196 protein-coding genes, 2 tRNA genes and 2 pseudogenes (1 of these 200 only partly in view) are annotated in these 220734 nt (G+C 65.2%); 96 read left to right on the forward strand and 104 right to left on the reverse strand.

The features are described from left to right. Nucleotides 1–952 carry the 5' portion of an AI-2E family transporter gene (locus tag AACH40_RS17865; RefSeq protein ID WP_338643532.1) on the reverse strand. Its footprint begins 110 nt before the window's first position, so only the first 952 of its 1062 coding nucleotides appear in the window; the start codon lies at nucleotides 950–952; its stop codon lies off the left edge, out of view. A gap of 192 nt (nucleotides 953–1144) precedes the next feature. On the opposite strand from AACH40_RS17865, the gene AACH40_RS17870 reads away from it, so the two are divergent. Both AACH40_RS17870 and AACH40_RS17875 read left to right on the forward strand, forming a co-directional pair. Continuing rightward, complete coding sequence (locus AACH40_RS17870) at nucleotides 1145–2314, forward strand: acyl-CoA dehydrogenase family protein (RefSeq protein ID WP_338643533.1); 1170 nt, start codon at nucleotides 1145–1147, stop codon at nucleotides 2312–2314. A gap of 24 nt (nucleotides 2315–2338) precedes the next feature. Next, nucleotides 2339–3517 carry a saccharopine dehydrogenase family protein gene (locus AACH40_RS17875; protein WP_338643534.1) on the forward strand — a complete coding sequence of 393 codons (1179 nt, stop codon included), beginning with the start codon at nucleotides 2339–2341 and terminating at the stop codon, nucleotides 3515–3517. A 9-nt stretch (nucleotides 3518–3526) separates the two neighbouring features. Here AACH40_RS17875 and AACH40_RS17880 read toward each other — a convergent pair whose 3' ends face one another. The 6 genes from AACH40_RS17880 to AACH40_RS17905 all read right to left on the reverse strand — a co-directional run bounded on the left by AACH40_RS17880 (nucleotide 3527) and on the right by AACH40_RS17905 (nucleotide 9137). Further along, nucleotides 3527–3898: a (2Fe-2S) ferredoxin domain-containing protein gene (locus AACH40_RS17880; protein ID WP_338643535.1), complete on the reverse strand. Its 372-nt coding sequence runs from the start codon at nucleotides 3896–3898 to the stop codon at nucleotides 3527–3529. Then, nucleotides 3895–4320 (reverse strand): acyl-CoA thioesterase, encoded by a 426-nt coding sequence (locus AACH40_RS17885; protein ID WP_338643536.1) that lies wholly within the window; start codon nucleotides 4318–4320, stop codon nucleotides 3895–3897. The genes AACH40_RS17880 and AACH40_RS17885 overlap by 4 nt, the downstream gene beginning before the upstream one ends. A 26-nt stretch (nucleotides 4321–4346) precedes the next feature. Beyond that, on the reverse strand, nucleotides 4347–6488 hold the full coding sequence (locus tag AACH40_RS17890) for a S9 family peptidase (protein WP_338643537.1): 2142 nt from the start codon (nucleotides 6486–6488) through the stop codon (nucleotides 4347–4349). A gap of 63 nt (nucleotides 6489–6551) precedes the next feature. Beyond that, entirely contained in the window at nucleotides 6552–7013 is a 462-nt protein-coding gene (locus AACH40_RS17895; RefSeq protein ID WP_169493848.1) for a DUF2497 domain-containing protein, read from the reverse strand. Nucleotides 7014–7059: 46 nt separating this feature from the next. Beyond that, on the reverse strand, nucleotides 7060–8532 hold the full coding sequence (locus AACH40_RS17900) for a TolC family outer membrane protein (RefSeq protein ID WP_338643538.1): 1473 nt from the start codon (nucleotides 8530–8532) through the stop codon (nucleotides 7060–7062). Between the two features lie 5 nt (nucleotides 8533–8537). Then, nucleotides 8538–9137: a protein-L-isoaspartate O-methyltransferase gene (locus AACH40_RS17905; protein WP_338643539.1), complete on the reverse strand. Its 600-nt coding sequence runs from the start codon at nucleotides 9135–9137 to the stop codon at nucleotides 8538–8540. 179 nt (nucleotides 9138–9316) lie between these two features. On the opposite strand from AACH40_RS17905, the gene AACH40_RS17910 reads away from it, so the two are divergent. The 4 genes and pseudogenes from AACH40_RS17910 (at nucleotide 9317) to AACH40_RS17925 (ending at nucleotide 14461) form a co-directional block, all read left to right on the forward strand. Continuing rightward, nucleotides 9317–10840 carry a fumarate hydratase gene (locus AACH40_RS17910; RefSeq protein ID WP_338643540.1) on the forward strand — a complete coding sequence of 508 codons (1524 nt, stop codon included), beginning with the start codon at nucleotides 9317–9319 and terminating at the stop codon, nucleotides 10838–10840. A gap of 1216 nt (nucleotides 10841–12056) precedes the next feature. After that, nucleotides 12057–12872, forward strand: a pseudogene (locus AACH40_RS17915) (sensor histidine kinase); the annotation flags it as partial. Nucleotides 12873–12940: 68 nt separating this feature from the next. Then, nucleotides 12941–13630, forward strand: coding sequence for a LytTR family DNA-binding domain-containing protein (locus AACH40_RS17920; RefSeq protein WP_338646170.1), 690 nt, complete (start codon nucleotides 12941–12943; stop codon nucleotides 13628–13630). A 150-nt stretch (nucleotides 13631–13780) separates the two neighbouring features. Then, nucleotides 13781–14461 (forward strand): PilZ domain-containing protein, encoded by a 681-nt coding sequence (locus tag AACH40_RS17925; protein ID WP_338643541.1) that lies wholly within the window; start codon nucleotides 13781–13783, stop codon nucleotides 14459–14461. Nucleotides 14462–14472: 11 nt separating this feature from the next. On the opposite strand, the gene AACH40_RS17930 is transcribed toward AACH40_RS17925, so the two are convergent. The 3 genes from AACH40_RS17930 to AACH40_RS17940 form a co-directional block, all read right to left on the reverse strand. Next, nucleotides 14473–16329, reverse strand: a complete 1857-nt coding sequence (locus AACH40_RS17930; protein ID WP_338643542.1) for a tetratricopeptide repeat-containing sulfotransferase family protein — start codon at nucleotides 16327–16329, stop codon at nucleotides 14473–14475. Between the two features lie 5 nt (nucleotides 16330–16334). Next, nucleotides 16335–17873, reverse strand: a complete 1539-nt coding sequence (locus AACH40_RS17935) for a putative 2OG-Fe(II) oxygenase (RefSeq protein WP_338643543.1) — start codon at nucleotides 17871–17873, stop codon at nucleotides 16335–16337. 117 nt (nucleotides 17874–17990) lie between these two features. Continuing rightward, nucleotides 17991–21005, reverse strand: coding sequence for a TonB-dependent receptor domain-containing protein (locus AACH40_RS17940; RefSeq protein ID WP_338643544.1), 3015 nt, complete (start codon nucleotides 21003–21005; stop codon nucleotides 17991–17993). A 160-nt stretch (nucleotides 21006–21165) separates the two neighbouring features. Between AACH40_RS17940 and AACH40_RS17945 the strand changes: the two genes are divergently transcribed. Beyond that, nucleotides 21166–21828, forward strand: a complete 663-nt coding sequence (locus AACH40_RS17945; protein WP_338643545.1) for a hypothetical protein — start codon at nucleotides 21166–21168, stop codon at nucleotides 21826–21828. Between the two features lie 24 nt (nucleotides 21829–21852). On the opposite strand, the gene AACH40_RS17950 is transcribed toward AACH40_RS17945, so the two are convergent. After that, on the reverse strand, nucleotides 21853–23070 hold the full coding sequence (locus AACH40_RS17950) for an aspartyl/asparaginyl beta-hydroxylase domain-containing protein (RefSeq protein WP_338643546.1): 1218 nt from the start codon (nucleotides 23068–23070) through the stop codon (nucleotides 21853–21855). A gap of 102 nt (nucleotides 23071–23172) precedes the next feature. Here AACH40_RS17950 and AACH40_RS17955 point away from each other — a divergent pair, with 102 nt between their 5' ends. Then, the gene (locus AACH40_RS17955) at nucleotides 23173–23463 is read left to right on the forward strand and encodes a hypothetical protein (RefSeq protein WP_338643547.1); all 291 of its coding nucleotides are present in this window, start codon (nucleotides 23173–23175) and stop codon (nucleotides 23461–23463) included. A gap of 251 nt (nucleotides 23464–23714) precedes the next feature. After that, nucleotides 23715–24864 (forward strand): annotated as a pseudogene (locus AACH40_RS17960) (IS3 family transposase). Between the two features lie 212 nt (nucleotides 24865–25076). Here the strand turns inward: AACH40_RS17960 and AACH40_RS17965 are convergent. Both AACH40_RS17965 and xseA read right to left on the reverse strand, forming a co-directional pair. After that, nucleotides 25077–25277, reverse strand: a complete 201-nt coding sequence (locus tag AACH40_RS17965; protein WP_338643548.1) for a DUF2093 domain-containing protein — start codon at nucleotides 25275–25277, stop codon at nucleotides 25077–25079. Between the two features lie 26 nt (nucleotides 25278–25303). Continuing rightward, on the reverse strand, nucleotides 25304–26764 hold the full coding sequence (xseA, locus tag AACH40_RS17970; RefSeq protein ID WP_338646172.1) for an exodeoxyribonuclease VII large subunit: 1461 nt from the start codon (nucleotides 26762–26764) through the stop codon (nucleotides 25304–25306). On the opposite strand from xseA, the gene purD reads away from it, so the two are divergent. Further along, nucleotides 26763–28040 (forward strand): phosphoribosylamine--glycine ligase, encoded by a 1278-nt coding sequence (purD, locus tag AACH40_RS17975; RefSeq protein WP_338643549.1) that lies wholly within the window; start codon nucleotides 26763–26765, stop codon nucleotides 28038–28040. The two genes, xseA and purD, sit on opposite strands and share 2 nt — an antisense overlap. Nucleotides 28041–28061: 21 nt before the next feature. Here purD and AACH40_RS17980 read toward each other — a convergent pair whose 3' ends face one another. Next, a complete protein-coding gene (locus tag AACH40_RS17980) occupies nucleotides 28062–28268 on the reverse strand; it encodes a hypothetical protein (RefSeq protein ID WP_169493835.1) in 207 nt (68 codons plus the stop codon). Nucleotides 28269–28357: 89 nt separating this feature from the next. Continuing rightward, nucleotides 28358–29353, reverse strand: a complete 996-nt coding sequence (locus AACH40_RS17985) for an adenosine kinase (RefSeq protein WP_338643552.1) — start codon at nucleotides 29351–29353, stop codon at nucleotides 28358–28360. Nucleotides 29354–29475: 122 nt separating this feature from the next. On the opposite strand from AACH40_RS17985, the gene AACH40_RS17990 reads away from it, so the two are divergent. Next, nucleotides 29476–29904, forward strand: coding sequence for a hypothetical protein (locus AACH40_RS17990; protein WP_338643553.1), 429 nt, complete (start codon nucleotides 29476–29478; stop codon nucleotides 29902–29904). A 2-nt stretch (nucleotides 29905–29906) separates the two neighbouring features. On the opposite strand, the gene AACH40_RS17995 is transcribed toward AACH40_RS17990, so the two are convergent. Beyond that, nucleotides 29907–30524, reverse strand: coding sequence for a DoxX family protein (locus AACH40_RS17995; protein WP_240959746.1), 618 nt, complete (start codon nucleotides 30522–30524; stop codon nucleotides 29907–29909). A 17-nt stretch (nucleotides 30525–30541) separates the two neighbouring features. Further along, nucleotides 30542–30997 (reverse strand): Rrf2 family transcriptional regulator, encoded by a 456-nt coding sequence (locus AACH40_RS18000; RefSeq protein WP_338643554.1) that lies wholly within the window; start codon nucleotides 30995–30997, stop codon nucleotides 30542–30544. Nucleotides 30998–31021: 24 nt separating this feature from the next. Here AACH40_RS18000 and AACH40_RS18005 point away from each other — a divergent pair, with 24 nt between their 5' ends. Then, nucleotides 31022–31492, forward strand: a complete 471-nt coding sequence (locus tag AACH40_RS18005) for a globin domain-containing protein (protein ID WP_338643555.1) — start codon at nucleotides 31022–31024, stop codon at nucleotides 31490–31492. On the opposite strand, the gene AACH40_RS18010 is transcribed toward AACH40_RS18005, so the two are convergent. After that, nucleotides 31489–31812 (reverse strand): hypothetical protein, encoded by a 324-nt coding sequence (locus AACH40_RS18010; RefSeq protein ID WP_338643556.1) that lies wholly within the window; start codon nucleotides 31810–31812, stop codon nucleotides 31489–31491. The two genes, AACH40_RS18005 and AACH40_RS18010, sit on opposite strands and share 4 nt — an antisense overlap. A 125-nt stretch (nucleotides 31813–31937) precedes the next feature. On the opposite strand from AACH40_RS18010, the gene AACH40_RS18015 reads away from it, so the two are divergent. The 6 genes from AACH40_RS18015 to AACH40_RS18040 all read left to right on the forward strand — a co-directional run bounded on the left by AACH40_RS18015 (nucleotide 31938) and on the right by AACH40_RS18040 (nucleotide 34979). Then, a complete protein-coding gene (locus AACH40_RS18015) occupies nucleotides 31938–32369 on the forward strand; it encodes a CBS domain-containing protein (RefSeq protein WP_169493831.1) in 432 nt (143 codons plus the stop codon). Nucleotides 32370–32432: 63 nt separating this feature from the next. Next, a complete protein-coding gene (locus AACH40_RS18020) occupies nucleotides 32433–32765 on the forward strand; it encodes a HesB/IscA family protein (protein ID WP_169493830.1) in 333 nt (110 codons plus the stop codon). 2 nt (nucleotides 32766–32767) lie between these two features. After that, the gene (gene xth / locus AACH40_RS18025; RefSeq protein ID WP_338646174.1) at nucleotides 32768–33541 is read left to right on the forward strand and encodes an exodeoxyribonuclease III; all 774 of its coding nucleotides are present in this window, start codon (nucleotides 32768–32770) and stop codon (nucleotides 33539–33541) included. Between the two features lie 117 nt (nucleotides 33542–33658). Then, nucleotides 33659–33799: a hypothetical protein gene (locus AACH40_RS18030; RefSeq protein WP_206069586.1), complete on the forward strand. Its 141-nt coding sequence runs from the start codon at nucleotides 33659–33661 to the stop codon at nucleotides 33797–33799. After that, on the forward strand, nucleotides 33796–34476 hold the full coding sequence (gene msrA, locus AACH40_RS18035; protein WP_338643557.1) for a peptide-methionine (S)-S-oxide reductase MsrA: 681 nt from the start codon (nucleotides 33796–33798) through the stop codon (nucleotides 34474–34476). Before AACH40_RS18030 ends, msrA begins: the two co-directional genes overlap by 4 nt. Before the next feature lie 44 nt (nucleotides 34477–34520). After that, nucleotides 34521–34979 (forward strand): Fur family transcriptional regulator, encoded by a 459-nt coding sequence (locus AACH40_RS18040; RefSeq protein WP_169493992.1) that lies wholly within the window; start codon nucleotides 34521–34523, stop codon nucleotides 34977–34979. A 25-nt stretch (nucleotides 34980–35004) separates the two neighbouring features. Here AACH40_RS18040 and AACH40_RS18045 read toward each other — a convergent pair whose 3' ends face one another. Further along, nucleotides 35005–35538, reverse strand: a complete 534-nt coding sequence (locus AACH40_RS18045) for a GNAT family N-acetyltransferase (protein ID WP_338643558.1) — start codon at nucleotides 35536–35538, stop codon at nucleotides 35005–35007. An 87-nt stretch (nucleotides 35539–35625) separates the two neighbouring features. Between AACH40_RS18045 and dxs the strand changes: the two genes are divergently transcribed. After that, the gene (gene dxs / locus AACH40_RS18050; protein ID WP_338643559.1) at nucleotides 35626–37548 is read left to right on the forward strand and encodes a 1-deoxy-D-xylulose-5-phosphate synthase; all 1923 of its coding nucleotides are present in this window, start codon (nucleotides 35626–35628) and stop codon (nucleotides 37546–37548) included. A 27-nt stretch (nucleotides 37549–37575) separates the two neighbouring features. Here dxs and AACH40_RS18055 read toward each other — a convergent pair whose 3' ends face one another. Genes AACH40_RS18055 through AACH40_RS18070 form a run of 4 tightly spaced genes read right to left on the reverse strand, consistent with a single transcriptional unit; the run spans nucleotide 37576 to nucleotide 42903 of the window. Further along, a complete protein-coding gene (locus AACH40_RS18055; protein ID WP_338643560.1) occupies nucleotides 37576–38256 on the reverse strand; it encodes an NnrU family protein in 681 nt (226 codons plus the stop codon). A 57-nt stretch (nucleotides 38257–38313) separates the two neighbouring features. Further along, nucleotides 38314–39651, reverse strand: coding sequence for an amidohydrolase family protein (locus AACH40_RS18060; RefSeq protein ID WP_338646177.1), 1338 nt, complete (start codon nucleotides 39649–39651; stop codon nucleotides 38314–38316). Between the two features lie 53 nt (nucleotides 39652–39704). After that, nucleotides 39705–41102: an amidohydrolase gene (locus AACH40_RS18065; protein ID WP_338643561.1), complete on the reverse strand. Its 1398-nt coding sequence runs from the start codon at nucleotides 41100–41102 to the stop codon at nucleotides 39705–39707. A gap of 13 nt (nucleotides 41103–41115) precedes the next feature. Continuing rightward, a complete protein-coding gene (locus AACH40_RS18070) occupies nucleotides 41116–42903 on the reverse strand; it encodes a peptide MFS transporter (protein WP_338643562.1) in 1788 nt (595 codons plus the stop codon). Between the two features lie 245 nt (nucleotides 42904–43148). Here AACH40_RS18070 and AACH40_RS18075 point away from each other — a divergent pair, with 245 nt between their 5' ends. The 3 genes from AACH40_RS18075 to AACH40_RS18085 all read left to right on the forward strand — a co-directional run bounded on the left by AACH40_RS18075 (nucleotide 43149) and on the right by AACH40_RS18085 (nucleotide 44163). Further along, complete coding sequence (locus AACH40_RS18075) at nucleotides 43149–43499, forward strand: GntR family transcriptional regulator (RefSeq protein WP_420874060.1); 351 nt, start codon at nucleotides 43149–43151, stop codon at nucleotides 43497–43499. 183 nt (nucleotides 43500–43682) lie between these two features. Next, entirely contained in the window at nucleotides 43683–43964 is a 282-nt protein-coding gene (locus AACH40_RS18080; RefSeq protein WP_169493821.1) for an integration host factor subunit beta, read from the forward strand. A 114-nt stretch (nucleotides 43965–44078) separates the two neighbouring features. Next, a tRNA-Leu gene (locus tag AACH40_RS18085) sits at nucleotides 44079–44163 on the forward strand. Nucleotides 44164–44190: 27 nt separating this feature from the next. Here AACH40_RS18085 and AACH40_RS18090 read toward each other — a convergent pair. Then, a complete protein-coding gene (locus tag AACH40_RS18090) occupies nucleotides 44191–45699 on the reverse strand; it encodes a YifB family Mg chelatase-like AAA ATPase (protein WP_338643563.1) in 1509 nt (502 codons plus the stop codon). Nucleotides 45700–46229: 530 nt separating this feature from the next. On the opposite strand from AACH40_RS18090, the gene AACH40_RS18095 reads away from it, so the two are divergent. Then, complete coding sequence (locus AACH40_RS18095) at nucleotides 46230–46706, forward strand: hypothetical protein (RefSeq protein ID WP_338643564.1); 477 nt, start codon at nucleotides 46230–46232, stop codon at nucleotides 46704–46706. A gap of 7 nt (nucleotides 46707–46713) precedes the next feature. Here AACH40_RS18095 and polA read toward each other — a convergent pair whose 3' ends face one another. After that, the gene (polA, locus tag AACH40_RS18100) at nucleotides 46714–49608 is read right to left on the reverse strand and encodes a DNA polymerase I (protein WP_338643565.1); all 2895 of its coding nucleotides are present in this window, start codon (nucleotides 49606–49608) and stop codon (nucleotides 46714–46716) included. A 326-nt stretch (nucleotides 49609–49934) separates the two neighbouring features. Here polA and AACH40_RS18105 point away from each other — a divergent pair, with 326 nt between their 5' ends. Beyond that, on the forward strand, nucleotides 49935–50141 hold the full coding sequence (locus tag AACH40_RS18105; RefSeq protein ID WP_169493816.1) for a hypothetical protein: 207 nt from the start codon (nucleotides 49935–49937) through the stop codon (nucleotides 50139–50141). 164 nt (nucleotides 50142–50305) lie between these two features. Here the strand turns inward: AACH40_RS18105 and AACH40_RS18110 are convergent, their stop codons facing one another. After that, the gene (locus AACH40_RS18110) at nucleotides 50306–51277 is read right to left on the reverse strand and encodes a serine hydrolase (RefSeq protein WP_338643566.1); all 972 of its coding nucleotides are present in this window, start codon (nucleotides 51275–51277) and stop codon (nucleotides 50306–50308) included. 287 nt (nucleotides 51278–51564) lie between these two features. On the opposite strand from AACH40_RS18110, the gene AACH40_RS18115 reads away from it, so the two are divergent. Beyond that, nucleotides 51565–52854, forward strand: coding sequence for a phosphotransferase (locus AACH40_RS18115; protein ID WP_338643567.1), 1290 nt, complete (start codon nucleotides 51565–51567; stop codon nucleotides 52852–52854). 5 nt (nucleotides 52855–52859) lie between these two features. Further along, nucleotides 52860–54149, forward strand: a complete 1290-nt coding sequence (locus AACH40_RS18120) for an acyl-CoA dehydrogenase family protein (protein WP_338643568.1) — start codon at nucleotides 52860–52862, stop codon at nucleotides 54147–54149. A gap of 79 nt (nucleotides 54150–54228) precedes the next feature. Here AACH40_RS18120 and metK read toward each other — a convergent pair whose 3' ends face one another. From metK to hisS, 6 genes are all read right to left on the reverse strand, one after another. After that, entirely contained in the window at nucleotides 54229–55455 is a 1227-nt protein-coding gene (gene metK, locus AACH40_RS18125; RefSeq protein ID WP_338643569.1) for a methionine adenosyltransferase, read from the reverse strand. 38 nt (nucleotides 55456–55493) lie between these two features. After that, on the reverse strand, nucleotides 55494–57050 hold the full coding sequence (gene lnt / locus AACH40_RS18130) for an apolipoprotein N-acyltransferase (RefSeq protein WP_338646182.1): 1557 nt from the start codon (nucleotides 57048–57050) through the stop codon (nucleotides 55494–55496). A gap of 154 nt (nucleotides 57051–57204) precedes the next feature. Then, entirely contained in the window at nucleotides 57205–58119 is a 915-nt protein-coding gene (locus AACH40_RS18135; protein ID WP_338643570.1) for a DUF4167 domain-containing protein, read from the reverse strand. A gap of 202 nt (nucleotides 58120–58321) precedes the next feature. Beyond that, complete coding sequence (gene prmC / locus AACH40_RS18140; RefSeq protein ID WP_338643571.1) at nucleotides 58322–59194, reverse strand: peptide chain release factor N(5)-glutamine methyltransferase; 873 nt, start codon at nucleotides 59192–59194, stop codon at nucleotides 58322–58324. Beyond that, a complete protein-coding gene (prfA, locus tag AACH40_RS18145; protein WP_338643572.1) occupies nucleotides 59191–60255 on the reverse strand; it encodes a peptide chain release factor 1 in 1065 nt (354 codons plus the stop codon). The genes prmC and prfA overlap by 4 nt, the downstream gene beginning before the upstream one ends. Beyond that, nucleotides 60255–61508 carry a histidine--tRNA ligase gene (gene hisS, locus AACH40_RS18150; RefSeq protein WP_338643573.1) on the reverse strand — a complete coding sequence of 418 codons (1254 nt, stop codon included), beginning with the start codon at nucleotides 61506–61508 and terminating at the stop codon, nucleotides 60255–60257. The genes prfA and hisS overlap by 1 nt, the downstream gene beginning before the upstream one ends. 170 nt (nucleotides 61509–61678) lie before the next feature. Here hisS and AACH40_RS18155 point away from each other — a divergent pair, with 170 nt between their 5' ends. The 4 genes from AACH40_RS18155 (at nucleotide 61679) to AACH40_RS18170 (ending at nucleotide 65549) form a co-directional block, all read left to right on the forward strand. Beyond that, nucleotides 61679–62884, forward strand: coding sequence for an aromatic ring-hydroxylating dioxygenase subunit alpha (locus tag AACH40_RS18155; protein WP_338643574.1), 1206 nt, complete (start codon nucleotides 61679–61681; stop codon nucleotides 62882–62884). A 23-nt stretch (nucleotides 62885–62907) separates the two neighbouring features. Then, nucleotides 62908–64185 carry an aromatic ring-hydroxylating dioxygenase subunit alpha gene (locus AACH40_RS18160; RefSeq protein ID WP_338643575.1) on the forward strand — a complete coding sequence of 426 codons (1278 nt, stop codon included), beginning with the start codon at nucleotides 62908–62910 and terminating at the stop codon, nucleotides 64183–64185. A 30-nt stretch (nucleotides 64186–64215) separates the two neighbouring features. After that, nucleotides 64216–65229, forward strand: coding sequence for an NADP-dependent oxidoreductase (locus tag AACH40_RS18165; protein WP_338643576.1), 1014 nt, complete (start codon nucleotides 64216–64218; stop codon nucleotides 65227–65229). A gap of 167 nt (nucleotides 65230–65396) precedes the next feature. After that, nucleotides 65397–65549, forward strand: coding sequence for a hypothetical protein (locus AACH40_RS18170; RefSeq protein ID WP_338643577.1), 153 nt, complete (start codon nucleotides 65397–65399; stop codon nucleotides 65547–65549). A gap of 3 nt (nucleotides 65550–65552) precedes the next feature. Here the strand turns inward: AACH40_RS18170 and AACH40_RS18175 are convergent, their stop codons facing one another. Continuing rightward, entirely contained in the window at nucleotides 65553–66299 is a 747-nt protein-coding gene (locus tag AACH40_RS18175) for a TetR/AcrR family transcriptional regulator (protein ID WP_338643578.1), read from the reverse strand. 166 nt (nucleotides 66300–66465) lie between these two features. On the opposite strand from AACH40_RS18175, the gene AACH40_RS18180 reads away from it, so the two are divergent. Further along, the gene (locus tag AACH40_RS18180) at nucleotides 66466–67401 is read left to right on the forward strand and encodes an SDR family oxidoreductase (protein ID WP_338643580.1); all 936 of its coding nucleotides are present in this window, start codon (nucleotides 66466–66468) and stop codon (nucleotides 67399–67401) included. A 10-nt stretch (nucleotides 67402–67411) separates the two neighbouring features. Here AACH40_RS18180 and AACH40_RS18185 read toward each other — a convergent pair whose 3' ends face one another. Beyond that, on the reverse strand, nucleotides 67412–68191 hold the full coding sequence (locus AACH40_RS18185) for a TetR/AcrR family transcriptional regulator (protein WP_338643581.1): 780 nt from the start codon (nucleotides 68189–68191) through the stop codon (nucleotides 67412–67414). Nucleotides 68192–68352: 161 nt separating this feature from the next. Here AACH40_RS18185 and AACH40_RS18190 point away from each other — a divergent pair, with 161 nt between their 5' ends. The 12 genes from AACH40_RS18190 to ppa all read left to right on the forward strand — a co-directional run bounded on the left by AACH40_RS18190 (nucleotide 68353) and on the right by ppa (nucleotide 80734). Continuing rightward, nucleotides 68353–70863, forward strand: coding sequence for a TonB-dependent receptor (locus tag AACH40_RS18190; RefSeq protein ID WP_338643582.1), 2511 nt, complete (start codon nucleotides 68353–68355; stop codon nucleotides 70861–70863). Between the two features lie 49 nt (nucleotides 70864–70912). Further along, nucleotides 70913–72292, forward strand: coding sequence for an aromatic ring-hydroxylating dioxygenase subunit alpha (locus AACH40_RS18195; protein ID WP_338643583.1), 1380 nt, complete (start codon nucleotides 70913–70915; stop codon nucleotides 72290–72292). Between the two features lie 4 nt (nucleotides 72293–72296). Further along, nucleotides 72297–72815 carry a nuclear transport factor 2 family protein gene (locus tag AACH40_RS18200; RefSeq protein WP_338643584.1) on the forward strand — a complete coding sequence of 173 codons (519 nt, stop codon included), beginning with the start codon at nucleotides 72297–72299 and terminating at the stop codon, nucleotides 72813–72815. After that, entirely contained in the window at nucleotides 72812–73321 is a 510-nt protein-coding gene (locus AACH40_RS18205) for a nuclear transport factor 2 family protein (RefSeq protein WP_338643585.1), read from the forward strand. Before AACH40_RS18200 ends, AACH40_RS18205 begins: the two co-directional genes overlap by 4 nt. Before the next feature lie 4 nt (nucleotides 73322–73325). Continuing rightward, nucleotides 73326–73865 (forward strand): nuclear transport factor 2 family protein, encoded by a 540-nt coding sequence (locus AACH40_RS18210; RefSeq protein WP_338643586.1) that lies wholly within the window; start codon nucleotides 73326–73328, stop codon nucleotides 73863–73865. Between the two features lie 23 nt (nucleotides 73866–73888). Then, complete coding sequence (locus tag AACH40_RS18215; protein WP_338643587.1) at nucleotides 73889–75232, forward strand: aromatic ring-hydroxylating dioxygenase subunit alpha; 1344 nt, start codon at nucleotides 73889–73891, stop codon at nucleotides 75230–75232. Then, the gene (locus AACH40_RS18220; RefSeq protein WP_338643588.1) at nucleotides 75217–76611 is read left to right on the forward strand and encodes an MFS transporter; all 1395 of its coding nucleotides are present in this window, start codon (nucleotides 75217–75219) and stop codon (nucleotides 76609–76611) included. Before AACH40_RS18215 ends, AACH40_RS18220 begins: the two co-directional genes overlap by 16 nt. 22 nt (nucleotides 76612–76633) lie before the next feature. Next, nucleotides 76634–76984 (forward strand): putative quinol monooxygenase, encoded by a 351-nt coding sequence (locus AACH40_RS18225; RefSeq protein ID WP_338643589.1) that lies wholly within the window; start codon nucleotides 76634–76636, stop codon nucleotides 76982–76984. Further along, on the forward strand, nucleotides 76981–77391 hold the full coding sequence (locus AACH40_RS18230) for a nuclear transport factor 2 family protein (RefSeq protein WP_338643590.1): 411 nt from the start codon (nucleotides 76981–76983) through the stop codon (nucleotides 77389–77391). The genes AACH40_RS18225 and AACH40_RS18230 overlap by 4 nt, the downstream gene beginning before the upstream one ends. A 68-nt stretch (nucleotides 77392–77459) precedes the next feature. Next, nucleotides 77460–79421 (forward strand): M61 family metallopeptidase, encoded by a 1962-nt coding sequence (locus AACH40_RS18235; protein WP_169493792.1) that lies wholly within the window; start codon nucleotides 77460–77462, stop codon nucleotides 79419–79421. Next, nucleotides 79418–80080, forward strand: coding sequence for a DUF1345 domain-containing protein (locus tag AACH40_RS18240; RefSeq protein ID WP_169493791.1), 663 nt, complete (start codon nucleotides 79418–79420; stop codon nucleotides 80078–80080). The genes AACH40_RS18235 and AACH40_RS18240 overlap by 4 nt, the downstream gene beginning before the upstream one ends. A gap of 114 nt (nucleotides 80081–80194) precedes the next feature. Beyond that, nucleotides 80195–80734 (forward strand): inorganic diphosphatase, encoded by a 540-nt coding sequence (ppa, locus tag AACH40_RS18245; RefSeq protein ID WP_169493790.1) that lies wholly within the window; start codon nucleotides 80195–80197, stop codon nucleotides 80732–80734. A gap of 38 nt (nucleotides 80735–80772) precedes the next feature. On the opposite strand, the gene AACH40_RS18250 is transcribed toward ppa, so the two are convergent. The 3 genes from AACH40_RS18250 to AACH40_RS18260 all read right to left on the reverse strand — a co-directional run bounded on the left by AACH40_RS18250 (nucleotide 80773) and on the right by AACH40_RS18260 (nucleotide 83908). Further along, nucleotides 80773–82125, reverse strand: coding sequence for a mechanosensitive ion channel domain-containing protein (locus AACH40_RS18250; protein ID WP_338643591.1), 1353 nt, complete (start codon nucleotides 82123–82125; stop codon nucleotides 80773–80775). Between the two features lie 48 nt (nucleotides 82126–82173). Further along, on the reverse strand, nucleotides 82174–83520 hold the full coding sequence (locus AACH40_RS18255; RefSeq protein ID WP_338643592.1) for a TldD/PmbA family protein: 1347 nt from the start codon (nucleotides 83518–83520) through the stop codon (nucleotides 82174–82176). 79 nt (nucleotides 83521–83599) lie between these two features. Further along, the gene (locus AACH40_RS18260; protein ID WP_240959744.1) at nucleotides 83600–83908 is read right to left on the reverse strand and encodes a hypothetical protein; all 309 of its coding nucleotides are present in this window, start codon (nucleotides 83906–83908) and stop codon (nucleotides 83600–83602) included. A 273-nt stretch (nucleotides 83909–84181) separates the two neighbouring features. On the opposite strand from AACH40_RS18260, the gene lptB reads away from it, so the two are divergent. Continuing rightward, complete coding sequence (lptB, locus tag AACH40_RS18265; RefSeq protein WP_338643594.1) at nucleotides 84182–84967, forward strand: LPS export ABC transporter ATP-binding protein; 786 nt, start codon at nucleotides 84182–84184, stop codon at nucleotides 84965–84967. Between the two features lie 26 nt (nucleotides 84968–84993). Continuing rightward, a complete protein-coding gene (rpoN, locus tag AACH40_RS18270) occupies nucleotides 84994–86493 on the forward strand; it encodes an RNA polymerase factor sigma-54 (RefSeq protein ID WP_338643595.1) in 1500 nt (499 codons plus the stop codon). Nucleotides 86494–86496: 3 nt separating this feature from the next. On the opposite strand, the gene AACH40_RS18275 is transcribed toward rpoN, so the two are convergent. The 4 genes from AACH40_RS18275 to AACH40_RS18290 are packed head-to-tail and all read right to left on the reverse strand — an operon-like array spanning nucleotide 86497 to nucleotide 92712. Continuing rightward, entirely contained in the window at nucleotides 86497–87360 is an 864-nt protein-coding gene (locus tag AACH40_RS18275; protein ID WP_338643596.1) for a phosphodiesterase, read from the reverse strand. Between the two features lie 10 nt (nucleotides 87361–87370). Continuing rightward, a complete protein-coding gene (locus AACH40_RS18280) occupies nucleotides 87371–89272 on the reverse strand; it encodes a cytochrome c3 family protein (protein WP_338643597.1) in 1902 nt (633 codons plus the stop codon). A gap of 10 nt (nucleotides 89273–89282) precedes the next feature. After that, nucleotides 89283–90179, reverse strand: a complete 897-nt coding sequence (locus AACH40_RS18285) for a hypothetical protein (RefSeq protein WP_338643598.1) — start codon at nucleotides 90177–90179, stop codon at nucleotides 89283–89285. A gap of 4 nt (nucleotides 90180–90183) precedes the next feature. Continuing rightward, nucleotides 90184–92712 carry a cyclic nucleotide-binding domain-containing protein gene (locus AACH40_RS18290; RefSeq protein WP_338646184.1) on the reverse strand — a complete coding sequence of 843 codons (2529 nt, stop codon included), beginning with the start codon at nucleotides 92710–92712 and terminating at the stop codon, nucleotides 90184–90186. A 320-nt stretch (nucleotides 92713–93032) separates the two neighbouring features. On the opposite strand from AACH40_RS18290, the gene AACH40_RS18295 reads away from it, so the two are divergent. Next, nucleotides 93033–94043: a tetratricopeptide repeat protein gene (locus AACH40_RS18295; RefSeq protein WP_338643599.1), complete on the forward strand. Its 1011-nt coding sequence runs from the start codon at nucleotides 93033–93035 to the stop codon at nucleotides 94041–94043. A 231-nt stretch (nucleotides 94044–94274) separates the two neighbouring features. Then, on the forward strand, nucleotides 94275–94976 hold the full coding sequence (gene ctrA, locus AACH40_RS18300) for a response regulator transcription factor CtrA (protein ID WP_169493779.1): 702 nt from the start codon (nucleotides 94275–94277) through the stop codon (nucleotides 94974–94976). Between the two features lie 94 nt (nucleotides 94977–95070). Here ctrA and AACH40_RS18305 read toward each other — a convergent pair whose 3' ends face one another. Next, nucleotides 95071–95916, reverse strand: a complete 846-nt coding sequence (locus AACH40_RS18305) for a helix-turn-helix transcriptional regulator (RefSeq protein ID WP_338646186.1) — start codon at nucleotides 95914–95916, stop codon at nucleotides 95071–95073. Between the two features lie 132 nt (nucleotides 95917–96048). Between AACH40_RS18305 and trmB the strand changes: the two genes are divergently transcribed. After that, nucleotides 96049–96765 carry a tRNA (guanine(46)-N(7))-methyltransferase TrmB gene (gene trmB, locus AACH40_RS18310; RefSeq protein ID WP_169493778.1) on the forward strand — a complete coding sequence of 239 codons (717 nt, stop codon included), beginning with the start codon at nucleotides 96049–96051 and terminating at the stop codon, nucleotides 96763–96765. A gap of 4 nt (nucleotides 96766–96769) precedes the next feature. Here the strand turns inward: trmB and AACH40_RS18315 are convergent, their stop codons facing one another. The 4 genes from AACH40_RS18315 to AACH40_RS18330 form a co-directional block, all read right to left on the reverse strand. Continuing rightward, nucleotides 96770–97540, reverse strand: coding sequence for a DeoR/GlpR family DNA-binding transcription regulator (locus tag AACH40_RS18315; protein ID WP_338643600.1), 771 nt, complete (start codon nucleotides 97538–97540; stop codon nucleotides 96770–96772). 83 nt (nucleotides 97541–97623) lie between these two features. Beyond that, on the reverse strand, nucleotides 97624–98706 hold the full coding sequence (rhaT, locus tag AACH40_RS18320; protein ID WP_338643601.1) for an L-rhamnose/proton symporter RhaT: 1083 nt from the start codon (nucleotides 98704–98706) through the stop codon (nucleotides 97624–97626). 24 nt (nucleotides 98707–98730) lie between these two features. Next, the gene (gene lldD / locus AACH40_RS18325; RefSeq protein ID WP_338643602.1) at nucleotides 98731–99876 is read right to left on the reverse strand and encodes an FMN-dependent L-lactate dehydrogenase LldD; all 1146 of its coding nucleotides are present in this window, start codon (nucleotides 99874–99876) and stop codon (nucleotides 98731–98733) included. Then, nucleotides 99873–101300, reverse strand: coding sequence for an FGGY-family carbohydrate kinase (locus AACH40_RS18330; protein ID WP_338643603.1), 1428 nt, complete (start codon nucleotides 101298–101300; stop codon nucleotides 99873–99875). The genes lldD and AACH40_RS18330 overlap by 4 nt, the downstream gene beginning before the upstream one ends. Before the next feature lie 119 nt (nucleotides 101301–101419). On the opposite strand from AACH40_RS18330, the gene AACH40_RS18335 reads away from it, so the two are divergent. The 13 genes from AACH40_RS18335 (at nucleotide 101420) to AACH40_RS18395 (ending at nucleotide 119872) form a co-directional block, all read left to right on the forward strand. Beyond that, nucleotides 101420–103531: a bifunctional rhamnulose-1-phosphate aldolase/short-chain dehydrogenase gene (locus AACH40_RS18335; RefSeq protein ID WP_338643604.1), complete on the forward strand. Its 2112-nt coding sequence runs from the start codon at nucleotides 101420–101422 to the stop codon at nucleotides 103529–103531. Nucleotides 103532–103554: 23 nt separating this feature from the next. Continuing rightward, nucleotides 103555–104493 (forward strand): alpha/beta hydrolase, encoded by a 939-nt coding sequence (locus AACH40_RS18340; RefSeq protein ID WP_338643605.1) that lies wholly within the window; start codon nucleotides 103555–103557, stop codon nucleotides 104491–104493. After that, on the forward strand, nucleotides 104490–105794 hold the full coding sequence (rhaI, locus tag AACH40_RS18345; RefSeq protein ID WP_338643606.1) for an L-rhamnose catabolism isomerase: 1305 nt from the start codon (nucleotides 104490–104492) through the stop codon (nucleotides 105792–105794). The genes AACH40_RS18340 and rhaI overlap by 4 nt, the downstream gene beginning before the upstream one ends. Nucleotides 105795–105833: 39 nt before the next feature. After that, entirely contained in the window at nucleotides 105834–109250 is a 3417-nt protein-coding gene (locus tag AACH40_RS18350; protein ID WP_338643607.1) for a glycosyl hydrolase, read from the forward strand. Next, nucleotides 109247–110137 carry a LysR family transcriptional regulator gene (locus tag AACH40_RS18355; RefSeq protein ID WP_169493769.1) on the forward strand — a complete coding sequence of 297 codons (891 nt, stop codon included), beginning with the start codon at nucleotides 109247–109249 and terminating at the stop codon, nucleotides 110135–110137. The genes AACH40_RS18350 and AACH40_RS18355 overlap by 4 nt, the downstream gene beginning before the upstream one ends. Before the next feature lie 110 nt (nucleotides 110138–110247). Then, nucleotides 110248–111468 carry an amidohydrolase family protein gene (locus AACH40_RS18360; RefSeq protein ID WP_338643608.1) on the forward strand — a complete coding sequence of 407 codons (1221 nt, stop codon included), beginning with the start codon at nucleotides 110248–110250 and terminating at the stop codon, nucleotides 111466–111468. A gap of 11 nt (nucleotides 111469–111479) precedes the next feature. Beyond that, entirely contained in the window at nucleotides 111480–112949 is a 1470-nt protein-coding gene (locus AACH40_RS18365) for a bifunctional 3-(3-hydroxy-phenyl)propionate/3-hydroxycinnamic acid hydroxylase (RefSeq protein WP_338646189.1), read from the forward strand. After that, on the forward strand, nucleotides 112946–113374 hold the full coding sequence (locus AACH40_RS18370) for a heme-binding protein (protein WP_338643609.1): 429 nt from the start codon (nucleotides 112946–112948) through the stop codon (nucleotides 113372–113374). The genes AACH40_RS18365 and AACH40_RS18370 overlap by 4 nt, the downstream gene beginning before the upstream one ends. Beyond that, nucleotides 113371–114282 carry a VOC family protein gene (locus tag AACH40_RS18375; protein WP_338643610.1) on the forward strand — a complete coding sequence of 304 codons (912 nt, stop codon included), beginning with the start codon at nucleotides 113371–113373 and terminating at the stop codon, nucleotides 114280–114282. Before AACH40_RS18370 ends, AACH40_RS18375 begins: the two co-directional genes overlap by 4 nt. Before the next feature lie 88 nt (nucleotides 114283–114370). Further along, nucleotides 114371–115204, forward strand: a complete 834-nt coding sequence (locus AACH40_RS18380; protein WP_338643611.1) for a fumarylacetoacetate hydrolase family protein — start codon at nucleotides 114371–114373, stop codon at nucleotides 115202–115204. 70 nt (nucleotides 115205–115274) lie between these two features. Next, complete coding sequence (locus tag AACH40_RS18385; RefSeq protein ID WP_338643612.1) at nucleotides 115275–117626, forward strand: TonB-dependent receptor; 2352 nt, start codon at nucleotides 115275–115277, stop codon at nucleotides 117624–117626. A 72-nt stretch (nucleotides 117627–117698) separates the two neighbouring features. Then, complete coding sequence (locus AACH40_RS18390) at nucleotides 117699–118535, forward strand: alpha/beta hydrolase (RefSeq protein ID WP_338643613.1); 837 nt, start codon at nucleotides 117699–117701, stop codon at nucleotides 118533–118535. A 20-nt stretch (nucleotides 118536–118555) separates the two neighbouring features. After that, entirely contained in the window at nucleotides 118556–119872 is a 1317-nt protein-coding gene (locus tag AACH40_RS18395) for a family 1 glycosylhydrolase (RefSeq protein WP_338643614.1), read from the forward strand. 62 nt (nucleotides 119873–119934) lie between these two features. Here the strand turns inward: AACH40_RS18395 and AACH40_RS18400 are convergent, their stop codons facing one another. Then, nucleotides 119935–120459, reverse strand: a complete 525-nt coding sequence (locus AACH40_RS18400) for a DUF1993 domain-containing protein (protein ID WP_338643615.1) — start codon at nucleotides 120457–120459, stop codon at nucleotides 119935–119937. Nucleotides 120460–120585: 126 nt separating this feature from the next. Beyond that, on the reverse strand, nucleotides 120586–120999 hold the full coding sequence (locus AACH40_RS18405; RefSeq protein WP_338643616.1) for a hypothetical protein: 414 nt from the start codon (nucleotides 120997–120999) through the stop codon (nucleotides 120586–120588). Between the two features lie 207 nt (nucleotides 121000–121206). On the opposite strand from AACH40_RS18405, the gene AACH40_RS18410 reads away from it, so the two are divergent. From AACH40_RS18410 to AACH40_RS18420, 3 genes are all read left to right on the forward strand, one after another. Continuing rightward, nucleotides 121207–121983, forward strand: a complete 777-nt coding sequence (locus AACH40_RS18410) for an SDR family NAD(P)-dependent oxidoreductase (RefSeq protein ID WP_338643617.1) — start codon at nucleotides 121207–121209, stop codon at nucleotides 121981–121983. A gap of 196 nt (nucleotides 121984–122179) precedes the next feature. Beyond that, nucleotides 122180–122716, forward strand: a complete 537-nt coding sequence (locus AACH40_RS18415; protein ID WP_338643618.1) for a hypothetical protein — start codon at nucleotides 122180–122182, stop codon at nucleotides 122714–122716. A gap of 71 nt (nucleotides 122717–122787) precedes the next feature. Continuing rightward, nucleotides 122788–123171, forward strand: coding sequence for an EthD domain-containing protein (locus tag AACH40_RS18420; RefSeq protein WP_338643619.1), 384 nt, complete (start codon nucleotides 122788–122790; stop codon nucleotides 123169–123171). Between the two features lie 24 nt (nucleotides 123172–123195). Here the strand turns inward: AACH40_RS18420 and AACH40_RS18425 are convergent, their stop codons facing one another. The 3 genes from AACH40_RS18425 to AACH40_RS18435 all read right to left on the reverse strand — a co-directional run bounded on the left by AACH40_RS18425 (nucleotide 123196) and on the right by AACH40_RS18435 (nucleotide 126594). After that, a complete protein-coding gene (locus tag AACH40_RS18425; protein ID WP_338646191.1) occupies nucleotides 123196–124956 on the reverse strand; it encodes an AMP-dependent synthetase/ligase in 1761 nt (586 codons plus the stop codon). 112 nt (nucleotides 124957–125068) lie between these two features. Next, entirely contained in the window at nucleotides 125069–125257 is a 189-nt protein-coding gene (locus AACH40_RS18430; protein WP_338643620.1) for a DUF1289 domain-containing protein, read from the reverse strand. Then, nucleotides 125254–126594, reverse strand: a complete 1341-nt coding sequence (locus tag AACH40_RS18435) for a M20/M25/M40 family metallo-hydrolase (RefSeq protein ID WP_338643621.1) — start codon at nucleotides 126592–126594, stop codon at nucleotides 125254–125256. The genes AACH40_RS18430 and AACH40_RS18435 overlap by 4 nt, the downstream gene beginning before the upstream one ends. A 291-nt stretch (nucleotides 126595–126885) precedes the next feature. On the opposite strand from AACH40_RS18435, the gene AACH40_RS18440 reads away from it, so the two are divergent. After that, nucleotides 126886–128355, forward strand: a complete 1470-nt coding sequence (locus AACH40_RS18440; protein WP_338643622.1) for a DEAD/DEAH box helicase — start codon at nucleotides 126886–126888, stop codon at nucleotides 128353–128355. Nucleotides 128356–129508: 1153 nt separating this feature from the next. On the opposite strand, the gene AACH40_RS18445 is transcribed toward AACH40_RS18440, so the two are convergent. The 7 genes from AACH40_RS18445 to AACH40_RS18475 all read right to left on the reverse strand — a co-directional run bounded on the left by AACH40_RS18445 (nucleotide 129509) and on the right by AACH40_RS18475 (nucleotide 138852). Then, nucleotides 129509–130441, reverse strand: coding sequence for an electron transfer flavoprotein subunit alpha/FixB family protein (locus AACH40_RS18445; RefSeq protein ID WP_338643623.1), 933 nt, complete (start codon nucleotides 130439–130441; stop codon nucleotides 129509–129511). Next, entirely contained in the window at nucleotides 130441–131187 is a 747-nt protein-coding gene (locus tag AACH40_RS18450; protein WP_338643624.1) for an electron transfer flavoprotein subunit beta/FixA family protein, read from the reverse strand. The genes AACH40_RS18445 and AACH40_RS18450 overlap by 1 nt, the downstream gene beginning before the upstream one ends. 136 nt (nucleotides 131188–131323) lie before the next feature. Next, on the reverse strand, nucleotides 131324–133345 hold the full coding sequence (locus AACH40_RS18455) for an acetyl/propionyl/methylcrotonyl-CoA carboxylase subunit alpha (RefSeq protein ID WP_338643625.1): 2022 nt from the start codon (nucleotides 133343–133345) through the stop codon (nucleotides 131324–131326). Nucleotides 133346–133350: 5 nt separating this feature from the next. Further along, a complete protein-coding gene (gene scpA / locus AACH40_RS18460; RefSeq protein ID WP_338643626.1) occupies nucleotides 133351–135495 on the reverse strand; it encodes a methylmalonyl-CoA mutase in 2145 nt (714 codons plus the stop codon). A 40-nt stretch (nucleotides 135496–135535) separates the two neighbouring features. Next, a complete protein-coding gene (gene mce, locus AACH40_RS18465) occupies nucleotides 135536–135976 on the reverse strand; it encodes a methylmalonyl-CoA epimerase (RefSeq protein ID WP_169493984.1) in 441 nt (146 codons plus the stop codon). An 82-nt stretch (nucleotides 135977–136058) separates the two neighbouring features. After that, nucleotides 136059–137237 (reverse strand): acetyl-CoA C-acyltransferase family protein, encoded by a 1179-nt coding sequence (locus AACH40_RS18470; protein ID WP_338643627.1) that lies wholly within the window; start codon nucleotides 137235–137237, stop codon nucleotides 136059–136061. 88 nt (nucleotides 137238–137325) lie between these two features. Further along, nucleotides 137326–138852 (reverse strand): acyl-CoA carboxylase subunit beta, encoded by a 1527-nt coding sequence (locus tag AACH40_RS18475; RefSeq protein WP_169493749.1) that lies wholly within the window; start codon nucleotides 138850–138852, stop codon nucleotides 137326–137328. A 116-nt stretch (nucleotides 138853–138968) separates the two neighbouring features. Here AACH40_RS18475 and AACH40_RS18480 point away from each other — a divergent pair, with 116 nt between their 5' ends. Beyond that, complete coding sequence (locus tag AACH40_RS18480) at nucleotides 138969–140378, forward strand: helix-turn-helix domain-containing protein (RefSeq protein WP_338643628.1); 1410 nt, start codon at nucleotides 138969–138971, stop codon at nucleotides 140376–140378. Between the two features lie 131 nt (nucleotides 140379–140509). Here AACH40_RS18480 and sucD read toward each other — a convergent pair whose 3' ends face one another. Continuing rightward, on the reverse strand, nucleotides 140510–141394 hold the full coding sequence (sucD, locus tag AACH40_RS18485; RefSeq protein WP_169493746.1) for a succinate--CoA ligase subunit alpha: 885 nt from the start codon (nucleotides 141392–141394) through the stop codon (nucleotides 140510–140512). Nucleotides 141395–141397: 3 nt separating this feature from the next. Next, on the reverse strand, nucleotides 141398–142597 hold the full coding sequence (sucC, locus tag AACH40_RS18490) for an ADP-forming succinate--CoA ligase subunit beta (protein WP_338643629.1): 1200 nt from the start codon (nucleotides 142595–142597) through the stop codon (nucleotides 141398–141400). 261 nt (nucleotides 142598–142858) lie between these two features. Between sucC and AACH40_RS18495 the strand changes: the two genes are divergently transcribed. Further along, the gene (locus tag AACH40_RS18495) at nucleotides 142859–143641 is read left to right on the forward strand and encodes a 3'(2'),5'-bisphosphate nucleotidase CysQ (protein ID WP_338646194.1); all 783 of its coding nucleotides are present in this window, start codon (nucleotides 142859–142861) and stop codon (nucleotides 143639–143641) included. A 3-nt stretch (nucleotides 143642–143644) separates the two neighbouring features. Here the strand turns inward: AACH40_RS18495 and AACH40_RS18500 are convergent, their stop codons facing one another. Both AACH40_RS18500 and AACH40_RS18505 read right to left on the reverse strand, forming a co-directional pair. After that, nucleotides 143645–144640 (reverse strand): aldo/keto reductase, encoded by a 996-nt coding sequence (locus tag AACH40_RS18500; RefSeq protein ID WP_338643630.1) that lies wholly within the window; start codon nucleotides 144638–144640, stop codon nucleotides 143645–143647. A gap of 91 nt (nucleotides 144641–144731) precedes the next feature. Beyond that, nucleotides 144732–145424, reverse strand: coding sequence for an OmpA family protein (locus AACH40_RS18505; protein WP_338643631.1), 693 nt, complete (start codon nucleotides 145422–145424; stop codon nucleotides 144732–144734). Nucleotides 145425–145603: 179 nt separating this feature from the next. Here AACH40_RS18505 and AACH40_RS18510 point away from each other — a divergent pair, with 179 nt between their 5' ends. Beyond that, nucleotides 145604–146923: a hemolysin family protein gene (locus AACH40_RS18510; RefSeq protein ID WP_338643632.1), complete on the forward strand. Its 1320-nt coding sequence runs from the start codon at nucleotides 145604–145606 to the stop codon at nucleotides 146921–146923. Nucleotides 146924–147099: 176 nt separating this feature from the next. On the opposite strand, the gene AACH40_RS18515 is transcribed toward AACH40_RS18510, so the two are convergent. The 9 genes from AACH40_RS18515 to gpmA all read right to left on the reverse strand — a co-directional run bounded on the left by AACH40_RS18515 (nucleotide 147100) and on the right by gpmA (nucleotide 155846). Continuing rightward, nucleotides 147100–147519 (reverse strand): DUF3035 domain-containing protein, encoded by a 420-nt coding sequence (locus AACH40_RS18515; RefSeq protein WP_338643633.1) that lies wholly within the window; start codon nucleotides 147517–147519, stop codon nucleotides 147100–147102. Continuing rightward, complete coding sequence (gene lspA / locus AACH40_RS18520) at nucleotides 147519–148037, reverse strand: signal peptidase II (protein WP_338643634.1); 519 nt, start codon at nucleotides 148035–148037, stop codon at nucleotides 147519–147521. The genes AACH40_RS18515 and lspA overlap by 1 nt, the downstream gene beginning before the upstream one ends. After that, nucleotides 148034–150883: an isoleucine--tRNA ligase gene (gene ileS, locus AACH40_RS18525; RefSeq protein WP_338643635.1), complete on the reverse strand. Its 2850-nt coding sequence runs from the start codon at nucleotides 150881–150883 to the stop codon at nucleotides 148034–148036. The genes lspA and ileS overlap by 4 nt, the downstream gene beginning before the upstream one ends. Before the next feature lie 103 nt (nucleotides 150884–150986). Then, nucleotides 150987–151907, reverse strand: coding sequence for a bifunctional riboflavin kinase/FAD synthetase (locus tag AACH40_RS18530; RefSeq protein ID WP_338643637.1), 921 nt, complete (start codon nucleotides 151905–151907; stop codon nucleotides 150987–150989). Then, on the reverse strand, nucleotides 151904–153094 hold the full coding sequence (locus tag AACH40_RS18535; RefSeq protein WP_338643638.1) for a dipeptidase: 1191 nt from the start codon (nucleotides 153092–153094) through the stop codon (nucleotides 151904–151906). Before AACH40_RS18535 ends, AACH40_RS18530 begins: the two co-directional genes overlap by 4 nt. Nucleotides 153095–153100: 6 nt before the next feature. Next, nucleotides 153101–153589, reverse strand: coding sequence for a dihydrofolate reductase (locus tag AACH40_RS18540; RefSeq protein WP_338643639.1), 489 nt, complete (start codon nucleotides 153587–153589; stop codon nucleotides 153101–153103). Beyond that, the gene (locus AACH40_RS18545) at nucleotides 153586–154644 is read right to left on the reverse strand and encodes a 5-(carboxyamino)imidazole ribonucleotide synthase (RefSeq protein ID WP_338643640.1); all 1059 of its coding nucleotides are present in this window, start codon (nucleotides 154642–154644) and stop codon (nucleotides 153586–153588) included. Before AACH40_RS18545 ends, AACH40_RS18540 begins: the two co-directional genes overlap by 4 nt. Continuing rightward, nucleotides 154644–155129 carry a 5-(carboxyamino)imidazole ribonucleotide mutase gene (purE, locus tag AACH40_RS18550; protein ID WP_169493735.1) on the reverse strand — a complete coding sequence of 162 codons (486 nt, stop codon included), beginning with the start codon at nucleotides 155127–155129 and terminating at the stop codon, nucleotides 154644–154646. Before purE ends, AACH40_RS18545 begins: the two co-directional genes overlap by 1 nt. Before the next feature lie 30 nt (nucleotides 155130–155159). Then, on the reverse strand, nucleotides 155160–155846 hold the full coding sequence (gene gpmA, locus AACH40_RS18555) for a 2,3-diphosphoglycerate-dependent phosphoglycerate mutase (protein ID WP_338643641.1): 687 nt from the start codon (nucleotides 155844–155846) through the stop codon (nucleotides 155160–155162). 349 nt (nucleotides 155847–156195) lie between these two features. Here gpmA and AACH40_RS18560 point away from each other — a divergent pair. Then, nucleotides 156196–156270: transfer RNA gene (locus tag AACH40_RS18560), tRNA-Thr, on the forward strand. 123 nt (nucleotides 156271–156393) lie between these two features. After that, entirely contained in the window at nucleotides 156394–157353 is a 960-nt protein-coding gene (locus AACH40_RS18565) for a PAS domain-containing protein (protein WP_169493732.1), read from the forward strand. 9 nt (nucleotides 157354–157362) lie between these two features. Here AACH40_RS18565 and AACH40_RS18570 read toward each other — a convergent pair whose 3' ends face one another. Further along, nucleotides 157363–157653, reverse strand: coding sequence for a GNAT family N-acetyltransferase (locus tag AACH40_RS18570; protein ID WP_338643642.1), 291 nt, complete (start codon nucleotides 157651–157653; stop codon nucleotides 157363–157365). Nucleotides 157654–157742: 89 nt separating this feature from the next. Here AACH40_RS18570 and AACH40_RS18575 point away from each other — a divergent pair, with 89 nt between their 5' ends. Together AACH40_RS18575 and AACH40_RS18580 are read left to right on the forward strand one after the other, a co-directional pair. Beyond that, on the forward strand, nucleotides 157743–158759 hold the full coding sequence (locus tag AACH40_RS18575) for a threonine aldolase family protein (protein ID WP_338643643.1): 1017 nt from the start codon (nucleotides 157743–157745) through the stop codon (nucleotides 158757–158759). 10 nt (nucleotides 158760–158769) lie between these two features. Continuing rightward, nucleotides 158770–159681 carry a DMT family transporter gene (locus tag AACH40_RS18580; RefSeq protein WP_338643644.1) on the forward strand — a complete coding sequence of 304 codons (912 nt, stop codon included), beginning with the start codon at nucleotides 158770–158772 and terminating at the stop codon, nucleotides 159679–159681. Here AACH40_RS18580 and AACH40_RS18585 read toward each other — a convergent pair. Beyond that, nucleotides 159591–160439: an SDR family NAD(P)-dependent oxidoreductase gene (locus tag AACH40_RS18585; protein ID WP_338643645.1), complete on the reverse strand. Its 849-nt coding sequence runs from the start codon at nucleotides 160437–160439 to the stop codon at nucleotides 159591–159593. The two genes, AACH40_RS18580 and AACH40_RS18585, sit on opposite strands and share 91 nt — an antisense overlap. A 56-nt stretch (nucleotides 160440–160495) precedes the next feature. On the opposite strand from AACH40_RS18585, the gene pepN reads away from it, so the two are divergent. Together pepN and pgeF are read left to right on the forward strand one after the other, a co-directional pair. Next, nucleotides 160496–163117, forward strand: a complete 2622-nt coding sequence (pepN, locus tag AACH40_RS18590; RefSeq protein ID WP_338643646.1) for an aminopeptidase N — start codon at nucleotides 160496–160498, stop codon at nucleotides 163115–163117. Next, entirely contained in the window at nucleotides 163114–163878 is a 765-nt protein-coding gene (pgeF, locus tag AACH40_RS18595) for a peptidoglycan editing factor PgeF (RefSeq protein ID WP_338643647.1), read from the forward strand. Before pepN ends, pgeF begins: the two co-directional genes overlap by 4 nt. Here the strand turns inward: pgeF and AACH40_RS18600 are convergent. The 3 genes from AACH40_RS18600 to galE form a co-directional block, all read right to left on the reverse strand. Further along, the gene (locus AACH40_RS18600; RefSeq protein WP_338643648.1) at nucleotides 163875–164489 is read right to left on the reverse strand and encodes an HAD-IA family hydrolase; all 615 of its coding nucleotides are present in this window, start codon (nucleotides 164487–164489) and stop codon (nucleotides 163875–163877) included. The two genes, pgeF and AACH40_RS18600, sit on opposite strands and share 4 nt — an antisense overlap. A 121-nt stretch (nucleotides 164490–164610) precedes the next feature. After that, nucleotides 164611–164736, reverse strand: coding sequence for a type B 50S ribosomal protein L36 (gene ykgO, locus AACH40_RS18605; protein ID WP_054122357.1), 126 nt, complete (start codon nucleotides 164734–164736; stop codon nucleotides 164611–164613). Between the two features lie 94 nt (nucleotides 164737–164830). Next, nucleotides 164831–165832 carry a UDP-glucose 4-epimerase GalE gene (galE, locus tag AACH40_RS18610; RefSeq protein WP_338643649.1) on the reverse strand — a complete coding sequence of 334 codons (1002 nt, stop codon included), beginning with the start codon at nucleotides 165830–165832 and terminating at the stop codon, nucleotides 164831–164833. 165 nt (nucleotides 165833–165997) lie between these two features. On the opposite strand from galE, the gene AACH40_RS18615 reads away from it, so the two are divergent. The 6 genes from AACH40_RS18615 (at nucleotide 165998) to AACH40_RS18640 (ending at nucleotide 172746) form a co-directional block, all read left to right on the forward strand. Further along, nucleotides 165998–166726: a DUF4136 domain-containing protein gene (locus AACH40_RS18615; protein ID WP_338643650.1), complete on the forward strand. Its 729-nt coding sequence runs from the start codon at nucleotides 165998–166000 to the stop codon at nucleotides 166724–166726. 60 nt (nucleotides 166727–166786) lie between these two features. After that, the gene (locus AACH40_RS18620) at nucleotides 166787–167383 is read left to right on the forward strand and encodes a DUF4136 domain-containing protein (protein ID WP_338643651.1); all 597 of its coding nucleotides are present in this window, start codon (nucleotides 166787–166789) and stop codon (nucleotides 167381–167383) included. After that, a complete protein-coding gene (locus AACH40_RS18625; protein ID WP_338643652.1) occupies nucleotides 167380–168510 on the forward strand; it encodes a M14 family metallopeptidase in 1131 nt (376 codons plus the stop codon). Before AACH40_RS18620 ends, AACH40_RS18625 begins: the two co-directional genes overlap by 4 nt. 42 nt (nucleotides 168511–168552) lie before the next feature. Next, nucleotides 168553–168675: a hypothetical protein gene (locus AACH40_RS18630; protein WP_338643653.1), complete on the forward strand. Its 123-nt coding sequence runs from the start codon at nucleotides 168553–168555 to the stop codon at nucleotides 168673–168675. A 130-nt stretch (nucleotides 168676–168805) separates the two neighbouring features. Continuing rightward, a complete protein-coding gene (locus AACH40_RS18635) occupies nucleotides 168806–170566 on the forward strand; it encodes a hypothetical protein (RefSeq protein ID WP_338643654.1) in 1761 nt (586 codons plus the stop codon). 116 nt (nucleotides 170567–170682) lie between these two features. Further along, a complete protein-coding gene (locus tag AACH40_RS18640) occupies nucleotides 170683–172746 on the forward strand; it encodes a TonB-dependent siderophore receptor (RefSeq protein ID WP_338643655.1) in 2064 nt (687 codons plus the stop codon). A 4-nt stretch (nucleotides 172747–172750) separates the two neighbouring features. Here AACH40_RS18640 and AACH40_RS18645 read toward each other — a convergent pair whose 3' ends face one another. Further along, nucleotides 172751–173260: a (2Fe-2S)-binding protein gene (locus tag AACH40_RS18645; RefSeq protein ID WP_338643657.1), complete on the reverse strand. Its 510-nt coding sequence runs from the start codon at nucleotides 173258–173260 to the stop codon at nucleotides 172751–172753. 47 nt (nucleotides 173261–173307) lie between these two features. Continuing rightward, a complete protein-coding gene (locus tag AACH40_RS18650) occupies nucleotides 173308–174075 on the reverse strand; it encodes a class II aldolase/adducin family protein (protein WP_338643658.1) in 768 nt (255 codons plus the stop codon). A gap of 39 nt (nucleotides 174076–174114) precedes the next feature. Between AACH40_RS18650 and AACH40_RS18655 the strand changes: the two genes are divergently transcribed. Next, complete coding sequence (locus AACH40_RS18655; RefSeq protein ID WP_338643659.1) at nucleotides 174115–174735, forward strand: SOS response-associated peptidase; 621 nt, start codon at nucleotides 174115–174117, stop codon at nucleotides 174733–174735. A gap of 112 nt (nucleotides 174736–174847) precedes the next feature. Then, nucleotides 174848–175465: a TonB family protein gene (locus AACH40_RS18660; protein WP_338643660.1), complete on the forward strand. Its 618-nt coding sequence runs from the start codon at nucleotides 174848–174850 to the stop codon at nucleotides 175463–175465. Nucleotides 175466–175472: 7 nt separating this feature from the next. On the opposite strand, the gene panC is transcribed toward AACH40_RS18660, so the two are convergent. Next, a complete protein-coding gene (panC, locus tag AACH40_RS18665; protein WP_338643661.1) occupies nucleotides 175473–176327 on the reverse strand; it encodes a pantoate--beta-alanine ligase in 855 nt (284 codons plus the stop codon). Nucleotides 176328–176456: 129 nt separating this feature from the next. Here panC and AACH40_RS18670 point away from each other — a divergent pair, with 129 nt between their 5' ends. The 3 genes from AACH40_RS18670 (at nucleotide 176457) to pgmG (ending at nucleotide 179053) form a co-directional block, all read left to right on the forward strand. Next, on the forward strand, nucleotides 176457–177281 hold the full coding sequence (locus AACH40_RS18670) for a division plane positioning ATPase MipZ (RefSeq protein WP_206069578.1): 825 nt from the start codon (nucleotides 176457–176459) through the stop codon (nucleotides 177279–177281). Continuing rightward, nucleotides 177278–177568: a molecular chaperone DnaJ gene (locus tag AACH40_RS18675; RefSeq protein WP_338643662.1), complete on the forward strand. Its 291-nt coding sequence runs from the start codon at nucleotides 177278–177280 to the stop codon at nucleotides 177566–177568. Before AACH40_RS18670 ends, AACH40_RS18675 begins: the two co-directional genes overlap by 4 nt. Nucleotides 177569–177649: 81 nt before the next feature. Next, nucleotides 177650–179053 (forward strand): phosphoglucomutase/phosphomannomutase PgmG, encoded by a 1404-nt coding sequence (gene pgmG, locus AACH40_RS18680; protein WP_338643663.1) that lies wholly within the window; start codon nucleotides 177650–177652, stop codon nucleotides 179051–179053. Nucleotides 179054–179145: 92 nt separating this feature from the next. Here pgmG and AACH40_RS18685 read toward each other — a convergent pair whose 3' ends face one another. From AACH40_RS18685 to gyrB, 12 genes are all read right to left on the reverse strand, one after another. Further along, the gene (locus tag AACH40_RS18685) at nucleotides 179146–180348 is read right to left on the reverse strand and encodes a hypothetical protein (protein WP_338643664.1); all 1203 of its coding nucleotides are present in this window, start codon (nucleotides 180346–180348) and stop codon (nucleotides 179146–179148) included. Then, nucleotides 180348–182564, reverse strand: coding sequence for a polysaccharide biosynthesis tyrosine autokinase (locus AACH40_RS18690; RefSeq protein WP_338643665.1), 2217 nt, complete (start codon nucleotides 182562–182564; stop codon nucleotides 180348–180350). Before AACH40_RS18690 ends, AACH40_RS18685 begins: the two co-directional genes overlap by 1 nt. A 17-nt stretch (nucleotides 182565–182581) precedes the next feature. Then, nucleotides 182582–183307 carry a polysaccharide biosynthesis/export family protein gene (locus tag AACH40_RS18695; protein ID WP_338643667.1) on the reverse strand — a complete coding sequence of 242 codons (726 nt, stop codon included), beginning with the start codon at nucleotides 183305–183307 and terminating at the stop codon, nucleotides 182582–182584. A gap of 8 nt (nucleotides 183308–183315) precedes the next feature. Continuing rightward, nucleotides 183316–184638 (reverse strand): O-antigen ligase family protein, encoded by a 1323-nt coding sequence (locus AACH40_RS18700; protein WP_338643668.1) that lies wholly within the window; start codon nucleotides 184636–184638, stop codon nucleotides 183316–183318. A 130-nt stretch (nucleotides 184639–184768) separates the two neighbouring features. Next, nucleotides 184769–185029, reverse strand: coding sequence for a hypothetical protein (locus AACH40_RS18705; protein WP_338643669.1), 261 nt, complete (start codon nucleotides 185027–185029; stop codon nucleotides 184769–184771). 193 nt (nucleotides 185030–185222) lie between these two features. Next, on the reverse strand, nucleotides 185223–186644 hold the full coding sequence (locus tag AACH40_RS18710; protein ID WP_338643670.1) for a sugar transferase: 1422 nt from the start codon (nucleotides 186642–186644) through the stop codon (nucleotides 185223–185225). 166 nt (nucleotides 186645–186810) lie between these two features. After that, nucleotides 186811–187833 (reverse strand): DNA polymerase III subunit delta, encoded by a 1023-nt coding sequence (gene holA, locus AACH40_RS18715; RefSeq protein WP_338643671.1) that lies wholly within the window; start codon nucleotides 187831–187833, stop codon nucleotides 186811–186813. After that, nucleotides 187830–188327, reverse strand: coding sequence for an LPS assembly lipoprotein LptE (gene lptE, locus AACH40_RS18720; RefSeq protein ID WP_338643672.1), 498 nt, complete (start codon nucleotides 188325–188327; stop codon nucleotides 187830–187832). Before lptE ends, holA begins: the two co-directional genes overlap by 4 nt. Further along, complete coding sequence (gene leuS / locus AACH40_RS18725; protein ID WP_338643673.1) at nucleotides 188314–190836, reverse strand: leucine--tRNA ligase; 2523 nt, start codon at nucleotides 190834–190836, stop codon at nucleotides 188314–188316. The genes lptE and leuS overlap by 14 nt, the downstream gene beginning before the upstream one ends. 75 nt (nucleotides 190837–190911) lie before the next feature. Beyond that, complete coding sequence (locus AACH40_RS18730) at nucleotides 190912–191346, reverse strand: DUF3576 domain-containing protein (RefSeq protein ID WP_420874064.1); 435 nt, start codon at nucleotides 191344–191346, stop codon at nucleotides 190912–190914. A gap of 181 nt (nucleotides 191347–191527) precedes the next feature. Next, a complete protein-coding gene (locus AACH40_RS18735; protein WP_169493704.1) occupies nucleotides 191528–191776 on the reverse strand; it encodes a hypothetical protein in 249 nt (82 codons plus the stop codon). Further along, nucleotides 191776–194298 (reverse strand): DNA topoisomerase (ATP-hydrolyzing) subunit B, encoded by a 2523-nt coding sequence (gyrB, locus tag AACH40_RS18740; protein WP_338643674.1) that lies wholly within the window; start codon nucleotides 194296–194298, stop codon nucleotides 191776–191778. Before gyrB ends, AACH40_RS18735 begins: the two co-directional genes overlap by 1 nt. Before the next feature lie 186 nt (nucleotides 194299–194484). On the opposite strand from gyrB, the gene AACH40_RS18745 reads away from it, so the two are divergent. Together AACH40_RS18745 and AACH40_RS18750 are read left to right on the forward strand one after the other, a co-directional pair. Continuing rightward, complete coding sequence (locus AACH40_RS18745) at nucleotides 194485–195924, forward strand: M20/M25/M40 family metallo-hydrolase (RefSeq protein ID WP_422394914.1); 1440 nt, start codon at nucleotides 194485–194487, stop codon at nucleotides 195922–195924. Nucleotides 195925–196101: 177 nt separating this feature from the next. After that, on the forward strand, nucleotides 196102–196737 hold the full coding sequence (locus tag AACH40_RS18750; protein ID WP_169493701.1) for an HNH endonuclease: 636 nt from the start codon (nucleotides 196102–196104) through the stop codon (nucleotides 196735–196737). Here the strand turns inward: AACH40_RS18750 and AACH40_RS18755 are convergent. The 3 genes from AACH40_RS18755 to AACH40_RS18765 all read right to left on the reverse strand — a co-directional run bounded on the left by AACH40_RS18755 (nucleotide 196710) and on the right by AACH40_RS18765 (nucleotide 200601). Beyond that, nucleotides 196710–197951 (reverse strand): TCR/Tet family MFS transporter, encoded by a 1242-nt coding sequence (locus AACH40_RS18755; protein WP_338643676.1) that lies wholly within the window; start codon nucleotides 197949–197951, stop codon nucleotides 196710–196712. The two genes, AACH40_RS18750 and AACH40_RS18755, sit on opposite strands and share 28 nt — an antisense overlap. A 303-nt stretch (nucleotides 197952–198254) precedes the next feature. Then, nucleotides 198255–199265 carry a nitronate monooxygenase gene (locus AACH40_RS18760; protein ID WP_338643677.1) on the reverse strand — a complete coding sequence of 337 codons (1011 nt, stop codon included), beginning with the start codon at nucleotides 199263–199265 and terminating at the stop codon, nucleotides 198255–198257. A gap of 79 nt (nucleotides 199266–199344) precedes the next feature. Then, nucleotides 199345–200601 (reverse strand): aspartate kinase, encoded by a 1257-nt coding sequence (locus AACH40_RS18765; protein ID WP_422394868.1) that lies wholly within the window; start codon nucleotides 200599–200601, stop codon nucleotides 199345–199347. A gap of 81 nt (nucleotides 200602–200682) precedes the next feature. On the opposite strand from AACH40_RS18765, the gene ubiG reads away from it, so the two are divergent. Together ubiG and AACH40_RS18775 are read left to right on the forward strand one after the other, a co-directional pair. After that, nucleotides 200683–201408, forward strand: a complete 726-nt coding sequence (gene ubiG / locus AACH40_RS18770) for a bifunctional 2-polyprenyl-6-hydroxyphenol methylase/3-demethylubiquinol 3-O-methyltransferase UbiG (RefSeq protein ID WP_338643678.1) — start codon at nucleotides 200683–200685, stop codon at nucleotides 201406–201408. Between the two features lie 4 nt (nucleotides 201409–201412). Continuing rightward, the gene (locus AACH40_RS18775) at nucleotides 201413–201592 is read left to right on the forward strand and encodes a hypothetical protein (protein ID WP_169493696.1); all 180 of its coding nucleotides are present in this window, start codon (nucleotides 201413–201415) and stop codon (nucleotides 201590–201592) included. 16 nt (nucleotides 201593–201608) lie between these two features. On the opposite strand, the gene AACH40_RS18780 is transcribed toward AACH40_RS18775, so the two are convergent. From AACH40_RS18780 to AACH40_RS18805, 6 genes are read right to left on the reverse strand one after another with little or no spacing between them, the layout of a single operon-like run. Beyond that, entirely contained in the window at nucleotides 201609–202013 is a 405-nt protein-coding gene (locus AACH40_RS18780) for a thioesterase family protein (RefSeq protein ID WP_338643679.1), read from the reverse strand. Nucleotides 202014–202069: 56 nt separating this feature from the next. Further along, nucleotides 202070–203998: a GtrA family protein gene (locus tag AACH40_RS18785; RefSeq protein WP_338643680.1), complete on the reverse strand. Its 1929-nt coding sequence runs from the start codon at nucleotides 203996–203998 to the stop codon at nucleotides 202070–202072. Next, nucleotides 203995–204699, reverse strand: a complete 705-nt coding sequence (locus AACH40_RS18790; RefSeq protein ID WP_338643681.1) for a class I SAM-dependent methyltransferase — start codon at nucleotides 204697–204699, stop codon at nucleotides 203995–203997. Before AACH40_RS18790 ends, AACH40_RS18785 begins: the two co-directional genes overlap by 4 nt. Further along, nucleotides 204696–205694 (reverse strand): glycosyltransferase family 2 protein, encoded by a 999-nt coding sequence (locus AACH40_RS18795; RefSeq protein ID WP_338643682.1) that lies wholly within the window; start codon nucleotides 205692–205694, stop codon nucleotides 204696–204698. Before AACH40_RS18795 ends, AACH40_RS18790 begins: the two co-directional genes overlap by 4 nt. 56 nt (nucleotides 205695–205750) lie before the next feature. Continuing rightward, the gene (locus AACH40_RS18800) at nucleotides 205751–206098 is read right to left on the reverse strand and encodes an arsenate reductase (RefSeq protein ID WP_338643683.1); all 348 of its coding nucleotides are present in this window, start codon (nucleotides 206096–206098) and stop codon (nucleotides 205751–205753) included. After that, nucleotides 206095–206406, reverse strand: a complete 312-nt coding sequence (locus AACH40_RS18805) for an antibiotic biosynthesis monooxygenase family protein (protein WP_338643684.1) — start codon at nucleotides 206404–206406, stop codon at nucleotides 206095–206097. Before AACH40_RS18805 ends, AACH40_RS18800 begins: the two co-directional genes overlap by 4 nt. 338 nt (nucleotides 206407–206744) lie before the next feature. Between AACH40_RS18805 and aroC the strand changes: the two genes are divergently transcribed. Beyond that, complete coding sequence (gene aroC / locus AACH40_RS18810; RefSeq protein WP_338643685.1) at nucleotides 206745–207830, forward strand: chorismate synthase; 1086 nt, start codon at nucleotides 206745–206747, stop codon at nucleotides 207828–207830. Between the two features lie 26 nt (nucleotides 207831–207856). Here aroC and AACH40_RS18815 read toward each other — a convergent pair whose 3' ends face one another. Beyond that, nucleotides 207857–208630 (reverse strand): enoyl-CoA hydratase-related protein, encoded by a 774-nt coding sequence (locus AACH40_RS18815; protein WP_338643686.1) that lies wholly within the window; start codon nucleotides 208628–208630, stop codon nucleotides 207857–207859. Between the two features lie 81 nt (nucleotides 208631–208711). On the opposite strand from AACH40_RS18815, the gene AACH40_RS18820 reads away from it, so the two are divergent. Beyond that, nucleotides 208712–210022, forward strand: a complete 1311-nt coding sequence (locus AACH40_RS18820) for a dicarboxylate/amino acid:cation symporter (protein ID WP_338643687.1) — start codon at nucleotides 208712–208714, stop codon at nucleotides 210020–210022. Between the two features lie 75 nt (nucleotides 210023–210097). On the opposite strand, the gene AACH40_RS18825 is transcribed toward AACH40_RS18820, so the two are convergent. The 3 genes from AACH40_RS18825 to AACH40_RS18835 form a co-directional block, all read right to left on the reverse strand. After that, nucleotides 210098–211648 (reverse strand): Do family serine endopeptidase, encoded by a 1551-nt coding sequence (locus tag AACH40_RS18825; RefSeq protein WP_338114891.1) that lies wholly within the window; start codon nucleotides 211646–211648, stop codon nucleotides 210098–210100. Between the two features lie 122 nt (nucleotides 211649–211770). Further along, entirely contained in the window at nucleotides 211771–212622 is an 852-nt protein-coding gene (gene hflC / locus AACH40_RS18830; protein ID WP_169493686.1) for a protease modulator HflC, read from the reverse strand. Nucleotide 212623: 1 nt separating this feature from the next. After that, a complete protein-coding gene (locus tag AACH40_RS18835; protein ID WP_338643688.1) occupies nucleotides 212624–213751 on the reverse strand; it encodes a protease modulator HflK in 1128 nt (375 codons plus the stop codon). A 184-nt stretch (nucleotides 213752–213935) separates the two neighbouring features. Between AACH40_RS18835 and AACH40_RS18840 the strand changes: the two genes are divergently transcribed. The 5 genes from AACH40_RS18840 (at nucleotide 213936) to rpsT (ending at nucleotide 220135) form a co-directional block, all read left to right on the forward strand. Further along, on the forward strand, nucleotides 213936–214904 hold the full coding sequence (locus tag AACH40_RS18840) for an Mrp/NBP35 family ATP-binding protein (protein ID WP_420874058.1): 969 nt from the start codon (nucleotides 213936–213938) through the stop codon (nucleotides 214902–214904). 4 nt (nucleotides 214905–214908) lie between these two features. Beyond that, complete coding sequence (locus tag AACH40_RS18845; RefSeq protein WP_338643689.1) at nucleotides 214909–217206, forward strand: molybdopterin cofactor-binding domain-containing protein; 2298 nt, start codon at nucleotides 214909–214911, stop codon at nucleotides 217204–217206. Then, nucleotides 217206–218228 (forward strand): ferrochelatase, encoded by a 1023-nt coding sequence (gene hemH, locus AACH40_RS18850; protein WP_338643690.1) that lies wholly within the window; start codon nucleotides 217206–217208, stop codon nucleotides 218226–218228. Before AACH40_RS18845 ends, hemH begins: the two co-directional genes overlap by 1 nt. Before the next feature lie 76 nt (nucleotides 218229–218304). After that, nucleotides 218305–219729, forward strand: a complete 1425-nt coding sequence (locus AACH40_RS18855) for a cytochrome P450 (protein ID WP_338643691.1) — start codon at nucleotides 218305–218307, stop codon at nucleotides 219727–219729. A gap of 145 nt (nucleotides 219730–219874) precedes the next feature. Further along, nucleotides 219875–220135, forward strand: a complete 261-nt coding sequence (rpsT, locus tag AACH40_RS18860) for a 30S ribosomal protein S20 (protein WP_169493681.1) — start codon at nucleotides 219875–219877, stop codon at nucleotides 220133–220135. Nucleotides 220136–220734 lie beyond the last annotated feature (599 nt).

The following is a 220734-nucleotide window of genomic DNA, read 5'->3' on the forward strand; positions in this document are numbered from 1 at the left end:
CGCCCAGGGTGGAGAGCAGCACAAGCCAATCGGGAATGCCGGTATCGCGGCCTACCAACAGCGGGCGCAGCAGGTTGTCTATCATTCCGACGACGGCAACGCCGGAAAAGATCACCACCATCGCCTGCCAGATCTGGCCCGTGGCGAGCTGGTAGACCGCGACCGGGATCCATACGATTGCGGGCCCAATCGCGGGCAGAAGCGCGGCGAAGGCCATGATCAGGCCCCACAGCATCGCCGCGGGCACGCCAACAAGCGCGAAGGTTGCCGCGCCCAGCGCTCCCTGCGCCATGGCGACGAGCACCGAGCCCTTAACCGTGGCGCGGGTGACGGTGACGAAGCGATCGCCGAGGCGCTGGGCGACGTCACGCTCGAACGGAGCGGCGCGGACGATCGCGCTGCCGATCTCTGCCCCATCGCGCAGGAGGAAGTAGGTCACGTACAGACCGACGCCGAAGACCAGCAGGAACTGCGCTGCATTGCGGCCCAGCGAAAGCGCCTGGTTGGCAAGCACGCTGACACTTCCGCCTAGAGCCGCAGAAACCTGACGGCGCATGCGCTCGAAGCTGCCCAGTCCCTGCCGATCGGCGAGCTCCTGAAGGCGCAGTGGCAGGGCATCGTGAATGCGATCGAAGTAGCGTGCGAAGTCGATCTGGCCATCGCGCACCGCAGCATATACGCCAGCGGCCTGATCCAGGATCATGCTGCCAATCAGCAGCAGCGGGATGATGACCGCGATGGTGATGACCAGGAGCGTGATCGCAGCTCCAATGCTGCGGCGCCCGCCAAGGTTCGCCGTGATCCGGCGGAACAGCGGCTGGAACATGATACCCGCAACGCCCGCCCAGAACAGGGCACCGAGAAAATCCCACACCACGGCGATAAACGCCACCGATGCGAGCGCAACGAAACCGATCAGGCCCCCTGCTTCAAATCTCTTGCGATCGATCATGCGCGAGCGTCCCCCTCTTCGGCGCGAATGCCTCTTATAGCCGCGGCGCTCAACCAGCGAGGGGCGATTTTGCTCCCGGGTACCGCGACCAGAAGGCCAGATCCCTTTTAATCGCTTGATTGACTAAAACTCTTCGCATCGCGATACCTTCCCGAACGGACGGGGCAGAACCCGCCAGATCGAGGATTGCCGATGGCCCATCTGTTCGACGAGTGGCGCACCCGCTCGCCGCATTACGACGAGACGCACGAAGCAGTCTGCGACAGCGTTCGCGCTTTCGTCTCGCGCGAAGTCAGCCCCCACGTCGACGAATGGGAGCGCGCTGGCCAGCTGCCACGTGAACTTCATGTCAAGGCGGCCCGGGCTGGCATTCTGGGCTTCGGCTACCCAGAGGAATACGGCGGCACGTCGGATGGCTACACCATCTTCCATTCGTTCGTGCAGAGTGAGGAACTTTGCCGCCCGGGCGCTGGTGGTATCGTTGCCTCGCTGATGACCCATGGCATCGGCCTGCCTCCCATCCTTGCCGCAGGCAGCGAGGCGATGAAGAAGAAGATCGCGCCTGCGGTGCTGGCAGGCGAGAAGATCATTTCGCTTGGCATCACCGAGCCTTCAGGCGGCTCCGACGTCGCGAACCTGCGCACGAAGGCGGAGCGAAAGGGCGCGAGCTACATCGTCAACGGGCAGAAGACATTCATCACCTCGGCCATGCGCGCCGACTACATCACGCTGGCGGTGCGCACTGGCGGGCCAGGAATCGGCGGCGTTTCGCTGCTGCTGGTCGACATGGACAGCCCCGGCGTTTCGCGCACGCCGCTGGAGAAGATGGGCTGGCACGCCTCGGACACGGCGACGATCCACTTTGACGACGTCGAGGTGCCTGCCGAGAACCTGATCGGACCGGAAAACGCCGGGTTCGGCGCGATCATGCGTAACTTCAACGGCGAGCGCATCGGCATGGCACAGCAGGCAGCGGCCAACGCGCGGCTGTGCTTCGAGGATGCTCTGGAATGGGCGCGCGAGCGGCAGACGTTCGGGAAGCCGCTCGTTGCCAACCAGGTGATCCGCCACAAGCTTGCCGATATGCTCCGTCGGATCCAGGCCACGCAGGCGTGGATCGATCACTGCGCGTGGACGCTGGTGAACGGCAAGGCCGCACCAGGCGAGTTCGCGCTGCTCAAGGTGCAGGCCACGCAGACAATGGAATTCTGCGCGCGCGAGGCGTGCCAGATCCTCGGCGGCGCCAGCTTCATCCGGGGTAGCCGGGTCGAGCGGATCTACCGCGAGGTCCGGGTGATGGCGATCGGTGGCGGGTCCGAGGAGATCATGTTCGACCTCGCCAGCCGCCAGTACGGTTTCTGATCCTTCGGGAAGGGAGTGACTTCCATGCCAACCGACCGGGCCTCGCGCCCTTATGACATCGTGATCTACGGGGCGACGGGCTATACGGGCCGCCTGGTCGCCGAATATCTCAACAATCATTACGGCCGCAACGGCCCGAAATGGGCGATGGCGGGCCGCAGTGCCGCCAAGCTGGCCGAAATCCGCGACCTGATCGGAGCGCCGGCGGATACGCCGCTGATCGTTGCCGACATTGCCGATCCGGCGAGCGTCAAGGCAATGGCAGAATCGACACGTTCGATCGTCACGACCGTCGGTCCCTACCAGCTTTATGGCGAGCCTGTGGTTGCCGCCTGTGTTGAAGCTGGCACCGACTATGCCGATCTGTGCGGCGAGCCGGTGTGGATGCGCCAGATGATCGAAAAGTACGATGTCGCCGCGAAGGTGAGCGGAGCGCGCATCTGCTTTTCCTGCGGTTTCGATTCGATTCCGTTCGATCTCGGCGTGTTGATGCTGCAAAAGGAAGCGGTCGCCCGCTTCGGCAAGGCTGCGCCGCGCGTGAAGGGCCGCGTTCGCGATACCAAGGGCGGCGTTTCCGGCGGCACTGCGGCGAGCCTGAAGGCAACGCTGGCCGCGATCGCCAAGGAGCCGGCGCTCGGCGCGATCATGGCCAGCCCGTTCGGACTGACGCCGGGGTTCGAAGGCCCGCCCCAGCCGCCCGCTGACAAGCCGCTCTATGATGAAGCGCTTGGATCGTGGGGCGCGCCCTTCATCATGGCGGTCATCAACGTAAAGAACGTCCACCGCACCAACCAGCTACTGGGCTTCCCGTTCGGCAAGGACTTCGTCTACGACGAGATGATCCTGACCGGACCTGGCGAGCAGGGCGAGGCCGTGGCGAATTACGTCGCATCGACTCCGATGATCGGCACGCCCAACGATCCGCTGCCGGGCGAAGGGCCCACCAGGGAGGTGCGGGAAAACGGCAGCTACGACCTTCTCTTCGTTGGCGAGCTGCCGGATGGCCAAGCTATCCAGTACGCCGTGAAGGGCCGGTATGATCCGGGCTATGGCTCGACCAGCCGCATGTTGACCGAGACGGGCCTTGGGCTGGTGGAATCGGATGTGGCCGGCGGTGTCGGCACGCCGGGGGCGTTCCTCGGCGAGGCGCTGGTCAAGCGGCTGCGCGAGCATGCCGAAATCAACTTCGAAGCCGAAAACTGATCGCAGCGTTCAGGCGGCGGGCGGGTGGAGGCGAAATTCCTCCACCGGCACGCCGCCGATGATGTGCTCCTGAAGGATGCGTTCAAGCACTTCCGGTGTGCAGGAATGGTACCAGACCTCGTCCGGATAGACGACGGCAACAGGGCCGGCGAGGCAGACGCGCAGACAGCCAACCTTGTTGCGCATGATGCCCTGCGCTCCACCGAGCTTCAGCTCGCCCAGGCGCTTCTTGAGGTATTTCCAGCTTTCTTCACCCTTCTTGCGGGGCGCGCACTTGTCCTTTTCAGGGTCCGCGCAAAGCAGGATGTGCCGCTTCACGGCGAATCCGCCAAGCTTGGCGAGTGCCTCTTCGGCGGCAGCGATCTCCTTGCTCGAGCTCATTTGAGCAACCACGGTTGAAGAAGACTGCGAAACTCACCGGGGATGGGCATGGCGCTTTCTCCGTTGGTGCAGACCACCACCGTCCGGCAGGTCGCCACTGCGCGGCCATCCTGCATGAGCAACTGTTGCATCTGCCAACTCGACCGACCGATTTCGCAAGCAGCGACATGGCAGGTCATGCTCTGCGGAAAGTGCGCCTGTGCGAGATATTCGATCCCGACGCTGGCGACCATCGGGCGAAATGTCTCGGTACGCTTCAGGCCGACCTGCACATTGAAGCGGACGCGCCCATCCTCAAGCACCGCCGCCATCGCAACGTTGTTGATATGGTCGTTCGGATCGAGGTCAGCGAAACGCGTCGTGACCTCGTGTGCAAAAGTGTAGCGCGCCGGATCGAGCAGCGCGGGGTCGGGCTTGGCCATGGTTACTCCCTGTGTTGACGCAGGGGTTAGCCTTCCTTGCCGTCCTTCCTCAACCACCGATCGAGCCAGTGGAATACCGTCTGGTGCCACTGCAGCGAATTCCTTGCCTTGAGGACCCAGTGATTTTCGTCGGGGAAGACAAGCAGCTCGCTCGGCACCTTCATCGTCTGCAGCGCGGTGAACGCGGCGAGGCCCTGTGTGTAGGGGATGCGGAAGTCCTTCTCGCTCGTGATCACGAGCATCGGCGTCTTCCATTGGCCGACGTGGTTGACCGGGTTCCATTTTTCGAAGGCGGCAGGGTCTTGCACGTAATTCTTCTGGCCGTGTTCCCATTCGTCGAACCACAGCTCATCGGTCTCGTAGGCCATTGCGCGTGCGTCGAACACGCCGTCGTGCTGCACGATGCACCGGAACTTGTCGGCCCAGTTCCCCTCGATCCAGTTCATCATGTATCCGCCATAGGAGGCACCCATGGCGCAGGCGTTGGCGTCATCGACTTGCGGATCGAGCGCGGCGGCGGCCGCAAAACCCTTCTGCAGGTCTTCGAGCGGCTTCCCACCCCAGTCGTTGTTGATCGCATCGGTGAAAGCTTGCCCGTATCCGGTCGACCCGTGGAAATCGATCGAAACAACAGCATAACCCTGGCTTGCCACGACGCGCGGGTTCCACCTGCTTGACCAGGAATCGTTGAACGATCCCTGCGGTCCACCGTGCACGTAGAGGATGCCGGGAAGCTTGTCGGTCGAATTGGCCGGCTTGGTGATCTGGCCCCACACTGTGTCACCGTTCGCACCCTTGAAGCTAAAGCGGCGCGTGGTGACCGGCGCGCGCGACGCCAACGCCGATGTCGCAAGGTCGGTCAGCGCCGACGCCTTGCCGCCCGGCTTGCCGATGTAGATCTCGGCCGGAGCTTCGATCGAATCGCGGGTGAAGACAAAGCGCCCGTCCTTGAGCGCGGTAAGGTTGCCGATGTGGCCTTCGCGGCCCTTCACTGGCGATAGCGCAAGACGGGTGACCCTCCCGGTCGCGACGTCGATGCGGAAAGCCGGGGTATCGAGTACGTCTTCGGCAGATGCGAGCAATGCCTTGCCATCGGCGGTCCACTGCAGCGATCCGGCCGAACGATCCCAGCCTTCGGTCAAGGCCCGCGACTGGCCAGACTGCAGGTCAAGCAGTTGGACGACGAGACGGTCGGCTTCATAAGTCGGACGGGCCATGGCGACATAAGCCAGCCAGCGACCGTCGGGTGACACGGCGGGCCCAGCGTCGGTAGCCTTGTTGGCGGCGGTTAGGTTCCTGGGGGTTGAACCATCGATGGGTGCCCACCACAGGTCGAGGTTGGTGGAGCGTGGTTCGTCGCGGTCGGCCTGGCGCGCGGCATAGATCACGGCCTTGCTGTCAGCGCTCCAGGCCACGTCGCCTCCATCGCCAAAGGGCTTGTTCGGTGCATCGCCCACCAGCCCGCCATTGACGGCGTCACCATCGAGAGCGTGGCCCGTATCCGTGTTGACCCGTCCGTCTGCACCCAGCGCATAGGCGAAGATGCGGCTGTAGTTTCCGGGCGTCTCCCATGCGTCCCAATGACGTACGAAGCCGGTTCCATCCTTGTAGAGGCGACCCGTGCCTGGGCCGGGCAGGCTGGCGTTTCCGTCAGATTCGCAGCCGCCGAAGGTTGGGCAGGTTCGGGCGATGTCGCCCCAGACGGCGATGTGAGTGCCATCGGGAGAAAGCTTGAAACCATTGACGTCGCTTTTGAAAGACGTGACCGCGACAGCGGAAGCCGGCGCGGTTGCTGGCTGACTGATCTTCCACACCTGCGTTCCGGCATCCTTGCCGTTCTGCTTGCTGTCGGAAAGGAAGAACAGGCTGCCATCCGGTCCGAACGCCGGATCGCTTACCGAGCCTTCAACCGGCACCTGACGTGCCGGCGCCTTGGCTCCGAGCGGGCGTAGCCACAACTGCGTGCTACGCTTGTAGGTTGCGGCGTCCGTTACGGTGACAGTGTAGGCGACCAGCGTGCCGTCCGGGGAGGCAGCCACGCCGCCAAGTCGGTTCAACGAGACGAGGTCGTGCGCCGAGAACGGTGTCCGGGACGGAGCAGCCGCTGCGGGAAGGGGAGCAGCCACGGCGACGGCGAGCGCAATGTGCGAAAGCAAACTGGTTTTCATCGCAACCGGATAGGCTCTTCCGATCGCGATATCCAGCCCACCATCGCGGCTGGAGCCAAACGATCAGGACTTCTTGCCGACGATCCGTGCGATTTCACCTGCAACCATTTTCTCCACCATGGGAGGCAGGTTTCGATCGAGCCAATCAGCCAGCATGGGCCGCAGCATTTCGCGCACCAACCCTTCGAGCGAGGTTTCGCCAGAGCGGACGATCTGCGGCGCGGCGCCTGGTTCGGACAGCATCGCGAGTGCTGCAAGCGAATCGCGCATCGAGGCTGTGGTCGTTTCCGGGAGCAGCGGCGAATCCCCTTGTGCATCGGCCACGGCGGCGTCCTGGTCTTCGGACAGGATCTGCGAGGCGATCTCGGTCAGATCGAGCACCTCGTGAACCCGGGGCGGCGGCGCTTCGGCGGGGGAGGTCCTGAGAGTGCGCGACTGCGCAGCCTCGACGCGATTGTCGCGCGCGATCACCTTCTTGATCGATTCAAGGATTTCCTCGACCGAGGGTTCTCCAGCTTGGCGCATCACTCTGTTTCCGTGCCCAATGTGCAGCGCCTGCCCGAATCCCCCCTCAGGGAGCAGGTTGCGCCGGAATTGTCGCATCCTGTGCCGGAGAGTCAACGGTGCGGGTTGACTGCGGCTTGGGCGCGGGATCTCTGGCCCAGTCCCAGATCTTGCCCTTGACCCGATCGTAATTGACCTGCGGGTCGTAGAGCGCAGCACTTTCCGGGCCGGCGTCGAGCGAGAGATCCTTGGCCTGCGCCTTGCCCATCGCGGCGAGCAGATTGAAACCCGCGACATAGGCGTTGCGGCGTGCAGCCACGAGTTGCACCTGCGCGCGTAAGAGTTCCTGCTCGGCATCAAGAATGTTCAGGATCGTACGGTTGCCGACGGTATTTTCGGCGCGGACGCCCTCAAGGCTGAGGGCCGCAGCATCCACCGCGGTCTGGTTCATGGCGATGATGTCGAGCGACGCCTTCCATGAGGTATAGGCCGAACGCACGGTCGCGATCACCTGCCGTTCGATCGCAATCTCCCGTTCGAGCGTGGCGCCTTCCGAAGCCTGTGCCTGGCGTTCGCGCGCGGCCGGCAGGCCACCCTGGAACAGCGGGATCGTCGCCTGAACGCCGGCCTGGCTGCTGCCGAAATGCGTGCCGACCGTGCCAGGCACCGTATTGTTGATCGGAACCGAGTTGAGATAGTCGTTGTAGCTGGTTCCTGTGAACACCGAAATGCGCGGAAGGCGTGCGGAGCCGGCGACTTTCACATCATATGCAGCAGCCTTGCTGTCGAGCCGCGCTGCCGCAAGATCGGGGTTGTTCGCCAGCGCGGTTTCGACTGCATCTTCTGGCGTATCGGGCAAGCCCGCGAGCGGGGGAGGCGGGGCAAGGTCCTTGGGGGCCTGGCCAACCACCTGGACATACCGCTCACGGCTGCCAACGAGATTGGCTTCCGCTGTGCGAAGGTCTCCGCGCGCGAGCGCCAGGCGCGAATTGGACTGCGCCACGTCAGTACGGGTGACGTCACCAATCTCGTACCGATCGCTGGTCGCCTTGAGGTTGACCTCCAGCACCTGCACGTTGCTGCGGTTCAGGCCAACGATTGCCTGGTCGCGGATAACGTCCATGTAGGCCGAGACGACTTGCGAGAAGACGCCGCTTTCGACACCGCGAAGATCCGCTTGGCCGGCTTCGACCCTTGTCTTCGCCGCGCGGATCGAATTCTTGATCGAACCGCCTGCGTAGATCGGAAGGCTCAGATTCGCTCCTGCAGAGACCGTTCGATTCGGCTGGAACTGTGGCGTCGTGCTCTTCTCCAGATTCTCGGTATAGCTGGCGCTTCCCGAAAGGCTGGGTAGGGCCGAGGCGCGGGCAATCGGTACGCCCTCGTCCGTCGCGCGCTGGCTTGCCCTTGCCGCCTGCAGATCGGGATTGGTCTGGTAAGCAGCGACCAGGGCACCGCGCAGATCGTCGGCGCGTGCCGGGGCCGTGCAGGCCGCAATCGCGCCGACCAGCAGGCTCGCGCGCAGCGTCAAAATTCTCATGCCGCTCAGAAGCTCCACTTCGCCGGCGCTGCGTATTCGGGAAGTGCAACGAAGTCAGCTTCGGCAAGGCTCGTAAAGACCAGTTCGCCCGCGACTTTCCGCCCCAGGGCAAGGCGCGTAACCCCCCGCTCCAGCAAACCTGTAACGATTCGGCCATCCTGGCTCAGCACATCCACCAGCGCGGGCGGGACCACTTCGGCTGCACCGTCGATCAGGATCAGCGAGAATGTTCCCTTCGCCGACAGATCTTCGGAAGGGGCCGCTGTCGACACCGAAGCCGCCAGCTTTGCCGCGAGCGCCGCGAGATACGCGTCGTGCTTACCAATGACGAGCACCGAATCGGAAGGAACGATCGCGGCGGCCGTCAACATCTGGCCGTGCGTCAGCGCCGGGGCGAGAACCGCCCCATCGCCGAGCGGAACCGCGCGGTCGACATAGGCGACCGCAGCACGTGCCTGAGGCACGAAGTCTTCGCGAGGGACGGTATCGAAGGCGGCGAGGATCGCCGGATCGTTGACGCCGCTTACGCGAAGCTGGCTGTCGATCATCGCGCGGCGGGCCTGTGCCATCGCGCCCGAAGCGGTGCGTTCATCCACCAAGGTCATGAGCTTTTCCCTCATTGCGCCAGCTGCCTGCAGGCTCGAAGGGGGGCCATGCTCTGCAACCGGTTCAATCCGTATTGCAAAGGCCTCTAGAATAACACGCATCGCGCGCCAAGCGCTTTGCATGTTGCTGGTCGGAGCGTAAGGGGCCTCCATCGACGGACAACGAGGGATACTTCGCGATGGGCGAGATGGTGACGATCCGGGAAGCCGACCTGATCGAGAGCGTGGCTGATGCGCTGCAATATATCAGCTACTTCCACCCGATGGATTACATCCGCGCGCTGGGCGAGGCCTACAAGGCCGAGCAAGGCCCCGCCGCCAAGGATGCCATCGCGCAGATCCTCACCAACAGCCGGATGTGCGCCGAAGGGCATCGCCCGATCTGCCAGGATACCGGCATCGTCAACGTGTTCATCGAATGGGGCCAGGACTGCCGCCTTGAATCCGATTTGAGCTTGCAGGACGTGGTCGACGAGGGCGTGCGCAGGGCTTACAATAATCCCGACAACAAGCTGCGCGCCTCCGTGCTGGCCGATCCCGCCTTCACCCGCCGCAACACGCGCGACAACACGCCCTGCGTGCTCCACGTCGAGATGGTCAAGGGCAACAAGGTGACCGTCGACGTCGCGGCCAAGGGTGGCGGCTCGGAAAACAAGTCCAAGTTCAAGATGATGAACCCGAGCGAGAATATCGTCGACTGGGTGATCGAGATGCTGCCGCAGATGGGCGCGGGCTGGTGCCCGCCGGGGATGCTCGGCATCGGCATCGGCGGCACGGCGGAACATTGCGTGCTGCTCGCCAAGAAGGCGCTGATGGAGCCGATCGACATGGCCCAGCTCAAGGAGCGCGGGCCGCAGACCGACATCGAGCGGATGCGGATCGAGATCTTCGACAAGGTCAACGCGCTCGGCATCGGCGCGCAGGGCCTCGGCGGCCTGTCGACCATCCTCGACGTCAAGATCATGGATGCGCCCTGCCATGCGGCTGGCAAGCCGGTGGCGATGATCCCGAACTGCGCCGCCACTCGCCATGCGCATTTCACACTCGATGGTTCGGGCCCGAGCTACCTTGAGCGGCCGAAGCTCGATGAATGGCCCGAAGTTCACTGGGCACCGGATTCGGCAGCCAAGCGCGTCGATCTCGATACGCTGACGCAGGAGGAGGTGCAGGGCTGGAAGGCAGGCGACCGTCTGCTGCTCAATGGCAAGATGCTCACTGGCCGCGATGCCGCGCACAAGCGGATCAAGGACATGCTGGCCAAGGGCGAGGAGCTGCCGGTCGATTTCAAGGGCCGGGTCATCTATTATGTCGGCCCCGTGGATCCGGTGCGTGACGAAGTGGTCGGGCCCGCCGGCCCCACCACCGCCACGCGCATGGACAGCTTCTCCGACCAGATGCTCGACCTCGGCCTGCTCGCGAGCGTCGGCAAGGCCGAGCGCGGCCCTGCTGCAACACAGTCGATCGCCAACCACAAGTCGGCCTACCTGATGGCGGTGGGCGGCGCGGCCTACCTCGTCGCGCGCGCGATCAAGGAGGCGAAGGTCGTCGGCTTCGAGGACCTCGGCATGGAGGCGATCTACGAATTCACCGTGGCTGACATGCCGGTAACCGTCGCTGTCGACAGCGATGGCCAGAATGTCCACCAGCTCGCCCCGCTGGTGTGGAAAAAGAAGATCGCCGACGAGCATCTGCTCGACGCCTGACGACGGGGACCCGGTGGCATCGCTCGATGCGCCGGGTCCTACCAACGACCGACGGCCATCGACCAGCTGCGCTGGTGCAGCACCATCGATGCAGTGTACACAAGGTTGGATGGCATCCGTCCCACTGCAAGATTTCGATGATAACGATCCCGTAAGCGCGCGCCCGCACGTGCCGGCGCGCCAGGTGGTGATGTCCGCCATTGCGCTGTGGCTCTGCTACTTCCTGCTGATCACGGTTCGTGGACTGGTCGTGGAGCTCGGCGAGTTCACCGAACTCCTCTGGCGTCGCGGCCTGGTCACGCTAGCCGGCATTGGCGTGACTCTTCTTGTCTGGCCGCTTTTGCGCCGGTTCGATGGCCGCAGCATCGGTTTGCGCGTTGCCGCGTCACTGGTGCTCATGCTGCCCGCGGCGCTCGCTCTGGCGATCGTGAACCAGCAGGCCTTCGCACCGGTGGAGCAGCGCATCACCGAGCGCATGGCCGCGCAGCAGGGCCCTGGCGCGCCTGATGCGGCCACTTCTCAAGCGCCCGATGCCTCCGAGGCGGCCCCATCGGCGCCAGACCCGGCACCTGAACCCCAGGCGAGCGCCGGCTTGCGGATCAGGCACGATCTGTCGGGCAACGTCCTGATAGATGTTCCCGACCCGGTCCCCGTTTCTCCGCGCGTGGCGCCACCTGCTCCGCCCGAGCCGCCCGCCCCCCCGGCACCGCCCGCCAACGTGCAGAATTTCCCGCTGACCGTCCGCGATCGGTCCGACGGGAGCTCGGAGATGATTGCGCCAGGCGGTGTGATCATCCGCCATAACGCAGATGGCACTGCGGTCGTGCGCGCGGGTGGCATGGTTGTTCAGGTCGATGGCGAGGACGCTGCGGAAATCGCACGCGAAATCGAAGAGGCCCGCAAGGAGGCAGCCGAGGCGCAGCGCGCTGCGAGCAATGATGCGCGGCGCGAAGCAATCGAAGCTCAACGTCAGGCGCTGGAGGGAGCGCGGCGCAACCTGGCCGAAGCGGGCATTGCCTTGGCACCGCTCGAGCCACCTCGTGCGGCTTCTTCCTCGTCTGCGCCTAGCGCGTCCGAAGCGAAGAAGGCGAAGGCAGTGCGGCCTGCTGCCGGCCGCAAATCGGTGACGCCGGCAAAGTCGGCAAAAGCCGATCGTTCGGATGCCAGTTCAAAGGATCGACGGACATCGGGCTCCCACGCAGCATTGCCCGCGAATGCAACTCCATCCAGCCCCGCGACCGCTGGGCCAAATCCTTCTGCGCATGTCCAGATCATTCGCAAGGCAGTCGAGGACGAGGGGCTTTGGCGTCAGTTGACCGATGTCGCGCTCGGTCGGTATTTCCTGCTGATTGCCTGGGCGGCTCTCTACCTTGCGCTTGGCAACGGAGAAATGGCCCGCGCGGCGGAGCGCCGGGAAGGCGAATATCGCCGCGCGGCAAAGGCTGCCGAACTCCGCTCGCTGCGTTACCAGGTCAATCCGCACTTCTTGTTCAACACGCTGAATTCTCTGTCGGCGCTCGTCATGGTCGGTCGGACCGAGCAGGCCGAAAAAATGATCCAGACGATTTCGAGCTTCTATCGCCACAGCTTGGCAAGCGACCCCACGTCGGACGTTCCGCTGTCGGATGAGATCGCACTGCAGCGCCACTATCTCGAAATCGAGGCCGTTCGTTTCCCGGATCGCCTGCGGACCGAATTCGATGTTCCTGATGCGCTCCTGAATGCCTGCGTGCCGGGGATGATCTTGCAGCCACTGGTCGAAAATTCGATCAAGTATGCTGTCTCGGCCAGCACGAGGCCGGTCACGGTGCGCATCGCCGCGCGCGAAGCCGAAGGGCTTCTCGTCCTTACCGTGGCCGATGATGGACCGGGCAAGGTGTCCAAGTCAGGCAGCACCGGCATCGGCCTCGATAATGTGTGCCAGCGGTTAGCCGCACGGTTCGGCAGGCGCGCGTCGGTCGAAAGCGGCGCACTTCCAGCCGGGGGCTACGCTACGGTATTGACGCTGCCGGTAATACGGGCTGATTGCTGAAGTTTGCATGGGGGAACAGGGGTTTGCGCACGCTTATCGTCGATGATGAACCGCTTGCGGTAGAGCGAATGCAGATACTCGCGTCTCGCATCCCGACACTTCAGGTCGTCGGCACTGCAAGCGACGGCGCGCAGGCCTTGCGGCTGATCGACGCGCTCTCGCCCGATCTGGTTCTGCTCGACATGACGATGCCAGAAGTCGACGGACTATCGGTCGCCCGCGCCCTGGTTGATCGCGCGCGCAGGCCTGCGGTGGTCTTCGTGACTGCCCACGATCACTTCGCCGTAGAGGCATTCGATCTCGATGCAGTCGACTACGTGCTCAAGCCGGTTGCCCAGGACCGCCTCGAGCGTGCCGTCGAACGGGTGCAACAACGCATCGACAAACGTGGTGATGTCGAACCGCGAGCCGCTGAGGCCGCGAGCAAGTGGATCGAGGAATTCTGGGTTCCGCACCGAAGCGAGCTGGTTCGCGTGGCTGCCGTTGATCTCGACAGGATCGACGCCGAACGCGACTATGTACGCCTGCACGTGGGCGATCGATCATACCTGCTTCTGCATACGATTCAGGGCTTGGAGGATCGGCTGGATCCTGACCGCTTCATTCGTCTGCACCGATCGACCATCGTTCGCCGCGATCGGATTGTTGGCCTGCGTCATGATGGTCTGGGGGTCTGGTCTGCCGAACTGGCCGATGGCACGATGCTGCGGATCGGTCGTACTTATCTTGCTCGCGCCAAGGCAATGGCCGGCCGTTGAGCCGTAGAATTACGTAGCGATGATACACTTTCGAATAACATATCCGAACCGGAGGTAACGGCTCGGCAAGATTCCCTGTTCTACAAGGACTTCGGTCGGGCGTTGCGCGAATCCGGCTCAGGGGCTGTCGCGCCAAGGATCGGTTTGAGCATGAGCGAGAACGAGCCGCCACGGTTTGGCACCGATGCGCAGCACGGTGTCGGGGAGGGCCAAGGCCCGCTCGACCAGCGCCGCGCGCCTCGCTTCACCTTGTTGATCCGTGCGGCCAAGCTCATTGTCGAGGGAAGCGAATTCCTTTGCATCCTGCGCGACGTGTCCGCGACGGGAGCCAAGGTTCGCCTGTTTACACCCCTTCCGTCATGCTCGGACCTTGCCATGGAACTGGCGAACGGCGAACGGTTCGATGCCCAACTCGTGTGGCAGTCCGACGACTACGCTGGCCTGCAGTTTCGTTCGGAAGTCGATGTCGAGCGCTTGCTCGATGAACGGCACGGCGGTTTGCCGCGCCGTCAGGTACGGTTGCGCATTGCGCTTGACGCCGTTCTTCATTCCGGTGGCGAAGCCGTTGCGGTGAACTTCATCGACATTTCGCAGCAGGGCGCTGGCATCGAATGCGGCAAATGGTTGTTGATGAACGAACTTGTCCGGCTCGATACTGGTGTCATTCCGCCCATCTACGCCAAAGTCCGCTGGCGGAGCCATCCCCGTTACGGTCTGGTGTTCGAGCAGACATTCAAGCTGGATGAGCTGGCCCGGATCTCGGCGCCCTTGCAACTCAAGGAAGCGCTGATAAAGCAGCACAAAATGGGAAGTATAGAACGGAACGCGTAACAGAAGGATCCCTAGTATTTGTAACCCATGACGTCGCACCATGGTTTTAGGATATGCTTGAATGCGATAAGATGGTGTTTGTACCGTTCCCATCTTCTTACGGCATGGCTGTAGAGGGGTTGTCCGATCTGAGCATAACTAGCAGTTCGTGCTACCCCACGACGCTGCGCCGCAGTTTGGTTGTCAAGCATTTCCTTGCGAAGCGGTAAGTTCAGAAATGCCAAAAGGTCCCACATTTCGTCAGCAAGATTCTCGACCATCCGTTCGTATCGCACAGCGTGGACGTTAAGCGGCAAGTGAACCGTAGACATCGTCCATGTTTCAAAGGCTGCGTCATACGTCAGCGCTGCTTCTTCTAGCGAAGTGAAGGCTGCCATTGCGGGGTTTAGAACAAAGTTTGCCATAAAGCAGCTCAGGATGCAGTCGCAAGGATGGCGTTCGACGAAGACAAACTGCGCATCAGGGAATAGTCGATGAATTGAGGCTGTGCGAACCATGTTTAGCGGAAGCTTATCCACTAGCCGTCGACCGGGTAAGATCAACCGCTCCCTATTCACCTCTGCAAAATACGCAGCTCGGGCTGCGTTAACTGTGTCAGCATCAGTTTCGATGGGAAGGGTGGGAAAAGAGTTCAACACCTTGGCTAGAAACGGGCGCTCCTCTCGGACGTCAAGCTCGTCCGCTGCAGTTAGTAGCGTCTCCAAGAGTGTCGTACCTGAACGAGGAAATCCAACTATAAAAATTGGGGCAGGATGGAGGGTCGGCGGGTATGCTACTGGCGAGAGCGCTGATGCCGTCGTTATTTGAGCGCGAATTTCGGTGAGGCTGTGTCGAAAAGCGCTAGGATCCATACCAGGATGAGACGCTAGCGCCGAGCGGTTCATAAGGGAATATTGGGCAAAGGCGGTATCTACATCGCCCGATCGCTCGGCTATTCCACCTCGCAAATGCCCTGCTCTGCTGGCTTCAATCGTCGGGGGCAAAAGGGACGCTTCGGCTTTCGCGGATGCAATGTTGCCTCGCCTCAGGTGCAGGTAAGAGCGTAGCAAATGAGCCTCTGGTGCCGCAGTAACACCCAAGGCGTCCGCTCGCTCGACAAGAGTGGCCAGCTCCTCAATACGATTAAGCCCTTCGAGGACGATGCCCAACTCTATGCATGCGGGCCCGATTCCAATTTCTAATTCCGCAGCATGTTTAAGAAGCGCAAGCCCGCTACCCACCCGTTCTAGACCGATTTCCGCTTTTGCTCGGGCGATCATCAGGTCGATATTGGCGGGGTGGCGGGCTAAACCTTCTGTAGCTGCTGATAGACGCTGTTCTCGGAATGCTGGTCCGGGAATGGCGCGATACAGATTGAGGAACACTTCTGGTTTGTCACAGCCTCGGTTGATTGCTTCCTCGAAGGCCGTGATTGCATCGAGAGGATGGCCAGCTTGCCCCAGCACATTGCCTAAATTGTTCCACGTCTCTGCATCATCAGGCATCGCGGCGAGTGTGGTTCGATAAGCTGCAATTGCCAGATCGTGTTGGCCGGCTTGATGTAGAAGGAACCCCGCCATTCGTGCGAGGGTTGGCTCGGTTTCCCACGGCGTACAGATCACCAAGGCATCGTCGCTTCTGCCCTGTGCAACCAGTAGGCGTGCAAGATTACCTCTTGCGGCTCGGTCGCTCGGGTCGAAAGATAGGTGAGCGCGCAGGTATCTTTCCGCTTTCAAATGTTGGTTTGTCTGGGTGGCAGCAAAGGCTGCAAGTGAGAGAAGGGGCAGGGAGCTCGGTTCCGTCCTCAAGCCGCGCTCAGCGAGTTCGAGGGCACCGGCAAAATTCCCGCTACGAGCGCGGACGACTACAGCTCGGATTGTTTCTTCCACGATCGTCACTTCATTCTGCTCCTGCGCCCGATATCGAACGCAATGGTCATTCTTTCTCCAGCTGCGAATTGCCGAGTACCGTGCCAAGTGGTTGAAGGGAAGAGCACAAGTTTGCCCACCTCTGGTCTAACCCTATGAAATGGCTGGATCTCGGGAAGCAATCGGCGGCATTCTCCGAAAGTTAGCCAACCTGCTAATTTGCCATCTTCATTGACGTCGATTACCCCATCCTGCTCCGGAAGGGCCACGTAACATACTGCGCTGAGCCATCCATGCTGGTGAACATGATCGATGTGGAATCCCTTTGCGGTGAGTCGGACGGACCAGCTACCTGCAAACTGCCATTGGTCCCGCTCCCCGGCCAAAGTGGGATGGCGCTTATCCATAGGCGGTAACTGCGAGATGTATTGCCGAGTGCATTCAATGAGGGCGGCTCGGAGCGTGCGAATTTGCGGGTCAGTTCGTACAAGTAGATTGCCGTCCGTTTGAGAACCGCCACGAACGGATTGATCAAGCGGAGAACCCACCCCGACATGGAGTAGGCGCAGATTGTCCGCGAGCGCAGGCATCGAAATCTCGGAGGAGATGTCCCAGGTGCGAATGAGGCGAGGATCTCCCTCGAGCCACTCCCACTTTGGATCGCCTAGCAATCGCCAAAGCAGAGCGCGATATGGCCAGAGCTCTGTATGAGCTTTGACAGAGGGGGTGGAAGCGAGTTGCAATGCTTCGTCAAAGCGATGCAATCGAATGAGATTGCGTACGGCCGCCACAACAGAGGATGCAGTCTTTGTCGAAGGAAGGCGATCGAAAATCGTCTGGGCTCTGACAGCATCGCCAATTTCCGATCGACACGTAGCCTCCAATCTGTCGAGTTCAGGATGGCTGCCGAGAGCCTGCCGCGCGTGGCCAACCAATTCGAGACCAGTTTCGTGGTCATCGGCCTGAAGGGCAATTCGAATAGCTAGCCCCCATAAAGATGTGAGACCAGGATTGCGGGCAAGTGTAGCCCGTAACAAGGCCAGGCGCTCTCCCTCCAAGCCCATGGTGCTTGCAAGTCTAGCCCAAGCTTGGTGTCCGTCCGCCCATGTCGGGTTTGCGGCGACGGCGCGGCCCAGAATGTGTAGCGCCTCATTTCCTCGACCTTCGGCAAGGAGGGCTGCAGATTGACCAAGCAATACTTCGTGATTTGAAGGCGAATGCAATAATGCTTGCGTATACAACCCGCTGGACTGGAATCCAGCTTCCAAAGCCGTTCTGGCACGGCTATGTGCCAACAAACCATCGCTTGGCGCGAGGCGGTAGGCGCGTGTGAACGCCTCGTGCGCCGCGCCTGTATCCTGTAAATGTCTGAAGGCAAGCCCAGCAACTTGCCAAAGACGCGGATCTTCTGCGCCTTGTCCTTTCAGCAGCGGGGCGACCGCAGCGAGAACTTGCTCTGCGAGATCGTGCTCAAGAGCTCTCAATGCAGTTTTGAACAGACTGTCTATACTTTGGTGGGCTGCTTCTGAGAGTTGGCGCTCGACAAGCCGACGGTCGCTCTTCATCTCATTCTCCAATCACGAAGGGTCAGCATCCCGCGGAAACAAAAAATGTCAGTCAAAAAGAAAGAGGGGCGGGTCCCGGAAGGAACCCGCCCCTTTTGTTGCCAAACTGACGCCGAGTTAGAAGTCGAGCGTGACACCGGCGTAGATGTAGCGCCCGAGACCATCATACACCTGCGGGAAGGTGTTGCCGTTGCAGACTACAGGCGCGCAAGCCTGCGAAGCCACAATAGGAGGCGCTTTGTCAAACAGGTTGTTGGCGCCAATGCGGAACGTATAGCTGTCTCCCACGCGAGCGGTCATGGCTAGGTCGAAATAGCTGACCGGCTTGATCGGGTTCAGCATAGCCGGGCGAGTGGTATCGCTGTCGAGCTTCGTCCCGCCAATGTAGCGCCAACGAACAGAGAGCCCCATGCCGCTCTTGCCATCATAGGCTACACGCAACTGGTGTCGCCACTTCGGAGAAGGCGTACCGCAGATCGTACCGTATTTGCCTGCACAGTCCACCGGTTTGCCGCTAACCCCGTCATCGGTCGACAGCTCGTCGAGATACGTGCCAACAAAGCTGAGGCTGACGCGACCGAACCCATCAATCTGGCGAGTATAACCGCCAGTAATGTCGAGACCACGAGTCTTGGATCCACCGATGTTCTGCAGGGTGTCAACGACGTAGCCTGACGGAGTGCGCCAAAGCGATCCCGAGCCATCACGCTTGATCAGGTTGCAGAAGAACGGATCGACCGTGTCGTTGCAAAGCTGCAAGATGCGATCGGCGCCGATCCCCTGGATTGCGCCCTTGATCTTGATGTTGAAGTAATCGACTGACAGATTGAACCCAGGGATAAACCGCGGCGTCAGGACGACACCAACGGTGTAGGTGTCCGCTATTTCTGGCTTCAGGCCAGTGTTACCGCCCTGTAGGCCGTTGTACTGCGATGCCGGATTAGACGCGACGAAATCGCCAATGTTCAGGCCCTGGGCGAGACAGCCCTTGTCTGCCGCCGTGATAGTCTTGTCCGAGCAAGGATCGGTAGACCCATCGAGCGCAACGCTTTGCGGCGAAAACAGGTTCTGAAGAGTGGGTGCACGGACGGCCCGGTTGTACCCACCGCGGAACTTGACGTCCTCGATCGGTGCAAGCGTTCCTTCGACCTTGTACGTATCTGTGCTGAAGCTCGACGCTCCACGAACGCTGTACTTTGAATAACGATAGCCGCCGTTAATCGAGAGTTCCTTGATGAAGCCATCCTGTACGATCGGAATTTGGACTTCGCTGAAGAACTCCTTGACGTCGAACGCACCTGAAACTGGATTGGTTGCACCGCCTTGGCCGGCGAGGTCGCCAGTCGAGAAGGCGCTGTCAACGTTGAATTCGAGCGTTTCCTTGCGGTATTCAGCGCCGAGGACGATGCCGACGCCGTCTTGAGCCCAAGGCGACTTCACGCCGTATTCCCCAAGCTTGCCGGTGAAGGCAACGTTGGCCACTTGCTCAGTATTGATGCCGCGCTGAAAACCGGGCGTCTGGAGATAACCAAGAGCTGCGGAGTCCACCCCGCCGCCGAAGATGTTCCAGGGAACGCAGCTCGAATCGGATGTATCGACCGGAGACAGCTTCACACGGCAAACGGGATTGCCGGTGGTGGGATCAGTCACGACATCCAGCGCCTTACCAATACGGCTCACCGAGAAGTCGTTGTAATACGTCTCCGCAAAGATCGTGCGGCCATACTGGTAGAATGTATCATACGACCATGCCTTGCCAACGTCGCCTTTCAAGCCGATCACACCACGATAGCTCGTGTGCTGAAGATCATCACGGCGTGGACCGCCTTCCACGTTGCGACGGAGAATTTGGAGCAAGCCCTTGTTGTAAGTCGCGCCAGTCGTCGGATCGATGAAATTGAATGGCGTTGCACCTACGCCCGAATTTCCAACGGTGTCAAATGCGCGAGCGGGATCGGAACTGACGAGCAGATTATTGGTCGCGCAAACAATCGACTTCTGCTGTGCGCTGAGAAGTGGATTATCGCAGTTTATCGATGTGGTGTTGCCGAAATTACCCGAAGGAGCAATCTGGGCGACCGTCCGGTCATCCATGAACATGAATTCCATGTATGGATGCAACGCTTCCGACACTTCGTAGTCTGCGAAGAAGCCTGCGGTGTAACGCTCATCCGGACGCTGGAAGTAGTTCAGCGGACCGAAGTTATAAGGCGTGGAGCCAGGGACAAGCGAAGTGCCTTCGACCTGATATGTGTTGTCATAGGTGAAGAACGTTCCGTTCGCGGAAGTAGCCGAGCCCCCACATTGGTAGAGGTTGCCGTTCGCAGCAACCTGCGCGGCGGTACGAGCTTGGAACTGGCAAGCAGAGTAATCGCGCGAAGACTGCAGGACGGGGTTGGCCTTGCGATAGCCGGCATAAGCGGTGATGTGGCCGTGACCATCATCAAAGCCTGCGCCAAATACGGCATTGACGTCGACCGTGCCGCCGTTGGTGCTCGTACCACCGGGGTAGCCGAAATTGCGGCGGTCAAGAGCGCCCGTGAAGTCCGAGCCAACCTTGTTGTTGTGATTGTAGAGCGAGTATTGGCTGTCGATCCGGAAACCTTCGAAGTTGGTATCCATTACGAAGTTAACAACGCCCGCAACGGCGTCCGCACCGTAAACCGACGAAGCGCCGCCCGTCAAAACGTCGATCCGCTTGACCATTGCACCCGGGATGACGTTGATATCTGCGGCTGAGGAGCTGGGATCGCCAGGTGTCAGACGCCGTCCGTTTACGAGGACCAGAGTGCGCGTCGGTCCAAGCCCACGAAGATCAAGGGTGGCCGTACCGGTCGAACCGTTCGAAATGTTGGAGCCCTGTCCGGCGAACACTTGGGGCAGTGCGTTGACAATGTCCTCAACGCGCGTGGTGCCCGTACCTTTGATATCCTGAGCGGATACCACGGTAACCGGGCTCGGCGAAGTGAGGTTCGGGGACGCGATGCGCGAACCCGTGACGATGATTTCGCCAGATGGCGCCGCTTCGCTAGAGGCTTGGGCGGCCTCCTGTGCGAAGGCTGGCATGGCGACCATCGCCAAGCCGAGCGCTGCCGGCGCAACAGTCGCCTTCAGCATCGTGATATTCTTCATGAGTTCCAGCCCCTATTAGGTCGGCGGCCCAGTTCCGCCGTATCAGGCCAGCCGCTGATGGAATCCGCCCAAAGCAAGGCACGCCCATCCAGCGCCCGGATTTCAGTCGACTGCATCAAGCGCCGCCAGGCTGTAAAGCCGACACCAAGTTGCAGCGGCAATGTTTGTTCCGTATGTAACCAATTTGCCACACCACCGCGCATGCCTTGCAACTCGAGCCGAGGTGCGCCAAGCTATTTATCGCCTTGCTGAAGGGGTTGATGCGGCGATGGATATCCAAACTTGCAAGGGCCGTGCGAGCAGGCTTGTCTTGTCGGTTATCGTGCTGGGCCTCGTGCCAAACAGTGTGATTGCCAAGAGCGAGGGAAGTTTTGCTGCAGCACCTGAGGTCGTTCGCCAAATCGTTAACTGCCAGACTCTGTCGGATTCTGTGCAACGTCTTGAGTGTTACGATAAAACCGTTGCGGCACTGCAGATTGCGACTGACAGACGAGAAATTGTTATTGCTGATAAGGCTGATGTCAAGGAGGCTAGGCGCGGATTGTTCGGTTTTAAACTGCCATCGCTTAAAATTTTTGGCGGTCCGAAAGACGATGACGAAATTCGCGAGATTACATCTACGATAAAGGGGGTTCGAACAACCGGAAGCGGGCAATGGCGTATTATATTGCAAGATGGGGCTATCTGGGAGCAAATAAGTACCGATGTGCTGGCTTTCGACCCGAAGCCGGGAAATCCGATTAAAATTAGACAGGCCGCCGTTGGAAGTTTCAAAGCAACTGTTGATGGTCAGCCTGCTGTACGTGTGCGCCGTGTTGAGTAGTGAATATATGGCCACACTGTAGTCTTAGAGGCTGCCGGCAATTTCAGGGCTTTGGCTAACCAGGGCAGCGATCATTTTTTGTTCGTTTGGAGTCAGATCGGGATGCCAGATGTCAAAAATAAGCACAACACGTAACTCGTCACTTTCATTAGCAGCTTCGTGTTGAATGGTATCATCAAATACGAACGCTTCATTGGGTATCCAAGTACGACTGGTTGCCCCAACGCGGAACCAACAATCGCTGGGAATTACGAGAGGCAGATGGCAGACTAAACGGAAATTTGCGACGCCCACATGGGGTGGAATGTGGGTGTGCGGTGCGAGAAGAGAGAACATGGCATTAGCGCCGCAACCGGCAATTGCGGGCTGGGGTATGTGAGAAAGAGCCGTCATGGTGTGAGGACAATGTCGGGCGTTACGCTCAATTTGGCGCCCTCTTTCCAAGAGGTGAATTGCGGTCCAATCCCGATTCTGGTTAAGCCTCTGCCACTGCGCAAGCGGTTGATCCTTTGGGTAATTTAAGTACGGGACCAAGCAGGCAGACTCAGCCTTCAGAACAGTCTCGAACTCAGCTTTGATTGTTTCGGTGAGCGCCTCAAGGGCGGGTAGCCATGGAAAGCGATCTCGGGGATGGAATTCTTCTTCACATAGGGCAGGATAATGGAAATGGGTCGGCTCGCTATGCCAATGCCTTGTAATACGAGCGATATTACTCGCAAATCGTGAAATGCGCTGTTTTTCGGCCGCGCTAGATCCAAATAAGTTTGCTGAACTTTGCAGATTTGACTGCACATTTCCTTGATGAATCCTGTAGAATTTTTCTGCTTGATCTACTGCTTTTTGGAGATGTGGAGGAAAATCCCCTTTGGGACGTTGGGTCAGGGCTCGCCCATATGCCTCGCCGGCGCTCGCGTGACCCGCCTGTTCGAGGATCGAAGCGCGGGCGAGTAGGGAGAAGAAGTCGAGCGGATGGAGGCTCAGCGCCTCGCTCAAGGCGTCTAAGGCGCCCTTCAAATCACCTTCGGCTCTGCGCATTGCCGCTAATCGGCGCCACGCATCAATCGAGGGATTCTGTTTTGAGACGATGCTTTCGAGAAGCATTCGAGCCTTGGCGATGTCCCGATTTGCGAGCGCAATATCGACTTCGTCCAGCGGCGATGTCCCCATAAGTTCCCCCAGTTTTGATGTCACGACACGACCAAAAGCCTCGCGACGTCGACGACGCATCATCTGCGACTTCATGGCTTTAAGCAACGAGTCCCAAACCTTGACTTGGCCTTCCTAACAGATCAGGTTAACACCCTGTCTTAGTGACAAAATCTCTGGGCTCCCCGAGGTGCTATCGTGAAACACACCTGTTCGATTCTAATTTTTGCCGTGATTTTCGCGTTCCAGCCGCTTTTCGCGAAGGCTGCCGGGGCCCGAGCGAAGCAGCAAGAGGCGGTAAACGCCCAACATGCTGAAAAGGAAGATGTTGGTACCTCAGATCGAGTGATTTGCAGGAGCATCGAACAAATTGGTACTCGGCTTGGTAACAAACGTGTTTGTGCGACTGCTGCGCAGTGGGCGGCCATGAGAGCGGAGGAACGTGCCGGTCTTGAGCGGATCCAAACCCAGAATTACAAAAACAACTGATCCTAAGCGCTGAAGCGGTTTCCGCGCAAATGGTCTCGACGTGGTTCCCATTTGCAGACTGATGTTCTTCACGCTTGCTGTTTGTGGCAGGCGGCTGGCATGGATCGCATGAACGCTCTTACAGGATCTTTGGCTTAGGGTTGTTGCAGCGATTGACGGCGGCTTGAGCTGTCATGCAGCGACGGCTCGGTGGCCTGCTGCCGGTTTGGTGGACACCGAGATAGGATGTTTCCACCTATCGGAGGTCTGCAATGCAACGCAGGAAGTTCAGCCGCGAGTTAAAGCTTGAGGCGGTAAGGTTGGTGCGCGAGTGCGGTGTGGCGGTTGCGCAGGCTGCTCGCGATTTGGACGTGCACGAGAACGTGCTGCGCAAAGGGGTGAAGGAGTTTGCTGCCGATCCAGGGCACGCATTTCCCGGGCATGGACAGATGAGACCGGAGCAGTTGAGATCGATCGTCTCCGTCGCGAAGTGGCTAAGCTCAAGCCGGAGCGCGACATACTAAAAAAAAAAGCCGCCGCCTACTTCGCGAAGGACTCGATATGAGGTTCGCCTTCATCGCGAAGCACCGAGGGATCTGGCCGGTGGCATGGATGTGCGGGGCGCTCGGTGTCTTGCGAACCGGGTTCCATGCCTGGCTCACCAGAGCGCCATCGCAACGTGCCCGGGACGATGAAGTGATCGGTGCCAGGGTCAGGGCCAGCCATGTTGGCAGCTACCGCACCTACGGTGCCCGCCGTGTCTGGCACGACCTGCTCGCCGAAGGCATCTCCTGCGGCCTGCATCGGGTCGAACGGCTCATGCAGGCACAGGGGCTGCGGGCACGGCCCCGTCGTCGCGGGCTGCCCAAGGATCAGGGCGAACGTTCGGTCATCGCCGGCAACGTGCTGGATCGCCAGTTCGCAGCCGACAGGCCCAATCAGAAGTGGGTGGCTGACTTCACCTACATCTGGACGGCCGAAGGATGGCTCTACGTGGCCGCCGTGATCGACCTGTTCTCCCGTAGGATGGTTGGCTGGTCAATGAGCGACACCATGACTGCCCAGCTCGTCACCGATGCGCTGATCATGGCGATCTGGCGGCGGGGCAGGCCAGATGCCCTGCTGCATCATTCGGACCAGGGCAGTCAGTATACCAGTGAGCAGTTCCAGCGGCTGATGGCCGACAATGGCGTCACCTGCTCGATGAGCCGGTCCGGCAATGTCTGGGATAATGCCGCCATGGAAAGCTTCTTCTCCTCGCTCAAAACCGAGCGGATCGGCAAGAAGATCTACCGCACGAGGGCACAGGCGAAGGCAGACGTGTTCGACTACATCGAATGCTTCTACAACCCCACCCGGCCTCACACGACCCTGGGTTATCTCAGTCCTATCGACTTCGAACGAGAAGCTGGGGTAGCCTGAATGAGCTTATCTCGGTGTCCGCCAAACCGGCAGCAGGCCAGTCCAGCCGGGCATCTCAGAAAGACATACAGCGACAAGGTCGACCTTGGATTCGATGCAAGCCTCAACGCTCGTGAGGAATCAAAGGTTGCGCCAATGCCTCCTCCGCCACAGCCGATGAGCGCTTTGAATAGGCATCTATGGCAATCGAGATCCCGCCGCGCACAGGTCTTCTAATGTCCCAAGATGCACGTGGTTGCGATCGCTGCTGTGGCGTAGGCTTCCTGTCGTTCGGCGCTCCAGTAGCGCAGCATGTCGAGCGGGATCTGTGCCCCGCTGATTGCGCACAGGACGTGGTCGCCGGCGGAAAGCTGGCGAAACGTTCCGGGCAGATAGTAGAGACGTGCAAGACGTCCGGCAGGTGGCATCAACATTAGTGATCCTTAGGGCGGTAGCGACGTTAAAGCAATTTGGGTTGCACGTCGGCCGGCTTGGGTTTTGCTTTGAGCGGGCGGGATGCGCCTGGTCCACCGACCGCAACGTCGACCGATCCGTCGGCGAATCTGAGCGTCAATGTCGTGCGCTCGGCCGCCGTCGCTCGATCCTTGACGACCGCGCCATTGCTGTCCGTGACCAGGACGTAGCCCCTCTGGAGCGGCGCTTCGGGGTCGAGCGAGCGACGCAGCCGATCAAGCGCATCCACGCGCGTGCGCGCATTCCCGATACGCTGCAGGATGGCCTCTGGCCGCAGGCGGAGGGCCGAAAGCCGGTCACCCCCCCGTGCGATGCGGGAGGAGAGCAGGGCAGGTCGCAGCGCGCCTGCGGTGCGGCCCAGCGTCCCTCGTGCAATCTCGGTACGATGAAGAAGCCCACGGCGCAGCCGCTCGGCAAGGTCGTCGAGGCGCTGTGCCTGGCCGTCGAGCAAGGCAAGCGGATGCGGAAGTCGCTCGCTTCGCACGGCAAGCCGCTCGCGGGCGAGGTTGAGAAGGCGGATCGTGCCGCGCTGCTTGCGTGAATGAAGGTCGCTCAGCGTAGCCGACAGTTCGACCAGCACGGGTACCGCGATTTCCGCCGCGGCAGTCGGGGTCGGGGCCCGCAGGTCTGCTGCAAAATCGGCAAGAGTGGTATCGGTCTCGTGCCCGACGGCACTTATCAGAGGAATCGTGCAGTCGGCGATCGCGCGCACCACTTCCTCCTCGTTGAAGCCCCAGAGGTCTTCGATCGAACCACCACCGCGTGCCACGATGACCAGATCGGGCCTAGGCACGGGCCCGCCCGGCTGAGCAGCCGAGAAGCCCCGGATTGCGGCTGCTACCTGCTGGGCCGATCCCTGGCCTTGCACTAACACTGGCCATACGACCACGTGGCTGGGGAACCGGTCCCGCAATCGGTGCAGAATGTCGCGGATCACGGCGCCGGTGGGCGAAGTCACAACGCCGATCGTGCGAGGCAGGAAGGGAAGGGCGCGCTTGCGCTCGGGCGCAAAGAGGCCCTCTGCTTCAAGGCGGGCCTTTGTCTTGGCCAGAAGTGCAAGGAGCGCACCTTCTCCGGCGATCTCCATCCGATCGATGACGATCTGGTAGTTCGATCTTCCGGGATACGTCGTGAGCTTGCCCGTTGCCACGACTTCCACGCCATCTTCTGCGCGAAACGAGAGGCGCTGTGCGCTGCCACGCCACATCACGCCGTCGAGCCGTGCGTTTTCATCCTTGAGGCAAAGATAGAGGTGTCCAGAAGCTGCACGTTTCACGCCGGACAGTTCGCCTCGTACGCGCACGAAGCCGAAGCGATCCTCTACCGTCCGCTTCAGCAGGGCTGAAATCTCGGAGATGGAGAGGGCAGGGGCGTTGTCCCTGTCGCGTTCGGTCGCTAGGAGCCCGCCATCCGGAAGGTCGTCGTCGGGCGAAGAAGGGAATACCATGAATATCCTGCTGATCGGGTCTGGCGGTCGCGAACATGCCCTTGCATGGAAATTGGCCCAATCGCCAATGCTCGACAAGCTTTATGCGGCTCCCGGCAACCCCGGCGTTGCCGAGCACGCTGAAATCGTCGCGCTCGACCTTACCGATCACGCCGCCGTGTCCACCTTCTGCGAGACACATCGCATCGGATTGGTGGTCATCGGGCCCGAGGCGCCATTGGTCGATGGCCTGTCGGATTCACTGCGGGCAGCCGGATTCTCGGTCTTCGGCCCCAGTCGTCTCGCGGCGCAGCTTGAAGGATCCAAGGGCTTCACCAAGGACCTTTGCACGCGAGCGAACATTCCCACCGCCGGCTATGTCCGCGCGAGCTCTGCCGAAGAGGCCCACGCCGCAGTGTCGCGCTTTGGTGCCCCGGTCGTCGTCAAGGCCGATGGCCTCGCCGCCGGGAAGGGCGTGGTCGTTGCGATGACCCTCGAGGAGGCTCAGGCCGCGGTCGATGACATGTTCGACGGAGCATTCGGCAATGCCGGCGCGGAAGTGGTCGTGGAAGAATTCCTGACTGGCGAGGAGGCCAGTTTCTTCGCGCTCACCGATGGTGCCACGATTGTCCCGCTCGCGTCGGCGCAGGATCACAAGCGGGTCGGTGATGGGGACGTCGGCCCGAATACCGGAGGGATGGGCGCATACAGTCCGGCGCGGGTCCTGACCCCTGAACTGGAGGCGCAGACAATTGCCCGGATCGTCGGCCCCACGGTCAAGGCAATGGCCGACGAAGGCATGCCTTACTCGGGCGTGCTATATGCCGGCCTGATGCTGACCGAGGATGGGCCGAAGCTGATCGAGTACAACGCGCGCTTCGGCGATCCCGAGTGCCAGGTCCTGATGATGCGCCTCGAAAGCGATCTTGTCGAACTGCTGCTGGCCTGCGCTGACAGCAAACTTTCGTCGATCGAGTCACCGCGCTTCTCGGCAGACCCGGCGCTTACGGTGGTGATGGCGGCGCAGGGATATCCCGGCGTTCCCAAGAAGGGCGGGCGAATCGATGGCATTCGCGCAGCGGAAACAAGTGGGGCAAAGGTGTTCCACGCCGGAACCGAGCTCGGTATCGACGGGGTGCTGGCGGCAAGCGGCGGGCGTGTCCTGAATGTCACGGCCCGCGGGACCACCGTTCGTGCAGCACGCGACGCAGCCTATCGGGCCGTCGATGCGATCGACTTCCCCGAAGGCTTCTGCCGGCGCGACATCGGCTGGCGCGAGGTCGAGCGAGAGGGCTGAGAGCGTCTCGCCGACGCTCGGTCAGACCATGATGTTGACGTTGCCCGATGTGATGTCCGTCGGCTGGCGCGGGACGGTGACGCTCGGGTCGTAGCGGCTCGGCGGATCCTGCGTCGTGATGCAGGTCGCCTTCTGCACGGGAGGGGACACCGGTGTCGAATCGTAGCTCGTCCGGCTCGCGGGGGTGCCGGAAAGGACCGGCGAAATCGGGGAAACACCTGCGCTCATGGTCTGTCTCTTCAACGCGCGCACCTATTGCGCGCGAACGAGAGGACGGCCGCGCCGGACGCAGATTAAGCCCGGCGCGGAAAAAATGATCAGCCGATGATTTCGGCAGTCAGCTTCGCGAGATCGGCCTCTGGGCGCGCGCCATAGTGCGAGATGACTTCGGCTGCACATACCGCGCCGAGGCGGAGGCAGTCCGCCAGCGGAAGTTCGCGAACGTGGCCGAACAGGAAGCCCGCAGCGAATTGGTCGCCGGCACCCGTCGTATCCACGACGGTGTCGACATGCTCTGCGGGAACGTGCGCATGGACGCCCCCGGAGATGGCGTGTGCTCCCTTTTCGCTGCGCGTCACGACGAGGGTCGGAACATTTTGGGCAACGGCGGCCATGGCGTCATCGAACGATTCGATACCGGTCAGCGACGCGAGCTCATGCTCGTTGGCAAAAAGTATGTCGATTTGGCCGGCTGCGATCAGGGCGCGGAAATCATCGCCATGGCGTGAAATCACAAAGGAATCGGAGAGCGTGAAGGCCACCTTGCGGCCCGCCGAACGCGCAGCGGCAATCGCCTTGCGCATTGCGCGGCGGGGCTCTTCCGGGTCCCACAGATATCCTTCGAGATAGAGTATGCTGGCAGAAGCAATCGCGCTTTCGTCCAGCGCTTCTGCGGGCAAAAACTGCGATGCGCCGAGGAAGGTGTTCATGGTGCGCTGGCCATCGGGCGTTACGAAGATCAGACACTGTGCGGTCGGCGGTTCGGCTTCGCGCGTTGGCGTATTGAACGCAATGCCGCCGGCCCGAATGTCATGGGCGAACACGCGTCCGAACTGATCGTCCGCAACTTGGCCAACGAATGCGCATCGTGCCCCCAGGGCAGCGAGACCGGCAAGCGTATTTGCCGCCGATCCTCCGGAGATTTCGCGGGCAGGTCCCATCGCATCGTACAGTTCGCGGGCTCTTGCGTCGTCGACGAGCGTCATCCCGCCCTTGGCAAGACCAAGGCGTGCGATCTCGGAGTCTTCAGCGGGGGCCATGACGTCGACGATGGCATTGCCGATAGCGATGACGTCAAGGGTGGCAGCGGTCATGAATACTCCGTTTCAAGGTCTTGTCGCGCTCCGGTAGACGCCGCGCGGTCGCGTCGCAAGGCGGAGCCACTCCAGCCCACACCGAGTTGACAGTGACCGTGCGGGCACTTCATGCCTCCAGCATGTCCAATCGAACGATCAGCATCGCCGTCGCCGTTTTTGCGCTTTCGGCCTGTGGAGGAGCGACCGGGTCATCCACCAGCGGCACGGGCAAGTCTGCCACGATCCGCAGCGCGGGTTTTTCCCCCACGCGGCCTGTGTTGAAGACTCCGCCCCGACCGTCTGCCACGGTGCTTGCGTTGCCCGGTCTTGAAGGGGTCATCGGTGCAGACGCGGAGCAGTTGACTAGGGACTTCGGCCCGCCCCGGCTGGATGTCCGGGAAGAGGATGCTCGCAAACTGCAATGGTCAGGCAGTGCCTGCATTCTGGACGCCTACCTTTACCCTGCCGTGCCTGGCGGCCGGGCGACCGCGACGTACGTGGATGCGCGGCGAGGCGATGGCCGCGATGTCGACCGGGCGGCCTGCATCGCGGCGCTGCGGAAACGCTGAGGTTAGCCGACCGACCACCATTTGCGGCGCGGCCGGTCGACAACACCATCACCATCGATGTCGGTTGCGGTGACATAAGTGGTGTCGGTGACCGGCACCGTCTGGCCGTTGGCGAGAGCTGACGCATGGCCTTCCGCACGGGCCGCGCGCAATTCCGCTTCCCGAGTGCGCTGCTCCGCCTCACGGGTGGCGATCTCGCCCTTTCGTGCCAGCCGCATCGAATCGTAGCTCCAGCGCATCTGGCTGTGTGCGAACAGGCAGAGGAAGCCGCCGGCGATCGACAGGTTCTTCAGCGCCATCGTCGCCTGCATCGTGTCCGCCAGATTGCGGTGGAAGAGCAGCGTCGCCAGCAAGCAGAAACCTGCGAAGAGAATCGCGAACAGCCGGGTCATGAAACCCAATGCTATGGCGAGGCCGCCGAGCAGTTCGAACAAGGCGACAGGCAACGCAAGGCCCGAAGGAAGGCCGGCGGCGGTGATCATGGCGTTGGTGCCGGACAGGTCGAAAAGCTTACCGACCCCGGATACGATAAACAGGATGGCCAGCAGGACGCGGCCGGCAAGTGCTGCAACTGTGTTCATGGCGGTCTTCTCCCGCAGGCCTGACGCGGGATCGCGCAAGGCGCTCTGTTGCGGGGTCAATCGCCCGGCGCGGCGCAAGTTCCTTGCAGGTATCCAGCTGGCTGGGTCCATGGCGCAAAAGCGGGCATCCCGAACTCGGCAGAGTCTGCGAGCGTGTACCGGTCCAGCACGGTCAGAAAAGCTTCGAGGGCCTCTGCCAGAATGCCCGACAGCCGGCAATCATTACGCAACGCACAGCGTGCGCAATCCGCTAGCCTAAGCCCGCGCTCGAGCGTTCTGACCACGGCCCCGATCCTGATCGCGGCCGGGTCCGCCGCCAGAGCGATACCGCCGTTTCGCCCACGCTGACTTGTGACGATGCCTTCGCGCACCAGCGTCTGCGCCACCTTGGCCACGTGATTGTACGACAGACCCTGGGTGTCGGCGAAGCGAGGCAGGGACAGCGATCCGCCCTCCCGTGCGAGCAGGATGAGCATGCGGAGTCCGAAGTCGGTGTGCTGGGTTAGCTGCATCTGTCCTTCCAGCGGAATGCCTGCATGGGTACTGAAAATGAGGCAAGCCTGCGCACCGCAAGTCCAGAAGCCATAGCAACGGTCAAGGCCACCGCCCCTGCGGTAGAGAAGCATGGCCTGGCGATCACAACCGCCATGTACAAGCGTCTGTTCCAGGACGAGGAAGTTGCCGCGATGTGCGATCGCGCTGCGCAGGAGAGCGGCGAGCAGCCAAAGCGGCTGGCCGCGGCCATCCTCGCCTATGCAAAGAATATCGACAAGCTTGGCAATCTTGGCACTGCCGAGCAGCGCATGGTGGCTCGCCATGTCGAAACAGGGGGGAAGGCAAGCCACTATCCCTTGGTCGCCAACGCATTGCTCCCTGCAATTCGGGATGTTCTCGGTAGCGAGGTCGCAACCAACGAAGTGCTGGCATCTTGGGGAGAGGCTTACTGGATGCTGGCCGACATCCTCATCGCGGCCGAAAAAGAGGCGTACGCGGACATTGCCGCCTAACGATCAGGTCCACCCCATTCGATCTCGTCGTCGAGCGGATCGTCGATGGATTCGTCGTGCCCCGTTCCGCTTGACAGGAAAACGAGACCCATGAGCGCGGCCATCAGCATCATTGTCAGGCCGATGCCGAGGAACGTCGCTATATAAAGGTGGATCGAAACCAGTCCGAACTGCGACCACAAGTAGGCCCAGACCAGAAATATCGTGACCAGCGTCGCGGCGCCCATGCCCCACATCAGCATGCGATAGCGTCGCCATGCATGCGACGCGTTGTGCGGATTGTCGAGCGGCGAGGGGCGCGGCGCGGGCGGTCTGGGCATGGCGTGCGATATGGTTCTTTGCAGATGGCGGGGCAATGCTTTGACACCGGCTGCAAACTTGGCATCATCGCGAATGGCCGGAGACGGGCAAACCGTCCCGACCAAGATAAGATAAGGAGGATGCCATGACGATTGCCAGGCTCATAGCCGGCCGTTCGGGCGAAGTGTGGCGTGCCAACGCCGAAGACAGTGTCGCCGATGCCATTGCCCTGCTCGCCGAAAAGCGTATCGGCGCGGTCCCCGTCGAAGACCAAGGCACGCCCGTTGCCGGGATCTTTTCGGAACGCGACGTTCTCTACTGCCTCAGGGCACACGGGCCGACCGCGCTGCAGATGAAGGTGCGGGATGTGATGACCGCGCCCGTCATCAGTGTCGCGCCGAATGACAGCGTCCTCCATGCTCTGGGCTTGATGACACGTCGGCGGATCAGGCATCTGCCTGTCATCGATGGCGATCGAATGGTTGCGTTCATTTCGATCGGCGACCTGGTGAAGCATCGACTAGATTCCATCGAGGCGGAAGCGCACGCGATGCGCAGCTACATCCAGTCGGCCTGAACTGCAGGAAATTTGGGCCGCAGGGCGCTTGAGCAAGCGCGTTTGCGCTCCTATCTCGCTGGCATGAGCGAACCAGCCGTGATCCTCGCACCGAGCGCCGCCGCGCGCGTCGCCGCCATTGCCGCAAAGCAGGCTAAGCCTGCGATTCTGCGCCTGTCGGTCGAAGGGGGCGGGTGTTCGGGCTTCCAATACAAGTTCGGCCTTGCCGATGCCCCAGAGGCTGATGACACTATCGCCGAGACAGATGGCGTCAGGCTTCTGGTGGACGCCGTCAGCCTAGACCTCGTCAGCGGCGCCACGGTCGAGTATGTCGAATCGCTCGGCGGTGCGGCCTTCCGGGTGACCAATCCCCAGGCAGCGTCCGGCTGCGGTTGCGGCGCGAGTTTCAGCGTGTGACAATCAAGGTCGCAAGCTTCAACATCAACGGGATCAGGGCGCGCCTGCCGCGCTTGCTCGAATGGCTGGAGGAAACGCGCCCGGCAGTGGCCTGCCTGCAGGAAATCAAGACCCAGGACGAAGGGTTTCCTGCCGCAGAGTTCGAGAAGATCGGTTACCATGCGATCTGGCATGGCCAGAAGGGGTTCAATGGCGTTGCGATCCTTGCCGATGGGGTCCAGCCGATCGAAGCCCACCGCGGTTTGCCGGGTGACCCCGAGGATGAGCACGCGCGCTATCTCGAGGCCGATGTCATGGGTCTTCGCGTGGTGTGCATCTACCTGCCGAACGGGAATCCGCAGCCCGGACCCAAGTTCGATTACAAACTGCGCTGGATGGAGCGTTTGCGCGAACGCATGCGTGAACTGCTAGCTGAGGAACGTCCTGCGCTCGTCATTGGCGATTACAACGTCATTCCCGAAGACAAGGATACCTTTTCGGTCCGTGCCATGGCGACCGACGCGCTGATGCAGCCCGAATCGCGCGACGCCTATCGCCGTCTCCTCAATGATGGCTGGACCGACGCGATCGATCTCCACAATCCGCAGGGTGGGGTCTGGACCTTCTGGGACTATCAGGCCGGAGCCTGGCAGCGCGATCACGGCTTCCGGATCGACCACGCGCTGCTGTCGCCAGCCCTTGCAGATCGACTGCAGGCTGCCGGTGTCGACAAGACCTATCGTGGTCGGGAAAAAGCGAGTGACCACGCGCCGATCTGGGTTGCCCTTCGCGACTGACATTTCAGACAGTCTGGCGAATACGAATATTCGCACCACCTGTGCGTCCGTTCACAGCGGCGTCAGCTTTTCGGCGGCAAAGCGCCTGCCAACAGATTTACACCATGGATCTTGATCATGCGTCTCTTTGCCAAGGACTTCTATCGCTCGCTTCTGCTGGGCTTTGCCATCGGTTCGATCGGCATGGGAGCGACGATCGCCGTCAAGGTCCACGCCAGCGAAGCAGCGGCCCCATCCGCCATGGGTCAGGGGCAGTGAAGAGCGCGCGTTCACGCCTTGGCGTGGCCGTGCTGGCTCTTGTGATCAGCGCATGCCAGCAACCCGCCATGGCGGAGCAGGTGTATCGAGCGCCGGAAGCTGCGGTTCGTGCGAACGAGACGCCCGGGCGCCATACCGCGATTTTCGCCGGCGGCTGCTTCTGGGGCATGGAGGCCGTCTTCAGCCACCTGAAGGGCGTTTCCAGTGTCGTATCCGGATACACCGGCGGCAATCGCGTGCAGGCTGATTACGAGACGGTCAGCAGCGGGACAACGGGACATGCCGAATCGGTCAGGGTTACCTACGATTCCTCGGTCATCCGCTATGACCAGTTGCTGCAGGTCTTCTTCGGTGTTGCGAGCGATCCGACCCAGCTGAACAGGCAGGAGCCGGACGTGGGCACCCAGTATCGCAACGCGTTGTTTCCGGCCAACAAGGAGCAGGCGCGCGTGGCTGCTGGCTACATTGCGCAGCTGCGTCGGCTCGATCCCTGGAAGCGGCCGATCGTGACGCGCATCGAAGCGTTCAAGGGCTTCTACCCCGCCGAGGACTATCATCAGGATTTCGCGCACAAGAATCCGGATCACGGCTACATCCGGCGCTGGGATGCGCCCAAGGTAGCAGCTCTGCAGCGGACCTTCCCGCAGTTCTGGAAGAGTACGTTCACGCCTCGTTGATCACGCAAATTGCGAACCGTCTCGGGTCGTCCTATCTAAGCGAGATGGGCGGCCACCATCATCATCACTTTGCGGGCGAGACTCTGGTTGGCGCGGCGCGCGACGTACTTGTTGCGGCTGGCGAACAGTGGACCGAAATGCGCGCCGATGTCTTCGAAGCGCTCGCAGTGCATGAAAAGCCGGCGTCGGCCTATGACATCGCCGAGAGCGTCGGAGGGCGGCGGGGCAAGCGCGTTGCAGCCAACAGCGTCTACCGCATCCTGGACTTGTTCGTGCGTACCAACCTCGCCCGTCGGGTGGAGAGCGCCAACGCCTATGTTGCGAACACGCACCCCGGATGCCGCCACGACTGCATTTTCCTGATTTGCGACGCGTGTGGTCAGGTGACGCATCTTGACGACGATCGTCTAACCGGTGCCCTTCGGGAGGCTGCGCAAGGGGCAGGGTTTGCAGATGTCCGCCCTGTGGTCGAACTTCGTGGTGTTTGCCGACACTGCGCCTGACGGCGGATCACCGCTCTGGCTGCGGTCAGAGTCGCTTGGACATCCGCTTCAGGGGAACCGGTGCGCCGCCGCGCGAATCTTCGATTTCCTCGATCACGACGTAGCCCGACACCGTATATAGCGGCACGCCGGACATCGTCCCCATCAGTTCGCAGGTTGAGAAACCCTCCGCTTTCGCTGCGGCTTCGCAGTGTGCAAGAAGCGCGCGGCCCACACCCCTGCGGGCGTACGCAGGTACCGTGTACATGGCCCTTATGCGCGCTGCTTCCGTCGCGGGATCGAGCAAGCGGGGCTCCCGCAAGCCTGTGCTATGGTCGCCGCCGTAAAGGGTTGCCCTGCGGCTCCAGCCGCCACACCCTGCGATTTCTCCGTCGAACTCCGCCACGAAATAGGTACCGTCATCGACCAGCTGCCGGTCCAGACCCATTACCGCCCGGCTTGACTCCACCTGCTCCGGCGTCAGGAATCCGGCCTGCAATTCGCCGATCGCGGCATCCATCACGCTTCGCAAGGCTTCGAGATCGGCTGGGACGGCTTTGCGGATCGAGATCGCAGACATGGCTGCGACGCTTGCCCTGCTGCCGCCCGGATGTGCAAACGCTTTGTTGTGGTTGGACGCGGCGTAACAAGGGTGTAAGGCGTCTCGATGTCCGCTACTCCGGCCACGCCTCTTCTCGATACCGTCGACACGCCCGATGACCTGCGCAAGCTTCAGCCCTCGCAGCTCCGGCAACTGGCAGACGAACTCCGCCATGAAATGATCAGCGCCGTCGGGCAGACGGGTGGCCACTTGGGCTCCGGCCTGGGCGTTGTGGAACTGACTGTCGCCATTCACTACGTCTTCAACACACCCGACGATCGGCTTGTCTGGGATGTCGGACACCAGGCCTATCCCCACAAGATCCTGACCGGGCGTCGCAGCCGAATTCGCACGCTGCGCCAGGGGGGCGGGCTCTCAGGCTTCACCAAGCGTAGCGAGAGCGAGTACGATCCCTTCGGGACCGCGCATTCGTCCACGTCGATTTCGGCTGCGCTGGGCTTTGCCGTTGCCAACAAGCTGGCGGGCAAGCCGGGGAAAGGCATCGCGGTAATCGGCGATGGCGCGATGAGCGCCGGCATGGCCTATGAGGCGATGAACAACGCCGAGGCCGCGGGCAACCGTCTCATAGTTATCCTCAATGATAACGACATGTCGATCGCACCGCCCGTCGGTGGGCTTTCGGCGTATCTCGCCCGGCTGGTTTCGTCTGGCCCCTTCCTGGGATTGCGGGACACACTGCGCAAGATTTCGCGCCGCCTTCCCGAACCACTGCACAAGGCGGCAAAGAAGACAGACGAGTTTGCCCGTGGCCTTGCCATGGGGGGCACGCTGTTCGAGGAACTCGGCTTCTACTACGTTGGCCCGATCGACGGCCACAACCTGGACCAGCTGATTCCGATCCTTGAGAACGTGCGCGATGCCGCGGAAGGCCCCTGCCTGATCCACGTGGTCACGCAGAAGGGGAAAGGCTACGCCCCAGCAGAAGCCGCCGCGGACAAGTACCACGGGGTTCAGAAGTTCGACGTTATCACGGGCGAACAGGTGAAGAGCGCGGGCGGTCCGCCCAGCTACACCAACGTGTTCGCTCAGGCGCTGGTGGCCGAAGCGGCCCGCGACGACAAGATCTGTGCAATCACTGCGGCCATGCCTTCGGGCACCGGTCTCGACAAGTTTGCCGCGACCTATCCGGAACGCAGCTTCGACGTCGGCATTGCCGAACAGCACGCAGTGACTTTTGCAGCAGGCCTTGCCGCACAAGGGATGCGGCCTTTTTGCGCGATCTATTCGACTTTCCTGCAGCGTGCCTACGACCAGGTGGTCCACGACGTTGCAATCCAAAATCTTCCGGTGCGCTTCGCGATCGATCGCGCGGGGCTCGTGGGGGCCGATGGCGCAACGCACGCCGGTTCGTTCGATGTCACCTATTTGGCAACTCTTCCGAACATGGTGGTCATGGCCGCCGCGGATGAAGCCGAACTGGTGCACATGACCCACACCGCCGCACTTCACGATTCAGGCCCGATCGCTTTTCGCTATCCGCGTGGCAACGGCGTGGGCGTGCCACTGCCGGAAGTTCCGCAGCGGCTTGAAATCGGCAAGGGCCGTTTGGTTCGTGAAGGCACCAAGGTTGCCCTGCTCTCGCTCGGGACGCGACTTGCCGAAGCACTCAAGGCGGCCGACCAGCTCGACGCCAAGGGCTTGTCGACGACCGTTGCCGATCTCCGCTTTGCCAAGCCGCTCGATAGCGAACTGATCCGGCGTCTGATGGCCACGCACGAAGTCATCGTGACGATGGAGGAAGGCGCAATCGGAGGACTGGGCGCCCACGTCCTGACGCTGGCAAGCGATGAGGGATTGACCGACGCCGGCTTGAAAATCCGGACGATGCGGCTTCCTGATGTCTTCCAGGACCAGGACAGCCCCGAAAAGCAATACGATGACGCTGGATTGAACGCCGCCCAGATCGTCGAGACCGTGTTGAAGGCGCTGCGCCATAACAGCGCTGGCGTGAACGAGGCTCGCGCCTGATCGAATTCAGGCGCGGGCTTGCGGCTTCTAGAACACGTGTTCCGGCAGAAGGCGCCATATTCCGGCCGGGATGGCGGCAAGCGGGATGTGTACCCAGGTGACCGCGATCCACGGTAGGATGGCGGCTGCCAGCCACGCGCCGAGTTCACGCGCATGGGCAAGGTTCGGCCAGAACGACGTCCGTTTCACCCACGACCGCCATTCGCTGCCGTAAAGCGCCTTCTTCTTCCCGTCCTGAAGGTGCGACCCGCCCAGTGCGAGGAGGATCACTCCCCCCATCAGCACGAATACGCGGGGCGAAGGCGAGATGATGATGTGCGACACGGCCCACAGCGCGAAGCCCATCATCATGGGGTGGCGGGTGATCTTGAACACCCCGCGTGGAAGCTGAGCGGAGAGGCCGTGTACCTTTGCGCCCGGCAATGCCGGATTACCTGCGAGCGATGCCATGAAGAGCGCAAGCGCTATGAGTGTCAGCACACTGGCGATGGTCCACGGAACGACGGCGTAACCGTCCCACAACACCGGCGCGCGCGGGGCACCGCCGAACGCCAGGATAGCCCATCCTAAGGTAACCAATGCCACCAAGGAATAGAACGCGGGGAAGCCGTTCTTGCCCAGCATCTTGACGAGCGGTGAGCGAAGGGGGTGGGACAGCAGGTAATGGCTGCCCAGAAATGCCGCCATTGCAGCGATCAACCACCCCATCTGGCCAACTCCCCCATTCATCCTCGAACCGCCGGAATGACCGGCGGCTTCAGTACTTTATTGATAGGCCTTGGGCAGCGATCCTTCTTGTGGATTGCGATACCGGTCCCGCAGCCTGGTCTGGTGGTTTACCATGCTCTGTTTGACGCCGTCGATGTAGATATCCACCGGTCCTGATGACAGCTCCAGCGGATCGCCGTCCCAGATGACGACGTCACCGGCAAGGCCCGGCTTGAGGCTGCCGAAGCGCGAGCCCTCTCCGATGATGTCGGCAGGCACGGAGGTGATGGCTGCCAAGGCCTGACCCCACGTCAGCCCACTTGCCCCGGGTAGACGGCCTACCGCGACGAGGTTGCCCGCATACTGAGGGGCATATCGCGGTTGGTCGTTGTCATAGAAGCCTCCCAAGCCGACCTTGACGCCTGCCGCCTGCATGCGGCCCACATTCGACTGAGTGGCGGCCAGCGTTTCGAAGCGTCCAGGAAGATCGGTGATGGCGCTTGCAAGAACAGGAACACCGGCGGCTGCGATGTCGCGCGCGACGCGCCAACCTTCTGCTGCACCGACGATGACCAGCTTGATTGCCGGAAATTCCGACTTGAGACGCAGGACCTGGCGGATGTCGGCTGCCCGTTCCACGTGAACGTAAAGCGGTTGGCGGCCGGAAACCACGGGCACCAGCGCTGCAGCGTCGAACCGAGTCAGCAGCCCGTCGTCGGCGCGTCCCTGCACCGTTTGCGCCATGCGCGGGTCGAGCGGTATGTCATCTCCGGTGCTGGTCGGCGATGCCTTGGCACCACCGATCTTCGATATTCCGGCTCGACGATCGAAATCCGCAGCTTCGCGCAGGGCGTTGCGCAGAACCGTCTGCGCGGCGACTCGGCTGCCACCGGCAAGGTCGGCGCCGCGTTCGCCCAGTTCCACGAACTGGAACGCGCGTGGGCGGTTCACCGGATTGGCATCCGCACCAAGATCTATGATCGCGCCTTGCCCTGCAAATATGGCGTTCGCGGCAACAGGGGCGACGGCCGCGCGAGTGACACCGCCGGCCCGGCTGATCCCGATGGGCGTAGCGTCGGGGTCGATCGCGGCGGATACATCGAGTGCTGCGTTGAAACCCGCCTTGGGTGCATACTCGTCGTTGCTTTCATCGACAGCGCCCACATCGACCAGACCCAGGTCGGTGACTGCGCTGACGAGTCCGGGGGTCACCCATTTGCCGGTACCATCGATCACCTGGATCCCTGCAGGAACGGCCACTCCGGCGCCCGCGGCAACGATCTTGCCGCCCCGCACCACGACTGTGCCGCCCTGGATCGGAGCGCTTCCATCGCCGATCGCGACTGTTGCATTGGTGATTGCGAAATCCTGCGCCTGCTGCGCCAGCACCGGGATCGAGGCGGAAGCGGCGAGCAGGGCAGCCAAGCTGCTGATGAGGGTGCGCGGCTTCACTTCACATCTCCTTCGCCGGGCTGGCCAAGCTCGAAATCGCTGACAGGACGACGCGTGCGGTCCATCGCGTCGAAGAGCATGGCTCCATCGACCCAGACCTTTTCCGGTCGCGAATAGACCGACAGCGGATTGCCGTTCCAGAGAACGACGTCGCCCGCCTTGCCCGGGGCAAGGCTGCCAGTCTTTCCATCAATTCCGAGTGCCTTGGCGGGGTTCAGGGTGAACCACGAGATCACCTGGGCGTCGGGAATGTTGATCCCGATGCGCTTTCCATCGCCCTGGGCCTTGGCCGCTTCCTGGTTTAGGCGCTGGATACCGTATTCGTCGTCCGAGTGGATGATGACGCAGGCCCCGTGATCCGCAAGCAGGGCGGCGTTTTCGGGAATGCCGTCATAGGCTTCCATCTTGAAGCCCCACCAGTCCGCCCAGATTGCCGAGCAGATGCCGTTTTCCTTCAGAAGATCGGCAATCTTGTACGCCTCGACCGCGTGGTGGAACGCCGAGACCTTGTAGCCGAACTCCTTCGACATATCGATGACCTGCGCCATCTCGTCGGCCCTGTAGCAATGGTTCTGGACAAGGATCTTGCCGGCAAGAACATCAGCGAGCGTTTCCATCGCCAGATCGCGCGAATCGAGCTTTCCGGCGTCGCGCTTCTTCTTGTACTCGGATGCCTTGATCCAGGTCTGCCGATCGACCGCGAAGTTGCCCATGCGGGTAGAGGGCATCTGGCCCTTTTCGCCATATACGCGCTTGGGATTTTCGCCGCAGGCCATCTTCAGGCCATAGGGCGCATCCGGGAACTTCATGCCCTGCACTGTGCGGCTGGGAACGTTCTTGAGCACGACCGATCGACCACCCATCAGGTTGGCCGAGCCTGGCAGGATCTGAAGCGAAGTGACGCCGCCGTTGGCAAGCGCGCGGGTGAAGCCCGGATCCTGGGGCCAAACCGAATGTTCCGCCCACACTTCCGGAGTTGTCGGGCTGGTCGCTTCGTTGCCGTCGGAATGCGCCTGCACACCGGGACTCGGATACACGCCCAGATGGCTGTGAATATCGATCACCCCGGGCGTGACGAACTTGCCGGTGCCGTCGATGCGGCGATGGTCCTGCGGTATGGCCAGGTCGGGTCCGCCGATGGCTTCGACCTTGCTGCCCGAAAGAAGCACCGTCCCATTGTCGATGCGGCCGCCGGCACCATCGTAGACGGTGGCTCCGACAATCGCGACAGCTTCGCCGGGATATGGCTTGTAGGTCGACGGATAGGGATTGTCCTTGAGCTGGAAGCCGGGATCGTCCTGCTTGGGTTTGGCTACGCCGGCGCTGGCCGAAAGGGCGAGGGCAAGCCCCGCCAGTGCATGGCTGGCAAACCTGCCGAAATTTCGTGCTTTCACGTCTGCAACCCCCTTACTTGACGCCGTGCATCAGCTTGCGCAGCGGCGCAGCGAGCAACAGCAGAACGCCGCCGATGGCGACGGCCGCCCAGCCGATCGTGGTGAACACCGCAGTGTAGGTGTCGAGGCTGACCTTGAGATTGGTCACCTGTCCACCGACGGTCTCGACGCTCGCGACCTGTGCGACAATGCCGGCAACATACTGCGCGACGGAAATCGAGAGGAACCACACCCCCATCATCATCCCCACGATGCGAGCAAGGCTGAGCTTGGTGATCATCGAAAGGCCGACCGGCGATATGCACAGCTCGGCAACGGAATGGATCAGGTAAAGCCCGGCAAGCCACCAGATCGAAACCTTGAAGTCAGGTCCGGCAAACTTCGCGCCCCACACCAGGAATAGGAAGCCAGCGCCGACGCCCGCCAAGGCAACGCCGAACTTCACCGGGATGGTCGGTTCGATTCCCCGCCTTCCCATCGTGGCCCACAGGATCGACATGAGCGGGGCGAGAATCACTATGAAGATCGCGTTGAAGAACTGGGTCTGCCCGGCAGAGATCGAGAACAGGCCGAAGATTGACAGGTCGGTGTTGCGGTCGGCGAACAAGGTTAGGGAGGAACCCGCCTGCTCGAAGAGCGTCCAGAACACCGTGTTGAAGACGATGAGCACCATCGCGGCGACCATCATCTGGAACTCGACCTTGTTGCCCTCTTTCCAGGCGTAAAACAGGATTGCCGGCACGCCGATGATGAACGTGCCAAACAGCAGTTTGCCCATCAGCGGAAGCGCCATGATGTACCCTGCAAAACCGGCGCCTTCTGCCGCGGGCGAGGCATTCATCAGGTTCTGGAACAGGAACAGCACGACCGGAACCGCAATCGCCGCGCCGAAGTAGATGAACAGGCTGCGATCCTTGGTCTGACCGGCGGGAGGTTCGCCATAACCGGCAAGGCGGCCGCCATCGAACTGGATCAGGCTCCAGGAAAACACCATGCCGATCGCAGCAAGTCCGAACCCGGCCCACCAGCCGACAGCGTCGGCGAGCAGCGGGCAGAGCAGCTGCGAGAACAGCGAGCCGAGATTGATGCCCATGTAGAAGATGGTGAAACCAGCGTCCTTGCGCGTATCACCCTTGGGATAAAGCTCGCCGACCATCGTCGAGATGTTGGGCTTGAAGAAGCCGTTGCCGACGGTGATCATCGACAGTCCGACAAGAAGGAGCAAGGTGAAGGCGGCCGAGCGCGTCCCTGCGGACTCGAACCCGCCCTTGGCCACCGATCGCGCAACGCTGCCATCGGGTGCGAGAAGCGAGACGGTGCCATCCTCGTTGCCCTTGATCAGCAGCTTTTGTGCTCCATCGACGACGAAGCGCTTTTCCTGGCCCGTCGCCGTCGGACGATCGATCGTGTTTTCTTCGACGACTTCGTAGCGCTGGCCCTCGATCACCGCGTGCGGCTTTGCCGTTTCGCCGCCGAAGCAGAGGATGAAATATCCGGCCGCCATCATCAGCGCGCCGAATTTCACCGATTTCTTGGAGCCGAGGTAGCGATCCGCGAGCAGACCGCCCACGAGTGGCGTCAGGTAGACCAATGCGGTAAACCCGCCATAGAGCCCCGTGGTCGTACTGTCGCTGAACAGGAAGTGTTTGGTCAGGTAGAGCGTCAGCAGCGCGCGCATGCCGTAGTAGCCGAACCGCTCCCACATTTCGGTGGTGAACAGGCGCGCCAACTGTCGGGGATGGCCGAACCAGCCGCTTTCGGCCGCCGATCCCGCCATCGGCTGCTCGCTAGGTGAATTCATGTTCGGAAACGCTCCCCGTCTTTGTTCCGGCAGCACCGCTTCGGTGTGCATGCCAGCCAATCATGCTCGCAAGACTAGCGCGATCGCAGGCTTTGGGAAGAAACTAATTGCAGGTGCAACGGGTTGTTGCCGATCGTATCCGCCAAGGCGTGTGATTGCGCAATCAATCTTCGGCAGCGATGAAGCCTGGGCAACAAAATTACGGCGCCTTGCTCTGGAAACTGTATTGTCCTTATAAGGCACCTGTGAACAACATCGACTTGCCTGTGCACATCCGGTTGCGTGAGATGATCGCCGAAGGAATTGTCGATGGAACCTATCCGGAAGGCGCTCTCCTCCCGTCGGTTAGAAGCCTGGCGGTGCGTGAACAGGCCAATCCGCTGACAGTCGCAAAAGCATATCAGCATTTCCAGGATGAAGGACTGGTCGTGGTGCAGCGAGGGGTCGGGATGTTTGTCGTCGCCGGCGCCGCCCAGCGATTGCGCAATGCGATGCGCGAGCGCTTCCTCGTCGATGAATGGCCCCAAATTCGCAGGCGGCTGGCATTGATGGGCCTCAGCATCGCCGATCTTGCTGTCGTGAATCCTGCAAACTGATACCGACCGTTGTCTTTTGGTGCCAATCCGTGCCGATTTGGCCTGTATCTATGTCCTAAGTTAAGTTGTGCGCGCTCGTGCGATCTGGCAAACTTTTGCCTTGCGTGGCCAGACGGGGGTCGGGGCTCGCAAATGTCTTGGGATCGTGGTGCCGTTTCGGCGCCGGCGGAGGGAATCTTACGGATGATCAGATCCGAACTGCTGCAGGCACTTGCCAAAGATAGTCCTGGCATGCGTGCCGAGGAAATCGAGCGCGTGGTCGATGTGTTCTTCGACGAGATCGGAAAGCGCCTCGCCGAAGGTGGCCGCGTAGAATTGAGGGGCTTCGGCGCATTTTCCACGCGTGAACGCGACGCGCGCAAGGGCCGCAATCCTCGCACCGGTGAAACGGTCGAAGTGCCGGGCAAGCGGGTGCCTTACTTCAAGCCCGGCAAGGAAATGCGCCAGCGGCTCAACGCCGAGTGACCGCGTTCCTTTCCTGACCGACTCGGCCATTCGCGCCGCGTCGGTTCGACCAGCTTCTTGCCTGCCTAGAAAGGTTGTGCAATCGCCACGGCTGCACGGGGGGCGCCCAACTGTGCGGACGTGGCGGAATGGTAGACGCCGGGGACTTAAAATCCCTTGAGCTTTGCTCGTGCGGGTTCGAGTCCCGCCGTCCGCACCAGCAGTTTTGCGATTCGGCGTCATCGCATCATGCGCGCGGTGCAACCCGGCGATAGCTCAGCGCTTCGGCAATGTGCGCGCGGCCGATGGTTTGCGCACCCGCCATGTCGGCGATCGTTCGCGAAACACGCAGGATGCGGGTATAGCCTCTTGCGGAAAGGCGCATCACCTCGGCCGCCTGGATCAGCAGCTTGCGCCCCGCTTCGTCGGGCGTTGCAAATCGCTCAAGCAGTTCGCCATCCAGCTCGGCGTTGTTCCGGCGGCCGGTCCCTTCCAGCCGCTGCGTCTGTACCTGCCTAACAGCGGCAACCCGAGCCGCCACCTCGGCAGACCCTTCCACAGGTGGTGGCAGCGCAAGGTCCGCCGCCGAGACAGGATCGACTTCGACATGCAGGTCTATTCGGTCGAGCAGCGGCCCTGACACCTTCGATTGATAGTCAGCGGCACAGCGCGGTGCGCGGCTGCAGCCCAGGGCTGGATCGCCCAGATGGCTGCAACGGCATGGGTTCATGGCCGCGACCAGTTGCACACGCGCAGGAAACGTGACGTGCGCATTGGCGCGCGCCACCGTTACCTCGCCCGTTTCGAGCGGCTGACGCAAGGAATCGAGCACCGTGCGCTGGAACTCGGGCAATTCGTCGAGAAACAGCACGCCGAGGTGGGCGAGGCTGACTTCACCGGGCCTGACCCGCAACCCCCCTCCCGTGAGGGCCGCCATCGATGCAGAGTGGTGCGGACTGCGAAATGGCCGTGCCCGGCTGATGCGGCCTTCCTCGAGCAGGCCAGCAACCGAGCTTACCATCGATGTTTCCAGGGCCTCGGCTGGCGTGAGCTCGGGTAGGATGCCCGGCAGGCATGACGCCAGAAGCGATTTGCCGGCCCCCGGCGGACCAACCATCAAAAGATTGTGACCCCCGGCAGCCGCGATCTCGAGCGCCCGCCGTGCAACCTCCTGACCTTTGACCTGGCGCAGGTCGGCACGCCGCAGCGGAGGTTCTGCTTCACCCGGAACGGGTTTGGCGAGTCGCTGGAAGCCTTTGAGGTGATTCAGCAAACTCAGCATCGTCGGCGCTGCGACAACGTCGATCCCACTGGCCCAGCTCGCATCCGATCCCTGCTCTGCCGGGCAGATCAGCCCCTTGTTGTTGCTGCTTGCATGAAGTGCTGCGAGAAGGACGCCCGGGCTCGAGATGATGCGGCCATCGAGCGCAAGTTCGCCAACGACGACGTACTCGCTCAAGGTCTCCCTATCGACCGCGCCCATGGCCGCCAATAGTGCCAAGGCGATTGGCAGGTCGTAGTGAGAGCCCTCCTTCGGCAGATCGGCAGGCGACAGGTTGACCGTAATCCGCTTCGGAGGAAGCGATAGGCCCAAGGCAGCCAGTGCGGAATGCACGCGCTCGCGGCTTTCGCCCACCGCCTTGTCAGGCAGTCCGACAAGGCGGAAAGCCGCGAGTCCGGGAGCGATCTGGCATTGGACTTCAACCGGTCGGGCATCGAGGCCCAGATAGGCGACGGTCGAGACCAGCGAGACCATGCGGCATCCTTCGCAATGTCGTGCCCGTAGGCTTAGCAAAATTCCCTAGTGTTCTTACGAGGCCAACCCTGTCTGTGAAGTCGATGCCGCCAAAACGGTGGCGTTCTGCAAGGTTAACGTCCTGAGCACGCTAAACCCTAAGTCGAAATAAACGTTGTTCTTTGGTGGTTTGAACATGGCCTGGGGCGACCTTCCCGGACATGTTCCCTCTCGTTCGCCTCACCGCATTGGTCCTATCCATCCATGCCGGATTTTCATCCGCGTTGGCCCATGAGATTTCGACCCGCAGCTGGATCGATGCGAGCGGGGTACGTTGGACGGAGACGGTCGAAACCTGGACCGACGACCCGGGCTTGGGCGAGGCGATCGATCCCGATGCTGGCGACCCGTCAGATGCCGCATCAAGCCCATCGAAGACCGAAAGTGGCGATCGGCTTGTCGATCTTGGAACCTCTGCGTGGTCCACCGCGCCAGCGCCTGCGCCAGCCGCCCGCTTTGGCCCGTTTGTTGTGCTTGATGCAGGACACGCCATGCTGGTGCGCGAAACAGACACGAGCGCACCGCGCCAATTTGCTCGAATGCTGGCAGCCTATCCCGGCATTCGCGTGCTGGAATTCCGTGATTGTCCCGGCACGCTGGATGACAATGCCAACCTCGTCCTCGGCCGCATGATCCATCAACGGGGCATCGAAACCGTGGTGCCGGCCGGTGGGTCGGTGCGCTCGGGGGCCGTCGACCTGTTCCTTGCAGGCGTGCGCCGGATTGCTGCGGCAGACGCCGAATTCGCTGTCCATGCGTGGCTCGACGAGGATGGCCTGCGGCCCACCAGCTTCGCGCCGACAGCTCCGATAAACCGCAGGTACGTGGTGTTCTATCACGAAGCGGGGGGCATGCCCCTGCCCACGGCAAAGGCATTCTACGATCTTACCAATTCCGTTCCCAACGAACGCGCGCTCTGGCTGACGCCGCGCGACATTGCCCGGTACGCGGCGATCGAGATCTATTGACCGCCAGTCAGTGCGCTGCCCCCCAGGATGGCCCGGTGCCGATCTCGACGCCAAGGGGAACGGTTAGCGCGATCGCTGGCTCCGCTGCGCGGGCCATCACGTCTTCGATCACCGGTCGTGCCCGCTCGATGTCACCCTCCGGAAGCTCGAAAACGAGCTCGTCGTGCACCTGCAGTAGCATGCGCACGTGACCAAGGCCCGCCGTCTGGAGCGCTGGCATCATCCGCACCATGGCCCGTTTGATGATATCGGCACAGGTTCCCTGGATGGGGGCGTTGATCGCAGCGCGCTCGCTGCCCTGCCGTTCCGCCTGATTCTTTGAATTGATGCGGGGAAACCACGTCTTGCGGCCGAACAGGGTCTCGGAATAGCCGCGCTCGCGCACCTGCTCCAGCGTGTCGTGGATGTAGCGCTGGATCCCGGGGAAGCGCTCGAAGTAGCGGTCGATCATCGCCTGCGCTTCATCCGCGCTGGTGCCCAGCCGCCCGGCAAGGCCCCAGCGGCTGATACCATACAGGATGGCGAAGTTGATCGTCTTGGCGCGGCCGCGCGTGTCACGGTCGACGGCGCCGAACATCTCCATCGCAGTGCGCGCGTGAATGTCCTCGCCGGCTGCAAACGCGTCCTTCAGCGCGGGCACGTCCGCCATGTGCGCAGCCAGGCGTAGCTCGATCTGGCTGTAGTCCGCGGCCAGCAGGACATTGCCCGGCTCTGCAACAAAGGCATCGCGAATCTGCCGGCCGATCTCGGTGCGGATCGGGATGTTCTGCAGGTTGGGCTCGTTCGACGACAGGCGGCCCGTCTGCGCGCCGACGAGGCTGTAGCTGGTATGGACCCGACCCGTAGCAGGGTTGATCGCCGCCTGCAGGGCATCGGTATAGGTAGACTTCAGCTTGGACAGCTGGCGCCATTCCAGCACGAGCGTGGCGACCTCGGCCCCTTGGCCCGCCAGAGTTTCAAGCACCGACTGGTCGGTAGAGTACTGACCGCTCTTGCCCTTCTTGCCGCCCTTGTAGCCAAGCTTGTCGAACAGGACCTCGCCAAGTTGCTTGGGGCTTCCGATCGTGAATGCGCCGCCGCACTTGTCGTAGATCACCGCTTCGAGTTCACCGATCTTTCCGGCGAATTCGGATGACAGGGCGGCCAGTCGATCGCGATCGACGCGGATGCCGTGCCGCTCCATCTGGGCAACCACGGGTACGAGCGGCCGATCGACGGTCTGGTAGATTCGCGTCCCTCCTTCGTCGGAGAGGCGGGGGCCAAACAGCCGGTGCAGACGCCAGGTCACGTCGGCGTCCTCGGCGGCATAGCGAGTAGCGTCGGCCAAGGGTACTTCGGCGAACGTGATGGCCTTCTTGCCGGTGCCGCACAAATCCTTGAACTTCATGGTGCCGTGGCCGAGGTGCCTTTCGGCCAGTTCGTCCATGCCGTGCCCTGCAAGCCCGGTTTCGCTGCGGCCTGCATCGAGGCAGAAGCTCATCACCATCGTATCGTCGACGGGCGCGACGGCCAGCCCGCCAACCGCTTCGCCCGCGCGCGCCAGGATGGTGATGTCGTATTTCACGTTCTGCCCGACCTTGAGCACTGCGTCGCTTTCGAGAAGCGGCTTGAGTGCACGCAATGCTGCAAGCCGGTCGATCTGCTCCGGCCTTTCGGAAAACATGTCGCTGCCACCGTGGCCGAGCGGAATGTAGCAGGCATCATTGGGGCCGAGCGCAAGGCTCACCCCGACCAGTTCTGCCCGCATCGAATCAAGTGCGCTCGTTTCCGTGTCGATGGCGACGATCCGGGCGTCGAAGGCACGGCCGATCCATCGTTCGAGTTCGTCCATCGACTGGACGCAGGCATAGCTGCCAAGGTCGATTTCGGGCCATGCGGGCAGGGACTGGCGGCTGGCACCTTCGGTCGCACTTGAGGCAGGGCTGGCGTGGGAAGCCGTAGACGTGTCAGCAGGCGCTGGTGCTGGTGCTGGCGCTGCGGTCCCGAGCTTGCGCAGCAGGCTGGTGAACCCGTGCTCGCTGAGGAACGCCGCGAGCGGATCGGGCGGAATTGCCTTCAGTTCGAAGTCTTCGATCGGGATGGGAAGGTCGCAATCTTCCTTGAGCGCGACAAGCACGCGCGAAAGGCGGGCCATGTCTGCCTGCTCGATCAGGCTGTCGCGCAGCTTGCTCGGCTTCATCGCCGGGGCAGCGGCCAGTGCCGCCTCAAGGTCGCCATGCTCCTGGATGAGCTTGGTTGCCGTTTTCGGGCCGATGCCGCGGATGCCGGGCACATTGTCGACCGCATCGCCCATCAGCGCGAGGACGTCGCCTACCTTTTCGGGGGGCACGCCGAACTTCTCGATCACTTCGGGGATGTCGATTCGCTGGTTCTTCATCGTATCGAGCATGTCGACACAGCCACCGCCCGTTGCGCACTTGCCGACGAGCTGCATCAGATCCTTGTCGGACGAGACGATCGTCACGTCCCAGCCGCGTGCTGTCGCCGCTCGCGCGTAGGATGCGATTAGATCGTCGGCTTCCAGGTCATCCTCTTCGATGCACGCAAGGCTGAACGCACGCGTGGCATCACGGATCAGCGGGAACTGCGGAACCAGGTCCTCGGGCGGCGGCGGCCGGTTGGCCTTGTACTGGTCGTACAGTGCGTTTCGGAAAGTGGTGGAACCCTTGTCGAGGATGACGGCAAGGTGGGTCGGGCCATCGGCCTTGTGCAGATCCTCCGCCAGCTTCCAGAGCATTGTCGTATAACCGTAGACGGCGCCGACCGGCACTCCCTTGGGGTTCGTCAGCGGGGGCAGGCGGTGGTAGGCGCGGAAAATGTACGCGGACCCGTCGACCAGGTACAAGTGTCGGTGCTGGGCATTGGTTGCGGCTTTGGGCGTAAGATCGACGGCTGTGTCCATACGCTGCGATGTAGCCCTTCGCATCGTCCGGTAAAAGCATTTCGGGCTGCCTTCGTCGCCGTATCATTCATGTGTCAGAATGGCGGCTCCTGCTCACGGTCAAGCGCACCTGGAGAGCGTTTCGTCGCAAGCGACAGAGCCGAAAAGGAGGGGCAAAAAAGCGTTCCCCTTCCGGAAGATGGATTTCCAGCGATGAAGTGCATACGTTGAACGCTTGCAAGCCGATGAATTGCCGATTAATTGGGGCGGGAAGTCTACCGCCAGAGTAGGCTTTGCGGCGGGCTGCTTGCCCGGCGCGGTTCACTTCAATCCAGGGATTGTAACGCATGCGCAAGCTCATCCTCGCCGCTGTCGCCGGCACCGCCTTCGCCCTCGCCGGCTGCTCGGAAAAGGCTCCGGAAGCCACCGAAGCTGCCACTGAAGCTGCTGCTGACGCTTCGGAAGCCGCTGCTGACGCCTCGGGCGCCGCTGCTGACGCCAGCGCCTCGGCTTCGGAAGCCGCTGCTGACGCGAGCGAAGCCGCGAAGATGTAATCCCCGCCCGCAAGGGCAGGTTACGGATAGAGGGGCACGGATGCGCGCGCATCCGTGCCCTTTTCCGTTGGCGCGTGGGATAAGTAATGTTGAACACGAAAAAAAGGCGCCCGGATCAGGCGCCTTTCTCACAAGCTCGGAAATTTTTTCCGGCTTGAAATCGCTCAGCGACGGCGGACGATTTCCTGGGTGCCGCTCGTGGACGGCATGCTGTACCCGTCATAGATCGTTCTGGCGATCTGCGAGATCAGCCCGGCATGCGCCGTGTGGCCCTCCGGGCCCGTAACAAAGATGACCAGCGCGAGATGGCGGCCATCGGGCAGGCGAACGATGCCCACGTCATCGGTAACGCCCGAAAGAGTCCCCGTCTTATGGGCGAACAAGGTGCCTTCCGGCAGTCCAGCGCGGATGCGGTTGCGACCGGTGCTGGTCCGGGTCATCGTGTCGAGCAGGACCGCCCGGCTTTGAGGGCTCAGCGCATTGCCCCTGTCGATCGCTGCCAGCAGCGCAAGCATCGCCCGGGGCGTGCTGCTCGTCCTGGTCGTGATCGTGGTGGCCGGGTTTACGCGGCCATCGTCACGCACGAGGGTCGCCATCGTATGGTCAAGCCGCTGACCGGCAATGCCCTTGCTCGTCAGCCAGGCATTGACCGCCTGAATCCCGCCAACAGCCGTGATCAGGCCGTCTGTCGCTTCGTTATTGCTCCGCGTAATCGACAATTCCATCAGGCCTTGCGCGGTCAGCATCTGGCCCGCGCGAAGGGGCGCCTCGAAGCTGCGAGCCGATGCCGGCTGCGGAACGGCTACCATCATTGGAAGCGGCTGGTCCAACCGCATCAGCCCCTGTTCGACCTTGTCGAGCATCGTGCACGCCACTGCGATCTTAGCGGTGCTTGCCATCGGAAACGGCATGTCGCCGTTGACGAGGATCTGGCCGCCACCGTCAAGATCCATTGCCGCCACGCCGATCCGGCCACGACCTTGCGCGACCAGCGCGGCGACACGGTTCTGGATTTCAAGGTCGCGCGCGTCCTGCATCGCCACCGGCGGGCGACTCTGTACGGCCTGCGGCGTCGCGGCGAGAGCCGGAACGGCGAAAAGCGCTGCTGCGATCAGCTTCTGAAAACGACGTGCCATGTTGGCTGTCTCTAACCCCGACCCGAATTACCCGTCATTCTCATTTGTAACTCACGACGAATCTTGAGGAAAGTGGCAGAATTCTCGCCCGGTCGCCGCTTCGGAGCGGATTATCCCGATTGCGGGAACCACAAGCTGCCTTTCCAAATCAACGCTGGACTTTAATTGACTGGTTAAGTTAACCCGCCCCAAAGGCCCGGAGGTTCCTCCGAGGCGGGTGAGGATGACCGGAGGCTGCATTGGCGCTCGATAACCAAGTCGATTTTGTTGCTGGTCTGAACGCCGTGATGACCAGGGCAGGTGTTGCCGCCCCCGTGACGAATCCGCGCCGCCTTTCCGGGGGTGCCAACCTCGAATCCTGGCTTTTCGACTGTGGCGACGAAGCGTTCGTCCTGCGACGCGCTCCATCCGAGGAATGGCTTGCGAGCCGGCCGATCGACATGTCTGAAGAAGCCGCGATCGTGCGCCATGCTCACGCAGGTGGCGTCCCAGCGCCTGAGGTCGTTGCCGAGCTGCGCCCTGACGACGGAATCGGGCGCGGATTCGTGATGCGCTGCCTGCCGGGGACGGCGGACCCTGAGGTTACCCTATCAAGCCCGCCCTCGCTGGGCGAGGAACTGGCGGTGGCCATGGCGCGAATTCACGCGCTGGATCCGGCAGCTCTCCCGTTTCTCAGGGTTCTCAAGCCTGCAGATGGGGTCGAAGCGCTGCATCAGCAGTTTCTCGATGCGGGTGGCGACCGGCCGATCATCGCGCTTGGCTTGGCTTGGCTGCGGGCCAATCTTCCGCCGGAGGCCCAGCCGAAAGTGGTGCACGGCGATCTGCGCATCGGCAACGTGATGAGCCACGAAGGCCGTCTCTCCGGCGTGCTGGACTGGGAGCTCACCCACCTTGGCGATGGACACGAAGATCTGGCCTACGGTTGCATGACCGTCTGGCGCTTCGGCAGGCTCGACAAGCTGGGCTTCGGCCTGACCGACATCGATACGCTGGCACGCGCTTATGAAGGGGCTGGCGGCGAGCCGTTCGATTCAGTGCGCTTCCGTTTCTGGCTGATCTACCGCACGGTGTGGTGGGCGCTCGGTACGCTCGGCATGGGCAAGACCTGGCGCAGCGGCGTGGACCGCCAGATCGAACGTGTCGTGGTTGGCCGCCGCACCTCGGAACAGGAGCTGGACCTCCTGCGCCTGCTCGAAGGTGATGCCCCTGAAGCGGAACGGGCTCGCCCGCTGGCGCCTGCGCCGGTCGCGCCAGAGCCGGGTGATGGCGAACCGACCGCTATCGAAATGCTGACCGCCGTGTCCGAGTGGCTGGCCTCGACCGTCAAGGAGCAGCTTTCGGGCCGCGAGCGCTGGGAGCTTGCAGTGACGCAGAACGCTCTCGGCATCGTGCGGCGCCAGCTCGCCGGGCGCCCTGCCACGTCGGACATGGCGCTCACGCAGGATATCCTGGCCGGGCGGGTCACGCTCGCCACACCGGGCCTGCTTGCCGACTTGAGACGCCGGGCACTGGATACGCTTTCCGCCGACATGCCGAAATATCCCGCGCTCGCCCAAGCGCGCGGCCTTTGGGAGTGAGTGAAATGGATTTCGACCTGCCGCAGGATCTGCTGGACTATATCGACGAGCTCGACCGCTTCATCGAAGCGGAGATCAAGCCGCTCGAGGAGCAGGACGACAATATCCGCTTCTTCGATCACCGCCGCGAATGGGCCCGCACAGATTTCGAGAACGGCGGCCTGCCACGCCACGAATGGGAAGCACTGCTGGTGGAGGCGACAAAGCGCGCCGACAAGGCAGGTCACTGGCGCTTTTCCGCTCCGAAAAAGTATGGCGGCAAGGATGGAACGAACCTGTGGATGGCCGTGATCCGCGACAAGTTCGCGGCGAAGGGGCTTGGCCTGCACAACGACCTGCAGAATGAACATTCGATCGTGGGCAACTTCCCCTTTGTCGCGATGTTCGAACACTTCGGCACCGAAGAGCAGCAAAAGGAATTCATCTTCGGCGGCTTCGAACGCACCCGCCGCACCGCCTTCGGCCTGACTGAGCCGGAACACGGCTCGGACGCCACGCACATGGAAACGCGCGCCGTGCGCCAGCAGCGTGACGGCGTCGATGGCTGGCTAATCAACGGCGAAAAGATGTGGACGACCGGCATGCATGTCGCCACCCACGTCGCCACGTTCTGCCGCACTTCGGGCGAGGATGGCGCGGCGCGCGGCATTACCTGCCTGCTCGTCCCCGCCGATGCGCCGGGGCTGAAGGTCGAGGAATACCTCTGGACCTTCAACATGCCGACCGACCACCCGCGTGTGTCGTTCACCGATGTCTGGGTGCCAGAAAGTGCGGCGCTTGGCCCGGTCGACGGCGGCTTGGCCATCGCGCAGTCGTTCGTCCACCAGAACCGCATCCGGCAGGCCGCCTCATCGCTCGGCGCAGCGACCTACTGCGTCGAACAGTCGGTCGATTATGCCCGCGCCCGCAAGCCGTTCGGCGAAGATCTTGCACGAAACCAGGCGATCCAGTTCCCGCTGGTCGAGCTTGCCACCCAGTGCGAAATGCTGCGTGCGCTGATCTACAAGACGGCGTGGCAGATGGACAAGATGGAGCACAAGCAGATCGAGCGCGATCTGTCGGACAAGATCTCGATGTGCAATTACTACGCCAACCGCCTGTGTTGCGAGGCGGCGGATCGCGCGATCCAGGTGCACGGCGGCATTGGCTATTCCCGCCACAAGCCGTTCGAGCACATCTATCGCCACCACCGCCGTTATCGCATCACCGAGGGCGCCGAAGAGATCCAGATGCGCAAGGTCGCCGGCTATCTGTTCGGCTACATGGGCCCGAAAAAGGCCAAGTACGCGAAATAGCTCGCTATAGTGGCGTCTCAAGAGAAAGGGGCGGCGGCCAAATGGCCCCGCCCCTTGTTCATTTCAGCGCTGGCGAGGATCAGGCGGCGACGGCAGCCTTGAGTTCGTCAACCAGGTCGGTCCGCTCCCACGGGAACAGATCGCCCTGGGGCTTGCGGCCGAAGTGGCCATAGGCGGCCGTCTTGGCGTAGATCGGCTTGTTGAGGCCAAGGTGCGTGCGGATGCTGCGCGGCGTGAGCCCACCGAGGCGGGCAATGCCGAGAATGGCCTTCTCGATCTTGTCGTCGGCCACGGTGCCCGTGTCGTGCGTATCGACATACAGCGAGAGCGGTTCGGACACGCCGATCGCATAGGCGATCTGGATCGTGCAGCGCGTGGCAAGGCCCGCCGCGACGACGTTCTTGGCAAGATAGCGAGTGATGTAGGCCGCCGAACGGTCGACCTTGGTCGGGTCCTTGCCCGAGAATGCGCCACCGCCATGCGGAGCCGCCCCGCCATAGGTGTCGACGATGATCTTGCGTCCGGTCAGGCCGGCATCGCCGTCCGGGCCGCCGATCTCGAACGCGCCGGTCGGGTTGATGTAGTACTTCGTGCCCCGCAGCAGCACCGGCGGGATCACTTCGGCAACGACCTTCTTCACGTAGGTTTCGAGTTCGGCGTACTTGGCCGCGTCGGCATTGTCGCCGGTCAGGCAGTAGCCGGGCTTGTGCTGGGTGGAAACGACCACCGCCGTCGCCGCGACGGGCAGCGAACCTTCATAGCGTAGCGTCACCTGGCTCTTCGCGTCCGGCTCAAGAAATGGCGCCGCGCCGGAATGGCGATCGGCCGCCATCCGCTCAAGGATCTTGTGGCTGTAGTACAGCGTTGCCGGCATCAGGTCGGGCGTCTCGTCGGTGGCATAGCCGAACATGATGCCCTGGTCGCCCGCGCCCTCGTCCTTGTTGTCGCCAGCATCCACGCCTTGCGCGATATGCGCGGACTGGCCGTGCAGGTTGTTTTCGAAGCGGAAGGTTTCCCAGTGGAAGCCGTCCTGCTCATAGCCGATCCGCTTGACCGTTTCGCGCACGGTCGCCTCGATTTCGTCCTGCGCGCCCGGAGCCCATGCGCCGTCTTCGTAGACACCCTTGCAGCGGATTTCGCCTGCCAGCACGACCAGCTGCGTCGTGGTCAGCGTTTCGCAGGCGATGCGCGCCTCGGGATCCTTCGAAAGAAACAGGTCGACGATCGCGTCGCTGATCTGGTCGGCGACTTTGTCCGGGTGCCCTTCGGAAACGCTTTCGGAGGTGAACAGGTAATCGGTGCGCATTGGCCGGGTCCATATAAAGAAAGCTTTATGTGCTTGCTCTAGCCCACGGTCCTGCGCCTTGCAACCATCGCGATGACCAGAAGCAGGCCAGCCCAGGCAAGCGGAAGGGCGTTGCCGGTCCGGGCAAACAAAGTCGATGCGTGCGCCGGGGGCACCATGCCGTCCAGCCGGCCCGCCACGCCCCGGCCCAGATGCTCGCGCACCACGCCGTCCGCATCGATCACGGCGCTGATGCCGGTCGTGGTCGCGCGCAACACCGGCAAGCCTTCCTCGATCGCGCGCAGTCGCGCCTGCGCCAGATGCTGCGGCGGTCCCCAACTGCCGAACCAGCCATCGTTGGACGGATTGAACAGGTAGTCGGGGCGGTGGGCCCGATCCACCACTTCGCCCGAAAAGATGATCTCGTAGCAGATCTGGAATCCCGCCTTGCCGAACGGGCCGAAGTCAACGGTGCGCGGACCGGGGCCCGCAAAAAAGTCGAGCTGTCCTGCGACCAGGCGAGAAAGACCCAGCGGGGTGAGAAGCTCGCGCATCGGCAGGTACTCGCCATAGGGGACGAGATGCGCCTTGGCGTAGGACCCTTTCATCGTGCCGGTGGGATCGAGCGCGGTCACCACGTTCCACGCGCCGTTGATCGCGCCCTTGCGATCCTGCGACAAGTCCACCGCTCCCGTCAGCAGCAAGCTGCCGGGACCGATCACCCTCCCGATGCGCTCGCGCGCCATGACCGGGTCGCCGGCATAGGTTGTCTCGGCATACCAAAACGGTGCGTAGCCGGTGCGCAGGTAGTCGGGCACTGCACTCTCTGGCCAAAGCACCAGGCGGAGGTGCCCCGGGTTCCTCGCCAGTGAAAGCGCGGCAATCTTCTGGAACTGGCTTTCGAACAGCTTGGGATCGTTGATCTCGTCCTGGCGCAGGTTCGGCTGGACAAGCGTGAAGGGAAGGGTGCCGGCATCGTTGTGGCCGTGCATCGGCAGCAGGAACAGCACGACCGGCACGAGCGCATGGCTCACGGCCGCCTTCCGGTTGCCCTTGGCGAATGCCCGTTTTGCAAACAACCATTGGCCTGCGAGCAGGACGACGAGGCCCGACAGCGCATATGTGCCGAGCCACGGTGCCACTGCGGCAAGGCCCGGCCTGCCAAAGCCTCCCAGCGCGACCGCACCGACCGGATTCCAGGCAAAACCCGTAAACACCCAGGCTCGCATCCATTCGGTAACGATCCAGAAAGCCGCGAACGCCGGAAGGATGGCGGCGCGCGCCTTTCGCGTCACCAACCATGTGGCGAGGGTGGCAAGGGCAGGGAACACCGCCAGATAGAGCGCCAGCAGCACCACGGCGATCCAGCCGAGCCAGGCAGGCATCTGCGCCTGATAGGTGAAGGCCGTCGCGATCCAGCCGTTGCCCACGGTGAACAGGCCAACGCCGAACAACCAGCCGATCAGCAACGCCCGCCCCGGACCGCGGGCCCGTTCGACCAGTGTGATCGCCACGGCAAACGACACCAACGTAATCGGCCACATTGCCAGCGGCTGAAATCCGGTGGCGGCAAAGGTACCGGCAATCAGCGCAAAGATCGGGCGTGCGGTTGCCATCACCTTGGCATGGGAAGACTTGGCCGTGGGGGCAGACGCGTCAGGCAGGCGGGTCATGAATCCTCGGGCTCGTGGGTGCGCAGGCTATGAACGGCAAGGGGGCCGATCGCAAGCGATCGACCCCCTATAATGGTTCCGTGACAGGACTGGCCCGTCAGCCTTCTGCTGCAGCAGTTTCGGCCGGAGGAGTCTTGCGAGGACGGCCACGGCGCTTGGGTGCCGGTGCCTCTTCAGCCGCGGCTGCGACGGGAGCTTCCTCGACGGTTTCCTTGCGCGCGCCGAATGCGGGCGGCAGGCTGGACGGATCCAGCGCCGGTGCCGGTTCGGCACTGCCGTCGTCGTCAGCCGCCTTGCGACGGCGATCGGTGCGAGGCTTCAGGCCACGCGATGGGCGGGCATCACGCACGAACGGGTTGTCACCGGCATCGCCGATGGGCTCGCCCTCGGCCGCACGAACGCCTTCTCCCGGAAGAGGCTCTTCGGCAACCGCTGCGACAGGTTCCGCCGCGTCATCGCGAGCGCGCTCGGGACGACGACCGCGTTCGCGGCGCTCATCGTCGCGGCGGTTGTCCTCACGGCGGCCCTCTTCGCGACGATTCTCGTCACGACGCCCGTCATCGCGGCGGCCATCTTCCCTGCGACTGTCATCGCGACGAGGCTCTTCCCGGCGTTGCTCTTCACGACGCGATTGGGGGCGATCGAACGCGGGGAAATCGTTCTCCATCGAGAACTCGCCCGCATCGTCCTCGCCTTCGGCATCCTGCCAGCGGTCACCCGAGACGCCACCGTTCTGCCGCGCACGCTGCTCTTCCTGGCGGAGGCGGGTATCGGCCATCACGCGGAAGTAGTGGTCGGCGAACTGGAGATAGTATTCCGCCTGCACGCGGTCGCCGTTGAGGTGCGCGTCCTGCGCCAGCTTGCGATACTTCTCGAGCAGCTGCGGCGCATTGCCCCGCGCACGGCTGTCGATCCGGTTCAGCTGCTGTCCGCCGCCGCCACCGCCGCCGTTTTGCGGACGGTTGTTGCCGCGGCTGCGCCGGCGGTTGTTGTTGCCACGATTGTTGTTCAACTCAGGCACTTCCTTGTCTGGGGCGGCCAGTCCGGTTTCAATGCACCCTGCTGCCGCGCAACCCTCCGCCACGGCGCCACACCTGCAGCCCGTGCTATCCAGCACCTGCCTGCCTCCGGTCCGTCTTGACCGGCGATCGTGAGCAAATGGTGGAGTTGGCCGGGACGGGAAGCCTTCATCCGTCGCCCTGCCTGATGTCTAATTAGGCAAGGCGCGCGCCGTTGCCAAGAGCTATTTGGCCATTCTGGCGCATTTCCACTGCCCTTTCGCGTCCACCAAGGTCATGATGCAAACGCGTTGAAAGTCCGGCCCCTTCGGCAAGCGCCATCACATCGCGTCCCTGGGTCCATCCGATCTCGAAAAAGGCGATTCCCCCGGGAGCTAGCAAGGCAGGTATCTGCGGGATGAGCAGGCGGTAATCGTCGAGGCCGTCTTCGCCGGCAAAGAGCGCGCTCGCCGGCTCGAAATCGCGCACCGAAGGACTGAGCGGTTCTGCTGCCTCGATGTAGGGCGGGTTGGCTAGGATCAGGTCAAAAGTCCCGAGTGCCCCTGTCCAGTCGGCCGCGGTCCAATCTCCCGCGCGGATTTTTGCGCGATGGGCGAGGCCCAGTGCCTCCGCGTTCCGACGCGCCGTGGCTTGGGCCCCGGGCGAGCGTTCTACGCCGATGCCTTGGGCATCGGGCCATAGCGACAAGGCCGCCAGCAAAAGCGCCCCAGACCCCGTGCCCAGATCGAGCACCCGGGCAGGAGGCGGTTGCCCTTCGAAGGCGGTTCGGGCCGCATCGATCAGCGTTTCGCTGTCGGCGCGCGGGATCAGGACGTCCGGCCCCACCGCGAAGTCGAGCCCATAGAATTCCTGCCGCCCCACGATGTATGCCACCGGCTCAGCCTTCAGGCGCCGCTCGATCAGCGTTGCAAACGAAGATGGTGGCTCTGCGCGCATGTGGCGCAGCAGGACGTCGCTGCGCGAACAACCCAGCGCGTGCGCCATCAGAACTTCGGCATCAAGACGCGCCGTATCGCTTGTCGCTGCCAGTCGGTCGGTTGCCGCGCGCAGCGCCTCGCCGACCGTCATGCGTCCATCGCGGCAAGGCGCTTGGCCTGATCCTCGGCAATCAGCGCGTCGACCAGCTCGCCAAGTCCCGGGCCTTCCAGCACTTCCGGCAACCGGTGCAGTGTCAGGTTGATGCGGTGGTCGGTTACGCGGCCTTGCGGGAAGTTGTAGGTGCGGATGCGTTCGGACCGGTCGCCGCTCCCGACCATCGCCCGGCGTGCCTCGGCTTCGGTGCCCTGCGCTTCATCGCGCATCTTCTCGTAAAGCCGCGTGCGCAGAACCTGCATCGCCTTGGCCTTGTTCTTGTGCTGGCTGCGCTCATCCTGGCAGATGACCACGAGACCGCTGGGCAGGTGGGTAATGCGCACCGCGGAATCGGTGGTATTGACATGCTGCCCGCCCGCCCCGCTTGCGCGGTAGATGTCGATCTTCAGATCCTTGTCCTCGATCTGCACGTCGACTTCGTCGGGTTCGGGGAGCACCGCCACGGTTGCGGCGCTGGTGTGGATGCGCCCACCGCTTTCGGTGACCGGTACGCGCTGAACGCGATGCACGCCGCTTTCGAACTTCAACCGCGCAAACACACCTTGGCCCGCCACATTTGCGACCACTTCCTTGAAGCCCCCCAGCTCGTTGGCGTTGGCGCTGATGACTTCGACGCGCCAGCCTTGCTCGGCCGCGAAGCGTTCGTACATGCGGAAAAGGTCCGCCGCGAACAGGGCGGCTTCGTCGCCACCGGTACCGGCCCTGATCTCTAGCATCGCCGGGCGGACATCCGCGGTGTCGCGCGGCAACATGGCGATCGACAGGCGATGTTCGGCATCGGGCAGCTCGGCCTTCAGCCGGGCCATTTCCTCTTCGGCCAAGTCGCGCATTTCCGGGTCATCGAGCGCGGCGAGGCTTTCCAGCTCGACGCGCATGGACCGCACTTGCTCGGCCACGCGCGCCACCGGCTCAAGCTCGGCATAGTCACGGCTCGCGGCGATGAAGTCGCTCCCTTCGAGCGTGCCCGAAGCAAGGCGCGCTTCCAGTTCGGCAAAGCGCGCGATGATCTGGGACAGGCGCTGGTCGGAAACGCTCATCAGGCCGAAATGTGCGCCGGGATCGCGTGAAGCGGCAGGCGCGCCTGATCGCCGGTGCCCAGGTTCTTGACTGTCGCCTCGCCGGCGGCCAGCTCGTCGTCACCGACAATCAGCGCAAAACGCGCCCCGCTCTCGTTGGCGCGGGTCATCCGCTTCTTCATGTTGCCGCGAAAGCCCATTTCAACCGCAAGGCCACTGCGGCGCAATGTGGCTGCAAGGCCGATGCACGCTGCCTCTGCGGCCGCGCCCATCGGCACGATGGCGACATCGGCCGCCGGCTCTTTCACCTCACGCGCGTCGGCCACCAGCATCGCCAGTCGCTCGATCCCCGCCGCCCAGCCCACGGCCGGCGTCGCTGCGCCACCGAGTGCTTCAATCAGCCCGTCGTAGCGCCCGCCGCCCAGCACGGTACCTTGCGCGCCAAGGCGATCGGTCACGAATTCGAACGCGGTGTGGCGATAATAATCGAGCCCGCGCACGAGCGCCGGCGCACGTGTCCAGGCGACGCCCGCGGCATCGAGCCCGCCAGTAACCTTCGCGAAGAAGTCCTGCGCCTCGATGGAGAGAAACTGGTCGATCTTCGGCGCATCCGCCGTAAACGGCTTGTCGCGCGGATCCTTGGAATCGAGGATGCGCAGCGGGTTGCGTTCGAGGCGGTCCTGCGAATCTTCGCTAAGTTCATGCTTGTGAGCAATGAAATATTCGATCAGCGCGGCGCGCCAGGCTTCGCGGCTGGCGGCATCGCCCAAGGTGTTGAGCTGGAGCGTCACGCCGTCGGCGATGCCCAGTTCCTTCAGCAACTGGTCGGCCATTACCAACAGCTCGACATCGGCCTGCGGTTCGCCTGCGCCAATCACTTCGGCGTCGATCTGGTGGAACTGGCGATAGCGCCCCTTCTGCGGCCGTTCGTAGCGGAACAGCGCTCCATGCGTCGCAATCTTGAGCGGGGCGTGCTGCTGCCAGCCGTTGGTGAGGAAGGCGCGCGCAAGGCCCGCCGTAAACTCCGGCCGCAGCGTCAGCGATTCGCCGCCGCGGTCCTCGAACGAATACATTTCCTTGGACACGACGTCGGTCGTCTCGCCAAGCGAGCGGGAGAACACGGACGTCTTTTCGAACACCGGCATCTCGACGCGGCGGAAGCGATAGAGCTTGCGCACGCGTTCGAAGGTTTCGACGACGAAACCGAAGGCTTCGGCATCGGGGCCGAAAATGTCCTGCGTGCCGCGGATGGCCTGTGGTGTTTCCTTGCTCATTGCGCGCGCCGATAGCGCCAAAGCCGCGATCTTGAAAGAGGCGCGGCGCGACGGAGCGCCTGCGCCAAACCGGCCGGACGGATGGTAAGCGACCGTGCGTGCGTCAAAGCGCATTGACGCGCCCTTGATCCAGAAGGTATCACGCAGACTACATTTCACCGGAGGTTCCGATGACGGCGATGGAAAACCCCGATATCGCGCGTGTCATGCGCCACAGCGTCCAGCATGCGCGCGACAACACCTATGAACTCGTCGACGATATCCTGAAGGTTCCCGCGACCAACTACACCGATCCCGGGCGCTTCAAGCTTGAGGTCGATCGGATCTTCCGCCGTCTGCCGCTGATGCTGGCCCCTTCGTGCGAGATTCCCAATCCCGGCGACTTCAAGACGATGGAAGTGGCAGGCGTTCCGGTTCTGCTCACGCGCGGGTCCGACGGAAAGGTCCGATCGTTCATCAACAGCTGCACCCATCGGGGCACCAATGTCGCCACCGCGCCGACCGGCAATGCCAAGCGTTTCACCTGCCCCTATCACGGCTGGACGTTCGGGCAGGACGGCAGCCTTCTGGCCGTCGCGGCCTCCGCCGACTTCGGCGAGGTCGACAAGTCGTGCCTCAGCCTTAAGGCGCTGCCGGTGGCCGAACGCGCCGGGCTGATCTTCGGCAGCGTCGATCCGAACCTGAAGCTCGACATCGATGCCTTCCTGTGCGGCTACGATGCCTTGCTCGAAGCCTTCAATTTCAAGGACTGGCACTTCTTTTCCAGCCGCGTCCTGCGCGGGCCGAACTGGAAGATCGCCTATGACGGCTATCTCGACTTCTACCACCTGCCGGTGCTGCACAAGGACACCCTCAATGCCACCGGCATGCTCGGAAATCGCGCGCACTATCACGCGTGGGGGCCGCACCAGCGCCTGGTCGCGCCCGATCGCGCGGCGCGCGAACTGGGCGACAAGCCCGAGAGCGAATGGACCGACGATCTTGTCCTCAACGGCGTCTGGACGATCTTCCCCTGCATTTCGATCGCCAGTTTCAACGGCGGCGGCCGCGGCGTGATGATCTCGCAGTTGCTGCCCGGCGACAAGGTCGGGGAATCCTGGACCCGGCAAATGTACCTGATGGAAAAGGCGCCGAGCGCCGATCAGGAAGCCGCAGCGCACGAACAGTTCGCGTTTCTTGAGGTGGTGGTCCGCGACGAGGACTATGACACCGGCCTTCGCCAGCAGCGCGCGCTTGATCACGGTACGCTCGATCACGTCCTGTTCGGCCGCAACGAAGGGGGAGCGCAGGCTTTCCACAAGTGGACCGACCGGATCATCGCCGCGTCCGACGAAGAGCTTCCGGCGCTGTTCGCCGGGGCCGACATCGTCGCCTGACAGATACCGGGAAAGGACGCACGATGGACCAGTCCGAAATTGCGAAGATCCACGCGCTGATGGAATACGAAGCGGCGCGCACTGCGCCGCCGCGCGCCTTTCCAAACCTGCCCGACCTGCCGGGAGGGCGATATACGGACCCCCGCTTCGCCGAGCTGGAGCGGGACCATCTCTGGCGCAAGTCCTGGCTGCTTGCTGCGCACATGGACGAGATCCCGCGCGCGGGTTGCTTTAAACTGTGGGAAATCGCCGGGCAGCCGATCGTGCTGGTCCATGCCCGATCGGGAGAGGTCAACGCGTTCTACAACACCTGCAGCCACCGCGGGGCGCCGGTGGTGACCAAGGAGAGCGGCCGCAGCGCCAGGCTGACCTGCAAATACCACGGCTGGGTCTATGACGATGAAGGCAAGCTCTGTTCGATCCGCGACCCCGAAGACTTCGCCGATCTCGACTTTTCCTGCCGTTCGCTGCGCAAGGTCGCCTGCGAGCGGTATGGCCAGCTTGTGTTCGTCCGCTTTTCGCAGGACGGCCCCAGCCTGTCGGAATGGCTAGGATCGCTGAAGGAGGAGTGGGCGGAGTTCCGCTTCGACGCGATCCGGCTGGTCGATCACCAAGTGTGGGACCTAGAGTGCAACTGGAAGATCGCGATGGAAGCGAACATGGAAGTCTACCATGTTCCGAACATACACCCGACGACGGTCGCGGTTGGTCTTGATCATCGGCGCAACGTCAATTCGTTCTATCCCCACGGCCATGGCCGCATGATTGCGCCGGGTTGGGACCGGTCGGAAGGATCGAGTTACCGCGCGGCCAAGGTCGAGGGGATTGAGCGACTGCAATTCGACACCGTTGGCGAGATCGGGCGGACCTGCACACAATCCTACAACCTCTTCCCCAACTGGGTTTCGCCACTGTCGCCCCACGGCTATTTCGTGCTCAACTTCTGGCCCAACGGCTTGAATCGCTCGAAAATGGAAGTCTGGTGGTTCGGGCCGGACTGGGGCGAGGGACCCCGACCGGCGTATTGGGATACCACCATCACCTATCTCGACAGCGTGCTTCGCGAAGATACCGAGTTCGGCGTGTGGATACAGAAAAGCCAGGAATCCTACGGCTTTGCGGGCGTTCCGCTCAGCTACCAGGAGGCGCGGATCTATCATTGGCATCAATCGGCCGACGCGCTGATCGGGCCGGAGAACATCCCCGCCGAACTGCGGGCGGCGCCGGTCATCGGGCAGGAATGGATCGTGCCCGGCGATCCCCGGCTCGAGGAAATGGCGCTGCAGCAGGCGGCCGAATAGCAGTTCCCTCTTTTGACAGGATCTTTGCGGATGCAGCTTCGCAACCGACAATGGAAGATTGCCGGCCGCCCGGCCGGCCGCGACGTGACCGAAGCCGATTTCGCGCGGGATGAGGTTCCGGCCCGCGCGCCCGAAGAAGGCGAGGTGCTGGTTCGCGTAGACCTGCTTGCGTTCGAACCGGCCATGAAGGGCTGGATGGAGAACATCGGCGGGTACGTTGCCCGAACCGAGATCGGCGACGTGATGCGGGGCAGCGGTGTCGGGACAGTCGTCGAAAGCCGCGCCCCCGGCTTTGTACCGGGCATGCAAGTGACCGGCCCGATGGGCTCGCAGGACTATGCAACCGTTGCGGCGGGCGAGCTTCGGCCGGTGAGCAATCCCGAAAGGCCTTCCGACGATCTGGGCATGCTGGGGATCGTCGGCCTGACCGCCTATTGCGGATTCAAGGCGATTGGCCAGCCCTTTCCCGGCGATACGGCGATGATTACCGGCGCGGCGGGCGCTGTCGGTTCGATTGTCGGACAGATCGCGCGGATCGGCGGCTGCCGCGTCATCGGCGTGGCCGGAGGACCGGACAAATGCCGCATGCTGGTAGACGACTACGGCCTGGACGCCGCCATCGATTACCGGGCGGACGACTTCGCCGCGCAAGTAGCGGCGCAGGCGCCCAACGGGATCGACGTCGTCTGGGACAACGTCGGCGGCACGATCCTCAACACACTGCTCGGCAACTTGGCCATGAACGCGCGGGTGGTGATCTGCGGCGGGATATCGCGCTCCAAGACTGGCGGCATGCCGGTCGGCCCGGAAAACTATTTCAACCTGGTGTTTAAGCGCGCGACCATGCGCGGTTTCATCCTGAACGACCACGAGGCGATGTTCGACGAAGCGCGCCGTCGCATGGGCCAATGGCTCGCTGACGGGCGGCTGGTCGCCCGCGAGGACATCCAGCACGGCTTCGACAACGCGCCACGGACGCTGATGCGGCTGTTTTCTGGCGCAAACACCGGCAAGCAGCTGCTGCGCTTCGAGGAGGATCGCTGATGACCGTCTACATGCAATCGACGCTCGAACTGCGCGCGGGTGACATGACGCAGTTCGAAGCGGTGATGAAGGAGCTGGTCGCGCTGGTGGAGGCGTAGGGGTGGCGGCTGATCACGGCGATCTCGCAGATCAGCGGACGGCTGCACACCGCGATCGACATCTGGTCGATGCCGGACCTTGGCGCCTACGAGCGCGGATTGACGGCGCTGCGCACCAGCTCGCAGTTTCCGGACATGGCCAAGGCGCTCGCAGCGGCGATCGAGCGCGAAACGGTGGTGTTCGGCGTCCGCGCCGGCTGGGTGCCCGAGGGGCGCGAATAGCCGTCAGGCGCTGGGCTTGCGCGGAGTGACGCGCGGCACCGACATGTCCGCAATCGATGCGATCGTACCGGTGGTTTCCAGTTCTGCCAGCAGTTCTGCAGCTTCTTCGGCGAGTGAGCCCTGGACCGCGCCGACCAGCATCATCAACATGTTTTCGACAAGCGAGGGAAGGTATCGTTCGTCGGGCGTGCGGCCCAGGCACCAGTCATTGATCGTTGCATACTGCACGTCGGCCAGCGAACGGGCGAAGTGCGGCAGGTCGATCCAGTCACCGATGTCGCCCCGGCGCTGCTCCAGCCACATCAGGTTGCCGCGCAGCGACATGTCGAGCAGCGTCTCGAATACGTCGCGCGCGGTGCCCGGCGCGAAATAGAGCGCACAGACGGCAGTGGTGTAGTTGCGCACGTGGAAGTTGCGCCGATTGATCGAGACGGTGCGCGAAAGCCAGCCCTTGACCGACACGGTGTCGCTGCTCTGGCGCACGAAAGCGCTGTATTCGTCGAACGCTTCGCGGATGGCGAGCGCGATGAGGCGGTCCTTGTTGTGGAACGCGTTGTAGAGCGTGCGCTGCGCGACTTCGGCACGCTGGCACAGCTTGCGGATGCTGAAACCGTCGATCCCATCTTCCGCCAGCATGCGCCGGGCTTCCTTCAGCAGCCTTCGCCTGCGCGCAAGGATCTGCGGGCTCGAATAGAGCAGCGGCCGTTCGGGATGCGGGGCAAGGGAACTGGAGGTGTCGTCGGTCTTCATGAGCGTCCGGTGCAGCGCGGAGTGGTTGCGGCCCCCGCGTACAGGACAAAGCTGTTCGCCAATTCCCTGATCATTGCAAGGGGCGAAGGGCTTGCGCCATAAAACTAACGCGTGCACTATCTTTTGGTCGACGCAGACAGGCGCGATTCTTCGGGAGAGACAGGCAATGCGGACAGTCGCGGTTATCGGTGCCAGTGGGCGCCAGGGCGGAGCGCAGGTGCGGCAGTTGGTGAAGGCGGGATTCGCGGTGAAGGCGATCTCGCGCTCGCCCGATCCCTTCTATGGCGAACAGCAGCCCGACACGGTGACGGTGGTGCCCGCCGACCTCTATGACGAAGCATCGCTGATCGCGGCGTTCGATGGTGCCGACGCCGTGTTCCACACCCACCCGTTGCGTGCCCGCGCCGACCGGGCGACGATCGCCGGCAGCGTCGGCCGCGCGGCCAAGGCCGCCGGGGTCGATCGCGTGGTGTGGAACACGTCGAGCTGGATTCCCGATCGTCCGGGCGATGCCCATACCTATGTCGGCAATACCGCGGGCCTCAACGCCTTGTTCCGTAGCGGGGTGGGGGCAACGGTGTTCGGCTCGGTGCTGTTCATGGACAACCTGCTCACCAACTGGGCGCGGCCGTTCATCGTCAACGAGGGCCGCTTCGTTTACGCGCACACGCCCGAGACCGAGGCCAACTGGATCAGCCTCGACGACGTGGCGCGGATCATGATCCACTCGCTCGATCGGCCCGACATGGAAGGCGCGTGGATGAACATCGGCGGGCCCGAACGGCTCCGTCCTCCGCAGCTGGCGCAATCGCTGTCGGACGCGCTGGGGCGGGAGATCCGCTACGATGCTTGCAGTCCGGCCGAATTCGGGCGGCTTCTCGCCAACGCCTATGGCGATGCCATGAGCAAGGAAGAGCAGGACGCAACGGCCGCGCAGATCGGCAGGTTCTACGAATACAACGTGACGGCGCCGACAAGGCCGTTCGAGGTCGATGTCGCGGAAATGCAGCGGCGCATTCCGCTCGAGCTGGAGACGTTCGGCGATTGGGCCAAGCGGCAGGACTGGCGCAACAGCAATGCGCCGCGCCCGCCGGCGGGCTGAACCACCAAAGTCAGGACGCCGCCGTTCCCTCCGGCGGTGTCCAGGTCGGCAGCGGGTAGGTGGGGATCTGGCCGGTACGCTTGATCTCGATCAGATGGGTGCGGGCCTCCTCCCGCACCTGACCGCGCACCGCCCCGATCAGCAGGAGCAGCATCCGTTCGATCAGGTGGGGCAGGTATTCCTCATCGGATAGGCGGCCGAGCGTCCAGTTGTTGATCGTCGCGTACTGCAGATTGGCCATGGTCGTGGCGAAGTGTTCGGCGCTGACCCAAGGCTGCAGGTCGCCGCGTGCCTTCAGTGCTTCGACCCAGCCGGTCACCCAGCCGACCGACATGTCGCGCAGCGTTTCCCAGACATCGCGCGGGGTGCCGGGCGCAAAATAGATGGCAACGACAGCGCGGGTGTAATTGCGCACGCGGAAGTTGCGGCGGTTGATCGCGATCGTGCGGTCGAGCATCCCGTCAAGCGTGTGCGGTTCGGTGCGATAACGCACGTGGTCGTTATAGGCGTCGTACGCTTCGCGGATGGCCAGCGCGATCACGCGATCCTTGGTGTGGAAGGCATTATAGAGCGTACGCTGCGCAACTTCCGCGCGGCGGCACAGCTCGCGGACGCTGAAATTCTCGATGCCGCCATCGGCAATCATTTGCCGGGCTTCGCGCAGCAGCCGCCGCCGCCGCTCGAGGATGAGCGGGCTGACGTAAAGCAGCGGCTTGTCCGGATGCGCATCGAGCAGATCGCGCGGCGCGACATCGGGAGCCGGTGCAAGGGGGCGTGCGGCCTTCGGCATGGGCTTCCCGTTTCGACGATCCTGCTGCGGATGTCCAGTTCCTATCAAAATGCGTACGCGTTGCATAAATGGATTGTGCCGACTCCAAAAATTGATACGCTGCATCACGTTGGCGGACTCGGGCTGAACCGGGCTGCGTGAAACGAAGGAGGGGAGGCCCCATGCGGCACTCGGATCTTGCGCGACTCACATTCCTGACGACAACCGCGCGCAGCGCCACAATTGCCGCGCTCGGCCTGGGGGCATTCGCGATCTCAGCACCGGCGCTCGCCGCCGATGATCAGGCCGCTTCCCAGACCGCGCCCCAGTCCGGTGCGGAGGCTTCCGCCAGCGCACCAGTCGGCGTGCAGGACATCATCGTGACGGCACGCCGCCGCAGCGAGAGCGTTCAGACCATTCCGGTCGCGGTGCAGGCCATCAGCGCGGAAACGGTGCAGGCACGCGACCTGACCAGCCTTGAAAAGATCGCCGCGGCCACGCCGCAATTCACCGTCGCGCGTGCCTCGAACGGTGCGGGCGCGCAGCTGACCATGCGCGGCATCGGCTCGTCCGCGACCTCGATCGGCATCGAGCAGTCAGTCGCGATCGTGGTCGACAGCGTCTATTACGGCCAGGGCCGGGTCATCAACGAAGGCTTCTTCGACCTTGCCCGCGTGGAAATCCTGAAAGGCCCGCAGGCACTGTTCTATGGCAAGAACGCCACTGCCGGCGTGATCAGCCTGACCACCGCCGATCCGGGCAAGGACCGCGAGATTCTGGCCCGCGTCGGCTACGAACTCAACGCCCGGCAGCTTTACGGCGAGGCGATCTATTCGACCCCGCTGAACGATTCGCTCGGCCTTCGCCTGGCCGTGCGCGGCTCGAAGATGTTCGGCGGGTTCTATCGCAATGCCGCGAACGTGCAGTCTTACCCGACCTTCGACGTCGCCACCGGCACGACCAACGCCCATACCGCCCAGCCTGCGGCCAAGGACCAGCCGCAGGAGCGTGAGCTGATCGGCCGCGCCACGCTGAAGTACGATCCCGGCGACGGTCTGACGATGACGCTGAAGGCGTCGGGCTCGTATAACGAGACCGAGGGCAACGGCTGGAACTATTCGGCCGTGCGCTGCCCCACCGGGGCGACCGCGCTTAACCCGGCCTATCCCTGCGACGGCGGCTTCCGCCTCTACCAGAACAACATGCCGGCCGACATTGCGCAGGCAACGCCGTACGGGCGCAGCAATGGCGAGCTCTACAACCTGTACAAGTCGTGGGCGGTCACCGGTACGATCAACTACGACCTCGAGAACGTGACGCTGAACTCGGTCACCAACTACAACTGGAACAACAACAAGTTCGCCTGCGACTGCGACTTCCTGGGCGGCGGGGTCTGGGCGACCGAAAACGCGACGTACCATGCTTTCAGCCAGGAACTGCGCGCGCTGACCAAATTCGATTCCCCGGTGAACGTCATGGTCGGCGGACTTTACCAGAAGACCAAGCGCGAGTTCTTCCAGGCGGTCCTGTTCGCCAACATCGAGAATTCGGCGGCGCCCGATGGCATGCGATATGTCGCCTATGCCAAGGATTCGCAGACTGACGGTGAAACGCTGTCCGCTTATGGCCAGGCGATCTGGAAGATCCTGCCGACCGTGGAGGCAACCGCCGGCGTGCGCTACACGCATGAAACCAAGAAGAGCTACTTTACCCAGCCTTACGTCAACCCGGCGCTGACCGGCATTTTCCGCCCGCAGAGCGCGGCCGCCAATGGCACGCTCTATGGCAATCAGACATTCGACGACTGGTCCCCCGACGTGACGCTGAGCTGGAAGCCGACGAGCGACATCATGCTCTATGGCGCGTACAAGACGGCCTACAAGTCGGGCGGCTTCTCGAACAGCGCGATCAACTCGTCGCTGGTGACCAACAATCCTTCGGGCGACCTTGCGTTCAATCCAGAGCGCGGACGCGGCTTCGAAGCGGGTATCAAGACCACCCTGTTCGACCGGCAACTGCGGGCGAACCTGACACTCTACAACTTCAAGTATACCGATCTGCAGATCGACTACTTCAACGCGCAGGTCTTCTCCTACGTCACCTACAACGCGGGCGCTGCGCGGTCGAAGGGCGTCGAGCTGGAGCTGGAGTACGCGCCCCGCCAGGTGCCGGGCCTCTCGCTCCACGGCACGCTCAACTACAACCGCGCGCGGTACGAGAACTTCATCGCACCGTGCTGGTCGGGGCAGAGCATTGCCGCGGGCTGTTCGCTGCGGACGGCCGATGGCCAGCCGCGCCAGGACCTGTCCGGAGCCCCCACCGCTGCGGCGCCCGAATGGACCGCGACGGCGGGCGTTTCGTACGAGACCGAAGTCGGCAACGGGCTGAAGGTCGGCGGCAATATCGACACCCGCACGACCAGTTCGTACCTGGGTTCGAGTTTCGGCGATCCCTACACCCGGCAGAAGGCCTACGCCGTGCTTGATGCCGGCTTCCACATCGGATCGGCCGATGACCGCTGGCAGTTCGCTGTGCTGGGCAAGAACCTGACCAACAAGTTCTACTTCATCGGCGGCGGCACCGCACCGCTGACGGGGGCGGGCACCGGCACCAACAACGCGACGCTGGGCGACATCATCGGGTACGGGTCGATGCCGCGCACCGTCCGGCTGCAGGCGACCTTCCGATACTGACGATCCACCGGGGGAGGGGCAGACACGAGCGACAAGGACCAACTTGGCGATGAATCTCGAAACCAGCCTGCCGCTCCTGCCGGAACCGGGCGCAGCCCGGTGCCCCGGGCCCAGCACGCGCGATATCATCCTGTCCGACGGGCAGGACGTTCCGCCCGCGCTGGTCGCCGAAGCCTATGCCTTCGCCGGCGACGCCGACATCGAATACGACCGGTACCTTTCGCCCGAGTTCATGGCGCGGGAATTCACTCAGATGTGGGCGCGCACTTGGCAGTGGGCCGCGCGCGAGGAACACGTGCCCGATGCCGGCGACTACATCACCTACGACATCGGGCCGTGGTCGATCCTGATCGTGCGCGGCGATGATGGCGCCATCCGCGCCTATCGCAACGCCTGCCTCCATCGCGGCACGCAGCTCAAGCGATCCGATACCAGTGGCCATTCCGCCGAGCTGCGTTGCCCGTTCCACGGCTGGAGCTGGACGCTCGACGGCAAGCTCTCGAACATCCCATGCCGCTGGGATTTCCCGCACGTGACCGACGACGAATTCGGCCTGCCGCAAGTCCGCGTCGAAACCTGGGGCGGGTTCATCTTCGTCAACCTCGATTCGCAGGCGCGCCCGCTTGCAGAACAGCTCGGCCCCTTGGCCGATCACTTCACAGGGCGGTGGGACCTGGCCGACCGGCGCGTCGCGCTGCATTTGCAGAAGGAGCTGCCGACCAACTGGAAGGCAGCGCAGGAGGCCTTTCTCGAAGCCTACCACGTCTACGAAACGCATACGCAAGGGCTGGCCACGGCGGGCGATGCCAATGCGCAGTACGACCTGTTCAGCGACCATGTGACGCGCTTTGTCCACACCATCGGCGTGCCCAGCCCGCATTATCGCGAGCCGCAGTCGCAGCAGGACATCTACGACAAGATGCGCGTCGAGCCGGGCGCGGTGCCAGAAGGCCGCAGCGCGCGCTCGTTTGCGGCAGAGAAGTTGCGCGAAAGGATCTCGGCCGAAACCGGCGTGTCGCTCGATGCCTATTCCGACAGCGAGATGCTCGATTCGATCGAGTATCACCTCTTCCCGAACATGTGCCTGTTCCCGGGCGTATCGCTGCCGATGATCTATCGCTTCCGGCCGATCGGCAACGACCCGTCGCGCACGCTGTTCGACCTCGTGTTCCTCAAGCTGGTGCCGCCGGGCACGCCGCTCGACCATCCGCCCGAACCCGTGCGGGTGGGCGTCGACCAGTCCTATGCCGAGGCGCCGGGCATGAATCCGGGCCTTGGCGCGGTCTACGATCAGGACACCGACAATCTCGCCATGCAGTATCGCGGATTCGAGGGTTCGGAAAAGCGGGGCCAGACGCTGGGCCACTATCAGGAAGCGCGCATCCGCCAGTTCCATCAGACGCTCGATGCCTACCTTGCAGGAGCGTGACGGAATGGATCCGCTCGACCGCCTCGTTTCGTGGCAGGCCATCTATGACCTGAGCTGCGACTACATGCGCGCGCAGGACCGGCTCGATCCGGTGTTGCACCGCTCGGTGTTCCATGACGATGCCACCACCGACTACGGCGCCGGCTGGCAAGGGGATGCCAAAGGCTTTGTCGCCTTCGCCCAGGGTGTGTTGGCCCCGCACAAGGCCAACCATCACATGATCGGCCAGATGCGGATCGATTTCGAGAGCGAGACCCTCGCCTTCGGCGAAGTGTATTACCAGGCGCATCACCGCATCGTGGGCGAGGACGGCGCGGAATATGACCTGTTCGTCGCTGGCCGATACGTCGACCGGTACGAACGGCGCCAGGGTGTCTGGAAGATCGCCCATCGCACCGAACTTGCCGACTGGATCCGCAACGAACCCGCCGCCGATCTGGAAGGCGGAGCCATGATGCTGCCGTGGGGCGCCCGCAGCCCGCACGACCTGAGCTGCCGCCGCGAAGAGATGCGCGTCCGATGAGCAAGGTTCATCCTGAACAGGTCGCCGACCGTCTTGCGATCATGGATCTACTCAACCGCTATGCCCGCGGCATCGATCGCTGCGATCTCGACGTGTTGCGCTCGGTATGGTGGCCGGGGGCGAAGGCCGATTACGGGCAGGGCGAGATCGACGCGCTGGAATGGTCCGACGGCGTGATCCCCGCGCTTCTGGGCATGCGCCGCACGCAGCATTTTCTCGGCAACATGCTGATCGAGATGGGGAACGGCGTGGCCACCGCCGAAACCTATTGCCGCGCGTGGCACGAAGTGGATTCGCCAGATGGCCCGCAGGAGATGGAAGTCGGCGGGCGCTATCTCGACCGGCTGCAGCGCCGTGGCGACGAATGGCGGTTGCTGCACCGCCGCTACGTGCTCGACTGGAGCCGCAACGGACCTTCCACCGCACGCTGGGACGGCCCGCTCTACGAAGGGCTGACCCGACGCGGCAAGCGTGCCCCCCACGATCCCAGCCATACCGGAGAATGACGCGATGAGCGCCGACACCCTTGCTCTCGATTCCCGCCTCGCGCGCCTGCTGGACAAGCAGGACTGCGTCGAGCTGGTGCACAAGCTGGCCCGCGCGATAGATCGCTGCGACGCCGACCTGGTCCGCAGCGTGTTCCACCCGGACGCCACCGACGATCATGGCATGTTCAAGGGGACCGCCGCCGACTTCGTGCCGTGGGTGATGGAGGTGCTCGCCGGAATGCGGCGCAGCCAGCACGTGATCGGCAACGTCCTCGTCGAAGTCGACGGCGACAACGCCCGGGGCGAGGCCTACTTCATCGCGCATCACTGCCTGCCGGGCGCCGATGGCGCGGGCGATACCTTCATGGTCGCGGCCGGGCGCTATCTCGACCGGTTCGAAAAGCGCGACGGGGAGTGGCGAATCGCTCATCGCGGCGCGGTCTACGATTGGAGCACGACCGCGCCATCTACCGACATGTGGGACCGCGCAGCGATGCCCACCCATGCCTTCGGCGAGCGGGGGCACGCCGATCCATCCTACCGCCATTTCGAGGGGGCTTGAGACAAGCTTCGAGGAGACAAGCCATGACCGCTTCCACCGATCTACCCCGCGCCCGTGCCAAGTCCCTGGCCGACATCTCGAAACTGGCCGACCCGCCGCTCGGCAACGCGCCAATCACCCCGGACCGCTATTTCTCCAAGGAATGGGCGGATCGCGAATGGGACAAGGTGTGGACCCGCACCTGGCAGATCGCGGGGACTCAGGCGCAGATCCCCAACACCGGCGACTGGCTTACGGCGGACTTCGGACCCGAAACGATCGTCTGCGTGCGGGGCGACGATGGCCAGGTGCGCGCTTTCTACAACGTGTGCCAGCATCGCGGGATGCCGGTCGTCTCGGGAGCGCAGGGCAATGCCAAGCGGCTGGTCTGTCCCTATCACGGCTGGGCTTATGATCTTGCGGGCAAGCTGAAGGTCGTGCCCGACGAGGCGGACTTCGTGCAGGGCTCGCCCTGCGGCAAGCTCAACATGGTCGAGATCAAGTGCGAGCTGTGGGCGGGGTTCGTGTGGATCAACATGGACAATGACGCGGCGCCCTTGCGCCAGTTCATGGGGCCGATTGCCGACCAGATTGATACCTATCCGATGGATCGCATGGTGCGCACCCACTGGGTGACGATCGAAGGCAACTTCAACTGGAAGCTGGTGCAGGACAACTTCAACGAAAGCTACCACGTCCCCTTCGTCCATCCGCAGACCAAGTTCGTGATGGAATACGCGCACAGCTATTGCCAGTTCGACCTCTACCCCGAAGGCCACGCGCGCATGTTCATGCCGGGGGCAGGGCCGACCAAGCAGCTGCGCGGCGGCGAGAACGAAACGCTGGAGATGCTGCGCAACGAGCTGGAATTCTGGGGGCTCGACCCTGACCAGTTCCGCGGCGGCAAGACCGGCGAAATCCGCAAGGCGCTGCAGAAGGCCAAGCGCGAGAAGGGCGAGGAGAAGGGCTTCGACTTTTCCACCTACCACGACGACCAGCTGACCGATCACTGGCACTACACGATCTTCCCAAACCTTTCCTTCAGCCTGAAGCCCGATGGCAACATCTGGCTGCGCGCCCGGCCGCACGAGAGTGACCCGGAAAAGTGCTACTTCGACATGTGGTACATGACGCTCTTCCCAGCCGGGACCGAGCGCTACTATTCGCAGTCGATGTCCGAATGGGTCGATGTTTCGGTGCCGGGCCCGCACATCCAGGGCAAGGTTCACGAGGTATCGGCGGGACCGGGCATCGACCAGGACGTCTCAGTCTGGGAGCATCAGCAGCGCGGTCTTCATTCGCGCGGCTACAAGCGCGATTACCTCGCGTTCCAGGAACGGCGCGTGCGCTACTTCCACCAGAACCTGGAAAAGTGGATGGCCGACTGACCATGGTCGAAACCACCCGCGCCGGGCAGCGGCGGATCGTGGCGCTGATGGCGCTGGTCAAGCTGGTGACGACCGCCGATTTTGCGCTCGTCAGCATCGCGATCCCGTCGATCGGCCGCAGCCTTGGCGCGGGGCCGGCGATGCTTTCGTGGATCGTCACCGCGAACACGCTGGTGCTGGCGGGAACGCTGATCCTGGGCGGCAAGCTGGTGGACCGCATCGGCCAGCGCCGCGCGCTTGCCTGGGGGATCGCGCTGTTCGGCGCAGGTTCCATCGCTGCGGGCGCCGCGCCCTCGCTTGCCTTCGTACTTGCAGCGCGGGTGGTCCAGGCCTTTGCCGTCGCACTGCTTTCGCCGGCGGCCTTCTCGCTGATCACCGTCCTGCTGCCCGAAGGCGAACCGCGCCACCGGGCGATGGGAGTGTTCGGCGTGACGCAGGGTTTTTCGCTGATCGTCGGCTTGCTGGCGGGCGGCGCGCTCGTGACCGCATTCGGCTGGCGCGCGGCCTTCTTCGTGAACCTCCCGCTGCTCGTCATCGCCTTGGCCATGGCGCTGCGCTGGATTCCGCGCGGTGCCGCGCGCGCCGCGCCCGAACGGCTGGACCAGATGGGCGCCGCGCTGCTGACCACGGCGCTGGTGCTGTTCGTGGGCGCGGTGGTCCTGTTCGGCAAGGGCGTGGCGGCGGAACTTACGCTGGCCATGATCGCGGGTGCGGTCGCTGCGGCCATCGCCTTCGCCATCGTCGAACGCCGCGTCCCCGCACCGTTGGTGCCGCCCGTCCTGTTCGCCAACCCGCTCTATGCGCTCTCGGTCTGGCTGCTGCTGCTGGTCCTGGCCGGCGTTGGCGGGCTGTTGCTGCTGACGCAGCTCTATCTCCAGCGCGTGGCGGGCTATTCGGCGGCGCAGGCAGGGCTCGGAGCCATGCCCTATGCCTTCGCGGTGATCGCGGCCGGGCAGGTCGCACCGCGCCTGCTGGCGCGCTTCCGGCCGCTCGTCCTTGCGCGCGGTGCGGCAGTGCTCAACCTTGCGGGCCTTGGCTGGCTCGCGTTGGCCATCGGCCTGCCATACGGGTTGGGTGTCGCACCGGGCATGGCCGTGGCCGCGCTCGGCAGCGTCACCTGCTTCATCGCGCTGATGCACGGGGCCCTGGCGACGCTGCCGTCCGAACGCCAGGGACTTGGCAGCGCGGTCCTGTTCACCGCCCAGCAGGTCGGCACCGGCCTTGGCGCGACCATGACCATGATACTGCTCGACGGCACGGGTACTGCCCCCGATGCGGCGGCTTTCCGCGCGCCGTTCCTGCTGCTTGCCGCAGGGGTCGCGCTTGCCCTTGTCACCCTGCTCGCCGTCGCGCGGTTGCCGCGCCTTTCGCCTGCCTGATCACGCCACAAGGACCCGTCCCATGCCCATCCTCATTGCCGGCACCATCGATTTCGACCCCGCCCGCGCCGAAGCCGCGATCCGCGACGGCGAGCCGTACATCGAGGCTTCGCGCCGCGAAAAGGGCTGCATAGCCTACAATTGGGCACTCGATCCGCTGGTCCCGGGCCGCGTCCATGTCTACGAAGAGTGGGAGGACGAACCCGCGCTTGCCGGACATTTCCGCGACCAGAGCTATGTCTCGATGCGCGATCACCTCGGCCAGTACGGACTGATCGGATCGAGCGTGCGCAAGTATCGCTGCGACGCAGTGGCGAGCGTCTATGACAGCAAGGGCGTTCCCCGGCCCGACTTCCAGGCGGAGGGCGAATGATGCGCGGCTTTTCGGGGGATCTGGCCGACCGCATCGCCATCCGCGAACGGATCGAGGCCTACAACGACGCCGTCTTTCGCAAGGACGCCGAAGACTGGGCCGAATGCTGGGCGCAGGATGCGCAATGGCAGGTTGGTGATCACGCCGCGTCCGGTCGCGAAGCGATCCGCGACCTGTGGGTCCGCCTCATGGCCGGGTTCGACGCCGCCGCGATGTACGTCAACCACGGCGCGCTGGCCATCGAGGGCGACCATGCCGACAGCCGGTGCTACATGCTCGAGATGTTGAAGGGGGGCGACGGCAGCGAACGCCTGGTCTCTGGCCAGTACGACGATACGCTGCGGCGGGACACGGACGGGATCTGGCGCTTCACCGCGCGCCGCTACACCGTCCTGCAGGTGCGCTGACGGCCGTTCCGATGCGCGCCAGGCCCCGCGCGCTTGCGCGGCCGCCTGCTTCGCGCCAAGTTGCGGTGATGAAAAAATCGTTCGGGTTCGCGATCTTCCCGCTGCTTGCCGCCTCCATGCCCGTTCTGGCGCAAGTCCAGCCGGCCACCAATTCTCGCCCGGCCACCGCGCCGCTGCCGCCCCCGCTGCCAGAACCGCAGGACGTGCCTTATGCCGGCACCATCGCGCTAGATGTCGATGCGAGCGATGTCGTCACGGGGGCCATGCGCGTGATCGAAACCATCCCGGTCGCGCAAGGGACACAGCGCCTCACCCTCCTTTCGCCGCGCTGGCTTCCCGGCAAGCATGGTCCGCGCGGACCGCTCGCCGAACTGACCGGACTTACCTTCACTGCCGCTGACGGCACCGCCTTGCGCTGGCGGCGCGATCCGGTGGCGGTGGAGGCGTTCCACGTCGATCTTCCCGCTGGCACGCGCGAGATCGTCGCGAAGTTCATCTACACCTCACCCCTGCGCGATGCCGAAGGCCGCGTTGCCGTCACGCGCGAGATAAGCAATCTTCAGTGGGAGACGGTCAGTCTCTATCCCGCCGGGCACTACGTTCGCCAGATCCGCGTGCGCCCAACCGTGCGCTTCCCCGCCAACTGGAGCGTGTTCACCGCGCTCGAAGGGCAGAAGGCCAGCGCCGGCCGCACCGCCTTTGCCGAGACCGACTACGAAACGCTGATCGATTCGCCGATTTTCGCCGGCGCTTATGCCCAGCGCTTCGACCTGGGACGCAACGTCGCGCTTGATGTGGTTGCCGACAAGCCCGGGCTGCTGGCGATTCGCCCTGAAAACCTCAGGACTTATCGCAACCTCGTCGAAGAAGCGCAGGTGCTGTTTAGTGCACAGCATTTCGACCATTACGATTTCCTGCTGGCGCTGACCGACCGGATGGGCGGGATCGGGCTCGAACACCACCGTTCGAGCGAAAGCCAGATGGAACCGCGCACCTGGGTCGACTGGGCGGCGAATGACTGGGACCGTAACGTCGTCCCGCACGAATTCGTACATTCGTGGAACGGCAAGTTCCGCCGTCCCGCCCGGCTGTGGACGCCGGACTATTCGCGGCCGATGCAGGGTGATCTGCTTTGGATCTACGAAGGCCAGACGCAGTTCTGGGGCAATGTGCTGGCCGCGCGATCCGGCGTCCAGACCAAGGACACCGTGCTGGGCATGATCGCCACCACGGCGGGGCTTTACACACAGTACCCCGGACGGGCGTGGCGTTCGGTAGAGGATACCACGTTCGATCCCGTCTTTGCGGCGCGCAAGCCCAAGCCGTTTTCCTCGCTCGCCCGCAACGAAGAGTATTACGGCGAAGGTATGCTGGTGTGGCTTGAAGCCGACCAGATCATCCGCGCAGGCACCGGGGGAGCCAAGGGCCTCGACGATTTCGCGCGCGCGTTTTTCGGCGTGCGGCCCGGCGATTGGGGCGTCATGCCCTATGAACTGGACGATGTCGTCGCCGCGCTTCAGGCGATCTACCCCTACGACTGGGCCGGATTCCTGGCGACCCGGATTCAGAGCCCCGGCCAGCCCGCCCCGCTGGCCGGCATCGAGCAAGGCGGCTACAAGCTGGTCTGGCGGGACACGCCCAACGCTTACGACAAGGCGAGGATGGACGAGACGAAAACGCTCAACCTCAACCATTCTATCGGCCTCACGCTCGACAAGGCCGGTGCGGTCAGCGCCAGCCGCTGGGACGGACCGGCGATGCGCGCCGGCATCGTCACCGGCATGCAGATCGTATCGGTCAACGGCGTCACCTACGACGGCGAAGGGTTGAAGGCCGCGATAACCGCCGCCAAGGGTACGGCGGCCCCGATCGCGCTGGTGGTGAAGCGCGACGACCAGGTCTACCCTCTGACCATCGATTATCACGACGGGCTGCGCTGGCCGTGGCTCGAACGGGCGGGCGATGTGGCGACCGGCGGCCTCGACCGCCTGTTTGCGCCACGGGCCACCGCACGGAGCAAGGGCGCATGAGCATCGGCCTGCGCCTGGGCAAGCGGATCGCGCCCCCTCGGTTCATCCTGTTCCTCGTCCTGCTCGTGAGCGTTTCGCTCGGCTGGCACGGTTTGATGCATTCCAGCGGCTGGGCGGATTCTCTTGCCATGGGCTTCGATTTCGCGGCCATAGCCTTCCTCGTTTCGCTATGGCCGCTCTTGGGTAAATGCGACACCGACACGATGCGGCGCCATTCGGCGGAAAACGATGCGAACCGGATCCTTGTGCTGGGGATCACGACCGTGCTGACTGCCGTGGTCATGGCGGCCATCGCCGGCGAACTGCCCGAAGCGAGCAAGGGCAGCCACCTTGCCATGCTGCGGCTGATCGGCACGCTGGCGCTGACCTGGGCCTTTGCCAACACCGTCTACGCGATGCATTACGCCCATCTCTACTACTCGGCGGATGGCGAGCAGGGGAAGGATACTGGCGGGCTAGACATCCCGGGCACGAAGACGCCCGATTATCTCGATTTCGCCTACTTCTCCTTCACCCTCGGCATGACCTTCCAGACATCGGATGTAGAGATCACCTCGCGTGAGGTGCGGCGCATAGCGACCCTGCATTCGCTGGCGGCCTTCGTGTTCAACATCGGGGTGATCGCCTTCACCATCAATGCCCTTGGCGGAAGCTCGTAAACGCCAGCGCACTCTAATCCATAAGTCTTGTTGCAGCGCACAAGGGGCTTCGCTAGAGCCCGGCCCAACTTGGGCAAAACCGGCCGCTCCACGGCCCAGCAGCGAAGGCAGACCATGCGCATCGACATGATTCCGACGGGCGACAATCCCCCCGAATGCCTCAATGTGATCATCGAGGTTCCGGTTGGTGGTGAACCGGTCAAGTACGAATTCGACAAGGCTTCGGGTGCACTGTTCGTCGATCGCATCCTGCACACGCCGATGCGCTATCCTGCCAACTACGGCTTCGTGCCGCACACGCTCTCGCCCGACGGCGACCCGCTCGATGCGCTGGTCATTGCCCGCTCGCCCTTCGTGCCCGGCTCGGTGGTGCGCGCGCGTCCGATCGCGGTGCTGAACCTCGAAGACGAGCATGGCGGCGATGAAAAGCTGGTCTGCGTCCCCGACGACAAGACCTTCCCCTATTACCGCGATGTCGCCGAGAAGGGCGACCTTCCCGAGATCGTGCTGCAGCAGATCGAACACTTCTTCACCCACTACAAGGATCTGGAGAAGGAAAAGTGGGTCCGCGTCGGCACTTGGGGCGGCGCCGAGGATGCCAAGCGCATCACGCTCGAGGCGATCGAGCGCTACAACGCCGACAAGGCTGACTGATCAAGCCGGAATGATGCGCGGCATCCTTGCGCGGCGCGTCATTCCACGGGGCGGCTGGTATCGAGCAGATCCTGTCCGTCCTTCTTGCCGGCGCGTTCGCGCTCCGCCATCTGCGTGATGTGGCTTTCGGGCGCGACGTCGGCACTGGCTGACACCGGCGCAGCGCCCGGCGCCGGGGCGGCGGGCGAGAGCGCATCCTCGTCCTTGCGTTCCAGCCGGACGCGGGATCCCGGCAAGGCGGCGGGGAAGCCGCCTTCGCGAAGGGCATGGCGCACCGCCTCCATCGCATTCGTGCGCGCCTTGCCGAAATCGCTGTGTCGCTGATCGACCCAGGCGCCGAAGCGCAACACCTGCGTCGCCCCGGCAATATCGACCAGCTCGGCCCCGGGCTCTGGCTTGGCCAGCACGAAATCAAGCTTGCGCAGCACGTCGAGCCCCACACCCCGTGCGTGGCAAGGGTCGGCATCCTGCGCCAGCGGATAGTCGAACGTGAACTTGCGCTGCGGGTTGGCGGTGAAGTTCAGGATCACCGCCTTGAACACGGTGCTGTTGGGGATGCGCAAGTGGTTGCCATCGCCCGTGATCAGGATCGTCGCCCGGCTGGTGAGGCGCACGACGGTCCCTTCGTGATTGTCGATCCGCACCGAATCGTTGGCGCGGAACGGCTGGCGCACCGACAGCATCAGCGACGAGACGTAGTTGTCGATCGAATCCCTGACGGCAAACCCCAGCGCGATGCCGATCACGCCAGCGCCACCCAGCACGGCGCCGAGCAGGGCGGTCGCGCCCAGGATTTCCAGCGCCAGAACAATCCCGCCCACGACGAAGACGAAACGGATCGCCGTCTCGATCAGTTCGGCCAGGAATGGATTGGGTGCCACGCGGGCCCACAGTCGCTTGCGCCCGGCAAGCGCGTAACCGGCAAAGCCGACCAGTACCGCGACAAGCAGTGCAACGCCGATCAGCGGCAGCGCCCGCCATAGCCCGACGATCCTGTCGGTGACGCCCGACACCGCAGGGCTGAGATTGCGTTCGACCTGAAGATTGCGTTCAAGCCGGTTCTGGACCGTCACCACGCCCGAAAGCCGCCCGGCGATGCTGGCGGCCTGGTCGATCGCGGCCTGGTCCGCAACCGTGCCGGTCAGCGTCACCACGCCCGCCGAAACCCGTACCGTCACCGGCTGCAACGCGGGGATTTCGGCAAAGATCGTGCGGATGCGTTGCGCCACCTTGGCATCGTCGTTGACGGCCTCGTCCGTCGCGATTTCCCCGCTCGGCTGTGCTGGGGGCGCGCTGGCGGACGGCAGCACCGAGGGGCTGGACTGCGCCAGCAACGGCGGCGCCACGCTGACGAGCAGGAGAGCGAGCAGGGGGCGAATGACGGGGCGCATGCGAAGGCAAGCGCCCCGCACCGCAACCTGTTCCCGAAAAGGGCGGGCTCAGTCGCCCGCCACGCTCATCCCGTCGATCCGGATGGTCGGCACGTCGATTCCGCGCTCGATCACCAGATCGTTGGCGACACGCATGCCTGCGAACATATCGACAAGGTTGCCCGCCACGGTAAATTCGGCGATCGGCCCGGCAATCTCGCCGTTCACGATGCGCAGGCCAGAAGCGCCCCGGCTGTAATCGCCGGTCACGCCGTTGACGCCCTGTCCGATCAGTTCGGTCACATAGACCCCGTCGGCAATGTCGGCGATCAGCGCGGCGGGGGTCAGTTCGCCGGGCTGCAGCACCAGGTTGCTGGGCGTGACGTGCGGCGCACCCGATCCACCGCGACCGGCGTGGCCGGTGGGATCGCCACCCAACTGGCGCGCAGCGGCGCTGTCCATCATCCAGCCGGTCATGCGGCCATTGTCGATCAGCTTGCGCGCCGCCGTGGGCAGCCCTTCGCCGTCGAACGGGCGCGAGCGCAGGCCGCGCAGCCGGTGCGGTTCATCAAGCAGGGTGATCGAGGAATCGAACAGCTGTTCGCCATCCTTGCCCAGCAGGAAGCTGGCGCGGCGGGCGATCGATGCGCCCGACATCGCGCCCAGCAGGTGGCCGATCAGCGAACCGCCGACGCGCGGATCAAACACCACGGTGGCGGGGCCGCTGCGCACGCGGGCGGGGGCAAGGCGGCGCACGGTGCGCTCTGCGGCAAGCTGGCCGATCTCGGCAGGCGCGGGAAGGTCAGCGAAGAACCGGGCGCTGCGCCACGCGCTGTCGCGCTGCATGCCGCTGCCTTCGCCACCGAGCACGCTGGCCGAGATGCTGAAGCTGGTGGCACCGTACGAGCCGGAGAACCCGTGACTGGTGACAAGCGCGAAGATCCCCGCCCCGGCGCTGGCGCTGGCGCCTTCGCTGTTGGTGATGCCCTGCACCGCGCGGGCGGCGTCCTCGGCTTCCTCTGCCAGCGCGCGCAACTGTGCGGGCTCGACGGCGGTGCGATCCTCCAGATCGAGCCGGGGTGCTTCCCCCTGAAGCAGCAGTTCGGCAGGCGCGAGGCCGGCGAAGCGGTCCACCGGCGCCAGTCGTGCCATCGCCACCGCGCGTTCGGCCAGTTCGTCGAGCGCGGCGTCGCCAAGGTCGCTCGATCCGATCGAGGCGGAAGCCCCATCAACGAACACGCGCAGCGAGATCTGCTCGCTTTCCGAACGCTCCACGTCCTCGAGCTTGCCCAGCCGGACCTGCACCGATTCCGCGGAGCTGCCATGATAGCTCGCATCCCCGGCATGCGCACCCATGCGGCGGGCACGTTCGATCAGCGCATTGCAACGCTCCTCGGCCTGGTCGGGCGACAGCATGTGAAAAGCACCTCCTGCGGGATGGAAGACGCGCGCCTTAGCGCGTGGGGCGTCCTACCACAATCGCGCGGGAAGCGGCTCAGAACAGCGTGGACACAGCCTTGAACAGCGCGGTCAGCAGAAAGGGAAGGCCGATCGAGCATGCCCACACGATCAGCTGGTCGCGCCGGCAGGCAGAACGCAGCGCGGGATCGTGCGCGGCTGCATCGTCCAGATGCTCCCAGCGCCGCTCGAACCGGCGGAACAGCGGAATGACCGCAGCGACCAGCACCACGAGCGCCAGCATCGGCAGCATGGAGGCGGAATGCCCCACTTCAATCGCCTGCATCGTCACGAAAATCTGCAAGCCGGTATAGACCAGCAGCCCGTAGGCGACGGTGTCGCTCATCCGCTTGCGCCAGTCGACGGCTCGCCTCGAAAAGGCCGACGTCCTTTCCATCTGCCACCCCGCTTGTTTTCACTCTCCCGCAAACGAGTAGAACATCTGTCGCTGCGGGTTTCAAGCAAGTCTTGGTCCCTCTGTGGAACGGGGGGCGCGCACTCGTCGTTCCATGCACAAATCCTGCCAGATCGGCTCGCACGGGCTTTGCCGCGCCCGCGTTGACCGCTATGGCTGCAACCGACACTTTCGATTCAACAGCCTAACGGTCACCAAGATCCGATGAATGCCGAGACTGCCGCCAGCGCGGCCACCGTATCGCCGCCGTCAGCCGTCGGCACCATTCCGGGCGGCCTGGAGGTCGTCTCGATCGCCAAGAGCTATGACAAGCGGGCGGTGCTGACCGACATTTCGCTGTCGGTCGGCAAGGGCGAAGTGCTTGGCCTGCTTGGCCCCAATGGCGCGGGCAAGACCACCTGCTTCTATTCGATTATGGGGCTGGTGCGGCCGGATTCGGGCCGGATCCTGCTAGATGGCGTCGATATCACCAAGCTGCCGATGTACCGCCGCGCGATCCTCGGGCTTGGCTACCTGCCGCAGGAAACCTCGATCTTCCGCGGCATGACGGTCGAACAGAACATCGCCACGGTGCTCGAACTGATCGAACCCGACAAGGACGTGCGCGCCGCAGAGCTCGATCGCCTGCTCGATGAATTCGGCCTTACCCGGCTGCGCACCAGCCCGGCGATGGCGCTGTCGGGCGGCGAACGCCGTCGCTGCGAAATTGCCCGCGCGCTTGCCGCCAAGCCGTCGATCATCCTGCTCGACGAACCCTTCGCCGGCATCGATCCGCTGTCGATCAGCGACATTCGCCACCTGGTGAAGGACCTTAAGCGTCGCGGCATCGGGGTGCTGATCACCGATCACAACGTGCGCGAAACGCTCGATATCGTCGATCGCGCCTGCATCATCTACGGCGGGCAGGTGCTGTTCGCGGGCAGCCCCGAAGCGCTCGTCGCCGATCCCAACGTGCGCCGGCTTTACCTCGGCGAAGGCTTCACGCTCTAAAGCGGGCAGCCGGGGGGAGGGACAAGATGGCGCTAGGACCACGGCTGGATCTCCGCCAGAGCCAGTCGCTCGTCATGACGCCGCAGCTGCAGCAGGCGATCAAGCTGCTGGCGCTGTCCAACCTCGAGATCGAGACCTTCATCGGCGAGGCGCTCGATTCCAATCCGCTGCTCGAACTGGGCGAAGCCGGACCGGCCGATGCGCCGGAGGCTCCGGAGGAGCTGCGTCGTACACACTTTGAAAGCTCCCCCGTCGACCAGCTTGTCGGCGAAGGGCGCGCCGACGAGGATCGCCCGCTCGATATCGACCCGACCGCGCTCGACCGCGATCGCGATACCGGGGATGGGCGCGGGGGCGACGGCGGCACAGCTTTCGATGGCGAACAACGTATTTCGGGCGGCGGCGAAGGCCTTGAAATCGACGAGCGCGGCAGTGTCGAGGCGACGCTGGCCGAACATCTCCACGCCCAGGTCGGCGCGGCGGCGCGCGATGACCAACAGCTGTTCGTTGCGCGCTGGCTGATCGACCAGCTGGACGAGGCGGGCTACCTTTCGCTGCCGCTGTCGGAAGCGGCCCAGGCGCTCGGCCTCCCGCTGGCGACGATCGAGGCGGCGCTCGAACTGGTCCAGTCGCTCGATCCCACCGGCGTCGGCGCGCGCAGCCTCTCAGAATGCCTCGCGCTCCAGGCCCGCGAGGCCGATCGCTACGATCCGTGCATGGCGCGCCTGATCGACAACCTCGATCTCGTTGCGCGGGGCGAACTCGCCCGCATCAAGCGCATGTGCGGCGTGGATGATGAGGACTTCGCTGACATGCTGGCCGAACTGCGCGGCTACGATCCCAAGCCCGGGTTGCGGTTCGGTGGCGGCGTGGCCGAAGCGGTGGTGCCCGACATTCTGGTGCGCGCCAGCGGCGGCGGCTGGGACATCGCGCTCAACCAGGCGACGCTCCCGCGCCTCGTCGTCAATCGCCGCTATTATGTCGAAATGCGCGGTGCCTGCGTCGCAAAGGAGGCCAAGGCCTGGCTCGGCGAAAAGCTGGCCGATGCGAACTGGCTGCTGAAGGCGCTCGACCAGCGGCAAAAGACGATCCTGAAGGTCGCGGCCGAGATCGTGAAGCAGCAGGACGGCTTCTTCCGCCACGGCGTCGCGGATTTGCGGCCGTTGACGCTGCGCACCGTCGCCGAAGCGATCGAGATGCACGAATCGACCGTCAGCCGCGTCACGTCGAACAAGTACCTGCATTGCGAGCGCGGCACGTTCGAACTGAAGTACTTCTTCACGTCGGGCGTTGCCTCCACCGATGGCGAAGGCGCGGTTTCGGCCGAAGCGGTCAAGGCCGCGATCCGGCAGCTGATCGATGCCGAAGATCCCAAGGCGATCCTTTCGGACGATGCGCTGGTCGACCTGCTGAAGGGACGCGGGTTCGATCTCGCACGCCGCACGGTCGCCAAGTACCGCGAGGCGATCGGGCTCGGCAGTTCGGTACAGCGGCGCCGGCAGAAGGCGCTCGCCGGGGTGCGCTGACCGCTATTCCGCTGCGGCGCGGCCGGGCCGCTCGGCCATCATGTGCTGGACCATCCCCTGCAGCCGCGCATCGAACCGGGCGAGCACGTCCTTCTCGCCCGCGCTGTCCCAGTGGGTGATCAGCTCGCGACCGTTCCACCAGTGCAGGGCATAGCCTGGCGCATCGGCAATGATCAGCGCCCGCTCGTCGGGCTGGTCGGGATCGAGCGGGCGCAGGTCGAGCCCTACCTGCGGCGCGGTCGAAGGGCAGGTGGCGACGATGTGGCCTTCCCACCGCGCGGTAATCGCGCGGTGGATATGCCCGCAGATCAGGCCGACGACATTGGCGCGGCCCCCCAGTACCCCAGCGAGGCGCGCGACCCAAGGTTCGGCGGGGTCGGTGTTCATCCACGCGATGCCCACTTCCATCGGCGGGTGGTGCAGCACGATCAACGTGCGCTGGTGGGGCGCTTCATCCAGGCGATCGGTCAGCCAGCGCGCGCGTTCGTCACAGAACGCGCCGCCGTGGCGGCCTTCTTCCAGCGTATCGAGTACCAGCAGCCGCAGCGTCGGGTCCTCGATCGCGTACTGCAGGAAACCGCCGGCGAACGGCGCCTGGGGGAACACCGACCGGAACGTCGCGCGCTCGTCGTGGTTGCCCAGCGCGAAGTGCACGGGGAAGGGCAGGCCATCGAGCGCCTCTCGCAGCCGTTCGTAGCTTGCGACGTCGCCGCGATCGACCAGGTCGCCTGTCAGCAGCAGCAGATCGGGACGGGGCGACAGGCCCGAAAGCTCCGCGAGCACGCGGTCGAGCCGCTGGCGGTTGAACTCGTCGGGCGTGTCCGGCTCGAATCCGAGATGGATGTCGGTGATCTGGGCAATCAGCATGAAATGCGGCCTAGCGTGCCAGTGCCACGCGGCGCGGCCGATCCGCATCCGCCGTGGTGACAATCGCGCGCTTCTTGCGCTGGTCGGCTGGCTTCCACGGCTGTCCTCCCGTCGGATCGTTGGCGTCCATATGGAACGCATGGCACATCGCACAGCCCGACTTGACCGGATCGGTCACGTGTGCGCCTGCCAGCTTCGTGCCGGTCTCGCCCACGTGGCACGAACGGCAGCCGCCCGGGCCATCGAGGCCCGGCACCAGCAGGTCTCGTGCATCATTCGAGCTCTTGGCGCCGGTGTGGCAGGTGGCGCAGTCGGTCTTGCGGTGATCCGAATGGTCGAACCAACCGACGTGGTAGTAGCGCGTGTTCTGCGCCACCGGCTGGACGGTGAAGCCGTCGGTCGCGGCGCTTCCGCCACGGGTGATGACGTGGCAATCGGCGCACATGCCGCCTTGGCCGAACACCTGGGCCACCGCCTGATCACCACGCACGGGATAGAAATGCACCGCCCGGGCATAATCGGCCGCGCTCGCCGCGCGCGCTGCGTCCCCGGGAATGCGGCGGCCAAGGCCCGAAAGCGTTGCCGGCCGGGCCGGCGCGCCGCCGCGATAGAAAGAGCGCAGGTCGGCCACGACCTGTTCGGGTTCGCCATGGCGCAGCGTGCGGAACGTGCCCCCCACCTGGTCGAAGGTCAGCGAATGGCAGCTTTCGCACGCCTCTTCCATCACCACCGGCTTGAACCGCGCGCCGCCAGCCTCGGTCTTGTGGCAATCCTGACAGCCGAGTGCGTCATTCGCCGCAAAGCGCCCCGGACGGCGGCGGACCATCTGCGCCACGCCGTTGCTGTGCGACAGGTGCTGCGCGTGGGTGAACTTAAGGCCGTTCGCCTCCTTCAGCCCCGGCGCCCAGCTTACTTGCGCGAACACCGGCTTGCCTCCCGGCGCCACCGCCGCGATCAGCGTCGGGCGGAACTGCGGGTGGGCCGTGCCGAAATCGGCGGCATTGTCGAGTTTGCTGTCGGGCAAGCGCGTCCTCAATCCGTCGTGGCAATCGGTGCAGAATTGCTGCCGGGTGGCCGGCATAGCACCTGCCCCCTCATGCTCGGTGTGACATGCGACACACCTGCCTTGCGGACGGTTGAACGCGGTGGCCACCGCCTGGGTCAGCCGCGCCATGCCCTGCGGTTCGCCGCGCGCGCGCAGCAGCCGTGCGCCATCGGGAATGTGGTTGTGCGCGTCTTCCTTGTGGCACGACAGGCAGGCGTTGTCGGTCACCGCGACGAAGGCCTTCGTGTGGCAGGCCTGGCAGTCGTTTTCCAGGTTGTGGTGGGCAAGGCTGAGGTGCCCGGACGACCAGGCGGTATCGCCATGGATTCCGGCAGGCCGCCGCGCATCCTTGTGCATCGCCAGCGGCTGGTAGGTCGCATAGGACCAGATCGGCACGGCCAGGAACGCCACCAGCATCAGCGCAGCAAAGGCCCAGGCCGACACGCGCTTGCCCGGCAGCAGGCCCTTCAGCGTGAAGGCGGTGCCAAGGTCGATGTCCTCGGCGCTTTCCGAAACGACCTCCACCCGCCGCACGGTCAGCACCGCCGCGCCGCTTTCGCCATCGCGCGAAACCGTGATGCGATGGCCGCCAAAGCCCAGTTCCGCACCCACGCCCAGATCGATGCGCGTACGGGTGGTGCTGCGCCCGTCGGCTTCGAACGGCTGGTCGCCCACCGATTCGACCAGCAGCGTGCCATCGCCCTCGATTACCGCGTGGGCATGGCGCGGATCGACCGCAAGGTCGGGCAGGTGGACGGCACAGGCCGAATCGCGGCCGATCAGCAGCTCGGCGCCTTCCACCGTGGTGGGGCGGACGATCTCCTCGCCGTTGGACTTGAGCGCGATCTGGCGGACCAGGAACGTCATCGTGCCGCCCTTACCAGTAGAAGAACACGGCGATCACGTGCGCGGACAGCGCGGCGATCAGGGCGAAGGTCACCGGCACGTGGACATAGAGCCACGCCTGCAACCAGGTCTTGAGCTTCAGGTGCCGCCGCATGCGCGACAGCATGGCCTCCTTGCGCGTGAGCAGCGCGTCCACCTTGTCGAGCGGATCGTCGGCGCGGCGCGGCAGGAAGGCGCGCCGCTGGCGCAGTTCGGCTGCCGCGCCGCGCGTGGCATCGCGCGGGTAGCGGCCGGTCAGGCGGTTCCAGAACGTTCCCGCGAAGGGATCTTCTTCCAGGCTGCGGTTCACCAGCGTCGCGCTTTCGGCGTCGAGCGGCTGCGCGGCATCGTGGATCTGCCGGTCGAGCGAGCGGATCGCCTCGACCATCTGCTTTTCGGTAATCGCGCCTTCGGCGTCGTAGCGGTTTTCCGACAGCGCGCGCGGCAGCGTGGCATAGACCCAGATGCCGAACATGCCCGACACGATCACCAGCATCATCAGCGCCCAGGCCAGCGTGTGCACGTTCCAGCCGAACGCGAAGCCCGAATGCAGCGTGCCGACCACGATCAGCAGCATCCCCAGATAGACATGGGCGCTGGTCCACGCCTTCAGGCTCCAGCGCCCCGGCGTGATCGCCCGCTTGCGCACGCCGAGCATGGTCAGCCACAGGATCAGCAGCGCGCCGATGGTGCCCAGCGTATAACCGAGCCAGCTCGATCCGAAATGCGTCCCCGGCAGCGGCACGAACAGGTAGAGCGCGATCAGCAGCGCCGCGAGCGCTGCGGAGATCTTCAGCCAGCGGAAGTCGCGGTGGGCCAGGAAGCCCTCGTGCGTGCTCGTGCGTTCGCGGCTGGCGCCGGTGCGGCGGCGCGGTGCGATGCTCGCCATCCCGTCAGGCCCCCTCGTTCTCGAGCCGCGCGACGGTCAGGAACTCGTCGGGCGAGACGCGGATGGCAGCGCCCGTGGGGCAGGCGCGCACGCAGCTGGGACCGCCTTCGATTCCCGCGCACATGTCACACTTGATCGCCTTCTTGCGGTCGAGCGCTTCATCCACGGCGGGATCGCCGGTGTACTTGGTGTTCTTCTTCGACCACTTGTAGGATGGTTCGCCCGGCCCCGGCCCCTTGCCGAAGAACAGCCAGCTCAGCAGGCCGGGCTTCTTCGGTGGCACCTTGTCCATGCGGATCACGCCATAGGGGCAGTTGCGCTGGCAGTTGCCGCAGCCGATGCAGGTGTCGTTGATCCGCACTTCGCCGTCGGGTCCGCGCTGGATCGCGTTGGGCGGGCAATCGGCCATGCAGTGCGGGTGTTCGCAGTGGCGGCAGCTGGTCGGCACGTGCAGGTGGGCAAAGCTCTTGCCCGCCTCGCGGTCGAGGCGCGACAGGCCGTCGTGGCTGTCGGCGCAGGCCTTCTCGCAGTTGTCGCATCCTACGCACAGCCGCTCGTCGATCAGCAGAACGTCGGTCGCTTCGCCAAGGCCCTGGCTGACAAGGAACTTGGCCTGCTCGGAATAGAGGTCGACGACGCCCGAAAAGCTGTCCTTCTTCGATTCGACGAAGGCGTTGGTGCGCCGGCGCACCTCCATGTCCTTGCGCGCGCGCTCCAGCAGGGCGGGCTTCGCCGCCAGCACGCGGCCGAAGGCTTCGCCATCGACCTTGATCACCTCGCTCTTGATCGCCGCGCGCACCGTGGCGGTGCGCTGCCCGCCATCGATCAGCGCCATCTCGCCGACATAGGAACCGGCGGGAAGGTAGGACAGGAAAACCGGCTTTCCACCAACTTCCTTTTCCACGATCATCGAGCCGACGCGGATGACGTAGATGTCCTTGTCGTCGTCGCCTTCCTTGATGATCGCATCGCCCGCGCGGACCGACATGATCTTGGCGGTTTGCACCACCTCGGCCACATCTTCCTTGGTCAGCCCCGATCCGAACATCTGCAGCAGCTGGCGCTCGATCGAGATGCGTTCGATCGCGCGCTTGGCGGTCGGCACCTGGCTCTGCAGCTTCAATGCGGCGTTGCGGCTGATCTCTACGCAGATGCAGTCTTCGGCGGCCACGATCGTTGCGCCGCGCCGGCGGCCCGAAATGAGGCCGACTTCGCCGAAGATAGACCCTTGCGGGATCGGCACCACCTTGCTGGCATCGTTGGGGTCTAGCCGCACGTTGACCGATCCGTCGGCAATGGCGAACAACGACGATCCGGGATCGTTCTTCTCGAACACCGTCGCGCCGGCCGAATAGAAGTGCGCATCGGAATCGAGCATGAACTCGCGCAGCTGCAGCGTGGTCATGCCTTCGAGGATGCTCACGCGCGTGCGCAGGAACTCCAGCCATTCGTTGACGCTGCGCTTGCCGGGCAGCCCTGCGAACTTGGCTTCGAGCAGCGGTTCGTCGGCGGGCTTCAAATCGCGGTTGCCGGCGATGAACTCGACCACGTCGTAGCCCTGGTTCATGCAGTGCTTGATCAGCGGATAGCCGGCCAGCGCACCGATCACGAAGATGCCGGGCGCGCTCGATTCGAACTGCGGCGACAGCGTCGGGAAAGCCAGCCGGTCGTTGCTGGCGAATTCGATGCCGCAGCCTTCGACAAAGGCGCGCGGCGGGGCCGAACCGATGCGCGCGATGATCCGGTCGCAGCGAATGCGTTCCTCGCCATCGCGGGTGCTGAGCGTGATCCAGCCCGGCTCGATCGCCTTCGTTTCGGATTCGTAGCGGATGGTCAGTTTGCCGGCGGCGTCGTCCTCCACCAGGGCCTTGGCGTTGGGTTCCTTGGCGGTGGCGAAGCTTTCCCGCACGTTGGTGGATTTGGGGCTGCGGTTGAGCACCGTCACCACATTGCCCTGCGCCGGGTCCTCGACCAGGCCGCGCGCGTTCTCGATTCCCGCATCTCCCGTGCCCACGACCACGATATGTTGATCGAGCACGGCGTAGGGGTCGTCGAGCTGATAGGTCACGTGCGGCAGATCGGCGCCGGGGCAGCGCATCAGGTTGGGGTTGCCCTGCGTGCCGATGGCCAGGACCACCGTCTCGGCCATGACCGTTTCGCCGTTCGTCAGCTCGATCGCATAGGGCGGGGCGTGGCGCTGGATCTGCGTGGTCGTGGTCGATCCGTCGCGCGCGCGGGTGACGATCGTCTGGACCGAGCCTTCGATCGCGGGTCCGGTGCCGCGGATCTCCTTCACGTCGGCATTGTACTTCACGTTGACGCCCAGCGCGGCGGTGCGCGCGTTCCAGCGCTCGAGGATATCCTCGCGCTTGCCGGCGTCGAACTCCTGGTCCGATCGCAGGATCAGCTGCGATGGCGTCGCCATCACGTGCTTGCCCTTCTGGTACTTGAAGATGGTGTCCGACAGGTGGTCGGTCTTTTCCAGCAGGACGTGATCCAGCCCCAGCTGCGCGGCGCGGCTGGCCGCGCTCATCCCGGCCGGGCCCGACCCGACGATTGCCACCTTGTAGAGCACGCTCACAGGTCCAGTGTCCCCCGCCCACAGAGAGACCGGCGCTGGTGCGCGCGCGTTTGCCCCCCTGTCGTCTTTTCCGTTTGGCGCGAACCCGTTTGGAGCCTGACCTTAGCGCAAGACGGCCCGTTTGCCAGCAGCAATTTGCCCCGCGAAGGCGACCGTCCAAGGCGGGCGGCCGCCACAAGTGCGGCGTTCTCTTGCGCTCGGCGGCGCGTGCGCGATATGCGGCGCGTCGATAAGACGTTGCGCGCATGGGCGGCGCAGGGCAGGAGCAAGCGATGACCGAGGCTGACTCCCGATCGACCGGCACGGCGCCCGCACCAGCGGGTGCGGCATCCGGTCGTGCGGGCAAGGTCGTGCTGGGCCTTGCCGCCGCCGTGGCCCTGGCCGCGGGCGGCGTGGCCGCCTTCCGCAAGCCGCACGAAGATGTCGCGCTGGTCCAGCCGCAGCCGCCCGCGCCGACCGAAAGCCAGACGCCCTCGGTCGACGATGTCATCGCCAAGCTTGAAAAGCGGCTCGCCGAAAATCCCGAGGACGCCGAAGGCTGGCGCATGCTCGGCTGGTCCTACTTCCAGACCGAACGCTACGCCGAAGCGGCCACCGCGCTCAGGAAGGCGACCAAGCTCGATCCCGAGCATGCCGAAACCTTCTCGTTCCTGGGCGAGGCGCTGGTGCTCGCCAGCAACAAGGAAGGCCGGATCCCGCCCGATGCGCGCGCGGCCTTCGACAAGGCGCTCAAGCTCGATCCCAAGGACGCGCGCGCCCGCTACTTCAAGGCGGTGGCGATGGACCTTGCCGGCAACCACCGCCGCGCGATTAACGCGTGGTTCGCGCTGCTTGCCGATACCCCGGCCGATGCGCCCTATGCCGAAGACATCCGCAAGGTGATTCGCGACGTTGCCGACAAGTACAAGATCGACGTCGAGAAGCGCCTGGCCGAAGCGCAGTTCGCAGCGCCGGCGGGCGGCATGGCCACAGATGGCGCAAAACTGGCTGCAGGGGCCATTCCCGGGCCGACCAGCACCGAGATGCGCGCCGCCGCCGGGCTACCCAAGGGGCAGCAGGAAGCGATGATCAACGGCATGGTCGATGGTCTTGAAGCCAAGCTCAAGGCGCGGCCCGAGAACCCCGAAGGCTGGATCATGCTGATGCGCAGCCGCATGCAGCTAGGCCAGCCGGCGCGTGCGGCGCAGGCGCTGCAGGATGGCCTTGCCGCGCTGCGCAACGATCAGGAAAATGCCCGCCGCCTGCGCGAAGCCGCGTCCAGCCTCGGAGTCGCCGGCGCCTGAGGGTGGCTTTGCGCGGTTCAATTTAAGCGCTTGTGTTGCGTCGCACATCCATTCCCGCCCGCAAGATCACGTATATTCAGGGAAAATGCCGTAAACGATCATCTTCACTTTGGAGCGGTTACGATAAATTAACCTTTAACGTTCATTCCTCCTATGGTTAATAGAGCGCAGGATCACAAACGACTGGCCATGTCGGATCCGCGCCGGGGAATGGCATTAGGGGGCACTTACATGCGTGTGCTGCTGATCGAGGACGAGCCGACCACCGCCAAGGCGATCGAGCTCATGTTGAGCGCCGAGGGTTTCAACGTCTACTCCACCGACCTCGGTGAAGAAGGCCTCGATCTGGGCAAGCTCTACGATTACGATATCATCCTGCTCGACCTGAACCTGCCCGACATGCACGGGTACGACGTGCTCAAGAAGCTGCGCGTCGCCAAGGTGCAGACCCCGGTGCTGATCCTCTCGGGCATCTCGGAAATGGACAGCAAGGTCCGCTCGTTCGGCTTCGGCGCCGACGACTACGTGACCAAGCCCTTCCACCGCGAGGAACTGATCGCCCGCATCCACGCCGTGGTGCGCCGCTCGAAGGGTCATTCGCAGTCGGTCATCCGCACCGGCAAGCTTTCGGTCAACCTCGACGCCAAGACGGTCGAGGTCGACAGCGCCCGCGTCCACCTCACGGGCAAGGAGTACGCCATGCTGGAGCTGCTTTCGCTCCGCAAGGGCACCACGCTGACCAAGGAGATGTTCCTCAATCATCTCTATGGCGGCATGGACGAACCCGAACTCAAGATCATCGACGTGTTCATCTGCAAGCTGCGCAAGAAGCTCGCGCATGCTTGCGGCGGCGAAAACTACATCGAAACCGTCTGGGGCCGTGGCTACGTGCTGCGCGATCCGGACGACATGAGTGCAATCGAAGCGGCCTGAACCGCTCGACCCCCCTTCACACCTCTGCAACGGCTCGCGCCCACCAGCGCGAGCCGTTTCCTTTTGCGTGCCGGCGGCGTCCGTCGATGCTCCTTCATTCGATGCGGCGGAACACCGTGGTCTCCAGCTTGGGCAGGTCCTTGCCCGCCCACACGATCGTCTCGGTCATCGTGCGCCGGTCCTTGGCTACCGCATAGACCCGGGTCGAGATCGGCTGGCCCCCCTTGCCCAGCGTCATCACCAGCGTGTTCGGCGCGGGCTGGCGCAGCGAGGCGGTATCGATGGCGGCGAAGTTGCCGCTCACCGGCACCGCCACGCCATCGGTTGCAGCGGTCGAATGCGCCTTCATCACCGAACCGTCGGGCGCGGTGATCTCGACATCGGTGGTCCATTTGCGGTCCCCCCCGGTCGCAAAGGCGATCGTCACGCCCCTGGGCCGCTCCTCGGCCGGAATGCGTGCTACGTCGAGCGCCCACCGGCCGACCAGCGGCGATGGGGCCGCCGCCGCCGTCGTGGTGCGGTCAGGCGCAGCGGCGCGCCAGGGCGAATCGGTCATCGACAGCAAGCCGCCGAGGGCGATGGCGGGTAGAAGGATCAGCATGGCAATGGCTCCTCTCGAAAGGCGCCACCCCGATCGGGGCGGCATGGACCCCTGATCGGCTCCACCATCAGCCGTGTGTAGGTCGATTTTCTCGTCCCGATTTTTCTGTCCCGCCGCCCAGGCATCGTGCAGCCGGGCCAGTTCGCGGCTACTGCCGATCCCGGTCTTGCGGCGCGCATCGCGCAGGCGTTCGTTGATCGATGCTTCGGAGCGGCCCAGAAGCCCCGCAATCGACTTCACTGTGTGCCCGGCGGTCAGCAAGCCCAGGATCTCGCGCTCGCGGTCGCTCAGCGCTCCCAGCGACGCATCTAGATCGGGGCCGGTCAGTTCCGCTACCATCAAGGTCGATTGATCATCACACGGCCCCGCGGGCGTCCATCCCAATTTTTTCGTGGAGCCACCGGCTCGGCGCGCGCCGGTTGCCAAACCGCGCCATGCCTGCCATCGGCCCCGCAATTTCCGAGAGAGCCCATGACCGCCCACAAGCCCGGTGACCCGACCACGATCAATCGCCTCTATGGCCGCGCCAAGGGCAAGCCCCTGCGCGCCGGGCAACAGGCGCTGGTCGACAACCTGCTGCCGCAGATCGCGGTGCCCGCCGATGGTCCGGTCACGGCCCTCGCGCTGTTCGGGCAGGATTGCCCGCTTCATTTCGAGATCGGATTCGGCGGCGGCGAACACATGGCCGCCCGTGCCGACATGCTGCCCGATCACGGCTTCATCGGCGCCGAACCGTTCCTCAACGGCGTGGCCCAGGCGCTGACCCACGTCGATGGCGATGGCGGCGCGCATCCGCCGATCCGCAACGTGCGGATACACCATGGCGATGCGCTCGAAGTGCTTCGCCGCATTCCCGATGGCGCGCTCTCGTTCCTCTACCTGCTCCACCCCGATCCCTGGCCCAAGGCGCGCCACGCCAAGCGCCGGATGATGAACGATGGGCCGGTAGATCTGTTCGCCGCCAAGCTCAGGCCGGGCGGCGAATTCCGCTTCGGCACCGACCATGCGGTCTACCTGCGCCACGCACTTGGCGTGATGCAGCGCCACACCGACCAGTTTGAGTGGCTGGCGAAGGAAGCGCGGGACTTTCAGGTGCGCCCCGGCGGCTGGCCCGAAACCCGCTACGAACACAAAGCCCGCACCGTCTACGGGCACGAGGTGTGGTACTTCCGCTACCGCCGCAGATAGGGGCTCAGCAGCGAATCAGCTCTATTCCTGCGTCCTCGATGATCGCCGCGGTGTGATCGGAGATGTTGCCGTCGGTGATCAGGGTGTCGATTTCGGACAGACCGCACACGATCGTGCCTGATTCCGTGCGGAACTTGCTGCTATCGACCAGCAGGATGACCTTTTCGGCACGGTCGATCAGCCTCCGCTCTGCAGCGACGAGTACGGGGTCGGCCTGCATGACGCCCTGCGGACCGACAGCGGCGGCCCCCATGAACAGCCGCGGGGCGTGGAAGCGAGGCATGGATTCCTCGCCCGCAGGGGCCAGGATGATGTTCTGTTCCCTGAAAACCGCCCCTGACGGGACGAGGATGCGCGTGCTGGCCTGACCCAGCAGGGCGTTCACGATGTGCAGCGAATTTGTCAGCACCTGCAGGCCAAGGCCGTCAAGGTGCGGGCACATCTGCAAGGTAGTGGTGCCGCCATCGATCATCACGCCTTCACCGGGGCGGCACAGCGCTGCAGCCGCCCTGCCGATGGCCTGCTTCCAGGACAGGTTCTGCGTGATGTTCAGATCGAACGGCGTGCCAAGAAGGTTGCGGGTGTCTGCCTCTTCTTCGCGCTGTTTCGCCCCGCCGTGGACGCGAACGAGTTTGCCGTCCTCTTCCAGACGCGTCAGGTCGCGCCTGATCGTCGCGGGGGAAGCATCCAGCAGCGCCTCCAGATCGCGATAGCTGATGAACCCGGTCGGGCGCAGCGCCTCGATGATCATTCTTTCGCGTTCGGCCGCGTGCATGGTCGTGTTTGGCCCCTGAAACCTGCTGTGACGCCTATGCAGCAAGAATTGAGCGAATTCCATCGTTCCTGACGATGTCGCGCTCAGCCTGCGGTCACGGTCGAAGCGTCGATCATGTTGCCGATGCCGATGACGACAGTCGCACCGACAAGTAGGCCGATGCCAGTCCAGACGAGCGTTCGGGTGCGGGGGCTCGCGCCCTTCCATTCCTTGAGAGCGAAACCCCACAGCGTAGAAAACAGGATGATCGATGCCATGTGCAGCGTCCAGGACGAGAAGCCGAAGCGGCCCATCTGGCTTTCGCCCATCGTGTAGAAGAAGAACTGGCCGTACCACAGCGTTCCGCCCAGCGCGGCAAGCAGCCAGTTGGTCAGCAGCGGCGCCCGCCCGCCATTCTCGGGATCGGAGACGGCGCCGAAGAACTGGCCGAAGCTGCGGTTCTTGCCGATGAGATAGGCGCACCACAGAAGATTGGTGGTCAGGCCGCCAGCAAGGACGACGCAGAGCACCGGCAGGCCCTGGCTCAGCGGATCGGTGCCGGCGGCAAGGGTCAGGTCGCGGATTGCCTGGCCGGCGTCGAGCCCCCAGGCAAAGCAGCCCGACATGCAGCCTGAGAAGACCGCGATCAGCAGGCCCTTGCGCAAGTCGAATTCGGCCACGCCTTCCGAGGCCTGGCCGCCGAGATCCTGTTCCTTGGCGCTGCCCGCACGTGCGACCACGACGATGCCGACGAGGGTGATGAGAATGCCCAGCAGGGTGAGTTGCCCGCTGGACTTTGCCGCGATTTCGCCAATGGTGCCGTGGAAGATCGGCGGCCCCATCGTGCCGATGACAGTGGTCAGCCCTAGCGCCACCGCCATGCCGAGCGAGAGGCCGAGATACCGCATCGTCAGGCCGAAGGTGAGACCGCCAAAGCCCCACATCGCGCCCCAGAACCAGCACCAGGCGAGCGTTTCGCGTGGAGCCGACGAGAGCACACCGAGCAGGTCTTCGGTGCGCAAGGCAGCGAAGACCCAAGGGGCGATCGCCCATGAAAACAGGCCGCCAGCAAGCCAGAACACTTCCCACGACCAGCGCTGGATGCGCTTGTAAGGCACGTAGAAGCTGGCCGAGGAAAACCCTCCGATCCAGTGGAAAAGCACGCCCAGCAAAGGGTTCCCGCCCATCGATCCAATCCCTTCCTTGTCGTTTTATCGTTGTGCGAGGATCGACCGGTCGATCTCGGCAATGGAGGCGACGCCGGTGAGCGTCATCGCGACGCGCATCTCGGCGTCGATCAGGCGGAGCATGTGCTCGACCCCGGCCTGCCCGCGCGCGGCAAGGGCAAAGGCCCAGGCCCGGCCAAGCAAGACGCCTTTCGCCCCGAGCGCCAGCATGCGCAGAACGTCCAGGCCCGAACGCACACCCCCGTCGGCAAGCACGGTGAGCTGGTCGCCCACGGCCTCGGCAATGGGAGGCAGCGCCTGTGCGGTGGACAGCACGCCATCGAGCTGCCGGCCGCCGTGGTTCGAAACGACGATACCATCGGCGCCGATCGCGGCGGCTTCGCGCGCGTCCTCGGGATCGAGCAGCCCCTTGATCACCAACGGACCGTTCCATTCCGAGCGGATGAAATCGAGATCCTTCCAAGAGATCGAGTTGTCGAAGTTCTCGCGCATCCAGGCAAAGAAGTCCTCGATTCCGGTCTTGCCCTGCAGCTTGCGGGCGACGTTGCCGAGCGCGTGGGGCCGGCCCATGACGCCCACGTCCCAAGCCCAGTCTGGCTTCATTGCACCTTGCAGGGCGCGCCGCACCGCCCCCTGCAGGCCCGGCGCGCCGGCAAGGCCCGAGTGGTAATCGCGATAGCGGCTTCCCGGCACCGGCATGTCAACGGTGAAGACCAGCGTCGAGCACTTGAGCTCGACCGCTTCCTGCAACAGCTCGCGGATGAAGCCGCGGTCGCGGATCATGTAGAGCTGGAACCAGAACGGCCGGCTGGCGGCGCGGGCGACTTCGGCCATCGAGCAGGCAGAGACGGTCGAAAGGGTAAAGGGGATGCCCGCCGTTTCGGCTGCGCGCACGGCTTGGCATTCGCCGCGCCTTGCGTTCATCCCGGCGAGGCCAATCGGCGCAAGGGCGACAGGCAAGGCCTGTCTGTGGCCGAACAGCTCGGTCGAAAGGTCGAGTTGCGACATGTCGCGCAGCACCCGCTGGCGCAGCGCTATGTTTTCGAGGTCGGCGATGTTCCGGCGCAGCGTCACTTCCGCATACGAGCCGCCGTCGATGTATTCGAACAGGAACCGGGGCAGCCGCTTGCGGGCGAGTTCGCGGTAGTCGGGGATCGAGGCGGCGATCATGCGGCGTTGCTCACGTTTGCGGCTTCCACTTCTGCCAGCCAGCGACTGCGATAGGTATCGAGATCGGCATCGAGCGGTCGCACCCGCACAAGGTCGCCCTGCGGTTTGAGGCCCGGATCGATCAGCCGCAGGGCACCGAAGGATACATCGTTGTGCGCGTTGGCGGTGAAGACCTGGCAATCCGGGCGAAGTGTGGCGAGTGCGCGCACGAAGACTTCAGCTTCGGCAAAGCGCCCTTCAACCAGCAGGCGCTCCGATGCGCCGATAAGGTCCAGCGACGTGTCGGCGACCAGCGCGGCGTAAAGGCAGGCGAGCGCCCGGCGTTCGTACCAGTCGTCCGGCCGGTTGACCCAGGTGAAGGTCGCGTTCGGGTAAGGGCCGCAACCGCCGCACAGGGTGGGCAGGATCATGCGGTTGTTCCTGAGCACTTCGGGCACCGCCGCAAGCAGCGCCGGCTGGTCGGGCTTGATGTCGACCCTGCGCGTATCGATCTCGATCAGCGTTTCGATCTCGCGCCCACCCATGAAGCGCGCCGAGGGCACCGGATTGCCGTAGGCATCGACATTGACCAGGCAATCGCGCTCTTCCGGCAGCACCGCCGTGTCAACGGTCCGTGCCGGTACCCTTCGCGGTGTCCGCATCGCGATGAACCAGGTGCCGGTCGAAAGGACGGTCGCTTCGTTGTCCGCAATCTCGGCAAATCCGCGCGCGGCGAGAAGCGCGGCATTCGAATCGTGCAACCCTGCCAGGACTTCGACGTCCGGTGAAAGACCCGTGGCTGCCGCGATGTCCGGCGTCAGCGTTCCGACTACATCACTTGCACGCACGACCGGCTTCAGCTTTTCGGCCCATCCCATGCGTCCGGCGAGGGACGAGAAATCCTGCGCTCGCGGGTTCCAGAGGTCTGAATGACAGCCCAGGCTGGTGACCTCGCTGACCGCGCGACCGGTCAGGAAAAAGGCCCAGTATTGCGCCCAGGGCACCAGCGCGGCGCGGGCCATGATCTCCGGATACAACCGCTCCATCCAGAACAGTTGCGCGCCGAAATTCAATCCGCCGGAAAGCGCCGGGGAGCCTGTGACCGAAAACGGGTCCCGTGCCGCGCGATACTCGGCAAGCAATTCGTCGGGCAGCTCTTCTTCATAATCGAGCGGCGGAAAGGCGAGCCGGCCCTGATCCAGCGCGCAGACTGCGGCACCGTGGCCAACGGGAACTATCGTCCGGACCGGATGCCCCGCGTACCGTCCAAGCGTTTCGAGCAGCCACTGTGCGGTGCCACCGGCGTCGAGTCGGCGCACTCCATCGACTTCGATCGGCGTATTCGGCCGCACCTGGCGGTCGAGCATCTGACCGGCCGGGTCCCAGAGACTGACCTTGCTGAGCGTCTTGCCCAGATCGATGACAATGGTGGTGCCGTTCGGCACGCTGCTCTCCCTGCTTTGCGTTAAATGATCAATATCGATCATTGTTGATCATTTCCAGTAGAAATGTTAGCAGCACCTTCGTACGGCGCAACGCCGACCTGATGCTTCAAAGGGATGCCATGAACGCCCAGACCTCGATTTCCGCAGCCGCGATCCCTTTCGCGGTGCCAACCAGCCGCTGGGACGACTCGGTCGCCGCGACGCTCAGTCCCGCGGAACTGCTGCTTTATCGTTCGAACCTGCTCGGAAGCGATCTTACGGTCACGAACTTCGGCGGCGGCAACACGTCGGCCAAGCTGGAGGAGGTCGATCCACTGACCGGCGAGAAGGTCGAAGTGCTGTGGGTCAAGGGATCGGGCGGCGACATCGGCTCGATGAAGCTCGATGGCTTCGCCACGCTCTACCAGTCGAAGCTGCTGGGGCTCGAGGCGCACTATGGTGGGCCCGACGATGACGACAAGATGTTCGGCTACCTGCCGCACTGCACCTTCAACCTGAATGCCCGCGCGGCCAGCATCGACACGCCGCTGCACTCGCTGCTGCCGTTCGCGCATGTCGATCACGTCCACCCCGATGCGATCATTGCGCTCGCGGCCTCGTCCGGCGGGGAAGCGGCCACCAAGGACATCTGGGGCGGCAAGATCGGCTGGCTGCCGTGGAAGCGCCCGGGCTACACGCTGGGCGTGATGCTGCGCGATTTCGTCGAGGCGAATCCCGGTGTCGAAGGCGTCATGCTCTCTGGCCACGGCATCATCTGCTGGGCCGACAGTGCCAAGGCCTGCTACGAACACACCGTTTCGCTGATCGCGGATGCGGCCACCTACCTCAACGCCAAGCTGGGCGACAAGCCCGCGTTCGGTGGCCAGAAGGTCGCGCCAAACCCCGATCGCGCTGCCATCGCCGCCGATCTGATGCCTCGCCTGCGCGGCTTCATGACCGGCGCACGTCGCAAGCTCGGCCACTACTCGGACGATGCCGAGGCGCTGGAGTTCGTTGGCTCGGTCGAGTTCGAGCGCCTCGCCGCGCTCGGCACCTCGTGCCCGGACCACTTCCTGCGCACCAAGATCGCGCCGCTGACGCTCGATCCGGCGCGCCTTGCCGACGATGCCTATCTCGCCGAGCAGATCGCCGCCTATCGCGATCTCTATGCGGCCTATTACGAGCGCTGCAAGCGCGGCAACAGCCCGGCGATGCGCGATTCCAACCCGGTGGTCGTGCTTGTCCCGGGCGTCGGTCGCATCACCTTCGCCACCGACAAGACGACCGCGCGGCTGGCGGGCGAGTTCTATGGCAATGCCATCAACGTCATGCGCGGGGCCGAAGCGATCGGCGACTATATCGCGCTCGATGAACAGGAAGCATTCGACATCGAATACTGGCTTCTCGAGGAGGCCAAGCTGCAGCGGATGCCCGCGGCCAAGCCGATGGTCGGCAAGATCGCGCTCGTCACCGGAGGCGCGGGCGGCATCGGTGCGGCGACGGCCGCCCGCTTCCTGCGTGAAGGCGCCTGCGTGGTGCTGGCCGACCGCGACGCCACCGCCGCCGAAGAAGTGCGTGCGGGGTTTGCGAAGCAGTTCGGCAAGGACGTGGTCCGCGCCGTCGCCTGCGACGTGACCGACGAAGCGCAGGTCGCCGCCGCGTTCGAATACACCGCGCGCGAGTTCGGCGGGCTGGATGTGCTGGTCGCCAATGCTGGCATCGCTTCGTCGGCACCCATCGAGCAGACCACGCTCGACCTGTGGAACCGCAATTACGACGTTCTGGCGCAGGGGTATTTCCTGACCGCCCGCGCCGCCTGGCCGCTGCTCAAGCGGATGAAGGAGCAGGGCGGTTCGTCGGTCGTGTTCATCGGTTCGAAGAACGCTGTCGCCGCTGCGGCTGGCGCATCGGCCTATGCCTCGGCCAAGGCAGCCGCCAACCACCTTGCACGCTGCCTCGCGCTGGAGGGCGCGCCTGAAGGCATCCGCGTCAACGTCGTGAACCCCGATGCGGTCATCCGCGGCAGCAAGATCTGGGACGGCGACTGGCGCAAGGAACGCGCGGCCTCGAACGGCATCGACGCGGGCGACGAACTCGAAGCGCACTACCGCAACCGCTCGATGCTCAAGCGTGACGTGCTGCCCGAAGACATTGCCGAAGCTGCCTACTGGCTGGGTTCGGAAGCATCGGCCAAGTCCACGGGCAACATGATCAATGTCGATGCGGGCAACGTGCAGGCCTTCACGCGCTGACGCCCTTGGGAGAGGACAAGGCAATGAAAACAAGAAAAGCCGTTCTGCTTGCCCTGAATCTGGCCCTGACTGTCGCTGGGACTGCGCCTGCCTTCGCGCAAGGCGGGCCGCCGCCTTCGGAACCGGCCGCCGCGCCGGCCGAACCCGGAGCGATTGCGCTCTATGGAGACAAGACCCCCGGCAGCGCGGCCAGTGAACAGTGGATCAAGTTCATGGGTCGCGACCTTGCCGTGCGCAATGTCACCCGGCCTACGATCACTCCGGTCCTGCCTGATCCGGCCAAGGCCACGGGCGCGGCAGTGGTCGTCGCGCCGGGCGGGGCGTTCATGCTGCTGGCGATGGATCACGAAGGGTGGAACGTGGCGCGCGCGCTGGCCGATCGCGGCATTGCTGCCTTCGTACTCAAGTACCGCCTCAACCCCACACCCAAGGACGATGGCGAAGCGGGCAAGTTCATGGGGGCGGCGCTGCAAAGCGAACTGGGCCATCCGATGACCGGCGAGCTGCTGGGCAAGTCCTCCGCGCCCGCCGACGGCAAGGCCGCTGTGGCGTGGGTTCGCGCCCATGCCACCCAATACGGGATCGACCCGGCGCGCGTCGGCATGATCGGTTTTTCTGCAGGCGCAATGACCACGCGCCGCGTCGGTCTCGATGCCGACACACCCTCGCGCCCGGCCTTCCTTGGCTACATCTACGGTCCGCAGGATGCCGAGCCGGTGCCCGCCGACGCGCCGCCGATGTTCGATGCCATTGCGCTCGACGACAGCCTGTTTCCCAGCAAGGGCTTTCCGATCGCGCAAGCCTATCTCGCTGCGAAGCGTCCGGTGGAAATCCACGGCTATCAGCGGGGCGATCACGGCTTCGGTCTCGGCGTACCCGGTACGACCACCACTCTCCTGATCGATCAATTCACCGCGTGGCTCTCGATGCAGGGCTTCCTCACGCGAAAGGACAGCAAGTGACCCTTCCCATTTCCGCAGACCTGATCGCAGAGCGCAACGCCGCGCACCTCGACGCGTTGGAAGACGATTACGCAGCGCTCGGCCGCAAGCTCGCGCGCAGCGGCATCGACATCGATGCGATCAAGGCAAGGGTTGCCAAATTCTCGGTTGCCGTTCCTTCATGGGGTGCGGGGCGCGGCGGCACCCGCTTCGCCAAGTTCCCGATCCCGGGAGAGCCGACCAACATCCACGAAAAGCTGGAAGACTGCGCGGTCATCCAGCAGTTGAGCCGCGTCACCCCGCGCGTGTCGCCCCACTTTCCTTGGGACAAGGTGAGCGACTACAGGGCCCTGCGCGATGAAGCCGCCAGCCTCGGCCTCGGCTTCGATGCGGTCAATTCCAACACCTTCCAGGACCAGCAGGGGCAGGCGCATACCTACGCCAACGGCTCGCTGTCGGCACAGGATGCCGCCACGCGCCAGCAGGCGGTGGACCACAACATCGAATGCATCGAGATCGGCAAGCAGCTGGGCTCGACCGACCTGACGGTGTGGGTGGGCGATGGCACCAACTTCCCCGGCCAGCAGGATTTCGCGCGCAGCCTCGACCGCTATCTCGAAGGCGCCGCGCAGATCTACGCCGCGCTGCCCGATGACTGGCGCATGCTGCTTGAACACAAGATGTTCGAACCGGCGTTCTACTCGACCGTGATCAGCGACTGGGGCTCGTCGATCCTCGCCGCGCAGGAACTGGGCCCCAAGGCCAAGTGCCTCGTCGACCTTGGCCACCATGCGCCCAACGTCAACATCGAGCAGATCGTGGCGCGCCTCCACCGCTTCGGCAAGCTCGGCGGCTTCCACTTCAACGACAGCAAGTACGGCGATGACGATCTCGATTCCGGCTCGATCAACCCCCACCAGCTGTTCCTCGTGTTCAACGAACTGATCGAGGCCGAGTTGAATCCGCGCGCCAATGAACGTGAGGGGGGCTTCAACCCCAGCTACATGATCGACCAGTCGCACAACGTGACCGACCCGATCGAATCCATGTTGTCGTCCGCCGAAACGATCGCCCAGTGCTTCGCCAAGGCGCAGCTGGTCGACCGCGCCGCGCTGCACGCCGCACAGGAATCGAACGACACGATGATGGCCTTCCAGGCGCTGCGCCGGGCCTACAACCTCGACGTCGCACCGATTCTCGCCAAGGCGCGGATGGAGGCCGGAGGCGCGATCGATGTGCTCGAAGCCTATCGCCTCAGCCAGTATCGCGGGCGCAAGGCGCAGGAGCGCAAGGCCGTGGGCCTTGGCGCGGGCATCGTCTGAAAACCAGCCAATAACAAAGACAAATCGGGAGTGAGCAGCATGAACCTTCGCCGTGGCGTTTCGCTCGCCAGCATCCTGGCAACCACCACGCTGCTCACGCCGGCCGCCTTGGCAGACGCGCCAGCGGCACCCGCGGCGCCGGCCTCTGCGCCCAGCCTTGAGCAGGAGTTCCAAGACCCTCCGATGGAGGCGCGGCCGCGCGTCTGGTGGCACTGGATGAACGGCAACGTCACCAAGGATGGCATAGCCAAGGATCTGGCCTGGATGAAGCGGGTGGGCATCGGCGGCCTGCAGAACTTCGATGCCGGCCTCGCCACGCCGCAGATCGTCGATCACCGGCTGGTCTACATGACACCCGAATGGAAGGACGCCTTCCGCTTCGCTGCGTCGGAAGCCGACAGGCTGGGTCTCGAACTTGCCATCGCGGCGTCACCTGGCTGGTCGGAAACCGGCGGACCCTGGGTGAAGGCGCAGGACGGCCTCAAGAAGGTCGTCTGGAGCGAGACGGTCATCACCGGGGGCAAGCGTTTTACCGGCAAGCTGGCCTCCCCACCGCAGGTTACCGGCCCGTTCCAGGATCTCGAAGCGTCCGATCCCATGGCTTCGCTGGAAGGCGGTCACGCCTTCGTCCCGCCGCGGTTCTACACCGACATCGCAGTCTTGGCCGTGCCGCATGCCGCAGTCGTCGATCCATTGCCGCAAATGGCCGATCGTGATGGAAAGACACTGGATGCCTCCGCGTTGAACGACGCCAGCCTGTCGACCGGCATTGTCCTGCCACGCGGGTCTGCCGAAGCGCCGACGACACTGGTCGCGACGTATGCCAGGCCGCAGTCGATCCGCTCTGCGACGCTGTATATTCCGGGCGCCAAGGCGCTGTTTGCCGGTGCCACCGTCGATCCCGTCCTGGAATCGAGCGATGATGGCAAGCTCTGGCGCAAGGTCGCCGACATCCCCGTGACTGCCGCCCCGACGACGATCAGCTTCCCCGCCGTCACGGCGCGCCAGTTCCGCCTTGTGCTCAAGCCCGCGCCATTCCGTGGATCGAACCTTGGCGATCCGATGCCCGGTGTCGAAGCAGACAGCGGCTTCATTGCGATGATGGCCGCTGCCGCGAAGGCACCGTTCGACATCAAGCAGTTCCGCCTGTCGTCTTCGGAGCGCGTCGACAAGTTCGAAGCCAAGGCGGGCTTTGCCATCGAGCGCGACTACTACGCACTGGGCACGCCCGATTCCGCTGCCGCGGGCATCGATCCCGCAAAGGTCATCGACCTTACCGCCAGGATGAAGCCCGACGGCTCGCTCGACTGGACGCCGCCCAAGGGCTCGTGGCGGGTCATCCGGCTCGGCGCCAGCTTGCTTGGCACCACCAATCACCCCGCCCCGCCCGAGGCCACGGGGCTGGAGGTCGACAAGTTCGACGGGGCGGCTGTGCGCGGGTATCTCGAACACTACCTCGGCATGTACAAGGATGCGGCCGGTCCGGAGCTGGTGGGCCAGCGCGGCGTGCGCGCGCTGCTGACCGATTCCATCGAGGTCGGCGCGGCCAACTGGACACCGAAGATGGTTGCCCAGTTCAAGCGCCTGCGCGGCTATGACCCGACGCCCTGGTTCCCTGCGCTTACCGGTACGCTGGTTGGCAGCCGGACGCAGTCCGACGCCTTCCTGCGCGATTATCGCCAGACGCTGGCCGACCTGATGGCCTCCGAACATTACGGCACCGTCGCCAGGGTCGCGCACGAGAACGGCCTCAAGGTCTATGGTGAGGCGCTGGAGGATAACCGCCCGTCGCTGGGCGACGACATCGCCATGCGCAGCCACGCCGACGTGCCGATGGCGGCGTTGTGGACCTACTCGCGCAAGGCAGGACCCAACCCCAGCTATATTGCCGACATGAAGGGTGCGGCGTCCACGGCGCACATCTATGGGCAGAACCTCGTCGCGGCAGAGTCGATGACTTCGGCGCTCGCGCCCTGGGCCTATGCGCCGAACGAACTGCGCCGCATCATCGACCTGGAGTTCGCCAGCGGCGTGAACCGCCCGGTGGTCCACACCTCGGTCCACCAGCCTGTCGATGACAAGAAACCCGGCTTGTCGCTGCTGATCTTCGGGCAGTTCTTCAACCGGCATGAAGCCTGGGCCGAAATGGCGAAGCCGTGGGTCGACTACATGGCGCGTTCCTCGCTGCTGCTGCAGGCGGGCCGCAACGTGGCCGATGTCGGCTATTTCTATGGCGAGGAAGCGCCGATTACCGGGCTCTATGGCCAGATGCGCGTGGCGGACGCGCCGAAGGTCCATGCCTATGACTACGTCAACCGCGATGCGCTGTTCGATGCGCTCGATGTGAAGGACGGCGAGGTCGTCAGCAAGGGCGGGGCGCGGTACAAGGCGCTGTACCTTGGCGGGTCCTCACGCAAGATGACCTTGCCGACGCTCCAGCGCCTCGCCACGCTGATCGAAGCGGGCGCGACCGTGGTGGGCATGGCTCCCGAAGGTTCGCCCAGCCTCAACGACGATCCTGCGGCGTTCAAGGCGCTGACTGCAAGGCTGTGGGCTGGCGGCCCGGTCACTCAGATCGGATCGGGACGGGTGATCGCCAGCAGCGATATCGACGCCGCACTGGCCGGCGTGGGTGTCGCTCCCGATTTCCGCATGGATGGTGCGAACAAGGATGCCGAAGTGCTCTTCGTCCATCGCCAACTGGCCGATGGCGATGCTTGGTTCGTCAACAACCGCAAGCGGGCGGACGAAACGTTCGACGCGCACTTTCGTGTTACCGGCAAACAGCCCGAACTGTGGCATGCCGATACCGGGCGGGTCGAGCCGGTGTCCTATCGGATCGCCAACGGCGAGACGATCGTGCCGATGACACTGGCCAAGGAAGATTCGGTCTTCGTGGTGTTTCGCAAGCCCGCCAGGACCGACGCTCTTGTGGTCGAAAAGCCATCGCAGGTGGCGATAGCCTCGCTCGACGCGGCGTGGAACGTCGCTTTCCAGGAAGGCCGGGGTGCACCCGCGACACTTGCCCTGCCCAGGTTGATCCCGCTGCAGACCGCGAGCGATCCGGGCGTGCGGTATTTCTCCGGCATTGCCAGCTACAGCCGTACCTTCGATCTGCCGCGGTCGGCAGCGCCGGGGCGGCCCGTATGGCTCGATCTGGGTGCCGTAAGCGATATCGCGCAAGTTTCCGTCAACGGCATCGATGTGGGCACCGTCTGGCACGAACCTTATCGCCTGGATATCGGCAAGGCCGTTCGGCGTGGGCGCAACCTGCTCCAGATCCGCGTCGCCAACACCTGGGTCAACCGGCTGATCGGTGACGCACAACCGGGTGCCAAGCGGATCACCTGGACGGCGATCCCCACCTATCGCGCCGATGCGCCGCTGCGACCGGCAGGGTTGATCGGTCCGGTGCGGTTGCTGCAGGATGAAAACCGCGCGATATCGGAAAAATGATCGATCCCCGCGCCCTGTTGACGTTCCATGCCGTGTGTGAGGCAGGAACGATCAGCGGGGCGGCGCGGATGCTCAATCTTTCCCAGCCGTCGGTTTCGAATGCCATCGCCGCACTGGAGGCGCGGATCGGCGCGCGCCTGTTCGATCGATCGCGAAGCGGCATCGTCCTGACGGCTGAAGGGCAGGCGCTTTCGCTTCGGGCGCGCATGTTGAACAACCTGCTTCGCGACGCGGAGAGCGAGGTTGCCGGGGTCCGTGCCGGGGTCTGGGGCCCCTTGCAGATCGGTGGCACGCCCGGTGCGCTTGTCAGCCTGCTGCCGCGCGCCATCGGGGCGTTCGACGATCTCGGGGTCAAGGTCAGCCTCAACGTGGTCGAACGGCCAGACAGCGTGCTCAACGAGATGCTGCGCAGCGGCGACATCGAACTGGCCTTCGTGACGACCGAAATCGGGGAGATGCCCGATGATCTCGTGGAAACGACGATCTCGCGCGATCCGTTCACGCTGATCGTCGGGCGCAGCCATGACGACTTGCCCGACCAGATGTCGCTGGCGGCAACGCGTGACTTGCGCTGGGTCCTGCCGGAAGCGCACGGCGCCTTTCGTCGTCAGGTTGACGCCCTGTTCATCGCCAATGGCCTGCCGATGCCCCGCGAAGTGGTCCGGTGCGATTCGCTGCTGACGACGAAGGCGATCGTCCGGTCGAGCAACCGCGTGACCATCCTGCCCCGCGCAGTCGCATCTGCCGAGCTGTCGATCGGCGTGTTGCGGGCCATCGTGCTCGAAGACGCGAACTTTACGCGAAGCGTCGGCATCCGGCGGCATCGCGATCACCTGCTCTCCGAAGCGGCGCGCCAATTGCTGCAGTATGTAGCCTCGGACGTATAATCTGGTCCTATGCTTGCATAGTGAATCAGTATTTTTCCTCCATTCAAAAACGATCAATAGCAATTGCATCGACGCTCCGGCCGAAGTCCGGGAGTGCTGGGAGAAGATCTATGCGGACGCTGATCCGTGATGCGCGTATTTTCGATGGCACCGGAAGCGCTCTGGTGCAGGGCTCGGTCCTGATCGACGGCGACCGGATCGCGAAAGTGGCGCTCGGACCGTCCGCGATTGCCGATGGTGGCGCAGACAGCGTGATCGATGCCGCGGGCCGCACGCTCATGCCGGGCCTGGTCGAAGCCCACGCCCACCTTACCTGGGGCTCGTCGGTCGAAAAGATCTACCACCAGTTCGTCCTGCCACCCGAAGAGCTGAAGGTTGCCGCATGGCGCAATGCCCGCGTGCTGCTCGATCACGGATTCACCAGCGCCTATTCTGCCGGCGCGCTGGCCGATGGCATCGAGGTGGAGCTCGCTCGCGCCATCGACGCCGGCGAAACGCCAGGCCCGCGTCTGGTGCCTTCCACGCTCGAGCGGAGCCCGGAAGGTGCAGAGGGCGTCGAGACCGGCGATGTGTTCAACGGCCGTGGCCCCGATGCAATCCGCCAGTTCGTCTCCTACTGCAAGGAGGGCGGCATCCGCTCGATCAAGCTCGTCGTCTCGGGCGAGGATGCGCTCAAGCCCAGTACGGCCCGGCATGTGCTGTACACCAAGGAAGAAATGGAAGCGGCCGGTGCCGCAGCGCGGGAAGCCGGGCTGTGGATCGCCACCCATGCCTATTACCCTGAAGCCATCGATCTGGCGCTGAAGGCCGGCGCCCGGATCATCTACCATGCGTCCTACGCCGACGAAGCGGCTGCTGACGCAATGGTCGCGGCTCGGGACTCCACGTTCTACGCGCCGTCGCCGGGTGTCTCGATCGCGGCGATCGAGGCCAATCCGCCGCCGCACATCGACATGAGCGCGGCCAAGGCCAGCGCTGCCGAGCGCATGGAACTGGAGCGCAAGCTCGTCCCCGCGCTCAAGGCGCGCGGGGTGAAGATCCTGATCGGCGGAGATTACGGTTTTCCCTTCAACCCCAACGGTCGCAACGCCCGCGATCTGCAGATCTTCGTCGATCACTTCGGCTACACGCCCGCCGAGGCGCTCGTGGCGGGAACCCGGCTGGGCGGCGAATTGATGGGCCTGCCGGTGGGCGAGGTGAAGGAAGGCTATCTCGCCGATCTGCTGCTGGTCGACGGCGACCCGACCGAGGATGTCGCCATCCTGCAGGACAAGGCGCGTCTTGCGATGATCATGAAGGGTGGCGCGCTTCACAAGGCGCCGGCCGCCTGATGGACCAGCCGATGTACGACGTTGCCATCATCGGCTGCGGGCCCGTGGGCGCGATGGCGGCAAACCTGCTGGGGCGCGCCGGCCTCAACGTGGTCGTGCTCGAAAAGGAGCGGACCCACTATCCCCTGCCGCGCGCCGTTCATCTCGATCACGAGATGATGCGGCTGTTCCAATCGGCTGGTGTGATCGAGCGCGTCGAACCTGACATGGTCGCCACCGACGGTCACCTGCATGTCGGCGCGGATCACGGCACGATCCGCTACATGGGTACGGTCGGAAAGCCGCGCCCGTTCGGCTGGGCCAACGACTACTTCTTCTACCAGCCCGAGCTGGAAGCGCATCTTCGCGCGGCGTTTGCCGACAGCGGTGCGATCTCACTGGAGCTGGGCGCCGAATTCGTCAGCCTCCGCCAGGGCGGTGGCCAGGTAACGGTGGCCTATGCGCAGGACGGGCAGGACAAGGAAGCAACCGCCCGCTGGCTGATCGCCGCCGATGGCTCGCGCAGCCCGGTGCGCAAGGCGCTCGGCGTTGTGCTCGACGACCTGAAGTTCGAAGAGCCCTGGCTCGTCGTCGACGCCGAAGTCGATGGTCCGGTCAGCTTTCCCCGGATCACCGGCGTGCCCGATGGCGCGGATCTGCAACGCCTCTCTGTGATGATGTGCGATCCGGCGCGCCCGGCCACGGTGGTGCCGGGGCGTCGCAACCATCGTCGCTGGGAATTCATGCTTTTGCCGCACGAGGACGATGCGGCGATGATGCAGCCAGAAGCCGTGGCCGCGCTTGTCGGCGCGTGGATGAAGGATGTGCCGCACCGCATCGTGCGCGCTGCGACCTATCGCTTCCATGGCCTCGTCGCCGAACACTGGCAGGTCGGCAACGTGTTCCTGGCCGGCGACGCCGCGCACCAGACGCCCCCGTTCTTCGGGCAGGGCATGTGCCACGGCCTGCGCGATGTCGCCAACCTTGCGTGGAAGATGGCGGCGATTGCGCGGGACGGCGCCAGCGAGGCGCTGCTCGAAACGTACCAGCCGGAACGCGATCCCCACGTGCGCGCGGTGATCGGCGCGGCGGTTGCCGCCGGGCGCTACATCTGCGAGCTGGACCCTGCCAAGGCCGCGGCCCGCGACGCGGAGATCCGCGCTGCGTCTGCGCAAAAGCAGGGCGAAACCGCTGCTGACCTCATTCCGGCCATTGCCGACGGTATCGTGCTCGCCGGCACGCCATCGGCGGGCGAACGCTTCATCCAGCCGCTGCTGACCGATGGTCGCAAGCTCGACGATCTGGCCGGGCAGGGCTGGCGCCTGTTCACGCGCGATGCACATCTTCCCGACAATGGCGCGGTGGCAGCGTGGCTCGATGCGCGCGGTGTGTCCGCGGTGCTCGTGCGTCCCGACCACTACGTTTTCGGGACCGGTGACGCACAGTCTCTTCTCCAAGCCCGGGCAGCGATGCTTGGAACCAGCCTGACGGTGGCGGCATGACTCTCTCCCTCCATGCCGCCCAGTCCATCATCGCCGGCGCGCTTGATGCTGCTCGGCAACGCGCGGCCAAGCCGCTGGCGGTGGTGGTGCTCGATGCCGGGGGGCACCCTGTAGCCTTCGCTCGCCAGGACGGGGCCAGCCTGTTCCGCTTCGACATCGCCCGCGCCAAGGCGATGGGCGCGATCGGCATGGGCGACAGCACGCGCATTCTGGCCGAACGGGCCAAGGGCAACCCCATCTTCTTCCAGAGCGTCACCGCCGTTGTCGGCGGCGATGTCGCCTTTTCACCGGGAGGCGTGCTGGTCCGCCATGCGGGTTCGATCGTGGGCGCAGTCGGCATCAGCGGCGATACCGGCGATTGCGATGAGGAATGCGCACTGGCTGGGCTCGCCGCAGCCGGTTTCAGCACGGAGTCCGAAAAGTGAAGTTGCGCAGCATCGAACTCGCGCTGCCCGATCCGGCAGGCGCGGCGGCCTTCATGGTCGACGTATGGGGCCTGACTGCTGCCGATCAGCGCGGCGATACCCACTACCTGCGCGGCACGGGCACGTTCCCCTACCTCGTCGCGTTCGAGAAGGCTGATGGCGAATTCGTCCGCTCGACCACGTTCGTGTGCAGCCAGGATGAACTGGCAGGCCTCAAGGCGCGGATTGCAGCCAAGGGCTGGCCCGCCAGATCGGTCGTCTCGACCGATCCGGGCGAGGGCCACGGACTGCTGGTAGAGCTGCCCGAAGGCACCATTCTGCGCTTCCTCGCCGGAACGAGCGAAGTCGCGCCGATCGAAGGTTTTTCGAAATCTTCCAAGCGCGTTTCCCCGGTCAAGCTGACGCACGTGGTGTTCAACGCCGCCGACGCCGAGGCGATGGGACACGCGGTCGAAGACGTGCTCGATTTCCGCGTTTCGGACCGCACCAAGGGCATGGTCTTCGTCCGCTGCAACGATAGCCACCATTCGACCGCGTTTGCCCGCGCCGGCTTTGCCAGCCTCAACCACATCGCCTTCGAAATGGACGATCTCGACGCTGTCATGCGCGGCATCGGCTGGATGCGCGACAATGGCTTCGCGCCTGCATGGGGCCCGGGCCGCCACGGGCCGGGCGACAACGTCTATGCCTACTACATCGCGCCGTTCGGTCCGGTGATCGAATATTCGACGGCGGTCGAAAAGGTGCCTGCCGATTATCAGGCTGGCGCGCCCGATGACTGGACCTGGCCCGAACAGCGGATCGACCAGTGGGGCATCTCGGACAAGGATTTCGCGGGCCTTCGTACGGCTGAAGAGCGGTTCCGATGCCACCGCGACTGGGACGCGGACGAAACGATTGAGAATTGATCGACGCGCCTTTGTCGGCGCGACGGCGGTGGTCCTGCTGGCAGGACGCCATGCCGGCGCGAGGACCGGGCGACGGGGAGAAAAGACAATGACGCAGTACATCAGTTTTCGCCGCCCGGACGGGACCAAGAGCTTCGGCAGGATCGACGGCGACAGCATCGACGATCTGGGCACCCCCGGCGTCGCATCGTTTCTCAAGGACGCGCTTGGTGGCGATCTGGCCGCGCTGGTTCCGACCGGTCGTTTCGCCCGCAGCGCCGTGCGTCTTCTCCCGGTGGTGCCCAACCCCGGCAAGATCCTGTGCATCGGGCTGAACTACGCGACCCATGTGGCCGAGACGGGACGCGATCAGAAGGAATACCCTGCGGTCTTCACGCGCTGGGCCGACACGCTGGTGGCCGATGGAGAGCCGCTGCTGCGTCCGGTCGAAAGCACGCGGTTCGACTACGAAGGCGAACTGGCCGTGGTCATCGGCAAGGGCGGCCGGCGCATTGCGCGTGCCAATGCGATGGCGCATGTCGCCGGCTATTCGGTGTTCAACGATGCATCGGTGCGCGATTGGCAGCGCCACAACATCCAGTTCACGCCGGGCAAGAACTTTCCAGCCACGGGGGCCTTCGGTCCCGCTCTCGTGACGCCGGACGCGGTCGCCGACCTGTCCAGCCAGCGTGTCACGACCACGCTCAACGGGCAGGTGGTGCAGGATCAACCGATCAGCGACCTGATCTGGGATATCCCGTTCCTGATCGAATACTGTTCGACCTTTACCGAGCTCCACCCGGGCGATGTCATCGCCACGGGCACGCCGGGCGGTGTCGGCGACAAGCGCAATCCGCCGCTCTACATGAAGGCGGGCGACCGCGTCGAAGTCTCGATCGGTTCGATCGGCACGCTGAGCAACCCCGTCAACGACGAAATCTGACCAACCTGCCGCGCGAGGCGAGGGGGTCTCAAGTCGCGCGGCCAATCACTGGAAGTTTGGGGAGTAGATCATGAACCGTTTCAACCGTTCCGCCCTGCTGGGCGGTCTCTGCCTTGCTGCGTTTTCCACCCCGGCCTTTGCACAGGACGCGGCGCCGCCGCAGGACGCCGCGGTTGCCGCGCCGACCGACGTGGGCGAGATCATCGTCACCGCCACCCGCCGCGCCGAACGTCTGCAGGACGTGCCGATCGCGGTTTCGGCCGTGACCAGCCAACAGCTGGCGGCCACCGGGTTCAAGGACCTCACCAATATCCAGTATTCGTTCCCCTCGGTCCAGTTCGGCCAGACGCCGAACGACGCCGGCTTCCGCATCCGCGGCGTGGGCACGCTGGGCGGCTTCACCAGCTCGTCGGAACTGCCGGTCGGCCTCGTTGTCGACAACGTGGTGATCGGCTTCGGCAACCCGGTGCAGTCGCTGGGCGATCTGGAACGCATCGAAGTGCTGAAGGGCCCGCAGGGTACGCAGTTCGGCAAGAACGCGTCGTCGGGCGTGATCAACATCACCACCAAGCGTCCCGACATGGACAAGGTCTCGGGCTCGCTGTTCGGGTCTTACGGGTCGCTCAACGAACGCGACATCCATGGCTCGGTCAACCTGCCGCTCGGCAAGACCGCCGCGCTGGCCATCTATGCCTTCGACCGCGAATTCGACGGCTATGTCGATAACGTCGTTCGCAACGAAAAGTGGGGCGGCCAGCACAACTATGGCGGGCGTGCCAAGCTGCTGTGGGAGCCGAGCGATGCGCTGTCGATCTACGTGATCGGCGACTATTCGAAGACCAAGACCAAGGGCCCCGGCCAGCTCTGGACGCTGAACCATCTCGATGCCAACCTGACGGCACCGGGCGGCCTTGTCGGCCTGCCCTTCGTCAACCTCGCCGCGCTCGGCGTGACGATCAACGAGCATAACGACAAGTCGATCGACGATGGCGCCGGCTACAGCTCGGTCGAATATTACGGCGCCTCGCTCCAGGCGGACCTGAAGCTGGGCGACTACACGCTGACCTCGATCACCGCGTTCCGCGAACAGAAGGAAGGCGCCTTCGCCTTCTCGATCGACGGCCTGCCGTATGAAAAGTTCTATGCCCGTGATCCCGGCCAGACCCGCCGATCCTATTCGCAGGAACTGCGCGTGACCTCGCCTTCGGGCCAGGCGCTCGAATTCATTGCCGGTGCCTTTGCCTCGCGCCAGGAAACCGGCATCGGCCTTGGCCAGAGCGCGATCCTGCGTCCGGCGATGCCGTATTCGACGTTCCCGACCGTGTCGATCACCGCCGGGTACAACCATACCGACACCACGACCAACAGCATTGCCGGGTATCTCGATGGCAAGTTCCACGTGTCGGACACCTTCGCGCTGCTCGGTGGCCTGCGTCTGACGCACGACAGCGTCACGTCGCACAACTACAGCACGGTGGACCCTGATCTTGCGCCCTTCGTGCCGCCGATGCCGTCGAACGGCTTCACGCCGTCGGGAACCGTGCCTTACGCAACCCGCGATTTCACCACCGGCAAGACCAAGGCGACGAAGCTGTCGGGCCGCGCCGGCGCGGAATTCAAGCCGAGCCGCGATCTGCTGTTCTATGCAACCTATGCGCGCGGCTACCTCGGGCCGACGGTGACCTTCTCGGGTCTCACCGGCACGCGCAGCAACGTGAAGCCGCAGCAGGTCGACGACGTGACGGTCGGCGCCAAGATGCAGTTCCTCGACCGGGCGCTGACGGTCAACGTCAACGCCTTCTGGGACAAGTACAAGCAGCTGCAGACATCGGTGTTCAACGGCCAGGAGTTCCTGACCGAAAATGCCGGCGCCGCCGAAGCGAAGGGCTTCGAGGTCGAACTCGTCATGCGTCCGACCCGGTCGCTTTCGTTCAACGTCTCGTACACGTACTCGGACGCCAAGTTCACGGACTACCTGACCGCTTGCACCGATTACCAGAACCGCACGGGTCTGGCCGCCACGGTGTGCGACAGCTCGAGCGGCACGTCGCTGTACCAGGCCGCTGGCGAAGCGCTTCCGGGTGCGCCCAAGCATGCCGTCACGGCAGGCGTGTCGTACGAGCAGCCGATCGGCGATGCGCTGAAGTTCGACTTCGCGATGAATTCCTCGCTGCGCAGCGACGTGTCCTACGCCGTGGGCGATCCCTACCAGCACCAGGACGGATACGTCATCGTCAACGGCAACATCGGTCTTGGTTCGATCAACGATCGCTGGCGGGTCGGCGCCTTCGTGCGCAACCTGTTCAAGCAGGACTTCAACGCGGCGGTCATCAGCCTCCCGTTCACCAGTGGCGGCTACGTCAACTGGCGCACGCGCGAAGCCGAACGCACCTTCGGCGTCAGCCTCGAAACGAAGTTCTGACATGAAGGCGGGCGGCGGCTGGTTGTCGCTGCCCGCATCCCCTCGCAGCAGGACGATGCGATGAACCTTGGCATGACCCGCACAGCCATCGCTGCAATGGGGCGGACGCTTGGCCCCGCCGTCATCGAACAATGCCGCGCGCTGTTCGAACAGGAACAGCAGGCGCTCATGCAGCGCGTGCCCGCTGCTGCGGTGGACCGGTGCTATGGCGATCACCCACGCCAGACGCTCGATCTCTACGGCACGCCGGCCGGGGCACCGGTACTTCTTTTCGTCCACGGGGGCGGTTTCCGCGTTGGGGACAAGGGCGGCGCCCACGATTGGCAGAACGCTGCGGTCGGGCGCATGGTGGCCGAAGCCGGAATGCTCGGCGCGGTCATGAACTACCGGCTGCTGCCCGATGCGGCGTGGCCTTCGGGGGGCGAGGACGTGCTGGCCGCGTTCGACTGGCTCGTCGCCAACGCCACCGGCTTCGGCGGTGACCCCGCCCGCATCGTGCTGGTCGGCACGTCGGCCGGCGCGGTGCACATCGCCACCGCGCTCAAGCTGCGACACGATCTCGCCGCCGCGGGCCTTGTCCTGCTATCGGGCCTCTACGGCTGCACCCCGCTCGATGACAGGGACCTGCCCTACTACGGCCCTCAGGCCGATTATGCCGCCCGGATGCCGCTCGACGCGCTGGTCGATACCGCGCTGCCATTGCTGGTGGCCTGTGCCGAATTCGATCCTCCGCGGTTCCAGGCGGAGTTTCTCGGGCTGATGTCGGCGCGTCTGGAGCGTCACGGCGCGATGCCGCGCGGGTACATCGCCAGCGGGCACAATCATTACTCGATGGCGATGCACCTTGGCACCGACGACCGTCGTCTTGCCGACGAGATCGTCGGCTTCATCGGCCAGCACTGCGCCTGACATTATCGAAAGGAACGAACGTGATCGATCGCCGCACGCTTTTGGCCGCGAGTGCCGCGCTGGGCGCCGTTCCCGCGTTTGGCCGTTCGCCAGTGCGCCAGGCCGCCGGCCCCTCGGGCTTTCCCCGAGGCTTCCTGTGGGGCGCGTCGACGGCCGGGCACCAAGTCGAAGGCAACAATACGAACAGCGATTGCTGGCTGATCGAGCACGTTACGCCAACCCTGTTCCGCGAATCTTCGGGCGATGCCTGCAACAGCTTCCTGCTGTGGGAACAGGACCTCGATCTGGTCAAATCGATCGGGCTCAACAGCTATCGCTTCAGCATCGAATGGGCGCGGATAGAACCTGCCGAAGGCGAATTCTCGGTGGCGATGCTCGATCACTACAAGCGCATGATCGCGGGATGCCGGGCGCGGGGGCTCGCCCCGGTCGTGACGTTCAATCACTACAGCGCGCCACGCTGGTTCGCTGCGGATGGGGGATGGACCAATCCCAAGGCGCCCCTGCGCTTTGCCCGGTACTGCGAGCGCGCCGCGCGCCACCTGGCCGGCGACATGGCGATCGCGATGACGCTTAACGAACCCAACATCAACCACCTGTTGCAGCTGATTCTTCCGCCCGAAGCGATCGGCGGCATGCGGGCGATGCTGCAGGCGGCCGCCCGTATCAGCGGTTCGGCGAAGTTCTCGGTCGCCAATGCGGTGGACCCAGACGACTTCGAGGTGTTTACCCGGACCATCATCGCCGGGCATCGCGCCGGTCGCGATGCGATCAAGTCGGTCCGCCCGGACCTGCCCGTCGGCTTCAGCCTCTCGATGCTCGACGATATCGCGGTCGGCAGCGCCTCCATGCGCGACCGCATGCGCGAGCGGCTCTACGGCCCGTGGCTCGAGGAAGCGAAGCACGACGATTACCTCGGCGTGCAGAACTACGAGCAGGCACGCTGGACCTCCACAGGGCGGTTGCCGCCCGAAAGGCCCGTCCCCGGCAATCCGCTGGGGGCCGATGTCAGCCCGCTGTCCCTGGCTGGCGCGGTCCGCTTTGCCCATGCCGCCACGGGAAGGCCGATCCTGATCAGCGAACACGGCGTCAACACCACCGATGATGCCGTGCGCGCGGCTTTCATCCCGGCATCGCTGCAGGCGCTCAAGGGCGTGATGGACCAGGGTGTGCCGGTTCTCGGCTATCTCCACTGGTCGCTGCTCGACAACTACGAATGGGTCTCGGGCTTCCACGGCAAGCTCGGCCTTGCCTCGGTCGATCCGGAGACGTTCGCGCGTAAGGCCAAGCCCAGCGCTGCGGTTCTGGGCCGGATTGCCACCGCCAACGCACTCTGAGCAGCGCGGCGGCAGCGCAGTACTGCGCCGCCGCCGGTCGCTTGCCCGCCAACTCTTGCGAGTCAGCCCTGCTTGAGCCGCAGCTGGCCCACGAAGTCGCGCTTGCCGATCGGCACGCCCTTCGCCCGCAGGATGTCGTAGGCGGTAACCGTGTGGAAATAGAAGTTCGGCAGCGAGAACGTCATCAGGAACTCCTCGGCGACGAATTCGAGTCGGAAATCGCCCGCAATGAAGGTCACGTCGCGCCCTTCGAGCGCGCCGACCTCTGCCGGGGACAGCGATTCCAGACCAGCCTGCGCTTCGGCGACAACGGCCTTCAGGTCGGCAAAGCTATCGGGCAGCGCATCGCGTGAAGGCGAGAACTGGCCCTGCTTTGCCCCGGCGATCGCGCCCAGCGAATGGACTGCAGCCTGCTTCACCTGAAACGCCAGCGGCAGCATGTCGTCGATCAGCCGCGCACCGACCAGCTCGGCCGGATCGATCCCCTGTTCCGTGCAAAAGGCCTCGGCCTTGTCCAGCACCCCGGCAAGCGCGCCAAGGATCTGGCGGTAGGTGGGCACGGTGGCGGCGTAGAGCGAAAACGACATGATCTTCCTTCCCATTCGAGCGGCACCGGCGCGCCTCTTGCCGCTCCGGTCCGCCGTCCTGTTATCGCCCCCCGCCGGCCCTGCCCAGTGTCGCTCCTGCCACTATGACGCGTGCCCGGAGCACGGTCAGTTCATGATCGAGACCGAGACCTGGAATGGCACCGGGCGTTTGGTCCGGGTCACCGCGCCCATGGTGTAGACGCGGATGCGATACTGGCCGGTGCGCGGCAGGACCACGCCGGTGGCGTCATTGCCGTCGATCGAGCTGTTGTAGATCGCCTCGCCGGTGCTGCCCGGCGGCATGATATTGAAGTATGCTGCCTTGGTGATCAGCGACACGCCCATCTTCTGGCCGCCGCGCGCGCTGATCAGGTAATCCTTGTAGGTATCGCCGACGATCGCGCCCTTGACCGAAGCGTTGTCGTTGCCCTTGGCAAAGGCGATCACCTGGCTTGCCTGCGCCAAGGCGGGCGCGGTGCTGGCCGGCCCTGCAACCAGCGCTGCCCCGATCAGCATGGCACGGGCAAAAATCCCTTTCATCGCGATGTCTCCTTGCGCGAAAGTTGCCGGGCAGGGGCGTGGACGCGACGTGGCCGCCTACCCGACGGGAAGGAAACTGGCCTGCCGGGCGCGCCATCGCCATTGGCAAATGGTGCCAGCTTCTGGGCAATCAGCGCAGGCTTGCAGCGCGGCGATGATCGGTGCAGTCATGTTTGACCAGAAAACGTACGAGAGGATCGAAGCCCCATGCAGCAGAAGGACCCCGCGCGCAGCGTCGCCGGATTGACCGCCATCGTCACCGGGGCCGGCAGCGGCATGGGGCGCGCCACGGCCGAAGTCTTCGCCCGCGACGGGGCCAATGTCGCGCTGTGCGACATCAATGGCGAAGCGGCCGAGCGCGTTGCGCAAGCCATCCGCGATGCGGGCGGATCGGCCCGGGCATGGCCGCTCGACATCACCGATCGCGGCGCGCTCGAAGCGTTCGTTGCCGATGTCGCCGCCACCTTCGGCGGGATCGACGTGGTGGTGAACAATGCCGGCATCGCCGCGGCCACCCCGCTCGAAGATCCGACCTACGATGCGGTGTGGGACCGCACCATCGCAGTGCTGCTCACCTCGCACCAGCGCATGATTCGCGCGGCGCTCCCCTGGCTGCGCAAGTCGACCTCGCCGCGCGTGGTCAACATCGCCTCGACCGAGGCGCTGGGCGCAACGCTGCACCAGAGCGCCTACAGCGCGGCCAAGGCGGGCGTCACCGGGCTGACCCGCAGCCTCGCGGTGGAATTTGGCAAGGAAGGCATCACCGTCAACTGCATCTGCCCGGGCCCGATCCTGACGGGCATGACCGCGGCGATCTCGGACGAACACAAGGAGCTTTACGCCAAGCGCCGCACCGCGCTGCGCCGGTATGGCGCGCCCGAGGAAGTCGCGCACATGACGCTCAGCCTGTGCCTGCCAGCCGCCTCGTTCCTGACCGGGGCGACCATCCCGGTCGATGGCGGGCTGATGGCGCGCAACGCCTGATCCGGACCTGCCAGCCGCAGCAGATTGCAAGTCTTACCGGCTTGTCCATCTCCCATGGGCCAAGTCCTTGGGCACGCTGCGGATCGTCCACTTAACGACGCCCTAACCACGCGACCGCTAAGGTTTGCCTAGTCGCCGGGAGCAACGTCCGCTTCCCGGCGACACGGAGGTAGCCTGACATGTGCGAGAGCGTGCGATGACCGGACCATCCCGCAGCGGCTGCGCCACGCAGATCCTCTCCGAGATGCGCGAATTCGCCGGTTTCACCGCCGGTGCGCAGCGCTACATCCGCCGCAGCCTCGATGTCGGTCTGCTCCGGGAGGATGCCTTCCGTCTCTGGGCGCGCGATGCGGCTGAAACCGCCTCGATCCGCACGCAGTATCTCGTCTACGAGGAACTCGACCAGGTCCGCGCCATGCTCCCCGAAGGTCCGGCTGCAGCGGGGCTCGAAACCTTCGTCGGCAAGCTGCTGCGCCTTGCCGCTTTCGATCTCGGGCAGAACTATCTCTGCGGCTTTCCCGCCTTCCGCTTCCTCTACGAACGCCTCCTCGGCCCCGACGTGCGGCCGTGGCTTCCCGCCGCGTTCTGCGGCGCTGCCGCGCTGCCCCAGATTGCGCCAGCCCGCCGCCGCGTCCTGCTCCAGACGATCAGCGAAGCCGCCGCCACCGCGCCCGGCTGGTCCAGCCGCCCGCCGCGCTTCTTCCCCGAATTCGTCGAACTCGAAGTCGCCTGAAGCGCGCGCTTGCGCCGGTCGGCGCCCTCGGCCACCCTCTTCCCGCAAAACAATCCGGGAAGAGGTTCGACATGCTCAAGATGGTCTACTGCATCCGCCGCCACCCCGATCTCTCAGTCGAGGAATTCCAGCGCTACTGGCTCGAACAGCACGGGCCAAAGGTGCGCTCGGTCGCCGAAACCATCGGTGCACGGCGCTATGTGCAGAGCCACACCCGCCTGCCCGACTACAACGAATCCTTCCGCCCCACGCGCGGCCTGAAGGAGGGCTACGACGGCATCACCGAAATCTGGTGGGACAGCATGGAAGACTTCGCCCGCGGCAATTCCGAAGCCGGCCGCGATGCCGCGCAGATGCTGCTCGACGATGAACGCGGTTTCATCGATTTCGCCAATTCCTGCGTGTTCATGACCGAGGAGTTCGAGATCTTCGATCTCGCGCCCACACCCGCCTGAACCCGCCGTGCTCGCCCGCCGGCGTCAGCTCTTGTAGAGCGAATCGATCCGCGCGCCGTACCGCTCGCGGATCTTGTGGCGGCGGATCTTCATCGACGGGGTCATCTCCTCGTTGTCGATGCTGAACGCTTCGTCGGCGAAGGCGAACTGGCGCACCTTTTCGATCACCGAAAGGTCCTTGTTCACCCGATCGACGCCTTCGCGCACCGCGTTGCGGAAAGCGGGCAGGTCCTGCAGCTCGTTGAAGTCGAAGTGCTCGCCCTGCGCGCGCGCCCAGTCCAGCGCCCATTCGGGATCGGGCACGATCAGCCCGACCACATAGGGTCGCTTGTCGCCCGACACCATCGCCTGCGCGATCTCGGGCTGCAGCGTCAGCATGCCCTCGATCTTCTGGGGCGATACGTTGTCGCCCTTGTCGTTGACGATCATGTCCTTCTTGCGGTCGGTGATCTTGATCCGCCCGCGCTCGTCGATGTGGCCGATGTCGCCGGTGTGCAGCCAGCCGTCGATGATCGTGCGCGCGGTCTCGGCCGGATTCTGCCAGTAGCCGTGCATCACCAGCTCGCCGCGGACCAGGATCTCGCCATCCTCGGCGATCTTCACCTCCACGCCCTTCATCGGCGGGCCGACGGTGTCCATCTTCAGCCCGGCGCGCGGGCGGTTGCACGAAATCACCGGCCCCGCCTCGGTCTGGCCATAGCCCTGCAGCATGGTCAGCCCCATCGCGTCGAAGAACACGCCGACTTCGGGGTTGAGCGGCGCCCCGCCCGAAACCATCGCCTTGATCCGCCCGCCGAAGCGCGCGCGGATCTTGGGCCGCAGCGCCGCGTTCAGCACCAAGTCCATCGGCGCATCGACCAGCCGCTTGCGGCCCTCGGCCTTGCGCGCGCCGATCGCCAGCGCCCGGCCCATCAGGTAGTTGGCGAGCTTGCCCTGCTTTTCGACCTGCTTCATGATCCGCGTGCGCAGCACCTCGAACAGGCGCGGCACCACCACCATGATCGTCGGGCGCGTCTCCTCGATGTTGCTGGCGAGCTTTTCCAGCCCCTCGGAATAGTAGATCTGCGCGCCGATGCCGATCGGCAGGTACTGCCCGCCGGTATGTTCATAGGCGTGGCTCAGCGGCAGGAACGACAGGAACACTTCCTCCTCGATCCCGAAGTCCTCGGCCAGGATCGTCGCCGCGCCTTCGACATTGGCCAGGATCGCGCCGTGGTGCTGCATCACCCCGCGCGGCGCGCCGCCGGTGCCGCTGGTATAGATCAGGCAGGCGGTATCGCTGCGCTTCAACCCGGCGATCCGCGCATCGACCGCCTTGCGCGCCGCCGCGCCATCGCCGCTCGTCAGGCTGTCCCAGTCATGGAACGCCAGCACGCCCGCCTGCATCCGCTTCAGCGGCTCGATGCCGATCACGTGCTCCACGCAAGGCGATCGCAGCGCGGCGGCCAGCAGCGGCGCGGCAAGCTTCGGGGTCGACACGATCACCGCCCGCGCGCCCGAATTTTCCAGGATGTGGTGATGATCGCGCTCGGTGTTGGTGGTGTAGGTCGGCACCGTCACCAGCCCTGCGGCCATGATCGCCAGATCGGCAATGCACCATTCGGGGCGGTTTTCCGACACGATCACCACCCGGTCGCCGTCGTTCAGCCCCAGCGCGCGCAAATGCTCGGCCAGCAGGCAGACCTTCTCCGCCACCGCGCGCCAACTCTGCTCGCGCCACTTGCCTTCGCGCTTGGCCCAAAGGAACGGCTGCTCCCCTTTCGCGTCGGCCCGTGCGAGGAACATCGCCACCAGGCTCGAAAAGCCGCCAAGATCCGAAATCTGTACCAAGTTGCGCGATCCTCGTCCCGTTTTGACAGACGAACCTAGAGTCCGCCCGCCGTAACGGCAAGCCGCGTCAGGGGCGTGACTGTCCGGCGATGCGCGCCAGGATCGCGTGCTTCTGCGCCGCGCTTGCCGACAGCCACGCCGCGATCTCCTCGATTGTGCGCGCGCAGCCCGCGCACGTGCGCGTCGCCCGGTCGATCGTGCAGACCCCGGTGCACGGGCTGGGCGGATGCGCCCCGTCCGGACGGCACGCGCTCACCGCTTCTCGGCTGCCAGCCGGCTCATCAGCAGCGCCGCGCGCTTGGCCTGGAGCCAGATCGAAGGCACGTCGACCGTCTCGGCCGGGGTATGGTCGCCGCTCGATGCGGGGCCCAGGCCGGCCAGGCCCGGCACGTCGGCAGCCACGAAGCTGATGTCGCCCGCCCCGCGCTTGGCGGGATCGAGCGCGGGCATCGCGGGCAGCCCCAGCGCCGCGTTGACCGCGTTGAGCTTGCCGAGCAGCGCCTTGTTGGCTTGCGTAGGCGCCATCGGCGGATAGCCGTCCTCGAACGCCAGCCTGGCGGTGGCGCCGGGATAGGGCCGCGCCACGATGGCCTGCATCTTCGCCACCGCCGCCGCATGCTGCTCGGGCGAAAGCGTGCGCAGGTCGCCGCGCGCCAATGCCTTGGCCGGGATGATGTTGGTCTTGCCGCTCGCGCTCACCCGCGCCTGGTCGGCATCGAGCGTGGCCAGCGCGCCCCCGCCGATCAGCCCGACGTTGAGCGTCAGGTTGGGCTCTGGCACTTCGGCGCGGAAGGCGGCGATCATGCGGGCGAGGGCATAGATCGCGCCATCGCCATCGGCACCGAACACGCCGCTGGAATGGCCCGACTTCGCCTCCACGGTCAGCGTCCACGAAAACGCCGAACGCCTTGCGATAGAGCCCATGTCCACCGGCTTGCCATCGGCGCCTGCCATCCGCACCAGCCCCTCGAAATCGAGCGCGGCATCCGCCCGCTTGCCCGCCGCGATCAGGTCGGCGCGCGCCGCGCTCTGTGGATCGCCCGCGTCCTCCTCGTCGCCGGTCAGGAACACCTCGATGTTGGCACTCTTCAGCGTGCCCGCCGCCTGCATCGCGCGCAGCGCGGCCAGGATCGTGACGACGCCGCCCTTGTCGTCGGCCACGCCCGGGCCCATCGCCTTGTCGCCGGCGCGGGTGAACTTCTGGAAAGGCGAATCCGGCTCGAACACGGTGTCGGTATGCCCGATCAGCAGCAGCCGCCTGGCCCCCTTCGTCCCGCCATGCGTCGCCAGCAGGTGACCGGCCCGCCCGGTCTGCTCCATCGGCAGGAACGTGACCTTGAAGCCCAGCGCCTCGAACTCGGGCGTCAGCATGGCGATCACCGCCTTGTTGCCGGCGATGTTCCGGCTGCCCGAATTCTGGTTCACCAGCTTTTCCAGCAAGGCGAGCGTGCGCCCCTGCTCCTTGTCCACCGTCGCGATCATCGTCCGCTCCTGAGGCGATGGCGCAGGCGGCGCGGCCAGGGCCGGCAGCGAAAGAGCCAGCGAAGCAAGCGGAGCGATCAGCAGGCGAACGGCGGGTCTGTTCAGGCGCATGGGGCAGAACATAGCCGGTCGGTCGCCCGATGCCAGCGCCGGATCGCGCCTGCGGGCGCAATTTCCTTGCTTTTGCGCGCAATGCGTTTATATGCAGCGCAGCAAGACCGGCGACGGAGCATTTCGTCGCACGCTCGGGCAAGCGTGAGATCCGCCGTTTCGACATGGTGAGATCCGCCCCAGCCGCACGGGCCTTGCCTCACCTGCTTCCCCTTTCACGCACGGGTCGCGCGAACGACGACCTGTCGCGCGCCGCCCATCCGTTGGCGCGCCAACGAAAGACTTGTTTTCATGTCCTATTTTTCCGATCTCGGCCTCGCCGAGCCTATCCTGCGCGCGCTCGAGACCAAGGGCTACAACGATCCCACGCCGATCCAGCGCCAGGCCATTCCCGCCCTGCTCGAAGGGCGTGACCTGCTCGGCATCGCGCAGACCGGCACGGGCAAGACCGCGGCATTCTCGCTGCCCTCGCTCCACCGCCTCGCCGCCGATCCCAAGCCCCGCAAGCCCGCCTCGTGCCGCATGCTGGTGCTCTCGCCCACCCGCGAACTCGCCGCGCAGATCGCCGAAAACATCAAGGGCTATGCCAAGAACCTGAAGCTCGGCGTCGATTGCGTGTTCGGTGGCGTGCCCATCGGCAAGCAGGCCCGCCGCCTGGTGCAGGGGACTGACATCCTCGTCGCCACGCCCGGCCGCCTGCTCGACCTGATCGACAACCGCGCGCTCACCCTCGGCCGCACCGAGATCTTCGTGCTCGACGAAGCCGACCAGATGATGGACCTCGGCTTCATCCACGCGTTGAAGCGCGTCGCCAACCTGCTGCCCAAGAACCGCCAGTCGCTGTTCTTCTCGGCCACCATGCCCAAGTCGATCGAAGACCTCGGCAAGCAGTTCATCCAGAACCCCGTCCGCGTCGAAGTCGCCCCGCAGTCGACCACGGCCGAACGCGTCGAACAGTACGTCACCTTCCTCAACCAGGCGGAAAAGCAGGCGCTGCTCAGCTTGCGCATCCGCGCGATGCTGGCCGACAAGACGCTCGACCGCGCGCTGGTGTTCACCCGCACCAAGCATGGGGCCGATCGCGTCGTGCGCAACCTCAATGCCGCCGGCATCGATGCCCGCGCCATCCACGGCAACAAGACCCAGGCGCAGCGCACCGCCGCGCTCGAAGCCTTCCGCCAGGGCTCGTGCCCTGTGCTCGTCGCCACCGACATCGCCGCGCGCGGCATCGACGTTTCGGGCGTGTCCCACGTGTTCAACTTCGAACTGCCGAACGTCGCCGAACAGTACGTCCATCGCATCGGCCGCACCGCGCGCGCCGGGGCCGATGGCATCGCCATCAGCTTCTGCGCGCCCGACGAAAAGCCCTACCTGCGCGACATCGAGAAGCTGACCAAGGTCAAGCTCGAGCAGGTGCCGCTGCCCGAAAACTTCCTCAGCGAAGCCGCCAAGCTCCCCTCGGCCAAGCGCACGCCCGAACAGCTGGCGCAGGACGCCCGCCGCGAAGAGCGCGACGAACGCGGCCGCTTCGGCGATCGTGGCGAACGCCGCGGTGGTGGTGGCCGCGACGGGAATCGCGATGGTGGCCGGGGTCGTCCCCAGGGCCAGAAGCCCGCGCAGGGCGGCCAGCGCTCCGGCGGTGACGGCCAGCGCACCGCCGCCGAAGGCGAGCGCGGCGAAGCCGGCAAGCCCCGCCGCTTCCGCCCCCGCGGCGCCCCCGGCGTCGGCGCCCACCGCAACAAGGTCCGCCGCGCAGGCTGATAAAGAAGCGGGAAAGCAGGGACTTACCGTCCCTGCACCCTGTCGACGTCTCCCGGTAAGAGCTGAGCCGTTGTCCTCCCCTCCAAGGGGAGAGGGACCACCCGCGGTGTGGTGGAGGGGTGCGGGCAGAGCGCGCGCCATCAAGAAGAGAACAGTCCTTCGACAAGCTCAGGACGGACGGGGTTGAGGCGTAGCGCCCACCCTCGCCCATAGCGTCATCCCAGCGAAGGCTGGGATCGCTGGCCGTCATGCAGACCGCTGGCGCGCCTCCCAACCCTTCCGCAAACCGCCAAAGATGCCAGCCTGCGCTGGCATGACGAATGAGGGGCAAAGGAACCCTCTCACCCCAAACCGCCTGCCCTGAGCCTGTCGAAGGGCTGCCCTTGTTCTCCCAAGCGGCAACCGCCAGACAGCACGCAACACCCACGCTACGGCGCTTGGCCAGCGCCGGAAGACGTCCCGGGAGCGCGAGGGGTCACCCCCTCGCATCTGTCCTGTTCTTTGGCCTCTCTTCCCCAACCTTGACAAAACGTACCATATAGGTTATAGGCCACCCACGGACCGGGAGCGGCATGGCCGGCTTGCTCTTCGCTCCTTCGGGCCAATCTCCACGATGGGAAAGGCCCGACGCGACCGGCGCGGGTCGGCGCTGCGGGAGCCGCATCCCTTTCGGGATACGGCAGCGAGGGCGTTAAGCCCCAAGTCCCTCAGGGCACACCCAACGCCACTGCAACGGACGGGCGGATGTGGTGCGGTGGTTCAACCGCGTGCATGCGCCTCCCTGAAGTCACAGTGCCCCATGACCTGCCGAAGATCCGCTTCCACGCCGATCGAAGCCGTCCGGGCTGATCCTTCAGGGACTTATCGCTACGGACCGGGCCGCCTTGCGAGCCGCCGCCCGGGTTCGAGCCCCCGTCCGACTACAGGCTGAGCCGATCCGGGATAGCCAACGCCCCGCCGGCCACTCGCCACAGCGTTCCTCTTGCCCTCCACGCGCACGCGCCACGCATGGCGCCCGCGCCGGTCGCGCAGGTCCGTACACTTCCCAACGGCGTTATCGTCCGGGCTCGCCGCCGGATGCGCCCTCGTGCGCACAAACGAAAAGGGCCCCGCCGCGGCGGAGCCCTTCGCATTCAAAACCGTCAAGTTCCGATCACAGCTTGCCGGTAAGTTCCGGAACCAGCGTGAACAGGTCGCCGACGAGACCGATGTCCGCGACCTGGAAGATCGGGGCGTCCTCGTCCTTGTTGATGGCGATGATGGTCTTGGAATCCTTCATGCCGGCGAGGTGCTGGATCGCACCCGAGATGCCGACCGCGACGTAGACTTCGGGCGCCACGATCTTTCCGGTCTGGCCGACCTGGTAATCGTTGGGCACGTAGCCCGCATCGACCGCAGCACGGCTCGCGCCGATCGCGGCGCCGAGCTTGTCGGCCAGCGGGGTGATGGTCGATTCGAAGGTCGCCGCGTCCTTGAGCGCACGACCGCCCGAGACGATGATCTTCGCGCTGGTCAGTTCCGGACGCTCGCTCTTGGCGATTTCCGAACCGACAAAGCTCGACAGGCCCGATTCGGCCGCACCCGAAACCGCTTCGACCGCAGCCGAACCGCCGGTGGCGTTCGCCTTGGCGAAGGCAGTGCCGCGCACGGTGATGACCAGCTTGGCGTCGCTCGATTCGACAGTGGCGATGGCGTTGCCGGCGTAGATCGGGCGGGTGAAGGTCTTGGGGCCTTCGACCGACAGGATTTCCGAAACCTGCGCCACGTCGAGCAGCGCGGCCACGCGCGGCGCCACGTTCTTGGCGGTGGTCGTGGCGGCGGCGACGAAGGCGTCGTAGCCGGCCATCAGGTTGGCGATCAGCGGCGCGACGTTTTCAGCCAGCGCGTTGGCAAGCGCGGCGTCGTCGGCCTTGAGGACCTTCGACACCCCTTCGATCTGCGCGGCGGCGGCGGCAACGCCGTCGACACCCGAGCCGGCGACCAGAGCGGTGACGTCACCCAGCTTGGCAGCGGCGGTGACGGCGGCGAGGGTGGCGTCCTTGACGGCGCTGCCGTCGTGTTCGACCCAGACGAGTACGTTGGCCATCAGGCGACTCCCAGTTCCTTGAGCTTGGCGACCAGCGCGTCGACGTCGGCCACCTTGATGCCGGCCGAACGCACCGGCGGTTCGCTGACCTTCAGCGTCTTGAGACGCGGGGCGGTGTCCACGCCGTAGTCGGCGGGCGCCTTGGTCGCGAGCGGCTTGCTCTTGGCCTTCATGATGTTCGGCAGCGAGGCATAGCGCGGTTCGTTCAGGCGCAGGTCGGTGGTGACCACGGCCGGCAGCGCCAGCTTCACGGTTTCGAGACCGCCGTCGATTTCACGCTTCACGACGACCGAATCGCCTTCCACGGTGATCTCGTTGGCGAAGGTGCCCTGCGGGCGGCCGAGCAGCGCGGCGACCATCTGGCCGACCTGGTTGCTGTCGTCGTCGATCGCCTGCTTGCCGGTGATGATCAGGCCCGGCGCTTCCTCGTCGGCCACGCCCTTGACGATCTTGGCCACGGCCAGCGGCTCGACCTCGTCATCGGTCTGCACCAGGATCGCGCGATCGGCGCCCATGGCGAGCGCGGTACGCAGCGTTTCCTGCGCCTTCTGCGGCCCGACCGACACCGCGACGATTTCGGTCACCACGCCCTTTTCCTTCAGGCGAATGGCTTCCTCGACGGCGATTTCGTCGAACGGGTTCATGCTCATCTTGACGTTGGCGAGATCGACGCCCGTGCCATCCGCCTTTACGCGCGGCTTCACGTTATAGTCGATCACGCGCTTCACCGTGACCAGGGCTTTCATGCTGTCAGGCCTTTCTCGTGTTCCACTGAAGCGCGCATAATTGGCGCTTACGTAAACGTCAACCTGTCCCGAGGGTCGGGCGTGAAAAACTTAACTGGTCGGTTAAATCGTTCCGCGCCCGCCCTTGGCGACCGGCTTACTCCATTTCGAGGATGATCGCATCCACGGCCAGGCTCTCTCCAGCCTTGGCGTTGACCGCCTTGACCTTGCCCGCCTTCTCGGCGCGCAGGATGTTTTCCATCTTCATCGCCTCGACCACCGCGAGCGGCTGGCCGGCTTCGACCGTATCGCCTTCGCCGACATGCAGCGCCACGAGCAGGCCCGGCATCGGGCAGATCAGGAACTTCGAAAGATCCGGCGGGACCTTTTCGATCATGTGGCGGGTGAGGTGGGCGACGCTGGCCGGCAGCACCTGCACCTGGTGGATCGCACCGCGCGTGGTCAGCTTGAAGCCGGCGCGGAACGGTTCGACCTTCACTGTCAGCGGCTTGCCGTCGACTTCGCAGGCCACCATGCGCTGGCCCGGCGTGTATTCGAGCGCGATGTCCACCGCCTCGCCATCGACGAGCACGTCGTCCTCGGTCAGTTCGACCGCGAAGGTCGACCCGGCGATCGTCACCGACCACTGCGCCGGGGGATCGAGCTCGTCACCCAGCTGCTGATCGACCTGGCGCGCGCGGTCGGCCCGAGCCGTCGCCAGGAAGCCAGCAATGGCTGCAAGCGTGCGCTTGGTGCCCTCGTCGGTCGCCGCGCCGTGGAAGCCTTCGGGATATTCCTCGGCGATGAAGCCGGTGGTCAGCTCGCCCGAGCGGAAGCGCGGGTGCTGCATGATCGCGTTGACGAAATCGATGTTGTGGCCAAGCCCTTCGATCTCGAACGCGTCCAGCGCGGCGATCTGCTTGTCCGCCGCTTCGTCGCGCGTCTTGCCCCAGGTGACCAGCTTGGCGATCATGGGATCGTAGAACATCGAGACTTCGCCGCCTTCGTAGACGCCATCGTCCACGCGCACGCCGTCCACGCCGCGACGGCCATTCTCGGCACCGTCATCGGTCCAGCCGGGCACCGGCGGGTTGTAGCGGATCAGGCGACCGGTCGAGGGCAGGAAGCCGCGATAGGGGTCTTCGGCATAGACGCGGTTCTCGATGGCCCAGCCGTCGATCTTCACGTCGTCCTGCGTCATCGCCAGCTTTTCGCCGGCGGCCACGCGGATCATCTGTTCGACGAGGTCGACGCCGGTGATCGCTTCGGTGACGGGGTGTTCCACCTGCAGGCGGGTGTTCATTTCGAGGAAGTAGAACGATTCGCCCGTCGGGTCCGCGCCAGAGACGATCAGTTCGACCGTGCCCGCGCTGTAGTAGCCGACCGCGCGGCTCAGCGCGACGCACTGCTCGCCCATGGCCTTGCGCATCTTCGGCGTGACGAAAGGCGAGGGCGCTTCCTCGACCACCTTCTGGTGGCGACGCTGGATCGAGCACTCGCGCTCGTTCAGGTAGAGGATGTTGCCGTGCTTGTCGCCGAGGATCTGGATCTCGATGTGGCGCGGGTTGAGGATGAACTTCTCGATGAACACGCGGTCGTCGCCGAACGAGTTCAGGCCCTCGCGCTTCACCGACTCGAAGCCCTCGCGCACGTCCTTTTCGTTATAGGCAAGACGCATGCCCTTGCCGCCGCCGCCGGCCGAGGCCTTCATCATCACCGGGTAGCCGATCTCGTTCGAGATCCGCACCGCGTGTTCGGTGTCCTCGATCTCGCCCACGAAGCCGGGCACGACGTTGACGCCGGCTTCCTTGGCGAGCTTCTTCGATTCGATCTTGTCACCCATCGCGGCGATCGCGCCGACAGGGGGGCCGATGAACTCGATGCCTTCTGCGGCCAGCGCCTCTGCGAAGCTGGTGCGCTCGGACAGGAAGCCATAGCCCGGATGGACCGCTTCGGCGCCGGTCTGCTTGCAGGCGGCGATGATCTTGTCCGCGATCAGGTAGGACTGCGCCGCGGGCGCCGGGCCGATGTGCACGGCCTCGTCCGCCATCTGCACGAAGGGCGCGCGGGCGTCGGCGTCCGAATAGACGGCCACGGTCTGGATACCCATGCGACGCGCGGTCTTGATCACGCGGCAGGCAATTTCGCCACGGTTGGCGATGAGGATTTTCTTGAACATTGCGCTTACTCCGCCGCTGCCAGTTCTTCGCCCGCAGGCGGCATGTTGTGACCGAGGAGGCGCAGCATGTCGGCTGCGCATTCGACGACGTTCGAGCCGGGGCCGTAGATGCCCTGGACACCGGCTTCGCGCAGGTAATCGTAGTCCTGCGGCGGGATCACGCCGCCGGCGACGACCTTGATGTCGGCGCGGCCGGCAGCTTTCAGGTGGCCGATCAGTTCGGGGATCAGGGTCTTATGCCCGGCGGCAAGGCTCGAGGCGCCGACCGCGTCCACGTTGTTTTCGAGCGCCAGCTTGGCCGCTTCTTCCGGAGTCTGGAACAGCGGGCCGCTGGTGACGTCGAAGCCCATGTCGCTGAAGGCGCTGGCGATGACGTTGGCGCCGCGATCGTGGCCGTCCTGGCCCATCTTGGCGACGAGCATGCGGGGCTTGCGGCCCAGGCGGCGGGTGACGGCTTCCACGCCGTCGAGGACCTGCTGGTACCGCGAGTCACCTGCATAGGCCGCGCCATAGACGCCCTTGACCGGGGTGGGGAACGTGCCGTGGCGGCCGAACACGATTTCCATCGCGTCGGAGATTTCGCCCAGCGTCGCGCGGTGGCGGGCAGCCTCTACCGCGAGTTCAAGCAGGTTGCCGCCGGTCTTGGCGCCTTCGGTCAGCGCGTTCAGTGCGGCGCGGCATTTGGTTTCGTCGCGCGTTTCGCGCACGCGCTTGATTCGGGCGATCTGCGCTTCGCGGACGACGTGGTTGTCGACTTCGAGCGTTTCCAGCTGGTCTTCGTTGGCGAGGCGGTACTTGTTGACGCCGACGATCACGTCTTCGCCACGGTCGACGCGGGCCTGGCGGCCGGCGGCGGCTTCCTCGATCATCGCCTTGGGCCAGCCCGCCGACACGGCCTTGGCCATGCCGCCTTCGGCTTCGACGCGCTCGATGATCTCCCACGCCTTGTCGACCAGTTCCTGGGTCAGCGCCTCGATGTAGTACGACCCGCCGAGCGGATCGACCACGTTGCACATGCCCGTTTCTTCCTGGATCACGATCTGCGTGTTGCGCGCGATGCGGGCCGAGAAGTCGGTCGGCAGCGCGATCGCTTCGTCAAGCGCGTTGGTGTGGAGCGACTGGGTGCCGCCCAGCATCGCGGCCATCGCCTCGATCGTGGTGCGGATGACGTTGTTGTAGGGGTCCTGCTCCTGCAAGCTGACGCCCGAGGTCTGGCAGTGGGTGCGCAGCATTTTGCTGCGTTCGTCCTTGGCGCCGAGCTTGGTCATCACGCGGTGCCACAGCACGCGCGCAGCGCGCAGCTTGGCGACTTCCATGAAGAAGTTCATGCCGATGGCGAAGAAGAACGACAGGCGCCCGGCGAACTTGTCGATGTCGAGGCCCGAGGCGACGCCGTACTTCACGTATTCCATGCCGTCGGCGATGGTGAAGGCCAGCTCCTGCACCTGCGTCGCGCCGGCTTCCTGCATGTGGTAGCCGGAGATCGAGATCGAGTTGAACTTCGGCATCTCGCGGCTGGTGTAGCCGAAGATGTCCGAGATGATCCGCATGCTGGGTTCGGGCGGGTAGATGTAGGTGTTGCGGACCATGAACTCCTTCAGAATGTCGTTCTGAATGGTTCCGTCCAGCAGCTTGCGGTCGACGCCCTGTTCCTCGCCCGCGACGATGAAGAAGGCGAGGATCGGGATCACCGCGCCATTCATGGTCATCGAGACCGACATCTGGTCGAGCGGGATGCCGTCGAACAGGATCTTCATGTCCTCGACGCTGTCGATGGCGACGCCCGCCTTGCCCACGTCGCCCACCACGCGCGGGTGGTCGCTGTCATAGCCGCGGTGCGTGGCAAGGTCGAAGGCGACCGACAGGCCCTTCTGCCCCGCCGCCAGGTTGCGGCGATAGAACGCGTTCGATTCCTCGGCGGTGGAGAAGCCGGCGTACTGGCGGATGGTCCAGGGGCGGCCGGCGTACATCGAGGCGCGCACGCCGCGCGTGAACGGGGCAAAGCCGGGCAGGCCCGGATCGGCGGTCACGTCCTCGGCCGTGTAGAGCGGCTTGACGGTGATCCCTTCCGGGGTCTGCCAGTTGAGGTCCTTGCCCTTCACCTCCTTCGAGGCGGCGGCCTGCCAGTCGGCCAGTGTCTTGTCGGTCATCGCGCGTCGGTTCCTGATGCGTGGAGCTGCGGCAATCGGCTCAGTGATGCCCGTCCTTGGGCGTTTCCATGATTTCGGTCAGCTGTCCGCCCATGTCCTTGGGGTGGACGAAGAAGATCAGCGTGCCGTGCGCGCCGATGCGGGGTTCGCCCAGCACGCGCTTGCCCTGGGCTTCGAACCAGGCCTTGGCTTCGTGGATATCGGGCACTTCGTAGCAAAGGTGGTGCTGGCCACCCAGCGGGTTGGCGGCGAGCCACTTGCCCACGGCGCTGTCCGGGCTGGTCGGCTGGATCAGCTCGATCTGGGTACCATTGGTGCCGTTCTCGCCCGGCGTGTTGACGAAGCACACGCGCACCTGCTGGCTTTCCAGCACGAACGGCTCGGTGATGTCGCTCGCACCCATCACGTCGCGATAGAACGCGATCGAGGCGTCGATGTCCGGCGTTGCGACGCCGACGTGGTTCAACCGTCCCAGCTTCATCGTCATCTCCCTTTGCCCATGCAGGGCCAAAGATCCGTGCTGAACCGCGCCGTCCTTGCGGACGGGCGGCCCCGCATGTTCCTCAAACCCGTTCGACCACCATGGCGATGCCCTGGCCGCCGCCGATGCACATCGTGATCAGGCCATAGCGGCCGCCGATGCGCTGCAGTTCGTAGATCGTCTTGACCGTCAGGATCGCGCCGGTGGCGCCGATCGGGTGGCCAAGGCTGATGCCCGAACCGTTGACGTTGGTCTTGGCCGGATCGAAGCCCAGCTCCTTGGCGACGCCGCAGGCCTGCGCGGCGAAGGCTTCGTTCGATTCGATCACGTCGATCTGGTCGAGCGTCAGCCCGGCGCGCTGCAGGGCCACCGGCACCGCCTTGACGGGACCGAGGCCCATGACGTTCGGCTCCACGCCAGCGTGGCCCCAGGCAAGGATCTTGGCCAGCGGCTTGAGGCCCTTTTCGGCGACCGCCTCGCCGCTCGCCAGCACGACCGCGCCCGCGCCGTCGTTGAGGCCCGAGGCATTGCCCGCGGTGACCGTGCCGTCCTTCTTGAACACCGGACGCAGCGACGCCATCGATTCAAGGCTGGCATCGGCGCGGAAATGTTCGTCGGTGTCGAACACGACCGTGCCCTTGCGGGTCTTGATCTCGACCGGGACGATCTGGTCCTTGAAATAGCCGTTGGCGACGGCATTGGCCGCACGCTTGTGGCTTTCGACGGCGAGGGCGTCCTGCTCCTCGCGGCTGACCGACAGGCGCTCGGCCACGTTCTCCGCCGTGACGCCCATGTGGATGTTCTCGAACGGATCGTGCAGCGCGCCCAGCATGGCGTCCATCAGCACCTGATCGCCCATCTTCTGCCCGTTGCGCGCGGTCAGGATCATGTGCGGCGCGTTCGACATCGATTCGGCACCGCCAGCGACGGCGATGTCCTGTTCGCCAAGCGCGATGCCTTGCGCCGCCGAAACGATCGCCTGCAGGCCCGAACCGCACAGGCGATTGACGTTCATCGCCGGCGCCTCGATCGGAATCCCTGCGTTCACCGCGGCGACGCGGCTGACGTAGACGTCCTTGGGCTGGCTGGCGACGACGGTGCCGATCACCACGTTCTGCACGTCGGCCGGCGCGATCCCGGCGCGCTCGATCGCCGCCTTGATCGCAATCGTGCCAAGCTCGGCCGGGCGCAGCGAAGCAAGGCTGCCGCCGAACGAGCCGATGGCGGTGCGTGCGCCCGAAACGATGTAGATGTCGGTCATGTCTTGTCCTTTGAAGGCTGGGAAGTCCGGACCCACCTAGGCCCGGACAGCCCTTGCGTCCCCTCGCCCAAGCGAGAGGCCACCCCGCTCAAAGCGGGATGTTGTCGTGCTTCTTCCAGGGGTTCTCTAGGCTCTTGTTGCGCAGCTTGCGCAGGCCCAGCGCGATGCGGCGGCGGGTCGAATGCGGGTGGATCACCTCGTCGACGAAGCCCTTGCTCGCCGCCACGAACGGGTTGGCGAAGCGGTCTTCGTATTCCTTGGTCTTGACCGCCTGCTCTTCGGTCGAAAGGCCGCGGAAGATGATCTCGACCGCGCCCTTGGCGCCCATCACCGCGATTTCGGCGGTGGGCCAGGCGTAGTTGAGATCGCCGCGCAGGTGCTTGGAGGCCATGACGTCGTAGGCGCCGCCATAGGCCTTGCGGGTGATCACGGTGATCTTCGGCACGGTCGCTTCGGCATAGGCAAACAGCAGCTTGGCGCCGTGCTTGATGATGCCGTTATGCTCCTGCGCGGTGCCTGGCAGGAAGCCCGGCACGTCGACGAAGGTCAGGATCGGGATCTCGAACGCGTCGCAGAAGCGCACGAACCGCGCCGCCTTCTTCGAGCTGTTGATGTCGAGCACGCCCGCCAGCACCATCGGCTGGTTGGCGACGACGCCCACGGTCTTGCCTTCGATGCGGCCGAAACCGCAGATGATGTTGCCGGCGTGCTTGGGCTGGATCTCGAAGAATTCGCCCTCGTCGAGCGTCTTCCGGATAACCTCGTGCATGTCGTAGGGCTGGTTGGCCGATGCCGGGATGATCGTGTCGAGGCTGGGCTCGAGCCGGTCATAGGGGTCCGAGGTGGGGCGCTCGGGCACGCCGGTGCGATTGGACTGGGGCAGGTAGTCGAAGAATTCGCGCACCTGCAGCAGCGCTTCGATGTCGTTCTCGCAGGCGAGGTCGGCGACCGAGGTCTTGGTCGTGTGCGTGACCGCCCCGCCCAGTTCTTCCTGGGTCACAATCTCGTTGGTCACCGTCTTGACCACGTCGGGACCGGTGACGAACATGTAGCTGCTGTCCTTCACCATGAAGATGAAGTCGGTCATCGCAGGGCTGTAGACCGCGCCGCCCGCGCAGGGGCCCATGATCAGGCTGATCTGCGGGACCACGCCCGAAGCATTGACGTTGCGCTGGAAGATTTCGGCATAGCCGCCGAGCGAGGCGACACCTTCCTGGATGCGGGCGCCGCCCGAATCGTTGAGGCCGATCACCGGCGCGCCGACCTTCAGCGCCATGTCCATGATCTTGCAGATCTTCATCGCGTGGCGTTCGGACACCGCGCCGCCGAAGACGGTGAAGTCCTGGCTGAACACGAACACGAGGCGGCCGTTGATCGTGCCCGATCCGGTGACGACGCCATCGCCCGGGATGACCGTGTTGGGCATGCCGAAATCGACGCAATTGTGCTCGACGTAGGCGTCCACTTCCTCGAAGCTGCCTTCGTCGAGCAGCACTTCAAGGCGTTCGCGCGCGGTCAGCTTGCCCTTGGCGTGCTGGGCATCGATGCGCTTCTGACCGCCACCCATGCGGGCGGCTTCGCGGCGCTTTTCCATCTCGGCAATGTTCGCGGACATAAACCCTCTGCCCTTCAGATCTCGTAAGTGGGCGCCGGACTGGCCGATTTGGTTCGCGCTGTCCAATGTAATGCTGCAAAGTTGCAAAGCGGCACTTTGCAAACTAGCCTAGAGCGATGGCGAACAAGCGGATCTTTGCGGGCGAACCCTTACGCTCGCTGCGGCAAAGGCGAGGGCTGCGGCAGGCTGAAATGGCGGCCACGCTGGGCATCAGCGCCAGCTACCTCTCGCAGCTGGAAAACGACGAGCGGCACCTGACCCCGGCGCTGGCCGATGCGCTGGCGGGCGCCTTCCCGATCGACTGGGCCGATCTTGCCCCGGCCGATGCCGACACGATTGCCGAGGGCCTGCGCAGCGCGCTGGCCGATCCGCAGCTTTCAACGCAAGTGCCGGGCGAACAGGCCGAGCGGCTGGCGCGGCAGTTCCCGGCCTTTGCCCAGGCCTTCGTCGAACTGCACGGCCTGCACGCGCGCAGCCGCCAGCGGCTCGAGATGATGGACGAGACCATCGGCGCGAGCCTTGCGGCGGGCGGTCGCCTGCCGTGGGAGGAAGTGCGCGACTGGTTCCACCTCGCCAACAACTATGTCGACCGGATCGACCGCGATGCCGAACGGCTGGCGTACGAGATCGCGGGCGACGAAGCGTCCCCGCGCGTGCGCACGATGCAGCAGTGGCTGCGGCAGGCGGGCGTGGGCGTCGAATGGAAGAGCGGCGGCCCGATGCGCCGCTTCGACGAGGCGGCGCGGGCGATCCAGTTGGACAGCAACCAGCCGCTCGAATCCGGGCGTTTCCAGCTGGCCTACCAGGTCGCCGCGCTGGCGCTTTCGGACCAGATTGCGGCCATCGTCGCCGAAGCGCCGCTGCGGACGGAGGCGGCGCGGCACCTGCTGACGGTGGGCCTCGGCAACTATGCCGCGGGCGCGCTGCTGATGCCCTACGAACGGTTCCGCAGCGCGGCGCGCACGCTGCGGCACGACGTCGACCGGTTGCGGCAGCTGTTCCATACGAGCTTCGAACAGTGCTGCCATCGCCTGTCTACCCTGCAACGCCCGCAGGCGCGCGGCATTCCGGTGTTCTTCGCCCGCGTCGACATGGCCGGCAACATCACCAAGCGCCATTCGGCCACGCGCCTTCAGTTCGGCCGCTTCGGCGGCGCGTGCCCCTTGTGGATCGTGCACGAAGCGGTGGCGATCCCCGACCGCATCCACGTCCAGCTCGCCGAAATGCCCGACGGCATCCGCTATGTCTCGATTGCCAAGGGGCTGGTGAAGCCATCGGGCAGCTTCTACCGCCCGCCGCGCCGCTATGCCGTGGTGCTGGGCTGCGAAGCGGCGCTGGCCGACGAATTCATCTACGCCGACGGGCTCAACCTGCGCAGCGAGGACGCCGTCACCCGCATCGGCATATCCTGCCGCATCTGCCCCCGCGACGCCTGCGACCAGCGTGCCTTCCCGCCGAGCGACCGGGGCATCGCCGTCGACCCCAGCCAGCGTGATCTGGTGCCGTACCGGGTGGTGGAGGGGTAGCGCGGCGCTGCGAAATTACCCCTCCGTCATCGCATTCGCGCTGCCACCTCCCCTTCCAGGGGAGGATGATAAAGAAAAAGGCCGGAAGGTTTCCCCTCCGGCCTCTTTTCTTGTCGCGAGGTGCGAGGGGATCAGCCCTTCAGCACTTCGGCCAGCGTTTCGCCGAGCAGGCTCGGCGAGGGGCTGACGCGGATGCCGGCGGCTTCCATCGCGGCGATCTTGCTTTCGGCATCGCCCTTGCCGCCCGACACGATCGCGCCGGCATGGCCCATGCGGCGTCCCGGAGGGGCCGAGCGGCCCGCGATGAAGCCGGCCATCGGCTTCTTGCGGCCCTTCTTGGCCTCGTCGATCAGGAACTGCGCGGCCTGTTCTTCGGCGTCGCCACCGATTTCGCCGATCATGATGATCGACTTGGTGTCTTCGTCGGCCAGGAACAGTTCGAGCACGTCGATGAAGTTGGTGCCGTTGACCGGGTCGCCACCGATGCCGACAGCCGTCGTCTGGCCAAGGCCGATGTTCGAGGTCTGGAACACCGCTTCATAGGTCAGCGTGCCCGAGCGCGAGACCACGCCGACCGAGCCCTTCTTGAAGATGCTGCCGGGCATGATGCCGATCTTGCATTCGTTCGGGGTCAGCACGCCGGGGCAGTTCGGGCCGATCAGGCGCGACTTGCTGCCCGAAAGGGCGCGCTTCACGCGCACCATGTCGAGCACCGGGATGCCTTCGGTGATGCAAACGATCAGTTCCATCTGCGCGTCGATCGCTTCGAGGATCGCGTCGGCGGCACCCGGAGGCGGCACGTAGATGCACGAAGCGGTGGCGCCGGTGGCGGCCTTCGCTTCGGCGACGGTGTCATACTGCGGCAGGCCGATGTGGCTGGTGCCGCCCTTGCCGGGGGTCACGCCCGCGACCATCTGCGTGCCGTAGTCGAGCGCGGCCTGGGTGTGGAACGCGCCGGTCTTGCCGGTCATCCCCTGGGTGATGACCTTGGTGTTCTTGTTGACGAGAATCGACATGGTTCAGGAAACCTTCCGGACTTCGGCCACGATCTTCTGAGCGGCATCGCCAAGGTCGTTGGCGGGAACGATGGGGAGACCCGAGTTGGCAAGGATGTCCTTGCCCTGCTGCACGTTGGTGCCTTCGAGACGGACGACGAGCGGAACCTGCAGGTTCACTTCCTTCGCCGCGGCGACGATGCCGTCGGCGATGATGTCGCACTTCATGATGCCGCCGAAGATGTTGACGAGGATGCCCTTCACCGCGGGGTCGCGGAGAATGATCTTGAACGCCGCGGTCACCTTCTCGGTGGTGGCGCCGCCGCCCACGTCGAGGAAGTTCGCCGGGAATTCGCCGTTCAGCTTGATGATGTCCATCGTCGCCATGGCAAGGCCGGCGCCGTTCACCATGCAGCCGATGTTGCCGTCGAGCTTGATGTAGGCGAGGTCGTACTTGCTGGCTTCGATCTCGGCCGGGTCTTCCTCGGTCTCGTCGCGCAGGGCGACGACGTCGGGGTGACGGTAGAGCGCGTTCGAATCGAAGCTCATCTTGGTGTCGAGGACGAGCAGGTTGCCGTCCTTGGTTTCGACGAGCGGGTTGATCTCGAGCATGTCGCAATCCAGCGCGTTGAACGCGGTGAACAGCTGCTTGGCGATCGTGGCGGCCTGCTTGGCAAGGTCGCCCGACAGCTTGAGCGCGGCGGCGACGGCGCGGCCGTGGTGGGGCATGAAGCCCTGCGCCGGATCGACCACGATCGTGGCGATCTTTTCCGGCGTCGAGTGGGCGACTTCCTCGATGTCCATGCCGCCTTCGGTCGACACGATCAGCGCGACGCGGCCGGTGGCGCGGTCGACGACCATCGAGAGGTAGTATTCCTTGTCGATGTCGACACCGTCGGTCACGTACAGGCGGTTGACCTGCTTGCCCGCTTCACCGGTCTGCACGGTGACGAGCGTGTTGCCGAGCATTTCCTTGGCGAAGGCTTCGACTTCGTCGATCGACTTGGCGAGGCGCACGCCGCCCTTGGCATCGGGGCCGAGTTCCTTGAACTTGCCCTTGCCGCGGCCACCGGCGTGAATCTGGGCCTTGACCACATAGAGCGGCCCCGGAAGCTGCTTTGCCGCAGCCACCGCTTCTTCGACCGTCAGCGCAGGAATGCCTGCGGGAATGCCGACGCCAAACTTGGCGAGCAGTTCCTTGGCCTGATATTCGTGGACGTTCATGCGAAGTTCCCCGCTTGGAAAAGTGTGGGAGGAGGGGCGAGCGGGGCCGATGGTCCCCCCCGCCGAAAGCTGAGTCCCGCCGCCTTAAGCACACGGTTCCCACCTTGAAAAGGGGCCTAATCATTCGACTAAGGGAAAGGGTAGGCCGCACCGGGGGTAAGCCGTGCCGTAGCTGCGCATACGAATGAGCCATTGCGCGCGCATCGCGATGCCGGCGTGAAGCTTGCGCGCCGATCGCGCTTGGCCCATCGCTTTGGGCCGATGCTCGATTACGCGGCTCTTGAACGGATCGTCCACGAAGCAGGCGCGATGGCGCTGGCGCACTGGCCCGGGCACGGCCACGCCCCTCAGGTCTGGGAGAAGATGCCCGGCGACCCGGTGAGCGAAGCGGACATGGCAGTCGACAGCTTCCTGAAGCGCGAACTCGGCGCGCTGCTGCCGTCGGCGGGCTGGCTTTCGGAAGAGACGGTCGATCATCCCGAACGGCTTTCGCGGGGCCTGTGCTGGCTGGTCGATCCGATCGACGGCACGCGCGATTTCATTCGCGGGCGGCCGGGCTGGTGCGTCTCGGTCGGACTGGTCAGCGCCGGGCGGCCGCTGATCGGGATGCTGAGCGCGCCTGCGCGCGGCGAATTCTGGAGCGCGACGGCAGGGCAGGGCGCGCGGCGCAACGGCAAGACGCTCGCTTCGAGCAAGCGGGCCACGCTGCCGGGCGCCAGAGTGCCGGCCGATGCGCTGGCCAAGGCCGACCGCGACCTGGTGCTGGTCGAAAAGCCCAACTCGATCGCGCTGCGCATCGCCATGGTCGCGGCGGACGAGGCCGACCTGCTCGCCACGCTGCGCTGGGGCTTCGAATGGGACATCGCCGCCGCCACGCTGATCGCGCGCGAGGCGGGAGCGGCGGTCAGCGATGCCTTCGGCGCGCCGCTCGATTACAACAAGCGCGATCCGCGCGCGTTCGGCCTGCTCGTCACCGCGCCGGCGATCCATGGCGCGGCGGTCGACAGGCTGGCCGAACGCGCCGCGCGGTTGGTCGGCGAATAGCGCTCAGGCAAAGTCCTCGGTGTCGATGGTCGAAAGCATTGCCGCTGCATAGCGATGGCCGGCAACGGTCTGCTGGTTGATCAACGCATCGACTTGCGCAGCGACGTCGGCCGGGATCGCCCAGTCCCAGCGGGCGATGTTTTCTTCTAGGTGCGGGATCTTCGCGGTGCCGGGGATCGCCACGACATGGTCGCCGCGCGACAGCACCCAGGCGAGCGAAAGCTGTGCGGCGGTAACCCCGGCGCGCGCGGCGATCTGCGCGAAGTCCTGCAGCAGCTTGCGGTTGATTTCCCAGTTTTCACCCTGAAAGCGCGGCATCGCGCGGCGGATGTCCTTTTCCTCAAGCCCGTCGGGCTCGGGCAGGGTATCCGTCAGCGCGCCGCGGCCGACGGGCGAAAAGGCGACGAACGTGGTGCCGGTCTGCGCGCAGGCGTCCAGCACGGCGATTTCGGCCTGCCGGGTCCACGGCGAATATTCGGTCTGCATCGCCGCGATGGGATGGACCGCACAGGCCTTGCGCAGCGTGTCGGCGGACATTTCGGACAGGCCGATCGCGCCGATCTTTCCCTCCTCGATCAGCCGCGCCATCTCGCCGACCGAATCCTCGATCGGCACGGTGAAGTCACGCCGGTGCATGTAATAGAGATCGATGTGGTCGGTCTGGAGCAGGCGGAGCGAGGTCTCCAGCTCGCTACGGATGGTCGCGGGGGCGCAGTCGATCCCGCGCTTTTCGCCGCTGGCGAAGATGCCCATCTTGGACGCGAGGAAGACCTTGTCGCGACGCCCCTTGAGCGCCTGGCCCACCAGCGTCTCGTTGTGGCCCAGGCCATAGAGGCGGGCGGTATCGAAGTGATCGTAGCCAAGGTCGACGGCGCGGTGGAGCAGGGCGATGCCATCTGCATCCGAAGGGCGGCCGCCATAGGCCCAGCTGAGCGACATGCAGCCAAGGCCGATCGGATTGGTCAAACGGCCGGCAATGGGACGGGGCTTGATGGACACGAGGGCAATCTCCTTTGCCCCGCGCCGATGCCAGCCGGGCGACCTGACGGTCAACCCGGCTGAAACAAGGGTATCGTGCGTACCGCCGGGCTTACTGGCCCGAACGGGCGCGGGCGACGTCGTCCTGGGTGATCGGCACGATCTTGATTTCGACGCGGCGGTTGGCGGCGCGGCCTTCCACGGTGTCGTTCGAGGCGACCGGCTGGCTTTCACCGAAGCCCTGGCTGCGGATGCGCGAGGCCGAGACGCCGCGGCTCGAAAGATACGAGGCAACGGCCTGCGCGCGGCGTTCCGAAAGCTGCTGGTTGTAGGCGTCCGATCCGGTCGAATCGGTGTAGCCGTACACGTCGATCAGCGAGTTCGGATAGTCGGTCAGCGACTGCGCGACGCGGTCGAGCGTGTCGCGGAAGGCGGGCTTGATCGCGGTGGAATCGGTGTCGAACGTCACGCCGTTGGGCAGGTTGACCAGGATTGCCGTGCCGTTGTCGGTGGGCGTAACGTCGATGCCCGAACCGGCGGTCTGTTCGCGCAGCTGCTTGATCTGCTTGTCCATGTTGTAGCCGACCGCGGCGCCAGCCACGCCGCCGATGCCGGCGCCGAGGATGCGGCCGGTCTTGCCGCCGATCAGACCGCCGAGCAGCGCGCCACCCAGCGCACCGCCGAGGCCGCCGATCGCGGTGCGCGAAACCTTGCGCTCACCGGTGTTGGGGTCGGTCACGCATGCCGAAAGGCTGACCAGCGACACGGCGCACAGGCCGGAGACGAAAACCCGACGAAACTTCATTACTCTTCCCCTTCGGTTATCCTTGCGTCCGGCCAGAGGCTAGCCCCGGCCGGAGCGGAACCCAAGCATTACGCCGCTGTGCGCTGAACGGTTCCCGAACGGTGCGGCGCGAATGGCAGGGCCGGCGGGTGCAACAGGGGCCTTCGCGCGCCTGTGCAAATCTGCTAGGCGCCAAAGTCGTGACACCGTTTCCCTGGCCAGACGCCTTCATCATCGTTGGCCTCGTCGTGCTCAACGGCCTGTTTTCCATGTCGGAACTGGCGATCGTCTCGGCGCGCCCGGCGCGGCTCAAGGTGCTGGCCGATGGCGGCAGCGGCGGCGCGCGCACCGCGCTGACGCTGGCATCCGATCCGGGCAAATTTCTTTCGACGGTGCAGATCGGGATCACCCTCGTCGGCATCGTCGCGGGCGCCTATTCGGGATCCAGCCTGGGCGGACCCGTCGGTGAAAGGCTGGCCGCGCTGGGCGTGCCGCAGGCCTATGCCGCCAATGCGGGCTTCGTGCTGGTGATCGCAATCACCACCTATCTCAGCCTCGTCGTCGGCGAACTGGTGCCCAAGCAGCTGGCGCTGAAAGCGGCGGAGCCGATCGCGGTGATGGCGGCGCGGCCGATGGTGATCATGTCGCAGGTCACGGCGCCGTTCGTCTGGGCGCTCGACCGGTCGTCGGGCCTGATCATCCGCCTGCTCGGCCTGACGCGCGGCAGCGAACAGGAAGTCACCGCCGAAGAACTGCAGATGATCTTCGCCGAAGCGACCCGTTCGGGCGTGATCGAGGAAGACGAGCGCGCGCTGATGACCAGCGTGATGCGCCTTGCCGAACGCCCCGTGCGCGAAGTGATGACGCCGCGCACGCAATTGCACTGGATCGCGGTCGACGCGCCGGAGCAAGACTTGCACGAAGCGATCGAGGACAGCCCGCATTCGCTGCTGCTGATTGGCGAAGGCTCGGTCGATACCATCGTCGGCGTGGTCAAGGTGCGCGACGTGCTGTCGGTGCTGCTGCGCGAAGGGGCGGTCACGCTGCCCGCGCTGATGAAGAAGCCCGCGATCGTGCCCGACCAGCTCGATACGATGGACGCGTTGCGCGTGATCCAGCAGGCCGAAGTAGCCTTGGCGCTGGTGCACGACGAATACGGCCATCTCGAAGGGATCGTCACCCCGGCGGACCTGCTTTCGGCCATCGCCGGCAACTTCGTGGCCCACGGCGATGAAGGCGACGAGCCGATGGTGACCGAACGCGAGAACGGATCGCTGCTGCTATCGGGTGCACTGCCCGCCGATGCCATGGCCGACCGGCTGGAGATCGATCTGCCCGAGGATCGCGACTATGCCACCGCCGCCGGGTTCGTGCTGTCGGTGCTCAAGCGGCTGCCGGCCGAAGGCGACCACTTCCACGACCAGGGCTGGCGCTTCGAGGTGGTCGACATGGACGGCCGCAAGATCGACAAGCTGCTGGTCGAGCGGGAAAGCCCCGAGGAAGCCGGCGCGGACGGCTAGGGCCGCTGTGCCCGCCCCACTTTCGCCAATCCAGAACCGCGCGTCCTGAGCCTGTCGAAGGACTGACCTTCGTTCGTTCGTTCGTGCGGGTGGGTGATTGTGTGCTGGCTCGGCGCCACGCACAAAAAACCCCGCGTTTCGGCGGGGTCTTTCGTTCAGCCTTGTGGCAGCGGCGATCAGCTCTTGCCGGGGACGCCGGCCTGCGCGGCCTGGCCATCGCCTTCGGGCGCGGCGAGGATGTTCTGCACGGCAGCGCCCTTGGCCACGGTGCGGGTTTCAGGATCGCCCACGGTCGAGCGGATGCCGACTGCCGAGGCGCCGGCCTTGCCCAGCGCGTCGGTTTCGACCGCGCTGCGCGGTGCCGGGCCGCCGAACAGGGCGTCCAATGCCTGCTTCGAGCTGTCGACATCCTGCGGGCGCGGGGCGCCGGGGTTCGGCGGGGTCAGCGCGAAATCGGGCGGCACCACCAGCGGCGCCTGGCGCGTCACCGCGAATTCGTCGGGACGGGCACGATTGAACAGGGACCCACCGGCGCCGCAAGCGGACAGCGCGCTCGCTCCGATCGCGAGCAGGCAGAGGGCAGCGGCTTTACGCATCAATTCGTCTCCGTGGGCACAGGGTTACCCGACGCGGGCTTTTCGCGCGAAAGCAGCGAGCGGGCAAGCAGTATCAGGACACCGATGGTGATGGCCACATCGGCAAGGTTGAAGATCAGGAACGGGCGCCATTCGCCGATGTGGAAATCGGCATAGTCGATGACGAAGCCGACGGTCAGCCGGTCGCGGATGTTGCCGAGCGCGCCGCCCAGCACGAGGCCCAGCCCGAACACGTCCCAGCGCGCCTTTTCCAGCCACAGCCAGACGAGCACCCCGCTGGCGATCAGCGCGGTTACCGCGACCAGGCCGAAGCGCATTTCCGCCGAGCTTGCCGTGAACATGCCCAGCGACACGCCATAATTGCGGGTAAAGCGCAGGTCGAAGAAGGGCAGGAGATGGATCGAGCCGAGGTTGATCAGGTCGAGCGGCCCGACCACGATCCACTTCACCAGCTGATCGAGAACGAACACCGCGAACGCGGCGCCCAGTCCCAGGGCGCGCAAGGCGCCCCGCGTCATGCCAGCGCTCCCGGAACCTGCGCCACGACATCGCTGCAGCGATCGCACAGGTCGCCGTCTTCCGCCACTTCGGGAAGATGGCGCCAGCAGCGGCCGCACTTGTGGTCAGAGGTCCGGGTCACGGTCACGTCATCGCCCTGCCCGCGCACAACTGTCCCGGTGATGAACAGCTCTGCCAGATCGGCCTGCGGCGCGCTCTGGGGCACGGTAACGGTGGCTTCCAGGCCCGATCCGAGCACCTTTTCACGGCGCAGCGGCTCGATCGCTTCGTTGACCGCGGTGCGCAGGGCGCGCAGCTCGGTCCAGCGATCGACGTCGACGGTCGATACCGGCAGTTCGGGCCAGGTCAGCAGGTGGACGCTGTCGCCTTGCGGATAGCGCGACTGCCACACCTCTTCGGCGGTGAACACCAGCACCGGCGCGGCATAGCGCACCAGCGCGTGGAACAGCACGTCGAGCACGGTGCGATAGGCACGGCGCCTGGCGTCCGAAGGCGAATCGCAATAGAGGCTGTCTTTGCGGATATCGAAGAAGAACGCCGACAGATCTTCGTTGCAGAACTCGGTCAGCGCGCGGACGTAGGTGTTGTAGTCAAAGTCGGCGACGGCCTGACGCAGCGTCGCATCGAGCCGTTCGAGCTGCACGAGCATGTAGCGTTCCAGCTCGGGCATGTCGGCCACGGGCAGGCGCTCGGCTTCGTCGAACCCGTCGAGCGCGCCCAGCAGGTAGCGGAAGGTGTTGCGCAGCTTGCGGTACTGGTCGGCGACCCCCTGCAGGATCTCCTTGCCGATGCGGTGATCCTCGGTGAAGTCCACCGACAGCGCCCAAAGCCGCAGGATGTCCGCGCCATAATCGCGCATCAGGTCGAGCGGGCTGATTGTGTTGCCCAGCGACTTGGACATCTTCATGCCCTTCTGGTCCATGGTGAAGCCATGGGTCAGAACCGACTTGTAGGGCGCATGGCCCCGCGTGGCGCAGGCTTCGAGCAGCGAGGACTGGAACCAGCCGCGATGCTGGTCGCTGCCTTCGAGATAGAGATCGGCGCGCGGGCCGGTCCAGCCTTCGGGCCGCAGCAAGTCAGGCCAGCGCCCGCTTTCGAGCACGAAGGCATGGGTCGATCCAGAATCGAACCACACGTCGAGAATATCGGTGACGCGCTCGTAATCCTCGGCGCGATAGGCATCGCCCAGGTATTCCTGCGCGCGTTCATCGTCCCAGGCATCGACGCCTTCGGCCAGGATCGCGGCCACGATGCGGGCGTTGACCGCCGGATCGGCCAGGTACTGGCCGGTCCTGCGATCGACGAACAGCGTGATCGGCACGCCCCAGGCGCGCTGGCGCGAAAGCACCCAGTCGGGCCGGCCTTCGACCATCGCACCTATGCGGTTGCGGCCCTTTTCGGGAACGAAGCGGGTGTCGGCAATGGCCTGCAGCGCGGTTTCGCGCAGCGTCTTGGCCTCGCCCACTTCGCGCAGCGCGGCTTCGAGCGGATCGACGCCGTCCTCGTGTGCCAGCGGCAACGGACGGTCCATCGGCACGAACCACTGCGGCGTGCAGCGATAGATCACCTTGGCCTTCGAACGCCACGAATGCGGGTAGGAGTGCTTGTAGTCGGCGCTCGCCGCGACAAGGCCACCGGCCGCGCGCAGGTCTTCGCAGATCGGGCCGTCGGGCGCGTTGAACTTGGGGTTGATGACGCTGCCCTGGCCGCCCAGCCAGCCCCAGTCTTCGCGGTACTTGCCATCGCCCTGCACCGCGAACACCGGCTCGATGCCGTTTTCCTTGCACAGCGCGAAGTCGTCCTCGCCATGGTCGGGTGCCATGTGGACGAAGCCGGTGCCCGAATCGACCGTGACGAATTCGCCGGCCAGCATCGGGCGGGGGCGGGCGAAGAAATCGCCCAGGTGGTGCATCGGATGGCGCAGCTTCGCGCCTTCGAAGGCCACGCCCTTGATCATGAAGTGCAGGTCGTGGCTTTCGTGGCCCAGCCGCTGCATGAAGCCCGCCACCAGCGGTTCGGCCACGAGATAGCGCCGGCCGTCGGCCTCGATCAGGTGGTAGTCGATGTGCGGGCCATAGGCGACCGCCTGGTTGACCGGGATCGTCCACGGCGTGGTCGTCCAGATCACCACGTAGGCGCCAACGAGATCGGGGTCGCCCGCCTCGATCACCTCGAACGCCACGTCGATCTGGGTCGATACGATATCCTCGTATTCGACTTCGGCTTCGGCGAGCGCGGTCTTTTCCACCGGCGACCACATCACCGGCTTGGCTCCGCGATAGAGCTGGCCGCTTTCGGCAAACTTGAGCAGTTCGCCCACGATGGTGGCTTCGGCCTGGAAGTCCATCGTCAGGTAGGGATGGTCCCAATCGCCCAGGATGCCCAGCCGCTTCAACTGTTCGCGCTGCACGTTGACCCAGTTCTGGGCATAGGCGCGGCATTCGGCGCGGAATTCCTTCGGGGGAACTTCGTCCTTGTTCTTCTTCTTCTTGCGGTATTCCTCTTCGACCTTCCATTCGATCGGAAGACCGTGGCAGTCCCACCCCGGAACATAGGGCGCGTCCTTGCCGGCCAGGCTCTGCGTGCGGCAGACCATGTCCTTGAGGATGTGGTTCAGCGCATGGCCGATGTGCATGTCACCATTGGCGTAAGGCGGGCCATCGTGGAGGATGAACTTTTCCGCACCCGCGCGCGCATCGCGCAAGCGGCGGTACAGGTCCTGCTCCTGCCAGCGCGCCAGAATGCCCGGCTCCTTCTGCGGCAGGCCTGCCTTCATCGGGAAGTCGGTCTTCGGCAGGAAGACGGTCGGACGATAGTCCGGCTTTTCGGGGCGCTGGTCAGTCATAACCGCCGGGCCTTAGCGTCCCGATTGCCTTCGCGCAATTTGGTTCGGATCGCGCCTGGACGTAAGAAAGTGTGAGTGTTTCGCGAAGGCGGCGGAGCAAGGACTAGCCGAGCAGCCGGCGCGCCTCGTCGCAGTCCTTGCCGATCTGTTCGATCAGCGCGTCCAGGCTGTCGTACTTCGCTTCGCCACGCAGGAAGTGGTGGAACGCGACTTCGATCTGCTGGCCATAGAGATCGCCGGAAAAGTCGAAGAAGTGCGGCTCGAGCAGCTCTTTGGGCGGGTCGAACGTGGGGCGGATGCCCATGTTCGCGGCGCCCCTCAGCTCGCGCCCGTCGGGCAGGCGGCCGGTCACCGCATAGATGCCGTAGGCCGGGCGCAGGTAGTTGCTCATGTCGAGGTTGGCGGTCGGGAAGTTCAGCTGCCGCCCCACCTTGTCGCCATGCTGGACGATGCCGCGCACCGTGAACGGGCGGGTCAGCAGGCGCGCGGCGGTGGCGCAATCGCCATGCTGCAGGGCCTCGCGGATGCGGCTCGACGAAACGACCTCGCCGCCTTCCAGCACCGGGCCGACCGCGCGGGTGCGCACGCCGCAGGTGGCGCCGATCTCGGCCAGCACGCGCACGTTGCCGCCACGTCCCTTGCCGAAGGTGAAATCTTCGCCCGTGACCACGCCGGCCGCGCCGAATCGCTCGGCCAGCAGCTTGCACACGAAATCCTGCGCGCTGGTGCCGGCGAGTTCGCCGTCGAAGGCGAAGACCAGCATCGCGGCGGCGCCCGCGGCGGTGAACAGGTCCTCGCGCTGATCGAGCGTGGTCAGGCGGAAGGGCGGGGCATCGGGCTTGAAGTGGCGCACCGGATGCGGATCGAACGTGGCGACGATCGCCGGGCGGCCCTCGCTGCGCGCCCAGGCCACGGCTTCGCCCACCACGGCCTGGTGGCCAAGGTGGAAACCGTCGAAGTTGCCCAGCGCGATGATCGCGCCGCGCAGGGAATCTGGAACCGGGTTGCGCGCGTCGAGCCTCATGGCGCGCTCCCATGCAACGGCATCATGCCCTGACGCAAGACGCGCAGGGCATTGCCGCCCATCAGGGCGCGAATATCATCATCCGAAAAGCCTTGCTCAACCAGCGCCTGCGTCACCTGCTCCAGCTGCGACGTATCGAACCGGGTGGTGGTGGCGCCGTCGAAATCGCTGCCCAGCGCGACGTGGTCGATACCCACCAGATCGCGCACGTGGCGCATCGCCCGGGCGATCGCGCGCGGCGATGTGCTGCACACCGCCGCATCCCAGTATCCGATGCCGACCAGCCCGCCGGTGCGCGCAACGCCGCGGATTTCATCGTCGGTCAGGTTGCGGTTGACGTTGCAGGTGGCCTGCACGCCGCCATGGCTCGACACCACCGGGCGGCGGGCCATCGCCAGCACGTCGGCCACCCCGGCATGGCTGAGGTGGGCGATGTCGACGATCATGCCCTTGTCTTCCATCGCCCGCACGATCTGCCGCCCGAACGGGGTGAGCCCGCCCTTTTTCAGGCCGTGCATCGATCCGGCCAGCTCATCGTCGAAAAAGTGCGTCAGACTGGCCATGCGGAAGCCCGCGGCATAAAGCCGGTCGAGGTTTTCCGCCTTGCCTTCCAGATCGTGCAGCCCTTCGATCGACAGCAGCGCGCCGACGGGCACCTTCTTGCCCTGCCGTGCGGCGATCAGCGCGTCGAGACTGGCGGGGTCGGTCACCTTGCGCAGCGCGCCGCCCGACTGCGCAGCCTGTTCGTCGAGCTTGGTCGCGTGCCACAGCGATCGTTCGGTGAGCGAGGTCCAGGTGCGCGGCGGCTGGGCCTGCGCAATTACCAGCGCGGTGATGTTGTCGCTGTCTGCGCCGTTGGCGTCGTAGTTCTGGCCCCTGGGCGTCTTGGTCACGCTCGAGAACACCTGCAGCGCGACGTTGCCCGCCTCCAACCGGGGCAGGTCGACGTGGCCCTGCTCGGCCTTGTCGTCGATGTTGCGCTGCCACATCAGCGTATCGGCGTGCAGGTCGACAATCTGCAGCGAAGCGTGGAGCGCGCGGGCATGGGCGGACACGGGCAGCAGCGGCTTGCCGTCGATCCGGTTCATGCTGCGCTCGACGATGCCGGGCAGAAGGCCGAACACCACCGCAGCCACCAGCAGGACAAGGAAGATCAGGCCCCAGCCGACGCGCCGCACGATGGTCATTCCGGTTCAGCCCCTCTCCAGCGTGACGAAATCGTACGCGGGCCGTCCATCCGTCGCGGGATGGGCCTCGCGCGCCGTTTCGCGCCATTGCGCGCCGGGATAGGGCATCATCGTGTCACCGGCAAACGCGGCGTGGACTTCGGTCAGTTCGATGCGGGTGACGATGGGCTCGAACAGCGCGAACACTTCCGCGCCGCCGATCACCGCGACATCGCCATCGCCCGCCAGCGCCAGTGCGCCTGCGACATCGTGCGCCACCTCTGCGCCGGGCGCGGCCCATGCGCTGTCGCGCGTCAGCACGATGTGGCGGCGGCCGGGCAGCAGGCCGGGAAGCGAATCGAACGTCTTGCGCCCCATGATCATCGGCAGGCCCATGGTCAGCGCCTTGAACCGCTTGAGATCACTGGGAATCTGCCACGCGAGCCGGCCCTGGTCGCCAATGGTTCCATCGCGCGCACGCGCGAAGATGGAAAAGATCGACCGGCCTTGCGTCACAGCACCAGCCGCGTCACGTGCCCCATCTTGCGGCCCGGCCGCACCGCCGCCTTGCCGTAAAGGTGGAGGTGGTTGGCGGGGTCGGACAGGAGCGCCGGCCAATCGTGCGCGTCGTCGCCGATCAGGTTGTCCATCACCGCGCCTTGCGCTGCGAGCGCGGTCGACCCCAGCGGCAGGCCGCAAATCGCGCGGACGTGGTTTTCGAACTGGCTGGTGAGCGCGCCCTCGATCGTCCAGTGGCCCGAGTTGTGCACGCGCGGCGCCATTTCGTTGAACACCGGCCCCGCCTCGGTGGCGAAGAATTCGAGCGTCAGCACGCCCACGTAATGCAGCGCATCGGCCACCTGCCGCGCCAGCGCGCGCGCCTCTTCCACCTGCGAGAGGATCACCGGCGATGCAGGCACGGTCGAGCGGTCGAGGATGCCGTCCTTGTGCACGTTCTGCGCCGAATCCCAGAACCGCACGTCGCCATCGGCCCCACGCACGAGGATCACCGAGAACTCGGCCCCGAACGTCACGAACCCTTCGTAGATCAGCGGCTTGGTGGGAAGGTCGAGCGCTTGCGCATCGGCCGTGGACATGATCCGCCACTGCCCCTTGCCGTCGTAGCCATCACGCCGGGTCTTGAGGATGCCGGGCGTGCCGATGCGGGCGACGGCATCGAGCAGGTCAGCCTTGCTGTCGACCTTGGCCCACGGGGCGGGGCGGCCGCCCAGCGCTTCGACGAAGGTCTTTTCGTTGACGCGATCCTGCGCCACTTCGAGCGCGCGCGCCGGCGGATGCAGCGGCGCATGCGCCGTCACCGCTTCGAGCGGGGCGGCAGCGACGTTCTCGAATTCGTAGGTAACGACCGCGCAGGTTTCGGCAAAGGCGGAGAGCTTTTCGGTGTCGTCGTAGTGGCCCTGCGTGAACGCGGCGCAGACATCCGCCGCGATCGAATCCGCTTCGGGCGCATAGACGTGGCAGCGATAGCCGAGGTTCGCCGCGGCAAGCGCGATCATCCGGCCAAGCTGGCCGCCGCCGAGGATGCCGATCGTCTCGCCGGGAGGGATCATCAGACCGGCTTCTCCGCCACCGAATCGGTCTGCGCGGTGCGGAACGCGATCAGCCGCTGCGCCAGATCTGCGTCCGAAGTCGCGAGGATCGAGGCGGCGAGGATGCCGGCGTTGGTCGCCCCCGGAACGCCGATGGCGAGCGTCGCGACGGGGATGCCCCCGGGCATCTGGACGATCGAGAGCAGCGAATCCATGCCCTTGAGTGCCTTCGATTCGACCGGCACGCCCAGCACGGGAAGGTGCGTCATCGAGGCGACCATGCCGGGCAGGTGCGCGGCGCCGCCGGCCCCGGCGATGATCACCCGGAACCCTTCGAGGTGCGCGCCCTTGGCGAAGGCGACGAGCCGGTCAGGCGTGCGGTGCGCCGAAACGATGCGGCAATCGTGCGCGACGCCGAGCTTGTCGAGCACGGCGGCGGCGTTCTTCATCGTCTCCCAGTCGGACTGGCTGCCCATGACGATGGCGACTTCAGGCCGATCGCTCATGTCCCTCTTCCCCCCTTGGCGGCCCGACGCTCAGCGCTCGGACAGGTAGTAGCGTTCGACTTCGGCGAGGGCGTCGTCGAGTTCGTAGACGATCGGCTGGCCGGTCGGAATTTCGAGGCCGGTGATGTCCTCGTCCGAAATGCCCGACAGGTGCTTGACCAGCGCGCGCAAGGAATTGCCGTGGGCCGAGACGATCACCGTCTCGCCCGCTTTCAATGCGGGCGCGATCTTTTCGTCCCAGCACGGCAGCACGCGGGCGATGGTGTCCTTCAGGCTTTCGGTCGCGGGCACGGGAATGCCGGCGTAGCGCGGGTCGCCCGACAGGTCGAATTCGCTGCCCTTGTCGAGTGGCGGCGGCGGCGTGTCGAAGCTGCGGCGCCAGACTTTGACCTGCTCGTCACCGTGCTTGGCGGCGGTCTCCGCCTTGTCGAGCCCGGTCAGCCCGCCATAGTGGCGTTCGTTGAGGCGCCAGTCCTTGTCCTCGGGGATCCACAGGCGACCGGCAGCTTCGAGCGCGAAGTGCAGCGTCTTGATCGCGCGGGTCTGCAGCGAGGTGAACGCAACCGTCGGCAGCACGCCCTTGTCCTTGAGCAGCGCGCCCGCGGCGAGGGCTTCGGCCGCGCCCTTCTCGGTCACGTCCACGTCCCACCAGCCGGTGAAGCGGTTTTCGAGGTTCCATTGCGACTGGCCGTGGCGGATCAAAATCAGGCGGGGCATCTTCGCTCCTGGGAAGGACGGACGGATTTGGGCATGCCCCTAACCGCAGGGCATCGCTTTGGGAAGGGATTCAGCCCTCTTGCCGAGGGGCGGATGCCGAATCGGCCTTGCCGTCCAGCGCGCGGGCCTGTGCCTTGCGGCGGCGAAGGTTGTCGCGCAGACGTGCGGCGAGCCGTTCTTCGCGCGTTAGCCTGGAAGGGTCGGCTGGAGGGTTCGCGTCGTTCATCGCGCCAGCTTTGCCGTGCCGGCCGATTTGCTGCAAGGCTGCGCTTGACAAAGCAGCCCCTCGCCGCCAAAGCGCGCCCCTGCCCGCCGCCGGACCACCGGCGCGGTCACTTGGAAATGGTGTGCTGCTGTAGCTCAGTGGTAGAGCGCATCCTTGGTAAGGCTGAGGTCGGGAGTTCAATCCTCCCCAGCAGCACCATTTCCCTCTCGCGGGCTCCGAACTGCCCCTTTTCCTAACCTTGGATATATTTTGCGCCGGTCGCTGCGGTTTTATCTGCGGCAGTCTGAAACCGTTTGTCCGCTACTGGATTGGCACTCCGGAATGCTCACGAAGGCCTCGCTCAGTCCCGAAAGCCTTGCCGCAGTCATGGAGCAGAGCTCCGACTGCGTGAAGTTGCTCGACCAGGACGGGCGGCTGCTATGGATGAATCCCAATGGCCAGTGCGCGATGGAGGTCGAGGACTTCTCGCTGATCGAAGGCCGCGCATGGGAAACGCTCTGGCCCACCGAGGCCGCAGGCACGATCCGCGATTCCTACGCAGAGGCCCAGTCGGGCGGTGCGGCGCGGTTCCAGGCGTTCTGCCCGACCGCGCGCGGTGCCCCGCGCTGGTGGGACGTCAGCGTTTCGATGGTGCGCGATGCCGGCGGCGCGCCGGTCGGCTACCTTTCGGTTTCGCGCGACATTACGCAGAGCGAAAGCGACCGCGAGGCGCTGCGCATCCTCAACGCGGAAATGCGCCATCGGCTCAAGAACAGCTACGCGATGGTGTGCAGCCTGCTGCAGGGCATGGCGCGCGGGGATGCCCACCTGGGCGCTTTCGCCAGCGACATGCAGCAGCGCATCACCGCGCTGTCCACCGCGCAGTCGCTGTTCGACGGCCCCGAAGGCGGCGGCGATATCGCCGGCCTGCTCGATGCGCTGGTGCGGCCGTTCGTCGGAATCTGCGATATCCACATACAGGCCCCGGCCGAACTCGAGGCGGATCGCCGCGTGATCGATGCGATCGCGCTGGTGATCGGCGAGCTGGTGGTCAATTCGACCAAGCACGGCGCCATCGGCCACGGCGGATCGCTGTCGATCGCGGCGAGCGCCGAACAGGCGGGCGGGCCGATCGCGATCACCTGGCAGGAACGATCGAAGCGACAGGTAGAGGCGACGTCGCGCGCCGGCGGTCAGGGCCTTGGCCTGATCGACCGCATCGTGAAGGCGCGCAAGGGCACGCTAGCGATCGACTGGCACGAGAACGGACTCGACGCCCGTCTGGTGCTCAATCCGAAGTAGAGCGCCGGGTCAGGCGCGCAGGTCGGCCCAGTCGGGATGCCGCTTGAACGCGGCGGCGACGTAGCTGCACTGTGGTTCGATCTTCCAGCCGAACTTGCGCGCATCGGCGACAAGCGCCTCGACCAACTTGCCAGCCACGCCGCGCCCGCCGATCGATGGAGGGACCAGCGTATGGTCGGCGACGAGCACGTCGCCCTGGCGCAGGTAGGTGAGGCGCCCGATGTCCTCGGCCCCTTCGACGCGCGCATGGTATTCGCCGCGGGCCCCCTGATCGAGATGGTTGATGGTGACGTCTGTCATGGCCTGCGCTCCTTGCCTGCGACCCTTGTTGGTCATGCGATTATCGTGCGTGCTTGACCGGCAACGCCGTGCATCCCAAGCGGTATCCCATGAAATTCTTCTCCGACAACGCCGCCGCCGTCCATCCCCGCGTGTGGCAGGCGCTGCACGATGCCGATCAGGCCGATGCCGCCTATGACAACGACGCGCTCAGCCAGAAGCTGGACGAGGCGTTCGAGGCGCTGTTCGGCACCGAATGCACCGCGCTGTGGGTGGCGACCGGCACGGCGGCCAACTGCCTGGCGCTTGCCGCGATGGTCCCGCCGCACGGGGGCGTGGTCTGCCATCGCGAGGCGCACATCGAAGTGGACGAAGGTGGGGCGCCGGGCTTCTTCACTCATGGCGCCAAGCTGCTGCTGGCCGAGGGTGAGGGCGCGAAGCTGACGCCCGATGCCGTGCGCGCGGTAATCGATCCGATCCGCAACGACGTCCACCAGGTGCAGCCGCACGCGATCTCGATCACGCAGGCGAGCGAATATGGCCGCGCCTATGCCCCGCGCGAAGTTGCGGCGTTGGGCAGCCTTGCCGCGGAGCGTGGGCTCGGTCTGCACATGGATGGCGCGCGCTTCGCCAATGCAGTGGCGCATCTTGGCTGCCGTCCGGCCGAAGTTACCTGCGAGGCGGGTGTTTCGGCGCTGTCGTTCGGCTTCGTCAAGAACGGGGGCATGAACGCCGAAGCGCTGGTGTTCTTCGAGCCGGGCCTTGCCGACGTGGTGCGCTATCGCCGCAAGCGCGCCGGGCATCTGCAATCCAAGGGGCGCTATCTCGCGGCGCAGGTCCTCGCGATGCTCGAAGGCGATCTGTGGCTCGACAACGCGCGGTCGGCCAATGCCGCGGCGCAGGAACTCGCAGGCGCAGCCGGTGCGCGGCTGATACAGCCGGTGGAAGCGAACGAGGTGTTCGTGGTGCTGTCGCCCGCCGAACAGGACGCGCTGCGCGCGCAGGGCTTCGATTTCTATGACTGGCCGGCACCCGCCGGCGCGCAGGGTGCGGCCCGGCTGGTGACGGCGTGGAACAGCGATGCCGGCCACGTCGCGGCGCTGGCACGCGCGATCGCCGCGCTGTGAGACGGCCCTCATGACCGCGCCGGGCGAGCACGGCTGGACGCCGCGCGCGATCGGCGGCTTCGCGCTGATCACGCTGGTCTGGGGATCGACCTGGCTGGTGATCAAGGACCAGGTGGGGAGCGTGCCGCCAAGCTGGTCGGTGGTGTGGCGCTTCACGCTCGCCTGTGCCGGCATGTTCGTGCTGGCGCTGGTGCGGGGCGATTCGCTGCGGCTGGGGCGCGCGGGGCAGCGGCTTGCGCTGGTCGTCGGCGTGCTGCAGTTCTGCCTGAACTTCCAGTTCGTCTACCGCGCCGAGCAGTTCCTCACCTCGGGCATCGTCGCGGTGCTCTTCGCGCTGCTGATGGTGCCCAACGCGCTTTTGGCGCGCAGCTTCCTTGGGCAGGCGATCACGCGCGGCTTCCTCGTCGGCTCGGCCATCGCGCTGTCGGGCATCGCCCTGCTGCTGCTCCACGAATATCGCCTCGCCCCGCCGGGCGCGCAGGTGCCGCTCGGCGTTGCCTTCACGATCATCGGGCTGATGAGCGCATCAGGGGCGAACGTGCTGCAGGCGGGGCGCGAGGCGCATCGGCATTCGCTGGTGGCACTGCTTGCCTGGGCCATGCTGTGGGGCGTGCTTGCCGACCTTGCCGTGGCGCTGCTGCTCTACGGTCCACCGCAGTTCGAACCGCGCGCGGGCTATTTCGGAGGCATCGCCTACCTCGCGCTGATGGGTTCGGTGCTGACCTTCCCGATCTATGCCCGGCTGCTGCGCGATCTGGGGCCCGGCCGCGCCGCCTATTCCAGCGTGATCATCCCGGTGGTGGCGATGCTGCTGTCGACGCTGTTCGAAGGCTACGAATGGTCCGTGCTGGCAGCGGCGGGTTCGGTGCTGGTGGCGGCGGGGCTGGTCGTGGCGCTGAGGGCGCGCAGGCCCGCGCGGTAGTCGGGATAGGCGGGCGCCCAGCCGAGCAGCCGCTTGGCCTTGCCGTTGGCGACGCGCCGGTTCTCGGCATAGAAGGCCAGCGCCATGGGTGAAAGCTGCGCTTCCTCCAGCGTCTGCATGGGCGGAGGCGTCTGCCCGAGGATGCGCACGGCTTCCTCGATCACCGCGTTCTGGCTGGACGGCGCATCGTCGGCAAGGTTGTAGACGCCCGGCGGACCTGAAAGCGCGGCGACCACGCCCGAGACGATGTCGTCCACATGGACACGGCTGAACACCTGATCGGGCAGGGCGATGCGATGGGCGCGGCCTTCCGCCACGCGATCCAGCGCGCTGCGACCCGGGCCATAGATGCCGGGCAAGCGGAACACGCGCACCCGCTCGCCCAGCTCCTGCCAAGCGCGATCGGCCTCTGCCCGCGCCGAGCGGCGGCCCCCGCCGATGGGCGTTGCTTCGTCCACCCAGGCGCCACCCGCATCGCCATAGACTCCGGTAGACGAAAGGTAGCCGATCCACTTGCCCGGCCAGTCGCGCAGCGCCGGGCCATAGCCTTCGAGCACGGGCTCGGTGCCGGCGCGGTCGGGCGGAACCGAGGACAGCACGTGGCTCGCCTTTGCGAGCGCGGCCAGCACCGCATCGCGGTCTGCAAAGGCCAGATCGCCGCCGCGTCCTGTGCCGCGCACCATCCAGCCAAGGTCGCGCAGGCGGCGTGCCAGCCGGCCTGCGGTGTAGCCCATCCCGAAAATCAGCATGTTTTGCATGCGATGGACCTTATCCCGAATTGCCCCTGCGGCAACCGCTCCCTAAGTCAGGGGCGATGAACGATCTTTCGAACACGCCCCTCGCCCCCGCTCCGGCGCCCGTGATCAACCGCGCGGACTATCGCCCGCCCGCCTGGCTGGTGCCCGAGATCGCGCTCGATTTCGCCCTTTCGCTCGATGCGACGCGGGTGAAGAGCACGCTGAAGGTGGAGCGCAACGCGGCGGCGGACGGCGGCGCGACGCTTCGGCTCAATGGTGATGGGCTGGTCGCGCAGGAAGTGCTGGTCGATGGGCAGGCGCACAACGATTGGCGCATGGAAGGCGGCGACCTGCTGATCGACCTGCCGGGCGATGCGCACGAAATCGCGGTCGAAACGGTGATCAACCCTGCGGCCAATACCCAGCTTTCGGGGCTCTATGCCTCGAACGGCATGCTCTGCACCCAGTGCGAGGCGGAAGGTTTCCGCCGCATCGCCTTCTTCCCCGATCGGCCGGACGTGCTCTCGGTCTATTCGGTGCGCATGGCGGGCGACAAGTCGGCCTTCCCGGTGCTGCTGTCGAACGGCAACCCGGTGGCCGCAGGCGACACTGCGGACGGCACCCACTGGGCCGAATGGCACGATCCCTGGCCCAAGCCTTCGTACCTGTTCGCGCTGGTGGCGGGTGACCTGGTGGCGACGCGCGACCAGTTCGTCACGCGTTCGGGCCGCACGGTGGATCTCGCCATCTACGTCCGCGCGGGCGACGAGACGCGCACCGGCCATGCGATGCGCAGCCTGATCGCCTCGATGAATTGGGACGAGGAGGTCTATGGCCGCGAATACGACCTCGACCTTTTCAACATCGTCGCCGTGGCGGATTTCAACGCCGGCGCGATGGAGAACAAGGGGCTGAACATCTTCAACACCCGCTACATCCTCGCCGACCCGGAAACCGCGACCGACGCGGACTACGACGCGATCGAGGGCGTGGTCGCGCACGAATACTTCCACAACTGGTCGGGCAACCGCGTCACCTGTCGCGACTGGTTCCAGCTGAGCCTGAAGGAAGGCTTCACCGTGCTGCGCGACCAGCAGTTCAGCGCCGACATGGGCAGCGCCCCGGTCAAGCGGATAGAGGATGTGCGCATCCTGCGCGCGGCGCAGTTCCCCGAGGATTCGGGGCCGCTCGCGCACCCGATCCGGCCCGATTCCTATCAGGAAATCAGCAACTTCTATACCGCGACGGTCTACAACAAGGGCGCCGAGGTCATCCGCATGATGACCGTGCTGGCAGGGCTCGACCGCTTCCGGAAGGGAACCGACCTCTATTTCGAGCGCCACGACGGCGAAGCGGCGACGTGCGAGGATTTCGTCAAGGCGATCGAGGACGGGGCGGGGCTGGACTTGGCCCAATTCCGCCGCTGGTATGCGCAGGCGGGCACGCCGCGTGTCGACGTCTCGCTGGTCCACGAAGGCGAGACCGCCACGCTGACCCTGCGCCAGACGGTGCCGCCGACCCCCGGCCAGCCCGAGAAGCTGCCGATGGTGATCCCGCTGCGCACCGCGCTGTTCGATCGCGCCACCGGAAAGCATCGCGGCGAGGAGCTGCTCGTGCTGACCGAGGCGGAGCAAAGCTGGACGTTCGACGGCTTTGCGCAGGCACCGGTGCTGTCGATCAATCGCGGCTTTTCGGCGCCAGTGGCGATCCGCTCGTCCTCCTCGAACGAGGATCTGGTGTTCCTCGCCGAGCATGACGACGATCCCTTCGCGCGCTACGAAGCGATGCAGCAGCTGGTCGTCCAGCATCTCGTTGCGGCGGTCGAGGGGCAGCTGTCCGATGCCGAGCGCGACGCGGGCCGCCGGGCGATCGGCGATGCCATCGCTGCCGTCCTGGCCGACCCCGCGCTCGACGACCTGATGCGTGGCGAACTGCTGATCCTGCCGGGCGAATCCTACCTCGCCGAGCAGATCCCGGCGGTCGACCCGAGCCGCGTCCATGACGAGCGCGAGGCGTTGAAGGGCTGGCTCGGCACGACACTCGGCGCGGCCTGGCGCGATCTGCACGACCGCTGTTCGGCGGTGCCCTACAGCCTTGCGGCGGAGGCGCGCGGCGCCCGCAAGCTCAAGACGCTGGCGCTGGTCTTCCTTGCCGCCGCCGATGCCGGCGAAGCCGCGCGGCGCGCCAAGGCGCAGTACGATGCGGCCGACAACATGACCGACCGGCAGGGCGCGCTGATGGTGCTGTGCGGGCTCGAAACGCCCGAGCGGGCCACTGCGCTGGCCGATTTCCACGATCGCTTCGCCGGCAACATGCTGGTGATCGACAAGTGGTTCTCGCTTCAGGCGGGATCGCTGCATCCCAACGCCATCGACCACGTGAAGGCGCTGGCCGAACATCCCGACTTCACGCTGACCAACCCCAACCGGGTGCGTGCGCTGTACATCACCTTCGCCGCCAACGCGGGCGCGTTCCATGCCGCGGATGGCGAAGGCTACAAGCTGCTGGCGGACCTGATCCTCCAGCTCGATCCGATCAACGGCAATGTCGCGGCGCGCTGCGTTCCGCCGCTCGGCCGCTGGCGCAAGGTGGAGCCGGGCCGTGCCAAACTGATGCGCGAACAGCTGGAACGCATCGCGGCGGTGCCCGATCTTTCGCGTGATGTGCGCGAACAGGTGACGCGGAGCCTGGAAGGGTGAACCAACCGGTCGAGGTGCTGACGCATGCCGCGCTCGCCGGAGCGGCGCACGGCTTCCTCGGCCGCAAGGGCGGTGTCAGCGAAGGCGTGGTTGGAGGGCTCAATGTCAGCTTTTCCGAGGACGATCCGGCGAACACCGCCGAGAACCGCCGCCGCGTGGTTGCGGCCGTGGCGCCGGACGCGCGGCTTGTGTGCTGCTACCAGGTGCATTCGGCCGACGCGGTGACGGTGGCCGAGCCGTGGGGTGACGATGCGCGGCCCCATGCCGATGCGCTGGTGACCGACCGGCCGGGGGTGCTGCTCGGCATCCTGACCGCAGATTGCGCGCCGGTGCTGTTCCACGATCCGCGCGCGGGCGTGGTCGGCGCGGCGCATGCCGGGTGGAAAGGCGCGATCGGCGGCGTTACCGACGCCACCGTTGCAGCAATGGAAGCGCTCGGCGCGCGCCGGGAAGACATCGCCGCCGTGGTCGGCCCCTGCATCGCGCAGCGCAGCTATGAAGTCGACGACGGCTTCGAGCGGCGCCTTCTGGAAGCGGATGCCGCCAACCAGCGCTTCTTTCGCGCCGGGCGGCCGGACCATGCCTGGTTCGATCTCGAAGGCTATGTCGCCGAACGCCTGCGCGCAGGTGGCGTCGGCAGCGTCGGCATGCTGGGCGAGGATACTTACGCGCAAGACGACCGGTTCTATTCGTTCCGCCGCGCGACGCATCGCGGCGAAGCGAGCTACGGGCGGCAGATTTCGGTGATCGGCCTGCGTTAGGCGATCAGGCCGCGCCGCACCAAGTCCGCCTCCAACGCGGCGGCATCCCCCGTGAAGTGATGGACCTGCCAGCCGAGTGCGACGGCAGCGGCGATGTTGGCGGCATTGTCGTCGATGAACAGCATCGCCTGCGGTGTGTGGCCGAAGCGGGCGGCGGCCAGTTCGAAGATCGCGGCGTCGGGCTTCACCAGCCTTTCGGTGCCCGACACGACGATGTCAGCGAAGTGGTCGAGGATCGGGAACGTCGGGCGGAACAGCGCAAAGGCATCGGCACCGAAATTGGTGATCGAGAACTGCGGGACGCGTGCGGCGGTCAGCCGTTCGACGAGCGGGTGCGTGCCGTCGATCGGGCCGGGGACCGCATCGAGCCAGTGGGTGGCGTAGCGCTCGATCAGCGCCGCGTGCTCGGGAAACTCGGCCGTGCGCTGCGCCACCATCTCGGGCCAGGGGACACCCGCATCATGCTGGCCGTGCCATTCCTCGGTCACCACGGTGGCGACGAAGGCCGCGCGCTCTGCCGGATCGGGGATGACGTCGCGATAGATGCGGGACAGGTCCCACTGCACCAGCACCCGGCCGATGTCCCAGACCACGGCATCAACATCAGCCACCGGCAAACTCTCCAGCAAAAGCGGACGCACAAACGAAAGCGCCCCCGCCGATGGCGAGGGCTTCGTGCCTCATGCAAGGCATCAGCGCTGCGCCGGCCCCGCGAACGGAGCCGGTCCGCAATCAGCCCTGGCGGGCCTTGAAGCGCTTCTGGGTCTTGTTGATGACGTAAGTGCGGCCGCGACGACGGATCACGCGGTTGTCCCGGTGACGATCCTTGAGCGACTTCAGGCTGTTGCGAATCTTCATGTCCGAATCCCTTTGCCCGAAGCGACCGGGCCGAAAATTGAAGCCGCGCCGTTACCGGGGGGCTGGTGATAAGTCAACTGCGGCGGGCGATGAGTCAGGCCTCGCCGCGAATCTCGGTCAGCTTGCGCTCCCAGGCGAGCGCGTGCGTCACGATCGTTTCGAGATCGGCATACTGCGGCACCCACGGCAGCGTCTCCCTGATCCGCCGGTTGTCCGAGATCAGCGAATCGGGATCGCCCGCGCGGCGGCCTTCCATGCGGCGTTCGATCGTGCGGTTGGTGACGCGATCGACCGCGTCGAGCACTTCGAGCACCGAAAAGCCCCGGCCATAGCCGCAATTCATGGTGAGCGAGCGTTCGGGCTGTTCGATCAGCCCTTCCAGCGCCAGCACGTGCGCCGCGGCAAGGTCCGACACGTGGATGTAATCGCGCACCCCGGTGCCATCCGGCGTGGCGTAGTCGGTGCCGAACACGCCGACGCTGTCGCGCTTGCCCAGCGCCGCCTCCACCGCGACCTTGATCAGGTGTGTTGCGCCTGCCGTGGACTGGCCCGTCCGGGCCTGCGGATCGGCGCCGGCAACGTTGAAATAGCGCAGCGCGCAGTAGTTCAGCGGATGGGCCCTGGCCGTATCCGCCAGCATGATCTCGGTCATCAGCTTGGACATGCCGTAGGGATTGATCGGCTGCTTGGGGCTGTCCTCGGTCACCGGCGAGACTTCGGGGATGCCATAGGTCGCCGCGGTGGACGAGAAGATGAAGTGCTTCACGCCGCCGCGTACCGCCGCGTCGATCAGCGCGCGGCTCTTGGCGGTGTTGTTGTGATAATACTTGAGCGGGTTTTCGACCGATTCAGGAACGATGATCGAGCCGGCGAAATGCATCACGGCCTGCGTGCCCTGCTCGGCAAAGATCCGGGCCAGCAGCGCGCCATCCTCGATGTCGCCCTCGTAAAGGGGAACGCCGTCGGGTATGGCGAAGCGGAAGCCGGTGGTCAGATTGTCGATCACGGCGACCGGCCAGCCGGCATCCTTGAGGGCGAGGACCGCGTGGCTGCCGATATAGCCTGCGCCGCCTGTAACAAGGACTGGTACCTTCATCTGCCGAATCACCTTCGATTGCCGCGATTCCTTTCGCACTAGCAGCATAAAGCGCCGCTTAAAGCGACGAAGGGAAACCTGCCATTTCGCGTTCAGGACAGTGACAGCGCTCGAGGGGCACGAGCGACCACGCGGGATCGCACCCACAGACGGAACCAGACAACGATGAGCAGCCGTGCCGCACTTTCCCTCCTTCTCCTTGGCCTGCCCTCGCTGGCGCTGGCGCAACCCTATTTTGGCGATGGACCAATGGGATCGCGCTGGGACCGCATGGATCGGCTCGACCGGGGCGCGCGGCAGGGGATCGAGCCTTCGAAGAAGGTCGAAGTTACCGCCTATCGCGCGGCGGATGCCGGAGACCGTCTGGGCAAGGGACGCATCGTCGTTGCCGCGCTGACCGCGGGCGAAGATGCATCGGATGCGGACTGGAAGCTGCCGGTCTACGAAGCGGCCGTGGTCGATCAGCTTGCGGGCCGGGGTTATGACACCGCCAACGCGCAGGATCCCGGGCAGGTGGTGCAGGTGGGCGTCAGCCACCGTGTCGTGCTGCCGGCCGAAGAGCCGCACAAGCCGGTCAGCGGTTCGATGACGACATACGTGTCCAATCGCGGCAGCGGCTATGGCCTGGCGCTAAATGTCGATTTGTCCAAGCCGAAGAAGGCCATCGTCGAAACGCGGCTCGATGTGCGCATCCGCGACAAGGCGAGCGGGGCGACGCTGTGGGAAGGCCACGCCGAAGCGCAGAATCGCGAAGGCGACGACGGCCTGGACAATGGCGCGGTGGCCGGACGGCTGGCCTCGGCATTGTTTGCCAAGTTCCCGGAGGGCAAGGTGGTCGATGCGGCCAATATCGGCATGGCGCCGCCGCCGCCCGCCCCGGCCGATGCCCAATGACATTGCGGGCCAGCGGTTAGGCCCCATATCCTTCACGATCGCTTCGTGAAGGATATCGCCATGCGTCGTTTCCTGTCCTCTGCCGTGGCCTTGGCCGCCGTGCTGGCATTGGCTGGCCCCGCGCTGGCCGCGCCGGTCGAGGTTACCCGCTTCCACACCCCCGAGACCGTTGCCCTGCTCGGCAAGGGCGCCGTGTTCGTGACCGGTGCACCCGGGACCGATCCGCAATCGCTGCAGGCGGCGCCTTGGGTCGATGCGGTCGCGCGCGAGCTTGGCGCGCAGGGCTTCGGCTTTGCCACTGCGGGCGCAGCGGACAGGATCGTCGAGGTGCGATTCGACCAGGAAACGGTGCGACAGGGCCGTGAACGCGGACCGGTGTCGGTCGGAGTGGGCGGCGCAACCGGCGGCTGGAACAGCGGCGTCGGCCTGGGGCTCGGCTTCAATCTCGGCGGTGGGCCCAAGGATGTCGTCCACACCCGGCTGGGCGTGGTGATCCGCGACCGCGCGACCGGCCGCGCGCTGTGGGAAGGCCGGGCGGAAAGCGCCGAAAAGGCCGGGTCGGCCAGCGGGCGGACCGATGTCCTGTCGCGGCGAATGGCCCACGGGCTGTTCCAAGGGTTTCCCGGCCGCTCGGGTGACACTATTAAGGTGAAATGACGATCCATATCGACGCCGCCTTCGACAGCGGGAACATCGAAGTCCTGTCCATCGACGGCGCCACTGCGACGCTGGCGATTCGCAAGGACCTCCAGTCCGATTTCTTCCAGTGGTTCCACTTCCGCGTTTCCGGCGCCGAAGGCCGGCAGCTGGTATTGCGCATCACCGGCCTTGCTGCGTCGGCCTATCCGGGCGGCTGGCCGGGATATCGCGCGGTGGTGAGCGAGGACCGCGAATTCTGGGGCCGGACCGATACGTCCTATGATGCGGCCGAGGACGGCGGCACGCTGACGATCCGCCACACCCCGTCGGGCCCCGCCTCGTTCGCCTATTTCGCGCCCTACTCGCTCGAACGCCACGCCGATCTCGTCGCGCAGACCGCGCAGTGCGAGGGGGTGTCGCATCGCGTCCTTGGGCAGAGCCTCGATGGCCGGCCGATCGATTGCCTGGAATTCGGTGAAGGTCCCAAGCAGGTGTGGCTCTACGCGCGCCAGCATCCGGGCGAATCGATGGCCGAATGGTGGATGGAAGGCGCGCTCGACCTGCTGACCGACCCGGCCGATCCGCATGGCCGCGCCTTGCGCCAGCGCTGCACCTTCCATGTCGTGCCCAACATGAACCCGGACGGATCGGTGCGCGGCCACCTGCGCACCAATGCGGTCGGCGTAAATCTCAATCGCGAATGGGCCGAGCCGAGCGCCGACCGCTCGCCCGAAGTGCTCTGCGTGCTCGAAGCGATGAAGGAGAGCGGAGTCGACTTCGCGATGGATGTCCATGGAGACGAGGCCATTCCCCACGTGTTCCTGGCCGGTTTCGAAGGGATCCCCGGCTGGACCGAGGCGCAGGGCGAGGGCTATCGCCGCTATCGCGCCATCCTGGAACGCCGCACGCCGGATTTCCAGACCAGGCGCGGTTACCCCGAGGCACGGCCGGGCACGGCCAACCTCGCGATGTCGACCAACCAGCTGGCCGAGCGCTTCGGCGCCGTGGCGATGACGCTGGAGATGCCGTTCAAGGACAACGATGATCTGCCCTGTGCGGCGCAGGGGTGGAGCCCGGAGCGGTCGAAGCTGCTGGCGCGCGATTGCCTTGCCGCGCTGCACGAATGGCTGGTCGAGCGGGGCTGATCTTTACGCCCCGTTAACGCGCTGGGGTGCATGTCTGCGGACATGGCCCATGCGATCGCCCTTCGTCACGTTCCGGCGCTGCCCGTCACCAACTGGCTGCGCAGTGCCATCGTGCTGTCCTGCGCGGCAGCGCTGATCCTGGCCGACAAGGCACTGCCTTTCTGATTCGGGTGCGGTCCTGCACGGACTAACCCCTAGGCGCGCACTACCCCGCCTTTGCCATCGCTGTGGTTGATGCAGCCAACGCCCGGAACATCGGGCGTCGGCAGCAAGACGAACGGGCGCTCGGGACAAGATGGCACGACCACCGCAGACCGCAGGGGAAACCGCAGCGCCTGCGCGCAAGCGCAAGGCGAGGCGTCCCGACCTGCCGCCGGTCCCGCCGCCGCCCGTCCCGCAGGCACCGGTTGCCGACGACCCGCTCGGCGAGCCGGAGCGGTCTGCCGATCCGGTAGATCCGGTAGCGGCCGGATCCATCGATTTCGACGATCTTCTGGGAGATCTGGCCGGTCCGCCAAACGGTGAGACGTCTGCCGAGACGAAGGTCCTTCCACTAGCGGAGATCGAAGAAGCCTTGGCCGATGCCCCGGACGACGAGGTCGCGGGGCTGGAAGCCGAGGCTGAGCCAGCGCTGCCGTCCGAGCCCATCGCCGCGAGCGAGGACGCACCGACCGACCTGCTGGACGATATCCTGAACGAATTGCCCGCACCCGCTCCCGCGCCCGATGAGGATCCGCTCGACGCCATTCTGGGCGAGTTGTCCGCAGCTCCTGCGCCACCATCGGCCGAAGTCGATCCCCTCGATGACATCCTTGGGGCTTTGACGGCGGCGCCCGCTCCTGCGGAAGTTGCGGCCGTCGATCCGCTGGATGACATTCTTGGCGAACTGGCGGCAGCGCCTGCTCCGCCTGCCCCGCTCGAGCCTGTCGAGATCGACCCGCTGGAGGATATCCTCGGCGAATTGCCTTCTGCGCCCGCCCCGGTCGCAGCGGAGGTCGATCCCTTGGACGATATCCTTGGAGAGCTGCCGGCAGGACCCGTTACGCCGGCGGTCGAAGCCGATCCGCTGGATGACATCCTGGGTGAATTGCCGGCTGCTCCTGCCGCCGAAGCCGACCCGCTCGACGATATTCTTGGCGAGCTCGCCCCCGCAAGCGAAAGCGCGGTGGCCGAGGGGGCGGCAGCATCGGCCGAAGCGGTGCCGGCTGCACTGCCTCCCGTTTCGCTCGATGACATGGACGATCTCCTCGGCGAGATGGATGCCTCCGCGCCAGCGGCGGCCGTGGCGCCCGATGGCCCGGATGAGGCCGCGGCCGGCAAGAAGCGTGCGAAGCGCAAGCTGCCCGCCATTTCCGTGCCGCCGCGCGTCCGCCGGCTGGCGCTGGTCGGCACGGGGCTCGTCGCTACGCACGCGCTGGCCTTCTGGCTTGGTTCGCTGTCGCACGTTGCCGCCAATCCGGAAGGGCCGGCGGCCGGGGCCAGTGCCGAGGCCGAAGTGCACGAGCCTCCGGTCGAAGGCATTGCGCGTTTTGCCGGCAAGCCTATCGACGCGAGGATCGACGGCCAGACGATGTTCGAAAGCGAGGAGTTCCGCTCCGCCGTCGACGAACTGGTCGGCGGGCAGGAAGCGGCGAGCGCGATCGAGGAACTGCTCCCGACGATCCGGGCGACCGAGCCGATCGTGCGCAAGGGGGAAACGCTGTCGTTGCGCGGCTGCAATCCTGCGAGCTGCGGGCTCGAGAACCTGACGGTTCATTACGACATCCAGAGCAAGCGGGTCGAAATCTGCACGACACGTCCATCGGGCGATCCGGCGGTGGCGATGTCGACGCTCTACGACGAACAGGGCGCACGCGAGGTCGAGAACTGCGAGGGCTATCCCCATCCTCCCCAGCCCAAGCCAAAGCCCAAGCCGGTGGAGGAGGCCGAGCCCGACAATCCCGCAGACCTAACGTTCAGCGCCAAGGATGCCGACCATGGCTCGATCAGCGATCGCATCCACGCCGAGCTTGAAAAGCTGCGCGAAGGCAAGAAGCGCAAGCGCCGGTACGAGTAGCGGCCTGCCCAAGGGGATAACGCCAAGGCCGGAAAAGCTTTTGCGAGCAATTCGCACTTTCTCTTGCGATTGAGAACGCGTCGCATTAACGGGGCGGCTCGTAAGGGGAACCGTTCATGATCCGCCAGGCTGTCCTGCTCGCAGGCGTTGCTGTTTTGATTCCTTCCGTCTCGCAGGCCGAAGAAGTCGTTGCCGATGACGGCCGCGTCGCCATCGTGGTGACCGGCAAGGCCGACGGTTACCGGCCCGAGGACGCCAACGCGATCAAGACGCCGACTCCGCTGGTCGACGTGCCGCAGAGCGTGGCCGTGCTGACGCGCGAACAGCTCGACGATCAGGGCGTCACGCAACTTGGCGATGCGCTGCGCTACGTGCCGGGAGTCGTTCTGGGGCAGGGCGAAGGGCATCGCGACCAGGTCAACCTGCGCGGCCAGAACACAACGGCCGACTTCTATCTCGACGGCCTGCGCGACGATACGCAGTACTATCGCTCGCTCTACAACATCGAGCGGGTCGAGGTGCTCAAGGGCGCGAACGCGCTGCTGTTCGGGCGCGGCGGGGGCGGCGGCGTGGTCAACCGCGTCAGCAAGACCCCCGCTTTGGACAAGACCATGAGCGCTGCAACCGCCGGGGTGGATACCTTCGGCGCATTCTCCATCGCTGGCGATCTCAACCAGCCACTCGGCAGCAATCTGGGCGCCCGGCTCAACGCGACTTACGAGGAGTTCCGCAACCACCGGCAGGATTTCAGCGGGCGCTTCATCGGCATCAATCCGACGCTGGCCTTTGAACCGGATGCGGATACGCGGGTCGAACTGTCGTACAACTACGACGATGACGATCGCACCACCGACCGGGGCGTGCCTTCGATCAACGGCAAGCCGCTGCAGGGCTACGACGATACCTTTTTCGGCTCGAAAGCGCTCAACGTCGCGCGGGTGAAGGCGCACATTGCGCAAGCCCGGCTCGACCACCAGCTGTCCGACAACATGACCTTCAACGTGATCGGCCAGTACAGCCACACCGACAAGTATTACGGCAACCTCTTCGCCAACACCGCGGTCAACCCGGCGACCAACACGCTGACCCTGTCCGGCTATTCCAGCGCGACGGTCCGGGACAGCTGGATCGGGCAGACCAATCTCGTCTGGGAAGGGCGCACCGGTCCGGTGGGACATACCCTGCTCGCCGGATTCGAGGTCTCGAGCCAGGACACTTCGGGTTTGCGGATCGATCCCGTGTTTCCGGGCGGGGCGAGCGTTGTCCTGGCCAAGCGCCTGACGATCCCCGTGGCGACGTTCACCGGCACCGCGCGCGCGACCTACAGCAAGGTCGATACCTGGTCGGCCTACCTGCAGGACCAGATCGAGCTGGCGCCCTTCCTCCAGATCGTCGGCGGCATCCGCTATGACGAATTCAGGATAGAGGGTGCGGTCAACGGCGCCGGCGCGCGCCGCACCGACAGGAAATGGTCGCCGCGTGCGGGCGTGATCCTGAAGCCGCGCCGGAACATGTCGATCTATGCCAGCTTCACGCGCAGTTTCCTGCCGCAGTCGGGCGACCAGTTCGGCTCGCTCGATGCAACGCAGGCAACGCTCGATCCCGAGCAGTTCGAGAACATCGAAGCGGGGCTGAAGTGGGACATCCACACCAACCTTGCCTTCACCGCCGCGATCTATCGCCTGACGCGCGACAATTCGCGCTTCAACAATCCGGTGACCGGCCTTGCCGAATTGTCCGGACGGACGCGCGCGCAGGGCGTGGAATTCTCGCTGGCGGGTCGCATCCTGCCCGATTGGCAGGCAAGCCTTGGCCTCGCCTGGCAGGAAGGCGAAGTGCGCTCGGCCACCGCGTCAGCGCCGGCCGGTCGCACGCTCAGCCAGTTGCCGCACCTGCAGGCCTCGGCCTGGACGCGCTATGACGTTACCAGGCGCCTCGGGCTGGGACTGGGCGTGACGCATCAATCGTCGATGTTCACCACGATCAGCAACACCGTGCGGTTGCCGGCGTGGACGCGGGTCGATGCAGCGGTGTTCTATGAACTGAACGACCGGCTGTCGTTGCAGCTGAATTTTGAGAACCTGTTCGACACCGACTATTTCCCCTCGGCGCACACCGACAACAACATTACCACCGGCAAGCCGATCAACGCGCGTCTGACCGTCCGCGCAAAGTTCTGACCGGTCAGAGGCCGGGGGTTGTCGCGGTCTGCGGTGCGGAGAGCGGCACGCCCCGCTCTTCGCCGCGAAGGATGCGCCCGGCGCGCTGGATCGCCTGTGTGATGCGGGGATAGGTGCCGCAGCGGCAGATGTTGGTCACGGCTGCGGCGATATCGGCATCGGTCGGATTGGCGTTGCGCGCCAGCAGCGCCGCTGCCGTCATCACCAGCCCCGGCGTGCAGAAGCCGCACTGGATCGCCTGTTCCGACACCAGCGCCTGCTGCACCGGGTGGCTGCGATCGGGTGAAAGTCCCTCGATCGTGGTCACGCTGCGCCCTTCCGCCTCGCCCAGCGAAAGGGTGCAGCTCGGCATCGCCTGTCCATCGATGATCACCGTACAGGCGCCGCATTCGCCGCTGCCGCAGCCATACTTGGTGCCGGTGAGGTTTGCGGCATCGCGCAGCGCCCACAGCAAGGGGGTATCCGGTTCGAGCCGGAACTCCATCGGCTGGTTGTTGACGGTGAGCTGCGCCATCCCCTGCCTCTAGCGCAAGGGCAGGGGCTTGGGAATCCGCGCGGGCGTCAGTCGCGCCAGCTGCGATCGATGCGGTCGATCCGGCGGACCCAGGCGGCAAAGTCGGTCTCGCCCGGGCGGGTGCCCGGCACCTGAACTTCGCGAAGATCGCGCTGATGCACGGCGATGACCTCGTCCGGCACCACGATCGGCTTTGCTCCGGTCGAGAGCACCGCCAGCTGGATTTCGCAGGCGCGCTGCAGGCTCCACTGCTGGACGAACATCTGCTGGAGCGACGGGGCGAGCACCACCGGGCCGTGGTTGCGTAGCATCAGGATGCGCTTGTCACCCAGGTTCTTCAGCAGCCGTTCGCCCTCTTCGGCGCGCACGGTGACGCCTTCGAAATCGTGGTAGGCGAGCTGGCCGATGAAGTTGCAGGCGTAGAAGTTGATCGGCATCAGCCCTTCCTCGAGGCTGCACACCGCCATCGTCGCCGTGGTGTGCACGTGCGCGATCGCATGGGCCCAAGGCAGGTGCCGGTGGAAATAGGCGTGCTGGGTGAAGCCTGCCTTGTTCACCGGATACTTCGAGGCGCCGATGTTGTTGCCGTCGATGTCGATCTTGACGAGATTCGAGGCGGTGACTTCGGAATAGAGCAGGCCGAACGGGTTGATCAGGAACGCGTTGTCTTCCCCTGGCACCTTCAGCGAAATGTGGTTGTAGATCGATTCGGACCAGCCGAGATGGTCGTAGATACGATAGCACGCGGCCAACTCCTGCCGGGCTTGCCATTCGGCATCGGAACATTCGATGTTGGGGCGAAGGCTGGTGGCCATGGCTCTCTCCGGCGTGATCTGTTCTGGGGTCTGGTTTCGATGTGCAACTTGTATCGCATGACCAGCAACGCGCAAGCCATCGCCGCGCTGTTCGGCGCCGATGTTGGCGGTCGCAACGTGCCTGCCTTTCACGAGATCTATCCGGGGCACGAAGCGCCCGTTCTGATCGGAGCAGAGGACACGCGGCTGGAGATGATGCAGTGGGGCTGGCCGCCGTTCGGGCAGGTGAAGCGGCCGATCACTAATGTGCGCAACCTGGCTTCGCCGATGTGGCGCGCAGCGCTTGCCGATTCCGTGCGGCGGTGCCTCGTTCCGGTGACCGAATTCTCCGAATGGTCGGCAGAGCCCGATCCTGCCACCGGGCGCAAGATGAAGCACTGGTTCGCGCTGCGCGATCAGCCGCTGTTCGCCTTTGCCGGGGTGTGGCGACCGACGGCAGACGGGCCGCGCTTTGCCTTCCTGACCTGCGCTGCGAACCGCATCGTGGGCGCGGTCCATCCCAAGGCCATGCCTGTCATCCTGCGCCCGGGCGAGGAGGCAAGGCGCTGGCTGTCGACCGATGCGCAGGGCGCTTGGGCAATGCAGCGCAGCCTTGCCGACGACCTGATGCACGAAGTCGCGATCGACGATCCCCCTTCCGCGCAGGGCCTGCTGTTGTGAGTTCTTGAAACAGATTTGACATCGAAATGTAACAAATTGCCCGTGAAGCCGCGCGGGACTACCGTCGCATCCCGGACATCGCACCGGGCAAGATGCCAGTGAAGAGGATGCCATGGTCCCACTTTTCCTGCTTGCGGCCGCCGCGGCGGTTTCCGCGCCAGTCGGCGTTGCCGACCCCGACATTCCGGGCATGGTGACGGCGCTGGAGTATTCGCCCGAAGCGCGCGCGGCGGGCCGATCCACCGCCGCCACGATCGAAATCCGCGTCGACCCGACGGGTCGGCCACAGGACTGCAAGGTGGTCTCGGCGCTCGGCGATGCGCATCTTGCCCGCGATGTGTGCAAGATCGCTTCGAGCAAACGCTACAACCCGGCCAGGCTGCGCGATGGCACGCCCGCGTTCGCCGTGGTCACCACGCTTGTCCGGCTCTATGTCCCCGGTCCCGCGACGCAGGACATAGCGGCCGCGCGGCTGCAGCCGGTTGCCGAGGTCAAGGTCGTCCAGTTGCGCGGGAATGCCGCCAGCGAAGACGTCACCTTGGTCACGACGGTCGATCCGTCGGGCAAGGTCATCGAATGCGGCCCCAAGCTGGAGGAGCAGCGCAGTCTGGCCGAGGCGATCTGCACGCACACCGACCTGTTCCATCCCGCCATCGTGAAGGACGAGAACGGCAAGCCGATGCCTTACATAGCCGAAAGCCTGGTACGGGCCTGGGCGACGAAGAACTGAAGCGGGCTCAGGCGAGCGCCATGTTGTCGATCAGGCGGGCGGAGCCGATCCGTGCCGCCACCAGCAGTCGCGCATCGCGCCCGTCGTAGGCGGTCAGTTCCTCAAGCGTTGCTGCATCGCGCAAGTCGGCATAGTCGATCGACTTGAAACCGCTCGCCAGGACATCGTCCTTCAGCGCCGCGAGCGCCGAAGCAATGGAAGAGCCGCCGACGATGCTGGCAATCGCCTTGCGCATGGCGCGATTGAGTCCCGCTGCCTGTTCCCGCTCCTGGGCCGAAAGGTACTGGTTGCGGCTGCTCATGGCGAGGCCGTCGGCTTCGCGCACCGTCGGCACGCCGATGATCCGGTCGACGTGCGGCTGGCTGAGATCGAGATCGCGCGCCATGCGGCGGATGATCGCCAACTGCTGCCAGTCCTTTTCGCCGAACAGCGCGAAATCGGGACGGACCTGGTTGAACAGCTTGCACACCACGGTAGCGACGCCGTCGAAGTGCCCGGGCCGCGCCGCACCGCACAGGACGGCGTCCAGTCCGGACACGGAAATGTTGGTCGCGTAACCTTGCGGATACATGACATCCACGGTCGGCGCCCAAAGCAGGTCGACCCCTTCCGCTTCGAGCAGGGCGGCATCGGCGGCGAGCCGGCGCGGGTAGGCGTCAAGATCCTCGTTGGGCCCGAACTGGCGCGGATTGACGAAGATCGAAACCGTGACGTGGTCCGCCAGCTTCTTCGCCTCGCGCACCAAAGTCAGGTGGCCTTCGTGCAGGGCGCCCATCGTCGGCACGAATGCGAGGGTTTTTCCCCCGTTTCGAAGCGCATCGACGGCTTCTCGCAGGGCTTCTAGCCGATTGTTGATTTGCACGAGCGCGGGCTCTCCTTTAATCCCCTGACAGGGCTTTGCGGTTGCGGGGTGCACCCCTAATCGCATGGCTCTGCCGGCAGCAAGCCCGGCCATCGACAGATCAAACGTTTAGCAGAGAGAGCCGCAACCTTGTCAAACGGACCGCACCGCATCGTCTTTGCCAACGAAAAGGGCGGGACGGGCAAGTCGACCACGGCGGTCCATGTGGCGGTCGCGCTGGCCTACCAGGGGGCGCGGGTCGCAACGATCGATCTCGATGCGCGGCAGCGGACGATGCATCGGTATTTCGAGAACCGCGCCGAGACCATGAAGCGGCGCAACATCGCTCTGCCCAGCGCCAGCTTTGGCGTCTACGGGCACGACAGCGCGGCAGGGCTCGACGATCTGACCGCGCAGTTGAGCGACGGGCACGACTTTATCGTCTTCGACACCCCGGGCCGCGACGATCCGCTGGCGCGCCATGTCGCGACGCAGGCCGACACGCTGGTCACCCCGCTGAACGACAGCTTCGTCGATTTCGACCTGATCGGTCAGGTCGATGCCGAGACGTTCAAGGTCCGCCGGCTGTCGTTCTACGCCGAACTCATCTGGGAAGCGCGCAAGAAGCGCGCGATGGCCACCATTCAGGATGCCCGGCGCGAGATGGATTGGGTCGTCGTGCGCAACCGCACCGGCTATACCGAAGCGCGCAACCAGCGCCGCATCGACCAGGCGCTGACCGAGCTGTCCAAGCGCGTGGGCTTCCGCGTCGCGAGCGGCCTATCCGAGCGCGTGATCTATCGCGAGCTGTTTCCGAGCGGGCTGACGCTGCTCGACAAGGGGCACCTCGGCGAGCTCGGCACCAGCCACCTCGTCGCGCGGCAGGAACTGCGCACGCTGGTCGCAGGGCTCAACCTGCCGATGCCTTCGTCCGCTGCGCAGCCAGTGCAGGCGGAACTCGACGGGGTTGCATGATCAAGCTGTTGTGGATCGCTTTCATTGTCAGCGTCGTCGTCAAGATGCTGGCAGGCAAGTGGCCTTGGGAACTCGTGGGCGGCAGCGCTCGTTCGGAAGGTGAGCAACGCGCTCGCAATCTTCTGGGGGTAGCCGCGGCAGCCAGTCGCGAAGACATAATCGATGCCCATCGCCGCCTGATCGCCAGGGTCCACCCGGACCGGGGCGGGACGTCGGAAGCCGTGCACGAAGCAAATGCCGCGCGGGATCTCCTGCTCGGTCGCCTGGGAGAGCGAAGCAAGGGGTGAGAGCCCGTTGCGCCAGAGCAATATTCACGCCCGCGCCGGCTCCTCGGCGCGGGTTGTCGACCAAGAGGGGACAAGTCCTTCATGACTCACAAGTTCCACCCCACTGTCCTGCGGGAATACGACATTCGCGGGATTATCGGCGAAACGCTCGGGCCAGATGATGCTCGCGCGATCGGACGGGGATTCGGCACCAGGATCGCGCGTGCCGGTGGCAAGCGCGTTGCGGTCGGCTACGACGGTCGGGTCAGTTCGCCGATCCTTGAGCATGCGCTGGTCGAAGGGCTCAACGCGAGCGGCGTCGACGTGGTGCGCGTTGGCATGGGGCCGACGCCGATGCTGTACTACGCTGCAGCGTCACTTGATCAGGTGGATGGCGGCATCCAGATAACCGGCAGCCATAATCCCGCCAACTACAATGGCTTCAAGATGGTATTTGAGGGGCGTCCGTTCTTCGGGCCAGATATCCTCGACCTCGGCACCCTGGCCGAGACCGGGGACTGGACTTCCGGAAACGGGACGCACGAGACGCTCGATATCATGGACGAATATGTCGAGCGGCTGCTGAAAGGGCTCGACGGCATCGACGGCGCGATGCTCGACAGGCTGTCGATCGCATGGGACTGCGGAAACGGCGCTGCCGGACCCGTGGTCGAAAAGCTCACCGCGCGCCTGCCGGGCAAGCACACCCTGTTGTTCACCGAAGTGGATGGCAACTTTCCCAATCATCATCCGGACCCGACCGAAGAGAAGAACCTTCTCGATCTCAAGAAGGCTGTCGCGGATGGTCAGCTCGACTTCGGAGTGGCTTTCGATGGCGATGGTGACCGCATCGGTGCGATCGACGGGGAAGGCCGGATCATCTGGGGTGACCAGCTACTGATGATCTATGCCGAGGACCTGCTGGCGATGGAGCCTGGGTCCACGATTATCGCGGATGTAAAGGCCAGCCGCGCGCTGTTCGACAGGGTGGCCGAACTGGGCGGCAAGCCGCTGATGTGGAAGACCGGCCACTCGCTCATCAAGTCCAAAATGAAGGAGACTGGCAGCCCGCTCGCTGGCGAGATGAGCGGCCATGTGTTCTTCGCCCACCAGTACTACGGCTTCGACGATGCTCTCTATGCCGCCATCCGCCTGATCGCTGCTTCTGCCCGACTCGGCAGATCGGTGACAGAGCTGCGCGGCGCGATGCCGGCGATGATCAACACGCCCGAATTGCGGTTCCAGGTGGATGAGAGCCGCAAATTCGCGGTGATCGACGAGGTAAAGGCCCGGCTCGAAGCGGAGGGTGCCGACGTCAACGCTACCGACGGCGCCCGCGTCAACACCCCCGACGGATGGTGGCTGCTGCGCGCGTCGAACACGCAGGATGTGCTCGTGGCCCGCGCCGAAAGCTACTCGCAGGACGGGCTCGATCGCCTGATGGGCATGATCGACGCACAACTCGCAGCATCCGGGCTCGAGCGCGGTCCGCAAGCGGGGCACTGATCGCACCTGCCGTCGCCCGGCACTGACCAGGCGACGGCAGCCTCAGCGTGCGGGGGTCTGGTTCGCGGCGCAATCGCGGGGAACGCGAAGGATCAGGGCTTAGCCGCGCCCAGGGGAGACATGGCAACGCCTGTGAGACGGGCGACGCCATCGCCGGGCGCAAGGCCGAACGACAGCCAGGGCGCGTCACAGCTGCCATCGCTTTCCAGGACCGCACTGCGCAATCCGTTGGGGCCTGCCTCACCAGTCTGCCACTCGACGCCATGGCCACAATCGAGGCCTGCCACGATCCGGGTGGTTGGCGCGCCGCTCTCGCTCAACGCCGTCCATGTGACCCGATATCGGCCCGCCGGAAGCAGCAGCATCTGTCGGACGAAGACTGTCGGCATCGCCACCTTGCCGTCGACGGCAAGGGCGCGTTGACCAGGCCGCTGCCCCGGCTCCGGAAACACCGAAATGTTGCCGTTGCCAACGAACGTCCATGACAGCGAGGAACGCGTTTGCGAGACTTCGGCCTGCTGGAAGTCTCCGTCGTAGATCATGGCCTTGCCCGCACCGGGACAGTGGGCGATCCACACATCGTGCGCGCCGCGCGGATTGCCGAGCGCAATCTCGCGCTGGACGAAAGGCGAGACATCCACACAGCCGAGCTTGCGGCCCTGGTTCGCGACGTCGAGGAGCACCGCTCGGCGCAGGTCGAGCACGGGCGGGGGGACCTCCCAAACGTCGGTCGTGTAGGGATCAAGCCAGTTGGGTCGCTCGACAAGGCGATCGGCGAGGGCCTTGCGCCCGTCCTCGGTCTGTTCGAGCGGATCGAGCAGCTTGCGGTTGGAAAGAAGGCTGGGGGTTTGCCGCAGGAGCGCGTCTAGCCGCACGGCAGGGTTCGGATAGTCCTCTACCGCGAGCGATGTCTGCATCCAGTACAGCTGGGTGAGCGGGATGCGCCAGCCCATCTGTGCGGCCACCCGAAATACGCGGTCCGCCCCCGCAGCGTCGTTGGCGCCCAGCAGCGCGGCACCGAGCACGGCGGTGCTGCCCGGCTCGATCGGTGTGCGCTCGACCGCCTTTTCGGCCAGGGCGCGGGCTCTTGCGGCGTCGCCGATCGACTGGACGGTGGTCGCCTTGTTGCGGAGAGACTGGGCCTGAATGGCCGTGGGCAGCATTCCCGCCAGCACCGGATCGAGCGCGCCCGCCCGGTCCAGTCCGCTGGCAAGCGCCAGCGCCGCATAGGCAATCGCCGAGACGGCGACCAGCAAGGTCCCTGCAGGACGCCGCCGTTCGCCCCCGACGGACATCAGGCGTCAGCCTTCCCCGAGCTTCCGTACTGGTAGTAATCGTAGCCGTAGTAGTCGGTGTAGTACTGGTTGCCTGCCTTGGTGGCTTCGAACTTGGTCAGAACGGCACCAAGGATGATTGGACGCATCGCCCGCAGGCGGCGGATGGCGCCACGAAGCGAGCCGCGGCGATTGCGGTTGGCTTCGACCACGAAGACGACGCCATCGACCAAGGCCGAAATCAGCGGAGCGTCCGCAAGCCCCAGGATCGGCGGGGAGTCGACGATCACGGTGTCGTAGTGGCGGGCGCCCTCGGTCAGCAGTTCCTCGATGCGGTGCGAGGAAAGCAGCTCGGTCGGGCTCGGCGGGACCGGACCCGACGGCAGGACCGACAGGTTCAGCTGGCCCGTCTGCACCGCGATGCTGGTGAGTTCGGCATGCGAGGTCAGCAGGGTCGAAAGCCCGGCCTCGTTCGGAACGTCGACGCGGCGATGGATCGAAGGGCGACGCATGTCGGCATCGATCAGCAGCACCGTGCGACCCATGCGGGCGAAACCGGTGGCGATGGCAAGGCTGGTGGTGGTCTTGCCTTCGGCAGGCTGCGCGCTGGTCACCTGGATGATCTTCGGCAGGCCTTCGCTCGTCGAATACATCAGCGAGCTGCGGAGCGAGTTGTAGGCTTCGGTCACCGCCGACTTGGGGTCGGCCAGGGCCGCATCCGGATCGTCGTCGCGTGCACCCGGAATGACGCCGAGCAGCGGCATGTCGAGCTTGGGCTCGACATCGTCCGGTACGCGGATCGAGTCGTTGAACTGTTCGCGGACGAGGACGTAGATGCCTGCGGCGACGAAGCCGGCAATCAGGCCAATCAGCAGGTTGCGAAGCAGCTTCGGCGATGACGGGCCGCTGGGCGCTTGGGCTTCGTCCACGATAGAGATGTTGGACAGGCTGACGCCCGCGGTGGCGTTCAGCTTCTTGTAGCGTTCGAGAAGGCCGTCGTAGACCTGCCGGTTGGTATCGGCGTCGCGCGACAGAAGCCCGTACTGCACCGTGCGATCCTGCTCGGCGAGCGTGTCGCCCTTGAGCGAGGCCACCTGGCTCATCAGCTGCTGCTCGGCCTGCTTCGCGGCCTCGTAGTCCGATCGGACCGAGTTCTTGATGTTGTTGGCTGTGATCTGGATCTGGTCGTTGAGCGACTTGAGCTGCGAACGCTTGGCAAGGACAGCCGGATAATCATCGAGGTGGCGGCTCTGCTCTTCCTTGAGCGACGCTTCGACTTCGGCCTTTGCGGTCACCAGCTGGTTGATCGTCGGGCTGGTCAGCACCTCGTTGCTCGACAGCAGCGGCACCGAGCTGATGGCGCGCCAGCGGCCTTCGGCAGCAATCCGCTTGGCCGTGGCGTCGTTTGCTGCGGTGTTGAGCTGCAGCAGGCTCGAGGTGGTCACCGAGTTGCTGCCGTTCGAATTGTCCTTTTCACTCCCGTTGCTCGCGCTGCGTGGAATGATCAGGCCATTGCTGCGGGCATAGGCGTTGAGGGCGCGCTCGGAATCCTCGACCTTCTGCTTGGCGAGCTGCAGCTGTTCGCCCAGGAAATTGCGCGCGTAGGACGAACTGTCGAACTTACGCTGCAGGTTCGACTGGATGTATTCGTCGACATAGGCGTTGGCGATCTTCGCCGCGAGCGCCGGATCAGCGCTGGTGAACTCGATCGTCACGATGCGCGAATCGCGCGGCAGCTGGACGTTGAGGCCGGTGCGCAGAAGCGAGGCCGCCATGGCCTGCGCATTGGCAAGCGACGTACCTTCGGCGGGCGGCTTGGAATCCTGCGCCGCGAAGAACGCGGGGTTGCCGGCAAGGTTCAGGCGCTGCGCAACACGCAGGGCCAGGCTGCGGCTCGAAATGACTTCGGTTTGGGTCTTGAGGAAACGGTCCGTGTCGTAGCCAGCGACAACCGGTTCGTCCTGCATGTCCTCTTCACTGAACACCCGGCTCGAGTTGTCATTGATCTGGATCCGCGCGCCGGCCGTGTACTTCGGCGTGGTGAGCAGCGTCACCACCACGGTCAGAGCCAGCACGACGCCGACGATCACCCCGATGCCGAACAGGTTGCGTCGGGCAACCGCCAGCATGAAGCGCAAGTCGAAGCTCGGACGCCCCAGCCCCTCGCCGAAAAGTTCAGATCCGGCTGCGGATCTTTGAGAGGCGAAACCGGCAAACGCGGTGTTTGTGTCGGACAAGGCTGCGGTCTTTCGGGTCAGTTGAGGACGTTGTTGTTCAACAGGACGAAAACGTTGAGGAGCGGCGCTGCGGTCAGGATGTCACGCCATACGCCGCGGGTGCTCGAATACCCGACGACGACCATGTCGCCCGCAAGCACGCGCGGGTCGGGCGCATTGCCAGCGCGAATCTGGCGGATGTCGAAGCGGGCACCCATGTGCTGCCCGTTGACGGTGCGGAAGATCATCACCTCGTCGAGCTTGGCGACGTTATTCGGGCTCTTCGCGCGCGCCATCGCGGTCAGCAGGGTGGTATCCGGGCCAGCCTCGAATACACCCGGTTCGCGGACTTCGCCTTCAACCGAATACGTGTTGCGGGTGGTTTCGATCACGATCACCGACACGTCGGGATGGCGGATGTACTTTGCGGCCAGCTTGTCGATGATATCTGCACGAAGCTGCCTGGGCGACTTGCCTGCGGCGGTGACTTCGCCTGCCAGCGGGACCTGCACGAAGCCGTTGGCGTCGACGAAATACTGGTCGGACGTAAGCTCCGGCTCGCCGATGACCCGGATCGCCAGGCGATCGCCGGGCTGCAGAACCTCGGTCACCGACGTGTCCGAGTTACGATCACCGATAGCCTGATAGGCGGCCGCACCCACGGGCAAATGGTTCTGCACTCCGCTGGAACATCCAGCCAGCGCCACTGCCGAAAAACCGATGAGAAATGTGCTGCGAAGATGGCGCATTGTGATGGGTTCCACGAAATAATTCATTCGGGCTTCCGCTCCGGTGCAGGCAGCAGCAGAGCAACCATAATGGCGATCAGGCTGGCCATCGACATCGAACGAAAGGGATAGTCCACGATAGAGTGCAGTGCAACAATGGTCATTGCTGCAATCGCGCACGAGATTTGTGCACGGGAAAATGGCTGATGCTTCCGCCATTCTTTCCAAGCAATTACAATGAGATATAGTGAAATTACCAGCATCGCGAGCGGGCCGGCGATGCCGCTCTCCATGGTGTATTCGAGATATTCGTTGTGCGCACGGTTGGGCAACCGCGTATCGACGACTTCGAGCCGTTCCGCAGCAAACATGATCGGAACGAAGGTGCCGATCCCTGTTCCGAAGGGGAAGGATTCGTTAATGGCATAGCGTGTGTCGCGCCAAAGCTCGGGACGCGTCTCGTCATCGGTAGAGAAGCGGGACACGACCTTGACGATGCTGCCGTTGGCGGATTGCGCAACCACCAGGCCCGCGCCCGCCAGTATGATCAGCGCGCCCAGTCCGGCAAGAAGCGGGCGTCGCGACGAACCCTGGACCTGAAGAAAGGCGATGATTGCCGCAGCCGGAACGGCAATCAGGAGCAGTACGACGCCGGACCGCGATCCGGTCATGAACACGCCCGTGGCAATCATGATCGACAGGACAGCAGAAGCGGTAAGGATCACCACCGGGCTGCGCGGCCGGCTCCGACCCTCGTTCCACAGTCGCAGCGCAGTTACGCCGGCGAGCAGCCCGACCAGAAGGACATCGGCGGTGGTGTTGCGGTTCGCCTGGAAGCCGGTGAGGACGACATCGGACCGATCCCAGAAAAGCAGCACGCCGGCCCTGACTTGCAGGAGGCCCACGAACAGCGTCAAAAGGCCGATCGCACCGACCACCGCGACCATCAAGGCGCGGTCGCGCCGGCGCATGCTGGCGACCATGACCAGCAGCAGCAGCGGCGGAATACTGGCGAGGAGGGATGCAAGCGTCCGGTCAGGTGCCATCGAAATGGAACGCCAGCTGTTTTCGGCCCCAACCAGCTTCAGCGCTTCGATTTCGGGTGCGCGGCCGGGGAGCGCCTGCCACACCGACGGCGGCAGGGGGACCAGCTGGACCAGCGGGACCAAAAGGAAAAGCGCTGCAATCACCAGCGCAGGCAGCGAGATCTTCGCGTTGCGGCGCAGCATCTGGATGCCCCAGAACGCCGCAATTCCTGCGCCGATCAGTTGCACGGCCAGTTCCAGCAAAGGCGAGGGGGTGCCGCCGCCACCTAGCAGAGTGGAGACGATCAGTAGAAGGATAGCAGATAGGACAACGGGATCCATGCGTCGAAGTCTGTCTTTCCTGGCTCAGGTTCCGGGGGAAAATTAGACATGCAATGGAATTAAGAAACCCCCTCCGAAACGAAGGGGGTTCCCTATGTTCTGCTATGAGACAAAACGACCGTCTGGCCTATCAGCCCGGGCTGTCGTTGCCGCTGTCTGACAGCGCAATGCCGCCAACGACCAGCGTCCCGACAGCAGCCGCGGCGATGATCGCCGTGTCTTCGCCGGCAGCGCTGCGCTTGCCGCGAACGGCAGCGACGGTACGCTTGGGTGCCTTCTTTCCAACGGCAGGAACGGCATCACCCGAACGGGTAGTGGCCGCCTGGGCGGTGCCGGACAGACAGAGCGCAAGCGCGGTGCCCATCAGTGCAATCTTGTTCAGCTTGGTCACTGCAACCTCCAGATTCGGCGTACGCAGAAACCGCTAACCCAAGATTACTCCATTTTCAACCTTTTTCGCAGGCGCGCAAGGACGACTGTGCAGATGCACAAAAGCGCCGGAGTCGGAAAATCAGGGGAATTTTCCATAGGTAGGTGCACTCTTCGCATCTGCACAGTCTGTCGCATCTAGCTAACAGCTCGTCCTAAAATGCGCGGTCGTGAACCAGTACGGTGATCGTCGCCACCATGATTCGCAGGTCCCGCCAGACGGTCCAGCCGTCGAGGTATTCCAGATCGGCCTGAAGCCTGTCGGAAAGATCCTGCTCCGAATCAGTAGCGCCACGCAGCCCGCGGATCTGGGCAAGGCCGGTAAGGCCGGGCTTGAGCGAGTGGCGCAGCAGGTAACGGGAATCGACTTCCCAGAAACGCTTCGATCCGGCGAGCGATCCGATGGCATGCGGACGTGGGCCGACAATGCTCATGTCGCCGCGCAGGACGTTGAGAAGCTGGGGCAGCTCGTCGATGCTGGTGCTGCGGATGAACCGGCCGATCCGCGTGATGCGATCATCGTCCTTGCTGGCCGAGCGTGTTCCCGAAGCATCCAGCCTTTCCACGCGCATCGATCGGAACTTGTAGATCCAGAACAGACGGTTGTTGCGGCCCTGGCGCTGCTGCAGGAAAAACACCGGGCCGCGGTCCTCAAGCTTGATCAGCGCGGCGACGATGATCAGCAACGGCGCAAGGAAAATCAGTGCCGCGCCGGCGATGGAGATGTCCATCAGGCGCTTGGCCGCCCGGTTGCGCAGGCCGAGCGGTCCGGTCGATACGATCAACGCGCCGAAACCCTGCCCGCGGCGCGCGCCCAGCACGCCAAGGCTGGTGACCTCTGGTTCGATGATCTCGCCGCAGATGTTGGACCCCTTGAACACCAAGGCCCAGTCCATGCGGCGTTCGGGTGGACAACTCACCAATACGCGGTCCATGTTCGCCATGAACATGCCGAGGCGATCGAGCATGTGCGGATCCTGCCGGTTGGGCGAGAGCCGGTGCTCGGCCGTATCGATGTGCCATGCATGCGGCACCCGCACCGGCATCCCGCCATCGTCAAGAACCAGCACGTTCTCTGCCGTGGCCCCGCAGCGCATGCGGAACAGGGGCTTGAGCAGGACGCGCACCCACATGAGCAGCGCCGCGCTGACCACGATGCCGAACCCTGTCGTGATGCGCGAGAAATCGCCGCTCGACTTGGCGAAGAAGGCCACGAACAGGCTGAGCGTAAAGGCCGCAAGGAGCGCCAGGAGTGCTCGCTTCTGCGCGGTCCGCAGCGAGATGAGCGCATTTGCAGAATAGGTCTGCAGGCTCAGCGCGGCGGTCCAGTACACCGGAAGCATGATCGCCCATTGCCGGACGGTGCCGTCCTCCGATGTTGTTCCAAGATAGAGGTAAGCGGTGAGCAGCAGCCCGATCGTCAGGGCGAGCCCGTCACAAACGATCAGCAGCAGGTAACTCTGGAGGCGGCGGCGCTCCAGCGAAGGCGCAAGCGGCAGTTTGAGGCGCTGGGACGCGGCGGAGCCGGCGCTGGTGGCGCCCGATCGTCCGGCCATGTCCTTCTCAAGGGTCGCCATCGGTCCATCGTCTCCGAGCGTATCTTCGCCGTATCGATCTGCGGATGCCAGCGCAGGACTGCAGCACGGTTCGTGTTTCGAGCTTTGCTGCGGCGCAATACGTACAGTATCGCAGCCCATAAGCAAGACGCGGCACTGCGGCCGTTGTCCCGCCACGGTGCGGTCTTTAGCGGGCGGCGGCGCGGGTGATCTCGGTAAGGCCTTGAATCAGAAGTAGATTGGCGTTCCGGCTGTCGGCCAGCAACGCCGCGTGAAGGGCGGCGATGCGCGCGACAAGCCGTTCCAATCGCGGTCCGCGCCAGCGCTTCAGCTGGTTCAAGATGTCGCCCTTGTCGCGGAAAAAGATCCGTCGCGCGCCTGTCTCCTCCTCGACGAAGGCGACGATGTCGGTCCGGTTGCCGAGCCTTCCTGCCAGCGCGGCAAGCTGCGCGGCACGCCGCTCGAACGCCAGCAGCAGCCCGACCGCGTTCATCTCGAGATCGCGGAAGCGCGCCAGCTCAGCCGTCAGCCTGGCGGTATTGCCGCCGAGCACCGCGTTGACGAGACCCGACATACCGTCGTCTTCGCTTTCCGCGCAGACTGCATCGAGCGCGCCGGAGTCGGCGCTGCGCGGCGCATGGGGGCTAGCATCAAGGTAGAGCGCCAGCTTCTCGATTTCGCTGCGCGCCATGCGCGTGTCGAGCGCGGTGGAGCGGGCGATCCTTTCGGCAAGGTCCGACGTCAGCCGCACCCCTGCGGCATCGGCCCATTGACGGATGGACCCCGCGACCGAACGCAACTCGGGCGGATGGAACATCACCACCAGCGAATCGCCGCGATCGGCAAGCAGTTTGGCAACGCGCGACTTGTCGCTGGCGGAGGTTGCCACGATCAGCACAGGCCATCCGTCGACCGGACTGGCGAGCAGCGTTTCCACTGCGTCGTAAACCTCGTCGCCGGCGCTGCGCACGTGGATCTGGCGTCGATCGCCGAACAGAGACGTCGATCGCGCCTCGTCCGCCAGCCGCACCGGGTCACGGCGCAGTTCGGATCCTGCGAGCTCGACCTTTTCAGCCGCCGGCAGCAGGGCGGCGATGCGCGTTGCGGCATCGCTGGCGCCGGCTTCGTCCGGTCCGCAGAAATAGAATAGCCTGCAATCGCGCGCGGCGCGCTCGGCAAGGCCCGCGAAAGTCTTCTGCGTTGCCTTCACGACCTCGCGCGCAGGCGAACGGCGACCCGCGTCACGATCTGATCGGCGATTTCGTGGCTCAGGTTCTCGAGCGCTGTCTGCTCGGCCGCGATCACCGCATATTCGTTCTGGACCACATCGAGCCCCGCATCAGCCGTTGCCGTGGCATCGAGCAGGATCTTGCCGTTCGCGGTATCGACCAGCTGGTAGCGCGCGCGCAGGATGCGGCGCTCGCGCGTGATGGCATCGTTCCCGACAAGGCCCAGGCCCTGCAGCCGCTCATCGAGCCGCACGTCGAGCCGGTAGCGCGGCGATTCGACGCGACCTGCGCCCAGGCGATCGACCAGCGCGTTGCGCACCAGCCAGCCCGACTTGCCCTCGATCGAGGAAACCTCGACCGCAGAGACCGCGCGCGCCGTCTCGCCACTGCCGCCGCCAGCGTACATCGGCGAAAGCCCGCAAGCCGCAAGGGCAAGCGGCAGGGTCAGGGCAAGGAGTGCCTTACGCAACGACATTTACCAGCCGATCCGGCACCACGATCACCTTCTTCACGTCTGCCCCGTCAAGCGCACGCTGCACCTTGTCGGAGGCGAGGGCAAGCCGCTCGAGCTCTTCTCTGGGCAGTCCCTTGGCGACGGTCAGCGTGTCGCGGAGCTTGCCCTTGACCTGCACCGCGACGGTCACCTCGTCATCGATCAGCAGGGCCGGGTCGACCTCGGGCCAGGCCGCATCGGCCACGAGCCCGCTGCCGAACGCATTCCATGCTTCTTCGGCCAGATGCGGCATCATCGGTGCGACGAGCAGCAGCAGCGACCGGATTGCGGCGGAACGGCTGCCCGATGGCTGCGCCTTCTCGGTCGCGCCGGTCAGTTCGTAGATCCGCGCCACGGCCTTGTTGAAGCCCAGTGCCTCGATATCGGAGGCGACCGCATGCACCGTCTGGTGGACCTTGCGGTCCAGCGCCTTGTCCTCGCCGGCGGCAGAAGCGTCGTACTGTGCAAAAAGGCGCCACAGACGTTGCACGAAGCGCGCGCAGCCCTCGATCCCGGCTTCGGACCAAGGCAGGTCGCGTTCGGGCGGGCTGTCCGAAAGCATGAACCAGCGGATCGCGTCGGCACCGTACTTTGCGACGATCTCGTCCGGGTCCACGACGTTCTTCTTGGACTTGGACATCTTGATCACGCGGCCGACCTCGACAGGAGCGCCGTCCGCCTTCAGGGTCGCGCCCTCACCGCTGCGCTCGACTTCGCCGGGGCTGAAGAAGATCGGCTGGCCGTTCTCGGGATTGCGACGCTCGTAGGTCTCGTGCGTCACCATGCCTTGCGTGAACAGGCTGGCGAAGGGCTCGGTCACCTCGACCTTGCCGATGCGGGCCAGCGCACGCGTCCAGAACCGGGCGTAAAGCAGATGCAGGATCGCATGCTCGATCCCGCCGATATACTGCTCCACCGGCAGCCAGCGCTTGATCTCTTCCGGATCGAACGGGCGATCTTCGGGCTGGCTGGCAAAGCGCAGGAAATACCACGAACTGTCGACGAAGGTGTCGAGCGTATCGGTCTCGCGCCGCGCGGGATGGCCGCACTGCGGGCAGTCGACGTGCTTCCACGTGGGGTGGCGGTTCAGCGGGTTGCCGGGCACGTCGAAGCTGACGTCGTCGGGCAGCACCACCGGCAGGTGCTTCTTGGGCACCGGCACCACGCCGCAGATCTCGCAGTGGATGAACGGGATCGGCGTTCCCCAGTACCGCTGGCGCGAAACGCCCCAGTCGCGCAGGCGCCACACCGTCTTGCCTTCGCCCCAGCCTTCGTCCTGCGCGCGAGCGATCACGGCGGCCTTGGCATCGGCCACGCTCATGCCATCGAGGAAGCCCGAATTGACGAGCACGCCGTCGCCTGCCTCGGCTTCACCCGCAAAGGGCTTGTCGGCGTCGGCGGGGTCGGACGCCACCACGCGCAGGATGGGCAGCGCATACTTGGTGGCGAAGTCGAAGTCGCGCTGGTCGTGCCCCGGCACGGCCATGATCGCGCCGGTGCCGTACTCCATCAGCACGAAGTTGGCGATGTAGACGGGAAGGTCCGCCCCGGTGAACGGATGCTTTGCCGTGATGCCGGTATCGAAGCCCAGCTTCTCGGCGGTTTCCAGCTCGGCCGCGGTGGTGCCGCCCTTCTTGCACAGGGCGATGAAGTCCTGCGCGTCGGACGACCGCGCGGCGACGCCCTGCGCGATCGGATGGTCGGCCGCGACCGCCACGAAGCTCGCGCCGAAGATCGTGTCGGGACGCGTGGTATAGACCTCGACGCTGCCACCGTCCGACAGGTCGAAGCGGAACTGCAGCCCCTGGCTCTTGCCGATCCAGTTTTCCTGCATCGTGCGGACCTTCTCGGGCCACTTGTCGAGCGTGGAGAGGCCTTCGAGCAGTTCGTCGGCGAAGTCGGTGATCTTGAGGAACCACTGGTTCAGCTTGCGCTTTTCGACCACCGCGCCCGAACGCCAGCCGCGCCCGTCGATCACCTGCTCGTTGGCGAGCACGGTCATGTCGACCGGGTCCCAGTTGACCGTCGATTCTTTACGGTAGACCAGGCCAGCGGCATAGAGATCGAGGAACAGCGCCTGTTCGTGGCCGTAGTATTCGGGCTCGCAGGTTGCAATTTCGCGGCTCCAGTCGAGCGCGAAGCCCAGGCGCTTCAACTGCGCCTTCATGTTGGCGATGTTGTCGCGGGTCCAGCCGCCGGGGTGGACGCCCTTTTCCATGGCGGCGTTCTCGGCCGGCATGCCGAACGCGTCCCAGCCCATCGGGTGCAGCACTTCATGGCCCTGCATGCGCTTGTAGCGCGCGAGCACGTCGCCCATCGTGTAGTTGCGCACGTGGCCGATGTGGATGCGCCCCGACGGATAGGGGAACATCTCGAGCACGTAGCTGCGCGGCTTGGTGCTGGAATCGTCGGCACGGAAGGACTGGGCCTCGTCCCAGGCCTTCTGCCAGCGGATATCGGCGACGGACGGATCGAAACGCTCTGCGGTCATGGAGCGTCCCTCTATTCACCGCAGGGGCGCGGCGCAACCATCGGCAGCGACGCGCTTGTCAGCGATGGGCTATTATCAGCCCTTGATTGTCTGGCGACGCAAGTCGCGCGCCTTCGTAAGGATGATGTCTTCCAGCTTCTGCACGGTCGCGGCCTGGACCGGCGCATCGACCCAGTTGCCGGCCTGCGCCACCTGGCGGCTCGCCGCAACGCGGATGGCATCGGCACGCAGGTCCTGGTCGAGGATCGAGACGGTCACCTTGACGCGCTCACCCGGGTTCTGCGGGTTCGCGTACCAGTCGGTAACGATGACGCCGCCGTTGCTGTCGGTCTGGAGCAGCGGCATGAACGACAGCGTTTCGAGGCTGGCGCGCCACAGGTAGGCGTTCACGCCGATCGTGGTCACCTTGCTCGCGGCAAGATCGGTACGCGGGCGTTCCTTGTGGCCGCACGCAGACAGCACCAGCGCAAGCGCGCCCACGGCAATCAACTTCGCGGGTCTGGCGGTCATGGCGCTCATCGTATCGTCGATCCTGTCCTTGCGAGCGCCGGACAAGCCCGCGCGCCCAATATGCCACAACGCAGTGCGGCGGAATTGCCCTGCGCCTCTATCACCCCGGCAAGCCGCGCGGCAAGCGCAGAAGCACGGGCGCTTTCAAGTGCCTCATTGCCGTGAATGGCCCCTGAACGCGTCAATTCGTCTCGCGGGCCAGTCGTTCTGCCAGCTCCGCGATCTCTGGCGGATCAAGCAGCCAGGTGCGCGTCTTGCGACCGACGCGATGCACCGGCACGGTCAGCAGCACGCGCGCGTTTTCCTTGGCGTGCGGCTTGTAGAGCGAGAAGTGCAGGGCACATTCGCGGATCGTGCCGATGATCGGGGTGCGTCCTTCCAGGTCGATCATCGTCGCCGGCTGGTCCCAGGGAATATCCGCCGTCGACATCAGACGTCCAGGTTCGCCACGTTGAGCGCGTTTTCCTGGATGAAATCGCGACGCGGCTCGACCACGTCGCCCATGAGGCGCGTCAGGATCTCGTCGGTCACGTCGGCGTCCTCGATCTTGACCTGCAGCAGCGAGCGGTTGTTGGGATCGAGCGTCGTTTCCCACAGCTGCTCGGCGTTCATTTCGCCCAGCCCCTTGTAGCGCTGGATCGACAGGCCCTTTCGGCCGCCGGCGAACACGGCATCGATCAACTGCGAAGGCCGGGTGATGTCGCCTTCCTTGGCGGCGGCGCGCGGGGCGGAAAGTGCGGCCTCCTCGGCTTCGCCCTCGCCGGCCTGCGGCGCTTCGACCGGCTCGGCTTCGACTTGCGCGGTCAGACGGACGAGCCGCGCGCTCTGCGCATAGACATCGGCGTTCTCGGCGGCGAGCTTGGCCAGCTTGCGCGCTTCGGCACTGGTCAGGAACCCGGCTTCGATCATGTGATGGTCGGTCACCCCCCGCCACAGGCGCTGGATGTGATAGCCGCCTTCCTCGCCGAGTTCGGCCTGCCACTTCGCTTCGGGATCGCCGCGATCGAGCCAGGCGGCGGTGCGGGCGAGTGCCGCGGTGCGGCCTGCGGCGTCGAGATCGGGATCGAGCGCGCCCGACAGCGCCAGCGCCTCGATGATGTCGGTGTTGTAGCGGCGCGGCACGAAGCCCATGAGGTTGCGCAGTCGCAGCGCATGCTCGACCAGGTCTTCGAGATCCTTGCCGCTGCGCGCGCCGCCTGCCGATTCGAGCATCCGGCCCGCCGTGCCCGCCTCGACCAGATAGCGGTCGAGCGCGGCGTTGTCCTTGAGGTAGACCTCGCTGCGGCCCTTGGCCACCTTGTAGAGCGGCGGCTGGGCGATGAACAGGTGTCCGTTCCTGATCAGTTCGGGCAGCTGGCGGTGGAAGAACGTCAGCAGCAGGGTGCGGATGTGTGCGCCGTCGACGTCGGCGTCGGTCATGATGACGATCTTGTGGTAGCGCAGCTTGTCGAGATTGAACTCGTCGCGGATGCCGGTGCCCATCGCCTGGATCAGCGTGCCGACTTCCTTGGACGAGATGATCCGGTCGAAGCGCGCGCGCTCGACGTTGAGGATCTTGCCCTTGAGCGGCAGGATCGCCTGATAGTGGCGGTCGCGGCCCTGCTTGGCGCTGCCGCCTGCCGAGTCACCCTCGACCAGGAACAGTTCGCACTTGCTGGGGTCGCGCTCCTGGCAGTCGGCCAGCTTGCCGGGCAGGCTGGCGATATCCATCGCGCCCTTGCGCCGGGTCAGTTCGCGCGCGCGCTTGGCCGCCTCGCGCGCGGCGGCGGCGTCGATGATCTTCTGGATGACCGATTTGGCGTAGGCGGGATTTTCCTCCAGCCATTCGGTCATCTTGTCGCCCATCAGGCTTTCGAGCGGCTGGCGCACTTCCGAGCTGACCAGCTTGTCCTTGGTCTGCGAAGAGAACTTGGGATCGGGCAGCTTGACCGAAACGATCGCGGTCAGCCCTTCGCGCATGTCGTCACCGGTTAGGGTGACCTTCTCCTTCTTCAGCATGCCCGACTTCTCGGCATAGCCGTTGAGCGTGCGGGTCAGTGCGGCGCGGAACGCGGCGAGGTGGGTGCCGCCGTCACGCTGTGGGATGTTGTTGGTGAAGCACAGCACGTTCTCGTAGTAGCTGTCGTTCCATTCGAGCGCGACGTCGATGCCGATGCCGTCGCGCTGCGCCGAGATGGCGATCGGATCGGGCAGCAGCGCCACCTTGTTGCGATCGAGGTACTTCACGAAGGCCGCGATGCCGCCCTCGTAGAACAGGTCGTGCTCTTTGACTTCCTCGCCGCGCTTGTCGCGCAGCAGGATGCGCACGCCCGAATTGAGGAAGGCGAGCTCGCGGTAGCGATGCTCGAGCTTGTCGAAATCGTAGACGGTGACGTTCTTGAACGTCTCGTCCGAGGCGAGGAAGGTCACGCGCGTGCCCTTCTTGCCTTCCGGCGCAGGGCCCCGCACTTCGAGAGGCGCAACGGCATCGCCGTGCGCGAACTTCATCCAGTGCTCCTGCCCGTCGCGCCAGATCGTCAGTTCCAGCCATTCGGACAGCGCGTTGACCACCGAAACGCCCACGCCGTGCAAGCCGCCCGATACCTTGTAGGCGTTGTCGTCGCTGGTGTTCTCGAACTTTCCGCCGGCGTGGAGCTGGGTCATGATGACCTCGGCCGCCGAAACGCCTTCTTCCGGGTGGATGCCGGTGGGAATGCCGCGGCCGTTGTCCTCGACCGAGACCGATCCGTCCGGGTTCAGTTCGATCAGCACCAGGTCGCAGTGCCCGGCCAGCGCCTCGTCGATCGCGTTGTCCGATACTTCGAACACCATGTGATGCAGACCCGACCCGTCGTCGGTGTCGCCGATGTACATGCCGGGACGCTTGCGCACGGCGTCGAGACCCTTGAGAACCTTGATCGAGTCCGCGCCATAGGAATTGGCGTTGGGGATGTTTTCGTTGGTACTGGCCATACCTTGCACATAGGCATTCGGGCGCGAAATCCCAAGCGAATCCGGCCCGTTTTGCACAGGGTCTGGCCCAGTGACGCCGCCGCGGCGCGGCACCTGCGAAAGAAGCACTTCCACTCGCCTGCGAAAGGTGGTGGAAAGATGCATCCGAAACCGGAAATGCCATGGTTCAATGGGGGTAATGCTTTGATCCGCAAACTCTTTGCCGCAACTGCGGGCGCTGCCGTGGCGCTCTGCGCCACCGCCTCGGTGCTTGCCGCCTCGCCGCCGCCGCCTGCCGCCGATGCCGGGGAGCAGGCCTTCCGCGAAACCTACAAGGAGCTGGTCGAGACCAACACGACGGTTTCGTCGGGCAGCTGCACGCTGGCGGCCGAGCGCATGGCGGCCCGGCTCAGGGCAGCGGGTTTTGCCGACCGCCAGCTGACCCTGTTCTCCACGCCCGAACATCCCAAGGATGGTGGCCTCGTCGCGATCCTGCCGGGCAGCGCGAAGAAGCTGAAGCCGATGCTGCTGCTGGCCCACCTCGACGTGGTCGAGGCGCGGCGCGAGGACTGGACCCGCGATCCCTTCAAGCTGATCGAGGAAGACGGCTACTTCTACGGGCGCGGCACCGTCGACGACAAGGCGCAGGCCGCGATCTGGACCGACATCATGGTCCGCTTCGCCCAGGAAGGGTTCAAGCCGAAGCGCACGATCAAGCTTGCGCTTACCTGCGGCGAGGAGACTTCGGGCGCGTTCAACGGCGCGGAATGGCTCGCCAAGAACCGTCGCGAACTGATCGACGCGGGCTTTGCGCTCAACGAGGGCGGCGGCGGTCGTACCAACGGCACGCCGATCTCGAAGGGCGGCAAGCTTGAAGGACTGTCGTTCCAGGTCGGCGAAAAGGCCTACCAGGACTTCACGCTGACGGCGACCAACCCGGGCGGCCACAGCTCGCAGCCCGTGCGCGAGAATGCGATCTACGAACTGTCCGAAGGTCTGCTCAAGATCCGCGACTATCAGTTCCCGGTCGAATTCAACGACACCACCCGTGCCTTCTTCACGCGCATCGGCACGCTGCGCGGCGATGCGGTGGGCAAGGCGATGATCGCCATCGCCGCCAATCCTTCTGACACTGCGGCGCTCGCCATCGTCCAGAAGGACAAGATGCTGGCCTCGATGCTGCACACGTCGTGCGTGGCGACGCTGGTCGATGCCGGCCATGCGCTCAACGCGCTGCCGCAGCGCGCCACGGCCAACGTCAACTGCCGCATGTTCCCGGGCCGCACCACGGCGGAAACCCAGGCGGCGCTGGTGCAGGCGATGAGCGATCCGGGCATCACCATCGAACCGCGCGTCAAGGACAAGCCGATCGCCAAGTCGCCGCCGCTCGATCCGGCGATCGTCGGGCCGGTGGAAAAGGTCGCGGCCAAGTACTTCCCCGGGGTCACGGTCGTTCCGACCATGCTCACCGGCGCGACCGATGGCGTGTACATGGGCGCGGTCGGCATCCCGACGTACGGCGTTCCGGGCGTCTGGCTCGATCCGGATGGCAACGGCCTGCACGGGCTGAACGAACGTGTCGAGGTGAAGTCGCTGATGACCGGGCGCGCCTATCTGACCGAACTGGTCCGCACGCTCGCCCAGTAAGGGGAAGGGGCGGCGCAAAGGCTGTGGACAGCCGTGCGCCGCCCCGTCTCACCACGCTTGACGAAAGGGCGCCAAGCGTGTTCCTTCCATCGCATGCGTCACGAAGCGGTCACGCAAGGTCCCCATTTCCTCCCCCGTCAGGAGGCAATTGGCGATGCGTAAGGGCCGAACCGGAGCATGCTTCATAAGGCGCTGATCGAGCGGGCGGCTGCGGCCAGGCCCCATAGCGGCGATGCCGCCGCCCACCTGTTTTCGGGCCGGAATTCGCGTCATCTCGATGATTGCCCGGCGCTTGTGCTCAACGCCGACTACACCCCGCTCAGCTATTATCCGTTGAGCTTGTGGCCCTGGCAGACGGCGATCAAGGCAGTGTTCCTCGAACGGGTCGACATCATCGCGACTTACGACCAGGCGGTGCACAGCCCGTCGCTGGACATGAAGATCCCCTCGGTCATCGCGCTGCGCCAATACGTGCGGCCGAACGAGTTTCCCGCCTTTACCCGCTTCAACCTGTTCCTGCGCGACAAGTTTTCGTGCCAGTACTGCGGCAGCACCGACCTGCTGACGTTCGACCATGTCGTGCCGCGCCGCCTTGGCGGGCGGACCACCTGGGAGAACGTCACCACCGCCTGTGCGCCGTGCAATCTCAAGAAGGGCGGCCGCACCCCGGCGCAGGCGCACATGCACCTGTTCGAGGAGCCGATCCGGCCGACGACATGGCAGCTGCAGGAACGGGGCCGCGCCTTCCCGCCTGGCCACCTGCACGAAAGCTGGCGCGACTGGCTTTACTGGGACGTCGAGCTGGAAAGCTGATCCTCGCGCGCCAGCAGTCCGGCGCCCTTCAGGAACAGGCCCAGCGCCACCAGCGAGATGGCGGCCGATATCAGCATCGGCATGGCCGGGATCTGCGCGATCGCGCCCGGTCCGCTGAACCGCGCCAGCGCCTGGGTATAGAGCACCGGCCCCACGATCGCCGCGATCGAACCGATCGACTGCACCGCGCCCTGCAATTCGCCCTGGCTGCGCGCGTCGACCGCCCGGCTGTTGAGGCCCGAGATCGATGGCTGGACGAAGCCTTGCGCCGCGCCCGCAACGATCGCCACCCACACCTGCCAGGGTTGGTGCGCAACGGCGTAAAGCACAGCGGCAACACACAGCCCCGCGATGCCCAGTGCCACCGCCTTGCGTTCGCCCAGGCGGGGCAGCAGCAGGCGCAGGCCGAAGCCCTGGACCAGCGCGCTCGAAAAACCGACCACTGCCAGGGCAAAGCCGACCTGCTTCGTCGAAAAGCCATAGGCCGCAATCGCCATGTACGACCAGGTCGAAGGGTAGACGATGTGCGCCAGTTGCCACACCCCCAGCGCGGCCACGAACCACAGCACCGCGCCGCTCTGCGCGCGCAGGGCTTGTAGCGAGGCGAGCGCATTGGCCTTGCGCCAGTCGAACGGGCGGCGCTTGTCCGCCGGCAGCGATTCCCGCAGGAACAGCAGACCGAACACGAAGTTGGCCAGCGCCATCGCACCGGCGAAGGCGAAGGGATAGCGCGGGTTCATCGCCCCAAGGATGCCGCCGATGGCGGGCCCGACGACGAAGCCGATGCCAAACGCCATGCCCATCATGCCAAAGCTTGCCGCGCGCTTTTCGGGCGGAGTGACGTCGGCAATGTAGGCATAGGCGGCCGAAAAGCTTGCGCCGGTAATCCCGGCGATGATCCGGCCCAGCACCAGCCAGCTCATGCTCGGCGCCAGCGCCTGGATCAGGTAGTCGCAGCCGAGGGCCAGGATCGAGGCGAGCAGCACCGGGCGCCGCCCGAACCGGTCGGACAGGTTGCCGATGATCGGCGCGAACACGAACTGCATCGCCGCGTAGCCCGCGCCGAGCCAGCCAGCGTATTCCGCCGCCGTGGCAATCGGCACGTGCGCCAGATGCATGATCAGTCCGGGCAGCACCGGGATCACGATGCCGAAGCCCAGCATGTCGATCAGCACGATGGCAAAGACGAAGCCGATCGAGGCGCGGTGCTGCACGGGTGTGATCTTTCCGGGGCTGGGGTTGTCCCCCGCGCTCTAGGCGGCGTGGACAAATTCCGCAACGCCACGGTTACCCTGTAAGAGGCCCCTGCAGCGTCGCTCAGCCTTGATGGAGGCCCACTCCACCTGCGGCTTTGCTCCTTGCAGGGGCCTCTTACAGGGTAACCCCTTTTTGCCTCCAGCCGTGGCCGCTGCGGAATTTGTCCACGCCGCCTAGAGCACGAATTCGCGCGCTGCCAGCGCCTCGTTCAAGCAGCGTTGCGCCCGCTGCCGCCCGGGCCGGTCAAGCCGGCACCGGCGTCAGCTCCGGGTGAGCGCCGCTTCGCTTTCGGCCAGCAACTGCGCCATGATTTCGGCAACCGGTTGTTCTTGCGTGACCATGCCCACCGATTGCCCGGCCATCACCGATCCGCTCTCGACATCGCCGTCGATCACCGCGCGGCGCAGCGCGCCCGCCCAGAAGTGCTCGATCTCGAGCTGGGCCGCCGCCATGTCGACGCGCCCTTCGTCAAGCGCCTGCGCCACTTCGCGCTGCTTGGCGGTGAACTCCTCGGTGCCCTTGTTCTTCAGCGCGCGCACCGGGATCACCGGCAGGCGGGGGTCGATCTGCACGCTCGCCACCGCGTCGCGCGCATTGGCGCGGAAAAAGGCCTGCTTGAACGCGGGGTGCGCGATGGATTCGCTGGCGCAGGCAAACCGCGTGCCGAGCTGCACGCCCGCAGCGCCCATTTCCAGATAGCTCGCGATCGCTTCGCCGCGGCCGATGCCGCCGGCAACGAACACGAGGTGGTCGGCGGCGAGGGCCGGCAGGAATTCCTGGGCCAGCACCGAGGTCGAGACCGGGCCGATGTGCCCACCCGCTTCGCTGCCTTCGATGACCAGCGCGTCGGCGCCCGAACGGAACAGCTTCTTGGCGAGCGCGATCGTCGGCGCGAACACGATGACCTTGGCGCCGAACGCCTTGATCGCCTCGACGCTGCCCTTGGGCGGGATTCCGCCGGCAAGAACCACGTGGCCGACCTTGTGGCGCGCGCAGACCTCGATCAGGTCGAACAGCGCCGGGTGCATGGTGATCAGGTTGACGCCGAATGGCTTGGCCGTCAGCGCCTTGGTCCCGGCGATCTCCTTGTCGAGCAGCTCAGGCGTCATCGCCCCGCAAGCGATCACGCCGAAACCGCCCGCATTGCTGATCGCGGCGACGAGGTTGCGCTCGGACACCCAGCTCATCGCCCCGCACAGCACCGCGTATTCGGTGCCGAGGAATTCCGCGCCACGCGCCATCAGCGCGGAAGTCTTGGGGGTGCTGGTCATCGCGTCTTGCCGTCCGTCCGTTGCAACTTGGCCCGCGCCCTTAGGCGCGGCAGGCCCGTCCGGCAAGTCGCAGGGCTCGTCAGGCGGCGTCGAGCCCATAGGCGGTGTGCAGCACGCGCACCGCCAGTTCGACCTCGTCGGCGTCGATCAGGACGGAAACCTTGATCTCGCTGGTGCTGATCGCCTGGATGTTGATGCCCCGGTCGGCCAGGCTCTTGAACATCGTGCTGGCAACGCCCGCGTGGCTGCGCATGCCCACGCCGACGACCGAAACCTTCGCCACCTTGCTGTCGGCGATCATCCGGTAGAAGCCGATCTGCTCCTTGCGCTCCTCGAGCAGCGCCTGCGTGCGCGCCAGATCCGACTTCGGGCAGGTGAAGGTGACGTCGGTCTCGCCCTTGTCCTTGGCGATATTCTGGATGATCATGTCGACGTTGATGTTCGCTTCGGCCAGCGGCTCGAAGATCGACGCAACCGCGCCCGGACGGTCGGCGATGCGGGTCAGGGTGACCTTGGCTTCGTTCTTGTCGGCTGCGATGCCGGTGATCAGCTGGCGTTCCATATCAAGTCCTTCGAGTTCCTCGTCGGAAACAATCATCGTGCCGGGGATGGTGTCGGCAGCAGGGGCATCGTCGTCGATGAACGAGGACAGCACCTGCACGCGCACCTTCTCCTTCATGGCGAGGCTGACCGAGCGGGTCTGCAGCACCTTCGAGCCGACCGAGGCAAGCTCGAGCATTTCCTCGTAGGTCACGTTCTTGAGTTTGCGCGCCTTGGCCACGATGCGCGGGTCGGTGGTGTAGACCCCGTCGACGTCGGTATAGATGTCGCAGCGATCGGCCTTGATCGCCGCCGCCACCGCCACGGCCGAAGTGTCCGAACCGCCACGGCCCAGCGTGGTGACGCGGTTGTCTGCGGTCAGGCCCTGGAAGCCCGGGATCACCGCGATCTCGCCCGCCGCCATGCTGGCCAGCAGTTCGTCCGAATCGATGCCCTCGATGCGTGCCTTGGAATGGGCATCGTCGGTGCGCACCGGCAGTTGCCAGCCCAGCCACGAACGCGCCTTGCTGCCCAGCGCCTGCAGATGCATCGCCAGAAGGCCCGAGGTTACCTGCTCCCCGGCGGCGACGACCACGTCGTACTCGGCCGGATCATACAGCGCGCTCGCCTCGCGGCAGAAATTCACCAGCCGGTCGGTCTCGCCAGCCATCGCCGAAACGACCACCGCGACCTCGTGCCCGGCGGCCTGCTGGCGCTGGACGATACGGGCCACACGGCGGATGCGCTCGGTTCCGGCCATCGAGGTGCCGCCGAATTTCATCACGATCCGGGCCACGTCACGCTCCCAAGGGTTACTGCAACAATCTTTCGTGCATGGCCGGTGGACCATGCGAGAGCGGCGCTTTAGGGATGGGTCATGCGCAATGCAACCACGATCCGCCCCGCCGAAGCCTCGCACTTTGGCAAGCTCGCCGCCGACTGGTGGGACCCGAAGGGCTCCTCGGCGATGCTTCACCGCCTTAACCCGGTGCGGCTCGGCTTCGTGCGTGAAGCGATCGATTCGCACTTTGGCATCGATTCGCGCACGCTGAAGCCGCTGGCCGGCAAGCGCGCGCTCGATGTCGGCTGCGGGGCGGGGCTGCTGGCCGAACCGCTGGCCCGGCTGGGCGGTGCCGTGACCGGCGTCGACGCGGCCGAGGAGAACATCACGGTCGCGCGCGAACACGCGGCCGCCACGGGCCTTTCCATCGACTACCGCCACGGTGAAATCGGCGGCTTGGGTCTTTCGGGATTCGACCTCGTCACCTCGATGGAAGTGATCGAGCACGTGGCGGACAAGGCGGCCTTCCTTGCTGCGCTTGCCGCAACGCTGGCCGACGATGGCCTGATGGTGCTGTCCACCCCCAACCGCACCACGGCCTCGCGCCTGCTGCTGGTCGAAGGGGCCGAGCGCATGGGCATGGTGCCTCGCGGCACGCATCACTGGGAGGATTTCGTCACCCCGGTCGAACTGCACGCCCTGCTCGAACAGGCGGGGCTCAGGATGGGCAACCCGATGGGCATCGCCTGGGGCCCGGCGAGCGGCCTGCACTTGTCCGACGACCTGTCGCTCAACTTCATCGTCACCGCGACGAAGGGCTGAACCGATGGCCGAACGCTTCGAACGTCACAAGCAGGCCTGGACCGCCGATGAAATCCAGAAGCTGCACACGCTTGCCAAGAAGGGCATGGCGCTGAAAGCCATCGCCAAGGCGCTCACCCGCAGCGAGGAATCGGTCAAGACACGCGCCAAGGCCGACGGCCTCTCTATCGCCAAGCTGCGCTAAAGCCCCGTCTGGCGATTCAATCCTGCGAAGGCAGGAATTTCTCGACCAGTTCGCGCGCCAGCCGCGCCGGGCGCAGGGTCGAAGCGTCAAGGCAGCACCAGCTGGACTTGACCTCCGCCAGCACGTCCTCGCCGCGCTTGATCACCGTTTCGTAGAACGCGCGCGCACCCTGGACCTTCTCCAGGATCACATGCGCGATCACCGTGTCGTCAAGGAACGTCGGCCGGCGGTAGGTGATCGAATGCGTCGTTGCCACCCACAGGTACTGTCTGACCGCCTCCACCGGCGCGAAGGCGCGCCAGTGGTCCACCACCGCGTCCTGCACCCACTTGAGGTATGAGGCGTTGTTGACGTGCCCCATGAAATCGATGTCCGCCGGATCGACGATAATGGCAAAGGTATGGGGGATCGTGTTGCTCACACTGGTGTAGATAGCATGCCTCGGCCCGATGCGACAGGGGGCACGCGGCACCCTTTTCAGCGGTTGCGGCGTAACACCACCGAATCGCCCGCTCGGGCAGCGATGCTCCAGCCATCGTGCTGCAGTCCGGCCGGCATACCGATCACCCAGGCATAGCGGATGGCGGGCTTCAGCTCGGTCAGCACGTCGCTCACGCCCGGCCAGCCATTGCAGCTGCGATCGTAGATCATCGTCTGGCGATCGTGATCGTAAGGTTCCGCATCGGCATTGTGCACCTTCAACAGCTGGCCCGCGTTCATCTGCCACTGTGCGCTGTCGAAGATCTGCCGGCGTGCCAGCGCATAGCCGGAAATATGGTCGCGCCGGTCGATGTTCCACGGCGTCTGCGCTGAATCGCAGGTGCGCGGCACGATCGTCACCAGGTTGGTCCCGCGCGGCACGGCCGAAAGCACCGACAGCGCGCGGCCGGCGATCCTGTCGTTGTGGACCATCGCCACGGCATTGCCGGTCCAGCGCGCCCCCACGAACAGCAGACCTGCGATCGCCAGCACGGTGCGCAGCGCCGGCGGGCTGTCGGCGCGTGGCGTAGCCGCGATCAGGAACAGCGCGAAGGTTACCGGCACCAGCCGCATGTCGGCATACTGCGATTCGAGGATGGTGTCAGGCATGATCACGTAGATCACCGCCATCAGCACCGCGAACACCGCGACACCGCGGTCGCGCACAAAAAACGGCGTGCGCCAGAACAGGTAGATCGCAACGGTGGCGATCAGCAGCGCGGCCAAGTCCCAGGCCTGCCACGTGTCGCGCAGCGCATCGAAGGGCCAGAGCCACTTGCCGCCACCCTGGTGATAGGCGAACGGCTCGACCGGTCCGTGGCGGGCCATGCCCATGGCGATCAGCGGGCCGATCACGGCGGGCAGCAGGCGCAGCCCCGATACGAACACCACGCGCCAGGCGGGTTCGCCCCGTGCATCGGCGCGCGCCGCGTTCGCCGCGAAGGCACCGACCAGGAACACCGCCAGCCCCATGGTGTGGGCCAGCCACAGCACAAAGCCCATCGGCACGAACAGCGCCGCCTGCAGGCGATGGCGCCCCCTGATCTCGAGCGCGGTCCACAGCGCCACGGCGTTCAGCGCAAGGCCAATCCCCAGCAGCGAGTTGAGAAAGCCGAACTGCAGCGGAAAGCCGAAGATGAAGGGCAGCGCGAAGAATGCGGTCGGCGCGACTTTTCCATGCACGGTGCGCGAAAGGGTCAGGATGCCGAGCGCCTGGACACCCAGGATGATCGCCACGATCGCACGCAGCGCCGCCTCCGGCCCCAGCAGCGGCACCAGCCCTTGCGCCAGCAGGTCGCAGCCAAGGTTGCCGAGCAGCCCCCACTTGAAGTCGTACCACTGGCGCAGCACCGGCGATGTGCCCGCATCGACCTGCACGATCCAGCGCGCCATGTGCCCGCCTGCATCGACCAGCGGCGGCGTCGTCACCAACATGAGCGGCGCCATCGCGGCGGCGACGAGCAGGGCGATCAGCGCAGGGCTTTGCGTGGTCCGCGCAACCAGTGCATGCCAGCGGGTGGCGTCGGCGGTCGCGGAAGGTCCGCCCGCGAAGACAAACCGCCGCGAAAGCAGGTAGAAGGCCACGGTATAGATCGCCACGGCCGCCGCCTGCAGTGCCAGCGTCCCGCCGATCCCGATGCTGCGCCCGATCGCCAGCACGCCGATGTTCAGCGCATAGGCAACCCCGGCGGCAAGCGCGAAGCGCGGCAACTGGCGCGCGTGTCGTCCTTCGCTCGCGGCGAAGGTGAAGCTGCGGTTGAGCAGGTAGGAACAGACGAACCCGCCCGCATAGCCGGCGGCATTGGCGGCATAATCGTTCCAGCCGAGCAGCAGGCCCATCTGGATCAGCGCAAGCCCCAGCGCGGTGTTGATCAGCCCTACGCCGGCGAAGCGCGCGGGCGCGGGGATCGCTTCGACGATTTTCAAGCGCACCCGCCCAGCACGTATTGCGCGCCCAGCGGAAGCGCCTTCAGGAAGCGCTCCAGCGGACGCAGCGCGGCCAGCGCCCGGGGGAAGAACATCCGGTATTCGCGCGTCACGGGCGCAAAGCCCGCCGCGCGCAGCCGTCCGGCCATCACCGGCGCGGAAATCAGCACCGCGTTCTCGTCGAACGGGCAATTGGCCACCGCCTGCCGGGTCAGCGGGTTCCACGGATTGTGTTCATACAGCACGAACAGACCGCCGGGCCGCAGGCTCGCGCGGATCTGCGCCAGCAGCGCGACATGGTCCTCGTGGGGAATGTGATGGAACACGCAGGCTGCGAACGCGAGGTCGAACGAAGCGGGCGCAAACGGCAGCGTCTGCCCGTCGTAGGGAACATAGGCGTTGTCGTCGCCATGCTTGCGGCGTGATGCCTCGAGCGACCGCGCCGATACGTCGAGGCAGGTCAGCCTCGCTTGCGGGAAAGCTTCGCGCAGCGGTGCCACCGCGTTGCCCACGCCCGATCCGAAATCGAGCATGTCGCGCACGGCAAGCCCCGCCATTTCGGCCAGCCGCAGGGCATCTGCCGCCTTGTAGCCGGCGAAGAAGTCCACATCCTCGCCGCTTGCGCGGATCGATGCGGCGTGCTCGGCGCGGTAGCGGTCGCAATGCAGGTCGAATTCGGCCTGCGGTGGCAAGGCGCTCATGCCTGATCGCCCCGGAACACCTGCCGCACCACGAACATCGGGCGGCCCTTGGTCTCGATGTACATGCGGCCGATGTATTCGCCGAACACCCCGAGCACGAGCAATTGCACGCTGCCCAGGATCAGCACGACCGCGATCATGCTGGTCCAGCCATGAACGGTCCCGCTCGTCAGCCACACGCTCAGCACCCAGCCAAGCATGACGAAACCGGCTAGGCCTGCCAGCGCGCCGAACAGCGACGCGATGCGCAGCGGCTTGACCGAAAAGCTGGTCACCGCATCGAAAGCCAGCGCCAGCATCTTGCGCAAGGGATAGTGCGTCTCGCCGGCAAAGCGCGCATCGCGCTTGTAGGGCAGGGCCACCTGGCGGAAGCCGACCCAGCCGACCATGCCGCGGACGAAGCGGAAGCGTTCGGGCATGGCGTTCAGCGTATCGACCACTGGCCGCGTCATCAGCCGGAAATCGCCGGCATCGCGCGGGATGTCGATGTCGATCAGTCTTTCGAGCACGCGGTAGAACGCCGCCGCCGTCGCCTTCTTGAACATGGTTTCGCCTTCGCGCACTACGCGCTGGCCATAGACCACGTCGGCGCCTTCATCGGCCAGCCGCATCATTTCGGGCAGCAGTTCGGGCGGATCCTGCAGGTCGGCGTCGATCACCAGCACCCGCTCGCCGCGGCAGACCTGAAGCCCGCAGGTGAGCGCCAGCTGGTGGCCGTGGTTGCGCGCAAGGTCCACGCCCACCACGTGCGCCGAACGCGCCGCATGGGCCGCGATCAGCGCCCAGGTCGCATCGCTGGACCCGTCGTTGACCAGCACGATCTCGTAGTCGCCGGGGCTCGCCGCCTCGCACACCGGCATCAGGCGCGCCATCAGCGCATCGATTACCGGCGCTTCGTTATAGCACGGTATCACTACCGAAAGGCCGACCCGCCCGGGCTTGCGCCACGGATTGAGGGCCCCCTCGACCCGCCAGTCCTGAAGATCCTGAAGCATGCCCGCACTTATCGCGCGGTATGGTTAAGGCGGTGTAAACGCCTTGCCTCGCCGACTCAGCCCAGCGCGGCTTCCCACTCGGGCTGCTTGAACCCCACCAGCAGACCACCCGGATGCTCGACGATCGGCCGCTTGATGACCGAGCTGTTTGCCGCCAGCACCGCTGCCGCGCCATCGCCCGCCAGCGCCTCCTTCTGCGCCTCGTCCAGCTTGCGGTACGTCGTCCCCGCCTTGTTCACGATCTTCTCGCGCCCCGCCTGCGCGATCCAGCCGGCGATGCGCGCGGGATCGGCGCCCTGCTTTTTGTAGTCGTGGAAAGTGTAGGCGATGCCTTGGCTCTCGAGCCAGACACGCGCCTTCTTGACGGTGTCACAGTTGGGAATGCCATAGACGGTTACGCTCATCGCTCGGTCCTGTCGAAGTGGTGGTGGCGCGCGGGAGTCCCGGCGAACAGGGTATAGCTTTCGTAGTATTCGGCGCGGCCCCGGGCCTGGACTGCGGCGTGGTCGGCCTGCCGTCGCCAGCCAAGCGCGGCGGCCTCGTCGGCCCATTCGGACAGCGCGATCACTTCGCCGTCGTCGGCCGTGTAGCTCTTGAACGAGATAAAGCCGGGCTGCGCGCGGGCCAGGTCCTCCATCGCCTGCGCATCGGCGGCATAGGCGGCGGCGTCGAGGTCGGCGCGCTTGCGGTTGCGGAAGACGACGAGGTACATGGGCTGCCTGTCCTAGGCGGCGTGGACAAACTCCGCAACGCCACGGTTACCCTGTAAAGGGCCCCGGCAAGGAGCGAGGCCGCAGGTGGAGTGGGCCTCCATCAAGGCCGAGCGACGCTGCAGGGGCCCTTTACAGGGAAACCCCTTCGGGGCTGGACCAAAAAGCGCTATCGCAGCGTCGGCTCGGCTCGCAATATTCCCGATATTGCTCCACCTCGCCTCCTCGCGCTGGCGCTTTTTGCCTCCAGCCGTGGCGCTGTGGAATTTGTCCACGCCGCCTAGTCCGCGATCGGCCGGGCAATGGACTTTTGCGCGCGCTTGCGACAAAGCCGCGCTCCATGAGCCTGAACAGCTTCGGACACGTGTTCCGCTTCACCACCTGGGGCGAAAGCCATGGCCCCGCGCTCGGCGCGGTCGTCGACGGCTGCCCGCCGGGCCTGCCGATTTCCGAAGCGGTGATCCAGCCCTTCCTCGATGCCCGGCGGCCTGGACAGTCGCGCTTCACCACGCAGCGGCAGGAACCCGATCAGGTGAAGATCCTTTCGGGCGTGTTCGAGGGCCAAGACGGAATCCAACGCACGACCGGCACGCCGATCAGCCTGATGATCGAAAACGTCGACCAGCGCTCGAAGGACTATGGCGATGTCGCCAGGGCCTACCGCCCCGGTCACGCCGACTATGCCTATGACGCCAAGTACGGCTTTCGCGACTATCGCGGCGGCGGGCGCTCCTCGGCGCGTGAAACGGCGGCGCGTGTGGCGGCGGGCGGCGTTGCGCGGCTCGTGATTCCCGAAGTGAAGATCACCGCCTGGGTCAGCGAGATCGGCGGCGACCGGATCGACATGGATCACTTCGATGAAGCCGAAATCGGCCGCAACCCGTTCTTCTGCCCGGATTCGTGGGCGGCTGCGCGCTGGGAAAAGCTGGTCGACGATGCGCGCAAGTCCGGCTCGTCGCTGGGCGCGGTGGTCGAATGCGTGGCCGAAGGCGTGCCCGCCGGCTGGGGCGCGCCGCTCTATGCCAAGCTCGATGCCGAACTCGCCCACGCGATGATGGGCATCAATGCGGTCAAGGGCGTGGAGATCGGCGATGGCTTCGAAGCCGCGCGCAACACCGGCGAAGGCAATGCCGATCCGATGCGGCCCGGTAATGATGGGCCGAGCTTCCTCGCCAACCACGCGGGCGGCATTGCCGGGGGCATTTCGACCGGACAGCCGGTGGTGGTGCGCGTGGCGTTCAAGCCGACCAGCTCGATCCTCACCCCCATGCCCACGATCACGCGGGAAGGGGAGGCGACCGAGCTGTTCACCAAGGGACGTCACGATCCTTGCGTCGGCATTCGCGGCGTGCCCGTGGTCGAAGCGATGATGGCGCTGGTCCTTGCCGACCAGAAGCTGCTCCACCGCGCCCAAACCGGACGCTAAACGCCCGGACGCTGATCAGCGATAAGTCAGCGCCCCTTCCACGCGGGGGCGCGCTTTTCGGCAAAGGCGAGCGCACCTTCGCGCGCGTCCTCGCTGCGGCGCCACGCGGCGAAGGCGGGGTAATCCTCTTGACCCTCGATCGCCGCTTCCAGGCTGGGCTCGTCCAGCCCGCGCATCACCGCCTGCTTCGATGCCCGGATCGATAGCGGCGCGCCCTTCAGGATCGTCTCGAGCCAGGCCCGTGTCGCCGCCTCCAGCTCCTCGTCGGGCACCACTTGCGTGACGAAGCCCAGCCGCTCGCCCTCCGCGGCGCTGACGCGGCGGGCCGACAGGATCATGCCCATCGCCTTTTTCAGGCCGATCTGGCGGGCCAGGCGATGAACCCCGCCGCCCAGCGCCACCGCGCCGACCAGCGGTTCGGGCAGGCCGAAGCTCGCGCTTTCCGCCGCGATGATCAGGTCGCAGGCGAGCGCCACCTCGAACCCGCCGCCCAGCGCCAGCCCGTTGACCATGGCGATGATCGGCTTGTCGCAGTCGAACCGCTCGATCAGCCCGGCATAGCCGTGTGCGGGGTAGTCGCGATGCCCGTTCGCGACCACCGACTTGAGATCGGACCCGGCGCAGAAGGCGCGGCCTTCGCCGGTCACCACGCAGATCCACTGGTCGGGATCGGCGGCAAAGGCATCGAACGCGGCTTCCAGCTCGTCATGCATGTCGGCGTCGATCGCGTTCAGCACTTCCGGCCGGGCCAGGCGGATCCACGTGACCCGCTCCTCGCGCTCGATCTTGATCCTCTCCACCGGCGTCTCCTTATGTGCGTTTGCCCTATGCCTAGCCAGAGGTTAGTCTCGCACGCAACAATCTTGCGGGGACGAAAGACCTTGGGCCGACGCCTTACCCTCTACATCGTGATCGCCATGATCGCGGGCATTCTCACCGGCTTTGCGCTCAACCGCGCCTATCCTGCAGACAGTGCGACGCTCGCCAGCATTGCCGACACGCTCAAGCTGCTGCCCGAAGTGTTCCTGCACCTGATCAAGATGATCATCGCGCCGCTGATCCTGGCGACGCTGGTCACTGGCATCGCCGGCATGGGCGACAGCGCCGCGCTCGGCCGGATCGGCGGGCGGGCGCTCGGCTGGTTCATCACTGCCAGCCTGATCTCGATCGGTCTTGGCCTGGTGCTGGTGAACCTGTTCAAGCCCGGCGTCGGCCTGCAGTTCACGCCCGCCGCCCCGGTCGGCGATCTTGCCACCGCCGATTTCACCCTGCGCCACTTCGTGCTCGAGATTTTCCCGACCAGCGTGTTCGAGGCGATGGCCAAGAACAACGTCCTGCAGATCCTCGTGTTCTCGCTCTTCGCCGGTGTCGCCCTCTCGGCCATCGGTGAAAAGGGCGCGCCACTGGTGCGCGGGGCCGAAGCGCTCGCCACGCTGATGCTCACGATCACCGACTATGTGATGCGCGCGGCACCCATGGCCGTGTTCGGCGCGCTCGCTTCGGTGGTGGCGACCAAGGGCCTGTCGATCATCGTCACCTATGGCGTGTTCGTTTCCGAATTCTTCTTCGGGCTGACGCTGCTGTGGGTGATCCTGTTCACCATGGGCGGCCTGTTCCTGGGCAAGCGCGTCATCGTGCTCGCCCGCTATATCCGCGAACCGCTGCTGCTCGCCTTCTCGACCGCAAGTTCGGAGTCCGCGCTGCCCAAGCTGTTCGAACAGCTCGACCGCTTCGGCGTTCCGCGGCGCATTTCGGGCTTCGTCCTGCCGCTGGGCTATTCGTTCAACCTCGATGGCTCGATGATGTACACCAGCTTTGCCACGATGTTCATCGCGCAGGCCTATGGCATCCACCTGTCGATCGGCCAGCAGATCGCCATGCTGCTCACGTTGATGGTCACCAGCAAGGGCATCGCCGGCGTGCCGCGCGCCAGCCTCGTGGTCATCGCCGCCACGCTCACCCAGTTTGGCCTGCCGCTCGAAGGCATCGCGCTGCTGCTCGGCGTCGATACCTTCCTCGACATGGGCCGCACCGCCACCAACGTCGTCGGCAACGCGGTGGCAACCTCGGTCATCACCAAATGGGAAGGCATGCTGCAGGTGCCGATGGATCCGGACGCGTCCGAACCGCTGCCGCCGCACGATACGCCCGAACACGGGCGCCGCGGCCTCCACCTCGATCCCGGCCAGTAACTGCCCGACCAGCCAAGCGAAAAGGCCGCCCCGGTTTCCAGAGGCGGCCTTTTTCTTGCGGTCAGATCCGTTCGATCAGCGCAGGCGGATCGGCACGTAAAGCGCGGGCTGGCCACGGCGCTGGATGCGCAGCAGCACGGCTTCGCGGTTCTCCGCCTTGGCCTGGCGCACCACGGCTTCCAGGTCGGCCAGCGAGGTCACTGCCTTGTAGTTGGCCGACAGCACGATGTCGCCACGCTGCAGGCCCTTGGCCGCCGCGTCGCCCGAGGTATCGACTGCGGTGATGACCACGCCCTTGGTGTCCTCGGTCGCGCCCAGCTGGCGCGCGATCTGCGCGGTCAGCGGGATGGCGGCGATGCCCAGCGACTGCTGGATCGCCGCGCCCGAAGCGGGCTTGCTGGCATCGGGCTTGGCAAAGCCGCCGTTGTCGCTGTCGTCCTGCTGCGCGTCGGGGTCGAAGGTGTTGCTGGCCAGCTCTTCCTCGCTCGGGCGCTTGCCGACGACCGCCTGCACGGTCAGCCGCTGACCGTTGCGGATCAACTCGATCGGGATGCGCTTGCCCGGTGCGGTGTTGGCCACCAGGAACGACAGCGTCTGGTCGGGAGTGACTTCCTTGCCGTCCACCGAAACGACCACGTCGCCCGACTGAATGCCGGCCTTTGCCGCGCCCTGGCCCGGTTCGACCGACTGGATGAATTCGCCGCGCTTCTTGGCAAGGCCGAGCGAGGCGGCAAGATCGTCCGAAAGCTGCTGGATGCGTACGCCCAGATAACCGCGCTCGATCGCCTGGCCGCTGCGCAGCTTTTCCACGATCGGGGCGGCGATCTCGGCGGGAATCGCAAAGCCGATGCCGACGCTGCCGCCGGTCGGCGAAAAGATCGCGTTGTTGATGCCGATGACGTTGCCGTTCATGTCGAACATCGGACCGCCCGAATTGCCCCGGTTGATCGAAGCGTCGGTCTGCAGATAGCGGTCGTAGGCCGAACCCGATCCGGTGTTGCGGTACACGGCCGAAATGATGCCGCTGGTCACCGTGCCGCCAAGGCCGAACGGGTTGCCGATGGCGATGACCCAGTCGCCCACGCGGGCATGGCGCGAATCGCCGAACTTCACGAACGGGAAGGGTTTGGTCCCCGAAATCTTGAGCACCGCGAGGTCCGACGCGGCGTCGCGGCCGATCAGCTTGGCGGGGTAATCGGTGCCGTCGGTCATGGTGACGGTGATCGATTCGACCTCGCCCTGGCCGTCGGCGGTGATCACGTGGTTGTTGGTGACGATGTAGCCGTCGGCCGAGATGATGAAGCCCGAACCCAGCGACTGCGCCTCGCGCGTTTGCGCGCCGCCGCCGCCCTGGCCGCCGCCGAACAGGTCACCGAAAGGCGTTCCGGCGAACGGGTTCTGGTTCTGCACCTTCACGCGCTGGCGGGTCGAGATGTTGACCACGGCCGGCTGCAGCTGCTGCGTCAGGTCGGCAAAGCTCGCCGGCGCGCCCGCGCGGGGCACCACGTTCTGCATCTGCGCGGAATCGTTCTGGGCCACCTGGGCGCCGGCGGGGAAGCCGGTCACCAAAGTCGCCGCGCTGCCGGCAAGGAGCAGCGCCGTAGTCACTCCGTAAGCATATCGCACGTGGCTCGTTCCTCTTGTCCTATGCGTTGGCGGCGGATTCCCGGCCTTGCCGGGCGCCGCTCCCATCCCCCTCGCCGATCAACGCTTCGTCGCATGAACGGGATTTGAATGGGGGCGTTCCGTCACTTTCCGCGGAATTGCTTCAGGTACTCGTTGTCAGGAGAAAGCACGATCGACGTACTCGATCCCTTCTGCGCGAAGGTCGTGTCGTAGCTCTGCATCGCACGGTAGAAGTCGTAGAACGAAGGATCCTTGCCGAAGCTGTCGGCATAAGTGCGCGATGCGTCGGCCTCGGCCTGCGCGCGGATGATCTGCGCGTTCTTCTGGCCCTGCGCGCGGATCGTCGCGGCTTCCTGCTGGCGCGCGGTCGCCATGCGGGTGAACGCCGAATCGAGCGGCGCGCCGTCGGGCAAATCGGCCCGCTTGATCCGCACGTCGATCACCTGCGCGCCGTATTCGCGCGCTTCCCTGTCCAGCCCCTGGCGGATGTTGGCCATGGCCTGCCCACGCTCGGCGGTCAGCAGCGAAGCGAACGTGCGCTTGCCCAGTTCCTGGCGCAGCACCGAATTGAGGATCGGCTGCAGCTGTTCGGATACGCGGTCGACGGTCCCTGCGGTCTCGTACATCTTGACCGGGTCGATCACGCGGAAGCGGGCATAAGCGTCCACTTCCAGGCGGCGCTGGTCAGCGCTGGTCACCTGCTGGCGCTCCATGTCGACGTCGAGCACGCGCTTGTCGACCCACACCACCGTTTCGAAGAACGGGATGCGCCAGGAAAGGCCAGCCCCGGTCTGGCCGAAGTCGGCGTTGGGGCGGAAGCGGTTGATCACGCGCTCGGGGTCCCCCAGCCGCACGATCACCGCCTGCTTGGTTTCGGGCACCACGATCAGCGTGCTCGCCAGCGCGACGAGCAGCACGATCACCGCGATGACCGCGGCCTTGTAGTCGTTCCAGATGCGTTCGATGGCGTCCATGTCAGTTCGCCCCCCCGTTCGAGGCATCGCTGGCAGCATCGCTCGGGCGGCGCTTGATCTCGGGCAGTGGCAGGTACGATTGCACCCCCGGCGTCTCGACGATCACCTTGTCGGTCTGGCTCAGCACGCGCTCCATGGTTTCATAGTACATGCGCCGGCGCGTCACCTCGGGGGCAAGCTTGTACTGCTCGTACACCTTGTCGAACGCGGCGGCCTCGCCCTGCGCGCGGGCGGTCAGCTGCTGCGCCCAGGCTTCGGCGCGGTTCACCTCGCTCTGCGCATCCTGCTGCGCGGCAAGCACTTCCTTGAAGGCATCGACCACCTTGGCCGGCGGGTCGGTCTTCTTGATTTCAACGCCCTGAATCTTCACGCCCGAGCGATAGGCATCGAGCACGCGCTGCATCCGCTCGCGCACGTTCTGCTCGATCGCGGCGCGGCCCGAACCCATGGCATCGTTCAGCGTCACTTCGGCGATAGAGGCGCGCATCGCCGCCTCGGCCACTTCGCGCACGGTCTGGTCCGGCTCGGCCAGCTGGAAGGAATAGAGCTTCAGATCCTTGATGTTCCAGCGCACCAGATAGGTCAGGTCGACCAGGTTCTGGTCGGCGGTCAGCATCAGCTTCTCGCCTTCGCCCTCGGGGATCGATTCCCGGCGGATCGAGGTCACGTCCTTCACGCTCACCGATTGCACCGGCCAGGGCAGAGTCAGCGCCATGCCGGGGTGGAGCGTGCGCGAATAGGATCCGAACGTGGTGACGATGCCCTGTTCCTGCGGGGCGATGCGATGGACCATCGACGTGCCCAGCCACAGCAGCACGAACGCGGCAACGCCGATCGGCACCCACGATTTGCCGTCGGGGCGCGGGGGCAGGCGGAACGCGGGGCCGCGCCCGCCGCCGCCCGGGCCCGCGGACCGCTTGCGGAACAGCTCCTCGATGCTCGGGCCCTTGCGCGGCTCGCCCGATGCGGGCGGCAGCCAGGGATTGCGCGGACCTTCGGATCCCGGCGGCGGGCTGGGCCGCTCGCCGCTCTCGGGCCTGTTGCTTCCTGCGCCGCCTTCGGTCCCGGCGTCTCCGCCACGGTCGTCGGCGCCGCCCGGGTCGCCCCAGGGGCTCTTCTTGCCCGTCATTGCGCTGCTGGTCCCGGGCAGGGGTCCGGGCCCTGCACCTGCCTCACCGAAATCCTTCATCCGACCGTTATAGGAACAACGCTCGCGAAAAACAGTGTCTCGCTCCCAAAATTCCTCTGCTAGGGGACTGCCCCGAAGGCCGGGGGTGAATGGCTGCAACCGGCGGGCAGGAACAGGAGCGGGCGTGAGCCTCGATGGCAAGGCGCTGCACGATGCGGTGCGGCAAGTGGCGGGGGACAGGCTGCAGTCGGCCACGGTGAAAGGCGAAGTCGCCACGATCGTGCTCGATGTCGCCGGCATGGAGCGGCTCGCGCGCGACAAGCTCGATCTTGCGGTGCGCGACGCGGCCAAGGCGGCGGGCGCTGCCGAAGTGCGCGTGGGCATGACCGCGGAAAAGCGCGCGGCCCCGCTGATCCTCGCGGTCGGCTCGGGCAAGGGGGGCGTTGGCAAGTCCACGCTGTCCACCAATCTCGCCGTCGCGCTGTCGCGCGCTGGAAAGAAGGTGGGCCTCGTCGATGCCGATATCTATGGCCCGTCGCAGGCGCGCCTGCTCGCAACCGAAGGCATGCGCCCCACCGCCGAAGGCAACAAGCTGCATCCGGTGCAGAGCCCTTGGGGCCTGCCGCTGCTGTCGATGGGCCACCTCGTCCAGCCGGGGCAGGCGATCGCATGGCGCGGGCCGATGGCGGGCAATGCGCTGGGCCAGCTGACCGATGCGATCTGGGGCGATATCGATCTGCTGGTGGTCGATCTCCCGCCCGGCACCGGCGATGTGCAGCTGACCATGCTGCAAAAGCACAAGCCGGCGGGCGCGGTGATCGTCTCCACCCCGCAGGATCTCGCGCTGATGGACGCCACCCGCGCGGTGCAGCTGTTCGAACAGGCGCACGTGCCGATCGTCGGCCTGGTCGAAAACATGGCCGGCTACGTCTGCCCGCATTGCGGAGAGGAAAGCGATCCGTTCGGGCAGGGCGGTGCCGAAGCCGCGGCAAGGACGATGAACCTGCCCTTCCTCGGCCGCATTCCGCTCGATCTGGCGATCCGGCAGGACAGCGACGCCGGGCGGCCACCGGCGGCGGGCGAAGGGCCGCAGGCCGATGCCTTCGCCCGGATCGCGCAAGCCGTGATCGCCTGGCTCGACGCCCGCGTTTAGCGCCATGCGGCTGACCCGGCGCGGCCTGTTGATCGGCGCTGGTGCGGGGGGCGCCCTGCTGCTCGCGTTCCGGCTGGTGCCGCGCCACTATGCCAGCCCGCTTGTTGCGCGCGATGGGGCTGATGCCGGAGAGCGCGTATTCGACAGCTTCATCCGCCTTGCGCGCAATGGCGATGTCAGCGTGGCCGTGCCGTTCTGCGAAATGGGGCAGGGGATTGCCACGCTCGCCGCGCAGATCGTCGCGGTGGAGATGGGCGCCGACTGGAAGCGCGTCGGCGTCGAACCCGCGCCGGTCAGCCCGGTCTATGGCGATGCCGTGCTCGCCGCGCGCTGGGCACGGCTGTGGCTGCCGCTGGCGCCGTCGCTGGCCGACCGGCCCGGCGATGTGCTCGCCCGCCTTCATGCCGAGCGCGAGCCGCTGCAGATCACGGCGGAAGGCACCGCGCTCGCCGCGTTCGAAGCGCCCTTGCGCGATGCCGCCGCTGCCGTCCGCGCCGTGCTGGCGCAAGCCGCCGCCGCGCAGTGGGGCGTCGGCTGGGAAACGCTCGATGCACGCGGCCATGCCGTCACCGACGGCAAGCGCCAGATCGCGTTCGAAAAGCTGATCCCCGCCGCCGCCGGTTTCGACCCGCCCGATCCGCCGGTGCTGCGGCCCGAACCCCCGCGCGAAAAGCCCGGCGCCTTTCCCGAAGGCGCGCGCCCGGCCTTTCCCCGGCTCGATCTTCCGCCCAAGGTCGATGGCAGCTTCGTCTTTGCCGGCGACGTGCGCCTGCCCGGCATGGTCCACGCGGCCATCGCCATGGGCCCGCAGGGCGACAGCGTGCTGGCAAGCTACGACCGTAAGGCCGCCGCCGATATCAAGGGTCTTGTCGGCGTCGTCCGCGCCAAGCGCTGGCTCGCCGCCGCCGGCACCACCTGGCACGCCGCAGACAAGGCACTGAAGGCGATGGACCCGCGCTTCAAGGCGGCGGGCCGCATCGCCGACAGTTCCGCGCTCGAAACCCGCATCGACACCGCCCTGCACAAGGGCACGCCCCGGCGCATCCTTGCCGAAGGCGATCCTGACGCCCTGCTTGCGCGCCCCAGCCTCGACGTGCGCTACGATGTCGAACCCGGTACCCACGCCCCGCTCGAAACCGCCACCTGTACGGCGCGGCTGGAGGAAGGGCGGCTCGAACTCTGGCTCGCGACGCAAGCGCCCGAACTCGCCCGCCGCGCCGCCGCGCGCGCCGCGGGCGTCGCCTTGCGCGATGTCGTGCTCTATCCGCTCCACGCCGGGGGCAGCTTCGATGCGCGGCTCGATGTGCGCATCGCCTCGCAGGCCGCCGCCATCGCCAAGGCGATTGGCCGCCCGGTGCAGCTGATGTGGTCGCGCTGGCAGGAATCGCTCGGCAGCTATCCGCGCACGCCCGTCTCGGCGCAGCTGTCCGCGGCGATGAGCCCCGACAAGCAGCGCCTGCTCGGCTGGCGCGCGCGGCTTGCCCTGCCGGCCACCGCGATCGAATGGGGCACGCGCCTGCTCGGCGAAACCAGCATGCCACGCGCCAAAGCCGCCGCGCAGGGCAAGCCCGATCCGATGGCCTGCGAAGGCGCGCTGCCGCTCTATGGCATTCCCGAAAAGGCGGTCGATCACATTGCCGTCGATCTGCCGCTGCCCACCGGCCGGCTGCGCGGCGGCGCGCATGGCTACACCGCGTTCATCGTGGAAAGCTTCGTCGATGAATGCGCCCATTTCGCGGGCGCCGAACCGCTCTCGTTCCGCGTCGGCATGCTGTCGGGCCAGCCGCGCCTCGTCGCCTGCCTGCAGGGCGTGGCGCGCATGGCGATGTGGGGCGGCGGCGCCGATGCCTCGGGGCAGGGCATCGCCTGCTGGAAGCTCGATCTCGAAGCGGGCGAAGGCCCGCGTTCCGGCTTCATTGCCGTGGTGGCGACAGCGCGGCAGGACAATGGCACGATCCGGGTCGACCAGCTTTCCGCCTATGCCGACATCGGCCGCATCGTGAACGTCGATATCGCCCGCCAGCAGATCGAGGGCGGCCTTCTCTTCGGCCTCGCCCACGCGATCGGCGGCAGCACCGCCTATGCTTCGGGCCTGCCGCTGGCGGCCCGGCTGTCGCAGCTCGGCCTGCCGCTGCTGGCCGATTGCCCCAAGGTCGATGTTGCCTTCGCCGATTCGACAGAGCAGCCGTTCGATCCCGGCGAACTCGGGATGGTCGCCACGGCCCCTGCCATCGCCAATGCCCTGTTCTCGGCCACCGGCGCGCGCCTGCGCCGCCTGCCCCTCCTGTCCGAAGGTTTCTGATGACCGCTTCGCATCTTCCTGCCGAACACCCTGTCGTGCGCACCGGCAAGGTCGGCGTGCTGCTGGTCAACCTCGGCACGCCCGATGCGCCCGATGCGAAGTCGGTGAAGCGCTATCTCGGCGAATTCCTGTCCGACAAGCGGGTGGTCGAAATCCCCACGCTCGTTTGGCAGCCGATCCTGCGCGGCATCATCCTCAACACCCGGCCGAAGAAGAGCGCCCACGCCTACCAGCAGGTGTGGAGCGATGAAGGCTCCCCGCTCGCCGCGATCACCGCCGCCCAGGCGCGCGGTCTGCAGGCGCGGCTGGGCGATGCGGCGATCGTGCGCCACGCCATGCGCTACCAGAGCCCCGCGATGGGCAAGGAGCTGGACGCCCTGCTCGAACAGGGGTGCGAACGCATTCTCGTCGCGCCGCTCTATCCGCAGTATTCCGCCGCCACCACCGCCAGCGCGCTCGATGCCATGGCGGATTGGATCAAGGGCCGCCGCCGCCTGCCCGCGCTACGCACGCTGCCGCCCTATCACGACGATCCCGCCGCGATCGCCGCGCTCCACGCCGATCTCGCCCGCCAGATCGCCGCGCTGGCCTTCACGCCGGAACTGCTGCTTTTGAGCTTCCACGGCATGCCCGAACGCACGCTGCATCGGGGTGATCCCTACCACTGCCATTGCCGCAAGACCGCGCGCCTGATCGGCGAACGCTTTGCGCAGACTCATCCGGACCTGCGCATCGTCACCAGCTTCCAGTCGCGCTTCGGCCGCGCCAAGTGGCTCGAACCCGCGACCGACACCGTGCTGGTGGAAGAAGCAAGGAACGGCACGAAGCGCGTGGCCATCGCCGCACCCGGCTTTTCCGCCGACTGCCTCGAAACGCTGGAGGAACTGGCCATCCGCGGGCGCGACGATTTCCTCGCCGCCGGCGGCAGCCATTTCGCCGCGCTGTCCTGCCTCAACGCGGGCGAGGCCGGGATCGACCTCATCGAATCGCTCGTCCGGCGCGAACTTTCCGGCTGGATCTGAAATCTTCCGGGTCTTGCCTCGCTGCTGACAGTCGTGTCATTAATGGAGCGATTAAAAAGACCCTGGGAGACGATCGATGGCCAGCGTTCCGGCCCGCAGCTTCACCGACGTGACCGTCCAGTCCGATCGCGGCAACCCGCACTGGACGCGCCACCCCGGCGATGCCGCACTCGATGCGATCCCGGGGGACGATGGCTGGCCGATCGTCGGCACCACCTTCCGCCAGCTTGGCGATCCGATCGGCTTCGGCAAGGAAATGCTGGCCAAGTTCGGGCCGGTCTACCGCACCCGCAGCTTCGGCCGGCGCGGCGTCAACCTGATCGGCCCCGATGCCAACGAACTCGTGCTGTTCGATCGCGACAAGCTGTTCTCGAACGAGCAGGGCTGGGGCCCGATCCTCAACCTGCTGTTCCCGCGCGGGCTGATGCTGATGGACCACGAAGCGCACCGCATCGACCGGCGCGCGCTGTCGATCGCGTTCAAGCCCGAACCGATGCGCGCCTATTGCGGCCAGCTCAACGAACAGATCGCGCGCGGCGTCGAAGCGTGGAGCAAGGGCGCCGGGGCCGATGGGGTCACGCAGGTCCGCTTCTACGACCTGATCAAGACGCTTACCCTGCAGACCGCCGCGGTCAGCTTCCTCGGCCTGCCCCTGGGACCAGAGGCCGACCGGCTGAACAAGGCTTTCGTCGACATGGTGCAGGCCTCGGTCGCGCCGATCCGCCGCCCGCTGCCGTTCACCGCGATGGGCCGGGGCGTTGCCGGGCGCAGGCTGATGGTCGAATACTTCACCCAGCTGGTGCGCGAACGGCGCGAAAGGCCCGGGCAGGACATGTTCAGCCAGTTCGCCCTCGCCACCCGCGAAGATGGCAGCCTGCTGGCCGAAGACGTGGTGGTCGATCACATGATCTTCCTGATGATGGCCGCGCACGATACCATCACTAGCTCGTTCACCACGCTCGCCTGGCACCTCGCCACCTCGCCCGAATGGCAGGACAAGCTGCGCGCCGAGGCGCTGGCCGTGACCGGCGGTCCGGGCCGCGCGCTCGCCTACGAGGATCTCGGCAAGCTCGAACTGACCGACCTCGCCTTCAAGGAATCGCTGCGGATCATGCCGCCGGTTCCGGCCATGCCGCGCCGCGCGCTGCGCGATTTCACCTTCCGCGGCCACTTCATCCCGGCGGGCACGGGCGTCGGCATCAGCCCGGCCGCGGTCCATGCCGATCCCGCGCTCTGGCCCGATCCCGACCGCTTCGATCCGCTGCGCTTCACCCCCGACAAGGTCGCCGCGCGGCACAAGTATGCCTGGGTGCCCTTCGGCGGCGGCGCGCACATGTGCCTGGGGCTGCACTTCGCCACGATGCAGACCAAGGTGCTGGTCGCGCAGATCCTGTCGCGCTATGCGCTCGAAGCCGCGCCGGGCTATGCGCCTTCGTGGCAGGCCTGGCCGATCCCCAAGCCGCGCGACGGCCTGCGCCTGTCGCTGCGCCGGCTGGGGTAAGGGGCGGCCCGCAGGCGCCGAATCTGTTGACCGCATCGCGGCTTGACGCTAAGGGCGCCGCTTTCCGGCGGGCTTTACCCGCTTTCCATCATGATTGCATGGGCGCCTTTTCGGTGGCCCGCCAGAGGACACGAGACAGGAACACATGGCCAACACGCCGCAAGCCCGCAAGCGCATCCGCCGCAACGAACGTCGCGCCGAAATCAACGGCAACCGCCTTTCGCGCATCCGCACCTTCGTCAAGAAGGTCGAAGCCGCGCTCGAAGGTGGCGACAAGTCTGCGGCCGCCGAAGCGCTCAAGGCTGCCCAGCCCGAGCTGGCGCGCGGCGTTGCCCGTGGCGTGCTCCACAAGAACACCGTCGCCCGCAAGATGAGCCGTCTCAGCAAGCGAGTCGCCGCTCTCTGATTCGCGGCGAAGCGCTGATCGTGTCGGGGTGATGACCGGCACGTTACGGCACAAAAAAAGAACATGGCCGGCGTGTCACACGCCGGCCTTTTCTTTTGCGCGATAGTTTCAAAGCGCCACCAATTTCGCAATCGCAACAAGTCACGGAAATTCCGCGATTCGGCTGTTGAAGTAAGGAAAACCGAATAAAATCATGTACTTGATGGAGTTCTGCGGGCCAGACCAGAGTCAAGGCGATTTATTTCAGTTTTTTTGCGCTCCGGCGCTTGCGCACAAACGCGAAGGGCCAATAGACAGGACGGACCGGCAGCGGCGGGGGCCTTCTGTTTCGACAGGGAACTCGTCTGGCCGGTGTCACGAAATCGCTTGAAGCAGGGCCCGGGCGCACGAATGCGCGCATCCGGGCAAGGGGTAGGTCGTGCCTGTTCTCCCGGCAAGAGGAGGTCAGGCCGCAAGATGCGGGGCGGCGGCGCGTGAAGATCGATGAATTCGGCATGGGCGGCGCCACGCAGGCAGCCGCCGGCAACAAGACGACGGTACAGGCCGGCCCGGCAAACGGTGCTTCGGCAGGGCAAGGCAAGAAGGGACGTGACGGCAGC

This window comes from Novosphingobium olei (assembly GCF_037076535.1).
GTDB lineage: Bacteria > Pseudomonadota > Alphaproteobacteria > Sphingomonadales > Sphingomonadaceae > Novosphingobium > Novosphingobium olei.

Bases quoted from the DNA above. Each gene is read 5' to 3' on its own strand.
- AACH40_RS17870 (WP_338643533.1), top strand. From the start codon at position 1,145: ATGGCCCATCTGTTCGACGAGTGGCGCACCCGCTCGCCGCATTACGAC.
- AACH40_RS17875 (WP_338643534.1), top strand. From the start codon at position 2,339: ATGCCAACCGACCGGGCCTCGCGCCCTTATGACATCGTGATCTACGGG.
- AACH40_RS17880 (WP_338643535.1), bottom strand. From the start codon at position 3,898: ATGAGCTCGAGCAAGGAGATCGCTGCCGCCGAAGAGGCACTCGCCAAG.
- AACH40_RS17885 (WP_338643536.1), bottom strand. From the start codon at position 4,320: ATGGCCAAGCCCGACCCCGCGCTGCTCGATCCGGCGCGCTACACTTTT.
- AACH40_RS17890 (WP_338643537.1), bottom strand. From the start codon at position 6,488: ATGAAAACCAGTTTGCTTTCGCACATTGCGCTCGCCGTCGCCGTGGCT.
- AACH40_RS17895 (WP_169493848.1), bottom strand. From the start codon at position 7,013: ATGCGCCAAGCTGGAGAACCCTCGGTCGAGGAAATCCTTGAATCGATC.
- AACH40_RS17900 (WP_338643538.1), bottom strand. From the start codon at position 8,532: ATGAGAATTTTGACGCTGCGCGCGAGCCTGCTGGTCGGCGCGATTGCG.
- AACH40_RS17905 (WP_338643539.1), bottom strand. From the start codon at position 9,137: ATGACCTTGGTGGATGAACGCACCGCTTCGGGCGCGATGGCACAGGCC.
- AACH40_RS17910 (WP_338643540.1), top strand. From the start codon at position 9,317: ATGGGCGAGATGGTGACGATCCGGGAAGCCGACCTGATCGAGAGCGTG.
- AACH40_RS17920 (WP_338646170.1), top strand. From the start codon at position 12,941: ATGCAGATACTCGCGTCTCGCATCCCGACACTTCAGGTCGTCGGCACT.
- AACH40_RS17925 (WP_338643541.1), top strand. From the start codon at position 13,781: ATGAGCGAGAACGAGCCGCCACGGTTTGGCACCGATGCGCAGCACGGT.
- AACH40_RS17935 (WP_338643543.1), bottom strand. From the start codon at position 17,873: ATGAAGAGCGACCGTCGGCTTGTCGAGCGCCAACTCTCAGAAGCAGCC.
- AACH40_RS17940 (WP_338643544.1), bottom strand. From the start codon at position 21,005: ATGAAGAATATCACGATGCTGAAGGCGACTGTTGCGCCGGCAGCGCTC.
- AACH40_RS17945 (WP_338643545.1), top strand. From the start codon at position 21,166: ATGTTTGTTCCGTATGTAACCAATTTGCCACACCACCGCGCATGCCTT.
- AACH40_RS17950 (WP_338643546.1), bottom strand. From the start codon at position 23,070: ATGAAGTCGCAGATGATGCGTCGTCGACGTCGCGAGGCTTTTGGTCGT.
- AACH40_RS17965 (WP_338643548.1), bottom strand. From the start codon at position 25,277: ATGTTGATGCCACCTGCCGGACGTCTTGCACGTCTCTACTATCTGCCC.
- purD (WP_338643549.1), top strand. From the start codon at position 26,763: ATGAATATCCTGCTGATCGGGTCTGGCGGTCGCGAACATGCCCTTGCA.
- xseA (WP_338646172.1), bottom strand. From the start codon at position 26,764: ATGGTATTCCCTTCTTCGCCCGACGACGACCTTCCGGATGGCGGGCTC.
- AACH40_RS17980 (WP_169493835.1), bottom strand. From the start codon at position 28,268: ATGAGCGCAGGTGTTTCCCCGATTTCGCCGGTCCTTTCCGGCACCCCC.
- AACH40_RS17985 (WP_338643552.1), bottom strand. From the start codon at position 29,353: ATGACCGCTGCCACCCTTGACGTCATCGCTATCGGCAATGCCATCGTC.
- AACH40_RS17990 (WP_338643553.1), top strand. From the start codon at position 29,476: ATGTCCAATCGAACGATCAGCATCGCCGTCGCCGTTTTTGCGCTTTCG.
- AACH40_RS18000 (WP_338643554.1), bottom strand. From the start codon at position 30,997: ATGCAGCTAACCCAGCACACCGACTTCGGACTCCGCATGCTCATCCTG.
- AACH40_RS18005 (WP_338643555.1), top strand. From the start codon at position 31,022: ATGGGTACTGAAAATGAGGCAAGCCTGCGCACCGCAAGTCCAGAAGCC.
- AACH40_RS18010 (WP_338643556.1), bottom strand. From the start codon at position 31,812: ATGCCCAGACCGCCCGCGCCGCGCCCCTCGCCGCTCGACAATCCGCAC.
- AACH40_RS18015 (WP_169493831.1), top strand. From the start codon at position 31,938: ATGACGATTGCCAGGCTCATAGCCGGCCGTTCGGGCGAAGTGTGGCGT.
- AACH40_RS18020 (WP_169493830.1), top strand. From the start codon at position 32,433: ATGAGCGAACCAGCCGTGATCCTCGCACCGAGCGCCGCCGCGCGCGTC.
- AACH40_RS18030 (WP_206069586.1), top strand. From the start codon at position 33,659: ATGCGTCTCTTTGCCAAGGACTTCTATCGCTCGCTTCTGCTGGGCTTT.
- AACH40_RS18040 (WP_169493992.1), top strand. From the start codon at position 34,521: ATGGGCGGCCACCATCATCATCACTTTGCGGGCGAGACTCTGGTTGGC.
- AACH40_RS18045 (WP_338643558.1), bottom strand. From the start codon at position 35,538: ATGTCTGCGATCTCGATCCGCAAAGCCGTCCCAGCCGATCTCGAAGCC.
- dxs (WP_338643559.1), top strand. From the start codon at position 35,626: ATGTCCGCTACTCCGGCCACGCCTCTTCTCGATACCGTCGACACGCCC.
- AACH40_RS18055 (WP_338643560.1), bottom strand. From the start codon at position 38,256: ATGGGGTGGTTGATCGCTGCAATGGCGGCATTTCTGGGCAGCCATTAC.
- AACH40_RS18070 (WP_338643562.1), bottom strand. From the start codon at position 42,903: ATGAATTCACCTAGCGAGCAGCCGATGGCGGGATCGGCGGCCGAAAGC.
- AACH40_RS18080 (WP_169493821.1), top strand. From the start codon at position 43,683: ATGATCAGATCCGAACTGCTGCAGGCACTTGCCAAAGATAGTCCTGGC.
- AACH40_RS18090 (WP_338643563.1), bottom strand. From the start codon at position 45,699: ATGGTCTCGCTGGTCTCGACCGTCGCCTATCTGGGCCTCGATGCCCGA.
- AACH40_RS18095 (WP_338643564.1), top strand. From the start codon at position 46,230: ATGCTGGTGCGCGAAACAGACACGAGCGCACCGCGCCAATTTGCTCGA.
- polA (WP_338643565.1), bottom strand. From the start codon at position 49,608: ATGGACACAGCCGTCGATCTTACGCCCAAAGCCGCAACCAATGCCCAG.
- AACH40_RS18105 (WP_169493816.1), top strand. From the start codon at position 49,935: ATGCGCAAGCTCATCCTCGCCGCTGTCGCCGGCACCGCCTTCGCCCTC.
- AACH40_RS18110 (WP_338643566.1), bottom strand. From the start codon at position 51,277: ATGGCACGTCGTTTTCAGAAGCTGATCGCAGCAGCGCTTTTCGCCGTT.
- AACH40_RS18115 (WP_338643567.1), top strand. From the start codon at position 51,565: ATGACCAGGGCAGGTGTTGCCGCCCCCGTGACGAATCCGCGCCGCCTT.
- AACH40_RS18120 (WP_338643568.1), top strand. From the start codon at position 52,860: ATGGATTTCGACCTGCCGCAGGATCTGCTGGACTATATCGACGAGCTC.
- metK (WP_338643569.1), bottom strand. From the start codon at position 55,455: ATGCGCACCGATTACCTGTTCACCTCCGAAAGCGTTTCCGAAGGGCAC.
- lnt (WP_338646182.1), bottom strand. From the start codon at position 57,050: ATGGCAACCGCACGCCCGATCTTTGCGCTGATTGCCGGTACCTTTGCC.
- prmC (WP_338643571.1), bottom strand. From the start codon at position 59,194: ATGACGGTCGGCGAGGCGCTGCGCGCGGCAACCGACCGACTGGCAGCG.
- prfA (WP_338643572.1), bottom strand. From the start codon at position 60,255: ATGAGCGTTTCCGACCAGCGCCTGTCCCAGATCATCGCGCGCTTTGCC.
- hisS (WP_338643573.1), bottom strand. From the start codon at position 61,508: ATGAGCAAGGAAACACCACAGGCCATCCGCGGCACGCAGGACATTTTC.
- AACH40_RS18155 (WP_338643574.1), top strand. From the start codon at position 61,679: ATGACGGCGATGGAAAACCCCGATATCGCGCGTGTCATGCGCCACAGC.
- AACH40_RS18160 (WP_338643575.1), top strand. From the start codon at position 62,908: ATGGACCAGTCCGAAATTGCGAAGATCCACGCGCTGATGGAATACGAA.
- AACH40_RS18165 (WP_338643576.1), top strand. From the start codon at position 64,216: ATGCAGCTTCGCAACCGACAATGGAAGATTGCCGGCCGCCCGGCCGGC.
- AACH40_RS18170 (WP_338643577.1), top strand. From the start codon at position 65,397: ATGCCGGACCTTGGCGCCTACGAGCGCGGATTGACGGCGCTGCGCACC.
- AACH40_RS18175 (WP_338643578.1), bottom strand. From the start codon at position 66,299: ATGAAGACCGACGACACCTCCAGTTCCCTTGCCCCGCATCCCGAACGG.
- AACH40_RS18180 (WP_338643580.1), top strand. From the start codon at position 66,466: ATGCGGACAGTCGCGGTTATCGGTGCCAGTGGGCGCCAGGGCGGAGCG.
- AACH40_RS18185 (WP_338643581.1), bottom strand. From the start codon at position 68,191: ATGCCGAAGGCCGCACGCCCCCTTGCACCGGCTCCCGATGTCGCGCCG.
- AACH40_RS18190 (WP_338643582.1), top strand. From the start codon at position 68,353: ATGCGGCACTCGGATCTTGCGCGACTCACATTCCTGACGACAACCGCG.
- AACH40_RS18195 (WP_338643583.1), top strand. From the start codon at position 70,913: ATGAATCTCGAAACCAGCCTGCCGCTCCTGCCGGAACCGGGCGCAGCC.
- AACH40_RS18200 (WP_338643584.1), top strand. From the start codon at position 72,297: ATGGATCCGCTCGACCGCCTCGTTTCGTGGCAGGCCATCTATGACCTG.
- AACH40_RS18205 (WP_338643585.1), top strand. From the start codon at position 72,812: ATGAGCAAGGTTCATCCTGAACAGGTCGCCGACCGTCTTGCGATCATG.
- AACH40_RS18210 (WP_338643586.1), top strand. From the start codon at position 73,326: ATGAGCGCCGACACCCTTGCTCTCGATTCCCGCCTCGCGCGCCTGCTG.
- AACH40_RS18215 (WP_338643587.1), top strand. From the start codon at position 73,889: ATGACCGCTTCCACCGATCTACCCCGCGCCCGTGCCAAGTCCCTGGCC.
- AACH40_RS18225 (WP_338643589.1), top strand. From the start codon at position 76,634: ATGCCCATCCTCATTGCCGGCACCATCGATTTCGACCCCGCCCGCGCC.
- AACH40_RS18230 (WP_338643590.1), top strand. From the start codon at position 76,981: ATGATGCGCGGCTTTTCGGGGGATCTGGCCGACCGCATCGCCATCCGC.
- AACH40_RS18235 (WP_169493792.1), top strand. From the start codon at position 77,460: ATGAAAAAATCGTTCGGGTTCGCGATCTTCCCGCTGCTTGCCGCCTCC.
- AACH40_RS18240 (WP_169493791.1), top strand. From the start codon at position 79,418: ATGAGCATCGGCCTGCGCCTGGGCAAGCGGATCGCGCCCCCTCGGTTC.
- ppa (WP_169493790.1), top strand. From the start codon at position 80,195: ATGCGCATCGACATGATTCCGACGGGCGACAATCCCCCCGAATGCCTC.
- AACH40_RS18250 (WP_338643591.1), bottom strand. From the start codon at position 82,125: ATGCGCCCCGTCATTCGCCCCCTGCTCGCTCTCCTGCTCGTCAGCGTG.
- AACH40_RS18255 (WP_338643592.1), bottom strand. From the start codon at position 83,520: ATGCTGTCGCCCGACCAGGCCGAGGAGCGTTGCAATGCGCTGATCGAA.
- AACH40_RS18260 (WP_240959744.1), bottom strand. From the start codon at position 83,908: ATGAGCGACACCGTCGCCTACGGGCTGCTGGTCTATACCGGCTTGCAG.
- lptB (WP_338643594.1), top strand. From the start codon at position 84,182: ATGAATGCCGAGACTGCCGCCAGCGCGGCCACCGTATCGCCGCCGTCA.
- rpoN (WP_338643595.1), top strand. From the start codon at position 84,994: ATGGCGCTAGGACCACGGCTGGATCTCCGCCAGAGCCAGTCGCTCGTC.
- AACH40_RS18275 (WP_338643596.1), bottom strand. From the start codon at position 87,360: ATGCTGATTGCCCAGATCACCGACATCCATCTCGGATTCGAGCCGGAC.
- AACH40_RS18280 (WP_338643597.1), bottom strand. From the start codon at position 89,272: ATGACGTTCCTGGTCCGCCAGATCGCGCTCAAGTCCAACGGCGAGGAG.
- AACH40_RS18285 (WP_338643598.1), bottom strand. From the start codon at position 90,179: ATGGCGAGCATCGCACCGCGCCGCCGCACCGGCGCCAGCCGCGAACGC.
- AACH40_RS18290 (WP_338646184.1), bottom strand. From the start codon at position 92,712: ATGAGCGCGGCCAGCCGCGCCGCGCAGCTGGGGCTGGATCACGTCCTG.
- AACH40_RS18295 (WP_338643599.1), top strand. From the start codon at position 93,033: ATGACCGAGGCTGACTCCCGATCGACCGGCACGGCGCCCGCACCAGCG.
- ctrA (WP_169493779.1), top strand. From the start codon at position 94,275: ATGCGTGTGCTGCTGATCGAGGACGAGCCGACCACCGCCAAGGCGATC.
- AACH40_RS18305 (WP_338646186.1), bottom strand. From the start codon at position 95,916: ATGGTAGCGGAACTGACCGGCCCCGATCTAGATGCGTCGCTGGGAGCG.
- trmB (WP_169493778.1), top strand. From the start codon at position 96,049: ATGACCGCCCACAAGCCCGGTGACCCGACCACGATCAATCGCCTCTAT.
- AACH40_RS18315 (WP_338643600.1), bottom strand. From the start codon at position 97,540: ATGCACGCGGCCGAACGCGAAAGAATGATCATCGAGGCGCTGCGCCCG.
- rhaT (WP_338643601.1), bottom strand. From the start codon at position 98,706: ATGGGCGGGAACCCTTTGCTGGGCGTGCTTTTCCACTGGATCGGAGGG.
- lldD (WP_338643602.1), bottom strand. From the start codon at position 99,876: ATGATCGCCGCCTCGATCCCCGACTACCGCGAACTCGCCCGCAAGCGG.
- AACH40_RS18335 (WP_338643604.1), top strand. From the start codon at position 101,420: ATGAACGCCCAGACCTCGATTTCCGCAGCCGCGATCCCTTTCGCGGTG.
- AACH40_RS18340 (WP_338643605.1), top strand. From the start codon at position 103,555: ATGAAAACAAGAAAAGCCGTTCTGCTTGCCCTGAATCTGGCCCTGACT.
- AACH40_RS18350 (WP_338643607.1), top strand. From the start codon at position 105,834: ATGAACCTTCGCCGTGGCGTTTCGCTCGCCAGCATCCTGGCAACCACC.
- AACH40_RS18355 (WP_169493769.1), top strand. From the start codon at position 109,247: ATGATCGATCCCCGCGCCCTGTTGACGTTCCATGCCGTGTGTGAGGCA.
- AACH40_RS18360 (WP_338643608.1), top strand. From the start codon at position 110,248: ATGCGGACGCTGATCCGTGATGCGCGTATTTTCGATGGCACCGGAAGC.
- AACH40_RS18365 (WP_338646189.1), top strand. From the start codon at position 111,480: ATGTACGACGTTGCCATCATCGGCTGCGGGCCCGTGGGCGCGATGGCG.
- AACH40_RS18370 (WP_338643609.1), top strand. From the start codon at position 112,946: ATGACTCTCTCCCTCCATGCCGCCCAGTCCATCATCGCCGGCGCGCTT.
- AACH40_RS18380 (WP_338643611.1), top strand. From the start codon at position 114,371: ATGACGCAGTACATCAGTTTTCGCCGCCCGGACGGGACCAAGAGCTTC.
- AACH40_RS18385 (WP_338643612.1), top strand. From the start codon at position 115,275: ATGAACCGTTTCAACCGTTCCGCCCTGCTGGGCGGTCTCTGCCTTGCT.
- AACH40_RS18390 (WP_338643613.1), top strand. From the start codon at position 117,699: ATGACCCGCACAGCCATCGCTGCAATGGGGCGGACGCTTGGCCCCGCC.
- AACH40_RS18400 (WP_338643615.1), bottom strand. From the start codon at position 120,459: ATGTCGTTTTCGCTCTACGCCGCCACCGTGCCCACCTACCGCCAGATC.
- AACH40_RS18405 (WP_338643616.1), bottom strand. From the start codon at position 120,999: ATGAAAGGGATTTTTGCCCGTGCCATGCTGATCGGGGCAGCGCTGGTT.
- AACH40_RS18410 (WP_338643617.1), top strand. From the start codon at position 121,207: ATGCAGCAGAAGGACCCCGCGCGCAGCGTCGCCGGATTGACCGCCATC.
- AACH40_RS18415 (WP_338643618.1), top strand. From the start codon at position 122,180: ATGACCGGACCATCCCGCAGCGGCTGCGCCACGCAGATCCTCTCCGAG.
- AACH40_RS18420 (WP_338643619.1), top strand. From the start codon at position 122,788: ATGCTCAAGATGGTCTACTGCATCCGCCGCCACCCCGATCTCTCAGTC.
- AACH40_RS18425 (WP_338646191.1), bottom strand. From the start codon at position 124,956: ATGTTCCTCGCACGGGCCGACGCGAAAGGGGAGCAGCCGTTCCTTTGG.
- AACH40_RS18435 (WP_338643621.1), bottom strand. From the start codon at position 126,594: ATGCGCCTGAACAGACCCGCCGTTCGCCTGCTGATCGCTCCGCTTGCT.
- AACH40_RS18440 (WP_338643622.1), top strand. From the start codon at position 126,886: ATGTCCTATTTTTCCGATCTCGGCCTCGCCGAGCCTATCCTGCGCGCG.
- AACH40_RS18445 (WP_338643623.1), bottom strand. From the start codon at position 130,441: ATGGCCAACGTACTCGTCTGGGTCGAACACGACGGCAGCGCCGTCAAG.
- AACH40_RS18450 (WP_338643624.1), bottom strand. From the start codon at position 131,187: ATGAAAGCCCTGGTCACGGTGAAGCGCGTGATCGACTATAACGTGAAG.
- AACH40_RS18455 (WP_338643625.1), bottom strand. From the start codon at position 133,345: ATGTTCAAGAAAATCCTCATCGCCAACCGTGGCGAAATTGCCTGCCGC.
- scpA (WP_338643626.1), bottom strand. From the start codon at position 135,495: ATGACCGACAAGACACTGGCCGACTGGCAGGCCGCCGCCTCGAAGGAG.
- mce (WP_169493984.1), bottom strand. From the start codon at position 135,976: ATGAAGCTGGGACGGTTGAACCACGTCGGCGTCGCAACGCCGGACATC.
- AACH40_RS18470 (WP_338643627.1), bottom strand. From the start codon at position 137,237: ATGACCGACATCTACATCGTTTCGGGCGCACGCACCGCCATCGGCTCG.
- AACH40_RS18475 (WP_169493749.1), bottom strand. From the start codon at position 138,852: ATGTCCGCGAACATTGCCGAGATGGAAAAGCGCCGCGAAGCCGCCCGC.
- AACH40_RS18480 (WP_338643628.1), top strand. From the start codon at position 138,969: ATGGCGAACAAGCGGATCTTTGCGGGCGAACCCTTACGCTCGCTGCGG.
- sucD (WP_169493746.1), bottom strand. From the start codon at position 141,394: ATGTCGATTCTCGTCAACAAGAACACCAAGGTCATCACCCAGGGGATG.
- sucC (WP_338643629.1), bottom strand. From the start codon at position 142,597: ATGAACGTCCACGAATATCAGGCCAAGGAACTGCTCGCCAAGTTTGGC.
- AACH40_RS18495 (WP_338646194.1), top strand. From the start codon at position 142,859: ATGCTCGATTACGCGGCTCTTGAACGGATCGTCCACGAAGCAGGCGCG.
- AACH40_RS18505 (WP_338643631.1), bottom strand. From the start codon at position 145,424: ATGAAGTTTCGTCGGGTTTTCGTCTCCGGCCTGTGCGCCGTGTCGCTG.
- AACH40_RS18515 (WP_338643633.1), bottom strand. From the start codon at position 147,519: ATGCGTAAAGCCGCTGCCCTCTGCCTGCTCGCGATCGGAGCGAGCGCG.
- lspA (WP_338643634.1), bottom strand. From the start codon at position 148,037: ATGACGCGGGGCGCCTTGCGCGCCCTGGGACTGGGCGCCGCGTTCGCG.
- ileS (WP_338643635.1), bottom strand. From the start codon at position 150,883: ATGACTGACCAGCGCCCCGAAAAGCCGGACTATCGTCCGACCGTCTTC.
- AACH40_RS18530 (WP_338643637.1), bottom strand. From the start codon at position 151,907: ATGAGGCTCGACGCGCGCAACCCGGTTCCAGATTCCCTGCGCGGCGCG.
- AACH40_RS18535 (WP_338643638.1), bottom strand. From the start codon at position 153,094: ATGACCATCGTGCGGCGCGTCGGCTGGGGCCTGATCTTCCTTGTCCTG.
- AACH40_RS18545 (WP_338643640.1), bottom strand. From the start codon at position 154,644: ATGATCCCTCCCGGCGAGACGATCGGCATCCTCGGCGGCGGCCAGCTT.
- purE (WP_169493735.1), bottom strand. From the start codon at position 155,129: ATGAGCGATCGGCCTGAAGTCGCCATCGTCATGGGCAGCCAGTCCGAC.
- gpmA (WP_338643641.1), bottom strand. From the start codon at position 155,846: ATGCCCCGCCTGATTTTGATCCGCCACGGCCAGTCGCAATGGAACCTC.
- AACH40_RS18565 (WP_169493732.1), top strand. From the start codon at position 156,394: ATGCTCACGAAGGCCTCGCTCAGTCCCGAAAGCCTTGCCGCAGTCATG.
- AACH40_RS18570 (WP_338643642.1), bottom strand. From the start codon at position 157,653: ATGACAGACGTCACCATCAACCATCTCGATCAGGGGGCCCGCGGCGAA.
- AACH40_RS18575 (WP_338643643.1), top strand. From the start codon at position 157,743: ATGAAATTCTTCTCCGACAACGCCGCCGCCGTCCATCCCCGCGTGTGG.
- AACH40_RS18580 (WP_338643644.1), top strand. From the start codon at position 158,770: ATGACCGCGCCGGGCGAGCACGGCTGGACGCCGCGCGCGATCGGCGGC.
- AACH40_RS18585 (WP_338643645.1), bottom strand. From the start codon at position 160,439: ATGCAAAACATGCTGATTTTCGGGATGGGCTACACCGCAGGCCGGCTG.
- pepN (WP_338643646.1), top strand. From the start codon at position 160,496: ATGAACGATCTTTCGAACACGCCCCTCGCCCCCGCTCCGGCGCCCGTG.
- ykgO (WP_054122357.1), bottom strand. From the start codon at position 164,736: ATGAAGATTCGCAACAGCCTGAAGTCGCTCAAGGATCGTCACCGGGAC.
- galE (WP_338643649.1), bottom strand. From the start codon at position 165,832: ATGAAGGTACCAGTCCTTGTTACAGGCGGCGCAGGCTATATCGGCAGC.
- AACH40_RS18615 (WP_338643650.1), top strand. From the start codon at position 165,998: ATGAGCAGCCGTGCCGCACTTTCCCTCCTTCTCCTTGGCCTGCCCTCG.
- AACH40_RS18620 (WP_338643651.1), top strand. From the start codon at position 166,787: ATGCGTCGTTTCCTGTCCTCTGCCGTGGCCTTGGCCGCCGTGCTGGCA.
- AACH40_RS18625 (WP_338643652.1), top strand. From the start codon at position 167,380: ATGACGATCCATATCGACGCCGCCTTCGACAGCGGGAACATCGAAGTC.
- AACH40_RS18630 (WP_338643653.1), top strand. From the start codon at position 168,553: ATGGCCCATGCGATCGCCCTTCGTCACGTTCCGGCGCTGCCCGTCACC.
- AACH40_RS18635 (WP_338643654.1), top strand. From the start codon at position 168,806: ATGGCACGACCACCGCAGACCGCAGGGGAAACCGCAGCGCCTGCGCGC.
- AACH40_RS18640 (WP_338643655.1), top strand. From the start codon at position 170,683: ATGATCCGCCAGGCTGTCCTGCTCGCAGGCGTTGCTGTTTTGATTCCT.
- AACH40_RS18645 (WP_338643657.1), bottom strand. From the start codon at position 173,260: ATGGCGCAGCTCACCGTCAACAACCAGCCGATGGAGTTCCGGCTCGAA.
- AACH40_RS18650 (WP_338643658.1), bottom strand. From the start codon at position 174,075: ATGGCCACCAGCCTTCGCCCCAACATCGAATGTTCCGATGCCGAATGG.
- AACH40_RS18655 (WP_338643659.1), top strand. From the start codon at position 174,115: ATGTGCAACTTGTATCGCATGACCAGCAACGCGCAAGCCATCGCCGCG.
- AACH40_RS18660 (WP_338643660.1), top strand. From the start codon at position 174,848: ATGGTCCCACTTTTCCTGCTTGCGGCCGCCGCGGCGGTTTCCGCGCCA.
- AACH40_RS18675 (WP_338643662.1), top strand. From the start codon at position 177,278: ATGATCAAGCTGTTGTGGATCGCTTTCATTGTCAGCGTCGTCGTCAAG.
- pgmG (WP_338643663.1), top strand. From the start codon at position 177,650: ATGACTCACAAGTTCCACCCCACTGTCCTGCGGGAATACGACATTCGC.
- AACH40_RS18685 (WP_338643664.1), bottom strand. From the start codon at position 180,348: ATGTCCGTCGGGGGCGAACGGCGGCGTCCTGCAGGGACCTTGCTGGTC.
- AACH40_RS18700 (WP_338643668.1), bottom strand. From the start codon at position 184,638: ATGGATCCCGTTGTCCTATCTGCTATCCTTCTACTGATCGTCTCCACT.
- AACH40_RS18710 (WP_338643670.1), bottom strand. From the start codon at position 186,644: ATGGCGACCCTTGAGAAGGACATGGCCGGACGATCGGGCGCCACCAGC.
- lptE (WP_338643672.1), bottom strand. From the start codon at position 188,327: ATGTCGTTGCGTAAGGCACTCCTTGCCCTGACCCTGCCGCTTGCCCTT.
- leuS (WP_338643673.1), bottom strand. From the start codon at position 190,836: ATGACCGCAGAGCGTTTCGATCCGTCCGTCGCCGATATCCGCTGGCAG.
- AACH40_RS18730 (WP_420874064.1), bottom strand. From the start codon at position 191,346: ATGACCGCCAGACCCGCGAAGTTGATTGCCGTGGGCGCGCTTGCGCTG.
- AACH40_RS18735 (WP_169493704.1), bottom strand. From the start codon at position 191,776: ATGTCGACGGCGGATATTCCCTGGGACCAGCCGGCGACGATGATCGAC.
- gyrB (WP_338643674.1), bottom strand. From the start codon at position 194,298: ATGGCCAGTACCAACGAAAACATCCCCAACGCCAATTCCTATGGCGCG.
- AACH40_RS18750 (WP_169493701.1), top strand. From the start codon at position 196,102: ATGCTTCATAAGGCGCTGATCGAGCGGGCGGCTGCGGCCAGGCCCCAT.
- AACH40_RS18760 (WP_338643677.1), bottom strand. From the start codon at position 199,265: ATGACCAGCACCCCCAAGACTTCCGCGCTGATGGCGCGTGGCGCGGAA.
- ubiG (WP_338643678.1), top strand. From the start codon at position 200,683: ATGCGCAATGCAACCACGATCCGCCCCGCCGAAGCCTCGCACTTTGGC.
- AACH40_RS18775 (WP_169493696.1), top strand. From the start codon at position 201,413: ATGGCCGAACGCTTCGAACGTCACAAGCAGGCCTGGACCGCCGATGAA.
- AACH40_RS18790 (WP_338643681.1), bottom strand. From the start codon at position 204,699: ATGAGCGCCTTGCCACCGCAGGCCGAATTCGACCTGCATTGCGACCGC.
- AACH40_RS18795 (WP_338643682.1), bottom strand. From the start codon at position 205,694: ATGCTTCAGGATCTTCAGGACTGGCGGGTCGAGGGGGCCCTCAATCCG.
- AACH40_RS18800 (WP_338643683.1), bottom strand. From the start codon at position 206,098: ATGAGCGTAACCGTCTATGGCATTCCCAACTGTGACACCGTCAAGAAG.
- AACH40_RS18805 (WP_338643684.1), bottom strand. From the start codon at position 206,406: ATGTACCTCGTCGTCTTCCGCAACCGCAAGCGCGCCGACCTCGACGCC.
- aroC (WP_338643685.1), top strand. From the start codon at position 206,745: ATGAGCCTGAACAGCTTCGGACACGTGTTCCGCTTCACCACCTGGGGC.
- hflC (WP_169493686.1), bottom strand. From the start codon at position 212,622: ATGGACGCCATCGAACGCATCTGGAACGACTACAAGGCCGCGGTCATC.
- AACH40_RS18835 (WP_338643688.1), bottom strand. From the start codon at position 213,751: ATGACGGGCAAGAAGAGCCCCTGGGGCGACCCGGGCGGCGCCGACGAC.
- AACH40_RS18845 (WP_338643689.1), top strand. From the start codon at position 214,909: ATGCGGCTGACCCGGCGCGGCCTGTTGATCGGCGCTGGTGCGGGGGGC.
- hemH (WP_338643690.1), top strand. From the start codon at position 217,206: ATGACCGCTTCGCATCTTCCTGCCGAACACCCTGTCGTGCGCACCGGC.
- AACH40_RS18855 (WP_338643691.1), top strand. From the start codon at position 218,305: ATGGCCAGCGTTCCGGCCCGCAGCTTCACCGACGTGACCGTCCAGTCC.
- rpsT (WP_169493681.1), top strand. From the start codon at position 219,875: ATGGCCAACACGCCGCAAGCCCGCAAGCGCATCCGCCGCAACGAACGT.